The 184,393-nt window shown below is 65.3% G+C and carries 179 protein-coding genes, 1 tRNA gene, 2 pseudogenes and 1 riboswitch; of the genes and pseudogenes, 88 read left to right on the top strand and 94 right to left on the bottom strand.

Going from position 1 to position 184,393, the window contains the following annotated elements:
* Positions 1-739 precede the first annotated feature (739 nt).
* Complete coding sequence (locus tag WKW82_RS28250) at positions 740-1,039, bottom strand: hypothetical protein (protein ID WP_340345930.1); 300 nt, start codon at positions 1,037-1,039, stop codon at positions 740-742.
* 1,193 nt (positions 1,040-2,232) lie between these two features.
* Between WKW82_RS28250 and WKW82_RS28245 the strand changes: the two genes are divergently transcribed.
* Positions 2,233-3,237 carry an integron integrase gene (locus WKW82_RS28245; RefSeq protein ID WP_340345928.1) on the top strand — a complete coding sequence of 335 codons (1,005 nt, stop codon included), beginning with the start codon at positions 2,233-2,235 and terminating at the stop codon, positions 3,235-3,237.
* Positions 3,238-3,258: 21 nt separating this feature from the next.
* Here WKW82_RS28245 and WKW82_RS28240 read toward each other — a convergent pair whose 3' ends face one another.
* From WKW82_RS28240 to WKW82_RS28230, 3 genes are read right to left on the bottom strand one after another with little or no spacing between them, the layout of a single operon-like run.
* Positions 3,259-4,488: a beta-ketoacyl-[acyl-carrier-protein] synthase family protein gene (locus WKW82_RS28240; protein ID WP_340345927.1), complete on the bottom strand. Its 1,230-nt coding sequence runs from the start codon at positions 4,486-4,488 to the stop codon at positions 3,259-3,261.
* Complete coding sequence (locus tag WKW82_RS28235) at positions 4,485-4,724, bottom strand: acyl carrier protein (RefSeq protein WP_340345925.1); 240 nt, start codon at positions 4,722-4,724, stop codon at positions 4,485-4,487. The genes WKW82_RS28240 and WKW82_RS28235 overlap by 4 nt, the downstream gene beginning before the upstream one ends.
* Before the next feature lie 60 nt (positions 4,725-4,784).
* Positions 4,785-5,486 (bottom strand): phosphatase PAP2 family protein, encoded by a 702-nt coding sequence (locus WKW82_RS28230; RefSeq protein WP_340345924.1) that lies wholly within the window; start codon positions 5,484-5,486, stop codon positions 4,785-4,787.
* 209 nt (positions 5,487-5,695) lie between these two features.
* On the opposite strand from WKW82_RS28230, the gene WKW82_RS28225 reads away from it, so the two are divergent.
* The gene (locus tag WKW82_RS28225) at positions 5,696-6,412 is read left to right on the top strand and encodes a hemerythrin domain-containing protein (protein WP_340345923.1); all 717 of its coding nucleotides are present in this window, start codon (positions 5,696-5,698) and stop codon (positions 6,410-6,412) included.
* Here the strand turns inward: WKW82_RS28225 and WKW82_RS28220 are convergent, their stop codons facing one another.
* The 3 genes from WKW82_RS28220 to WKW82_RS28210 all read right to left on the bottom strand — a co-directional run bounded on the left by WKW82_RS28220 (position 6,413) and on the right by WKW82_RS28210 (position 8,809).
* Positions 6,413-7,774 carry a GAF domain-containing protein gene (locus WKW82_RS28220; RefSeq protein WP_340345922.1) on the bottom strand — a complete coding sequence of 454 codons (1,362 nt, stop codon included), beginning with the start codon at positions 7,772-7,774 and terminating at the stop codon, positions 6,413-6,415. It lies immediately after the preceding gene.
* Between the two features lie 16 nt (positions 7,775-7,790).
* Entirely contained in the window at positions 7,791-8,285 is a 495-nt protein-coding gene (locus tag WKW82_RS28215; RefSeq protein WP_340345920.1) for a hypothetical protein, read from the bottom strand.
* An 86-nt stretch (positions 8,286-8,371) separates the two neighbouring features.
* Positions 8,372-8,809 carry a universal stress protein gene (locus WKW82_RS28210; RefSeq protein ID WP_340345919.1) on the bottom strand — a complete coding sequence of 146 codons (438 nt, stop codon included), beginning with the start codon at positions 8,807-8,809 and terminating at the stop codon, positions 8,372-8,374.
* Between the two features lie 72 nt (positions 8,810-8,881).
* Between WKW82_RS28210 and WKW82_RS28205 the strand changes: the two genes are divergently transcribed.
* Positions 8,882-9,892, top strand: coding sequence for a pseudouridine synthase (locus WKW82_RS28205; RefSeq protein ID WP_340345918.1), 1,011 nt, complete (start codon positions 8,882-8,884; stop codon positions 9,890-9,892).
* Positions 9,893-10,451: 559 nt separating this feature from the next.
* Here the strand turns inward: WKW82_RS28205 and WKW82_RS28200 are convergent.
* Positions 10,452-10,700: pseudogene (locus WKW82_RS28200) on the bottom strand (GNAT family N-acetyltransferase); the annotation flags it as partial.
* 23 nt (positions 10,701-10,723) lie between these two features.
* Complete coding sequence (locus WKW82_RS28195; RefSeq protein WP_340345917.1) at positions 10,724-11,269, bottom strand: Cd(II)/Pb(II)-responsive transcriptional regulator; 546 nt, start codon at positions 11,267-11,269, stop codon at positions 10,724-10,726.
* A gap of 89 nt (positions 11,270-11,358) precedes the next feature.
* On the opposite strand from WKW82_RS28195, the gene WKW82_RS28190 reads away from it, so the two are divergent.
* Positions 11,359-13,581 (top strand): heavy metal translocating P-type ATPase, encoded by a 2,223-nt coding sequence (locus WKW82_RS28190; RefSeq protein WP_422823609.1) that lies wholly within the window; start codon positions 11,359-11,361, stop codon positions 13,579-13,581.
* Positions 13,582-13,960: 379 nt separating this feature from the next.
* On the opposite strand, the gene WKW82_RS28185 is transcribed toward WKW82_RS28190, so the two are convergent.
* Positions 13,961-14,872, bottom strand: a complete 912-nt coding sequence (locus tag WKW82_RS28185) for a CoA transferase (RefSeq protein WP_340345915.1) — start codon at positions 14,870-14,872, stop codon at positions 13,961-13,963.
* 162 nt (positions 14,873-15,034) lie between these two features.
* Between WKW82_RS28185 and WKW82_RS28180 the strand changes: the two genes are divergently transcribed.
* Positions 15,035-15,679: an OmpA family protein gene (locus tag WKW82_RS28180; protein ID WP_340345914.1), complete on the top strand. Its 645-nt coding sequence runs from the start codon at positions 15,035-15,037 to the stop codon at positions 15,677-15,679.
* Here the strand turns inward: WKW82_RS28180 and WKW82_RS28175 are convergent.
* Both WKW82_RS28175 and WKW82_RS28170 read right to left on the bottom strand, forming a co-directional pair.
* A complete protein-coding gene (locus tag WKW82_RS28175) occupies positions 15,608-16,246 on the bottom strand; it encodes a phosphatase PAP2 family protein (RefSeq protein WP_340345913.1) in 639 nt (212 codons plus the stop codon). The two genes, WKW82_RS28180 and WKW82_RS28175, sit on opposite strands and share 72 nt — an antisense overlap.
* A 163-nt stretch (positions 16,247-16,409) precedes the next feature.
* Positions 16,410-17,603: an AraC family transcriptional regulator gene (locus WKW82_RS28170; RefSeq protein ID WP_340345912.1), complete on the bottom strand. Its 1,194-nt coding sequence runs from the start codon at positions 17,601-17,603 to the stop codon at positions 16,410-16,412.
* A gap of 111 nt (positions 17,604-17,714) precedes the next feature.
* Here WKW82_RS28170 and WKW82_RS28165 point away from each other — a divergent pair, with 111 nt between their 5' ends.
* The gene (locus tag WKW82_RS28165) at positions 17,715-18,125 is read left to right on the top strand and encodes a response regulator (RefSeq protein WP_340345910.1); all 411 of its coding nucleotides are present in this window, start codon (positions 17,715-17,717) and stop codon (positions 18,123-18,125) included.
* A gap of 83 nt (positions 18,126-18,208) precedes the next feature.
* Here the strand turns inward: WKW82_RS28165 and WKW82_RS28160 are convergent, their stop codons facing one another.
* Positions 18,209-18,691, bottom strand: coding sequence for a PaaI family thioesterase (locus WKW82_RS28160; RefSeq protein ID WP_340345909.1), 483 nt, complete (start codon positions 18,689-18,691; stop codon positions 18,209-18,211).
* Positions 18,688-19,158 carry a PaaI family thioesterase gene (locus WKW82_RS28155; RefSeq protein WP_340345907.1) on the bottom strand — a complete coding sequence of 157 codons (471 nt, stop codon included), beginning with the start codon at positions 19,156-19,158 and terminating at the stop codon, positions 18,688-18,690. Before WKW82_RS28155 ends, WKW82_RS28160 begins: the two co-directional genes overlap by 4 nt.
* Positions 19,159-19,258: 100 nt before the next feature.
* Here WKW82_RS28155 and WKW82_RS28150 point away from each other — a divergent pair, with 100 nt between their 5' ends.
* The gene (locus WKW82_RS28150; protein ID WP_340345906.1) at positions 19,259-20,014 is read left to right on the top strand and encodes a bestrophin-like domain; all 756 of its coding nucleotides are present in this window, start codon (positions 19,259-19,261) and stop codon (positions 20,012-20,014) included.
* Between the two features lie 12 nt (positions 20,015-20,026).
* On the opposite strand, the gene WKW82_RS28145 is transcribed toward WKW82_RS28150, so the two are convergent.
* The 7 genes from WKW82_RS28145 to WKW82_RS28115 are packed head-to-tail and all read right to left on the bottom strand — an operon-like array spanning position 20,027 to position 25,673.
* Positions 20,027-20,992: a DMT family transporter gene (locus WKW82_RS28145; protein ID WP_340345905.1), complete on the bottom strand. Its 966-nt coding sequence runs from the start codon at positions 20,990-20,992 to the stop codon at positions 20,027-20,029.
* A 28-nt stretch (positions 20,993-21,020) separates the two neighbouring features.
* Positions 21,021-21,428: a DMT family transporter gene (locus tag WKW82_RS28140; protein ID WP_340345904.1), complete on the bottom strand. Its 408-nt coding sequence runs from the start codon at positions 21,426-21,428 to the stop codon at positions 21,021-21,023.
* Positions 21,410-21,916 carry a DMT family transporter gene (locus tag WKW82_RS28135; RefSeq protein WP_340345903.1) on the bottom strand — a complete coding sequence of 169 codons (507 nt, stop codon included), beginning with the start codon at positions 21,914-21,916 and terminating at the stop codon, positions 21,410-21,412. The genes WKW82_RS28140 and WKW82_RS28135 overlap by 19 nt, the downstream gene beginning before the upstream one ends.
* 18 nt (positions 21,917-21,934) lie before the next feature.
* Positions 21,935-22,705, bottom strand: coding sequence for a tRNA (guanosine(46)-N7)-methyltransferase TrmB (trmB, locus tag WKW82_RS28130; protein ID WP_340345901.1), 771 nt, complete (start codon positions 22,703-22,705; stop codon positions 21,935-21,937).
* Positions 22,675-23,568 (bottom strand): tRNA glutamyl-Q(34) synthetase GluQRS, encoded by an 894-nt coding sequence (gene gluQRS / locus WKW82_RS28125; protein ID WP_340345900.1) that lies wholly within the window; start codon positions 23,566-23,568, stop codon positions 22,675-22,677. The genes trmB and gluQRS overlap by 31 nt, the downstream gene beginning before the upstream one ends.
* A gap of 22 nt (positions 23,569-23,590) precedes the next feature.
* A complete protein-coding gene (locus WKW82_RS28120) occupies positions 23,591-24,661 on the bottom strand; it encodes an NAD(P)/FAD-dependent oxidoreductase (RefSeq protein ID WP_340345899.1) in 1,071 nt (356 codons plus the stop codon).
* A gap of 58 nt (positions 24,662-24,719) precedes the next feature.
* A complete protein-coding gene (locus WKW82_RS28115; RefSeq protein WP_340345898.1) occupies positions 24,720-25,673 on the bottom strand; it encodes a LysR family transcriptional regulator in 954 nt (317 codons plus the stop codon).
* Positions 25,674-25,822: 149 nt separating this feature from the next.
* Here WKW82_RS28115 and WKW82_RS28110 point away from each other — a divergent pair, with 149 nt between their 5' ends.
* From WKW82_RS28110 to WKW82_RS28095, 4 genes are all read left to right on the top strand, one after another.
* The gene (locus WKW82_RS28110; RefSeq protein ID WP_340345896.1) at positions 25,823-26,524 is read left to right on the top strand and encodes a pirin family protein; all 702 of its coding nucleotides are present in this window, start codon (positions 25,823-25,825) and stop codon (positions 26,522-26,524) included.
* Between the two features lie 113 nt (positions 26,525-26,637).
* On the top strand, positions 26,638-27,084 hold the full coding sequence (locus WKW82_RS28105; RefSeq protein ID WP_340345895.1) for a DoxX family protein: 447 nt from the start codon (positions 26,638-26,640) through the stop codon (positions 27,082-27,084).
* A gap of 184 nt (positions 27,085-27,268) precedes the next feature.
* Positions 27,269-27,832 carry a flavodoxin family protein gene (locus WKW82_RS28100; RefSeq protein ID WP_340345894.1) on the top strand — a complete coding sequence of 188 codons (564 nt, stop codon included), beginning with the start codon at positions 27,269-27,271 and terminating at the stop codon, positions 27,830-27,832.
* A gap of 54 nt (positions 27,833-27,886) precedes the next feature.
* Entirely contained in the window at positions 27,887-28,804 is a 918-nt protein-coding gene (locus WKW82_RS28095; RefSeq protein ID WP_340345893.1) for a pirin family protein, read from the top strand.
* Between the two features lie 106 nt (positions 28,805-28,910).
* On the opposite strand, the gene WKW82_RS28090 is transcribed toward WKW82_RS28095, so the two are convergent.
* Both WKW82_RS28090 and WKW82_RS28085 read right to left on the bottom strand, forming a co-directional pair.
* Positions 28,911-29,696: a sulfurtransferase gene (locus tag WKW82_RS28090; protein ID WP_340345892.1), complete on the bottom strand. Its 786-nt coding sequence runs from the start codon at positions 29,694-29,696 to the stop codon at positions 28,911-28,913.
* 46 nt (positions 29,697-29,742) lie between these two features.
* The gene (locus WKW82_RS28085) at positions 29,743-30,057 is read right to left on the bottom strand and encodes a hypothetical protein (protein WP_340345890.1); all 315 of its coding nucleotides are present in this window, start codon (positions 30,055-30,057) and stop codon (positions 29,743-29,745) included.
* A 119-nt stretch (positions 30,058-30,176) separates the two neighbouring features.
* Between WKW82_RS28085 and dnaE the strand changes: the two genes are divergently transcribed.
* The 10 genes from dnaE to dmpG all read left to right on the top strand — a co-directional run bounded on the left by dnaE (position 30,177) and on the right by dmpG (position 41,627).
* Complete coding sequence (gene dnaE, locus WKW82_RS28080; RefSeq protein WP_340345888.1) at positions 30,177-33,704, top strand: DNA polymerase III subunit alpha; 3,528 nt, start codon at positions 30,177-30,179, stop codon at positions 33,702-33,704.
* Positions 33,705-34,038: 334 nt separating this feature from the next.
* The gene (locus tag WKW82_RS28075) at positions 34,039-34,356 is read left to right on the top strand and encodes a hypothetical protein (protein ID WP_340345886.1); all 318 of its coding nucleotides are present in this window, start codon (positions 34,039-34,041) and stop codon (positions 34,354-34,356) included.
* Between the two features lie 17 nt (positions 34,357-34,373).
* A complete protein-coding gene (locus WKW82_RS28070) occupies positions 34,374-34,715 on the top strand; it encodes a hypothetical protein (protein WP_340345885.1) in 342 nt (113 codons plus the stop codon).
* Between the two features lie 136 nt (positions 34,716-34,851).
* Positions 34,852-35,850: a TRAP transporter substrate-binding protein gene (locus WKW82_RS28065; protein ID WP_422823611.1), complete on the top strand. Its 999-nt coding sequence runs from the start codon at positions 34,852-34,854 to the stop codon at positions 35,848-35,850.
* 89 nt (positions 35,851-35,939) lie between these two features.
* Positions 35,940-36,467: a PPC domain-containing DNA-binding protein gene (locus tag WKW82_RS28060; protein WP_340345883.1), complete on the top strand. Its 528-nt coding sequence runs from the start codon at positions 35,940-35,942 to the stop codon at positions 36,465-36,467.
* 85 nt (positions 36,468-36,552) lie between these two features.
* Positions 36,553-38,406 (top strand): TRAP transporter large permease, encoded by a 1,854-nt coding sequence (locus tag WKW82_RS28055; RefSeq protein ID WP_340345937.1) that lies wholly within the window; start codon positions 36,553-36,555, stop codon positions 38,404-38,406.
* A gap of 45 nt (positions 38,407-38,451) precedes the next feature.
* On the top strand, positions 38,452-38,769 hold the full coding sequence (locus WKW82_RS28050) for a YciI family protein (protein ID WP_340345881.1): 318 nt from the start codon (positions 38,452-38,454) through the stop codon (positions 38,767-38,769).
* Between the two features lie 17 nt (positions 38,770-38,786).
* Positions 38,787-39,578, top strand: coding sequence for a 2-keto-4-pentenoate hydratase (gene mhpD, locus WKW82_RS28045; protein ID WP_340345880.1), 792 nt, complete (start codon positions 38,787-38,789; stop codon positions 39,576-39,578).
* A 49-nt stretch (positions 39,579-39,627) separates the two neighbouring features.
* On the top strand, positions 39,628-40,590 hold the full coding sequence (locus WKW82_RS28040; protein WP_340345878.1) for an acetaldehyde dehydrogenase (acetylating): 963 nt from the start codon (positions 39,628-39,630) through the stop codon (positions 40,588-40,590).
* Positions 40,587-41,627, top strand: a complete 1,041-nt coding sequence (gene dmpG / locus WKW82_RS28035; protein WP_340345877.1) for a 4-hydroxy-2-oxovalerate aldolase — start codon at positions 40,587-40,589, stop codon at positions 41,625-41,627. The genes WKW82_RS28040 and dmpG overlap by 4 nt, the downstream gene beginning before the upstream one ends.
* A 42-nt stretch (positions 41,628-41,669) precedes the next feature.
* Here the strand turns inward: dmpG and WKW82_RS28030 are convergent, their stop codons facing one another.
* The 20 genes and pseudogenes from WKW82_RS28030 to WKW82_RS27935 all read right to left on the bottom strand — a co-directional run bounded on the left by WKW82_RS28030 (position 41,670) and on the right by WKW82_RS27935 (position 60,125).
* A complete protein-coding gene (locus tag WKW82_RS28030) occupies positions 41,670-42,578 on the bottom strand; it encodes a LysR substrate-binding domain-containing protein (protein WP_340345876.1) in 909 nt (302 codons plus the stop codon).
* Between the two features lie 45 nt (positions 42,579-42,623).
* Complete coding sequence (gene tolA / locus WKW82_RS28025) at positions 42,624-43,670, bottom strand: cell envelope integrity protein TolA (protein WP_340345875.1); 1,047 nt, start codon at positions 43,668-43,670, stop codon at positions 42,624-42,626.
* A gap of 3 nt (positions 43,671-43,673) precedes the next feature.
* The gene (locus WKW82_RS28020; RefSeq protein ID WP_340345873.1) at positions 43,674-44,111 is read right to left on the bottom strand and encodes an ExbD/TolR family protein; all 438 of its coding nucleotides are present in this window, start codon (positions 44,109-44,111) and stop codon (positions 43,674-43,676) included.
* Positions 44,112-44,126: 15 nt separating this feature from the next.
* Complete coding sequence (tolQ, locus tag WKW82_RS28015; RefSeq protein ID WP_340345872.1) at positions 44,127-44,828, bottom strand: protein TolQ; 702 nt, start codon at positions 44,826-44,828, stop codon at positions 44,127-44,129.
* Between the two features lie 9 nt (positions 44,829-44,837).
* Positions 44,838-45,313 (bottom strand): annotated as a pseudogene (gene ybgC, locus WKW82_RS28010) (tol-pal system-associated acyl-CoA thioesterase).
* Positions 45,314-45,347: 34 nt separating this feature from the next.
* Complete coding sequence (locus WKW82_RS28005; protein WP_340345870.1) at positions 45,348-46,532, bottom strand: pyridoxal phosphate-dependent aminotransferase; 1,185 nt, start codon at positions 46,530-46,532, stop codon at positions 45,348-45,350.
* Positions 46,529-47,062 (bottom strand): transcription antitermination factor NusB, encoded by a 534-nt coding sequence (gene nusB / locus WKW82_RS28000; RefSeq protein ID WP_340345869.1) that lies wholly within the window; start codon positions 47,060-47,062, stop codon positions 46,529-46,531. Before nusB ends, WKW82_RS28005 begins: the two co-directional genes overlap by 4 nt.
* 154 nt (positions 47,063-47,216) lie before the next feature.
* The gene (ribH, locus tag WKW82_RS27995; protein ID WP_340345868.1) at positions 47,217-47,681 is read right to left on the bottom strand and encodes a 6,7-dimethyl-8-ribityllumazine synthase; all 465 of its coding nucleotides are present in this window, start codon (positions 47,679-47,681) and stop codon (positions 47,217-47,219) included.
* A gap of 2 nt (positions 47,682-47,683) precedes the next feature.
* Positions 47,684-48,841, bottom strand: coding sequence for a bifunctional 3,4-dihydroxy-2-butanone-4-phosphate synthase/GTP cyclohydrolase II (gene ribBA / locus WKW82_RS27990; protein WP_340345867.1), 1,158 nt, complete (start codon positions 48,839-48,841; stop codon positions 47,684-47,686).
* Positions 48,838-49,491, bottom strand: a complete 654-nt coding sequence (locus WKW82_RS27985; RefSeq protein ID WP_340345866.1) for a riboflavin synthase — start codon at positions 49,489-49,491, stop codon at positions 48,838-48,840. Before WKW82_RS27985 ends, ribBA begins: the two co-directional genes overlap by 4 nt.
* A gap of 233 nt (positions 49,492-49,724) precedes the next feature.
* A complete protein-coding gene (gene ribD / locus WKW82_RS27980; protein WP_422823608.1) occupies positions 49,725-50,846 on the bottom strand; it encodes a bifunctional diaminohydroxyphosphoribosylaminopyrimidine deaminase/5-amino-6-(5-phosphoribosylamino)uracil reductase RibD in 1,122 nt (373 codons plus the stop codon).
* Positions 50,847-50,891: 45 nt separating this feature from the next.
* On the bottom strand, positions 50,892-51,287 hold the full coding sequence (locus tag WKW82_RS27975; protein ID WP_340345865.1) for a type IV pilin protein: 396 nt from the start codon (positions 51,285-51,287) through the stop codon (positions 50,892-50,894).
* Between the two features lie 52 nt (positions 51,288-51,339).
* Positions 51,340-54,558: a pilus assembly protein gene (locus WKW82_RS27970; protein ID WP_340345863.1), complete on the bottom strand. Its 3,219-nt coding sequence runs from the start codon at positions 54,556-54,558 to the stop codon at positions 51,340-51,342.
* Positions 54,558-55,250 (bottom strand): pilus assembly PilX family protein, encoded by a 693-nt coding sequence (locus WKW82_RS27965; protein WP_340345861.1) that lies wholly within the window; start codon positions 55,248-55,250, stop codon positions 54,558-54,560. The genes WKW82_RS27970 and WKW82_RS27965 overlap by 1 nt, the downstream gene beginning before the upstream one ends.
* The gene (locus WKW82_RS27960; protein WP_340345860.1) at positions 55,247-56,131 is read right to left on the bottom strand and encodes a PilW family protein; all 885 of its coding nucleotides are present in this window, start codon (positions 56,129-56,131) and stop codon (positions 55,247-55,249) included. The genes WKW82_RS27965 and WKW82_RS27960 overlap by 4 nt, the downstream gene beginning before the upstream one ends.
* Positions 56,118-56,690 (bottom strand): type IV pilus modification protein PilV, encoded by a 573-nt coding sequence (pilV, locus tag WKW82_RS27955; RefSeq protein WP_340345859.1) that lies wholly within the window; start codon positions 56,688-56,690, stop codon positions 56,118-56,120. The genes WKW82_RS27960 and pilV overlap by 14 nt, the downstream gene beginning before the upstream one ends.
* The gene (locus tag WKW82_RS27950; protein WP_340345858.1) at positions 56,681-57,196 is read right to left on the bottom strand and encodes a GspH/FimT family pseudopilin; all 516 of its coding nucleotides are present in this window, start codon (positions 57,194-57,196) and stop codon (positions 56,681-56,683) included. The genes pilV and WKW82_RS27950 overlap by 10 nt, the downstream gene beginning before the upstream one ends.
* A gap of 203 nt (positions 57,197-57,399) precedes the next feature.
* Entirely contained in the window at positions 57,400-57,843 is a 444-nt protein-coding gene (gene nrdR / locus WKW82_RS27945; protein WP_340345857.1) for a transcriptional regulator NrdR, read from the bottom strand.
* A gap of 23 nt (positions 57,844-57,866) precedes the next feature.
* Positions 57,867-59,111: a serine hydroxymethyltransferase gene (gene glyA, locus WKW82_RS27940; RefSeq protein ID WP_340345856.1), complete on the bottom strand. Its 1,245-nt coding sequence runs from the start codon at positions 59,109-59,111 to the stop codon at positions 57,867-57,869.
* A 39-nt stretch (positions 59,112-59,150) separates the two neighbouring features.
* Positions 59,151-59,274, bottom strand: a riboswitch (ZMP/ZTP riboswitch).
* A gap of 23 nt (positions 59,275-59,297) precedes the next feature.
* Positions 59,298-60,125, bottom strand: a complete 828-nt coding sequence (locus WKW82_RS27935) for a lytic transglycosylase domain-containing protein (RefSeq protein ID WP_340345855.1) — start codon at positions 60,123-60,125, stop codon at positions 59,298-59,300.
* A 607-nt stretch (positions 60,126-60,732) separates the two neighbouring features.
* Between WKW82_RS27935 and WKW82_RS27930 the strand changes: the two genes are divergently transcribed.
* The 3 genes from WKW82_RS27930 to WKW82_RS27920 all read left to right on the top strand — a co-directional run bounded on the left by WKW82_RS27930 (position 60,733) and on the right by WKW82_RS27920 (position 68,062).
* Complete coding sequence (locus WKW82_RS27930) at positions 60,733-64,551, top strand: DUF748 domain-containing protein (RefSeq protein ID WP_422823610.1); 3,819 nt, start codon at positions 60,733-60,735, stop codon at positions 64,549-64,551.
* A gap of 185 nt (positions 64,552-64,736) precedes the next feature.
* A complete protein-coding gene (locus tag WKW82_RS27925) occupies positions 64,737-67,541 on the top strand; it encodes a DUF349 domain-containing protein (RefSeq protein WP_340345852.1) in 2,805 nt (934 codons plus the stop codon).
* A gap of 2 nt (positions 67,542-67,543) precedes the next feature.
* Positions 67,544-68,062: a hypothetical protein gene (locus tag WKW82_RS27920; protein WP_340345851.1), complete on the top strand. Its 519-nt coding sequence runs from the start codon at positions 67,544-67,546 to the stop codon at positions 68,060-68,062.
* A gap of 49 nt (positions 68,063-68,111) precedes the next feature.
* On the opposite strand, the gene WKW82_RS27915 is transcribed toward WKW82_RS27920, so the two are convergent.
* The 5 genes from WKW82_RS27915 to WKW82_RS27895 form a co-directional block, all read right to left on the bottom strand.
* Complete coding sequence (locus tag WKW82_RS27915) at positions 68,112-68,903, bottom strand: M90 family metallopeptidase (RefSeq protein WP_340345850.1); 792 nt, start codon at positions 68,901-68,903, stop codon at positions 68,112-68,114.
* Entirely contained in the window at positions 68,904-69,677 is a 774-nt protein-coding gene (locus WKW82_RS27910; RefSeq protein WP_340345849.1) for a UDP-2,3-diacylglucosamine diphosphatase, read from the bottom strand.
* 20 nt (positions 69,678-69,697) lie between these two features.
* On the bottom strand, positions 69,698-70,210 hold the full coding sequence (locus tag WKW82_RS27905; protein ID WP_340345848.1) for a peptidylprolyl isomerase: 513 nt from the start codon (positions 70,208-70,210) through the stop codon (positions 69,698-69,700).
* Between the two features lie 15 nt (positions 70,211-70,225).
* Positions 70,226-70,813, bottom strand: coding sequence for a peptidylprolyl isomerase (locus tag WKW82_RS27900; RefSeq protein WP_422823607.1), 588 nt, complete (start codon positions 70,811-70,813; stop codon positions 70,226-70,228).
* Positions 70,814-70,876: 63 nt separating this feature from the next.
* Positions 70,877-71,470, bottom strand: a complete 594-nt coding sequence (locus WKW82_RS27895; RefSeq protein WP_340345846.1) for a tetratricopeptide repeat protein — start codon at positions 71,468-71,470, stop codon at positions 70,877-70,879.
* Positions 71,471-71,676: 206 nt separating this feature from the next.
* Here WKW82_RS27895 and cysS point away from each other — a divergent pair, with 206 nt between their 5' ends.
* The 15 genes from cysS (at position 71,677) to WKW82_RS27820 (ending at position 83,503) form a co-directional block, all read left to right on the top strand.
* Positions 71,677-73,053 carry a cysteine--tRNA ligase gene (cysS, locus tag WKW82_RS27890; protein WP_340345844.1) on the top strand — a complete coding sequence of 459 codons (1,377 nt, stop codon included), beginning with the start codon at positions 71,677-71,679 and terminating at the stop codon, positions 73,051-73,053.
* A gap of 13 nt (positions 73,054-73,066) precedes the next feature.
* Positions 73,067-73,720, top strand: a complete 654-nt coding sequence (locus WKW82_RS27885; protein ID WP_340345843.1) for a DNA-3-methyladenine glycosylase family protein — start codon at positions 73,067-73,069, stop codon at positions 73,718-73,720.
* Positions 73,721-73,737: 17 nt separating this feature from the next.
* On the top strand, positions 73,738-74,712 hold the full coding sequence (locus WKW82_RS27880) for an acetyl-CoA carboxylase carboxyltransferase subunit alpha (protein ID WP_340345842.1): 975 nt from the start codon (positions 73,738-73,740) through the stop codon (positions 74,710-74,712).
* Between the two features lie 129 nt (positions 74,713-74,841).
* Positions 74,842-75,810, top strand: a complete 969-nt coding sequence (gene tilS / locus WKW82_RS27875) for a tRNA lysidine(34) synthetase TilS (protein ID WP_340345840.1) — start codon at positions 74,842-74,844, stop codon at positions 75,808-75,810.
* Positions 75,811-75,880: 70 nt separating this feature from the next.
* Positions 75,881-77,149, top strand: coding sequence for an aspartate kinase (locus WKW82_RS27870; protein WP_340345839.1), 1,269 nt, complete (start codon positions 75,881-75,883; stop codon positions 77,147-77,149).
* 33 nt (positions 77,150-77,182) lie between these two features.
* Positions 77,183-77,275, top strand: a tRNA-Ser gene (locus tag WKW82_RS27865).
* Positions 77,276-77,425: 150 nt separating this feature from the next.
* Positions 77,426-78,865: a tyrosine-type recombinase/integrase gene (locus WKW82_RS27860; protein WP_340345838.1), complete on the top strand. Its 1,440-nt coding sequence runs from the start codon at positions 77,426-77,428 to the stop codon at positions 78,863-78,865.
* On the top strand, positions 78,865-79,332 hold the full coding sequence (locus tag WKW82_RS27855) for a hypothetical protein (protein ID WP_340345837.1): 468 nt from the start codon (positions 78,865-78,867) through the stop codon (positions 79,330-79,332). The genes WKW82_RS27860 and WKW82_RS27855 overlap by 1 nt, the downstream gene beginning before the upstream one ends.
* Positions 79,333-79,417: 85 nt before the next feature.
* Positions 79,418-79,819, top strand: coding sequence for an AlpA family phage regulatory protein (locus WKW82_RS27850; RefSeq protein ID WP_340345836.1), 402 nt, complete (start codon positions 79,418-79,420; stop codon positions 79,817-79,819).
* 123 nt (positions 79,820-79,942) lie between these two features.
* Positions 79,943-81,052 carry a hypothetical protein gene (locus WKW82_RS27845; protein ID WP_340345835.1) on the top strand — a complete coding sequence of 370 codons (1,110 nt, stop codon included), beginning with the start codon at positions 79,943-79,945 and terminating at the stop codon, positions 81,050-81,052.
* The gene (locus WKW82_RS27840; protein ID WP_340345834.1) at positions 81,049-81,285 is read left to right on the top strand and encodes a hypothetical protein; all 237 of its coding nucleotides are present in this window, start codon (positions 81,049-81,051) and stop codon (positions 81,283-81,285) included. Before WKW82_RS27845 ends, WKW82_RS27840 begins: the two co-directional genes overlap by 4 nt.
* Positions 81,282-81,458 carry a hypothetical protein gene (locus WKW82_RS27835; protein ID WP_340345832.1) on the top strand — a complete coding sequence of 59 codons (177 nt, stop codon included), beginning with the start codon at positions 81,282-81,284 and terminating at the stop codon, positions 81,456-81,458. The genes WKW82_RS27840 and WKW82_RS27835 overlap by 4 nt, the downstream gene beginning before the upstream one ends.
* Positions 81,455-81,691, top strand: coding sequence for a hypothetical protein (locus tag WKW82_RS27830; RefSeq protein ID WP_340345831.1), 237 nt, complete (start codon positions 81,455-81,457; stop codon positions 81,689-81,691). The genes WKW82_RS27835 and WKW82_RS27830 overlap by 4 nt, the downstream gene beginning before the upstream one ends.
* A gap of 2 nt (positions 81,692-81,693) precedes the next feature.
* Positions 81,694-82,851 (top strand): DNA polymerase III subunit beta, encoded by a 1,158-nt coding sequence (dnaN, locus tag WKW82_RS27825; protein ID WP_340345829.1) that lies wholly within the window; start codon positions 81,694-81,696, stop codon positions 82,849-82,851.
* Positions 82,852-82,894: 43 nt separating this feature from the next.
* On the top strand, positions 82,895-83,503 hold the full coding sequence (locus tag WKW82_RS27820; RefSeq protein WP_340345828.1) for a hypothetical protein: 609 nt from the start codon (positions 82,895-82,897) through the stop codon (positions 83,501-83,503).
* Positions 83,504-83,996: 493 nt separating this feature from the next.
* Here WKW82_RS27820 and WKW82_RS27815 read toward each other — a convergent pair whose 3' ends face one another.
* Positions 83,997-84,743: a hypothetical protein gene (locus tag WKW82_RS27815; RefSeq protein ID WP_340345827.1), complete on the bottom strand. Its 747-nt coding sequence runs from the start codon at positions 84,741-84,743 to the stop codon at positions 83,997-83,999.
* A 166-nt stretch (positions 84,744-84,909) separates the two neighbouring features.
* On the opposite strand from WKW82_RS27815, the gene WKW82_RS27810 reads away from it, so the two are divergent.
* From WKW82_RS27810 to WKW82_RS27790, 5 genes are all read left to right on the top strand, one after another.
* A complete protein-coding gene (locus WKW82_RS27810; RefSeq protein ID WP_340345826.1) occupies positions 84,910-85,224 on the top strand; it encodes a hypothetical protein in 315 nt (104 codons plus the stop codon).
* Positions 85,208-85,519, top strand: a complete 312-nt coding sequence (locus WKW82_RS27805; RefSeq protein ID WP_340345825.1) for a hypothetical protein — start codon at positions 85,208-85,210, stop codon at positions 85,517-85,519. The genes WKW82_RS27810 and WKW82_RS27805 overlap by 17 nt, the downstream gene beginning before the upstream one ends.
* 15 nt (positions 85,520-85,534) lie before the next feature.
* A complete protein-coding gene (locus WKW82_RS27800; protein WP_340345824.1) occupies positions 85,535-86,011 on the top strand; it encodes a hypothetical protein in 477 nt (158 codons plus the stop codon).
* A 13-nt stretch (positions 86,012-86,024) separates the two neighbouring features.
* The gene (locus WKW82_RS27795) at positions 86,025-86,255 is read left to right on the top strand and encodes a hypothetical protein (protein ID WP_340345822.1); all 231 of its coding nucleotides are present in this window, start codon (positions 86,025-86,027) and stop codon (positions 86,253-86,255) included.
* Positions 86,256-86,490: 235 nt separating this feature from the next.
* Positions 86,491-86,757 (top strand): sigma factor-like helix-turn-helix DNA-binding protein, encoded by a 267-nt coding sequence (locus WKW82_RS27790; protein ID WP_340345821.1) that lies wholly within the window; start codon positions 86,491-86,493, stop codon positions 86,755-86,757.
* Positions 86,758-86,823: 66 nt separating this feature from the next.
* Here the strand turns inward: WKW82_RS27790 and WKW82_RS27785 are convergent, their stop codons facing one another.
* Positions 86,824-87,447: a hypothetical protein gene (locus tag WKW82_RS27785; protein ID WP_340345820.1), complete on the bottom strand. Its 624-nt coding sequence runs from the start codon at positions 87,445-87,447 to the stop codon at positions 86,824-86,826.
* Between the two features lie 125 nt (positions 87,448-87,572).
* Here WKW82_RS27785 and WKW82_RS27780 point away from each other — a divergent pair, with 125 nt between their 5' ends.
* Complete coding sequence (locus WKW82_RS27780) at positions 87,573-87,887, top strand: hypothetical protein (protein ID WP_340345819.1); 315 nt, start codon at positions 87,573-87,575, stop codon at positions 87,885-87,887.
* A gap of 170 nt (positions 87,888-88,057) precedes the next feature.
* Positions 88,058-88,360 carry a hypothetical protein gene (locus WKW82_RS27775; protein ID WP_340345818.1) on the top strand — a complete coding sequence of 101 codons (303 nt, stop codon included), beginning with the start codon at positions 88,058-88,060 and terminating at the stop codon, positions 88,358-88,360.
* A 145-nt stretch (positions 88,361-88,505) separates the two neighbouring features.
* Here WKW82_RS27775 and WKW82_RS27770 read toward each other — a convergent pair whose 3' ends face one another.
* On the bottom strand, positions 88,506-88,769 hold the full coding sequence (locus WKW82_RS27770) for a hypothetical protein (RefSeq protein WP_340345816.1): 264 nt from the start codon (positions 88,767-88,769) through the stop codon (positions 88,506-88,508).
* A gap of 438 nt (positions 88,770-89,207) precedes the next feature.
* Here WKW82_RS27770 and WKW82_RS27765 point away from each other — a divergent pair, with 438 nt between their 5' ends.
* From WKW82_RS27765 to WKW82_RS27755, 3 genes are all read left to right on the top strand, one after another.
* Positions 89,208-89,360, top strand: coding sequence for a hypothetical protein (locus WKW82_RS27765; RefSeq protein WP_340345815.1), 153 nt, complete (start codon positions 89,208-89,210; stop codon positions 89,358-89,360).
* 321 nt (positions 89,361-89,681) lie between these two features.
* Positions 89,682-89,846, top strand: coding sequence for a hypothetical protein (locus WKW82_RS27760; RefSeq protein ID WP_340345813.1), 165 nt, complete (start codon positions 89,682-89,684; stop codon positions 89,844-89,846).
* Positions 89,843-90,133 (top strand): hypothetical protein, encoded by a 291-nt coding sequence (locus WKW82_RS27755; protein ID WP_340345812.1) that lies wholly within the window; start codon positions 89,843-89,845, stop codon positions 90,131-90,133. The genes WKW82_RS27760 and WKW82_RS27755 overlap by 4 nt, the downstream gene beginning before the upstream one ends.
* Positions 90,134-90,308: 175 nt before the next feature.
* Here WKW82_RS27755 and WKW82_RS27750 read toward each other — a convergent pair whose 3' ends face one another.
* The 5 genes from WKW82_RS27750 to WKW82_RS27730 all read right to left on the bottom strand — a co-directional run bounded on the left by WKW82_RS27750 (position 90,309) and on the right by WKW82_RS27730 (position 98,047).
* Positions 90,309-90,545 carry a hypothetical protein gene (locus tag WKW82_RS27750; RefSeq protein WP_340345811.1) on the bottom strand — a complete coding sequence of 79 codons (237 nt, stop codon included), beginning with the start codon at positions 90,543-90,545 and terminating at the stop codon, positions 90,309-90,311.
* A gap of 251 nt (positions 90,546-90,796) precedes the next feature.
* A complete protein-coding gene (locus WKW82_RS27745) occupies positions 90,797-91,570 on the bottom strand; it encodes a lysozyme inhibitor LprI family protein (protein ID WP_340345810.1) in 774 nt (257 codons plus the stop codon).
* A 480-nt stretch (positions 91,571-92,050) separates the two neighbouring features.
* Positions 92,051-95,236, bottom strand: a complete 3,186-nt coding sequence (locus tag WKW82_RS27740) for a type I restriction endonuclease subunit R (RefSeq protein ID WP_340345809.1) — start codon at positions 95,234-95,236, stop codon at positions 92,051-92,053.
* A gap of 8 nt (positions 95,237-95,244) precedes the next feature.
* Positions 95,245-96,504 (bottom strand): restriction endonuclease subunit S, encoded by a 1,260-nt coding sequence (locus tag WKW82_RS27735; RefSeq protein ID WP_340345807.1) that lies wholly within the window; start codon positions 96,502-96,504, stop codon positions 95,245-95,247.
* Entirely contained in the window at positions 96,494-98,047 is a 1,554-nt protein-coding gene (locus WKW82_RS27730; RefSeq protein WP_340345806.1) for a class I SAM-dependent DNA methyltransferase, read from the bottom strand. Before WKW82_RS27730 ends, WKW82_RS27735 begins: the two co-directional genes overlap by 11 nt.
* Before the next feature lie 354 nt (positions 98,048-98,401).
* Between WKW82_RS27730 and WKW82_RS27725 the strand changes: the two genes are divergently transcribed.
* Complete coding sequence (locus tag WKW82_RS27725; RefSeq protein WP_340345804.1) at positions 98,402-99,475, top strand: J domain-containing protein; 1,074 nt, start codon at positions 98,402-98,404, stop codon at positions 99,473-99,475.
* 58 nt (positions 99,476-99,533) lie between these two features.
* Here the strand turns inward: WKW82_RS27725 and WKW82_RS27720 are convergent, their stop codons facing one another.
* Positions 99,534-100,589 carry an ADP-ribosylglycohydrolase family protein gene (locus WKW82_RS27720; protein WP_340345802.1) on the bottom strand — a complete coding sequence of 352 codons (1,056 nt, stop codon included), beginning with the start codon at positions 100,587-100,589 and terminating at the stop codon, positions 99,534-99,536.
* Positions 100,590-100,640: 51 nt separating this feature from the next.
* Here WKW82_RS27720 and WKW82_RS27715 point away from each other — a divergent pair, with 51 nt between their 5' ends.
* Positions 100,641-101,708 (top strand): tetratricopeptide repeat protein, encoded by a 1,068-nt coding sequence (locus WKW82_RS27715; RefSeq protein ID WP_340345801.1) that lies wholly within the window; start codon positions 100,641-100,643, stop codon positions 101,706-101,708.
* Positions 101,709-102,165: 457 nt separating this feature from the next.
* Here WKW82_RS27715 and WKW82_RS27710 read toward each other — a convergent pair whose 3' ends face one another.
* The gene (locus tag WKW82_RS27710; protein ID WP_340345800.1) at positions 102,166-102,516 is read right to left on the bottom strand and encodes a hypothetical protein; all 351 of its coding nucleotides are present in this window, start codon (positions 102,514-102,516) and stop codon (positions 102,166-102,168) included.
* 264 nt (positions 102,517-102,780) lie between these two features.
* Here WKW82_RS27710 and WKW82_RS27705 point away from each other — a divergent pair, with 264 nt between their 5' ends.
* Positions 102,781-103,554: a hypothetical protein gene (locus WKW82_RS27705; protein WP_340345799.1), complete on the top strand. Its 774-nt coding sequence runs from the start codon at positions 102,781-102,783 to the stop codon at positions 103,552-103,554.
* Positions 103,555-103,898: 344 nt separating this feature from the next.
* Here WKW82_RS27705 and WKW82_RS27700 read toward each other — a convergent pair whose 3' ends face one another.
* From WKW82_RS27700 to WKW82_RS27675, 6 genes are all read right to left on the bottom strand, one after another.
* On the bottom strand, positions 103,899-106,616 hold the full coding sequence (locus tag WKW82_RS27700; protein WP_340345798.1) for a YfjI family protein: 2,718 nt from the start codon (positions 106,614-106,616) through the stop codon (positions 103,899-103,901).
* On the bottom strand, positions 106,613-107,062 hold the full coding sequence (locus tag WKW82_RS27695) for a hypothetical protein (protein WP_340345797.1): 450 nt from the start codon (positions 107,060-107,062) through the stop codon (positions 106,613-106,615). Before WKW82_RS27695 ends, WKW82_RS27700 begins: the two co-directional genes overlap by 4 nt.
* Complete coding sequence (locus tag WKW82_RS27690) at positions 107,059-107,292, bottom strand: hypothetical protein (RefSeq protein ID WP_340345796.1); 234 nt, start codon at positions 107,290-107,292, stop codon at positions 107,059-107,061. The genes WKW82_RS27695 and WKW82_RS27690 overlap by 4 nt, the downstream gene beginning before the upstream one ends.
* A 145-nt stretch (positions 107,293-107,437) precedes the next feature.
* Positions 107,438-107,713, bottom strand: coding sequence for a helix-turn-helix transcriptional regulator (locus tag WKW82_RS27685; RefSeq protein ID WP_340345795.1), 276 nt, complete (start codon positions 107,711-107,713; stop codon positions 107,438-107,440).
* A 91-nt stretch (positions 107,714-107,804) separates the two neighbouring features.
* Positions 107,805-108,452 carry a hypothetical protein gene (locus WKW82_RS27680; protein WP_340345794.1) on the bottom strand — a complete coding sequence of 216 codons (648 nt, stop codon included), beginning with the start codon at positions 108,450-108,452 and terminating at the stop codon, positions 107,805-107,807.
* A complete protein-coding gene (locus tag WKW82_RS27675) occupies positions 108,453-109,742 on the bottom strand; it encodes a tyrosine-type recombinase/integrase (protein WP_340345793.1) in 1,290 nt (429 codons plus the stop codon).
* 508 nt (positions 109,743-110,250) lie between these two features.
* Here WKW82_RS27675 and WKW82_RS27670 point away from each other — a divergent pair.
* Entirely contained in the window at positions 110,251-111,372 is a 1,122-nt protein-coding gene (locus WKW82_RS27670) for a porin (protein ID WP_340345792.1), read from the top strand.
* A 178-nt stretch (positions 111,373-111,550) separates the two neighbouring features.
* Here WKW82_RS27670 and WKW82_RS27665 read toward each other — a convergent pair whose 3' ends face one another.
* Together WKW82_RS27665 and WKW82_RS27660 are read right to left on the bottom strand one after the other, a co-directional pair.
* Positions 111,551-111,931, bottom strand: coding sequence for an FHA domain-containing protein (locus tag WKW82_RS27665; protein ID WP_340345791.1), 381 nt, complete (start codon positions 111,929-111,931; stop codon positions 111,551-111,553).
* Positions 111,932-112,112: 181 nt separating this feature from the next.
* Complete coding sequence (locus WKW82_RS27660) at positions 112,113-112,919, bottom strand: PPK2 family polyphosphate kinase (RefSeq protein WP_340345790.1); 807 nt, start codon at positions 112,917-112,919, stop codon at positions 112,113-112,115.
* Positions 112,920-113,107: 188 nt separating this feature from the next.
* Here WKW82_RS27660 and WKW82_RS27655 point away from each other — a divergent pair, with 188 nt between their 5' ends.
* From WKW82_RS27655 to WKW82_RS27645, 3 genes are read left to right on the top strand one after another with little or no spacing between them, the layout of a single operon-like run.
* Entirely contained in the window at positions 113,108-114,181 is a 1,074-nt protein-coding gene (locus tag WKW82_RS27655; protein WP_340345789.1) for an NAD/NADP-dependent octopine/nopaline dehydrogenase family protein, read from the top strand.
* Positions 114,168-115,184: a 3-hydroxybutyryl-CoA dehydrogenase gene (locus WKW82_RS27650; RefSeq protein ID WP_340345788.1), complete on the top strand. Its 1,017-nt coding sequence runs from the start codon at positions 114,168-114,170 to the stop codon at positions 115,182-115,184. The genes WKW82_RS27655 and WKW82_RS27650 overlap by 14 nt, the downstream gene beginning before the upstream one ends.
* A gap of 4 nt (positions 115,185-115,188) precedes the next feature.
* On the top strand, positions 115,189-115,998 hold the full coding sequence (locus tag WKW82_RS27645) for an alpha/beta fold hydrolase (protein WP_340345787.1): 810 nt from the start codon (positions 115,189-115,191) through the stop codon (positions 115,996-115,998).
* A 16-nt stretch (positions 115,999-116,014) separates the two neighbouring features.
* On the opposite strand, the gene WKW82_RS27640 is transcribed toward WKW82_RS27645, so the two are convergent.
* On the bottom strand, positions 116,015-116,524 hold the full coding sequence (locus WKW82_RS27640) for a MarR family winged helix-turn-helix transcriptional regulator (RefSeq protein ID WP_340345786.1): 510 nt from the start codon (positions 116,522-116,524) through the stop codon (positions 116,015-116,017).
* Positions 116,525-116,625: 101 nt separating this feature from the next.
* Between WKW82_RS27640 and WKW82_RS27635 the strand changes: the two genes are divergently transcribed.
* From WKW82_RS27635 to WKW82_RS27540, 20 genes are all read left to right on the top strand, one after another.
* Complete coding sequence (locus WKW82_RS27635; RefSeq protein WP_340345785.1) at positions 116,626-118,809, top strand: thiamine pyrophosphate-dependent enzyme; 2,184 nt, start codon at positions 116,626-116,628, stop codon at positions 118,807-118,809.
* Between the two features lie 6 nt (positions 118,810-118,815).
* Positions 118,816-120,321: an indolepyruvate oxidoreductase subunit beta family protein gene (locus WKW82_RS27630; protein WP_340345784.1), complete on the top strand. Its 1,506-nt coding sequence runs from the start codon at positions 118,816-118,818 to the stop codon at positions 120,319-120,321.
* A gap of 22 nt (positions 120,322-120,343) precedes the next feature.
* Positions 120,344-121,339 carry a PDR/VanB family oxidoreductase gene (locus WKW82_RS27625; protein ID WP_340345783.1) on the top strand — a complete coding sequence of 332 codons (996 nt, stop codon included), beginning with the start codon at positions 120,344-120,346 and terminating at the stop codon, positions 121,337-121,339.
* Between the two features lie 25 nt (positions 121,340-121,364).
* Positions 121,365-122,696: an aromatic ring-hydroxylating dioxygenase subunit alpha gene (locus WKW82_RS27620; RefSeq protein ID WP_340345782.1), complete on the top strand. Its 1,332-nt coding sequence runs from the start codon at positions 121,365-121,367 to the stop codon at positions 122,694-122,696.
* A complete protein-coding gene (locus WKW82_RS27615) occupies positions 122,693-123,175 on the top strand; it encodes an aromatic-ring-hydroxylating dioxygenase subunit beta (protein WP_340345781.1) in 483 nt (160 codons plus the stop codon). Before WKW82_RS27620 ends, WKW82_RS27615 begins: the two co-directional genes overlap by 4 nt.
* Positions 123,176-123,184: 9 nt before the next feature.
* Positions 123,185-124,801, top strand: coding sequence for an AMP-binding protein (locus WKW82_RS27610; RefSeq protein WP_340345779.1), 1,617 nt, complete (start codon positions 123,185-123,187; stop codon positions 124,799-124,801).
* Positions 124,798-125,967, top strand: coding sequence for a thiolase family protein (locus tag WKW82_RS27605; RefSeq protein WP_340345778.1), 1,170 nt, complete (start codon positions 124,798-124,800; stop codon positions 125,965-125,967). Before WKW82_RS27610 ends, WKW82_RS27605 begins: the two co-directional genes overlap by 4 nt.
* Positions 125,964-127,217: an SDR family NAD(P)-dependent oxidoreductase gene (locus WKW82_RS27600; protein WP_340345776.1), complete on the top strand. Its 1,254-nt coding sequence runs from the start codon at positions 125,964-125,966 to the stop codon at positions 127,215-127,217. Before WKW82_RS27605 ends, WKW82_RS27600 begins: the two co-directional genes overlap by 4 nt.
* A 19-nt stretch (positions 127,218-127,236) precedes the next feature.
* The gene (locus WKW82_RS27595) at positions 127,237-128,040 is read left to right on the top strand and encodes a cyclase family protein (RefSeq protein ID WP_340345775.1); all 804 of its coding nucleotides are present in this window, start codon (positions 127,237-127,239) and stop codon (positions 128,038-128,040) included.
* A 4-nt stretch (positions 128,041-128,044) separates the two neighbouring features.
* Positions 128,045-128,773 carry an SDR family oxidoreductase gene (locus WKW82_RS27590; RefSeq protein WP_340345774.1) on the top strand — a complete coding sequence of 243 codons (729 nt, stop codon included), beginning with the start codon at positions 128,045-128,047 and terminating at the stop codon, positions 128,771-128,773.
* Between the two features lie 128 nt (positions 128,774-128,901).
* Positions 128,902-130,059 (top strand): ABC transporter substrate-binding protein, encoded by a 1,158-nt coding sequence (locus WKW82_RS27585; protein WP_340345772.1) that lies wholly within the window; start codon positions 128,902-128,904, stop codon positions 130,057-130,059.
* 116 nt (positions 130,060-130,175) lie between these two features.
* A complete protein-coding gene (locus tag WKW82_RS27580) occupies positions 130,176-131,318 on the top strand; it encodes an ABC transporter substrate-binding protein (RefSeq protein WP_340345771.1) in 1,143 nt (380 codons plus the stop codon).
* Positions 131,319-131,606: 288 nt separating this feature from the next.
* Positions 131,607-132,929 (top strand): aromatic ring-hydroxylating dioxygenase subunit alpha, encoded by a 1,323-nt coding sequence (locus WKW82_RS27575; protein ID WP_340345770.1) that lies wholly within the window; start codon positions 131,607-131,609, stop codon positions 132,927-132,929.
* A complete protein-coding gene (locus WKW82_RS27570; protein ID WP_340345768.1) occupies positions 132,926-133,426 on the top strand; it encodes an aromatic-ring-hydroxylating dioxygenase subunit beta in 501 nt (166 codons plus the stop codon). The genes WKW82_RS27575 and WKW82_RS27570 overlap by 4 nt, the downstream gene beginning before the upstream one ends.
* A gap of 43 nt (positions 133,427-133,469) precedes the next feature.
* On the top strand, positions 133,470-134,627 hold the full coding sequence (locus WKW82_RS27565; RefSeq protein WP_340345767.1) for an ABC transporter substrate-binding protein: 1,158 nt from the start codon (positions 133,470-133,472) through the stop codon (positions 134,625-134,627).
* 38 nt (positions 134,628-134,665) lie between these two features.
* Positions 134,666-135,721: a branched-chain amino acid ABC transporter permease gene (locus WKW82_RS27560; protein WP_340345766.1), complete on the top strand. Its 1,056-nt coding sequence runs from the start codon at positions 134,666-134,668 to the stop codon at positions 135,719-135,721.
* Entirely contained in the window at positions 135,718-137,505 is a 1,788-nt protein-coding gene (locus tag WKW82_RS27555; protein WP_340345765.1) for a branched-chain amino acid ABC transporter ATP-binding protein/permease, read from the top strand. Before WKW82_RS27560 ends, WKW82_RS27555 begins: the two co-directional genes overlap by 4 nt.
* Entirely contained in the window at positions 137,502-138,233 is a 732-nt protein-coding gene (locus WKW82_RS27550) for an ABC transporter ATP-binding protein (protein WP_340345764.1), read from the top strand. The genes WKW82_RS27555 and WKW82_RS27550 overlap by 4 nt, the downstream gene beginning before the upstream one ends.
* Before the next feature lie 21 nt (positions 138,234-138,254).
* Entirely contained in the window at positions 138,255-139,838 is a 1,584-nt protein-coding gene (locus WKW82_RS27545) for an ATP-dependent acyl-CoA ligase (RefSeq protein ID WP_340345763.1), read from the top strand.
* A 6-nt stretch (positions 139,839-139,844) separates the two neighbouring features.
* Entirely contained in the window at positions 139,845-140,615 is a 771-nt protein-coding gene (locus WKW82_RS27540) for an SDR family NAD(P)-dependent oxidoreductase (protein WP_340345762.1), read from the top strand.
* 22 nt (positions 140,616-140,637) lie between these two features.
* On the opposite strand, the gene WKW82_RS27535 is transcribed toward WKW82_RS27540, so the two are convergent.
* Genes WKW82_RS27535 through leuC form a run of 3 tightly spaced genes read right to left on the bottom strand, consistent with a single transcriptional unit; the run spans position 140,638 to position 143,712 of the window.
* Positions 140,638-141,609, bottom strand: a complete 972-nt coding sequence (locus WKW82_RS27535; protein ID WP_340345761.1) for a tripartite tricarboxylate transporter substrate binding protein — start codon at positions 141,607-141,609, stop codon at positions 140,638-140,640.
* A 37-nt stretch (positions 141,610-141,646) separates the two neighbouring features.
* Positions 141,647-142,297, bottom strand: a complete 651-nt coding sequence (gene leuD, locus WKW82_RS27530) for a 3-isopropylmalate dehydratase small subunit (protein ID WP_340345760.1) — start codon at positions 142,295-142,297, stop codon at positions 141,647-141,649.
* On the bottom strand, positions 142,294-143,712 hold the full coding sequence (leuC, locus tag WKW82_RS27525; RefSeq protein WP_340345758.1) for a 3-isopropylmalate dehydratase large subunit: 1,419 nt from the start codon (positions 143,710-143,712) through the stop codon (positions 142,294-142,296). Before leuC ends, leuD begins: the two co-directional genes overlap by 4 nt.
* Positions 143,713-143,863: 151 nt before the next feature.
* Between leuC and WKW82_RS27520 the strand changes: the two genes are divergently transcribed.
* Positions 143,864-144,784, top strand: coding sequence for a LysR family transcriptional regulator (locus tag WKW82_RS27520; protein ID WP_340345757.1), 921 nt, complete (start codon positions 143,864-143,866; stop codon positions 144,782-144,784).
* A 118-nt stretch (positions 144,785-144,902) separates the two neighbouring features.
* Here the strand turns inward: WKW82_RS27520 and WKW82_RS27515 are convergent, their stop codons facing one another.
* From WKW82_RS27515 to WKW82_RS27495, 5 genes are read right to left on the bottom strand one after another with little or no spacing between them, the layout of a single operon-like run.
* A complete protein-coding gene (locus tag WKW82_RS27515; protein WP_340345756.1) occupies positions 144,903-145,862 on the bottom strand; it encodes a Bug family tripartite tricarboxylate transporter substrate binding protein in 960 nt (319 codons plus the stop codon).
* Between the two features lie 21 nt (positions 145,863-145,883).
* Complete coding sequence (locus WKW82_RS27510; RefSeq protein WP_340345754.1) at positions 145,884-146,759, bottom strand: amidohydrolase family protein; 876 nt, start codon at positions 146,757-146,759, stop codon at positions 145,884-145,886.
* Positions 146,759-147,964, bottom strand: a complete 1,206-nt coding sequence (locus WKW82_RS27505) for a CaiB/BaiF CoA transferase family protein (RefSeq protein WP_340345753.1) — start codon at positions 147,962-147,964, stop codon at positions 146,759-146,761. The genes WKW82_RS27510 and WKW82_RS27505 overlap by 1 nt, the downstream gene beginning before the upstream one ends.
* An 8-nt stretch (positions 147,965-147,972) precedes the next feature.
* A complete protein-coding gene (locus WKW82_RS27500; protein ID WP_340345751.1) occupies positions 147,973-148,950 on the bottom strand; it encodes a tripartite tricarboxylate transporter substrate binding protein in 978 nt (325 codons plus the stop codon).
* Between the two features lie 31 nt (positions 148,951-148,981).
* The gene (locus WKW82_RS27495; RefSeq protein ID WP_340345750.1) at positions 148,982-149,851 is read right to left on the bottom strand and encodes an HpcH/HpaI aldolase/citrate lyase family protein; all 870 of its coding nucleotides are present in this window, start codon (positions 149,849-149,851) and stop codon (positions 148,982-148,984) included.
* 75 nt (positions 149,852-149,926) lie between these two features.
* Here WKW82_RS27495 and WKW82_RS27490 point away from each other — a divergent pair, with 75 nt between their 5' ends.
* Entirely contained in the window at positions 149,927-150,799 is an 873-nt protein-coding gene (locus WKW82_RS27490; RefSeq protein ID WP_340345749.1) for a LysR substrate-binding domain-containing protein, read from the top strand.
* A gap of 83 nt (positions 150,800-150,882) precedes the next feature.
* Here WKW82_RS27490 and ggt read toward each other — a convergent pair whose 3' ends face one another.
* The 4 genes from ggt to WKW82_RS27470 all read right to left on the bottom strand — a co-directional run bounded on the left by ggt (position 150,883) and on the right by WKW82_RS27470 (position 156,042).
* Positions 150,883-152,502, bottom strand: a complete 1,620-nt coding sequence (ggt, locus tag WKW82_RS27485; protein ID WP_340345931.1) for a gamma-glutamyltransferase — start codon at positions 152,500-152,502, stop codon at positions 150,883-150,885.
* A 320-nt stretch (positions 152,503-152,822) separates the two neighbouring features.
* Positions 152,823-153,902, bottom strand: coding sequence for an asparaginase (locus tag WKW82_RS27480; RefSeq protein WP_340345747.1), 1,080 nt, complete (start codon positions 153,900-153,902; stop codon positions 152,823-152,825).
* 228 nt (positions 153,903-154,130) lie between these two features.
* Positions 154,131-154,922 carry a DUF3750 domain-containing protein gene (locus WKW82_RS27475; RefSeq protein WP_340345745.1) on the bottom strand — a complete coding sequence of 264 codons (792 nt, stop codon included), beginning with the start codon at positions 154,920-154,922 and terminating at the stop codon, positions 154,131-154,133.
* A 43-nt stretch (positions 154,923-154,965) separates the two neighbouring features.
* Positions 154,966-156,042, bottom strand: a complete 1,077-nt coding sequence (locus tag WKW82_RS27470; protein WP_340345743.1) for an aromatic ring-hydroxylating dioxygenase subunit alpha — start codon at positions 156,040-156,042, stop codon at positions 154,966-154,968.
* Between the two features lie 299 nt (positions 156,043-156,341).
* Between WKW82_RS27470 and WKW82_RS27465 the strand changes: the two genes are divergently transcribed.
* Together WKW82_RS27465 and WKW82_RS27460 are read left to right on the top strand one after the other, a co-directional pair.
* Complete coding sequence (locus WKW82_RS27465; RefSeq protein ID WP_340345741.1) at positions 156,342-157,370, top strand: ABC transporter substrate-binding protein; 1,029 nt, start codon at positions 156,342-156,344, stop codon at positions 157,368-157,370.
* The gene (locus WKW82_RS27460) at positions 157,367-157,870 is read left to right on the top strand and encodes a nucleoside deaminase (protein ID WP_340345739.1); all 504 of its coding nucleotides are present in this window, start codon (positions 157,367-157,369) and stop codon (positions 157,868-157,870) included. Before WKW82_RS27465 ends, WKW82_RS27460 begins: the two co-directional genes overlap by 4 nt.
* A 301-nt stretch (positions 157,871-158,171) precedes the next feature.
* Here the strand turns inward: WKW82_RS27460 and WKW82_RS27455 are convergent, their stop codons facing one another.
* The 4 genes from WKW82_RS27455 to hsdR all read right to left on the bottom strand — a co-directional run bounded on the left by WKW82_RS27455 (position 158,172) and on the right by hsdR (position 165,834).
* Entirely contained in the window at positions 158,172-160,067 is a 1,896-nt protein-coding gene (locus WKW82_RS27455; protein ID WP_340345737.1) for a GmrSD restriction endonuclease domain-containing protein, read from the bottom strand.
* Between the two features lie 12 nt (positions 160,068-160,079).
* On the bottom strand, positions 160,080-161,795 hold the full coding sequence (locus WKW82_RS27450) for a restriction endonuclease subunit S (RefSeq protein WP_340345736.1): 1,716 nt from the start codon (positions 161,793-161,795) through the stop codon (positions 160,080-160,082).
* Between the two features lie 12 nt (positions 161,796-161,807).
* Positions 161,808-163,289, bottom strand: a complete 1,482-nt coding sequence (locus tag WKW82_RS27445; protein WP_340345734.1) for a type I restriction-modification system subunit M — start codon at positions 163,287-163,289, stop codon at positions 161,808-161,810.
* An 88-nt stretch (positions 163,290-163,377) separates the two neighbouring features.
* A complete protein-coding gene (hsdR, locus tag WKW82_RS27440; RefSeq protein WP_340345733.1) occupies positions 163,378-165,834 on the bottom strand; it encodes an EcoAI/FtnUII family type I restriction enzme subunit R in 2,457 nt (818 codons plus the stop codon).
* A 425-nt stretch (positions 165,835-166,259) separates the two neighbouring features.
* Here hsdR and WKW82_RS40680 point away from each other — a divergent pair, with 425 nt between their 5' ends.
* Positions 166,260-166,718 (top strand): nuclear transport factor 2 family protein, encoded by a 459-nt coding sequence (locus tag WKW82_RS40680; protein WP_422823600.1) that lies wholly within the window; start codon positions 166,260-166,262, stop codon positions 166,716-166,718.
* On the opposite strand, the gene WKW82_RS27435 is transcribed toward WKW82_RS40680, so the two are convergent.
* Both WKW82_RS27435 and WKW82_RS27430 read right to left on the bottom strand, forming a co-directional pair.
* Positions 166,615-168,081, bottom strand: coding sequence for a patatin-like phospholipase family protein (locus WKW82_RS27435; protein ID WP_340345732.1), 1,467 nt, complete (start codon positions 168,079-168,081; stop codon positions 166,615-166,617). The two genes, WKW82_RS40680 and WKW82_RS27435, sit on opposite strands and share 104 nt — an antisense overlap.
* 283 nt (positions 168,082-168,364) lie before the next feature.
* On the bottom strand, positions 168,365-169,249 hold the full coding sequence (locus WKW82_RS27430) for a LysR family transcriptional regulator (RefSeq protein ID WP_340345731.1): 885 nt from the start codon (positions 169,247-169,249) through the stop codon (positions 168,365-168,367).
* A 100-nt stretch (positions 169,250-169,349) separates the two neighbouring features.
* On the opposite strand from WKW82_RS27430, the gene WKW82_RS27425 reads away from it, so the two are divergent.
* The 3 genes from WKW82_RS27425 to WKW82_RS27415 all read left to right on the top strand — a co-directional run bounded on the left by WKW82_RS27425 (position 169,350) and on the right by WKW82_RS27415 (position 173,198).
* Complete coding sequence (locus WKW82_RS27425) at positions 169,350-170,711, top strand: FAD-dependent oxidoreductase (RefSeq protein ID WP_340345730.1); 1,362 nt, start codon at positions 169,350-169,352, stop codon at positions 170,709-170,711.
* Positions 170,712-170,747: 36 nt separating this feature from the next.
* The gene (locus WKW82_RS27420) at positions 170,748-171,731 is read left to right on the top strand and encodes a Bug family tripartite tricarboxylate transporter substrate binding protein (RefSeq protein ID WP_340345728.1); all 984 of its coding nucleotides are present in this window, start codon (positions 170,748-170,750) and stop codon (positions 171,729-171,731) included.
* A gap of 222 nt (positions 171,732-171,953) precedes the next feature.
* Entirely contained in the window at positions 171,954-173,198 is a 1,245-nt protein-coding gene (locus tag WKW82_RS27415) for an acyl-CoA dehydrogenase family protein (protein WP_340345727.1), read from the top strand.
* Positions 173,199-173,289: 91 nt separating this feature from the next.
* Here WKW82_RS27415 and WKW82_RS27410 read toward each other — a convergent pair whose 3' ends face one another.
* Genes WKW82_RS27410 through WKW82_RS27375 form a run of 8 tightly spaced genes read right to left on the bottom strand, consistent with a single transcriptional unit; the run spans position 173,290 to position 180,561 of the window.
* The gene (locus WKW82_RS27410) at positions 173,290-174,255 is read right to left on the bottom strand and encodes an MBL fold metallo-hydrolase (RefSeq protein ID WP_340345726.1); all 966 of its coding nucleotides are present in this window, start codon (positions 174,253-174,255) and stop codon (positions 173,290-173,292) included.
* Positions 174,256-174,293: 38 nt separating this feature from the next.
* Positions 174,294-175,361: an Ldh family oxidoreductase gene (locus WKW82_RS27405; RefSeq protein WP_340345724.1), complete on the bottom strand. Its 1,068-nt coding sequence runs from the start codon at positions 175,359-175,361 to the stop codon at positions 174,294-174,296.
* 19 nt (positions 175,362-175,380) lie between these two features.
* On the bottom strand, positions 175,381-176,358 hold the full coding sequence (locus WKW82_RS27400) for a Bug family tripartite tricarboxylate transporter substrate binding protein (protein ID WP_340345723.1): 978 nt from the start codon (positions 176,356-176,358) through the stop codon (positions 175,381-175,383).
* A gap of 23 nt (positions 176,359-176,381) precedes the next feature.
* On the bottom strand, positions 176,382-177,227 hold the full coding sequence (locus WKW82_RS27395; RefSeq protein ID WP_340345722.1) for an ABC transporter substrate-binding protein: 846 nt from the start codon (positions 177,225-177,227) through the stop codon (positions 176,382-176,384).
* Between the two features lie 16 nt (positions 177,228-177,243).
* Entirely contained in the window at positions 177,244-178,614 is a 1,371-nt protein-coding gene (locus WKW82_RS27390; protein ID WP_340345721.1) for an MmgE/PrpD family protein, read from the bottom strand.
* Between the two features lie 52 nt (positions 178,615-178,666).
* Complete coding sequence (locus tag WKW82_RS27385; protein ID WP_340345720.1) at positions 178,667-179,638, bottom strand: Bug family tripartite tricarboxylate transporter substrate binding protein; 972 nt, start codon at positions 179,636-179,638, stop codon at positions 178,667-178,669.
* Positions 179,639-179,679: 41 nt separating this feature from the next.
* A complete protein-coding gene (locus WKW82_RS27380) occupies positions 179,680-180,372 on the bottom strand; it encodes a GntR family transcriptional regulator (RefSeq protein WP_340345719.1) in 693 nt (230 codons plus the stop codon).
* Between the two features lie 18 nt (positions 180,373-180,390).
* The gene (locus WKW82_RS27375) at positions 180,391-180,561 is read right to left on the bottom strand and encodes a hypothetical protein (protein WP_340345717.1); all 171 of its coding nucleotides are present in this window, start codon (positions 180,559-180,561) and stop codon (positions 180,391-180,393) included.
* A gap of 146 nt (positions 180,562-180,707) precedes the next feature.
* Here WKW82_RS27375 and WKW82_RS27370 point away from each other — a divergent pair, with 146 nt between their 5' ends.
* The 3 genes from WKW82_RS27370 to WKW82_RS27360 are packed head-to-tail and all read left to right on the top strand — an operon-like array spanning position 180,708 to position 183,229.
* The gene (locus tag WKW82_RS27370; RefSeq protein ID WP_340345716.1) at positions 180,708-181,913 is read left to right on the top strand and encodes a M20 aminoacylase family protein; all 1,206 of its coding nucleotides are present in this window, start codon (positions 180,708-180,710) and stop codon (positions 181,911-181,913) included.
* 54 nt (positions 181,914-181,967) lie between these two features.
* Entirely contained in the window at positions 181,968-182,864 is an 897-nt protein-coding gene (locus WKW82_RS27365) for an MFS transporter (RefSeq protein WP_340345715.1), read from the top strand.
* Positions 182,816-183,229: an MFS transporter gene (locus WKW82_RS27360; RefSeq protein WP_340345714.1), complete on the top strand. Its 414-nt coding sequence runs from the start codon at positions 182,816-182,818 to the stop codon at positions 183,227-183,229. The genes WKW82_RS27365 and WKW82_RS27360 overlap by 49 nt, the downstream gene beginning before the upstream one ends.
* A 21-nt stretch (positions 183,230-183,250) precedes the next feature.
* Here the strand turns inward: WKW82_RS27360 and WKW82_RS27355 are convergent, their stop codons facing one another.
* Entirely contained in the window at positions 183,251-183,667 is a 417-nt protein-coding gene (locus WKW82_RS27355; protein ID WP_340345713.1) for a hypothetical protein, read from the bottom strand.
* Positions 183,668-183,766: 99 nt separating this feature from the next.
* Here WKW82_RS27355 and WKW82_RS27350 point away from each other — a divergent pair, with 99 nt between their 5' ends.
* Positions 183,767-184,117 (top strand): DOPA 4,5-dioxygenase family protein, encoded by a 351-nt coding sequence (locus tag WKW82_RS27350; RefSeq protein WP_340345712.1) that lies wholly within the window; start codon positions 183,767-183,769, stop codon positions 184,115-184,117.
* The last annotated feature ends 276 nt before the right edge of the window (positions 184,118-184,393 follow it).

The raw sequence follows: 184,393 nt of genomic DNA, 5'->3' as shown, positions 1-184,393 counted from the left end.
CGTGCACCGCCATCCTTGTCCAGTTCCATCGTCAACATCCTCAATGTGAAGACGTCGACCTTCCTTCATCAAGGATCCATTCGCAAGAACGGGGACGCTCGGACATTTACGGTGAGACGACGCCGTAGGCGGTCGGCTCGACCGGCGGGTTAGGCCCGAGGTAGGGTGCTCGGGCTTTCCGCCAAAGAGCCTACCCACCGCATACAGCAGCGCAAGAGTGGGGAGGCCGAGCAGGACGTATGCCGTGACCCAAGATAGGTGCTCCAGCATTGAGCCCAGTCCGACGAAATCTAGAAACGCGGCTTGGAGCGAGACCGGCAATTGCAGGAATACAAACTGGCCTTTTGGGTCGGCGCCATTTGAGAACGCCAGTGCGACACAAACGCAACTGGCCGCCAAGTAGATTGCACAAAAAGTAAGACCAACTTTGCTCATGGCTTAACGGACGAGGTGAGACGACGCCGTAGGCGGTCGGCTCGACCGCTGAGTTAGGCCCAAGGCCGATGAGCTGCACGGTACTCGCGTTGCGGGGGGCGTGGCAGTTTGAAAGCGCACAGTCCGCAAAGAGGGACGCGAAACACTCAGCACAGCACGAGCGACAAACCGCGAAGCGCGCACGACCTGCGCACGCTGAATGCGTGAGGCAGAACGGCAGGACTTGAACGCGGACATGGCCTGGCTGGAAATGCTTAACGGACGAGGTGAGACGACGCCGTAGGCGGTCGGCTCGACCGCTGAGTTAGGCGCGTTCTTCATAGGAAACCGAGTACTTCAAATCGGGTAGTTCGCGACAAAGCATTTCCAAGCCACGTTTGGCGGCAGCGTTGAAGCGCTTGAGTTCTTCGCTAGTCCATTGTTGGTCACTGTTGGCGGGTGATTCCCAGTCGAGAGACGTGTCGTACCAAGCGACCAAATGCTGGAGCCAGCGCTTTGTGTTTTCTGATAACGGCAGAGCCCAATGATCGATTGCATAGCCAAGTTCTTCGCGAGCGGCTTCGTTCGTGGACCATAGGCAAACACCGCTGCCGCTGTCGAACATAAGACGAAGCTCGTAAGTTGCCACTTTGTGCCCCGCGCTTAACGGACGAGGTGAGACGACGCCGTAGGCGGTCGGCTCGACCGCTGAGTTAGGCCCAAGGCCGATGAGCTACACGGTACTCGCGTTGCAGCGGACGCGATGTTTTGAAAGCGCGCCGGCCGCAAAGAGGGACGCGAACCACGCAGCACAGCACGAACGACAAACCGCGGAGCGCGCGTGACCTGTGCACGCTGGACGCGCGGGGCAGAACGGCAAGGCTTGAGTGCGGACATGACCTGGCTGGAAATGCTTAACGGACGAGGTGAGACGACGCCGTAGGCGGTCGGCTCGACCGCTGAGTTAGGCCCAGGGCCCGTGAGCCACACGGTACTCGCGTTGCGGCGGGCGCGGTGATTTGAAAGCGCGCCGGCCGCGGAGAAGGGCGCGAACAGCGCAGCACAGCGCGAGCAACAAACCGCGAAGCGCGCGCGACCTGCGCGCGCTGGATGCGTGACGCAGAACGGCAAGGGTTGAATGCGGACATGACCTGGCTGGAGATGCTTAACGGACAAGGTAAGCCGACGCCGTAGGCGGTCGGCTTGAGCGCCGAGTTAGGCCCAAAGCCGATGAGCTACACGGCACTTGCGTTGCGGCGGGCGCGACCGTTCCAACGTTCACTGGCCGCAGAGAGAGACGCGAAACACGCAGCACAGCACCAGCGACAGACCGCGGAGCGCGCGTGACCTGCGCACGCTGAACGCGTGATGCAAAACGACAGGACGTGAGCTTGGACATGGGCTGGCTGGAACTGCTTAACGGACAAGATAAGCCGACGCCGTAGGCGGTCGGCTTGAGCGCCGAGTTAGGCCCGCAGCCGATGAACCGCACGGTACGCGCGTTGCGGCGGGCGCGATGCTTCGGACGCTCGCCGCCGGCGAAGAGGGATGCGAACCACGCGGCACAAAACGAGCGACAAACCGCGAAGCGCGCGTGACCTGCGCACGCCGAACGCGTGGTGCAGAACGACAAGACGTGGGTGCGGACATGGCCTGGCTGGAAATGCTTAACTAAAAATGGATCGCAGCCATCCTACCCACCCCAGTCCCCCATTCCAACCCAACTCCGCACGATCCCCCCGCAAACCCGCGCCGCGCAACCATTCTTCACAGTACATCCAGTACAACTTTCGTTTAGGCAAACCTAAAATTTTCCGGATGGACATTCCTTCCGGATCGACAGCAGGCGTGGGGGCGCCACCACCGCCGCCGCGGTTGCTGCAGCAGTTGCGCGTGCACCTGCGGACCCGGCACTACAGCATTCGCACCGAAACCGCGTACGTCGACTGGGCGCGCCGCTTCATCCTGCATCACGGCAAGCGCCACCCTCGGGACATGGGCGCAATAGAGGTCGGGGCCTTCCTCTCTCACCTCGCGGTCGAGCGCAATGTCGCGGCTTCCACACAGAACCAGGCCAAGTCGGCCCTGCTGTATCTCTACAAGAACGTGCTCGGCGTCGACCTCCCATGGCTCGACGAAGTCGTCCAGGCCCGCACGCCCAAGCGCCTGCCGGTGGTGCTCACTCAGCGCGAGGTGCGCGATCTTCTGGCCGAACTCAACGGGCCGATGTGGCTCATGGTGAGCCTGCTCTACGGCACCGGCATGCGCCTGCTCGAATGCCTGCGCCTGCGCGTGAAGGACATCGACTTCGAGCGCCGCGAGATCATCGTGCGCGAGGGCAAGGGCAACAAGGACCGCGTCACCGTCCTGCCGGAGAACCTGCTCGGCCCCCTGCGCGACCAGTTGGCCCGTACCCGCCAGGTGCACAACAAGGATCTCGAGGCCGGCTTCGGCGACGTCTACCTGCCGTCCGCGCTCGCGGTCAAGTATCCGAAGGCGGGCAGGGCCTGGGGCTGGCAGTACGTCTTTCCGTCCGCCGCACGCGGCATCGATCCGCGCTCGGGCATCGAGCGGCGCCACCACGTCTTTCCTGAATCGGTGCAGCGCGCCGTGCGCGAAGCCGCGCGGCGCATCGATGCCGCCAAGCCCGTCACGCCCCACGTGTTGCGGCACTCCTTCGCCACCCACATGCTGCAGGCCGGCTACGACATCCGCACGGTGCAGGAACTGCTGGGCCACAGCGACGTGAGCACCACCATGATCTACACGCACGTGCTCAACAAGGGCGGCCGCGGCGTGCTCAGTCCGCTCGATGCACTCTGAAAATGAAGAAGAAGCGCCGCTTCAGGGCTTGGTGAACACCAGCACCGAGTTCGTCCCGCCAAAGGCGAACGAGTTGCTGATCGCCGCTTCCAGCCGCGGCGCGCTGCGGTCGGCTGCACGCACCAGGTTCAACCCGCCGCAGGCCGGCTCGACGGTGCTGCAGTTCGCATTCGGTGGCAACGCCTGGTTGTGCAGCGCCAGCACCGTCACCACGGCCTCCAGCGCCCCCGCCGCGCCGAGCAGGTGCCCGTGCAATGCCTTGGTCGAACTCACGCGCAGGTCGCCCAAGGCCTCGCCTTCACCCCACACCGACGCCAGCGCATCGCACTCCACCACGTCGCCGATGCGCGTGGCCGTGCCGTGTGCATTGCAATACCCGATGTCCGAAGGTTGCAGCCCGGCCTGCTTCAACGCCGCGCGAATGGCGCGCGCCTGTCCCGCCGCGTCGGGCTTGGTGAGGTGTGTGGCGTCGCAGCTCATGCCCCAGCCGGCCAGCGTCGCATAGCTGCGGGCGCCCCGGGCCCGTGCTCGCTCCGCCGATTCGAGCACGACGAAAGCCGCGCCTTCGCCCAGCGCAAAGCCGCTGCGATCGGCTGCAAAGGGCCGCACCGCCGAAGCCGCCTCGCCGGGCTGGAAGGTGGCGAGCGTCTGCATCGCCTGCCAGGCCAGCACCACGCCGGGCACGACCAGCGCCTCGCTGCCGCCGGCAATGGCCACATCGACCTCGCCCCGTTGCACCGCCTTGGCCGCTTCGGCGATCGCAATGGCGGACGAGGCGCAGGCCACGGAGTAGGTCAGCACCGGCCCCTGCACGCGTTGGCGCAGCGCGATGTGCGAGGCCGGCGCGTTGGGCATGAAAGCCGGAATGGTCAGCGGCGGCACGCGCCCGCCGCTGCGGTAGGCCGATTCGAGCGCAGTCGCGCCGCCCATGCCGCAGCCGACGAACACGCCGATGCGCTCAGGGTCCGGAGCGCTACCCTTGTCGCCGTCGGACAAGCCGGCATCGCGCATGGCCAGGTCGGCCGCGGCCACCGCCAACTGGCTGACCCGGTCGACGCCGGCCAACTGCAGCTTGGTGAACCAGCGCGTCTCGTCGAAGGCCACCGTGGCCGCGGCGGCGGGTTTGGGCAGATCCGGAAAGACGGGCTGCACCGCGGATTCACCGCGCATCAACGCGTCGAACAATCCCTGGGGGTCCGCGCCATGCGACGCCATCACACCCAGGCCGGTGACGTCGACCCGTGCGTTCACGACGGTTGCGCAGCCCTGACCTGGTCGACCAAGTCGGCCAGCTTGGCCAGCGTGTCGATGTCGGTGTCGTTGTCAGGCATCGTGATGCCGAACTTGTCCTCGATGGCGAAGACGAATTCGACCAGTGCCAGCGAATCGAATCCCTTGTCGCGCAAGGAGGTGTCCGGGTCGAGTGTGGAAGTGTCGATCCCGTACTTCTCGTGGATCAGTTCCTGCAGATCTTTCAGCGAACTCATGCCTGTATCGCGTGGCCACCGTGCGCGGCCTGTTAGTCATTGATGACGGATGATATCCGTTCAGGCTGTGAGGGCTTCCACTCGATAGGGGGTGGGCCGCCAATGCAGGGAGGGCAGCACGAAGGCCAGTCCCAGAAGCGCGCCGGCCAGGGCGTCGAGCGCCACGTGCTGCTTGACCGCCAGTGTCGAATAGACGATGGCCAGGAACCACAGCGCGTTGGCCAGCCTGAAGACGACCGGCGTGCGGACTCGCCGGAGCACATCGTCCAGCCGCACGGCGGTGAACATGGCCGCCGCCACATGCATCGAGGGGCAGGCGTTGCCCGCCGCGTCGACGCCCTGCAGCATGGCAAAGCCGGGGTAGCCGGAGACGTCGAAGGACAGCGGCGGCACCGCGGTCGGCCACAGGTAGAACAGCGTCAGTCCCGACAGGCTCAGCGCTCCCATCCAAAGGCCATAGACCAGCAGTTCGGCAAAGTTGCGCTGCAAGCCTGGCGCGACGCCCACATAGAGCCACAGTGAAAGGTACGCCCCCAGCCAGTGCGGGCCGAACGGGATCAGGTGGTCCAGCGCGGTCAGCGGCATCTCCGTGACCGGGTTGACCGGGTGGCGCAGCAGGTGGAAGTAGCCGATGAAGAAAATCCAGGTAAAGGCCGTGGTGCCGACCAGCTTCAGCCAGAACAGACTGCGAAAGCGCAGCCACATCTCGGCTTTCCAGGGCGATGGGGCGGCGGCGCTGAATGTGTCTGTCAAAGGGGTCATGGGCGGGGTCAGGACTGCCCGAGCATATGCCGAACGCGCGACATGAAGCTGACAGGGCGGGGCGCCACGCTTGTCCGTTTAAGAAATTCTGAGTAATCCCTTAGGCATTTCTTAGCAGCGCCGAAGCGCGCCGGTTCCTAGACTTTCCTTCAAGACTGGCGCATCCGGCACCCGTCGCCTCAACCACCTTGAATGAAGGACCGATCACCATGAAAAACGACCTCGACGAACTGCAACAAGTGGCGCAGGCCGCTGCCGCACAAGGACAGCGCGTCGACCTGTATGCGGGTATTCACAAGGGGCTGCGCGCGCTGATGGCCGACACGCTGCTGGCCGTGGGCCGCATGGATTGCGACGACGCGCTGGAGCTGGCGCAGACCACGCAGCGCGTGATGGAACTGCTCGACTTCTGCCGCTCGCACCTTGCGCACGAGAACAACTTCATCCATCCCGCCCTCGAGGCGCGTGCGCCGGGCGCGAGCGGGGTCATCGCGCATGAGCATGCGGAGCATGAGCGCGAGATCCGCCTGCTCGGGGACATGTGTTCGGCGCTGCTTCAATGCGCGCCGGAAGACAGGGCGCGCGCCGCCGCGACGCTGTACGCCCGTCTCTCGCTCTTCGTCTCGCACAACTACGAGCACATGTACATCGAGGAAACGGCGCACAACGCGGTGCTGTGGGCCCGCTACACGGATGCAGAGCTGATCGATATCCACAACGCGCTGGTGGCCTCGATCCCGCCGCAGGAAATGATGTTCGCCGTGCGTTGGATGGTGCCGTGGATCAACCCGGCCCAGCGCGCGGCGATGCTGGGCGACATGCAGGCCCATGCACCCGCGCCCGCGTTCGAGGCCGCGCTCGAACTGGTGCGCCCGCACCTGCGGGAGCAGGAATGGGCCAAGCTGATGAAGAGTCTGGGACTTTGATCAGCCCATCTCGACCATCTTCACCGGCCGATCCACACGCAACCGAAAGCGCCCGCGCCCGGTCTTCTCGATGCGGATGTGCGGGCTGTTCTCCACCAGCCGGCGCTGCAGCAGCACCAGGCGCGCCTCCAGGTTGTCGGTCACGTCGGGCAGGCCGATGCTGGTGTCGAGCCGCAGTTCTCGGTTGCTGAACTCGCTGCGGCCCAGGCCGGTGTGGTCGCGCAGCAGCTTCCACAGGATCGCACCGGCCACGCCCTTGATGAGGTACTGCCCGTCGATGAACACGCTGTCATTGGCGCGGTAGTGGCGCAGTTCCAGCGCGGGTTCGCCCGCCTGCGCGCGTGGCGGCGCGGCCTCCTGCGCTGGCGGCTCGCTCGCTGGCTCGGCCGCGTTCTGCAGCAATTCCAGCGCCGCGCCCAGTTGCCCGGCGATGGCGACCATCGCATCCTCGTCCTCATGGCCGAAACGCATGTCTTGCGGGCTTTCCACGAAGAGCACGCCCAGCAGGCGGCCGGTCGAGACGATCGGCACCGCCAACTGGCTGTGCGGCTCGGGCAGGCCGGGGTAGGGAATGTCGGTCTCGAGCGCCACGCCCGGCTCCAGCAATTGCATGCTGCTGCGCACCGCGTGGCTGTAGCTGGCCGCGTTGGTCATGTGGCTGATGCGCACCGGCGTGCACTCGCGCGCCGCGACGCCGATCACGCCGTGGCCCATCTCGATCTCCGAGCCCACGCCCGAGGTGGCATAACCCGCGCTGGCCACCGTGTAGAGCCGGTGCGCGCTGGCGTCCAGCATCAGCACCATCGCGTGCTGGACATCCATCTGGTCGTTCAGCGTGGCGAGCGTGGCCTGCAGCAATTCGTCGGTGCCGCTGCATCGCATGAGCCGCTCGGCCGAGCGGCGCAGCGCGCCCAGCAGGCCGATCGCGGGCGCCGGTGGCGCGGGCAGGGGGCAGCCGTCCACGCACTCGATGGACAGCACCTCGTAGATGTCGGAACCCAGGAGCTTGAACACGCCCGCCAGGCCGGTGTGCGAGGCGATGCCGGCCAGCTGCGCCCTCATGCTCTCGAAGGTCGGGCCGCTGGTTTCGGTGCGCAGGTAGTGCAGGTGCAGCCGGTAGAAGGCGGCGGTGCGCGGGTGCATGACCAGCGCCGACGCATACGGGTTGGCCAGGATGTTCTGGCGCGTCTTGTTGAAGAACTGGAAGGACAGCGCGACGTGGCGATCGTCCACATAGCAGACCTGCGACAGGTACGCGACGTTGGGCGTGCCGTCCTGCGCGCAGGTCGCCATCATCGACGGCACCACGCCTTCGAGGCAGCCGCGGATTGCGGACAGCTCGATGGTGGCGGTGGTCGTCATCGGGCGGGGCGGAAGTTCAGTTCGTCGCGGCCAATGCGCTGCCGGCACGCGGGCCGGGCGTCTGGTCGAAGGCGGCGGTCGGCGAGAAGGTGATCGCCACCAGATCGTCGATCCGGCAGGCCAGCATCGCGTCGACCACGCTGGTCGGATAGCCGATGGCGCAGATTTCCTCCTCCATCGCGAGCAGGTAGCGCCGCAGCAGGGCGGTGTCGCCCGCATCGGCGTTGCGCAGGTCGACCGCGCCCGCCTTCACCTGCAAGGTTCGGTGGCTGATCGGCGCGCTGAACACCGCGGCGATCTGCCCGGTGGACGCCACGTCGAGCAACAGTTGCCTGCCCTGGCTGCGCGCCACGAACACGGTGATGCGGGTGCCATCGATCGAGATGGAACTGCCCATGGCCCGCATCAGGCTCGGCCGCATGGCTGCGTCGCGCGATGCAACGACGGTCGACACGCCCTTGTTCACCATCTCGATGAACTCGGGCGTGAGCAGCGCGCAGGGCGGGGGCACGGCCACTCAAGCAAATGTGGCTTTGCCACTTTGCTTGACCCTTGGGGGTGGGAATGTCGAAGACATTTCCTGGGGGGTGGCGTGCTTCAATCCCCTGCGGCCTTCACCAGCAGCACCGGAATGCTGGACCCATGCACGACCGAATGCGAGACCGAGCCCACCAGCGCGCTGCGCAAATCACTCGCGCCGCGGGTCTGCATGATGATCATGTCGCAGCCGAAGCCCTCGGCCATGTCCACCAGCGTGTGGCCCGGATCGCCGTGGCCGACTTCGCTTTCGAACTCGAGGCCCGCATGCCGTAGCAGCGCTTCGGCCGAGGCCAGCAGGTGCGTGCCGGCGCTCGTGCTCACTTCCTCCAGCACCCCGATGTCGGGCGCGGACACCATCTCGTAGAGGTTGGCTGGCGCCTGCACGTTGGCCACCACGAAGCTCGCCTTCAGCCCTTCGTCCACGAGCCGGATCGCGTGCCGCACCGCGGCCAGTGCCTCGTCGGAGCCGTCAATGGGCAGAAGAATCTTCAACATCGCTTTCCCCGGGAGCTGTGGATGCACGAGGATACGACGCCCGTCGCGCGGCGTCACGCTAGAGTCGGCCCCATGTCCAACGTGCCCTCCACGCGCCCAGCAGCGCCATTGCCCACGCGTGATGGGGTCGGGCCGAGCGTGGTGGCGCTGCCGGAGGGCGACTGGCCGACGATGCTGGACTTCCTGGTGGAGCGCTTTCCGGCGATCGAACGCGACACTTGGCTGGAGCGCATCGCGGCGCGCACGGTCGTCGATGAGCGTGGCGAGCCTGTCACGCCCACGCGGCGCTACCAGCCGCGCCTGCGCCTTTTCTACTACCGGGCGCTGGGGCCCGAACCCGAGTTGCCGGAATACGAAACCGTGCTGCACCAGGACGCCGACCTTGTCGTCGTCGACAAGCCGCATTTCATGCCCGTCACGCCCTCCGGTCCTTACCTGCAGCAGAGCCTGCTGGTGCGCGTGAAGCGGGCGCTGGGCATCGACGCGCTGGTGCCGCTGCATCGCATCGACCGGGCCACCGCGGGACTCGTGCTCTTCTCCGCCAACCCGGCCACGCGCGGGCGCTACCAGACGCTGTTCATCGATCGTGCGATGCGCAAGGAATACGAGGCCATCGTGCACTGGCCGCCCGGCGCCGCGGTGCCCGCCATCTACCGGAGCCGCCTGCTGCCCGACGCGCATTTCATGCGCACGCAGGAGGTGCCCGGCGAGCCCAATTCCGAGACGCGCATCGAAGTGCTCGAAGTGCGCGGCCAGCATGCGCGCCTGCGCCTCTCACCGGTGACCGGGCGCAAGCACCAGTTGCGCGTGCATTGCGATGCGCTCGGCGTGCCGATCGTCAACGACGAGATCTACCCGGTGCTCAAGCCCTTCGGCCCCGACGACCTGGCGCGGCCGATGCGGTTGCTGGCGCGCAAGCTGGCCTTCGACGACCCGCTCACCGGCGCGGCGAGGGAATTCGTCAGTGCGCGCTCGCTCGATCGCTGGCCGCCTGCGGCCGCGACAGGAAGCGGCGGAGCGTCTGAGGATCGATCTGGTAGTGGCCATTGCGCCGGTGCGTCACGAAGCCCAGGCGCTGGTTGATCGTCAGGATCGGGCCGTTCGTCTCGGCATTGGAGGTGATGATCATCCGCGCCTGCGGGTAGCGTTCGTGCACGAGTTGGAGCATCGCGGCCTTCACGCTCTTGGCCAGGCCCTTGCCGCGCCATCTACGCGCCACCGCGGTCAGGGCCTGGTACACCCGGTCGCCGAAGCGCGCGTCCCAGTGGGCACTGCAGACGGCGGCCACCTCGTCACCATCGAGCAGCAGTACGACCAGGTGATCGCCGCCGGTCCGGTCGAGCTCCTCGTACCAACCAAGGTGCCCTTGCAACTCGAAGCGCAGCGGCGGCCCGGCGAGCGCGCCCCTGGGCATGTCGCCCGCCAACTGGCTGAACGGCCCCATCAGCTGCGCGAGGCGATCCGACGGCACCCGGCCGGCATGGATCTCCCATCGCAGGCCTGTTGCCTGCGAGGCGGCGGCGTCCTTCCACCGGGCCAGTTCGGGCCAGTCGAGGCCGGCAAGCGCCAACCGGTTCTCGAACATGCGAAGCTTTTCCGTCGCGCCGATGGCGCCGAGGAAGGCGTGCGCTTCGGGCAGGTGCACGCTCAGCGTCGCCGTCTGCTTCTGGTGCGCTTCCATGAAGCCCAGCAGGTGGCGCAGCAGGGCCGTGCCAACGCCGCGCCGGCGATGCGGATGCAGCACGCCGCCGCCGATGCTGAGGTGGGGCGCGAAGGTGTCGTAGTCGGCTGAGCCCTTCCGGCGCGATTCGAGGTAGAGGTTGCCGATGACCTCGTCACCCGCCCGCGCGATGAAGCGCCGCGTTTCGACGAGCGGCCATTGCCTGCGCACGAGGTGCTCGAAGTCGGCATCGCTCAGCACCGGTTCGCCGGGGGTGTCTTCGGCGGCGCGCAGTCGGCGGTAGCGGTGGTAGGCGGCCCACTGGTCGGGCGTTGCGGCATCGATGTCGAAGAAGGCGGTCGTTGTCGCTGTGCTCCTGTGGCGTGGCAGGCGCAGGCCTCGCCGTGGGCGGCGGAGACGAGTTCGTTGAGGATGCCGCAGTCGGCGGCCTCGTGTGGTTCGGTGCAGCGGCTGCGCAATTGCGTGAGTTGCGTCTCCAATGCGTGCAGGCTGGCCAGGCGGGCGCGGACCCGGACGATCTGGTCGTCGATCAATCGGTTGATGTCGCCGCAGTCGCCATCGGGCTTTGCGCTGAAGGCCAGCAGGCGCGCCACGTCGGCCAGCGGAATGTCCAGCGCCCGGCAATGCCGCACGAAGGACAGGCCCTCCAGGTGCTCCGGCCCGTAGGCGCGGTAGCCGTTGGGCTCGCGCGCGGGCGCGGGCAGCAGGCCCGTCTTCTCGTAGTAGCGGATGGTGTCGGTGTCGACGCCGGTGGCCCGGCTGAGTTCGCTGATTTTCATGACCTTGGCTCCGCATGGGTGCGAATCTGCATGCTACGCGCTTGACCTTGGAGCGACTCCAAGGTGTGAAATGCCCCCAGAAAGCGAACATGGCAAATCACACAGACACAGGTTGCGCGCACTCGGCTTGTTGCGCACCGGAACCGGACGCCTTGGCGCCAGCCGCCACGCTGGTCGCTGCGCCCGGCACCTTCCGCATCGCCACGATGGATTGCAGCATCGAGGAGTCGGAAATCCGCCGCGTGGTGGAGCCGATCGCGGGCATCCGCGGCTTGCATTTCCAGCTGGCCCGGCGGCTGCTGCGTATCGACGGCAGCGACGAGGCGCTGCCGCTGGCGCTGGCCGCGATCCGCAAGGCGGGCTTCGCGCCGGAGCCGGTCGTCGCAGGGCCGCACGCCGACGCCGCGGTGCAAGGTCACGGGCATGCGCACGATCACCCGCAGCAGGCCGCCGCTGGCAGCTCGATACACATGCGGCTTGCCGCCGCGCTCGTCCTCGCACTGGCGGCCGAATGCATTCACTACTTCGCCCCAGACACCACCGTTTGGCGCGCGGCCGGCATGGGCGTGGCGGCGGTGGCGATCTGGCTCGCCGGCATCGAGACCTATACCAAGGGCCTGCTGGCGCTGCGCCATGCCCGCCTCAACATCAATGCCCTGATGTCGGTCGCCGTGACCGGCGCCTTCGTCATCGGCCAGTGGCCGGAGGCGGCGATGGTGATGGCGCTCTATGCCATCGCGGAGCTGATCGAGGCGCGCGCCGTCGACAAGGCACGGCAGGCGATCCAGGGCCTGGTCGCGCTGGCGCCGGACGATGCCGAGGTCATGCGCAATGGCGCCTGGCAACGCGTGAAGGCCGCCGCCATCGACGTCGGCGCCATCGCGCGCGTCAAGCCGGGCGAGCGCGTCGCGCTCGACGGCACGGTGACCAAGGGCTACGGCAGCGTCGACCAAGCTTCGGTCACGGGCGAGGGCATGCCCGTCGACAAGGGGCCGGGCCTGCCGCTCTTCGCCGGCACCATCAACATCGACGGCGAACTGGAATACCGCGTGACGGCCGCGGCCACCGACACCACGCTGGCCCGCATCATCCATGCCGTCGAAGAGGCCCAAGGCAAGCGCGCGCCGACCCAGCGTTTCGTCGACCGCTTCGCCGCCATCTACACGCCGGCCATCTTCGCGATGGCGCTGGCCGTGGCGGTGCTGACGCCGCTGCTGCTGGGCTGGCCGTGGCTCGACGCGATCTACAAGGCGCTGGTGCTGCTGGTCATCGCCTGCCCCTGCGCGCTGGTGATCTCGACCCCGGTCAGCGTGGTCAGCGGGCTGGCGTCGGCGGCGCGGCGCGGCATCCTGATCAAGGGCGGCACCTATCTGGAGACGGCGCGGCTGATCAAGGCTGTGGCGCTGGACAAGACCGGCACGCTGACCGAAGGCAAGCCCCGGCTGGTCGAGGCGCGGGCCTGGGGCGGCGCGGACGAATCGCGGGCATGGCTGCTGGCCCGCAGCCTGGCGGTGCGCTCCGATCACCCGGTCTCGCGTGCCATCGCGGCGGGTCTCGACGCCGAGACGGTCGAGGTCGATGGGTTCAAGGCGCTGGTGGGGCGCGGCGTTGAGGGATCGGTGAGCGGACAGCGGCTGGTGCTGGGCAACCACCGGCTCATCCAGGAACGCCAGCAGTCCACGGTCGCGCTCGATGCCGAACTTGAAGCCCATGAGGCGCAAGGCCGCACCGTCACGCTGCTGTCCGACGAAAACGGCGTGCTGGCGCTGTTCGCTGTGGCCGACACGCTCAAGCCGGGCTCGGTGCAGGCCGTGGCGCAGCTGGCGCACATGGGCGTCGCGGCCGTCATGCTCACTGGCGACAACCCGGCCACCGCGCAGGCCGTTGCGCGCGAGGCCGGCATCGCCGATGCGCGCGGCGGCCTGTTGCCGCAGGACAAGCTGGCCGCCATCGGCGAGATGCAGAAGCGCTACGGCCCGACCGCCATGACCGGCGACGGCATCAACGACGCGCCGGCCCTCGCGCAGGCCGACATCGGCTTCGCGATGGGCGCCGCTGGCACCGACATCGCCGTGGAGACCGCCGACGTGGTCATCATGAACGACAACCTGGGCCGCATTGCCGACACCATCGCGCTCTCGCGCAGCACGCACGCCATCCTGTGGCAGAACATCGTGATCGCGCTGGCGATCAAGGCGGTGTTCTTCGTGCTTGCGGTGTTCGGCAGCGCGACGATGTGGATGGCGGTGTTCGCGGACATGGGCGCGAGCCTGCTGGTGGTGGGCAACGGCTTGCGCCTGATGAAAAAATAGAGTCGACCGAATGCGTGTGCGGCGCCGGGGCTGCCGCCAGAACCGGCTGCTCTTTGCGGGCCCCGTCCCAGCCTGCGATCGCCGCTTGGAGCCGCGGCCTTCAGCCCTTCCAGGCGGCGCACCCAGCGGCCCGGCAGGGGGCCCTGAACAAGCCGCACTTCACTCGTCCCGGGGTCATCGATGCCGATGTGCGGTGTCGGGCCGATCTGCCGAGTCGTATCAGTTTTCCATGACGCTGGTGCGTCTTCCGCGACGCATGAAACCGGGGCGAGCACAACGTTGCCTGTTCGTGGGCACCCGCGGAACCGGCTTTGCCGGGCCGCTGGGCGCGCCCCCTCGAGGGGGAGCGCCGCAGGCGCATTCGGGGGTGGGTTTCATTTCAGGCAGGTTCGTTCCGCAAGGCGTGCATCGGGATGTCATGCGCCAGCGCCAGAGCGTCGAGTTGATCGCAGCTCAGGGCCGCGACGAAGGCCGCGACTGCCGTATGCACGGATGAGCGAAACATGCCCTTGCCGCCTTCAGCGCCCAGGCCCGCCGCGACCGCCAGGCGCTGCGCGAAGTGCGGCTCCAACGCGGCGATGGCCACGCGGCCGTCGGCACACGGGTACACGCGATAACCTGCGTGCGCGCCGCCCAGCGCCGCGGACGGCAAGGTCAGGCCCCAGTGGCGCGGCAGCGCGAGGTAGCGCGCGGCTTCGGACAAAGCCACTTCGACACGGACCCCGGCGCCATCGGACGCGGCTGCGCGTTGCAGCAGTGCCTGCAGCACGGCCTCGCTGGCCATCAGCGAGCTGGCCATGTCGGCGTAGAGCGTCGCGGGCAGGTCGAGCCCGGTGATGAGCCCGTTTTCCGACAGGTAGGTCAGGTCGTGACCCGGCTCCTCGGCACGTTCAGCCGGTGCACTGACGATGGCGACCAGGCACAGGCGAGGATGGCGTGCGTGCAGCGCCTGCCATTCCATGCCGAGGCGGGCCAGGGCGGAAGGGCGGAACGCGGTGAGCACGACATCGGCCTGGGCCAACTCGGCATGCAGCGTCTGCTGGCCTTCGTCCGTTTTCAGGTCGGCCGCCACCTGCAGGATGCCTTCGTGCAGTTCCGCATAGACGCCTGGCGCGTACTGCCCCATCGGGTCCGAAGGGCGGCCTTGTGCGCCCGGTGGCTCCAGCTTGACGCAGGTGGCGCCCATTTGCTGGCAGCGCATCAGCGCCGCCGGGCCCGGCAGATTGAGGGCGAGGCTCAACACGCGCATGCCGTGGAGGGTGTTGGATTTCGTGAAGGATTTGGCAGTCATGAGGTGGATTTGCTGCTAGTTCCAAAGCATTAGTTGCTATGAAATTAATAGCAATAAACGGCGATGGGTGAACGATTACAGCATCTTTGCCACTGAATCACGCGTGATTCGGCTTGGCGTTTGTTCGAGTGACAATCAGTTTTATTCGTTTCAGGGAGTCGCGTGAAATCCATAGTCAGTGCCGCCAGTCACCCGATTGCCGGGTTTGTCTTCGTGTTCCTGCTCGTGGGCATCCAGCCGATATCGGCCGACACGCAGCACGAGGGGAGCGGGGTCGAACCGAGCCTTCAGGCGGCCCAGATGCTGATCGTGCGGGACTACGCTGGCTATGACGAAATCAGTCTTCCTTTGGACCCGCGGTCCGAATCCCGGGGTGTGCGTTCACCGTTATTCGAGGAGCCGCCGCAGCCCCGCCCACCGACGCCGGCCATCCTCAGTGTCCCGGAGTTGAGCAGCAGCCTCGACGCGAATGGCAAAGTGGTGGTCGCCGGCATCCGGTTCGACGCACGGAACGAACTTGACCCCTCCAGCAAGCCCGCGCTGGATCAGATCGGTGCGCTGTTGAAGCAGCGTCCCGCACTTCGGTTGCATGTCGTGGTGCACACGGACAACATCGGCGCCTTGGCCAGCAATCGCGAACTCAGCCAGCGGTACGCGCACGCGATCTGCGTCGCGCTCGTGGTCGATTACGGGATTGCGCGCAACCGCCTGACGGCCAATGGACTCGGCAGTCTCTCACCCCTGGTATCGAACCAGAGCGGGAGGGGTCGGGCCACGAACCGGCGCGTCGAACTGGTGGTCCAGTAGCGCCTCGGCCGGCCTGGCTTCGGGTGGAGGGCTCGGGCGGGTCGGCTGGATGTGCTGTCGCCATCGGCTGGCCAGTGCCGGGGCGGCGGCGAGCACGCTGCCGAGCAGCGCGCCAACTGCAACGTCGAGGGGGAAATGGACCCCGACATACACCCGTGCCCAGCCGGTGAGCAACGCCAGTCCTGCCAGGATCCAGCCGATCGCGCGCAACCGTGGCCGATACAGGAAGCACAACGCCACCGTGAACATCACGCTCGCGTGGGTGCTGGGCATCGAGCCGCGGGCGCTGTGCTCGATCCACATCGGGCTCAGCCCGATCATGAACGGCCTGGGTTGCTTCAGCACGTCTGCAAGCTCCCGCGCCAGCATGCTCGCCAACGCTGCCATCAGGCATGCCGCAAGGATGTAGTGTCGATCGGTGGGACGCAGCCAGACTGCGACGACGACCGCCCCGGCAGCAATCCAGGGCATGACTTCCACCACCTGCATGGCCAGCCAGAGGAGCGCGGCGTTGGGCGAGTGGCCAGCGCCGATCCAAAGAAAGAGTTGGTGGTTGAGCAGGTGCATGAAGGAGGTTGCCGTTCCGCCGCAGGGACTGGATGCTGCGCAGGGCGGCGGGCCGTTTGCATGTGCGCAAGCTATCACGCGTATATGAATTCCGAGTGAACGGGTCGTTCCGGCACTGCTCAAGTCGCATGCGCGGGCGAGCCGGGAATGCGCGCAAGCCCTGCTATGCAATCCCGGTCGAAGGTGCAGCCCACGGGCTCGCCGACGCGTGAGCGCCCTGCGGCAGCCGCGGCGGCGGATGCGCGGCGCCACTGCGGTAGACGTCGGGCGTCTGGCCGGTCCAGCGCTTGAAGGATCTGAAGAAGGAGTTGGGATCGACGAAGCCGAGCAGGTAGGCGATCTCGGTCAGGCTGGCGCGCCCGGCCGCCAGGTGGTGGCGCGCCATTTCCAGTCGCACGTCGTCCAGCAGCGCGGTGAACTGTGCGCCCTCCCGTGCCAGCCGCCGCTGCAGGGTGCGCTCGCTGACGCACAGCCTGCTGGCCACCTGTTCGACGGTCGGCAACTCGCCGCGCAGCATTTCGCGCAGCACGTCGCGCACGGCCTTCGTCATGTCGCGGGTCGCCCGGCTGGCCATGAGGTCGCGCTCGGCTGCATCGTCGAACAGCGCCGTGACCTGCGGGTTGGCGCTGACCAGCGGCAGGTCGAGGTCGGCGCGGCGGAACACGATGGCATCGTGCGGCTGCCCGAACAGCGCAGGGCAGGAGAAGACTTCCGCGTACCGGGCGTGATAGGGCGGGCGCTCGCCGCGCAGCGTCAGGCGCAGGGGCGTGATCGGCTGCTCGGTGAAGAAGCGGCCGAAGCTCAGGAGCGCGCCCATCTGGATGTCGATCCGGCAGCGGCTGTAAGGGCGTTCCGGCCCGCTGTAGTGCATGCGCACTTCCGCCTCGCGCGCGTGCTGGACAACTTCCAGGTCGCAGGCGGGCAGCAGCGCCGTGTAACGGGCGATCCGCGCCAGTGCCGCGCCGAAATTGGCGCTCGTCATGGCTGAAAAGCCGACCACACCAAAAAGTTCGGGCCGCATCTGCATGCCAAGTGCAAGGCCGGCCGTCGGATCAGCGAGGAGTTCGTAAGCGACGGTAAGGAAGCGGTCGGACTGCTCGTCGGTGAGCGGTCCCTTCAGGTCCTGGACCGTGAGGTCGGCAAGTGCCGCCGCTTCGGCCAGATTGATCCCTGCCTTCTGCAAGCCATGCAGCAGGTTTAATGGTAGAGGAGCGCAGGGCGCCACGACAAAGAAGCCTTGATCGGATAAGCCCGGCCACGAATCTCGGTCAAGCTTGGCGCGATAAGCGAGTGGATTGGCGGCTGCGGACAGTCTTGCTCCCTCCACAAAGCTTAATCTGGGTCTGCATGTAAACACAAGTATTACTTTCTGTATGACCCAAGCGCGATTTCACCGAGATCGAACCGGGCGTTCGCCGCCAAGCGGGTTCGGAGGCCGAGTTCGCCATGCCTGCGCGGAAGGGCGCCGATGCCGCGCGTCCTGATCGTCGAGGACAACGATGCGGACCGGGACGCGCTCTCGCGGCGCCTGGTGCGGCAGGGATTCGAGATCGCCGTGGCCATGGACGGCGCGGGGGCCATCGAACGCGCGCGCATGGAATCGCCCGACCTCATCTTGTTGGACTGGAGCCTGCCGGTGATCGAGAGCGGAGAGGCTGCGCGCCGGCTGAAGGCGGATCCCGGCACGCAATCGATCCCGATCATCGCGTTGACGGCCCAAGGCGCGGCTGATGAAGCCGAGCGCGCGCTCGACGCGGGCTGCAACGACGTCGACACCAAGCCGATCGACCTGCCGCGGCTGCTGTCCAAAATCAACCGCGCGCTTGGCCTGCCGGACCGCGTGAGGACACTGCACACCCCGCCGCGCGGAGGTGGGTGAGCGTGTCAGGAGCCCCCAGGGCCGGGCTGCGCGCCGGCCGCCCCCGCGGGGGGTTTGAGTCGAGATGGCAAAGCCACATCGACTCAGGAGGGCATCACGGAAGCGTCGGACGGCGAGTGCGCCACGTACACGTGTGCGCGGCCGAGCGCCACGGGCGCATCCGCACTGCGTTGCCAGCAGCGGATGCCGACGGCGGCGACGCGCCTGCCGACGCGGTGCATTTCGCATTGCGCATACAGGTCCGCCGGGCCCGCCGAGCTGAGGTAGTCGAGCGAGAAGTCCACCAGCTTGGGCGGCACCCGATTGCCCAGCGCGGCGCTGGTGGTGGTCAGCGCAGCGGCCTGCATGAAGGTGGCCAGCACACCGCCGTGGATCGCGGGCAGCGAGGGGTTGCCGACCAACCGCGCATCGAAGGGCAGGTGGAAGATCAACTCGCCGTCCTGCGCGCCGGGCGCCAGCCGGATGCCCAAGTGGCGGCAATAGGGCACGGCCTCCAAGGCCGCTGCGACCCGGTCGCGCATCGGCTGCGCGTCGTCGACGTCGTCGGCATCTGTCTCTCGCGTCATGACCTGGCTCCGCGTGGCGTGCTCGAGGAGAGCATGAAGGTGCCCATCACGGTGGCCACCAGCTTCGAGGCGGGCCCGGCCGTCAGCTCGCACCGGGTGAAGGCCACGGTGCGGGTCATGCGGTAGCACTCGGCTTCGGCGCGCAGGTCGGCATCCATCGTGGCTGGGGCAAGGTGGTCGATGCGCATGTCGAGCGTGGCGATGGGAACCATGCGCTCCAGGCCTCGCATCACCGCCAGGCCGCTGGCCGAATCGGCCAGGCTGAACAGCACGCCGGGAAAGAAGAAGGCGCCGCCGTTGTCGCCCGACAGATGGGGCTGCGGCGCGATGCGCATGCGGACCTTGCCGTCCGCGGACGCGTCTTCGATCTGCATGCCGATGTCGTGGCCGTGCGGTATGCGCCGGGCGAACAACTCGGCAAGGTCGCCGGGCTTGCCGGCAGTGCGCCGGGTCTCGTTCAATGTCATGCGTCTTGCGAGGCTGTTGTGAGCATCGGCCGATGATGGCATGACCCGCCCGACCCGGTATCGATGGCATAGTCAGCCCTTTCCCAGGGAACCACTGCCGATGCTGAACGAATTCGACCACCCCGTGCTGCTGTTTTTTCTCTCGGTGGCAGTGCTTTGGCTGTCGGCATGGTTTGGCCGCGCGGTGCTCCGGCGCAGGAGCCCGCCGGACGAGGACGCAACCCAGGACTTCAGCGTGGTCGTCGGCGCAGCGCTGGCGCTGGTCGGGCTGATCATCGGCTTCTCCTTCTCGATGGCGGTGGGCCGTTACGACCAACGCAAGAATCTCGAGGAAGCTGAGGCCAACGCCATCGGCACCGAGTACCTGCGGGCCGACCTGGTGCCGGCCGCCGATGGGGCCCGTATTCGCGCGTTGTTGAATACCTATGTCGACCAGCGCGTGCTGTTCTACACCACGCGTGACCGGGGCGAGCTCGCGTTGCTCAACGACCGGACGACGAAGCTGCAAGGCGAGTTGTGGGACGCGGTCAAGTCGCCTGCGCCGACGCCCATCGGCGCGCTGGTGGTGGCCGGCATGAACGACGTGCTCAATTCGCAGGGCTACACGCAGGCGGCCTGGTGGAACCGCATCCCAACGTCCGCGTGGGTCCTGATGTTCGCCATCGCGATCGGATGCAACGCGCTCGTCGGCTATGCCTTCCGTTCCTCCGGGAAACATCCGTTCCTGTTGCTGGTGCTGCCGGTGGTGTTGTCCCTGGCCATCCTGCTGATCGCGGACATCGACACGCCGCGCGCCGGCTTCATCCACGTCGTCCCGCAGAACTTGCTCAGCCTGAAGGCGACGATGCGGCCGTAGCTGTCGCGGTGCTCAGGTCGCCGCCGCTTGCTGCCGCGCATCCGCCGCCGGCTCCTTGCTCACCAGCCAGATGCCCCAGCACACCAGCACCAGGGCGACGGCGTTGCGCCATTCCAGGATGCTCTCGTGGAGGAACACCGCGGACAGCACGGCGCCGAACACCGGCACCATGAAGTTGAAGGCGGTGATCATGCTCACGCGGTTGTACTTGAGCAGCAGGCTCCAGATCGAGATGGCCAGCGAGGACAGCACCGCCAGGTAAGCCAGCAGCGCGCTCGACATCGGCGTGAAGCCGGTCAGCGCACCGCCCGTGGCATAGCCGCCGGCCAGCAGCGCGGCCCCGCCGATCACGAGTTGCCAGGCGGTCATGACGATCGGGTCGATGCCCTGCGAGATGCGCTTGCCGTAGATGCTCGCCGCCGCGAGCACCAGCGCCGCGATGATGATGAAGCCCTCGCCGAGCAGCGTGAATTCGAAGGACATGCCGCCCAGGCCGGCACCGACGTTGACCACCATCACGCCGACGAAGCCGACGATGCAGCCCAGCACCTTGTGATAGCTCAGCCGGTCGTTGTGATAGATGAAGTGCGCCAGCAGCACGCTGAAGAAGGTGCCGGTGGCATTCATGATCGAGCTCTTAACACCGGTGGTGTAGGCCAGCCCGATGTAGAAGAAGACGTACTGCAGCGTGGTCTGCGTGATGCCGAGGATGGCGAACTGGCCCAGCGTGCGGCGCGAGAAGCCGCCCACGCGCTTGCCGCTGAGCACGGCGTAGCCCAGCAGAAGGGCACCGGCCAGCACGAAGCGCCAGCCGGCGAACACCAGCTTGGTCGGCACGTCGACCGGCGCGATACCGAACAGCGCGTAGCCGTTCTTGATGGCCGGGAAGGAACTGCCCCACAGCACGCAGCAGAACAGGGCCAGGAGAACCACGACCTTGCGGTTGGTGAGGATGGGGTGATCGGAGCGGGAAGACAAGTTGATTCCAGGAAATTGAGAGGAGGCGTCAGCGTGGTGTGAGCGCAGTTCGGCCGCCGGTGGTGGCGACCCAGATACCCAGCAGCACGGCCAGCAGGCCCGCGATGTGGTTCCAGCCGATGGGTTCGCCCAGCAGGAACGCGCCGAACAGCGCCGCCGTGACCGGGTTCACCGTGACGGAGACAGCCACCCGCGTCGGCGTGGTGCGTTCCAGCGCATAGGCCCAGAGGAAGAAGCCGATCGCGCCGCCGAAGATGCCGAGGTAGACGATCGCCGCCCATTGAACCGATCCGAACTGTGCCACCGAAGCAAAGCCCCCGCGCGATGCCGAGATCAGGGCAAGGCACAGCGCACCCACGGCCATGGCAAAGCTGCTGAAGGCGACCGGTCCGGAGCGCGCGATCAGCGGCCGCGCGCTCACGTTGTAGAGCGCCATGCAGAGCGCGGCGGTGACCTGACCATCAGCAGGTCGCCGCGCCAGGCGCCTTCGGGCGCATGGGCGAGTCCGGCAAGCAGCGCCAACGCGACGCCACCCGTCGCGATCAGCACGCCCGCGGTCTTGCGCCGCGTGAGTCGTTCGACGCGGAACAGGGCGGCGATCAGCATGGTCAGCAGCGGCAGGGTCGACAGCGCCAGCGCGCCGCGCGCTGCGGTCGTGTGGATTAGCGCGGCATTGAACAGCACCGGGAACAAACCGAAGAACAGAAGGCCGAGCGCGGCGGTTGCGGGCCAGTCGCGCACGCCCGGCCAACGCTCGCGCCGCCACAGCGCGATCGGCAACAGCAACACGAAGCCGATGCCGAAGCGAAAGAAGCCCAAGGTCAGCGGATCGGTTGCGCCGGCCAGGTAGCGCGTGGCACCGATCGCCGTGCCGCCGATGCCGCTCGACAGCATGGCGGCCAGTACGCCTGCGGTTTCACCCACGACGGGCGGCCGGCGCGCTCATCCCGAGGACTTCACGAACACCAGGTCCCACACGCCGTGCCCCAGCTTGAGTCCGCGGTTCTCGAACTTGGTGAGCGGCCGGTAGTCGGGCTTGGGTGCGTAGTCGGTCGCGGTGTTGCGCAGCAGGGGCTCGGCCGAGAGCACTTCGAGCATCTGTTCCGCATAGGGCTGCCAGTCGGTCGCGCAATGCAGGTAGCCGCCGAGCGCCAGGTGCTCGGCCAGCTTGCGCACGAAGGGCGTTTGCAGCAGGCGGCGCTTGTTGTGCCGCTTTTTGTGCCAGGGGTCGGGGAAGAACACATGCACGCCGGCCAGCGAGCCGGGCGGAATCATGTGGTCGAGCACGTCGACCGCGTCATGGGCGACGATGCGGATGTTGCCGATGCCCTGTTCGCCGCAGCGCTTGAGCAGCTTGCCGACGCCGGGCTCGTGCACTTCGCAGGCCAGGAAGTTCGTCTCGGGCAGCACCGTGGCGATGTGCGCCGTGGCCTCGCCCATGCCGAAGCCGATCTCCAGCACCGTGGGTGCGTGGCGGCCGAAGGCGGCGTCGAAGTCGAGCGGCGCTTCGCGGTAGGGCAGGAGGAACTGGGGCCCGAAGTCTTCATAGGCCTTGGCCTGGCCTTCGGTGGTGCGGCCGCCGCGCTTGACGAAGCTCTTGAGTCGGCGGTGCAAGGGATGCGGCTTGTCGTCTTCGCCGGGCGTGGCGGGCGGGAGGTCTTGGGGGGTGGAAGGGGCTTGGCTCACGGGGCCGGATTGTAGAGATCGCGCCATGCGGGCACCCAGGCGGCCAGCGCCTCGGAGATGGTGACGGCGTTGCTGGCGGGCAGGCCGAGCGCGAACGCGGCGGCGTTGAGCGCGGCCAATGCCGCACCCGGTGTGCCGGTGTCCAGGGGTTCGGCGCCGTTCTGCTTCGACAGCTTCTGTCCGTCGGCCGCCAGCACCAGCGGCGTGTGCAGGTAGCTGGGCGTCGGCAGGCCGAGGGCGCGCTGCAGCTGGACCTGGCGGGCCGTGTTGTCGGCCAGGTCTTCACCGCGCACGATGTCTGTGACGGCCTGGTCCGCATCGTCGACCACCACGGCGAGCTGGTAGGCCCAGGGGCCGTCGGCACGCTTGAGGATGAAATCGCCGACCTCGGTGGCCACGTCCTGATGTTGCTCGCCGAGTCGGCGGTCGGCCCAGCGCACATCACCCGTTGGCACGCGGAACCGCCAGGCGCGTGCGGGTTTGCCATGCAACCCGTTCCGGCAGGTGCCGGGATAGACGCGCTCGCCGTGCCGCTCGTGCGTGAGGCCGAGCCGCTTCAGCGCATGCTCGATGTCCTTGCGCGAGCAGGCACAGGGATAGGCATGACCATGTGATTGCAACTTGTCCAGCGCCTCCTGATACAGCGCAACGCGTTGCGTCTGCCACACCGGCGGCGCATCCGGCACCAGGCCGCAGGCCGCAAGTTGCTGGAGGATCGTGTCGCCCATGCCGGGCAGGCAGCGTTCGGTGTCGGCGTCCTCAATGCGCACCAGCCACTTCGCCTGCGGGCCACGCGCGCGCACGTCGAGCCAGCTTGCCAGCGCGGCCACCAGCGAGCCTGCGTGCAGCGGGCCGGTAGGCGAGGGGGCGAATCGACCGGTCGGACGCATCCCGTGTCGACGGGCGCTGGCGCTAGATCACATCGAGGGCCAGCGAGAGGCCCGAAAGAAAGCCGTCCTCGACCCGATGCCCCGTGCACCAGTCGCCGGCCAGGCCGATCTGCGACTTGTCGTCCCAGTAGTGGGATTGCCCTGCCGGTACCAGCGTCTGCGCTTCGGGCCAGCAACGGGCCTGCGCGTAGCTCGGCGTGGCCAGGATGCCGGTGATCTCGGAGAAGGCGCGCAGCAGCTTCGCTTCCACGCGCTGCGCATCGTCGCGGATGTGTTCCTGCGACCAGGCGGGGCTGGCCTGCAGCGTCCAGCGCTCGATCGGGTCGCGGCCGGGCTTGGACGATTCGCGCGCCAGCCAGGCCACCCGGTGGTGGTTGCTGCGCGCGGCATTCCATTGGGGCCCGAGGTGCGACATGGTCGGCTGGTTGGCCTGCGGGAAGGCGATCATCAGCGTCCAGCAGGGCGCGATGCGCACATGCTCGATCTTCTTGCCCAGTGCTTCGGGCACCCTGCTGTTGGCCAGCAGCGTGCGCGCCAGGCCTGCCGGCACGGTGACCAGCACGCTGTCGAAATCGGAGTACACATGGGAGCTGTCGCCCGCGCCCGCGGTGCGGAGTTGCCAACGTGCGGGGTTGAGCGCATCGGGCTCGATGGCGGTCACTTCGGTGTCGGTCACCACCTCGTCGCCGAGCGGCTGCGCCCAGCGGGCCACCAAGGCGTCCATGCCCGGTTGCGCGACCCAGTGCGGCTCCCGCGAGGGCAATGCGGCTTCGGCCACGCGGCCATGCGCATCGAGCACGCGGATGAGGTTGGCGCTCCACGGCTTGCACAACGGATGCACCGTTTGCAGTGCCTGTGCGAAGCGGTCGTCACGGATGGTGAAGTACTGCGCGCCGCTGTCGAAGCGGCCGAACTGCGTGACCTCGCTGGCCATGCGGCCCCCTGCGCCGGCATTGCGTTCGAACACCGTCACGCGGTGGCCGGCCTGGACCAGCGTGCGGGCGGCGGTGATGCCCGCGATGCCCGCGCCGACGATGGCGAAATGCTTGGCAGCGGAGGGTCGATGGCGGTCGGCGGGAGGGCGTACTTTCATGACGAGTCTCTTTCTTTGGCGACGTGTTCGGGCAGGTTGACTCTACCTCGGGCGGCGCTCATCTTCCCCTGTGGCGTTCCAGCAATGCGCGGCGTGTACCTTCGTGTTCAAACTGCGCAAGCCACCATTCCAAGGCGCGGCCGGGCTTGCCCGCGGAGGGCGCGCGCCATGCGACGTGCATCTGGCCGACCGGCATCACGCGCTCGGTCTGGCACTCGACCAGGTGGCCCGCCTCGATGAAGGGACGGGCCATCGGCTCGGGCAGGAAGCCGCCGCCCAGGCCGTGCAATTGCGCCGACAGCTTGGTGTGCATCGTGGGCACGGTGAGCCGGTCCTGCCCACCGGCGAGGTTGACCGTCATGCTCGGCCCCGAGCGCGACGAGTCCGCCACCGCGACCGCACGATGCTGTCGCATGACCGCGTCGCTGAGTGGCCCGGCCACGCGTGCAAGCGGATGGTGCGGCGCGACCGCGAAGACGAAGCGCAACTCACCGAGCGGCCGTGTGCGGATGCCGGTCGCGGTAAAGGCCAGGCTCGACGCATCGAGCACGGTGCCGATCGCCAGGTCCGCCTCGCCGACGCTGAGTGCCTCGATGGTGCCGAGCAGGGTCTCGTTGCGCAGCTTCAAGCGCGTCGGCGGTTCGAGCGCGTAGAAGGCGCCGACCAGGTCCAGCACCGGGTCGCGCGCGATCACACTGTCGAGCGCGATGGTCAGCTGCGGCTCCCAGCCCGTAGCAACGCGTTTCACGCGATTGGCCACCGCGTCGATGTCGGCCAGCAGCCGATCGGTCTCGCGCAGCAACTCGGCGCCGGCCTCGGTCAAGCGCGCCTGGCGGGCGCTGCGGTCGAACAGCAGCACGTCGAGGGCGTCCTCGATCTGGCGCACTCGGTAGCTGAGCGCACTCGGCACCAGGTTCAGCGTTCGAGCCGCGCCAGCGAAACTTCCGGTGCTGGCCACGGTTTGCAACATGGCAAGGGCATCAGGGGTCAGGACTTCGCGGGCAGAGGGCATTTGGGGTCTTGATCGTTCAAATTATTTGAATGGTGCCATCAAAACCTTGCGCTGGTGAGCAGGAATACACGGCCTAAAGTTCTTCACATCCGCTGCGCATACGGCGCGGCATTCGAAGAGAGGCCCGACTGGGCCTCAGGAGTTCAACGATGTTGCAAGTTCGTAAGTCACAGGATCGCGGTTATGCCGACCATGGCTGGCTGCGTTCCTTTCACAGTTTTTCATTTGCTGGCTACTACGACCCGGCCCACATGGGCTTCGGCAATCTGCGCGTGATCAACGAAGACCGCGTGGCGGCGGGCGCCGGCTTCGGCACCCACGGCCACAAGGACATGGAAATCATCAGCTACGTGCTGTCGGGCGAACTGGCCCACAAGGACAGCATGGGCAACGTGAAGTCCATTCCGCCCGGTGACGTGCAGCTCATGAGCGCGGGGCGTGGCGTGCAGCACAGCGAGTTCAACCACAAGAAGGACGAGACGACCCACTTCCTCCAGATCTGGATCGAGCCCAATGTGCGCGGCATCGCGCCCGACTATGAGCAGAAGAATTTCGACGTGGCCGAGAAGCGCGGCAAGCTGCGCCTGGTTGCATCGCCCGATGGCGCTGACGGCTCCGTCAAGGTGAATGCCGACGCGAAGCTGTTCGCCGGCCTCATCGACGGCGACGAGCAAGCCACGCTGGCGCTGGACCCGAAGCGCAAGAACTACGTGCATTTGGTGCGCGGCGAGCTCGAGGTGAACGGCCAGAAGCTGGGCACCGGCGACGCCGCCATGCTGGAAGGCGAGTCGAAGCTCACGCTCTCCGGCGGCAAGGACGCGGAAGTCCTGGTGTTCGACCTGAATCCGTAAATCGTTCGCGGGCGCCGCGCATGTCGCGGCGCCTTTTTCCTTTCACGGCCGCGGGCCGGACACCCGGTTCCGCAGCAGTCACCCGTTTGTTTTTCTCAACCTAGGAGTCAGTCATGGCCTCAACCACCTCTACCTCGTCGTTTTCCTCGGGCGTCTCGACCAACTCGTTGCAAGACATCACGGCCCTCATCGGCCGCATCCTGATCGCCTACCTGTTCATCCCGGCGGGCATCGGCAAGCTCACGAACTTCTCGGGCACCGTCGGCTATGTCGCATCGTCCGGCTTGCCGTTGCCGGAAGTCGGCGCGGCCATCGCGATCTTCGTGGAAGTGGGCCTCGGCATCGCGCTGCTGCTCGGCTTCAAGACGCGCATCACCGCCTTTGCCATGGCCCTGTTCACCGTGGCCGCGGCGCTGTTCTTCCACAAGTACTGGTCGGCGCCTGACGCGATGAAGATGATGCAGACGATCAACTTCAACAAGAACATGGCCATCGCGGGCGGCCTCATCACGCTCGCCGGTTTCGGTGCAGGTCGGTTGAGCATCGACGGCAAGCGCTAAGCGCCGGTCGGCCAGGGCGCTTGCACTGCGGAGGCGGTGCGGCCATCCAGTGCAACCGTCCTATGCCGAGGGCGTCGTCTTCGGATTGAACGCGTCGGCACGGCAAAATCGCCGGGCACCGTACGGCGACAAAAGAGGCGATCGTCATGCGGTCGCCTCTTTTCTTTTACCCCCGAGGATCTTCATGGCCGACATCGTCGTCGTTTTTCATTCGGGCTACGGCCACACCCAGCGCGTCGCGCAGGCCGTGGCGGACGGCGCCCAGGCCGTGCTGCTGCAGATCGATGGCGACGGCAAGCTGCCGGCCGACGCCTGGGAAATGCTGGCCGCGGCGGACGCCATCATCTTCGGCGCGCCCACCTACATGGGCGGCGCGAGCTGGCAGTTCAAGCGCTTTGCCGATGCGTCTTCGAAGGTCTGGTTCGCCGAGGGCTGGCGGGACAAGCTCTTCGCGGGCTTCACCAACAGCGCGGCCATGAACGGCGACAAGTACGCGACCCTCACCTACCTGTGGACCCTCGCGATGCAGCACCACGGGATGTGGATCAGCCAGGGCCTCATGCCCAGCAACAACAAGGCCGCGACGCGCGAATCGCTCAACTACGTCGGCGGCTACGGCGGCCTGATGACCACCTCGCCGACCGATGCGAGTCCGGGCGAGATGTCGAAGGGGGACCTGGAGACGGCGCGCGCATTCGGCGAAAGGGTGGCGGCCATCGCAACACGCTGGGCATCGTCGAAAGCCTGAACCGGGCGCGGGGCGCGCGTGCATCCGATGCCCGTTTCCAGCATGATCGCGGCCATGAATCCAGACACGCTCCTGCTACTCCAACCCGCCGACAAGGACCTCGGCGGCGGCTTCAAGGTCCGGCGACTGCTGCCCGCCGCGAAGCGCCGATCGGTCGGGCCTTTTGTCTTCTTCGACCACTTCGGCCCCGCCACCGAGCAGCCCGGGAACGCGCACGACGTTCGACCGCACCCGCACATCGGCCTGGCCACCGTCACCTACCTTTTCGACGGCGCGATGATGCACCGCGACAGCATCGGCAGCGCGCAGGAAATCCTGCCCGGCGCCATCAACTGGATGACCGCGGGCCGTGGCATCGTGCACTCCGAACGCAAGCCCGAGCGGCTGCTCGATGCGACCTACGTGAACCACGGCCTGCAACTCTGGGCCGCGCTGCCGCAGGCCTTCGAGGAAACGGATCCGAGCTTCGAGCACACGGCCGCATCGGATATTCCGGAGGCGGTAGTACAGGGTGTTCCGGTTCGGGTGCTGATCGGTACGGGCTTCGGCCTCACCTCGCCGGTGAAGACCTTCGCGCCGACGCTTTACCTCGACATTGCACTGCCCGCTGGCGCACGCTTCGAACTGCCTGCGCTGGCGCAGGAGATGGCGATCTACGTGGTGGAAGGGGAGCTCATGCTCGACGGTGCCGCGGCGCCCGCGCACACCATGGCCGTGCTGTCCGACAACACCGGCGCGGCGCTGCAGGCGCAAGCAGCAGTACGCCTGGTCGTGATCGGCGGCGACGCCCTCGACGGCCCGCGCTTCATCACCTGGAACTTTGTCTCCAGCCGCCGCGAGCGCATCCTCGAAGCCGGCGCCGACTGGAAGGCGCAGCGCATGGGCCACGTCCCCGGCGAAACGGAATTCATCCCGCTGCCGGAACACCCCTTCGGCAACCCGCCGCCCGACGTCAAGACCACCCCGGTGTAACTCCCTCTCCCGCAAACGGGAGAGGGCTGGGGTGAGGGTGAAGCTCGGCGTGCGGGTTCCCTGTCTCACTCCCTCGCCGCTCTGGGGAGAGGGCCGGGGTGAGGGGCTACCGCTTCACCGCGATGTCCGGATCCTCCGCCGCCCGCGCACTCGCCGCATGCCCACTGGCCGCCAGGTTTGCATCCAACGTCCGCCGCCCATCGAACACGAAGCACTCGCCGCGATAGTGGGCCCCGCCCACTTCCTCAAAGTACTTGAGGATCCCGCCTTCAAGCTGCAGCACATCGGGCAGCCCGGCCTCATGCATCAGGATCGCCGCTTTCTCGCAGCGAATCCCTCCGGTGCAGAAGCTCACGACGGTCTTGCCGAGCAACTCGTCGCGATGGTCGAGCATGGCCTGCGGGAACTCGGTGAACTTCTCGATGCGCCAGTCGATTGCGCCCTCGAAAGTCCCATGGTCCACCTCGAAGGCATTGCGTGTGTCGAGCAGCACCACCGGCTTGCCCGCATCGTCATGCCCCTGGTCCAGCCAGCGCTTGAGCGTCTGCGCCTCCACGCCCGGCGCACGTCCGGCCGCGGGCTGGATCGCCGGATGGTCCATGCGGATGATCTCGCGCTTGAGCTTGACCAGCATGCGCCGGAAGGGCTGTGTGGCGGACCAGCTTTCCTTGGTCTCGAGATCGGCAAAGCGCGGGTCGGCATGCAGCGTCGCGACGAATTTGCGCACCGCGTCAGCCGAGCCGGCCAGGAAGAGGTTGATGCCTTCGGGCGCCAGCAGGATGGTGCCCATCAGGCCGAGCGCCCGGGACTGGGAGAGCAGGCGCTCGCGCAGTTCGTGCCCGTCGTCGATGCCGACGAACTTGTAGGCGGCTATGTTCAGGATGTCATTCACGGGGCGGGATTTTAGGCGGGCACCCTGTGGACCCTGCGGACTCGGGCTACTGCATCACCAGCCGCTGGATCGCCTTCCCATGCGTGTAGTAGATGAACTGCATGCACGCAGCAACCATGAACCCGCCGACCACTCCGCCCCCCACGGCAAGCCAGGTGCGATCCAGGTTCGCCTGTCCCCACGCAACGCCCAGCCAAAGCAAGGGCAGCGACAACAGCAGCGCCAGCAGCGGCGGCCCCCAGACTGCGCGCTCTCGCGCAGCTTGCCGCGCGAGCGGAAGGCGCTGGCCCTCAGGCACCCGTTTGAGCACCGGATAACGCTGGACGAGGCGGGCTTCGCGCGCCGAGATGGAAATGGCCATGAAACGTGTCTCCCTGAAATTTTTGGCAAGTATCGTCAATAAGCGCAGCGGCCTCGGGGACAACCCTCCCGCCGAAAGCGAATGCACCTTGTGAAAGGCGCGCTTCCTACAATGTGACCATGTTTGTTCACCTGCGCCTGCACACCGAATTTTCCGTCGTCGACGGCACCAATCGCATCGACGAAGTTGTCAAGGCTGCGGCCAAGGACAAGCAACCCGCGCTGGCCATCACGGACCTGAGCAATCTCTTCGGCGCGATCAAGTTCTACAAGGAAGCGCGCGGCAAGGGTGTCAAGCCCGTGCTCGGCGCGGAAGTCTTCGTCGAGGGCCTGGGCCACGAACCGGGTGCTCTCACGCGCATGGTCCTGCTGGTGCAGGACATGCAGGGCTACCTGAACCTGTCCGAACTGCTGGCCCGTGCCTGGACGCAGAACGTCGGTCGCGGCCAGTCGCAGGCGGCCTGCAAGGTGGCGTGGCTCGAAGAACTCAACGGCGGGCTCCTCCTGCTCTCCGGCGCACAAGCCGGCCCGCTCGGCCACCCGTTGCTGCAAGGCGGCGCCCACGGCGATTCACGCGCCGCGGAGGTCGCGCTGCAACTCGCGGGCATCTTCCCGCATCGCTTCTACATCGAGCTGCAACGCGCCGGCCGTCCGGAAGACGAGCCGCATGTGATCGCGGCCGTGCAACTTGCCGCGCGCCTGCAATTGCCGGTGGTTGCCACGCACCCCGTGCAGTTCGCCGCGCCGGAGGATTTCGAAGCCCACGAAGCCCGCGTCTGCATCTCCGAAGGCGAGATCCTCGGCAACCAGCGCCGTGTCCGGAAGTTCACACCCGACCAGTACTTCAAGTCCGCGGAAGAGATGAAGGCGCTGTTCGCCGATGTGCCCAGCGCCATCGCCAACACCGTCGAGATCGCCAAGCGCTGCAACCTCACGCTGGTGCTCGGAAAGCCGCAGTTGCCGGACTTCCCCACGCCGCTCATCGACGGCGTGCCGATGCCGATCAACGACTTCTTCCGACAGGAATCCTTCGAAGGCCTGGAGGTCCGTCTCGCGCATCTGTTCCCTGACGTGGCCAAGCGCGATGCGCAGCGCCCGCGCTATGTCGAACGCCTCGAGTTCGAGATCAACACGATCCTGAAGATGGGCTTCCCCGGCTACTTCCTGATCGTGGGCGACTTCATCAAGTGGGCCAAGAACAATGGCTGTCCGGTCGGTCCGGGCCGGGGTTCGGGCGCGGGCTCGCTGGTGGCCTATGCGCTGAAGATCACCGACCTGGATCCGCTCGAATACAACCTGCTGTTCGAACGTTTCCTGAACCCCGAGCGCGTCTCGATGCCCGACTTCGACATCGACTTCTGCCAAGGGAATCGCGACCGCGTCATCGACTACGTGAAGGACAAGTACGGCCGCAATGCCGTGAGCCAGATCGCCACCTTCGGAACGATGGCCGCGCGGGCCGCGATCCGCGACGTGGGCCGCGTGCTCGACATGAGCTACATGTTCTGCGACGGCATCAGCAAGCTGATCCCGAACAAGCCGGGCATGTCGTACACGCTGCAATACCCGCCGGTGCCCAAGGTCGACGGCGACAAGAACAACTACGCCATCGAGATGGAGCCGCAACTCGCGGCCCGCATCGAGAAGGAAGAAGAAGTGAAGATGCTGGTCGAGCTCGCGCAGAAGCTCGAAGGCATGACCCGCAACATCGGCATGCACGCAGGCGGCGTGCTGATCGCGCCGGGCAAGCTCACCGACTTCTGCCCGCTCTACCAGCAACCCGGCAGCGACTCGGCCGTGAGCCAGTACGACAAGGACGACGTCGAAGCCATCGGCCTCGTCAAGTTCGACTTCTTGGGCCTCGCGACGTTGACGATCCTGGAGATTGCCAAGGACTTCATCGTGGCCCGTCACAAGGGCCAGGAGAACTTCGCGTTCGAGAACATCCCGTTGAACGACGGGCCCACCTACAAGCTCTTCTCCGACGGCCTGACCGAGGCAGTGTTCCAGTTCGAATCGCGCGGCATGCAGGGCATGTTGAAGGACGCGCGGCCGACGCGGCTGGAAGACCTCATCGCACTCAATGCCCTGTACCGCCCGGGCCCGATGGACCTGATCCCCAGCTTCGTCGCGCGCAAGCACGGCCGCGAGCCGGTCGAGTATCCGCATCCGGCCGTTGGCACGATGCTGTCCGAGACCTACGGGATCATGGTCTACCAGGAACAGGTGATGCAGACCGCGCAGATCCTGGGCGGCTACTCGCTCGGTGGCGCCGACTTGCTGCGCCGTGCGATGGGCAAGAAGAAGCTCGAGGAGATGGCCGAGCACCGCGAGAAGTTCCGTGCGGGCGCGCTCGCGACACACGGCATCGTGCAGGAAAAAGCCGACGAAATCTTCGACTTGATGGAGAAGTTCGCCGGCTACGGCTTCAACAAGTCGCACGCCGCTGCCTACTCGCTGCTCGCGTACCACACCGGCTGGCTCAAGGTTCATTACTGCGCCGAGTTCTTCTGCGCCAACATGACCGTGGAAATGGACGACACCGACAAGCTCAAGGTGCTGTACCAGGATGCGATCAAGAACTTCGGCCTGACCTTCGAGCCGCCGGATGTGAACCGCGGTCGCTACCGCTTCGAGCCGGTGACCGACAAGGTCATCCGCTACGGGCTCGGCGCCGTCAAGGGCACGGGCCAGCATGCGATCGACGCCATCGCGGTGGCGCGCGAGGAGGGCGGTCCGTTCAAGAGCCTGTTCGACTTCTGCGTGCGCGTGGACCGCACCCGCATCAACAAGCGCACGGTGGAAGCGCTGATCAAGGCCGGCGCATTCGACCTGATCCAGCAGAACCGCGCATCGCTGGTCGCGTCGATCGACCGCGCCTACGAATTCGCCAACGCCACCGCCGCCAACGCCGCCCAGGTCGACATCTTCGGCGACAGCGAGCACGGCTCGGCCACGGCGGAGCCCGACCTGATCGCGGCCACCCCGTGGGGCGTGAAGGAGCGGCTGACCTACGAGAAGACCGCCATCGGCTTCTACCTGTCGGGCCACTTGTTCGACGAGGTCGAGCACGAGGTGCGCCGCTTCTGCAAGCGAGAGATCACCGACCTGATGGACTCGCGCGACCAGCAGGTCATCGCCGGCATCGTGAGCGACCTGCGCATCATCAACGGACAACGCGGCCGGCTGATCCTGTTCAAGCTCGACGACAAGAGCGACGCCATCGACGCCACCTGCGACGAAGCCACCTACAACGCGAACCGCAATGTGCTGAAGGACGACGAGTTCGTCGTGGTGAGCGGCGTGCTGCAACCGGGGCGCGGCGGCTTCGAGGCGCGCTTCAAGGTCTCGCAGGTGTACGACCTGGCCGCGGCACGCTGCCGCTTCGGCAAGTTCCTGCGCGTCACGGTGAATGGCAAGGCGCCGGACATCGCCCGCATCGCAAAGGACTTCCCGCCGCGCAAACTGGAGAACAGCGAGCCGGGCGAGCCGCGCATCGGCTTGCCGGTGCGCCTGTCGCTGGCGCGCGCGGGGGCGAAGGTGGAATTGCAGCTGGGCGAGGCTGCGCGCTTCTTCCCGGAAGATGCGGCGCTGGCCAGTTGGACGGCGCAAGCGGAGGAGGGGAAAGCGGTGGTCGTGTACGACTGACTGAGGTCGTCGCACACACTCGCTACGCCGTCCGTCCGATGGCGATTCCAATTGGCCGCAGGAACCTCGCGATGCAGGTTCCTGCGGCCAATTTGCATTGAGCGCAAAAGGGCGCACGCCGACCCAGGCGCCCCTTCATCCTCAGTAGTTTCCCGCAGCCCTTTCGCTTCCGCGGAATGGCTGATATCTCCGTTTGATGCTTCCTCGCGCGGCAAGCCGTTTCTAAGCTTGGGCCGTCAGCTTCGAATAGGTCGAAGTTGCAGTGACAAGGCGGAATCCAGGCCAGCGCATCGCACCCGGTCCGGCCGCCAACAACCTGAATGCGAGGACAGCAATGCCGATGTTTCTGAACGAGGTATGGCTCGGCGACATGACCCCCTCGGTCATCGCCGAAGCCGTGGAGTTTTTTGGCAACCTGAGCGTCGGCTCCAAGCCCGACAACCTGCCCAACGACCTGCGCATGCTCGCCGGGCCGTGGCTGTCGGCGGAAGAGTCGAAGGTGATGTTCATCTTCGAGATCAACGACCCGTCCGACATGTTCGATGCCTATGCGGAGCGGATGGTCAGCGGACTTTTCTCGCGCCGCAAGCTCACGCTGCTGTCCGGCTGGGAAGGCATGAAAGCCTACTCCGACCGCATCAACGCCCACTGACCCACCAAGGAACCGCAATGCCAGTTTTTTTCAATGAAGTGTGGCTGAAGGACATGAGCGCCCCGGTCATGAAGGGTGTGACCGACTTCCTCGGCAAGCTGCGTGAAGGCGTCAAGCCGCACAACCTGCCCGAGGACCTGAAGCTGCTCGCAGGCCCCTGGCTCTCGAACGAAGAGGCAAAGGTCTATTTCGTCTTCGAGATCGACGACCCGACGAAGACCTACGAAGCGTTTGCGGAACGCGTGGCCGACGGGCTGTTCCTGCGCCGCAAGCTCACGCTGGTGCAGGACTGGGCCGGCGCCCGGTCCTTCTCGGCGTACCTCAACCGCAAGCAGGACGCAGTCGAAATCGCGAGCTGACGCCTTCCATAAAACCGACGGAGACAACACCGTGACTCAAGAAAATATTCCCTCATCGTCCCTGGCTGCGGCCGGACACGAAGCGTCGCAGTCCGGCGCACTCCCGTCGCGTTCAAGGCGCCAGGCGTTCAAGCAGATCGCTGCGCTGGGTTCGGCCGTGCTGGCGCCGTCGCTGCTGCTGCGGCCGTCGTCGGCCTATGCCGCGGGCGCCGAGTTCTCGTACAAGCTCGGCATCGCCCTACAACCCTCGCATCCGACCACCGCCGGATTGCAGGAAGCCTGCGCCACGATCCTGCGCGAATCCAAGGGCCGCCTGGCGATCGAGGTCTTCCCCAACAGCCAGCTCGGCAGCGACACCGACATGATTTCGCAGGTCCGCTCGGGCGCCATCGACTTCGTGAGCACGGCCGGCCTGATCTGGGGCACGCTGATCCCGGTCGCGTCGATCAGCGGCGTGGGCTTTGCCTTCCCCGACTACGACGCGGTCTTCAATGCCATGGACGGCGAGCTGGGCGCACACATCCGCGGCGGTTTCGCCAAGGCCGGCCTGCTGCCGCAGACCAAGATCTGGGACCACGGCTTCCGCCAGGTCACCAGCAGCAACCGGCAGATCAAGGCGCCGCAGGACCTCTCGGGTTTCAAGCTGCGCGTGCCGCTCAGCCCGGCGCTGACCTCGCTGTTCAAGGCCTTCGGCGCCGCGCCGGCCGGCATCAATATGGCGGAGGTCTACACCTCGCTGCAGACCAAGATCGTCGACGGCCAGGAGAACCCCCTGACCATCATCGAGACGGCGAAGCTCTACGAAGTGCAGAAGTTCTGCTCCATGACCTCGCACGTCTGGGACGGCTTCTGGCTCGTCGCCAACCTGCGCAAGTGGAATGCGCTGCCCGAGGACCTGCGGCAACTCGCCTCCACCACCTTCGATGCCCAGGCGCTGCGCCAGCGCCAGGCCGTGCGGGCGCTGAACACCCGACTGGCCGACGAGTTGAAGGGCAAGGGCATGACCTTCAACACGCCGGAGCTCGCACCGTTCCGCCAGGAGCTGCGCAAGTCCGGCTTCTATGCCGACTGGAAGAAGAAGTTCGGCCCCGAGGCCTGGGCCATTCTCGAGAAGTACTCGGGCACCCTGGCCTGATGTTCCCCGAACCCGCCTGTCGACGCGCTGCCCCGCGCACCACGTCGGCGGGAGCCTGCGCCATTCACACAGAAAGCGAGACAACGCACATGAAATCGATCCGACCTTTCGCACTCGTCGCAGCCCTGGCTGCGCTGGCGATCACCGCCCTGCACACGGGCGAAGCACAGGCCCAGGACCTCAAGGGCAAGTACGTCAAGACGCCGACGGGCTACCTGATGGTGCTGCGCAATGGCGACGACGTCGTGGCCCACCTGGAGCGGCTGGCTGTCGTGGAGAAGATCCCCAGCGCCAGCTTCGTGGGCATCGGCTTCATGCGCGAGGCCAAGTTCGGCTTCTACGACTTCAGCCGCAAGGCCTTCGACCCGAAGACCTTCAAGGACGTCGAGATCGCGAACCTCACCGGCACCATCGCCTGGAAGGAGGGCAAGCCTTCCATCCACGCACACGGACTCGTCACCGACGGCAGCTTCGCAGCCAGCGGCGGCCACCTGCTCGGCCTGACGGTGGGCACGGGGTCTTCCGAGATCACCGTCATCCTGCACCCCGAGAAGTACGAGCGCTTCGTGGATCCGCTCATCGGCGCCAACGTCCTCGGCTTGCCGGGCCATGACTGACTCACAACGAGGTGACACCATGCACAGCTCCCAGAGCGTCGTCATCACGCCGGGCCCGATGGGTGCCGGCGCATCCAACGTGTCAATGCATCCAGTCACGGCGATCCCCGCCTCGCCATGGCTGGCGCGTTGCGATACCGTCCTCGGTTACCTGACCGAGATTCCCGCCGCGCTGCTGGTCCTGGCGGAGATCTGCGTGCTCTTCGCCGGCGTCGCCAGCCGCTACGTGTTCCATACGCCCATCATCTGGGCGGACGAACTGGCCTCGCTGCTGTTCCTCTGGCTGGCGATGTTCGGCGCCGCCGTGGCCTTCCGCCGCGGCAGCCACATGCGCATGACCGCCTTCGTGGACAAGGCCAGGCCGGACACCCGGTCCTTCCTGGATCTGCTGGCGATCGTGGCCGCATTGACCTATCTGGTGCTCATCGTGCACCCGGCCTATGACTTCGCGGTCGAGGAAATGATGGTCACGCTGCCGGCCATGGACATCTCGAATGTCTGGCGCGCGTCGGCCATTCCGGTCGGTGTCGGGCTGATCCTGGCGATGGCGCTGGTGCGGCTGGCCAGCTTTGCCAACCGAAAGCTCGCGGTGATGGTGGTGGTGGCGGCTGCGCTGCTGGTCGGCGCGTTGGTCGCCTTGCAACCGGTGCTGGCGGGCCTGGGCAACCTGAACCTGCTGATCTTCTTCGTCGGCGTGGTCGGCCTGCTGGTGTTCTCCGGTGTCCCGATCGCCTTCGCCTTCGGCCTGGCGACGCTGGGGTACATCGGGCTGACGACCTCGACGCCGGTGGGCGTGGTGATCGGCCGCATGGACGAGGGGATGTCGCACCTGATCCTGCTGGCCGTGCCCATGTTCGTGTTCCTGGGCTTGCTGATCGAGATGACGGCGATGGCGAAGGCCATGGTCGACTTCCTCGCCAGCCTGCTGGGGCACGTCAAGGGTGGCTTGTCGTATGTGCTGATCGCCGCGATGTACCTGGTCTCGGGCATCTCTGGTTCGAAGGCGGCGGACATGGCGGCGGTCGCGCCGGTCCTGTTCCCGGAAATGAAGCGCCGCGGTTTCAAGGACGGCGAGATGGTGGCGCTGCTGTCCGCCTCCGGTGCACAGACCGAGACGATTCCGCCCAGCCTGGTGCTGATCACCATCGGCTCGGTCACCGGCATCTCGATCGCGGACCTGTTCACCGGCGGCTTGCTGCCGGGCGTCGTGCTCGCCGTCATGCTCGGCATCGTGGTCTGGTGGCGCTGCCGCCGCAATACGCAGGCGGTCGACCGCAAGGCCACCTGGCGCGTCATCGGCAAGACGCTGGTCATCGCGGTGCCGGCCCTGGCCTTGCCCTTCGTGATCCGCGCCGCAGTGATCGAAGGCGTGGCGACGGCGACCGAGGTGTCGACGATCGGCATCGTCTACTCGGTGTTCGTCGGCTTCTTCATCTACCGCAAGTTCGACTGGCGCCGCGTGTGGCCTGCACTGGTCGAGACGGCCGCGCTGTCGGGCGCCATCCTGCTCATCATCGGCGCGGCGACCGGCATGGCCTGGGCGCTCACGCAGTCCGGCTTCTCGCGGCAACTGGCCGAGGTCATGACGCACCTGCCGGGTGGCGCCATGGGCTTCCTGGCCGTGTCGATCGTCGCGTTCATCGTGTTGGGCAGCGTGCTCGAGGGCATTCCGGCGATCGTGCTGTTCGGCCCCTTGCTGTTCCCGATTGCCAAGCAGTTGGGCATCCACGACGTCCAGTACGCGATGGTGGTGGTGCTGGCGATGGGCATCGGCCTGTTCGCGCCGCCCTTCGGCGTGGGCTACTACGCGGCCTGTGCCATCAGCCGCATCAGCCCCAGCGAAGGCCTGAAGCCGATCGCCGGCTACATGCTCGCGCTGACCGTCGGCACCGTCCTGATCGCGCTGATTCCCTGGCTCTCCATCGGCTTCCTCCGCTGAGCGAATGCCGCGACCCGAACCCATCAACTTTCCAGAAAGACACCCATGAAGTTTGCAAGCTGGATCACCTACGGCGGCGACGCGGCCAAGGTGGCCGAACTGCGCCCGCAGCACCGGGCCTACCTCGCACGACTGCTGGCGCAAGAGCAACTGGTGTTGGCCGGCCCCTTCGCCGACGGAACGGGCGGCCTGTTCGTTTACGAGGCGCCCGACGAAGCCGTCGCCATGCGCCTGGTCGGCGAGGACCCTTTCTTCACCGGCGGCGTCTTCGCCCAAGTGCAGATGAAGCCCTGGAATGCCGTGTTCTGCAACGCCGATGCCCTGCAGGCGCCGCTCGCCTGCGCCGCGATGGCCTCTTCCTGAAACGAAAGCGACACCCCATGACCACCATGCCTCCCTCGATCGCCGACATCGCCACCCGCATCCGCGTCGCGGCGCAGACCGGCATCGCCATCGCGCCCATCCGCGACGAACTGAAGGAGGGCGGCGCTGAAGCCGCCTACCAGATCCAGGAAGCCAATACGCGCTACCACCTCGACCACGGCCGCCGCCTCGTCGGGCGAAAGATCGGGCTGACCTCGAAGTCCGTGCAGGTCCAGCTGGGCGTGGACTCGCCCGACTTCGGCATGCTGTTCGCGGACATGGAACTGGACGCCGGCGAGGAAGTCGCCCTGGGCCGCGTGATGCAGCCGAAGGTGGAAGCCGAGATCGCCATCGTGCTGAAGCGCGACCTGGACGAGGAGGGCCTGACCCTGTCCCGGTTGATCTCCGCCGTGGACTACGTGCTGCCCGCCGTCGAGATCGTCGGCAGCCGCATCCAGAACTGGGACATCCGCCTGCTCGACACCATCGCGGACAACGCGTCATCCGGCCTGTATGCGCTCGGCACCGAGCCGCGCAAGCTCAGCCAGGTCGACCTGCGCCTGTGCGGCATGGTCATGGAGCGGCGCGGGGAGGTGGTCTCGGTCGGCGCGGGTGCCGCATGCCTCGGCCATCCGCTCAACGCCGCGCTGTGGCTCGCCCGCAAGATGGTCGAAGTCGGCCGGCCGCTCAAGGCAGGCGACGTCATCATGAGTGGCGCGCTGGGCCCGATGGTGCCTGTCATGCCGGGCGATGCGGTCGTCACGACCATCGGCGGCCTCGGCACGGTCACGACCGTGTTCGCAGCCTGAGTCCGCGTCGGATGCATCCACCTCTCATCACCCCAACACGGAACTCATCATGCCTCCACGCAAACTGAAAGTGGCCATCATCGGCCCAGGCAACATCGGTACCGACCTGATGATCAAGGTCATGCGCAACAGCAAGCATCTCGAGATGGGTGCCATGGTCGGTGTCGATCCGGCATCGGATGGCCTGGCCCGGGCCGAGCGTCTCGGCATTGCCACCACGGCAGGCGGCATCGACGGCCTGTTGGCGCTGGACATCTTCGGCGAGATCGACATCGTCTTCGATGCCACCTCGGCCGGCGCGCACCAGCGGCACAACGCGCTGTTGCAGGCCCACGGCGTGCAGGTCATCGACCTCACGCCGGCCGCCATCGGACCCTACGTGATCCCGGCCATCAACCTTGAAGCCGAAGACGCCAGCAACATGAACATGGTGACCTGCGGCGGCCAGGCCACGATTCCGATCGTGGCCGCGGTGTCGCGCGTGGCCAAGGTGCATTACGCGGAGATCGTCGCCTCCATCTCGAGCAAGAGCGCGGGGCCCGGCACGCGCGCCAACATCGACGAATTCACCGAGACGACACGCGCCGCCATCGAGAAGCTCGGCGGCGCCGAGCGCGGCAAGGCCATCATCGTGCTGAACCCCGCCGAGCCGCCGCTGATCATGCGCGACACCGTGTTCGTGTTGTCCGAACTCGCGAGCCAGGCCGCGGTGAAGGCCAGCATCGAGAAGATGGTGGCCAGCGTGCAGGCCTATGTGCCGGGCTACCGCCTGAAGCAGCGCGTGCAGTTCGATGTGATCCCGCCCGGGCAACCGATGAACGTGCCCAAGCTGGGTCTGCGTCATGGCCTCAAGACCTCGGTGTATCTGGAGGTCGAGGGCGCGGCCCACTATCTGCCGGCCTACGCCGGCAACCTCGACATCATGACTTCGGCGGCGCTCGCCTGCGCCGACAGGATGGCCCAACGACGCATCGCGAGCGGCATCGCGCGCGGCCTGAAGGAGATCGCATGACCACCACTGCCAAGAAGCTCTACATCAGCGACGTGACCCTGCGCGACGGCAGCCACGCCATCCGCCACCAGTACAGCATCGCCCACGTCAAGGCCATCGCCGCGGCGCTGGACAGCGCCGGCGTCGACAGCATCGAGGTCGCGCACGGCGATGGCCTGGAAGGCTCCAGCTTCAACTACGGCTTCGGCGCGCACACCGACGTGGAATGGATCGCCGCCGCGGCCGAGACGGTGAAGACCGCGAAGATCGCCACGCTGCTGCTGCCCGGCATCGGCACTACGCACGACCTGCGCAACGCCTACGACGCCGGTGCGCGCATCGTGCGCGTGGCCACGCATTGCACCGAGGCGGGCGTCTCGCGCCAGCACCTGGAATACGCGCGCGAACTCGACATGGACCCGGTCGGCTTCCTGATGATGAGCCACATGACCACGCCGCGGAAACTGGCCGAGCAGGCGTTGCTGATGGAGAGCTACGGCGCCACCTGCGTGTACGTGGTGGACTCCGGTGGCGCACTCGGCATGAACGAGGTGCGCGACCGCTTTCGCGCCTTCAAGGACGTGTTGAAGCCCGAGACCCAGACTGGCATCCATGCGCATCACAACCTGAGCCTGGGCGTCGCGAACTCCATCGTCGCGGTGGAGGAGGGATGTGACCGCATCGACGCCAGCCTTGCTGGCATGGGCGCAGGTGCCGGCAATGCGCCGCTCGAAGTCTTCATCGCGGCGGCCGAGCGACAGGGCTGGCATCACGGCACCGATCTCTACCAACTGATGGATGCGGCCGACGATCTGGTCCGCCCGTTGCAGGACCGGCCGGTGCGCGTCGACCGCGAGACGCTGGCGCTCGGCTACGCGGGCGTGTATTCGAGCTTCCTGCGCCATGCCGAGGCGGCCGCGAGGAAGTACGAGCTGAAGACGGTGGACATCCTGGTCGAACTGGGTCAGCGCAAGATGGTGGGCGGCCAGGAAGACATGATCGTCGACGTGGCGCTGGACCTGCTGCGCCGTGCCGGGCAGGAGCGCGTCAACGCATAGCGACTCGCCGATCAAGGCCGCGCCCACGCGCAGCGCCGCGCGCTAGGAACTGTCCTGGCTCAGCCCGCCTCCGATTTCGCGAATGAGCGAAGCCACGGCACGGCTGGCCAGTGTCATCGGGCGATGCACGCTAGTGGAGAGCACCAGGGTGCGCGTGAGCGTGGGCTCCACGATCCGCGCCACCTGCAGCCGCTTCTGCGCCAGCTCGAAGTGGACGGCCTGCCGCGTCAGGATCGTGTAGCCGGAACCGCCGGCGACGATCTCCTTCATCGCGGTGAGAGAGTCCACTTCCACGGCGGCGTGGATGGGAATGTCGAAACGCCTGGCCGTTTCCGCCAGCATCAGCCGCAACCCGTCCGGAATGCCGGGCAGCACCAACGGCAAGTTGGCCAGCGCGGCGAATGAAATGTCCGGCTGCGCGGTGAGCGTGTCGCCCGCGGCTCCCACCAGGTAGAGGTCGGCGGTGTTCAGCGCTTCATCGGTGCGCGCGGAGTGGACCCCGCCATAGCGCGCGAGCACGCCCACATCGGCCTTGCCGTTGGCCAGCCATTCTTCGATGCTTCCCGAGAAGCCTTCCATGAGGCGCAGCTCGACCTGCGGATAGTCCCGCAGCACGCGTTGGAACAGCGCGCCGACGACGAATTGCGTGATCGAGGTCTGCATCGCCAGCCGGACCGGACCACGCGGCACGCCTGCATGGGCCCGGATCTCGTCGCGCAGTGCCTCGGCCTCGGACAGGATGCTGTGGACGCGCGGCATGATGGCCTGGCCGAACTCGGTCAGTGCCAAACCGCGCCCCGTGCGATAGAACAGCTTGGCGTCGAAGTCGCGCTCCAGTCCCGCGATCTGCTTGCTCAACGCCGATTGGGCGATGCCGCGTGCGGCGCACACCTTGCTGAGGCTGCCCGCCTCGACGAGGTCCACCAGCAGTTGGAGCAGCTTCAAGTCCATGGGTGCCAGACCTTCGTCCGAGTGGAAGCGGCGTGTGGGGCCGACTCAGCCCTTCGGCCGCAGCGTGACGATCAGCGGCGTGGGCACCGTGCCATCAATGTCCCTTGGCATCCTGTCGGTCTTGATGATGCCGCGCAGGGCGCTTTCGTCCCAACTCGAGTTGCCGCTGGATTTGACGATACGTGGCGTGCCGACGATCGTTCCGTCAGGTGAGGTCCTCACTTCGATATCAACACCGGGATTCCCGCTGACGAGATCGGCATCGCTGAAAGTGATGTTGGGGCGGACGGCGGCTTGCACCCTGCCTGCATAGCTTGCAGAAGGGCCGTTGCCCGCGCCGGAGCCCTTGCCTGAGCGTGGTCCGGAGGTCTGCTCGCCGGATGCATTGGCCATGCCCTGCATGCGCTTGAGCGTGGCCGCGCGATCGGCCGCTGCTTGCTTGGCAGCATCCGCCGCCTGCTTGGCGGCCTCCGCCTTCTTCGCCTCCGCCTGTTTCGCGGCCTCGGCCTTCGCGGCGTCCGCCTTCTTCGCAGCCTCGGCCTTCTTCGCTTCGGCTTCATCGCGCTTGCGTTGCTCGGCAAGCTTCTGCTGCTGCTCTTCCTTCTTGCGCTGCGCCTCGTCCTCCGCGCGCTCGCGTGCTTCGCGTTCCTTCTGGGCCTGCGCTTTCTTCGCTGCGATCTGTTGCTGCTTGAGGCGTTCCTGCTGTTCTTCTTCGGCGCGCGCTTGTTGTTCCTTCAGCTTCTTCTCACGCTCCAACGCGATGTCCGGCGCGCGCGGCGCTGGCGGCTCCGGCGGCTTCACGGCCTGGGGCGGCGGTGGTGGAGGAGGGGGCGGTGGCGGTGCCGGCGTGGGTGCGGGCGGAGGAGGAGGCACCGGCGCGGGCACCGGAGCCGGGCGCGGCGCAGCCTGCTGCACCGTCGACGACCAGAGCTCCGCCTCGATCGCATCGTCGTCGGCTTCGCGCTTCCAGTGCACACCCCAGGTCAGTGCGGCGATCAGCAGCGCGTGCGCGATCAGCGCCAGCACGACGGCGCGCGGGGTGCCACGCTGCGGCGGCGGCGCGAATTCGGGGCGGTCTGCGGCCAGTGACATGCGTTATTTGCCGCCCGTGGTGGTCACGGAGAGGCCGACGCGTTCGATGCCGCCCCGCTTCAACTGGTTCATCGCCTTGACGACGGTTTCGTACTTGACCGACTTGTCGGCGCTGATGACCACCGGGCGGTTGTCGTCGCCGCCCTGCGCATCCTTCGCCGCCTTGCCGATCTGCGTCATGGGGATCGAGGTGCCGCCGGTGCCCTGCGACGGATCCTTCTTGAACTGCACTTCGTCGTCGCTCTTGATGACGATCTCGATCGGCTTGTCCGGCTGCTTGTTGGCCTTGTCGACAGTCGGAAGGTTGATCACGCTCGGCGTGATCAGCGGGGCCGTGACCATGAAGATGATCAGCAGCACCAGCATCACGTCGATGAACGGGACCATGTTGATCTCGTTGATCGTGCGGCGGCCGCGGCCGCGGGAGGACATGGCGGGCATGGCGTGCGCCTCCGTTCAGCGGTTGGTCGCGGCTGCAGCGACGTTGGCCGACAGGTTGCGCTGCAGGATGTTGGAGAACTCCTCGATGTAGGTCTCCAGCGCGATCGCGATCTTGTCGATCTCGCGGGCAAAGCGGTTGTAGGCGACCACAGCGGGAATTGCCGCGAACAGGCCGATGGCCGTGGCCACCAGTGCCTCGGCGATGCCGGGCGCGACAGTGGAGAGCGTCACCTGCGCCAGCGCGGCGAGGCCGGTGAAGGCATGCATGATCCCCCACACCGTCCCGAACAAGCCCACGTAGGGCGACACCGAGCCGACGGTTGCCAGGAACGACAGGTTCTGCTCCACCGCATCCAGTTCACGCTGGAAGCTCGCCCGCATCGCGCGGCGTGCACCGTCGAGCAGCGTGCCCGCATCGACGATGTTGCGCTCGCGCAGCTTCTGGTATTCGCGCATGCCGCTCGCAAAGATGCGTTCCATCGGGCCGGCGAGCTTGGCGTTCTGCGCGGCGGAGGCGAACAGTTCGTTGAGGCTGGTGCCCGACCAGAACTCGCGCTCGAACTCGTCGTTGAGTGCCCGCGTGCGCTTCAGCGAAAAGTACTTGCGGAAGATGGCGGCCCAGCTTGCGACCGACACCACGACCAGCAGCAACACCACCAGCTGCACGGGCAGGCTGGCATGGATCAGCAGGGAGAGTATCGAAAGGTCTTGGTTCATGGCTTGCAGTCAGGTGAGGTCCGCGTGGCCGCTGCGTCGCGCGGGCCCTCGGGCGATTCGTTGTTGAGACATGGAGCCACCGGCGCGGCGAGGGTTCCCGTCACGCGGGCCGGAATGCGCGCGGGCCGCAAGGTGGTGGCATTGACCCAGCCGATGCGGATCGTGCCTTCGCACAGCAGCTTGCCTTGCTCCGTTTTTGATAGCACGCGCTGGCCGATTATCAATGACGCCGTGCCGATCTGTCGGACATCGGCTGTAACCAGCAGTTCATCGTCGAGGCGCGAAGGGAGGTGGTACTTGACCTGCGTTTCGCTCACGACGAACTGGCAGCCCGTTTCATCGCGCAATTGGCGCTGTTCGATGCCGAGCGAGCGCAGCCATTCGGTGCGCGCGCGCTCCATGAACTTCAGGTAGTTGGCATAGAACACGATGCCACCGGCGTCGGTGTCTTCCCAGTACACGCGGATGGGGAACTGGAAGCTCATGCGAGCCCCCGTGTTCGGCACTTCGTGTGCTGGTTCATGCCGCCATCGCCTTCAACCGCTCAATGGCCTCCTGCAGATGCGCCATCGAACTCGCCGTCGAGAAGCGCACGAACTTCGCCGTCTCGGCCGTGCCGAAATCGCGCCCCGGCGTGACGGCGACATGCGCGCGCTTCATCGCCTCGAAGGCGAAGTCCCAACTGCCCTCGATGCCCAGCTTGTGTGCGAGCGCACTGCAATCGGCCCAGGCATAGAAGGCGCCATCCGGCACCACCGGCACATTGAGGCCGAGCGCGTTCAACTGTGGAATGAACCAGTCGCGCCGCGCCTTGAACTCGGCGCGCCGGCGTTCGTATTCGGCAATGCTCTCGGGCTCGAAGCAGGCCAGCGCCGCGTACTGCGACACCGTGCTGGCGCAGATGAACAGGTTCTGCGCAAGGCGTTCGATCACCGACACCAATGCTTCCGGCACCACCAGCCAGCCGAGCCGCCATCCGGTCATGTTGAAGTACTTGCTGAAGCTGTTGATGCTGATGACGTTGTCGTCGATCGCCAATGCGGTCTGGCCGAAGGCGTCGTCATAAGACAGTCCGAGGTAGATCTCGTCGATCAACGTGATGCCACCGCGCCGCGTCACCACCTCATGGATTCGGCGCAGTTCATCCGGCGCGATCGAGGTGCCGGTCGGATTGGAGGGCGAGGCCAGCAGCACGCCACGCGTCTTGTCTGTCCACGCTGCTTCGACCTTCGCCGCGCTGAGCTGGAAGCGCTCCGCGGCGGTGGTCGGCACCAGCACGGCCTTGCCTTCCGCCGCACTCACGAAGTGGCGATTGCACGGATAGCTCGGGTCCGGCAGCAGCATCTCGTCGCCGGCCTCGATCAAGGCCAAGCAGGCCAACTGGAGCGCCGCCGAGGCACCGGCTGTCACAACAATGCGACGCGCCGGCACGTCGACGCCAAAGCGCTGCGCATACCAGCCGCTGATGCGTTCGCGCAGCGCGTCCAGCCCGACCGCGTGCGTGTACTGCGTGGCGCCGCTGCGCACAGCCCGCATGGCGGCCTCCTGCACCAGCGGCGGCGCGGTGAAGTCGGGCTCGCCGATGTTCAGAAAGATCATCGGCCGGTCAGTGTTGGCCACCTCGCGCGCCAGCTTGCTGGCCGCCTTGGCCACTTCCATCACGTAGAACGGTTCGATGCGCTCCGCCCGCGCCGAGACCCTCATCGGACGTTGCCCTTCGCCCGATCCGCCTCGACCTCCGCCGCGCGCAGCTTCGGCGCCAGCCCGTTGAGCACGGCGTTCACGTACTTGTGCCCGTCGGTGCCGCCGAATTCCTTGGTGAGTTCCACGCATTCGTTGAGCACCACGCGCCACGGCACGTCGAGGCAATGCTGGAACTCATAGACGCCGATCCACAACACCGCGTGTTCGATCGGCGAGATCTCTTCCATCTTGCGATCGAGCAGCGGCAGGATCAGCGCATCCATCTCCGCGCCCTGCTCGATCGAGCCATGCAGCAACGCGTCATAGTGCGCCGCGTCGGCCTTGTGGAAGCCCGCGAGGTCGCGCGTGAAGTGATCGATCTCGGTCGCGTCGTTGCGCCCGACAAGGTGCTGGTACAAGGCCTGCAATGCGAACTCACGCGCGCGGCTGCGGTTGGACTTGGCCGACGCCTTGCGCGCGCCGGTGCTGGTCAGGCCGCCGGTCGATTTCCGCGGCGGCTTGCCGGTCGTGCTGGGTGATTTTTCGGTCATGTGCGTCGTCCATTGCGCTGCGCGCCATGCACAGGGCTTGAAACGAGGGCAGGCAACGTGGTCCAGTTCGTGAGCACCCGCGGAACCGGCTTTGCCGGGCCGCTGGGTGTGCCCCCTTGAGGGGGAGCGCCGCAGGCGCATTCGGGGGTGGGCTTCATTGCAGTTGCGCCAGCAGTCGCGCCATCTCGACCGCCACGCGCGCCGCGTCGCGGCCCTTGTCGGTCTGTCGGGCCACGGCCTGCGCCAGGTTCTCGGTGGTGATGATCGCGTTGGCGATCGGGATGCGGTAGTCGAGCGCCACGCGGCTCACGCCTGCGCCGGACTCGTTGGCCACCAGTTCGAAGTGATAGGTCTCGCCGCGGATGATGCAACCCAGCGCGATCAGCGCCTGGTAGCCGCCGCGCTCGGCGAAGGCCTGCAGCGCCACCGGCACTTCCAGAGCGCCGGGCACGAAGACGTGGTCGATGGCTTCGTCGGCCACACCCAGCGCCGACAACTCGGCGAGGCAAGCCGTCGCCAGCGCCCCGGTGATGTCGTCATTGAAGCGCGCCTGCACGATGCCGATGCGCAAGCCCTTGCCATCGAGCGCGCCTAAGGCGCCCTTGTTCGCATTCAGCATGATCAGCAGTCCTTGTGGGTGTAGCCGACGATCTCGAGGCCGTAGCCGGGCGTCATGCTCGGCATGCGGCGCGGGTTCGCCATGAGGTTCATCTTGTGCACGCCGCAGTCACGCAGGATCTGCGCGCCCACGCCGTAGTTGCGCAGGTCCATGCGGCCGCGTTCGGGCGCCTGCGCGGGGCGGGCGGTGCCTTCGAACTGCGCCAGCAATTCGGTGGCCGATTCGCCGCAATTCAGTAGCACCGCCACGCCCTTGCCTTCGGCCGCGATGTGCGCGAGGCTGGCATCGAGGCTCCACGAATGCAGCGAGCGATTTATTTCGAGCGCGTCGAGCACCGACAGCGGCTCGTGCACGCGCACCGGCACGACGTCATCGGCGGCCCAAGCGCCGCGTACCAGGGCCAGGTGCACGCCGTTGCTCGGCTTGTCGCGGAAGGCGTGGGCCGTGAATGCGCCCCAGGTGGTCTGGATCTCGCGGCTGCCGACTTTCTCTATCAGCGTCTCGGTTTGCGCACGATGCTCGATCAACGCGGCGATGGTGCCGATCTTGAGCCCGTGCTCGGCCGCGAACACCTGCAGGTCCGGCAGGCGGGCCATGGTGCCGTCTTCATTCATCACCTCGCAGATCACCGAGGCCGGGGAGCAGCCCGCCATGGCCGAGAGGTCGCACCCCGCTTCCGTATGCCCGGCGCGCATCAGCACGCCGCCATCCACCGCTTGCAGCGGGAAGATGTGGCCCGGCTGCACCAGGTCGGTCGCCACGGCATCGCGCGCCACGGCAGCCTGCACGGTCCGCGCACGGTCCGCCGCGGAGATGCCCGTGGTCACGCCCTCGGCCGCCTCGATCGACACGGTGAACGCGGTCGAATGCTTGGCGCCGTTGCGCGCCACCATCGGCGGCAGGTTCAGCCGCTCGCACATCTCGCGCGACAGGGTCAGACAGATCAGGCCGCGCGCATGGCGCGCCATGAAATTGATGGCCTCCGGCGTGACATGGTCGGCCGCGATGACGATGTCGCCCTCGTTCTCGCGGTCCTCCTCGTCGACGAGGATGACCATCTTGCCGGCGCGCAGGTCGGCCACGATGTCTTCGACGGAGGAAATGGGGGCGGGCGTTCGCCCGTTGACAGGCGTGCCAATCGGCGTGACGGAGGCGTTCATGGCTTGTTCGTCTGGGTGGGGAGGGGAAGGGCGCCGGCCTGGAGCATGCGCTCCACGTAGCGAGCGACGGTGTCGATTTCGAGGTTCACGCGGCTGCCCTCGACCAGCCCTCCCAGCGACGTGTTTTCCACGGTGTGCGGAATCAGGTTGATGCTGATCTCGCTGCCCTGCGGGCCGTCGCTCACGCTGTTGACCGTCAGGCTCACGCCATTGACGGTGATCGAGCCCTTGTAGGCCAGGAAGCGGGCGAGCGCGGGCGGCGCGACGATGCGCAGCTCCCAACTCTCCCCGACCGGCGCGAAGCGGCTCACCGTGCCGATGCCATCGACATGGCCGGACACGATGTGGCCGCCCAGGCGATCGCTGGCGCGCAAGGCCTTCTCGAGGTTGATGCGCGCCGAGGTTTCGGTCAAGCCGGCCGTCTTGTCGAGCGACTCGGCCGAAATATCGATGGTGAACTGCTGGTTGGCGGGGTCCAGGGTGGTGACGGTCATGCACGCGCCGTTGAGCGCAATGCTGTCACCGAGCCCCACGTCGTCGAGATAGCCGTCGGGCGTGGCGATGCTGAGTCGCTTGCCGTGGGAAGAAGAGCTGCCGAGGTCGTGGATGGCGGCGATGCGCCCCACGCCGGTGATGATTCCGGTGAACATCCGCGCATTGTATTTGGTCGACAGTTGTTGCCTGTCCTCGCCGCGCCATGGGTACTTCTTTGCGCCTCGGCCTGGGGTAACAGGGGTGAACCGGACAGCTTGCTGCTCGCCCCCAGGCTCCGCCCCACGTCGGGGCGCTCTTCCAACCCCCTAAGACAACGCCGGTGGCTCGGTGCAACGCCCGTTCCATGGTGATTCTGATGTCGGGCTGCGTCGTTCTGCGCGTTCCAAGGCTAGAACTTGTCGCGGCCGCTCGCGCGGGCGACGATGCGCAGGTCGGGACCGAGCATCTCGACGGAGCGGAACTCAAGCGGCAGCGCGCCGGCAAGCTCGGTCAAGGGCCCCTCGGCGTGAACGTGGCTGGCCATCCCCATGCCGCTGCCAATGAATTTCGGCGCTAGGTAGACCAGCAACTCATCGACCAGCCCATCGCGCATCAGCGAGCCATTGAGCTTGTGGCCAGCCTCGACATGCAATTCGTTGATCTCGCGTCGAGCGAGATCGGCCAGCATGGCCGCCAGGTCGACCTTGCCATTCGGGTTGGGCAGGTGCGTCAACGTGGCGCCGCGCGCCTTGAGCGCCGCTTCCCTCTCGGGGTTCGACCTTGCGCCGGCATAGATCCAGACGGATCGGCCGGGCAGGAACAGCCGCGCCTCGGGCGGCGTCTGCAATTGGCTGTCGACGATCACAAGGTGGGGCTGGCGACCCGATTCGACCAATCGCACATCGAGCAGAGGGTTGTCCTCCAGCACCGTACCCACGCCAGTCAGCACGGCGCTTGCCCGCGCTCGCCAAGCGTGTCCGTCGGTGCGTGCGGCTTCGCTGGTGATCCACTGGCTCACGCCGTTGTCGAGGGCCGTCTTGCCATCGATCGAGGCAGCGACCTTCATTCGCAGCCAAGGCGTCTTGCGGATCATGCGGCTGAAGAAGCCGATGTTGAGTTCGCGCGATTCGGCGCCGCCCGGCCCGACATGCACCTCCATGCCTGCCGCACGCAGCCGGGCGAAGCCCTCGCCTGCGACCAGCGGGTTGGGGTCTGCGATCGAGGCGACCACCCGCCGGATGCCGGCGGCGATCAGTGCATCGCAGCAGGGGCCGGTCCGTCCGTGATGAGAGCAGGGCTCCAGCGTGACGTACGCCGTCGCGCCGACCAGCGAATGGCCACGCGCCGCCGCATCGCGAATCGCCATGATTTCGGCATGCGGCCCTCCCACGGGCTGGGTTTGCCCCTGACCAATGACCTCGCCCTTGCTGTTGGTAATGACGCAGCCGACGGCGGGGTTGGGTGAAACATTGGCTTGTGCCGCGCTTGCCAGCGCGAGCGCCTTGTCCATCTTTTTCGCGTCAAAGGGCATGGAGGAGTGATCGGGGTATGAAGATAGCGCGGGGCCCGTTTGTGCTCAGCGACTCCAGCAGTCTGTCACCAATTCGGCGGACGCGGTCGTCGCTGACAGGCCGCGTGCGCCGGCTTGCGTCAATGTGAACGCGCCGCACTTGTCGCCGGCCTGGCCATTTTGCGGAGTCGCCGTCAAAGTGTAGCCAGCTCCCTGCGCATCCGTGGCTTCGAGGCTGATGGCATAGCGCTTGGATGGCACTTCCTGCAGTGCCGCCGGAAAATTCGTGGCAGCCTCGTCGGTTGTCAGGTAGGTGCCCCGGGCCGTTGCCACCCGCTCCAGCCAGTGGGCGGCCTGCAGCAACCCGGCGCGCGCCTCGGCACGATGGCCGCGGCGGATGTACTCCTGGTAGCTGGGCAGCGCGATGGCGCTCAGGATGCCGATCACCGCGACCACGATCATCACTTCGATCAGGTGAAGCCGCGTTCACGCGAGCGATTTCTCATCGGCGCATTCACCGCAACTGTCGCCAACTCGGCCGCAGGCTGATCTTCACCAGCCGATCCCTGCCGTCGCAGGACTGGCCGGAAGGACAGACGCTGATGACCTTCTTGTCCGTCCTCACTGCGTAGCGCAGCGACGATTCGATGCGCGAAGCAGTCTTCGGGGCATCGACCGCATCGGCACTTGCGGTGTAGCCATAGATTTGCGAGCTCGGGGCGCCGCCAGTGATGGCGTTCAAGGTGGTGAGGTAGCTCTGTCCGTTCACCATGGTCGGACCGCAGGTCTCGGCCATCGTGTCGCCGCCAACGTTCGGAATGGTGCTTAGGATGTCTACGAGCCGGCCGTCGAACCAATCGAGGTTCTGCACCACGCGTTCACCCCCCACGGGCAAGTCGAGATACCACCCCTTGCGCGCTGCGAAACTCACGTCGTTGGCACTCAGGCTCCAGAGTCGGTTGCCCGTCGCGTTTGACGTGCCGGCCTCTGCGCCGACCGACTGCGCGACCAAGGAAATGCGTCCGTCGGTCACGGAATTTCCATTCGACAGGATCACCTCATTTGCGGTAGTGCGCTCGATGGCGGTGCTGTCGCGGATGCCATAGAGGGTCTGCGGCGAAGCGTCCCCCCGATCGCCGTTTGTCAGGTTTCGTCCGGTGCCGAACACCAGCATGAGGCCTCCGTCGGGATGCGGCAGCCACACTGGCGCGGCGGTGATGGGTTGCGCTTTCCCGGCAGCGTCGTGTGCGGTGTACAGCGGGACCTTGACAGCGGGCGGCGCGTTGTCGAAGTCGGCAATCTTCCATTCGCCCGCGGTCTTGCTGGTGAGGTCGAACTTCCAGAGGTGGCCTTGGAGATCGCCGGCATAGGCGATGTCCGCCTTCCCGTCGCCGTTGAGGTCGATCAGGCGGGGGGCGCCCAGGCCATTCCCGCCGGCGGGGCCCGCGATGATCTTGGTCAACGCCTTGTTGCCATCCAGGTACTGGATCAGCAGCACAGCCCTTTCGTTCGGGCTGTTGTAGCCGTTGCCGGTGACCAGCGCCCAGCGGCCATCGTTGAGCTGGGTGATCTGCTGCGTCGCGTTGGGGTTGGCCTGCCCCTTGACCGGCTGGCTGAAGATGCTCCCGATGTCCGGGTCGGCATCGGCGCCGGTGTTGTCCAGCACCACCAGGTCACCGGGCCGGGCCGTTGCAAAGGCTGCCGGATCGGTCACGTCCAGGACGAAGAAGCCCCGGCCTCCGGCGCCCAGAAAGCCCGCGAGGTACGTCTTCCAGGTGGCATCGCCAGTCTTGATGTCGCCCGAGAGCGGCGAGCCGTCGACAAAGTACTGGTGCTCGTAGGCGGGTGAGCTCAATTGCGACAACTTGCCGTAAAGGCCCAGTGGCACATACGCGATCTTCTCGGTGCCGTCGGCCGCGAGAAAGCCATGCAGCATGCCGTCATTGGCGCCAACGTAGAGCATGGAAGGCCTGGCCGCACGGGCGCTCCTGAAGGCCACGTAAGTGGCGTCGGTGTACGTCCCGGTGGGTTTGCCCGGCGCCACCCATAGCATTGAATTGACGATGTCGCCGTGGCGCGACTTGCGATTGCGGAAGGGCCCGCCGTTCGTGACTTCCAGGTTGCGGTCGCCACGCAGGAAGGCAAGTCGCTCGATTCCCTTGCCGTCGGTTCCGGAGCTGCCGGTGTCGAGCATGGCCTTCTGCGCGTTGGATAGATTGCCCCAAGCCCATGAGATAGCCTCAGTGCCGTTGTGGGACAGCACGAGCCGGTTCGCGGGATCGAAGCTGCTGTCGTCCATCAGCGTCGCCGTGGACACCGGCTTCGCGGGGGTATTGCCCACAGCGGCAACCGCTGTGCCCCACGCGCCGGCCGTCGATACGGCACCGGTGCCTGCCGCGACGGTGTAGGCCGTGACTTCACCCTGCCATCCGTCGGCAGAGTAGCCAGCCTCGAAGGACATCGATGCCGCCCTCGCAGATCCGGAGCTTCCGGTCAGCGAAGTGAGCGCACGACCCGTATCGGCGGCGATCGAGTTCAGGACATCCTTGAAAGCATGGGTCAGCGACTCGGTGGTGGGCGCCGGGACAAACTTGCCGCGCGCGTTGAGGGCGGAGTGCCACAACTCGGGTTTCCGCTTCTTGTCATCGATGGCGGCATCCGAGTTCAGCGGATTTGGCCAAGTCGCCGTACCGAGCATCAGGCGGTTGTAGTCGTCACCGCTCCAGGTGCTGTCGCCCAGCACGAGCCCCACATCTTTCCACTTGGCGGCGTCGCTGAATCCCACGGTGTACAGCGTCATGTGCTGCCAGTTGGCCGGATCGTTGCGTGGGTTCCAGAACTCGGTGATGGTGCGCGTCTGTGCGCCGTCCGTGAAGGTCTCGCTGCCTTCGCGTGCGATGCGTCGGGGCACGTTGTTTTCCAAGTCCGGTTGCAGGTCGGTGGCCCAGTAGTGGAAGGCCAGGTCCGAGAAGGTTGGCAGTACGTGAGAGCCATAGCTGTCGGTGTAGATGCCAGCGCCCAAGTCGTCGCGGTAGATCTGCGTTTGGGCGACCGTCGTGTCATATGGTGTGCTCCCGTCGCCTAGCACGCGGGGTGTGCCGTCGGCATTCTGTATCTGCGCGGCAGCCACCGGATTGCTGGCATCCCATGGGATGGGATCATCTTTTCTGCCGAATGGGGTGTTCCATCCCCCGTCGGTCATGAAGAGGTTGTAGGCCTTGCGGCATCCCAGCATCGGTTCCTGCACGTGTCCCGGCACGCTCGCCCATGGACTTTTGACGCCGCGGGGCATGCGCAGGTATTCGCCAGCGTTGAACAGCATCCGATGGGACGGCGTGTAGCCAACGGGTTGGAGCGTGTTGACCCACGCCTCGAAATTCGCGCGGTGCGAGGCGTCCAGCACACGCATTTCGTTCTTGCCATCGCAGTCGCCGCCGCTCGGAATCGTGTAGCAGCGGGCCATCGACTGCCAAGCCAGGCGAATGGCGCCATCCGGCACGTTGGATTGCGAGAACGTGTCGAGCAATGCTGCGCGCAGGGTCGTCATGCCCGCGCTCCCCATGCTCTCCGAATCGTCTACTGACACGATGACATTCGGTGCCGGCTTCCTGTAGTTCGTGCCGGCGGGGGCGGTGCTGAATTGCAGTGGCGCCGCCGCCGCCTGCGACGACAGCATCGCGAGGGCCACCAGCAGAGTGCAACTGATCGACGCGGAGACGTGTGTTTTCTTCATCAATCCACCGGCTTTCGCACGAACACCGTTTGCAGGACGGCCATGCTGTTGGGCTTGAGTCCTTTCGCAACTGCCGTGATGCGGTAGACATACGGGCTGTCGGCGTCGGGTGCGTACGTTTGCGCCAGTCCGCCCTTGGTGGCCAGGCCGATGTCGTAGGGAAGCACCTCGACCCAGTACCAGGCGCGCGGCGCCTTGCCGGCGCTCGTGATCAGGAGGGGGTTGCTGGCGGCCGTGGCCTTGGCGCCGGTGTACGCGCCGTAGGTTGCCGCCACCTCCTTCATGGCGTCCAACTCGCTTTTCGAGTTCAGGAACTTGCCGTTGTTGCCGAGGCAGATGCCGCGCACGCAGGCGGGTGTCGCTGTTCGCAAGGTGTCCGAAAGATTCTGGAAGTCCGCCTCATCGACGGGGAAGAAGACTCCGCCGGCGAGTTCCCGGCAGCCGACATAGGCCGCGCCGTTCCTGCATTCGGTCTTGCCATCTGCCAACGTGCCCATGATGTCGAACTCGGCATCGCGCACCATGGCTTGCGCGGCCTCGAACGCGCGCTGGTAGTCGCTGTCGTTGCCCGTGATCATTTCGCTGAACAGCGCGGTCCGCGAGGCCCAGATCACCAGCAGGCTGGAAAGCATCACCATGACCAGCACGATGAACATGGAAACTCCGCGCTGGCGCTTGATTCGCGTGCTCACGAGACGCCCTGCTGGGTCCGCAGATCGAACACGTTGCGAAACAGCATGTGGAGGACGCCGTTGTGCGGCGCGTCCTCGCCGTTGCAGTTGACGTAGTTCCTGGATGGTTGCTCGCCGGTGGTTTCGGTGCCCTTCAGGTCGAGGCAGATCTCGACTGAACTCACCGAATTCCAGAGGTTGGCGGCCTGCACTTCGTTGGCGTCCATGCGTCGGATCGTGGTCGGCGAGGCCTTGACGCGGTACCAGACCTGGAGGTCCGCAAAAAAAGCGTTGGTGACGATGGGTTGGCTGTCTGTCAAGCCGCTGCACTTCAAGGCGCGCGTTTCCCCCGGTTCACCTTTGTCCTTGACGTCGACAAAGAAGGTGCTGTCCAAGCGCGAATCGTGTGCCGTGTTGGCCAGGCAGTCGCGTTGCTCCAAATTGACCACGGCGCCTGCTTCCGTCTCCGCGTCCTCGGCGCCCTTGGCTGTGGGGATTGCGGCGCCGTCGTCTGGGTCCACGGCCTGGGTGCTGAATGAAACCGTGTCCGGATATCCATTGGCGCCCTCCAGGCCGTGCACGGCGAAGCCCGATTTGTTGTAGCCCTTGAAATCTGCATTGAACGCGCGCTTGTCTTCGGTGAACGACTTCGTCAAGTTCAATGAGCCGGCCTGACGCGCTTGCATGCCGATCAGCCGCAGCACATACGACCCCTGCTGCTGCAAGCGCGCGACGTCCGTGACCATCGCCGCACTGTTTCGCGACAGCAGCATCGCGGCAATGGCAGCGCCAATCACCAGCAGGCCAATGACGAGCGCAGCCAGCAATTCGACGAGCGTGACGCCGCGTTGCGATCGGCGCGCCGCCGCCCTTGGGTGCGCAAGAAGACTACGGCTGGACATACACGACGTGACAGATGAGGCCGGTGGGGCAACTGGGGGTGCCGGTAGCACTGGGGGCGGGCTGGGCCAGCGGCGCGAGGTAGCCCTTGTCGTCCGAGCGTTCGTTGGACCGCCAGCCGACCATCACGCCCAATTGCCGCTTGTTGTTGGCGTCCTCGTCGGAGGACAGGAAAACCGTGGCCTTGCCCAGCGGCAGCCGCTGCGCGACTTCTGTTTTCCATTCCCAGAGGTCGCGGGCAGCAAGCTGGGCGGTGGTGCACGCCTTGGCCCGGCAATCTGCTGCAGGTGCATCGCCGATGTCCCAGTCGGCCACGTAAGCATTCAACTGCGCGAAAGCGTCGGGGTTGGACTTGATGCGCTCGCCCAGGTCTTCAATGGCCCGGACGGCTTGCGCGCGTCGTGCGGAGGTTTGCGTCTCTGCGAGCGTACGCACCTGGACCCACAGGATCGCGAGCACGCCCACCGCCAGGATCAGGATCGAAACCAGGGACTCCAGCAGTGTCACGCCGCGCTGCCGAGTTCCTTGGCGTTGCGAAATGCGTTGGGCGTTCAGCTGCATTTGCTGGCGCCCTTCAGCTCTCGCAGACTGCCGCCGCCGCTCAAGCACAGAACGTTGCTGAGTGCAACGTCGTCGTCGCCGGAAGGGCTGATTGCGACGCCGATCATGCCTGCGCTGGATTCACCCCACTGATTCAGTCCCATCGAGGAGACGTATTTCTTGGTCAACTTGACCGTGACGCCACGAGGCCTGGGTGTTGACTGCAGGAGTTCGCCGTTGTCAACGGTCTTGTTGCCATTGCGGTCGGCGAACACGAGCCATCCACAGCTCCAGTCGCTGGCCTCGGGCGTCGTGCACCCGGCCTCCGTCGCCTTTTGCACCATGACTCCGCCGCCGCGCTGGATGGCTTCGGATCGAGCGAAGTAGATCGTCGCGGTCACGTCCTCCACGGCGGTTCGAACCCGGTAGCGGGAGACCACGGCGTTGAAACTCGGCAACGCCAGCGTCGCCACGATGGCTACAACGAGGACGACCATCATCAATTCGATCACGGTGAACCCCGACATGCGGCGGGTTCCGCGAACAAATCCGGTATGCGGCTGGGAAAAAAGCGAGATCACGCCCGTGATGCTACGGGCGCAAATGTAGCTAGAAAGTTAGCAGGGCTGGACGGCGGCTTGTCGCCGACGAACGGCGCCGTTAGGCGAACTTATGACAATTTAGTGTATTTGTGTCGGCAAATTCACAAAGATGTCGTTCTTGGTTACCGTCAGATATCGCGCAACAACTGTCGAAACTCGTCTACATCCTCAAAGCTCCGATACACCGACGCAAAGCGCACATAGGCCACCTTGTCGAGCTTTTTCAGTTCGCGCATCACCAGTTCACCGACCTTGTTCGACTCGATTTCGCGCAAGCCAAGCGCCAGCAACTCTTGCTCGATGCGTCGCAATGCGTCGTCGATCTGTTCGATTGTCACCGGCCGTTTGCGCAGCGCCAGCATCATCGAAGCGCGGACCTTGCTCGCTTCGAAGTCGGCACGCCCGCCATCCTTCTTGACGACCACCGGGAAGTTGACGTCCGGCCGCTCATAGGTCGTGAAGCGTTTCTCGCAGGACCCGCATTGGCGGCGGCGGCGCACGAAGTCGCCGTCTTCCGACACGCGGGTCTCGACGACCTGCGTCTCAAGGTGGCTGCAGAATGGGCATTTCAAGCTGCGGCCCGCCGTCGTCTTGGTCAGCGGTAGACCGGGAAGCGCGTGGTCAGTGCCTCGACCTTGGCGCGCACCGCCGCCAGGTTCGCTTCGTCGCGCGGGTTGTCCAGCACGTCCGCGATCAGGTGCGCCGTGGCGCGGGCTTCCTCGTCCTTGAAGCCGCGCGTGGTCATGGCCGGGGTGCCGATGCGCACGCCGCTGGTGACCATCGGCTTTTCCGGATCGTTGGGAATCGCGTTCTTGTTGATCGTCATGTGCGCGCTGCCGAGCACCGCCTCGGCTTCCTTGCCGGTGATGCCCTTGGGGCGCAGGTCGACCAGCATCAGGTGGCTCTGGGTGCCACCGCTCACGATGCGCAGGCCGCGCTGGGTCAGCGTCTCGGCGACGATCTGCGCGTTCTTGATGACCTGCTGCTGGTAAGTCTTGAACTCGGGCGTCAGCGCTTCCTTGAAGGCCACCGCCTTGGCGGCGATGACGTGCATCAGCGGACCACCTTGCAGGCCCGGGAAGATCGCGCTGTTGATGACCTTCTCATGCTGCGACTTCATCAGGATGATGCCGCCGCGCGGGCCGCGCAGGCTCTTGTGCGTGGTGGAGGTGACGATGTCGGCGTGCGGCACCGGATTCGGGTAGCAACCCGCGACCACGAGGCCAGCATAGTGGGCGATGTCGACCATGAAGATCGCGCCAACGTCCTTCGCGACCTTGGCGAAGCGCTCGAAATCGATGTGCAGCGAATAGGCCGAGGCGCCGGCGATGATCAGCTTGGGCATGTGCTCATGCGCCTTGCGCTCCATCGCGTCGTAGTCGATGGCCTCGTTCTTGTCCAGGCCGTAGCTCACCACGTTGAACCACTTGCCGCTCATGTTGAGCGGCATGCCGTGGGTCAGGTGGCCGCCTTCGGCCAGGCTCATGCCCATGATGGTGTCGCCGGGCTTGAGGAAGGCCAGCATCACGGCTTCGTTGGCGGAAGCGCCGCAGTGCGGCTGTACGTTGGCTGCGTCGGCGCCGAACAGCTGCTTGACGCGGTTGATCGCGAGTTGCTCTGCCACGTCGACGTGCTCGCAGCCACCGTAGTAGCGCTTGCCGGGATAACCTTCAGCGTACTTGTTGGTGAGTTGCGAACCCTGCGCCGCCATGACGGCGGGCGAGGCGTAGTTTTCACTCGCGATGAGTTCGATGTGCTGTTCCTGGCGTGCGTTTTCGGCCTGGATGACAGCCCACAGTTCGGGGTCGGTCTGTTCGACCAGATTGTTGCGTTGGTACATGGCAGTCCTGTGAAGACAAATTTCCTTGTTCATGCAAACAAGGGCTGCCCAGGCGAACGGCGGAACGTCCGGCAAGCCGGCCGGTACGCTCCCAAGTGGTATTCCACGTCAGCGCATGGACCCTGCAGGAGGGTTGCGCCTATCGCCAGTCGCGTACCGCGCCAGTGTAGCCGAGAGACCCGCGGCTCAGGAGCCGCTCTCCAGCATCGCGAACTTCTCACCTTCACCGCGTTCGGGTGACTTGCCCCGCTCGGCCACAGACAGGCTCCGGCTCGAGGTCGTGGAGGGGGCCTTGCCCTGGGCAACCTGCCGAAGGCGTGCATGCTCGGCCAGCACCTTGCCGGCATAGCCGCCGTCGTCTTCCAGGTTGGCAGCGCCGACGTAGTGGCGCAGGCCGCCCTCGACGGACCCGGCGCGCGCAATGCATTCCTGCAGCACCTTGACGCCCACGCGCATGTTGGTGATCGGATCGAAAGCCGTCAGCGTGCCACCAGCGCTTTCATATTTCTCGCCATGGATGCGGGTCATCACTTGCATCAGGCCTTGGGCGCCCACACTGCTCTGGGCGAACGGATTGAAGCTGGATTCCACGGCCATGATGGCCAGGATCAAGGTCGGGTCGAGCTTGGTGCGCTTGCCGATCTCGTAAGCCTCGGCGACGAGCGCACTCAGTGGTTCCGCTGCAACACGGTACTTCTTGCTGAGCCAGTAGGCCACCGCGGCCTGCTGTTTGGGCAGGTCGCCAGGGCTTGCCGCCGTGGTGCGGTCGATCGCATTCGGTTGCAGGTCGGTCGGCTCGGGGGCTACAACGGGCTTGCGCGACTGGAGCCAGCCCATCAGGTGGGCCTCGCCAGATTCGCGCAGGTCTGGCCGGGCCAGAAGCGCCAGTGCGGCAAACACGATCGACAGTCCAATCAACGCGAAGCCGTTGTGGGTAAGTTCAAAGAAGCCATCTGCCACATCGGACCAGAAGGTCCGTAGCCCGCGGGCTGTGGAGGCCAAGGCCTGTTTCATCGCTTTTCCTTTCGTCGTCGGTACCGGAAACGCGGGCGCGCATGAAGCGGGCCAGGTCGACAGTACCGTCGCTGGGGGTTGGTATCAGGTTCCGCGCGAGAGGGGAGAGGAGCGCGGCCGCCTGATAGGGCCGGTGGCAAGAGTGCACGCGGCGGCGGAGTACAAAAGACTGCAAGCTGCAAGAGTGCAGCAGGGTTGAGCGAATTCTATGGATGGGCTAATACCCGGTCAAGAATATCGTCTAGTAGTCTTATTCTAAAAAAGACCTGAGGAAAGTTCGTGCCTGTAGTCAGAAAGGGCTCACTGAAAGCGATTGAAACACCGATTTGCAAAGGCCATTCCACCGCTTAAAGTGAATGTGCCTGAACCGTCAGGCGCTACGCCAAAGGCCGAGAACAGAGGGATTTCTCCCGGTTCGACGTTGGAAGCACCCCCCGGTGGCAATCTCTTGCTGCCAGCGAGACCGGAACCATTCAACTTCCGGTCAAGCGAAAAGATGGCATGGGTTTTGAACTCGCCATCAGGCCCGGTGACGAGACTCTGCGTCGACTCACCGGGCTTTCTTGTTTCTGGGAACCCGTGTGGCTTTACGGCACACTTCTCCATGATGAATGCTGCTGGCCTGAGACAAAACAAATGGGTGCGACGCGTGATCGTCGCGGTGCTCACTGTTCTGCTGATCTGGCTGGTGGCGTGGCTGGTGGTTCCGCCGCTGCTCAAGAGTCAGTTGCAAAACATCGCGAGCGCGAAGCTGGGGCGGCAGGTCACGGTGGGCAAGATCGATTTCAAGCCCTGGACCATGGAGCTGGCGCTGAACGACCTGCACATCGCCACGGCCGACGGCAAGGGCGACCAACTGGCGATCAAGCGGATCTACGTCGATGCCGAGATGGAGTCGATCGTGCGCCTGGCGCCGGTGGTCGATGCGGTGACCATCGACCAGCCGACAGTCGCGCTGAAGCACCTGGGCGATGGCCACTACGACATCGACGACATCATTGCCAAGCTGGCGACGCCGCCCGACAAGCCGCCAGGGGAGCCACCGCGCTTTGCTATCTACAACATCGCGGTGAATGGCGGCTCGGTCGATTTCGACGACCAAGCCGTCCAGCGCAAGCACACCCTGCGCGACCTGGTGCTGAACGTGCCGTTCATCAGCAACCTGGCTTCCCTGCGCGAGGCCAAGGTGGAGCCCAAGCTGGCTTTCACCTTCAACGGCAGCAAGTTCGATTCGGCCGCTGCGACGACGCCCTTCGCCGAGAGCCGCAAGACCGACGCGCAGATCCAGTTCAAGGGGCTCGACCTGGTGCCGTACCTGGGCTATGTACCGGCCGGGATGCCGGTGCAACTGAAGGCGGGTTCGCTCGACGCCGACGTCAAGATCGACTTCGAGCGTGCCACCACCGCGGGCCTGAAGATTTCCGGCACGGTCGCGACCCATGGGATTCGGGTGGCGGATGGCGAGGGGCGCGAGTTGCTGGCCTTCGACAGTCTGACGATCGGGCTGACGGATATCAGGCCGTTGGAACGGGTGGTTCATCTGGGGGAAATCGCCTTGGTTGCGCCCAACCTCGCTGTGGCGCGCGATGCGGCCGGCAAGCTGAACCTGCTGCCGAAGAATCCGGCGACAGGCGCCCCAGAAAAGCCCGCGCCAAAACCCGATGCGGACGACGCCGCCGCCGTACCCAAGGCGCCCGCCGCCACGCCCTGGAAGATCGAGGTCGACAAGTTCGCCCTCAGCGACGGCAACATCGGCTGGCATGACGAGACCGTCAAGCCGGCCGCCGGGGTCGAAATGACCGGGCTGGGCGTGCATGCCACCGGAATCCAGTGGCCCATGGAGAAACCCGCGAGTTTCAGCGGGGGCCTGGCCATCGGCGGGGCGGGGCTCAAGTTCGAGGGCCAGGGCACCGACAAGGCGGCCACGGTCAAGGCGCAGGTCGAGGCCTTGCCGCTGTCGCTGGCGGCGCCCTATCTGGCGCAGAGCCTGGAACCTACGCTCGACGGCAAGCTGGGCGGTGAAGTCGAGATCGCCTGGACGCAGCCGGAGCTCAAGTTCAAGGCGAACAAGGTCTCGATCGATGGCCTGGCGCTGTCGCAGGGCAAGACGGCGTTGGCCAGCGTGGGACGCTTTGAACTGACCGATGCGGTCGCGGACATGACGCAGCACACGCTTGCGATCGGCACTTTCAGCGCCAACCAGCCCAAGGTGCGTGTCGAGCGCGACAAGGAAAAGCGCTGGATGTTCGAGCGCTGGCTCAAGACGCCTTCCGGCAATGGGCAGCCCGCAGGGGAGGCCGCAAAGGTTGCCGCGCCCAAGCCGACGGATGCCGGGTCGGCCAAGGCGAATCCGAACACCAGGCCATGGGGGCTGACCATCGGCAATCTGCTGATCGATGGCGGTGCGGTTTCTTATGCCGACGATGCCGCCAGCACGCCCGTGGCCGTGGAGATCACCGCGCTCAAGGTCAGCGCGCAGAAGCTGGCGCCCAATACCGCCACTTCGTCTCCGCTGGAAGTGTCCGGCCGCATCGGGGCCGGGCGCTCGGACCCCGGCAAGTTCCTCTATAAGGGCAACGTGGTGTTGAAGCCGGTGTCGGCGGAAGGCCGTCTCGAGGTGGGTAGCTTTCCGGTGCACGCGTTCAAGGCCTATTACTCGGACGCACTCAATGTCGATGTGCGTCGGGCGTTCGCCAGCTATCGGGGCACGGTCAACTATGCCCAGATGCTCGCCGGGATGAGCGCGAAAGTGGTGGGCGACCTGGCGGTGGATGACCTTCGCATCAACAGCGTCCAGTTGACCCAGTCCCCCGGATTCGACCGATCGAACAACCAGTTGCTCGGCTGGAAGACGCTGGGCCTGCGCGGGTTGCAGGTGACGCTGGCCCCCAGCACACCGCCCCGGGTCGACGTGCGCGAAACCTCGCTGACGGATTTCTTCGCGCGGGTGATCGTTGACCCGACCGGGCGGCTCAACCTGCAGGACCTGACGAAGAAGGGCGAGCAGGAGGGCATCGCGAAGGCGGCGGCCGCGCCGCAGCCGGCGACCCCCACCACCCAGCGCAAGTTCGGTGGCGTGCGGATCACTTCCAGGACGCCGCCGGGCAGCACGACAGGCGAACCGCCGCCGGCCGAATTGATGGTGGGCGGTGGCGCGCCAGCACCGGCACCCACGTCTGCCGCGCCGGTGGCCGCGGCGCAGCCGGAGGACACGGGCATGAAGCCGGTCATCAATTTCGGCCCGATGAGCCTGGTCAACGGCAAGATCGACTTCACCGACCTGTTCGTCAAGCCCAACTATTCAGCGGACCTGAGCGAACTCACCGGCAAGCTCAGCGCGTTCTCGTCCAATCCGCCCAAGGGCAGCACCGGCTCGCCCGAGCTGGCCGACCTGGAGTTGCGCGGCAAGGCCCAGCAGACCGCGTCGCTCGAGATCACAGGCAAGCTCAATCCCCTGGCCAAGCCGCTGGAACTCGACATCACGGCCAAGATGCGCGAACTGGACCTGGCACCCCTCTCCCCGTATTCGGCCAAGTACGCCGGCCATGGCATCGAGCGCGGCAAGATGAGCATGGACGTCAACTACAAGATTGCGCCCGATGGTCAGTTGATCGCCACCAACAAGCTGATACTGAACCAGCTCCAGTTCGGCGACGAGGTGCCCGGCGCGACGCGAACCTTGCCGGTGCGCCTGGCCGTTGCCTTGCTGGCCGATCGCAACGGCGTGATCGACGTTGACCTGCCGCTGCGGGGATCGCTGAACGACCCGCAGTTCAGCATCGGCCCACTGATCTGGAAGGCCATCGTCAACCTGATCGTGAAGGCCGCGACGGCGCCGTTCGCCCTTCTCACAGGCGGCGGCGGGGGCGGTGGCGATGGCAGTTCGATCGTGTTCGACCCCGGTAGCGCGACCTTGAATGCCGCAGCCAAGGAGAGCCTCGACAAGATCGCCAAGGCCATGATCGACAAGCCGGGCCTGCGCCTCACCGTGAGCGGCACGGCCAGCCTGGAGCAGGAGCGCATTCCTTACCAGAAGGCGCGCCTGCGCCAGTTGACCCAGGCTGAGAAGCGCCGCGTCGCGGTGCGTGCAGGCAAGGACGCTGCCGAGGTGTCGCCGGTCACCGACGCTGAGTACCCCGACTTGCTCACAGCCATCTACAAGCGCGCCGACATCACCAAGCCGCGCAACATGGTCGGCCTGGCCAGGGACCTCCCCGTCGCAGACATGGAAAACCTGATGATCACCAACATCCCGGTCGACGAGGAAGTGATCCGTCAACTGGCCGTGGAACGCGGCGGCGAGGTGCGCGACTACCTGCTCGCTCAGAAAGTGCCGACCGAGCGACTTTTTCTTGGCGCGGTGCGTGTGCAGGCGGGCGCGGGCGAATCCAAGCCGGGGGCGGAACTCAAACTCGACATGCGATAGGGAGTTTCTGAACGAGTTTCGCGCTGCGCGAAGACTGTTCAGAGCCTCATTGCCACGCACGTAAACAGTTGCTCGCAGACAGGCCCCCTCGGGTCTGTGAAAATGCGGGGTTCGCCGGAATTCGGGCGCCCTTTGCCGGGTGCAATTCCGCGCACCTTTCTTTCAAGACAAAGACATCCGTTCCCGTGACCTCAAGCACCAAATCCCTCGACATCCAGGCCCTCGACACGCTCACCGGCGGCGCCTTCACCGCCCCGACCTCGGGCGAGCGCGCGCAGCGAATCCGCGACTGGCTGGCGGGGCAGCCCACGACCGAGCAATTGCAGGATGTGTTCAAGGAACTCAGCGGGCGCGACAAGGGCGCGGCGCGGCCCGTGCGCGAGAAGCTCGACGAGATCCGCCGCGCCAAGGGGCAGGAAGTCATTGCCGCCGAATGGGCGCACAAGGCCGAGGCGCTGCTGGCCCAGCCCAAGCTCAACATCGCCGACGCGCTCGCCTGGCAGCGCGATGCGGCCAAGGCCGGCGCGCCGCTGTCGCGCGAGCCGCTGACTGGCTTCAAGGCCCGCCTCGCCGATCGCGTGAAGGGCATCGAAGACCTGCAGCATCGCGCGCAGGTGCATCGCGAGGCCGCCGTGCTGCTGGCGCAGCGCTTTGAAGTGCTGTCGACCAAGGGCTGGAAGGACGCGCAGGCGGCCGAGGAAGCACTGCGCGGCGACGTCACGCACTGGACGCAACAGGCCGACGAGATCGCCGCGGATGCCAACTGGACCAGCCTCGATGGCAAGTTCGCGCCGCAACTGGAAGCCTCGCGGGCGCAGTTGCTGAGCGTGTCCGACGCCTTCCATGCCGCGTTGGCCCAAGCCGTCGCCGCTGCCAACGATGCCGCCGCGGCCCTGCCACCCGTGCCTGTGTGGGCCGACGAACTGCGCGCTGCGCGTGGCGAGGTGGTTGCGCCCAAGGCTGCGCCCGCCAAGCCGGCCCGTCCGCCGGTCGATCCGTCCGTGCGTGCCGCCGCGCAAGACGCGGTGCAGACCGCGCTCACCAAGCTGGAGCAGGAAACCGCGGAAGGCCACGGCAAGGCCAGCGCTGGCGCTGCCGCGGCACTGCGTGCAGTGCTCAAGGAGCATGGCAAGCTGGTCGAGTCCGAGCTGGAGTCGCGTGTGCATGCGGCGCTCGTCGCTGCCGGCGAACTCGAAGGCTGGCAGCGCTGGAGCGCCGACAAGGTGCGCGAAGACCTCGTTGCCAAGGCCGAGGGCCTGCTCAAGCGCCCGGAAGGCCAGGCCCTCGGCGGTCGCAAGATGCAGGAGACGCTGCGCGCCCTGCGCGACCAGTGGAAGCAGTCCGACCAGGGCGGTGTGCCCAACCATGCGCTGTGGAAGCGCTTCGACGAAGCCTGCAACGAGGCTCACAAGGTGGTCGAGGCGTGGCTGGAAAAGGTTCGTGCCGATGCAGCCGAGCACCGTGCGCAGCGCCTGGCGCTCATCGAAGAGGTGAAGACCTGGGCGGCGGCCCATGCCGACGCGGCCGACCTCAAGGCGCACAACCGCGCCCTGCATCAGTTCGCCGATCGCTGGCGCGATGCCGGCCACGTGGGCGAGAAGGTGTTCGCCGAATTGCAGCCGCATTGGAACGAAGCCTTCGGCGCTGCCCGCGCGCCCTTCGAATCGGCCCAGAAGGTCAGCGTCGAGCGACGCCAGGCCATGATCGCCGAGGCCGTGGAACTCGGCGCCGCGCCGATGCTGCGCATCGATGCGGTCAAGGCGCTGCAACAGCGCTGGCAGGCGGAAGCCCAGGGCGTGCCGCTCGATCGCCGGCAGGAACAGAAGATGTGGGACGCTTTCCGCGCCCCGATCGACGAGGCTTTCAATCGCAAGACGGCCGAGCGCGAAAAGGTGTCGTCGGCGATGAGCGAGCACGACCGCAATGTGCTGTTGGCATCGAAGGCGCTGGAAGCCGCCAATGCCACCGGTGATGCGCAGAAGATTCGCGCCGCGATGAACCAACTCGAAGCCGCGATGCGTGGCGAGAAGGTTCAGATCGCGGAGGCGCCGGCCAAGGCCGCGGCCACCTCGCACCTCAACACGGCCGAGTCGGCGCCTCCGGCGCAGGCCGCGGAGGCGGCCGAAGCCGAATTCGCAGAGAGCGCGGGTCAAGCGCAGTCGTCGGGTGAGACCGACCAGGCCGCAGCACCCGCGCCCGCCGAGGCGCATGACCTGGTCGCACCCGCCGGCAGCGCCGATGCGGCTGCGAGCGGCGAAAGCGCTGGCGGTGCAGCGCCTGCACCTGCGGCGGTGGCAGCGCCCAAGCCCGTGGTTGCGATGCGCCGCGCCGATGACCGTCCCGGCATGCGCAAGCCTGAGCCGGCGATGGCGGGCCGAGGCGGCCGTCCCGGTGATCGCGGTGGCGATCGTCGTGACAGCCGTGGCCCCGGCGGCCCGGGCGGCCGGCCGGACCGCGCCGGCGCGCCGGGTGGCGATCGCGGCGGTCGCTTCGGCGACCGTGGCGCAGCGCCGCGCTTCGAGGACCGTGGACCCCGCCTGGGTGACGCGGCTTTCCGCGCGCAACGCGATGCGGTCGAGCATGCACAAGCTGCGTTGCGCAAGCTCGCTGCCCAAGCGCATGGCGAAGCCTTGACGCAATTGCTCGGGGCTTGGGAAAAGCGCGACGCCGCGGCGTTGCCCACAGTACAGGAACTCGGTCGCGCGGTCTCCCCGGCTGTGCGCGGCGCTTGGTCGCAGGCCCTCGGGTCGACACCAGCGGGCAATCCGCAGGACGCATTGCTGCGGCTGGAAATCGCGGCCGAAGTGCCGACGCCCGCCGAGCATGTCGATGCGCGCCGCACCATGCAGCTCCAATTGCTGACCAAGCGCAACGAGCCGACGCCTGCTCAAACGTGGGGGCAGGACGCTGCCAAGGTGCTGGCCGGCAGCCACGATGCTGCCACCGCGCGCCGTCTGCAGAACGTGCTCAAGACGCTGCTGAAAGGCTAGCGATGCAACGCAGCCGCTTCGGTCTCTTGCTCCCGGCGATCGTGCTGGCAGCAGGGCTGAGTGGCTGTGAGTTGATGGCGCCGAAGCAGGCGGGCGAGGCGGGTGCGCCTCCGCTGACGCCTGAACAGGAGGCGGCGAAGGCCGCGTTGCCCGCGCCGGTGCGCAAGATCACGCAGCAGACGCCGGAAGTGCGGGGCTATCGCAAGACCGGCGCTCGCCACATCTATACGGTCTACAAGACGCGGATCTACAAAGGCAAGATTCCGCCGCTGGTCTATGCGGTGGTCACGGTCGAGACGCATCTGGGCGCTGACGGTCGAGTCGAGGCCGTGACCTTCATGCGGACGCCGGAACATGCGCCGGAGGTCAGCCTGCAGATCGCGGAGTTGATCAACAAGGCCTCGCCGCTACCGCCGCCACCCGCGAAGATCGGCGCGCACACCTACGTCGAGACCTGGCTGTGGGACAAGAGCGGCAACTTCCAGCTCGACACGCTGACGCTGGGCCAGCGCAGCCGGTGATGGAGCCGCCAGTCTGGATTCGGCGGACTGATGAACCTCTTCGAACGGACTATCGTCGCCTGGATTTGAAAAACTCGTCGAACAACGCAAGCAGCGGGGCGAAATCCGCGCCAAAGCGCGCGCGGTTCACGAAGTACGCCTCACAGGCCACCGCGAAGAATTCGCCGATGTTGACGGCGCCGTAGTCGTCAAGCCACGGCCTCTCGGCGCCGAAGCGGTCGGCCATGATGGTTTTCTCGCGGAAGTCGTCGTAGGCGGGCTTCAGCACGGCCAGCCATGCGGCGCGGGCCGCGTTAGCAGTGGGTGCGCCCGCGAACCCGACGGGCAGGGGCGGACAGCCGTCGACCGCGCCGTCGCGCATGTCGATCTTGTGGGCGAACTCGTGAATGACGACGTTGTAGCCGGTGCCGGTGGTGTTGCTGCTGTCCAGCACGGCCTTCCAGCTCAACGTCACCGGGCCGTTCTCCATGGCCTCGCCGGCGATCACTTCGTCGTACTCGTGCACCACTTGCGTCGGATCGGTGACGCGGCGGCGCGCGACCATCTCGTCGGCGTGCACCACGATGCCGACGAAATCGTCGTACCAGTCCAGGCCACCTCGCAGGTGAAGCACAGGCAGCACAGCCTGTGCGGCGATGGCCAATGCCACCTCGTCCGTGATCTCGAAACCCTTGGCGCCGTGGAAGCGCTTGTCCCGCAGGAACAGGGCGCTCAGCTCGCGCAGGCGCACCGCATCGGATGCCGGAAGATTCGAGAGGAAGGGATAGCGGTCGAGCGTCGCTCGCCAGGCCGCATCGGGAATCTGCGGTCCCGCGCGCAGGTTGCGCAGCCAACTCAACATCTAGCGCAAGTCCACGCGTTGGGCGCCAGCGACGGAGAGGCACAGCACCTGCGCACGGGGCGGATGGGCAGCGGCATCCCAGTCGCTCAGCACGATGCGCCGCAGGCCATTGCCGAGGTCATGCTCCGCGGGGCGATGCGTGTGCCCGTGGATCAGCGTTCGCGCATTCGCGCGATGCAGCCAGTCGCGTGCCGCATCGGCATCGACATCGGCCCACACCATGCCGGGGCTGCGCTTGCGGTCTTCGCTCTGATTGCGTACCGAGCGGGCCAGCGCGCGCCGTTCTTCCAGCGGCCGTGCGAGCAAAGCCTGCTGCCATTCGGGCGATCGCACCTGCGCGCGGAATTGGAGGTACTCGTGGTCGTCGAGGCACAACGCGTCGCCGTGGCTCAGCAGCCAGCGCTCGCCATGCAGCACGAGGACCGTCGGGTCGTCCAGCATCGTCACGCCGCTGCGGGCGGCGAAGTCCGCGCCCATCAGGAAGTCGCGATTGCCGTGCATCACGAAGATCGGCCGGCGCTGGGACGCATTGCGCAACACCTCCACGCACTCCGCCTCGAAGCCGGGCTGGGACGCCACGTCATCGCCGGGCCAAACCTCCAGCAGGTCGCCGAGGATGAAGATCGCGTCCGCGGGCGTGGTCTCGAAATAGCCGCACCACGCTTGAAAGGTGGCGGGCTCGTCGACGTGCAGATGCAGGTCGGAAAGCAGGTCGACGGTGCGCCACACGGGCGGCGCAACGCATTCGGCAAAAGCCGCGTCATGGGTCGTCATGCGGGCCTTTGCAGCATGGTTCACTCAGCGGTGACGACGGCCTTCTCGATCACGACGTCTTCGAGCGGCACGTCGTCATGGAAGCCCTTGCGGCCGGTCTTCACGGCTTCGATCTTGTCGACCACGTCGCTGCCCGAGATGACCTTGCCGAACACGGCATAGCCCCAGCCCTGGGCCGAGGGCGCGGTGTGATTCAGGAAGCTGTTGTTCGATGCGTTGATGAAGAACTGCGCGGTGGCCGAGTGCGGTGCGTTGGTGCGCGCCATGGCCACGGTGTACTTGTCGTTCTTCAGGCCGTTGTTGGCTTCGTTCTGGATCTCCGCGGCGGTCGGCTTCTGCTTCATGCCGGGTTCGAAGCCGCCGCCCTGGACCATGAAGCCGGGGATGACGCGGTGGAACACGGTGTTGTCGTAGTGGCCGTTCTTGACGTAGGCGAGGAAATTCTCGACCGACTTGGGTGCCTTGGCACGGTCGAGTTCAAGCGTGACGACGCCCTGGTTCTTGATGTGGAGTTCGACTTGCGGATTGCTCATGGTGCGGTTCTCGGGTTACTTCGCCACGACGGTGGCGGACTGGATGATGATGGGCTCGGCAGGCACGTCGGACATGCCGCCCTTTGCGCCGGTGCGCGTGGCGCGGATCTTGTCGACGACGTCGGTGCCGGCCACGACCTTGCCAAACACGGTGTAGCCATGGCCGTCAGGGCTGGGCGCGTTCAGCATCGCGTTGTCCTTCACGTTGATGAAGAACTGCGAGGTGGCGGAGTTCGGGTCGCCGGTGCGGGCCATGGCGATGGTGTACTTGTCGTTCTTCAGGCCGTTGCTGGCTTCGAGCGGAATTGGCGCGCGCGTCTGCTTCTGCTTCAGCTCGGGCGTGAAGCCGCCGCCCTGGATCATGAAGCCGTCGATCACGCGGTGGAACACCGTGCCGTCGTAGTGCTTCTCGTTGACGTACTGCAGGAAGTTCGCCACCGTCTTCGGCGCCTTGGCCGGGTCGAGCTGCACCACGATGTCGCCCATCGATGTGGCGAGCTTCACGCGCGGCGCGGAAGCATCTTGTGCCCATGCGGTGCCGGTCAACAGCGCTGCGGCGCCCAGGGCCAGGGCGGCGCGTCGGGTCAGGTAGGAAATGTTCAAGAAGAGTCTCCCTTTCATGGCAGTGCCGCCGGCACCGCCGGAGCAGCGCCCAACGGCGGGGGGTTACTTGCGAATGCCTGGCTTGGTGAGGGCCGGCGCGGCTTGCGGCAATGTACCTGCTGCGCGCTCGCTGGCCGGCGTGAAGATCTGGCGGATCAACGTGAGTTTGGGGGCAATGCCAGCGTTGGCGGGTTCGAGTTGCTGTGCGCGGGTGTAGGACTGTGCGGCGAGCCTTGCGTAGACGTCGCCGAGGTTCTCATGCGCGGTGGCATAGGAAGGGTTCAGCTTGACCGCCATTTCCAGCGCGGTGCGGGCCTTGTCGAACTGGCTTTGCGACGCATAGAGCGCGGCCAGGTTGTTGTAGGGCTCGGGCAGTTCGGGGAAGTCCTGTGTGAGCTGGGTGAAGGCCACAGTTGCCTCGGGCACCTTGCCTTGCTCGCTGAGGATCACGCCGCGCAGGAAGCGCATCTGCGGGTCGCGCGGCTTGCCGACGATGTAGGTCTCGGCCTTGTTGAGGGCTTCGGCCTGCTTGCCCTGGCGCAGCAACAGGTTGACGTCTGCATACTCGTCCGCATGGGCCGCGCCCAGCAGCAGCGCAAAGGCGAGGGCGGAGACAATGCGGGTGATGATGTGCATGGAAGGTGCGGCGTGCTTCATGAAGCCTCTGGAAAAAGAGCGGATGAGGGCTCGACAAACACCCGAAAAAATGCCCGCTGCCGGCCGTTTATACTTGAAATGAATTGTAGCTGAGGGACCGCTCGGCAGCCCTTGCCGCTACAACCCCAACACCCCAGAAATACGCGGCCATTTTTCGGCATTGCATCAGCGACGCACGAGCATCCAATGGCGGCCTTCGAAATTCCATGAGTCTGCGCATCTACAACACGCTCTCGCGTGAACTGGAGAACTTTTCTCCACTGCAACCCGGCCGCGTGCGCATGTACGTCTGCGGCATGACGGTGTACGACCTGTGCCACATCGGCCATGCCCGGATGATGATGGCCTTCGACGTGGTGCAACGCTGGTTGCGTTCGAGTGGCTTTGACGTCACCTATGTCCGCAACATCACCGACATCGACGACAAGATCATTGCCCGCGCACTGGCGCGCGGCATCACGATCCGTGCGTTGACCGAGGAGGTGGTGGCGGAAATGCACCAGGACATCGGCGCGCTCGGCATCGAGCCGCCGACCATCGAGCCGCGCGCCACCGAGTACGTGCCGCAGATGCTCGACATCATCGGGAAGCTCGAGCAGAAGGGCCTGGCCTACCGCTCGACCAACGGTGACGTGAACTATGCGGTGCGCAAGTTCCCGGGCTACGGAAAGCTCTCGGGCAAGTCGCTCGATGAGTTGCATGCGGGCGAACGCGTGGCGGTGCTCGACGGCAAGGAAGATCCGCTGGACTTCGTGCTGTGGAAGTCGGCCAAGCCGACCGAGCCGGACGATGCGAAATGGGAAAGCCCCTTCGGCGTGGGCCGGCCGGGTTGGCACATCGAGTGCTCGGCCATGTGCCGCGCGACGCTCGGGGATACCTTCGACATCCACGGTGGCGGCGCGGACCTGCAGTTCCCGCACCACGAGAACGAGATCGCACAGAGTGAAGGCGCGACGGGCAAGCCGCTGGCGCGCTTCTGGGTGCACAACGGCTTCGTGCGCGTGGACAACGAGAAGATGTCCAAGAGCCTGGGCAACTTCTTCACTATCCGCGAGGTGCTGCAGAAGTACGACGCGGAGAGCCTGCGTTTCTTCCTGGTGAGGACGCACTACCGCAGTGCGTTGAACTACAGCGATGCGCATCTGGACGACGCGCGCAACTCGCTCAAGCGGCTGTACACGGCGCTCGATGGCGTCGCTCCTGCAGACATTGCGATCGACTGGTCGCAACCCCATGCCGCGCGCTTCAAGGCTGCGATGGACGAAGACTTCGGCACGCCGGAAGCGATCGCGGTGCTGTTCGATCTGGCGGGCGAAGTCAACCGGACGCGCTCGCCTGAACTGGCTGGCTTGTTGAAGGCGCTCGGCGGCACTTTGGGTGTCTTGCAGGGTGATCCGCAGGCCTTCCTGCAAGCCGGCAGCGCGCTCGACGATGCGGCCATCCAGGTGCTGATCGCCGAACGTGCGGCGGCCAAGGCAGCAAAGAATTTCGCGGAGGCGGATCGCATCCGCAAGCACCTCCTGGAGCAAGGCATCGTGCTGAAGGATTCACCCACCGGAACCACTTGGGCTTCGGCGCAGTGAATTGAGGATCAGCGTGGCGCCTGTCAAGAAAGCAACTGTCGAGATCTTCACGCCCGACTACTGGGAAGAAGCGTGCAAGCACCTGGCGAAGAAGGACCGGGTGATGAAGCGGCTCATCCCGCAGTTCGGCGACGTGCGGCTCGAGTCGCGCGGTGACGCGTTCACCACGCTGGCGCGCAGCATCGTGGGCCAGCAAGTCTCGGTGAAGGCCGCGCAAACGGTGTGGGACAAGTTCGAGGCGCTGCTGCCGCGCAAGATGACGCCGGCCAATGTGCTGAAGCTCAAGGTCGATGACATGCGTGCCTGCGGCCTGTCGGCGCGCAAGGTGGAGTATCTGGTCGACCTGGCCATTCATTTCGACACGCAGGCCGTGCATGTCAATGCGTGGAAACATATGGCGGACGAGCTCATCATCGAGGAGCTGGTCGCGATCCGCGGCATCGGCCGTTGGACAGCTGAAATGTTCCTGATTTTTCACCTGATGCGGCCCAATGTGCTCCCGTTGGACGACATTGGCCTCATCACCGGCATCAGCCAGAATTATTTTTCCGGCGACCCTGTCAGCCGCAGCGATGCACGTGAAGTTGCTGTCGCCTGGGCACCCTATTGCAGCGTCGCAACTTGGTATATTTGGCGTTCACTCGACCCGGCACCGGTCGTGTACTGAACAACAAGGAGAAGACGTTGGCGAAACGAACCTTCCTCGATTTCGAGCAGCCCATTGCGGAACTCGAAAGCAAGATTGAAGAACTGCGATATGTGCAAACCGAGTCGGCGGTCGACATCTCCGAAGAGATCGATCAGCTCGGCAAGAAGAGCCAGCAACTCACCAAGGACATCTACAGCGACCTGACGCCCTGGCAGATCACCAAGATCGCGCGGCATCCGGAGCGTCCTTACACGCTCGACTATGTGAACGAGATCTTCACGGATTTCGTCGAGCTGCATGGCGACCGGCATTTCTCGGACGACCTGTCGATCGTGGGCGGGCTTGCGCGCTTCAACGGCACGCCTTGCATGGTCATCGGACATCAGAAGGGGCGCGACACGAAGGAGCGCACGGCGCGCAACTTCGGCATGAGCAAGCCTGAGGGCTATCGCAAGGCGCTGCGCCTGATGAAGACGGCCGAGAAGTTCAAGCTGCCGGTCTTCACCTTCGTCGACACGCCGGGTGCGTATCCCGGCATCGATGCGGAAGAGCGCGGGCAGTCCGAAGCGATCGGTCGCAACATCTTCGAGATGGCGCAACTGGAGGTGCCGATCATCGTCACCATCATCGGTGAGGGTGGCTCGGGTGGCGCGCTGGCGATTTCGGTGGGCGACCAGTTGCTGATGCTGCAGTACTCGATCTACTCGGTGATCAGTCCCGAAGGCTGTGCTTCGATTCTCTGGAAGACTTCGGAGAAGGCGAAGGAAGCGGCGGATGCGCTGGGCATCACGGCGCATCGCTTGAAGGCGCTGGGCCTGGTCGACAAGATCGTGAGCGAGCCCGTGGGCGGCTCGCACCGCGATCATCGCCAGATGGCCGCGTTCCTGAAGCGCGCGCTGGGCGATGCGTTCCGACAGGTCAGCGACATGAAGGTCAAGGAACTGCTGGACCGTCGCTACGAACGGCTGCAGAGCTACGGCCGCTTCAACGACACCAAGGCTGACAAGTAGTCGCTGCGGCGCCCGACGTGGGCGCCGGCTGTTGCGGCCCGCCTGCGCGGACTTCCTGCAATGGGCCACGCGCGCGGGCTTCCCGCAGCGGCCCGCATGTCCGAGACGAGCGCGTCGCACAATCCTCCGATGAAATTCGATGAGGCCATTGCGGCTTTCGAGCCGGCGCTTCCGCTTGCCGTGGCCTACAGCGGCGGCGCGGATTCGACGGCGCTGCTGATCGCTTGTGCTGCGCGCTGGCCGGGTCAGGTGGAGGCCTTCCATGTGCATCACGGGTTGCAGGCGGCGGCCGACGGATTCGAGCGCCATTGCGCTGATGTTTGCGAGCGCCTGGGCGTGACGCTGAAGGTGCAGCGCGTCGATGCGCGGCATGCTCCAGGCGAGAGTCCGGAAGACGCGGCGCGACGCGCCCGCTATGCATCGTTGGCAACGCTCGCCCGAGGCGATGGCACGCGTGCCGAAGTGCGTTCGATCGGACTCGGCCAGCACGCCGACGATCAAGCGGAGACTGTGTTGCTGGCGCTGTCACGCGGCGCGGGATTGGCCGGATTGGCGGCCATGCCGGAGGTGGCGCAACGAGATGGCCTGATGTTCCACCGACCCTTGCTCGGTGTGCCCGCCGCGGACATCCGCGCATGGCTGACCGCGCGCGACGTGCCATGGATCGAAGACCCGAGCAATGCCGATGCGCGCTTCACACGCAACCGCATCCGTGCCGAACTTCTGCCGGCACTCGACCGTGCCTTCCCGCAATTCCGGTTGACCTTCGCCCGCAGCGCGCGGCACGCGGCGCAAGCACACGGCCTGCTCGTCGAGTTGGGACAGCAGGACCTGGCAACCATCGGCACGCCGCCGGCCATCGACGCTTTGCGCCGGTTGTCGCGCGCGCGCCAAGCGAACGTGCTGCGTCACTGGTTGCTGAGGACCCACGGCTGCACACCCAGCACGGCGCAACTCGACGAACTGCTGGACCAGGTCGAGGCCTGCACCACGCGCGGCCACCGCTTGCACATCAAGATCGGCACGGGCTTCGCCGAACGGAGGGGGGCATTCCTCCATTGGTACAATCCTTCGCCCCCGACGGAGGCTTCGCGCTGAAAGTCAAGGGTGTACCACCGCAGGGCAAGGAGCCCCGGGGCCGGTTTTCTTTCTTTCCCATATTTCACCCATGGCATTGATCGTTCACAAATACGGCGGCACGTCGATGGGCTCGACCGAGCGCATCCGCAATGTTGCCAAGCGCGTTGCCAAGTGGGCACGCGCCGGCCACCAGATGGTGGTGGTTCCGAGCGCGATGAGCGGCGAGACCAATCGCCTGCTCGGCCTGGCCAAGGAGCTTGCGCCCGGCCGCACCAGCGACGACTACAACCGCGAACTCGACATGCTCGCCTCTACTGGCGAGCAGGCCTCGTCGGCGCTGCTGGCGATCGCATTGCAGGCCGAGGGCATGCCTTCGGTCAGCTACGCGGGCTGGCAGGTCTCCGTGCGCACCGACAGTTCCTTCACCAAGGCACGCATCGAAAGCATCGAGGACGAGCGCGTGCGCGCGGACCTTGAGTCCGGCAAGGTGGTGGTCATCACCGGCTTCCAGGGCGTGGACGAGGCAGGCAACATCACGACGCTGGGCCGCGGCGGAAGCGACACATCTGCGGTGGCCATTGCCGCGGCGATGAAGGCGCATGAGTGCCTGATCTACACCGACGTCGACGGCGTCTACACCACCGACCCGCGCGTCGAACCCGATGCACGCCGCCTGCACACGGTGAGCTTCGAGGAAATGCTCGAGATGGCCAGCCTCGGCTCCAAGGTGCTGCAGATTCGCTCGGTGGAATTCGCGGGCAAGTACAAGGTGCCCCTGCGTGTGCTGTCGAGCTTCACGCCGTGGGACATCGACATCAACGAAGAAGCCAAGTCCGGCACGCTGATCACTTTCGAGGAAGACGAAAAAATGGAACAAGCCGTCGTATCCGGCATTGCATTCAACCGCGACGAGGCCAAGGTCTCGGTGCTGGGCGTGCCCGACACGCCGGGCATCGCGTATCACATCCTGGGCGCAGTGGCCGATGCCAACATCGAAGTCGACGTGATCATCCAGAACCTGAGCAAGGGTGGAAAGACCGACTTCAGCTTCACGGTGCATCGCAACGATTTCGCCAAGTGCATCGACCTGCTCAAGGAAAAGGTCCTGCCGAAGCTGGGCGCGGCCGAAGTGGTGGGTGACGCGAAGATCTGCAAGGTCAGCATCGTGGGTATCGGCATGCGCAGTCACGTTGGCGTGGCCAGCAAGATGTTCCGCGTGCTGAGCGAAGAGGGCATCAACATCCAGATGATTTCGACCAGCGAGATCAAGACTTCGGTCGTGATCGACGAGAAGTACATGGAGCTGGCCGTGCGTGCGTTGCACAAGGCGTTTGACCTGGATCAACCTCCGGCGTAAAACGTCGCCAAAGATGGCATAATCGATGGCTCAGGAACTGTGACCGAGTGGCCGAAGGTGCTCCCCTGCTAAGGGAGTATGGGGTGTAGAGCCTCATCGAGGGTTCGAATCCCTCCGGTTCCGCCAAGCCTACGTTTGATCCCTTCGGGATGAAACCCTAAAAAGCCCCGAAACCCGCGAAAACAAAGGGTTTCGGGGCTTTTCTACGTCCGTAGAGTTCCGCCGAGTTCCGCCAAGTTCTAGAATCGGAACGTAGGTACGAACGAAGGAACGAACGTGGGACGTGGAATCGAAAAGCTCTCCGACGGAGAGATCAAGAAGGCGATCAAAGGCCCCGACGCCTTGATCGGCGACGGCGGCGGCTTGTGGTTGCAGATTCGAGGGGAGAACGGCGCGAGCTGGATCTTCCGGTACGAACGCGCCGGGAAGATGCGCAGCCTCGGAGTCGGGCCGCTGCACACGATCGACGTGACGGCCGCCCGGGCGAAGGCGAAGGAACACCGGCTGGCGCTGCACGAGGGGCGTGACCCGGCCGAGGAGCGCGTCGCGCTCAAGCGCACCGCCGTATCGCGAGCGGCAGGCACGGCGGCGGCGGGCAAGCCGTTCCGCCAAATAGCGAGCGAGTACATCGAACTGATGGCGCCCGGCTGGAAGGAAAAGCTGGTCAAGCGCGCGCTGGCGGGCGGCAAGGAACCGCCGAAAAAAGGGAGCGAGAACCAGTGGAGGCAAAGCCTCGGCGACTACGCCTACCCGATCATCGGCGACATGCTCCCCGGCGAGATCACGACGGCGGACGTCGAGCGCGTGCTCGTCCAGAAGGTCAAGGGCAAGGACGGGTACGACACGACGCTGTGGCTCGGCAAGAACGAGACCGCCGACCGGGTGCGCGGCCGGATCGCGAATATCCTCGGCGCGGCGATGGCGAAGGGCTTGTGCCCGACGGTGCCCAACCCGGCGGCGTGGAAGGACAACTTCGAGCACATCCTGCCCGCCCCTGGGGACTTGAAGAAGACCAAGCCGATGGAGTCCATCGACTGGGTCGACCTTCCCGCGACGCTCGACCTCATTCGCGCCCGGCCCGGACAAGGGGCGAGGGCGTTGGAGATGTCGATCTTGACGGTCTCGCGCAGTGACCAGCTTCTGATGATGAAGTGGGACGACCTTCACGACCTCGGTGGCGCGCTTCCCTACTGGCTCGCCGAGGGCGAGGACACAAAAAACGGCTTGGGTCACATCGTCCCGCTCGGGAGTCGTGCGCTTGAGATCATCCGGGGGCAGGAGAAACATGACGGGTGCCCGTACGTCTTCGCGTCGCAGCTTCGGCGTGACGCGCCATTCACCGCGCTTTCGGAGAACGCGATGCGCGCCGTGATCGACGAGTGCGGTCTCCGAAACAAGAAGGGCAACAAGCCGACGCAGCACGGACTCGCGCGAGCTTGTTTCCGGACATGGGTCCACGAAAGCACCGAGTTTGCCCGGGAGGTCTGCGAACTGATCATGGCGCACACGGTCGGCGACAAGGCCGAGCGGACCTACGTTCGAGGTCCGGCAATGATGCGACGCCGCCGCGTCCTCGACGCGTGGACGCGCTTCTGCAATGGCGACCCGGCCGTCGACGAGTTGGTGACGCCGCCCGATGCTCAGCCCTCCGCGACCATCGCGGTGCCGAAGCGTACGCGCGTCGCGAAGGCAACCCGGGTGGCCGAGGCGGCCTGATGCCCCGCCCGAAGCCGCCGGCTCCGACGGTCCCACACATCACGGCCATCTCCGGTGACGTTGAGCGAAACGTTACCTGGAGGGCCGAGTATTCGTCGCCGGCTGACTACGTGCTCGTCTTGCTGCAACGCGCGTCCCAACTGCGTCTGAATGGGGGCGACGAGTCGGTCGCGGAGGCCGACAAGCTTATGCGACAGGCGCGGACTCAGATCAATGTCTGGGCCGCGAGCTACTACAAGAAGCAGGCGGACGGCGCGGCCAAGGGCAAAGACAATTCGGAGCAGGCGGTCCAGACCAGTGAGAGGGTCGACCACATTCGAGCCGCACTGATCGCCGACGGCAAGCGCGCGACCGCCATAGCGGTGGAGAACGCGTGGAGTGATCACTATCCGGATATCGGGGTACCCGGTGCAAAGACGATTCAGCGGCACCTGACCGCACTCAAGAAGATGTTGCAAGACTGGTAACTGGACGGGACATATGTTCCGGGTTTACGGCGAAACCGGAATACGAAAGAGTGGGCGGACCATAAAGCCAGTTGAGGTCTCGATCATGGACACACCGCCCGTCTCCGCCGTGATGGCAGCCCCGCCGCCGCCGATGTATTCCCCGCGTCGCATTCTCAAGCTCGACGTCGTCGTGGCGCGCACCGGCGTACAAGCCTCAACCATCTACGAGCTGATCGGGGCCTCCCAGTTTCCGCCGCCGAAGATGCTCACGCCATCCGGGCGGGCCGTCGGGTGGCTTGAATCCGACATCGACGATTGGATCGGCTCGCGTCCCGTCGCGGTACCGGAAGGCGTCGTGCCTTGGAAGCCGCCGGCCGCCGCGCTGGGCATCGTCGCCGAAGCGCCCAAGCCCAAGACGTTGAGCAAGAACGGGAAGCCGGTTGGCCGGCCCTCGAAGGCCGCGCTCGCTGCTCGTTTAGCAGCGTCCGCTTCGTCAACTTCGTAGGAAAGGCCGCCAGCGTGCGACGCTGAGCGGCCTTTGGCGAACTGTCCCGAGAGAGACCCGGCTTGACGGTTTGCCCATCGTAGCGCAGCGCGAACCCGCTGACGGCCATGGAGAACCCACACCATGACCGCAATACTTCCTGGCGCCGATACGCCTCTCGGCAAGGCGTCGATCACATTCAAGCTGGCGCTTGCGCACGCCTCTCCCTGCCCTGTGTGCGGCGTCGGGCCGACACGGGAGCCCGACAAGAAGAAGGTGATCCTGACGCACGGCTGCGACGGCTTCCCTTTCCGGCAGAAGTCCGACACCGGCGGCGAGGCGCTCGCCGTCTGGGAGCGCAAGGTCGCTGCCTGGGCGTCGCCCGGCACGTTGTCGACCGAACCTGCGGCAGTACCCGGTGTTGAAGCGCCCGCGCCAAGCCCTTCGACGTCGCATCTCGGCGACCTCAAGGCGCATCCGCTGGCCGAAATATTCCAGTTGATCCAGGGCGACGAGTTCGACAAGCTGGTCGGCGACGTGAAGGTCTACGGCGTGCGCGAACCGCTCGTTCTTTGGAACGGCCTGATCCTGGACGGCCGCAATCGGTACCGGGCCGCGCAAGCAGCCGGGCGCAACGACTACCCAGTGAAGAATTTCAACGGCACGGTAGCCGAGGCGGTCGCCGTGCTCAAATCGTACAACTTGTTGCGCCGGCATTCCTCGCAGAGCCAACTCGCCGTCAGCGCCGCCGACTTGGCGACGCTGAAGCTAGGCGACAACCGAGGCGCACACAAAGGGTCTGCTACTTTGCAGAGCCACGTCGGGGTAAGCCAAGGCGAGGCGGCAGTCATGCTCAATGTGTCCGTTCGTTCCGTCGCTACCGCGGCGAAGGTGAAGAGGGCCGATCCCGAACTGGCCGCGAAGGTGAAGTCAGGCAAGATCAGTCTGCACGCCGCGGAGAAGGAGATCGACGACCGGAAGCAGCGCCGAATCCTGGCGGCGGACAAGACGCCGGCACCGGCACCGGCACAACCGGTAGCCCGCACACGTTCGCCACGTGTTCGTCTGCTGAGTGACATCTCGGCGGACCTGCACCAGATCAAGCACGACCTGGTGATCGCCCGGAACAGGGCTCAAAGCCTGTTCGCCTTCAATGACCTTGGCGAGATGGCCGAATGTCTCGCCGACTGCCTCTCGGGAGCGGCCGTGGACATCGACGAGGCGATCAACGCGCTGGAGTCGGCAACATCATGAAAACGCTTGGCGATCTGCCTGGCGTCCCGGCGACTGCCGCTGACGACCTGAAATGGGAAAGTACGCTCCAAGCCCGGGCCGCGCTGCGGGGCGTCGTGGTCATCCGCTCGACGACCGACAACGGCCGGCCTTGCTGGATCGCGACGCGGTGGGCGTTGACCAAGCAACTCGACTCGCTCCTCGAACTTTCGGCTTGGCTCGACCGGGTCGGCGCCGGCGGGAGCAAGCCATGAGCCGGGACTACCGCGACGATGCCGACCGCGGTGATGACGACCGCGACGCCGGCGACGATGAACTCGCCCGCATCGTGATCATCCTCGCGTTGCACGGGTTCCAGGTCTCGGAGGCGCCTGCGCCTGTGAATACGCGCCGGCGGTTTCCGGCATCCCCAAGGAGCCCCGAATGACCACCACCTTCGACCCTGTTGACCCTCATGAAGACGCGCTCGCCAAGTGCGACGAACTCGTCGAGTTTCTGGACGACGCCCGCGAAGAAATCTATCGCAGCCAGATCGCTTGCGTCACCCCGGCGGTCGCCACGCTGAGCGAGCAGGATGTCGAGTTCCTTGCCGCCATCGGCGCCACACTGCGCCGGTACGCGACGATTCCCCCGGACGCCGCCGCCAAGGCCGCGACGTGATCATGCTCGCGCTCGACGCCGGCCAGCGCCGCACGCTGGCGGGCGCCATGACCACGCTGACCGCCGTCGTCGAGCGCACGGGCAAGTTGCCTATCGCGGACTGCGTGCTGATCCGCGTGGCCGACGGCGTGCTGGCGCTCACGACCACCGGCCTGGAGCGCCAAGCCGACTTCCGCATGCCGTTGGCGGCGACCCCGGGCGAGGCGCCGGCTTTCAGCGTCGCCGTCGACGCGGGCCGGCTCGAAGCCTTCCTCGACGGCCTCGGCGACATGAATGCTCCACTCACCGCCGTGGTCGAGGACAAGCTCCTGCGAATGCGCTGCGCCGGCTCCCGCGCGTCGATCCCGCTGGTCGCCGCCGAGGACTTCCCACTCCTCCCTTCGAGCCCCGGGGCGACCGTCGAGACCGTGAGCGCCCCGGCGCTGGCGGACCTGTTCGCCCAGGTTGCCTATGCGATGGCCGCCCACGATATCCGCTACTACCTGAACGCGACGCAGCTGACGTTCAAGGCCGGGAGCATCGCCCTGACGGCCACCGATGGCCACCGCGTGGGGCGGGCGTGGCGCAGCATCGAAAGGACGACAGGCGGCGAGGAGCCCCTTGCCGCGCTCGTCCCGCGAAAGACGGCGACGGTCCTCGCGCGCCTGCTCGCCAGCGTCGAGGGCGACGCGAGCGTGTCGATTGGGGCCAACCTCATCAAGGTCAGTGCCGGCGCCTACACGCTGACGAGCCGCCTTGTCGATGGCCGGTACCCGGACGTCGAGCGGGTGATCCCGACCTCGTTCGTCGTCGAGGTCGAGGCGGACCGCGCGGCGTTGCTGGCGGCCCTCTCGCGCGCCCGGGTCGCAGGCGATGGCAAGACCGGTGTGGCCGGCCCGGTCGTCCGTCTACAAACCGGGCCGGGCCTCATGACGTTGACGGTTGCCGGTGCGACGGGCGCGGGCCTGGAGGCCGTCGAGGAGTTCGAGTGCGACGTTGAGGACGGCGTCGAATTCGTTGCCGCGTTCACCCTGAGCTATCTCGCCGACGCGGTAAGCGCGGTTACCACGCCGCGCGTGGCGCTGAAGATCACCAGCGCAAACATCGCCGTCGTGGGCCCGGTCGTCGGCGCCGGGGAAGACGCCCAGTCACAGCACGTCGCGATGGGCCGGAGGGTCTAGAAGCCATGACCACCGCCGCCCGCGCGCTCTCGCGGAACTCCCAATGAAGAAGCCACCAGACCCACGCGGCGGCCATTCCCGGCTCTATTGGGAGATTCAAGACTCGGCGGCATGGGCAGCCTTGGCTTACTCGTCGCAGTCGCTGTACTTGGCATTGCGGCGCAAGTTGCTGAGCACCAACAACGGCAACATCGAAGCCACGACATCCACGCTGCCGCGCTTCAAATCCCCGTCGACCCTTGCCAATGGCTTGCGCGAACTACAGGCGGTCGGCCTGATTCAGAAAACGCGCCAAGGTGGCATCGCTATGGGCCGCCGGCATTGCAACCTGTTCCGCTTCACTGACGAGCAGGTGTTCGAGCAGTCAAAGCTCCAAATTCCCAGGATGCCGCCCACCAACGAGTGGCAGGAATTCAAGACCAAGGCCGATGCCAAGCGCGCGATTGCCACCGCCGACGCCGCAGTCCTCGGCATCCGAAAGGGCGCGTCCAAAAACAAAGCAGGCATACGGAATTCGTATCGTACCGATACGGATTTCGTAGTGTTAAACGGGCTTTCCGATACGAATTCCGTTGTAGTGAGCCCTCCGCTGCAACGAAATCCGTATACGGCGGCGCGACAAAAAAAGCCCGGGAAGCCGCATGAGCACTAGCTTTTTCATCGATTGGCCCAAAAATGCGCGCGGGCCCTCACTACAACGAAATCCGTACACCTTTGCATACTGCCACCCACTGCTTAAAAAAAAGAGTAGGAGGCGCGCGAGCATTTTGGCCAATCGATATCCGAAACCGAGCTGCTCAAGGCTCTGCTGAGGGCCAAGCGCGCCAAGCGGCGCCAAGGCGGCGAGCGCGAGGGCCACGCCATGACGCACCGGACGCATCCCACGAGGAACATCGCACCGATGTATCCGAATGGGAACAACGCGCATGATTCGCAACGGCGGAGAGGTGGACGAGGGGGGCTTTGGCTGCTCAAAAAAAAGGCAGGTCGTTAATCGTGACCTGCTGCTCCCGCGAGATTATTTTTTTCCAAAAAAGACGAAAGTTGCATAGGAAATTTTCAGCATGAATCAACGCCCGCTGACTGGCGCTGATCGGCACCCGTCCCGGCGGCGAATGGGCAGCACCAGCGTCAAAGGAGTCCTGCTATGAAGAGACCTTCTCGCTGAACGCCTTCATGTGGCTCTCCAACCGGCTTCGGATGAGCAACTCGATTTCGTCGCGTAATGGCGGTATGACTTTCTCGAATGCCGCGCCAAGGTCTTGCACCGCGCCGCCCCAGACCTTTCCTTCTTCCAACGCGCCGCGGTCACAAATCTGTTGCCAAAGGGCTTCCTCGATCGCCATCAGCTTTGCCTTGAGATCGAGCGGAAAAAAAATAGCATGCTCTTGCACGTACCGCTGATAGTCGCCGAAGATCTTTCGGACCTTGGCCATCTGATATATGTAGTTGATCCCCTCGTAATGCTTCTGGCGTTCCTCCGGCTGCGTCGTCCGCAACAGCGCGCCTTTGTGCATCGCGCTGAATTCCAAGGTTTCGACCCAGTCGATGAACACAGAATCTTTCATGCTCGCCACATCTGCGATTTCGCGTATTGGAGAAATCAACCAGTCGATATGAACCGTCGCTTGGTAGAGCTTCTCCCAGACGCCCGGCAGTACTGTGAAGTCGCGCTCTTGAAACTTGAGCGCGCCGCTGAGCATGGAATCGACTTCAACCTTGAGGCGGGCTACGACTACGTTCTGGTCGTGCTTTAGTTGCTCAAGGCGCTCGGCGAACTTGTTTTCGATCCACTTCTTGCCGAGCCACTGCGTGAGCAGGTAGGCGATCAGGCCGCCACCGCCGCCGGCAAGGACCAATTGCCCAAATATCTCGAAGACTCGATCTGTCATGCCCGCTCCTAGATTTGCGGGCCGAATGTATCAGCGCCGGCAAAGTGCCCTTCATCAGGCGTGAAGGAACTGCGGTTGCGCGGCACGAATAGAGCCCAGATGCCTGAACACATTTGAAGGAAGAAGGCGAATAATGGCGTCTCAGATTCTTCGCATAACAGCAACAATGCCTTTCGAGTACCAGCCCGCGCCGCGCCTGCAGATCGCCACCTTCGGCAGTGGGTCCGAGGTCGACGCGGCCGTCGCTCGCGAACTCGCCGAGCACCGCCGGGCGTGGAACGCGCAGCAGCGCGCGCTGCGGATCGCGACCGAGACGGGCGACGCGACGCGCGACGCGATCCTCGCAGGCAAGGTCACGGTCGCCGAGATCGAGGCCGTGCTGACCCGCTCGCCGCCGCCGGTCCTCACCCTGCGCGCGCGCATCGCCGCCGCCTGGCGCATCGTCTTCCAGAAAGGAACGAGTCATGCCCGAGAAACTTGAGCCCGTCACGTCGGCGCCGACGTCCGTGATCTTCGGATCGGAATCCGACAACCCGGAGGGCTACCACGCGCTGATGCGAGAGCGCATCGCCGACGCCCGGGAGCAGCGCGCGCAGGCCCGGCTCGAAGAGGCAGCTGAACTCGCGGCCCAAGTCGCCCGCGATGCGGTCCTGCTGCACGGCGCCCGCTCCGCCGACGAGATCGCCGAGGCGGTCCGCGCCGGCCTCGGCTCCGCCGGCATCGCGGCGGTCACCACGTCGGACGGCCGGGTCGCGCGCGCCGGCTTCGGCGCCTGAGGAGGGACCATCACGATGTCTTACTACTCCGCCGACCTCAGCCCGCTGGCCGCGAGCCTCCCGCGAACCGCGATGGGCCTCTTCACCGTTGTCTGCCCGGACGGCTCGACCGAAGTCACCCCGCGTCTCGACATCGCGCTGGCGCTGCGCTCGGGCCTCGTCCGCAGCGGCAGGCCGAAAGCCCGGGCATCGACCCGGCAGGAAGCCGCACGGGCACGGGCGAGGCAAGCCGTCGCGAAGGCCGACGCGATCCTTGGGCGGCGATGTGTTCCACGAGGAACATCGCTCTCGGCCGTCCAGCGAGGCGCGATCAACAAGCTCGGGAACGCGGACCTGATGGACGCCGTCGGGCGCGTCATCGGCCAGGCATTGCGCCAGCGCGACGACCGGATCAAGCGGCTCGAAGGGCAGATGCTCGCTCGCGATCCGATGGCCGTTCGTGCCCGCGCCTTGGCCGCCGTCCGAGCGGCCTCGAACCTGCTCGCCGCCTGAGTCCGGACCCGCCATGACGAAGAAGTTGCGCGCGGACTTGACCTCCGACGAGAAGGCCCTGTTACGCCACGGCCGCGCCCTCGGCTCGACCTCCGCGATAGCGTTCCTGCGCCGCGAGGTCGAGCGCCACCACGGCGCCGGGCAGCAGCCCCACGATGAAGGCCGCGACGCCACCGTCGAAGGCGTCCGGGAACGCCATCTCGAACCGGCCCTCTCGCCGGGCGGCGGGTACGTCACGAAGTAAGTCTGGATCCAATCGGAAGGGCGACGGTGCTACCGGCCGGTAGGAGGAGCACCGTCCCCATGCCCCAACGTCAACGTCCCGGCCGCCGCGAACGCCTCGCGGCGAACCCGCAGCACGCGGCAGCCGTCGCGCAGCGCCTCTCGCAGGTCCAGGCCGCGAACGGGCGCCACGAGGCCGCCAGAGCCACGCTCACGCTCTCGAAGGCCCTCGGCAGGGGTAAGGCCCCGGGGACGCCATGAGGGCCGGCCGCTCCATCGCGAAGTACGGGCCGCCCGAGCACGTCGGGCCGCCCGTCGTCGAAAGAGCCTGCGAGCCGATGAGCCTCGCCGCCGTCGGCCGGGCGATGAATCTCTCTCGCGAACGAGTCCGGCAACTCGAAGTCTCCGCCCTCGCGAAGTGCCGCTCGGTGCTGGAGGCGCACGGTCTCGGAATCGACGACCTCCTCGACCCGACGGGCGGGGGCTTCGGAGTGTCCAGGCGGCGCATCCATCGCAGCGACTGACCAAGGGCGGCATCGGGCCTCAGGGCAGACGTCCAGAGTTGGTTTGGCAGCCTTGCGCGTGACCAGCTACGGGAACTTGTCAATCAATTCAACTGCCCGTCGCGCTCGCTGAGCGTACGTACCGATGTACTCCCTCACGCTCTGTACGGCGATCTGATGGTTTGCCGAAGGAAGGTCCTTGAAGGTCAATTCGTCGAAGAATCTCGTTTGAGCCACGACATCGTCAAGGAAGCCCATCTCTGTCTTGATTTCCAGCAGGACACGCTGCGCTTCAGTGCTAAAGCTCCACAGGGCCGCGACCCGCGCATCGAGAAGTGGCGTGCCGTAGTTCTGCAACCTGATTGACTTATTGCTTTTGCCTGCAAGGTAAGCGACTACGGCTTCAAACTCCGCGTCCGCCTGATTGACGCGCATCTCCAGCGCAGGGCGAATCTTGTCCCCTTCGCGAGCACGAAGGCGCTTCAACGTCCATCGAATTTTTTCCTTCGTCTGCGTTCCAAGATGATCCTCCGCGGCATGAGCTGCGAGGATCAGCCGCTCTCGAACTTGGAGCAACTCGACGCGAATTGCTGCGCGGCCTAACCTGTTTTCGCGCCGTCGCTTTATGCCGTCAACGATGACCGGAGCAAGCAAGCCGAGCAACCAGCCCAACAATAAAAAAGCGAGCTTGTCCCTGGTGTCGTCAGACATTTAGTCCTTGTTGCGCATCCAGCGCATTCCTGTTTCTCGATTCATTGCAGTCGCGGTGGGCATCCCCCGGAATATGCCACGCGTCGATCCGATAACATCCTTTCTCCGTCGAAAGGATCGCAACGATGACAGAGACGACTCAGCCGGCTCAGTTCTTCACCAAGGCCCAAGCCGCCCGCTGGCAGCTTGATCGCGCCATCGCGCTTTACCTCGACGAGGGCGACTACGTGTGCGCGATCTCCCTCGCGGGCGCCGCCGACGAGATTCTCGGGAAGCTGCTCAAGGAGGGGCAGGACGTCGAGATATCGAAGGCCGACGCCATCGAGATGCTCGACCGCGCAGTCGGCCACTTCCTGGCGCTCGAGGGGACCGAGTCGCCGTTGATCCTCCGCTATATGGCCCGAGGCGCGGGGCTGCAGCGTTCCGAGTCGGAGCGATAGGCGCCCCATGGCTCAGTGGTGCGTCGAGGTCTGCGCCGCCGCGCTCGACGCGGCACCGGTCGAGCCTGAAGACGACGAAGACGAAGACCACGAACCCCCCATAACCACCACCGAAGGAGACTGACCATGCCACGCAAGAAGACTGAAACCCCCGAACCGAAGGAGCCGGCATGAACGTGCTCGGGAAGATCACCGTCGCCGCGCTCCTCTCGGCCAGCGCCTTCGCCGCGAACGCCGACGCCGACGCCGACCGCGCCGCCTTCTGCGCGCGGATCGGCGAAACCGCGACTGCCGTCGCGAAGGCGCGCGACCAAGGCGAGCCGGCTTCGGTCGCAAAGAGGGTCGCCCGGCAGACCCTCGACGGAAAGACTCTTAGCCTCGGCCTCGCGATGGTGGACGCGGTCTATGCGAACGACTGGTCCCCGGCCGAGTCTGGGCGCCAGATCAGGCGCGTCTGCCTCCAGAAGATGTAACGGCGGCCCCATGAAGTTCGACCTCCGCCAACCCTGCTCGGCTTGCCCGTTCCTGATCGGCACGCCTGTGATCCACTTGCCCAGTCGCACGACCTAGATCGCCGAGGCACTCCGGAGCCGGACGTGGGAATGACCAGCCAACGAATCAGTGGCGCGGCGCGCTCTTCGCCGTCTCGCTTGTCGCGACCACCGCCTTGACCATCTTGTCGCTCGCGCCCGCGACCGCCGTGATGATGCCGTCGACCACGCCGTGCGCGAGCGCCTCCGCCTCGCCCGGATCGACGCCCGCCTCGGCGAACGCATCCGCGAGCCGGACATGAATGGCGACAAACGCGCTCGACGAACGCATCGCGATGGAGTCCGCGAGGGCCGGGCGCGAGAGCCGCTTCACGAGATGTGGGGGGAGCATCGCCGTTCTCCGGGAGTTCGTTACCCGGTCGATTGTGGCCCCTCGTCGAAGGCCCTAGAAGGCCCCTAGACGGCCCGCTAGAGGCCGATCTCCCGACCCGGCTCCCCGTACCCCTCGAACCTTGAGCGGGACGCTTTAGCGGCTCGACTTTCTCGGACTTATCTCAAAAAAACGACGGTCGAACCCCCGGTGTGAATCCGTGGAACGGAGTGACGTCTGACGTACGAATCAACGTAGGTAGGAGCGGCCTACTTTCTCGAAAACCGCGTGGTTAGTGGGTTTGCCGTGAGTCTCGAAGGACTCCGGTTCCGCCAAGAATCAAGCATTTACGGGCCCTCGCGGCCCGTTGTGCTTTCTGGCCTACAGATTGGCCTACACCTGTTGTCCTGGTGCCCCGCCATGGACGGTCAAGCCGGGAACTGCAAAATGGACCAAGCCATGAACACCTTCGGCACCGATGACTCCGAGCGACTTGCCGCAGAGGCAGCGGTGCTGAACGCGCAGGCTGCCCGGCTCGAAGCCATGCTCTTGCCGTTGCTGTTTTGCGCGGCTTGCGTGGCGATGGACTTCATCATCGGCTGGACAAGATAGACCCCAGTCGCCTGCCGGCCCTCCCATCGCAATCCGGCCCGCCGATACGTCCACCGCGATATCTACTCAGCAGAAAGCATCAGGACGCGCGCAGCGAGGTCCAGGCCACCACCGCCCTGACCTGCCCTTGCTCGAAGCGCCTGCGTCGATCTGGCACGCCGGCCTCGCGCCGCATGAGCCCGCACCCGCCACCGGGGGGCCATCCGGCGCGCGCTGTCGATTTCTCATCGGGCCTGCTTGAGAAATCGAGCCATTGGGGAAATTCGCGTCCGTGCCACTCACCAGGTGGACGCCGCCGACGCCCGACGCAACAATGCCGGCGTGACCACCCCAAACCGCCCGTGGCCCTTCCATGTCGAGGAGCCCAAGCCCGTGCCGCAGGAGGGCGGGCAGCCTGCGCCTGAGCCCAACCCTGCCGGCGCCCCGCCATCCGATGGCAAGGAGTCCGTGCCCTGCGAGGGCGGCAAGCCCCAGCCCCTGCCATGACCGCCCCTGTCGCCCCTGTCCCTCAGTCCTACCTGCCCATGGCCGAGAAACGCCGGCGCGAGCGGGCCATGATCGACACGCTACAGGACATTGCCGAGGACCCGAACGCCACGGGTGCGGCGCGCGTGCGCGCTGCCAAGGCGGTCCTTGAGCACTTCAAGCCATCGAAGGTCATCGTGCCCAGGCGCGGCGGCAAGGGCTCACGCAGCGCCCTCGCCGAGCGCACGAGCGAGGAGCTGCGCGAGGCGCTGGCGCAGGTGCAGGCGCGCAAGGCGCGGCTTCAGTAGGCGCGGGCAACGCCGTGCCATGCGAGTGCGTCGGATTTCGCAGTGTCTCCTCGAAGCCAAATCGGACACGCAACATTTTTCTTGCGCCAATGCCTGATCTGTGCGGAGTGGCTCCAAGCAACCACCAGGTGCTTTAAAGCCAATCGAGTACTCGCCATCGAGCGAGCTGGCGCCGCTAGGAGGCTTCGTTGCGCTGGCGGTAGCGCGGCTCGGGCCGCGGCGGTGGTTCAGCGTCCATGTTCCAGCGCGCACCGAAGCTCGCCATGTACGCCACGACGCGCTCGATCTCTTCATCGCTGAGCACCTGGAATGCCGCCATGAAGAACGCTCGCGTCGCGCTGATCTCGCGCGGCGACTGACCACCCGTGTGCTTGCGCCACTGCTCGGGCTGCACGGCGAAAAGGCGCGCCATTTCATAGGCCGTGAGACCGAATTGCTCCTTGAGAAGTTGTAGGTCTCTCGGTGTCGGCGCGCGGTAGTCAGTGACCGGCGGCGTGATCCGCATGGGCTTCGTTGGGTCGTCTCTAAAGGCCGTCACCTGGACCTTCTGGCATGGCTGCTGGATTCATCGGTGGTCATCCTCGGAAGCGTCAAGGCTCGTTTCGTTAAAGCTGCACCATGGGATTTTTGTATCGAGCTAGACCTACAGATCGCGATGGCACACTACATGCTCCTGAGAGCGCCAATTCTCAAAGAATAGCTTTCCTCGATACATGCTGCGTCACCGCAAAGGTCTCTACGCCTTCTCCAAGTCCGTTGCTCCGCCCTCAGTTCTTCTGGATTTGACGCCTGTGCCAACGCGCGGCCATACGCACGGGCCAACTCAGAATCTGCCGCGGCGAGCGCCGGCGATGAACAAATCATGGACTCATGTTTGGTCAACTTTCCATCGCATGGAAAGCTTGGAGATGCCTGCGATGGCTCTGAGCGAACAATCGAATCGAGCGGTGCTGCGACCTTTTCTTCGGCAGCACTCCGCTGCGACACCGTTTGCGGAGCAACCTCCGAAGCGACCGGAGCTTTGGCAATCGAGGGCGCGTCTACTTGGGCCGGCGTCGCCACAACCGTTGGTGCAGGTTCCGGCGAAGAGACCGCCGCCGGCTTTGTAGCGTGCGCCCCATCGCTCACAAACCTAGACCATTGCGCCGACGCTTTAGCCCTGCCTTCGTCGCCAATCCACCCAGAGAGCTTGCCATTGTGGGCAAGAAGGAATGCCGCAGCGGTTTGCCCACTTCGCGTGCCAATGCCCTCGATGTAGCAGTCGTAACTGTATTCCCCGTAGCCAGCATCGACCGGGGAAGGTAGTTCCTCAGCCGAATTCCGGGAAGCTTTTCCTGCTTCAAACCGAATTGTTTTGAAGTTGGATATTTTGTTGCACATCCCACCCCCGGCGACGGAGGCCCATTCTTTGACTTGTGTCTCAAGCGTGGACTTCATGCCGCTACTTCCACAAGCGGCGAGACCAAGCGCGAGGCCCGCTGCACCCAGTGATCTTGACCAACGAGTGAACGTCGAAACCATTGGAACCATCCTAGAAATTAATTTGCCAGCATGCCTTGCTGCGCGCCGCACACCTAACCCGAAAAGCTCTTGAGCAGTTGCAGGTCAGTGGACGCGTCTTCTCTTGTATTGGGGATCCGGGCTAGTCCGCATGCTGGCGGTCACGACCAGCTTCCCGTGATCCCTTGGAGGCTGTTACGTGGGCCTATAGGCCGGGGCTGGTGAATTCATCGGTGTACGTCCTTGGAGGGATGAGGGCGCTGCGCTATTGCTGCACCACAGCATGAATTTTACCGACCCTTTCGGTCGCACACGGCAATAGTTGAGCGAAGTACTCCGTGCACTATTTCACGTTAGCTCGCAGAGGGCGCCGTCGTGATTGCCGTCGCGCTTCGTACCGGGGGGCGTTCCGTGTTTCTATGCCCAAGCCTCACCCAGCGCCTTCGCCTGCTGCAGCACCAGGTCAACCGCGCCTTCCTGCTGATCAGGCGGGTACTTGTACTTGCGCAATATCCGTTTGACCATCAGTCTGAGTTTTGCCTGAACGCTCTCACGCGCTGACCAATCGACGGTCATGTTGGCGCGAAGGTTGGCAGCCAGCTCGCTGGCGATCAGCTTCAACGTTTCATCGGTCAGTTCACGCACCGCCGACTCATTGTTGGCGAGCGCGTCGTAGAAACGCACCTCGTCCTCGCTCAGCCCCAGAGCTTCACCACGCCCGGCGGCCTCGCGGAATTTCTTGGCCATCTGGATCAACTCTTCCATCACCTGCGCGGCTTCGATGGATCGGTTTTGATACCGCTGCACGACGTTGGCCAGCATGTCGGAGAACTTCTTTTCCTGCACCACGTTGCTGGCGAACCGGCTTTTGATTTCGCCTTCGAGCAATCGCTCCAGCAGCTCGACGGCGAGGTTGCGCTCGGGCAGGTTCCGCACCTCCGCAAGAAAGGCATCGTCGAGGATGCCGATGTTCGGTTTGTCGAGGCCCACCGCATCGAACACATCGACCACCTGATCGGAGACCACCGCCGAGTTGATGATCTGCCGGATCGCGAGTTCGCGTTCCTCATCGGTGCGACGTTTTTTCGTGATGTCGCGCTTGGTCAGCATCACCTTAACGGCCTGGAAGTAAGCCACTTCCTCGCGGACTGCCTTGGCTTCATCGAGCGTGCAGCACAACGTGAACGCCTTGCTCATAGCGAGGGCCGTGTCCGCGAAACGTTGCTTGCCGTCCTTGATGCCAAGAACATGATCGGCGGCGCCTGCCATCGCCTTATGGCCTCCGGTCATGAAGTTGCTGTAGTCAAATCCGTGCAACATGGCACGCAGCACGTCGAGCTTTTCGGCCAGCACGCTGTAGGCTTCGTGGGCATCGACCGTTGGCCGCCCGCGCCCGTTGCTCGCCGTGTACTCCTTCAATGCCGATTTCAGTTCATTCGCGATACCGATGTAATCGACGACCAGGCCGCCTTGCTTATCGCGGAAGACGCGGTTGACCCGGGCGATGGCCTGCATCAGGTTGTGGCCCTTCATCGGCTTGTCGATGTAAAGGGTATGCACGCAGGGGGCATCGAAGCCCGTCAGCCACATGTCGCGCACGAGCACCATGTGCAAGGGATCGGCGGGGTCCTTAAAACGCTTCTCCAGCCGCTTCTTGACTTGGCCGCTGTAGATGTGCGGGCGCAGCAGCGCCTTGTCGCTGGCCGAGCCGGTCATCACGATCTTGACGGCGCCCTTTTCAGGATCGGTGTCGTGCCAGTCCGGGCGCAACCTGACGATCTCGTCGTAGAGATGAACGCAGATATCGCGGCTCATGCCGACGACCATGGCCTTGCCGGTCTGGGCCTTGCTGCGTTCCTCGAAGTGCGCCACCAGGTCTGCCGCCACGCTGGCGATGCGAGGCTCGGCGCCCACGACCTTTTCGAGTGCCGCCCACCGACTTTTGAGCTTGGCCTGTTCGCTGTCTTCCTCGTCCTCGGCGAGTTCATCGACCTCGGCGTCGATGTCGGCCAACTCGTCCTTCAGCCCCAGCTTGGCGAGCCGCGACTCATAGTAGATCGCAACGGTGGCACCGTCTTCGCGCGCCTGCTGCATGTCGTAGACATGGATGTAGTCCCCGAACACGGCGCGGGTGTCGCGGTCCTCGCTGGAGACCGGGGTGCCAGTGAACGCGACGAAGGTCGCATTGGGCAGTGCATCGCGAAGGTGCTGGGCGTAGCCGACCTGGTATCGCTCGATGGTCGAGGGCGGCGGCGCGAAGGCCACGCCGTGCGTGGCTGGATCACCCGAACCCGTGGACAACACCGTGACTGTCGCAGGCGTGGCGCGCTGCTTGACCGTCTTGAGCTTGGCCTCGAACCCGTATTGCGTGCGGTGCGCTTCGTCGGCCAAGACGACGATGTTGTGCCGATCAGAAAGGACCGGGAATGTGTCCTCGTCCACGCCGGGCATGAACTTCTGGATGGTGGCGAAGACGATGCCCCCGGAAGGTCGGTTGCCAAGCTTTGCGCGAAGGTCTTGCCGCGTCGTTGCCTGCACGGGTTGTTCGCGTAACAGGTCCTGCGCCAACGAGAATACCCCGAACAACTGCCCATCGAGGTCGTTGCGATCCGTGATGACGACGATGGTGGGATTTTCCATTGCGGCTTCCTGCATCACGCGCGCCGCAAAGCACGTCATCGTGATGCTCTTGCCGCTGCCCTGGGTGTGCCAGACGACGCCGCCCTTGCCCTTGGTGGACGCCACACCGTCTGGCCGCGATGCTGCAATCACCTGTGCGATAGCTGCACGCACGGCGTGGAACTGGTGATAGCCAGCGATCTTTTTGACGAGCTTGCCGTCGTCCTCGAAGAGGACGAAGAAACGCAGGTAGTCCAACAGGTAAGCCGGGGCCAGGACGCCTCGCACTAGCGTCTGCAATTCGTTGAACTGGCCCAGTGGGTCGAGGGTGACGCCGTCTATCGTGCGCCACGCCATGAAGCGTTCACGGTCCGCAGAGAGTGAGCCCAGCAGTGCCTCGGTGCCATCGGAAATGACGAGCACCTCGTTGTACTGGAACACGTCTGGCGTCTGTTCCTTGTACGTCTGGATTTGGTCGTATGCCTTCCAGATGTCCGCCTTGAGGTCAGCCGGGTTTTTCAGCTCGATCAGCACGAGTGGCAAGCCGTTGACGAACAGGATGATGTCGGGGCGGCGAGGACGTTGCGGGCCCTGAATTCTGAACTGGTTGACCGCGAGCCACTCGTTGCGTGCGGGCGCGGTCCAGTCGATGAGCTTCACGAAGTCGCCGCGCGTGTCGCCATCCTTTTGGAACTCCACCGGGACGCCCGTGACGAGGAGCTGATGAAAACGTCGGTTGGCCGGCAGAAGCGCCGGGATGCCGAGGTCAAGCACTTGCTTGAGAGCGTCGTCGCGCGCGGCGGGCGGAACGGCGGGATTGAGGTCAGCAATGGAGATGCGAAGGCGCTCCACAAGTACGACCTGACGATAGTCGGGGCGCTCGGGAGACGTGCCGTCAGGCGCTATGTCGGGACCGTAGACGTGGGTGTAGCCCACGTCGGTGAGCCAGCCGAGGGCTTCTTGTTCGAGCTGGTCTTCGGTCATTGGTGTTCCTACTGAAGAAGGGCTTCTGCATCGGGGATGCGCAATTGGCCAGAGATCAGACGGGGGAGCAAGGTGTCTCGGAGCGTGACGAGCGTTCTCACTTCCTGCGAATACCTTTTCCGATAGATCGCCCGTACAAAATCCTCAAACCCCAGCAGCAACTCATGACTGGGAAATGCGATCCTCTTGGTTTCCAACAGAAGCTTGTCGTCCAAGTTTGGAACCGACGTTCCATTGATGTAGTTCCAAATCTCCTTGCTCTCCCGCATGTCGGCCAAGAGGCGATCAACGTATATCGCCATTGCCGAGGTTCGGCATTCGAGGCGCTTCACGAAGTTCGAGAACATGACGGGCTTCTGATAGATGGCTTCAAAGCCGCCCCCTGCCCACAAGGGCCGCCCGCATGGTCCGGCCCCTGAGGATGCCACCAAGACCTCACTCTCTGACAGTCTTCGTTTCTCGATGGCAGCAGGTTTCGCCCAACGTAGGGGTGCATCCTTGGCAAATCCATCCGAGCGCAGTTGTTCAAGATCAACGCCACGTAAACTGATAGCCTGAACTAGGTCTGAGTCGGCGTCGTCCTTGCCCCAAAGTCCCCCAATGGTGACGGAGCACACCTCGCCCAGCGTCTTGATGTGCCAACCCGTCGGCGACGGCCCCCACTCCGTGCTCTCAAAGCTGCCCGGAAATAGCGCCGCCGTCGCTTCATCCATCCCCACGGGTGCGATGCCTTGCTGCTTCGCATATACCGGATCGAAGTCAACGAACCACGATTTGAACAGCGCCTGCGCGATGGCCTCAAGGGTGGCGTTCGTTTCGCGCAAGAGGGTGATGCGGTCATCGAGCGCGCGAAGGAGTTCAACGATGTTGTCCTGCTCTTGCCTGCCCGGAACGAATACCGGAATCGCGTAAATAAAGTTGCGGTTCAAAGATGGCTGCGCACTGCCAGAGTTGAAGGCAGCGAGGTTCAGCGTCTGCAACAGGTAGAACGAGAACAAAGGACTGTTGCCCATGAAGTCGGTGACGTACAAGCATGTGTTGTGCGGCCAAAAGTCAACGTCTGAGTAATGAACTCGGCCAATCGATGCACCGCTCCGTCCGATCACCACCCCGGGGCCTTTTGCTCGTGCCTCACTATGTGTACCGTTCGGACCTGCTGAACCCATGACCGGGACGCTACCGCACATTTGTTCTGACGCGGTCAGGTCGTGGCCTCGTTGAAGGCGCACGAACTCACCAAGCGTGGATTTGGTCCACTCAGAATTCATACCCAATGCCCCCGAGCTTCTGCCGGATCAGTTGGTCTAGTTCAGCCCCCTTGGCCATCTGCTCGCCCAATTTCTCCGTGAGCTTCTGCATCTTTTCGGCGAAATCTTCGTCGTTGTCTTCGACCTCTTCCGCGCCCACGTAGCGACCCGGAGTCAGCACATGCCCGTGCTCGCCGATCTCGGCCAGCGGCACGCTGCGGCAGTACCCGGCCATATCCTCATAGCCACCGGCGCCTGCCTCACCACGCCAAGCCGCCACCGTGGTGCCGATGCGATTGATGACGGCGTCGGTCAACTCACACTGCACTCGGCTGATCATGGTCGCAAGTTTGCGGGCATCAATGAAAAGCACCTCCCCCTTTCGCGCGCGCTTCTCTTTGACAAGGAACCACAGGCAAGCCGGAATCTGCGTGTTGAAGAAGAGTTGGCTCGGCAGCGCGACCATGACTTCGACCACGTCGGCGTCTACCATCGCACTGCGGATTTCGCCCTCGCTGTTCTGACTCGAACTCATTGAGCCATTGGCAAGCACGATGCCCGCCCGGCCCGTGGGCTTCAGGTGGTGCAGCATGTGCTGAAGCCATGCGTAGTTGGCGTTGCCCTGCGGCGGATCGCCATAGTGCCAGCGCGCGTCGCCAGTCAAGCTCGCGTGCCACCAATCGCTGACGTTGAACGGCGGGTTGGCGAGGATGAAGTCGGCCCGCAGGTCAGGGTGCTGGTCGCGCACGAAGGTGTCAGCAGGCTCACGACCCAGGTTGAACTCGATGCCTCGAATCGCGAGGTTCATGGCTGCCAGGCGCCAAGTGGTCGGGTTGGCTTCCTGTCCATAGATCGACACATCACCCAGCTTGCCGCCATGGGCTTCGATGAACTCCTCGCTCTGCACGAACATGCCACCGGATCCACAGCATGGGTCGTAGACCTTGCCGTGATGCGGCGCGAGCACGGCGACCAGTGTCTTGACGATGCTGCGCGGCGTATAGAACTGGCCGCCGCGCTTGCCTTCGGCGCTGGCGAACATGCCGAGAAAATATTCATACACCTCGCCGAGCACGTCGCGGGCCTGCGCGGCGTCCTGGCCGAAGCCAATGGTGGAGACCAGATCAACCAGTTCGCCCAGCTTGCCGTCAGGCAACAGCGCTCGCGCGAAACGCTTGTCCAGGATGCCCTTGAGCTTGGGGTTCTCGACCTCGACAAGCGATAGCGCCTCGTCGATGCGCTTGCCGATGTCGGGCTGTTTCGCGGCGGCCCGGATGCTCTCCCAGCGCGCAGCCTCGGGCACCCAGAAGACGTTGACCTCCTTGTAGTAATCGCGGTCTTCGAGCTCGGCCTCGATCAAATCATCGGTGGCGTCGGGCAGGTGGTAGGGGTCGGTGCTATCGCCGAAGCGGCGCGTGAGTTCGGCCCGACGGGCTGCAAAGGTGTCGGAGATGTACTTGACGAAGATGAGGCCGAGCACCAGGTGCTTGTACTCCGCGGCGTCCATGTTGGCGCGCAGCTTGTCGGCGGTGGCCCAGAGGGTCTTTTTGGTTGTTTCGAGCATGTGAGGAGAGGCTTCAGTGCAACCGATCTTAGCTTTGGCCAGTGAAACAGCAGGTTCCCAAAGGAGGTGCCGCTGGGCTCAGGACCGAGGGACGGGGACTGGGTGGAACTAGTTCACGCATGCATTCCATATCCTCCGGTCTCCCCTCGTGGACGAGACCCGCGCGACTAAAATTGTGCTGAGCCGCAGCGCCTCGCTGCGCACGCCCGATCCACACCTCAGCTTGAGGTGGGCTCGTATCGGCCCGAGCTTCACGCAGCTCCTCGCGCCGACACTCTTCCTGTCTGAGCTGCGTTCTTCGAGCGCATTCTGTCCAGCGAATGATGGAACCGTGCGCTTCCACGCTCGCGAAAAGTGATTCTCAAAGTTCATACCCACTATGACAACCTCAAAGTGGCGCGGAACGCGCCCGCGGAAGTCATTCGCGCCGCCTACCGTGCGCTGAGCCAAAAGCACCACCCCGACAAGAACCCGGGCAGCGCCGAAGCGGCCCGCGTGATGGCCATCTTCAATGCCGCCTACGCTGAGCTATCTGATCCGAACAAACGGGCGGCACATGACGCTTGGATTACTTCACAGGAAAAATTGAATGCTCAAGCCTCTGAGCAGGTGCTAGCCGCGAACGCCGCACGCGCTGCGCGTGGAACCCCGCATTCCAGCGACTTCAATCCCTCTCCTTCACACGCCGCCGGGAAATCAAGCCTCAAACCGTCGCAACCCAATGACCTCACCGCCCTCTACATGCTCGGCGGCTTGGCGTCGTTCATTTTTGTCATGGTGTTGCTGGCGTCGTCATTCCCTACGCAGCCCGAGCAGCACGTAGTGCGTGCGGTCGTAGCAACGCAAGCGCCCGCCACCCCAGTGACACGTCAGTCACCCCAGACGCCACGAGAGGCGTCCCTATCCGCAAGTCCGAAGGTCGCGACCCAGACATTGCCCGTCTCAACTCGCTCGCGAGATCGTGGGCTCGGTGACGGTGAGATTTTCGCAGCCACCGCCAAAGCGGCAGGCGATCCTCGAACGCCGAATGGTCAACGTTGGCCGACATCGGCGGGGTACTTGCCTGGCTTCAGGCAGTTGAACAACAACGGGCTTTCAACGCTGACGATTGACAACAGCCAAATGAACTCGAACGCCTATGTGAAAGTTGTCGATTTGCGCGCCGACGGCAGGAGCAAAGGCAGTGGGAGAGTGCGTCATATCTTCATCCCGGCCTTCGGAAAATTCACCGCGCGCAGCCTCTCTGCCGGCGACTACGACGTTCGCTACAGAGACTTGAGTACGGGAGCAACCTCCAAAACCGAGCCGTTCGCTCTGAAGCAATTTGCCGATGATCGCGGTACTACGTCAAGCAGCGTGACCTTGACGCTCTACAAGGTGCAGTTCGGCAATATGACCTCGCAGGCCATACCAGAGAGCGAGTTCTGAGTGGCGAGGTCGCGACGTCACGTGCGTCTCGGAGGCATAGCCATTTATAGCGCGCGGGTTAGGGTGGGTGCGGGGTGCACGGTGCTTGCGCGAGCAGCTCTTTCACAAACTGGTGCCCGTGCAGCTCGCCCAGCCATCGACCAGGAATTCCGCCGAGCCCGTACAGAGCGCCAGCCAGCCCGCCGGCAATGCAAGCCGTGGTGTCAGTGTCATGGCCCAGAGCGATGGCGCTGCGCACGGCGTCCTCAAACGAGGCCGTCGATTCAATGCAATCGAACGCGGACCACAGCGAGTCGAGCACGAATCCGCTGCCACGACCAGGCGCCCGCCCTGCGAGCAGCGTGCTGAAGACCTGAGCCTCATCAGGCTTGAGGAACGCGGGCAGCGCGGCGCCCGCCCGCTCATACGCGGCGTTGAACGACTGCCCGACGAGCAACTCGCGCGCCACGAGCACGTAGAGGGCGCAGGAGAGCTGCGACCACAGGTGCCCATGGGTGGGTAGCCCCTGCACGCGCGCGAGGCCCACAGCCTCGGCATCCGAGGTCGCCATGAACGCCACAGGCAGCACGCGCATCAGCGCGCCATTGCCGTTGTCGCGCTCTCCCGCAGAGCCGGCATCATTTGCTGCGATGCCGCTCTCGATGCGCCGCAGCGCGAGGCTCGTTTGGATGCCGACATCGAACACGACTCCGTCGGGCGTGTACTTGCCATCGCGGCGCCAGGCGAGCATGCGCTGAGCGAAGTCGTCCACCGAGAAGGGCTTGACGGTGGTGAGGCTGTCGAGGAGCGCGAGCATCAGCGCGCCGTCATCGCTCCAGGTGCCAGGCGGCACGCCGGCATGCGCACGACGAAAGCCCGCCGGTGGCTGCATCTCCAGCAGGTGCTTGGGCGGCAGGTTCTCAGGCTCGTGGAATTCGTAGGGCACGCCCAAGGCGTCGCCGATGAGGGCGCCGTAGAGGGCGCCGTGGATTCGTTCTTGTGGAAATGACATGAGGCTGGCGGGGGCGCTTTGACGCAATCGTACCGTTTTGATCGCCAGGCGCCTTACGTCGCCTAAGCATGCGGAGTTCGTCTGCCGCCGACTGGGAAGTGCCGGGTTGTCGGGCGTGCCCAAGCGCGGGGTGTTGATTCGCTACCATAAAGGCGATAGAGCAAGCTATAGCCCATGACCAGCAACTTCCTCCAAAAAATCGCCGAGTACTTTTGTGTGAGCGACATTCCGGGCGCGACGATTCCGTCAACGAGTCTTAGCAAGATTCTTGAAAGCATGTATCTCGGACAGCCGTTGTCGTCCGTATCCTTGAAATACTTGGCGGGTAAGGACCTCCTCGATCTGCATCGCTTCGCCACGGCCCAGATCAACTACGAAGAGTTCGTTGCCGCCGCGCAGTCTGCGAAGCAAACTCGTGAACGGGTCGCCGTGGAGAAGCAACGAGCCGCTGAGGCTGCGCGCTCGGCTCGGGAAGCGGAATGGGAGGCCGAAAACGGACGACGGCTTGAGGCTGCGAAGGCCGCACGTGAGGCCCTTGAGAACGATCCCAAGTACATCGCCAAGATGAAGAGCAGGGCACTACGTGCCAAGTACGGGATGCACTTCATCGATCAGCGAGCTTATCCCCGGCTTATGGCCATTCTCGAAAAGGTCGATTCTGGCCGTCGTATGGCGGAGGACGACTACATATGGCTAACCACCGTAGCCCAAGAGCATTTCACCGCTGCGCTGGAAAGCGCGTTTCACCAGCTTGAGGCCGAGTTTTTTGCTGAAAAGTTCAAGCGCACAGGCGACCCGTGGAACGCGGTCAATGCCAGCGGCCATTACCGCAGATGCGGCCAATCCGAAGATGCGCTCGAGTTGCTCGATGCCATCGGCGCCCACCCGGTCAAACACCCCAAGCTCCAGTCCGCGGTGTGCACCACGCGCGGTGGCGCGATGCGCGACCTCGGTCGTCTCGACGAAGCGCGTCAACTTGGGGAAGAAGGGCACGAATACCGGCCCGGCGATTTTCGTCCGTGTACTTTGCTTGGCGCCGTGCACATGGAGCTGGGTAACTTCGATGATGCGCGCACCTGGTACGCCAAGGGCGAAGTGCGCGGAGCCACGCAGAAGTCCATCGACTCTGAACTGAAGAGAATTTTCCAGCGGGCTGATAAGGTGAAGCGTGATGCCATCAGGGCATTTCTATTGCGCGAAGACCCACAGAGATTTGCCTGGGTTCTTGCCCGGAAGCAGTGAGCGCGCTGCTGCGCCTCAGTGCACCGTGGTCCTATTCGCTCCTCCGCAGAGGCAGGACGGTACCCCTATAGACCACGATCCGACCTCAGCTCAACCGCGTTGTCCCCGCCATCTCCGTCATCGCCATCGAGCTCCAGGTAGAAGTCTCCAGGCATCTTGATGTCGGTCGCCTGATGGACCGCGGCACGCATGGCTTCCCAGGGCAGCACATTGCCCTTGTCGTGCGCGTCAGCGCGGCGCGAAGCACCGCCAACATGGTGGGCGGCGCGGCCATCAGCTGCGCGTTGGCGTTGGCCACGGCCCAGTGCTGGTCAGGAATGGGCCACGCGCGGGCAACTGTCACCACGCCAACGCCGAGGTCGTGTCAGCGCCCATGTTAACGTAGTCCATCACGCGATGCCAGGGGCCGGGGGTGAAATGGTCACTTGCCTGCACGAAGTCCGCTCCAAAAAGCGGGTCAGCACTTCACCACAAGTTTGAAGGCCTCGCGAATTGGGACCACTACGTTCACTGGGTTATCGGGACAGACGCCAATGTTCTTTGCGTCGTTGACTGTGAGATGCTCGCAGCAACTTTTCTTAGTCATCTCATCCTTGCCGCCCTTGGCCTCACACCGAAGATTGAGCGCGAATCGCTCATCTTGGCTCGCAGGCCTCAGATTCGGGATGGTGCCAGCAACGAAACTTGCCCTGCAAAAGGAATCCAACCCAATTCTTTCCGCAATTTCAATCCAAGGGTTCACCTGCGCATGAGCTGTGGCCATGGGCAGAGCAAGAACGCCCATTGCCAAGATTCGAGAATAGTTCATGTTCATCCTCCAGCGGGCCAGTCTGTGAGGGCATCCACTTCCAGTCAAGGAACAATTACTTCGCGTGCGCCGAGTCGCCGTGCATTGTGGGCTGGGTCGTCGTTGTGTACACATGAGATCTATGACGGAACAGCGCCTGCCTGGAAATCGTGGTGCATCAACTCGCTGAAAGTTGCATGTTAGTGATCCCCGGCGTCGGTCGCCCATGCTTGTTGCGGTTGCCTGATGAAGTGCGCGAATATGTTGAGCCCTTCAGGAGTTCGCATGCCCAGCCCCGATTTCAGTGATCCAGATGTCCGCGAGCAGTACGAGGCCGCTCGACGCACAGCCCAGGCCGAAGCCTTTGTGAACCGCGTGCGATGCGGCGCCACGACCAGGCTGGGCATTCAATGCGGGCATGCCGTCGCACCGGGGCGGGCCTTTTGCTGGTGCCATGGCGGACGCCGCCTGGCCGATTTCATCGATCCGAAAGATCGGCTCGGGCGAGCCAAGCAGCAGCCCCTCGCGCAGCGGGCCGAGCGGCAGCACGCCGCGCGAATGAAGGCGCTTTGGCGGTCCGACGCATTCATCGCGGGCTTCACCGTCCTGCTCGATGCCGAAGGTGTCCGCCGACGTGACGAATGGCTCAGGGCCAACGGCATAGAGCCGACGCACATGGCGCCCGCCATCTTGGACAAGGCATCGTGGAAGAGTTACCAGCTCGCGCGCTCGGGCATCGACATGTTGGCAGATGTGCGCGCCCAGGTCGTCGCGGACCGGCTGCGGCAGGAGGACGAGGCGCTGATCGAACCTGCGGGCCACCATGCCGACATGACTAGGGCGTCGGAGCAGGCAGCGTGGCGCAAGACGCTGCGGCCCGCACCGGCAGGATCGAAGTGGCGTTCTCCGTTGGATCGCAAGCCGGTGCGCGTGCTGTCGATGGAGGACAGGCAGCATGCGCGCGATGTGGCGTTGCTGGCGAGCGAGCCGCAGACGCGGGCCGAGGCTCTCCAGCGCGAACTGGCACGAAATCGCCTGCACGCGAAGGGGGCGGTCTGATTTTTTGTCCATCGGGAAGATGGCGAAGACATGCCGGTGGGGCTGCGTGCGAATCCGTGCACGTGGGGATTGGTCACGCCGGACGCAAACAGGTCACACACGTGGACACGCCACCCTTGCGACCACGGCAGCCCGCATGCATCCTAGAGATATGAGTAAACACACAGAGTTGGACACAGCTTCTCTCTGTATCCCTTCTCTCTCGTGTGCATGTGTATGGGAGTGGCTGTGACCAGTGTCCAACCCCCGGTTTCGCTCAAAAAAGCTAGGTTTCATGCGGGTTGCGGTGGACTACAAAGCAGTTGTGTCCGTGTGACCAATCGGCGGACCCTCTGGCCAGGCGGTCAGCCTGCCCTCAGGACTTTGATGGCCGGCACGGTCCCGCCATCCTGGAGCAAAGGCGCATCGAATGCATGGGCGTCACCGACTGCATCAAGATGCTCCAGCGCCTTGGCAAAGGGCTCCTTTGCAAGGCGGGAGTGTTTCAGGGCGATCCTTCGGGGGACCACACCACGCCGAACGCACGCGAACTCGTTCAGGCGGTCGCACTTCAGTTCACCGGCCAGCACGCGACGGCAGACCCGCAGCACGTGCGCCGCATCCGCAAGCACGCCGGCCTCGTGCATGTGCTCATCGGCGAACAACACGGCGTCGTGGATGCTGCGCAGCACGAAGGCTTCGGCCCAGGCCACCTGATCAGGTCGCAGCGTCGGGCGGTGAGGCGCATCCCAGACGGCCAACGTGCCGGCCACGCGCAACAAATTCTCGTAGCCCCGCGCCGTCAGCATGCCCTCCAGCGACGACACCGCAGGCTGGCGTTGCCGACTTGAAAACCGATCCATGACCCGTTGCAGCAGGGCCTCGGTGCCGTCGCCGTATGCGATGTCTACTTCCCGGTGTGCCGCGAGGGGAGGCGCTTCAAAGGGCGAACTCGGCTCCGTCGCGGGGAACGCTCCCATGGCTCGAATCTGCCGCGCTACCTCCACCACGGACGCGGGCAAGTTGAATGCGCCGCCCACGCGGCGCTGCTCCACGCGCTCGGTATCGATGTAGAACAGATGGCGTCCAAGCGCCCCACTCTCGATATCCATGACGCCGGCCACGTGGGCGAACTTTTGCGGCGTACTGAACATCAGGGCACTGACGGCTGGATGTGCCACCGCGCGCCCCGCGGCACTCTCCTTCTTCCCCGACGCCGCCCGGCCCCGGGTGTGATAGGTGCTTGGCCCTCGGCTGTGCAGCTGCATCATGACGCTCGACAGATCAGTAAGGTAGGTGGGCGCGTGGCGGGCGTTCATGGCGGCCAGCAGGTGGCCGGCTTCGTCAATCGTCAGCAACATGGAGCCGTGGTCCTGAAGCATGTCTTCGAGGGCCGCGCCGCTTGCGGGCTTGCCTGCTACTTGCGCGCCGGCTGCACGGGCGACCGCCTCGGATACTTTCATTGCGTGCTCCTTGCCCTCGCCTGTTTCCAGCAGCACGGTGGCGAACAAGTTCAAACGCGAGTGACCGTCAGCAGCCAGGTGAAGGCGGCCATCGCATGCGGCAGCCATTCCCATCAGGGCGGCCACTACGGCCAACCCCTTACGCGGCTTTGGAGCTGTGGCGAGCATGGCCGCAACAATCTCGCTCATGGGCCCCGGGAAAGGCTCAGGTCGCGATGGAGTAGAACTTGCCGACGCGGCTTCGGTTTGGTCCCCCCGCTCGGGCAGCAAATCGTCGAAGACCTTCCCCGGGTCGGGCTTCGGCGCGGCGCAGTGGTAGGTGGTGCAGGTACCGGAATCGTAGACACGCAGCGGATCGCGGTCGATGAACGCCGCAAACGAATCCGAGGCGCGGAATGGGCTTTGAATCCGCGTGTGGCCCCGGCCCGATTCGTGCCATTCCCGCACGCTCATCGTCTCGCCGTCCTCCAGCTCGATGACTGTGTCGAGCGTCAGCGTGGTGTGGTCCTGCTGGCTCACGCGCCCAGCACCGTCACGGTGCAGCCTCACGGGCGAGGCCGCGTTGCGAATCGCGATCTCCTCGTCGGTCAGGTCCACGAAGGCCGACAGGTCGAGGGCTGGGCCGTCAAACACCGCGACTTCGGGCGGTGCAATGCTCAGGCCATTGCTGGCGCGCGGCTTGCCATCGAAGGTCAAGCGCCCAGGGCTGAGCACGCTCGCGTCAAGGATCGTGGTCGCGCTTTCGCCCATCTTCTCGCCGGTCTTGCGCGAGAAGCGCGGCTTGGGCCACGCAATGCCCTCAAGAGCCGCTTTGGCGCTCAACTGGCTGCGCACGCGCTCCAGGTCGCCGCCGTTGGTGCGCACGAAGGTGTGCCCGTTCCCGCTGCTGTAGGGTGTGCCATCAGGCAAGCGAACTCGGGCGGAGGAGGAGGGCAACACCACGCGCTCGCAGGAGGCGACCCCCGGCAGGAGTTTTTCATCCACCAGGCGCAGCCAATCGTCGTAAGGCAAGGAGTCGGCATCGAATTGTCCGGGCGTGTGCTCATCTACATCGCGGTCGAGGAGCGCCCACTGACACGGCGCGAAGTTTTCCTTCATCCGTGCGATGCATGCCGATCCGTCGATCTGATGGATGCCCGCGATGTCCGCCCGGTCAGGCTTGCGCAGCAGCTCGTGCAACGTCTTCATTGTGCGAATCTGGAACTCGTCGCGTGGCTTCGTGCCTTTTACGGCCCCGAGGATCAGCCCAGCATTAGGCGTGTCCATCACCCAGAGCAACACTTCCGCGAAAGTCTTGGCATCCGGGACGTGCACAGTGCTGGCGACGGCGTTCGTGATGTGCCCAATGCTTTCCTTTTTCACCTTGCCGTCGCTGTCGCGCGTGTACACCTTGCCGCACTGGTCATCGGAGATGAATACCGTGATGCATTCCGACAGGGGAGGCGTGCCCTGCGTCGCTTCTGCGGCACGGCGGCGCAGCTCGTCACTCACCCGCCCAGTTACCCGTGCAAGCTCCAGGTCACGGTACAGCGCGGCGTCATCGATGCCGGCGGCGCGAAGCTGCTCCCCCAGCACCTGCGCTTCGATATCGCCTTCGGGTTCAGGGGGATTGCGAGTCATGCCTGCCTACTTGCCAGCTTTGCCCGTTGCTTGCGGCTCAAGCGCCTTTTCAGCACCTCAATCAGCGGCTTGAGATCGTCGGGCGACGCAGGGCCGGGCTTCTCTACATCCGCGCCGCATCCGGGCAGGTAAAACGGGTCGATGCCTGTGAACTCGTCAATCTCGGACGGCGTGAACGCAACCCTTGGAATTACATCATCCCCATCGGGAATGGCTTCGCCCTTGCAGTTCATCAGCGCGAACAAAGGCGTGCCCCCGTCCCAGGCGACTACACATACGCCGCTCGGTCCGAGTAGCCGGAGTACCGAAGACGGTGAATGGAAGGAGGTTTCTGGGTTCCAGAATCTCACCGTGAAGTTGGCGATGTCCAGCATTCGCTTCATGTCGGTCGAGTCGCGATCTGGAAGCCACATTTGCAGGCGCGGGTCGTCAATAGGAGTGCTCATGACGTGCCTCCCTTCGCCTTGGCCGTGGCCTGGCGCTCGGCCCGCTCGGCAGCACGGCGCTGCGCGCGGTTGCGGCGCACAGATGCACGGAACAGCTCGGCGTCCGTATGCATCATGATGTCCGGCTCGCACACGCAGTTGGCGGGGTCGCCGTGTGCGCCGGGGCAGTCGTTGTCGTGCATGACGGCAAGAAAGGTGATGCCGCCGGGGTTGGTGAGATTGATCTTCATTGGATTACTCCTAAAAGAAGACCAGCGAGCCGGGAGGTTGCGCCGACGCGCGGCACCCGCCAAAATTGCAGCACCGTTGCAAGGTGCGCATTGGCTGGCTGCCGACGTGCAGAACGCCCCGATCGGTTCGCCGGTCGGGGTTACTTCATGCGGGCGTCGCCCGCTGTGTCGTCAAGCTCTTCGGAGCAGGGCCGCGCTTCTTGCTCAACCCTGCACGGCGCTCCGCGTCCTCTTTGGCAAGACCTTCAAGATACGCGCGCACGTCACCTGCACGCCAGCCCACCGCCCGCGCGCCCAGCCTCACAGGGCGGGGGAACTTTCCAAGCGTAATGAGTTGACGCAACCGCGTTTCCGACAGCGGAATCGCCTGACGCAACTCGGGCATGCGCATCACCTGATCGGGATCGGCAAAGAGAGGCATGAAGGGCTCCAGTAGTTTCTGTGAGCCATAGCGTCGTCCCTAACCGCTTGCTTCGGGAGATTGCAAAGTTGTGCTTTTTTGGCGGCGGATTTCAATCCCCCTCGCGGGCAGCAAGTCGCCCTTGATGGCGAAGCGCGCGAATTTCGCTTGCAATGGTCGCGTGCGTGGGAACAAGGTCTGCTGGAATATTCAGTGCATGCACGCCGTGCCTGATAGCTGCGACAACAGCATTGAGAAACGGGCCGGTGAAGACTGTGCGCGCGCCTCCGGCGCCCCTCGTGGGCCGGCTTGAGAAACCAGGGTGTCCTCCGAGCCCCTGCCATTGGTGCGCGAGAGCGAGCACGAGGCGCCGCAGCGCAGGTTCCTGATGGCCAATCGGCTGAGGCAAATCGGCACGCGCCATCATCGCGATGATGTCGCTATGAAGATACAGCATGTCGCGCAGAAAGAGCATCGCCTCCAGCGCCGCGTCCGCGCCCACGTGTTGGAAAGTTGGGTTGCCGTCGCGCTTGGTTGCGCCCGCCAATACGACCCTGAGCGAGAGCGAATCGCTCCAATCGCGGGCCGCTTGATTTGCCTTTTCCAGCCGGCGTGCAAACATTGTGAGGGCTCTGAAATCAGCGGGCGTCGGAGTGTTTGTGTCCAGCAGGTATGTGAACACCGCGCGGCGGACCTCGTGCAAGCGAGCAAATTTCTCTGGCGTCGGCGGCTCGCGCGCGGAATTGACCACGCTGTCCACTCAGGCCGCCGCCATGTTTGCCTTGCTCGCCTGAATCGGCGTGACGTCGGCCATCGCCTTGCCGAGGTAGTCTGCCCAGTCCTGCATCAGCTTGCGGCGCTTCACGAAGTGCGAGCCGCGCGCGTAGGCCGCCTCTGCCGCATCGGGAATGCGGTGCGCCAAAGCGTGTTCCACGGTCTGCCGCGCGTGCGACGTGGTCTCGCCTGCCCAATCGCGGAAAGTTGAGCGAAAGCCGTGCACGGTCACGGGCACCTTGGCACGCCGCAGCACTGCGGTGAGGGACATGTCGGACAGAGGGCGCCCCGGCTTCAACAGGGAAGGAAACACCAGCGCATCGCCCGGGTGCGGTGCGCCCGGCTTGTCGTTGTTGGGGATGGCCCGCAGGAGCGCTATCGCCTCATTCGAGAGGGCCACACGGTGCTCCACTTTCGCCTTCATGCGCTCCGCGGGCACCGTCCAGGCCGCGTTGTCCAAGTCGAGTTCACCCCAGGTCATGCCACGCACTTCGCCCGAACGGGCCGCTGTGAGGATGGTGAATTCCAGCGCCTGTGCGCTCGTGCCCGGCAACGCACGCAGCTGCTTCATGAACGCCGACGCCTTGCCGAAGGGCAGGGCGGCGTGGTGCTCGACCTTGCGTACCTTCTTGGGCGCGGGCAGCACCTTGTCCAGGCGACCCTTCCACCGGGCCGGGTTGCTGCGCTCGTGCGCGCCCTCGATCACGGCGGCGTAATCCAGCACGGCCTCGATGCGACCGCGCACGCGACTGGCGGTTTCAGGCTTCGCTGTCCAAATCGGCGAGAGGATGGTCAGCACGTCATCGAAGGTGACCGCCGCGGCTGCCTTCGTGCCGATCACCGGACTTGCGTAGGTGTCCAGGGTGGACTGCCACTGCGCGCGGTGCTTGGGGTTGCGCCAGCCTTCACGCTTCGATTCCATCAGCAGGCTGGCGGCCTGGTCGAACGTGCGCGCCTTGGGCGCCTGGCCCGCGGCCTGCATCGCTTCGCGCTCGCCCGCGCGCTGGTCTATGGGGTCCACGCCCTGCGAGATGAGCTTGCGCGCGTCACCGGCGGCTTGGCGCGCATCGCTCAGGCTTACACCAGGGTACTGGCCCAGGCCCATCCAGCGCGCCTTGCCCGTTGCCGGGGACGTGAAACGCATCGTCCAGTTGCGCGATGTGACCGTACCCGAAGGATTCGCACGCACTTCCAGCATGAGCCCGGCTCCATCGCCGTAGCGCCCCACCTTGGCGGTCTTGACCTTCACATCCGTGAGCTTGCTCGCTGTACCCATGGCTCCTCATTCCTTTCGTTCTGGCCTACAAGCTGGCCTACAAATGAAATTGTAGATGGCATGAGCGCTTACGAGCGCAAGTAAGGAGAAGAGTTTGACTTCACCAGCGGGAAAACCGGCGAAAATCAGCCGGATGACTTGCGCCAGTTGTGCCTAGCTGCGGCTCGAAATGGCGGACTCCGGTTCCGCCAGAAAGCAAGCAAAGACGCTCCTCACGGGGCGAGCCGCCAAGAAACGCCCCGCACGGGGCGTTTTTGTTTTGAGGCTCCGTTCATCCGGTGGATCACGCGGCACGGATCGTCCCCTGCAAGGTGTTGCGTCGATGCCGCTTTGCCACCCTCGCCGTGTTGACGCTCCATGTCGCTTGGTCCAAAGTAAGCGGCCGGGCGCCAAGCCCGCTGATTCTTCGAATGCGCGAGCAAGCGGAGCTTGCCAAGCGACACGCCCCCCGCGCCAACAAGCGGGGCACGGCCGATTCACCAAGGTGCACGCACCGGAGGGGGATGACATGAGAAAGCTGGGGGTTCTCGTTCTCTTCAACCTTGTGCTGGCGCACCAAGCCGTAGCGCAATCGAGCCAGGTTCAGGGGCCGGTCTCGGGCAGCAGCCTGACGCTGTTCGGGATTGCCGACATTGCCTTGGCCTATGGCTCGGGCAGCATTGCGCACACCACCCAACTCACGAGCAGCGGCAACATGCAGTCGCGCCTGGGCTTCAGGGGCCTCCAGGACCTGGGTGGAGGGCTCGGGGCGGGCTTCTGGCTCGAGACCGGGCTCCAGGTCGACAACGGCGGCGGCACCGCCGGGAACATCAACAACCAGCCGAGCGGCGCGACAAATCCCGACTTCATGAGCTTCAGCCGGCGCGCCACCGTCAGCCTGATGGACTTCTGGGGCGAGATCCGGATGGGCCGGGACTTCACTGCGACCTTCCGCAACCGGGACCAGACCGATCCGTTCGGCACCAGCGGGGTGGGCGCGTCGTTGCCCTTTTCCATGTCGATCGTCGGCGTGACGTCGACGCGTGCTTCCAACATGGTGGGCTACTTCCTGCCGGAAGGGCTCGGCGGCGTGTTCGGTGAAGTGCAGGTGTTCATGGGCGAAAACGTCTCGTACAAGCCCGGTTTCCAGCCCAATGCCCAGCCCAATCCGCAGGATGGCAATGGCTACGCGGCACGGGTCGGCTGGAGCGGCGGGCCGTTCGGCATTGCGGTGTCGAGCGGCAAGACCAAGTACGCGCAGACAGCCACCACCGGTGATGTCGAGGCCTACAGTGTGGGCGCCTTCTACGACTTTGGCGTCGTGAGACTGACCGCGGGCTACTTCGTCGACGAGAAGAGGCAATTCACCACCGTGAAGAGCAAGAGCTACATCGCCGGCGCCGTGATCCCGGTGGGGCCGCACCAGTTCAAGATCTCCTATTCATCGAGCGGTACCGATGAATTCACGGACCCGCGGGCCAAGAAGCTGGCGGTGGGCTATGTCTACAACCTCTCGAAGCGGACGGCGGCCTACACCACCTTTGCTTACCTGCGCAACAGCGGCGACTCGGCCGTTGCGTTGAACAATTCGATCACCGAACCCGGTCGCAGCTCACGTGGCTTCGACCTGGGCTTGCGGCACAGCTTCTAGGTTTGCACGCGCGCAAAGGAGGCTCTGAACAAGTCCCCGCGAGGGCGCGCGCCTCGGCTCGGGATGGGATGCAAGGCGCAAACCGCAGCCATGGCCGAAGCCATGGCGAGGATTTGCAACGCCGCAGACCGCCCGAGCCGAGGATGCGCGCTCCGCGAGGGACTTGTTCAGAGCCTCCCTAACGCGGCCCGGGCTTGCGCAGTTTGTCGAGATCCGTCAGCACGCCCGGAATCGTCATGAGACGCAGCGCTTCGGCGGGCGTGACCTGCTCTTCACCGGCAAGGAAGCGCATCTGGCAGTCGCCGATGACGATGGTGTCGCCGTTCGACAGGGCGCGCGACACGATGCGGTGGCCGTTGACGAAGGTGCCGTTGCTGCTCTTGAGGTCGCGTATCCAGACAGCACCGCTTTCGACGGTCACCAACGCGTGAAAGCGGCTGACGCGTCCCGAATCGATGACGATGTCGTTGCCGGTGGCCCGTCCGATCTGGGTGTCTGCCGCCGCCAGCGGCACCAGCTTGGTCTTGCCCGGATGGGTCATCACGATGAGCTTTGGCATCCGAAAGTATTCCTTGGGTCAAGCGCCGGGCTGCGCGGGTGGAGTGGGCGGGTTGTAGGCGTCTGTCCTGTGGGTCGCGATTGCCGGAATATGACGCGCGACCGTCTGTTTGTACAGACGCTTCAGGCGTGCCGTTGTTCCTGGCACAACGTGTTCGACAACGACGCCCAAGCGCCCCAGGCTATTCGACGATCAGTCCCTTGAGCGCCGGGTCGTCCGGCCGCTCCTTCAGCTTCATGTCCTCGAGTGTCTTGATCAACAGGCGCGCGATCATCAGATTGCGGTGAGTCTTGCTGTCGGATGGGATCACGTACCAGGGCGCGTGCCGTGTGGAGGTCGCCCCCAGCAGCCTGTCGTAGGCGCGCTGGTAGTCGTCCCACTTCTTGCGGGCGTCGAGGTCGCTGATGTCGAACTTCCAGTGCTTGCCGGGCGTGTCGATGCGGTCCTGCAGGCGTTCACGCTGGGTTTCCTTGCTGATGTGCAGCATGCACTTGATGACCACGCTGCCGGTCTCGGTCAGCAGGCGCTCGAAGTCGTTGATCTGGGCGTAGCGGCGTTCGAGCTCCTTCTTGTCGAGCCAGCCTTCGACGACCGGGACCAGCACATCTTCGTAGTGGCTGCGGTTCCACACCATGATCTCGCCGGCGCGCGGCACCACGGCATGGCAGCGCCAGAGGAAATCGCGCGCCTTTTCCTCGAGCGAGGGCGCCTTGAAGGCGGCCACGCGCACGCCGAGCGGGGAGGTGCGCGAGAACACCCAGCGGATCGTGCCGTCCTTGCCGCTGGTGTCCATGCCCTGGAGCACCAGCAGGACCTTGCGACTGCCTTCGGCATGCAGCAGGTTCTGCAGTTTGTCGAGGTCGAGCGCCAAGGCGTCGAGGCGCTCGGCCTGCTCGCTGCGCGAGCCTTCGGCAAAGGGCGTGGCGCCCGGCTTGATGTCTGCGAGGTGGAACGACTTGTCGACGCGGTACTTCTTGAAGCTGGCCATGCGCGATTTCCCTTTTGCGTTGCAAAGCGCGAGGGTACGCGACGTGGGGCGTCATTGCTTGTACCCGCTTGCTTTCGGCTCCGGGCCAAAACCGATTGACATATAAATATGTGAAAAGTAATGTACCTGGATGCCGCGCGAAAAGCGCTGGCAATCCATCCATCACGAACCCTGCGGAGTGAAGCTTCATGAAAATTGCAATCCTGGGCGGAGGCCACGGCTGCTATGCCGCCGCCGCCGATCTGTCCGAGGCCGGCCATGAGATCCGTCTCTGGCGGCGCGACGCGGCAGCGCTGGGCGCCGTCATCTCGGCAGGTTCGATCCGCCTGAAGGACGCGGAGGGTGCGCGCGACGTGCCGATCGCCAAGGCCACGGCCGACATCGGCGAGGCGATGCGCGGCGCCGAACTGATCCTGATCCCGTCGCCCGCGATTGCGCAGGCCGACATTGCGCGCGCCATGGCGCCGTATCTGGTCGACGGTCAGGTGGTGTTCCTGCCGCCGGGCACCTTCGGCAGCTACGTGATGGCGCACATCGCCCGCGAGGCCGGCAGCCAGGCCGACGTCGCCTGGGCCGAAACCGGCACGCTGCCCTACCTGGCACGCAAGCACGGCGAGCGCGAAGTCAACGTGACGATTCGCGCGATCCACCTGCCGACCGGCGTGTACCCGGCGCGCAAGGAGAAGGAAGCGATCGCGGTGATCCGGCAGGCCTACCCGAGCGTGCATGGTTGCGGCGATGCGCTGTCGGGTGCGCTGATGAATGCCGGTCCGATCATCCACCCGCCGCTGATGGTGATGAACGCGGCGCCGCTGCAGCACTTCGAGCGCTGGGACATCCACAACGAAGGCACCCAGAAGGCAGTGCGGGCCGTGACGGACCAACTCGACAACGAACGCATCGCGGTGCGCGAGGCCTTCGGCCATGCCGGGCCGCACTATCCGCTGGCTGACCACTACAACAACGACAAGTGGATGTACGGCGACGCGCACAAGAAGCTGGTGAAGTCAGGCGACTGGCGCGAGAACATCGACCTGTATGGCCATCGCTACATCACCGAGGACACGGAACTGGGCCTGGCTTTCCTGGCCTCGGCCGCGCGCCATGCGGGCGTGGACGCGCCGATCGCGCACGGGTTGCTGGCCATCGTGGGCGGTTTCCTCGGGCGGGACCTGCGCAAGGGACCGCGCACCTTCGACGCGCTCGGGCTCAACGACCTGAGCCGCGATGCGCTGAAGGAGCGGCTGCATGACGGCGCCTGATGCCGTGACGATGGCCGGGCCTCGCGTGGCCGCGGTCGGCGCCGGGCGCATGGGGCGCGGCATTGCGATCGCCTTTGCGTACGCGGGCCATCGCGTGTCGCTGGTCGACCTGCGCGAGCGCAGCGACGAGGCCTGGCAGAAGCTGCATGCCGAAGTGCGCGCGGAGATCGAATCCAGCCTGCGCGGCCTGGCGTCGCTGGGCGTGATGGCGAGCGAACGTGTGCCGGAGATCGTGGCCCGCATCGACGTGGTGCGGGCGGACGATGCGCCGCGTGCGCTGGCTGCGGCCGAACTGGTGTTCGAAGGTGTGCCGGAGACGCTGCAAGCCAAGCGCGAGGCCTTCCAGCACATCAACTCGCATTGCAGCCCCGATGCCATCCTGACATCCACCACGAGCAGCATCCTGGTCACGCAGATCGCCGAGTTCGTAAAGCGGCCGGAGCGCTTCCTCAACATCCACTGGCTCAATCCGGCCTATGTGATTCCTGTGGTGGAGCTGAGCTGCCACGCGGGCACCGACCCCGCCGTGCTGGCGCGCGCCAAGGCGCTGATGGAGGAGATCGGCAAGCTGCCCGTGGTGTGCGGGCCGACGCCGGGCTACATCGTGCCGCGGCTGCAGGCGCTCATCATGAACGAGGCGGCGCGGATGATCGAGGAGGGTGCGGCCACGGCCGAGGAAATCGACAAGGCCACGCGCTACGGGCTGGGCCTGCGCTTCGCGGCGCTGGGCGTGGTGGAGTTCATCGACTTCGGCGGAAGCGACATCCTGCACCATGCGAGTCGCGAGATGTCGGCGTCGATCGATGCGAACCGCTACAAGGCGCCTGCGATTCTCGACAAGATGATGAGCGAGGGGCGGCTGGGGCTGAAGAGCGGCAGCGGTTTCTACGACTACGCCGGCCGCGACGTGGGCGCCTATCGCAGCGACGTGCTGCTTCGCACGCTGGGCATGTTGAAGCATGCCGGGCTGTGGCGACCGCCGGCGACGGCGACGCAGGGATAAGGACGTGAACGGGCCCGACATTCGCCGCGCGTTCGCGGACCTTTCCGTCGGGCAGGTTCACTATGCCTGCGCCGGCGAGCCGAGTGCGCCGGCGGTGCTGTTCCTGCACCAGACGCCGCGCAGTTGGGCTGAGTACCGCGCGGTGCTGCCGCTGGTCGGCCAGCGCTACTTCGCGGTGGCGATGGACACCGTCGGCTTCGGTGACTCGGCCCCTGCGCCCTGGGCGCCGACCATCGAGCATTGGGCGTCCGTCGCGGCGGAGTTGCTGGCATCGCTGGGCATCGGCAAGGCGCATGTGGTGGGGCATCACACGGGTGGGGTGATCGCAGTGGAACTGGCCGCGGCGTTTCCTGAGCATGTGGGTTCGCTGGTGCTGTCTTCCACGCCGTTCACGGATGCGGGCTTTCGTGCGGCGCGTGCTGGGAGCAAGCCCATCGACGCGGTCGAGCGCAGCGGCGACGGCGCGCACCTCATGCAGATGTGGCGCAACCGGCAGGGCTTCTATCCGGCGGGCCGGCCCGAGTTGCTGGAGGCCTTCGTGCTCGATGCGCTCATGGTGCGCGGCGATCTGGAAGGCGGCCATCGCGCGGTGGCGTCGTATCGGATGGAGGAGCGCATTGGGCGCGTGACGCAGCCGGTGCTGGTGCTGCGCGCGCCGGACGATCCGTTCGCTTCACCGCATGCGGCCGAGTTGGCGGCTCACTTGCAGGACGCGCGCATCGTCGACATCGAAGGCGGGATGGTGCCGCTGCCCGACCAGTTGCCGGATGCCTTCGCCGAGGCGGTGCTGGATTTTCTCGACCGACTCGAGTGAGCCGGCGGGGCCGCGGTCAATCGTCGTCGTCTTCCACCGCCGCGCCCGAGTCCTCATGCAATTCGATCATGCGCCGCAGGGTGCTCTTCAGGGCTTCGGCGCTCTGCAGGCCGAAGGGCTCCAGCACGCGGTGCTCATGCTCACGCGCCAGTTCCATCAGGTGCTTGACCGTGCGCTCGCCGGCGTCGGTGATGCGCACCAGTGTGATGCGCCGATCACTGTCATGGGGCAGGCGTTCCACGTGGCCCTTGCTGGCCATGCGGTCGAGCATGCGCGTGACGGTGGGCTGCTTCATCACCGCGACTTGCGCGAGGCGCCCGATGCTGATCGCATCCCCGCCCGCCAGCGTGGCCATCACGCGCCATTCCGACACGGAAAAACCGTGCTGCCGCGCCACCTTGTGGAACTCCGAGGAGATCAGGTGACTGGCCTGCGCCAGCAGCGCGGGCAGATAGTCGTCGACAAAGTGCCGGGGCTCGGGCAGCGGGGCTGAAGCCGCCTGCTTGGGTCGCTTGGAAGCTGGCACAGCGCTTGCGAGTCTAGGGTTATTCATGATTGTGCATACATTCAGATCTAAAGAATATACGCACTTGGGACGAACGCGTCCGAGGGTTTTCAAGGAGCACCATGGCTGAGCGGTCTTTTGTCGAGGAAGTAAAGAAGCTGAGGCTCGGCGCGGGAGATATTTTCAGCGGCGAGGGCATCCTGGCTGTGACCAAGGGTTTGCTGGAGTCTGGCGTAGCGTACGTCGCCGGCTACCAGGGGGCGCCGATTTCGCATCTGATGGATGTGCTGGCCGATGCACAGGACATCCTGGCCGAGCAGGGCATCCGGTTCGAGAACAGCGCGAGCGAAGCGACCGCGGCGGCGACGCTGGCGGCGTCGGTCAACTATCCGTTGCGTGGCGCGGTGACTTTCAAGGCGACGGTAGGCACCAACGTGGCCTCCGATGCCTTGGCCAACCTGGCCTCCGGCGGCGTGACCGGCGGCGCGCTGATCATCGTGGGCGAGGACTACGGCGAAGGCTCCTCGATCATGCAGGAGCGCAGCCATGCCTTCGCAATGAAGTCGCAGATGTGGCTGCTCGACCCGCGGCCCAACTTGCCGTCGATCGTCGATGCGGTGAAGCAGGGCTTCGATTTGTCGGAAGCCAGCAGCACGCCGGTGATGCTGCAACTGCGCATCCGTGCCTGCCATGTGCATGGGCAGTTCGTGGCGTCGGACAACGTGCCGCCGAAGTTCACGCTCAAGGAGGCGATGGAGTCGCCGCAGCGCGACGTCAGCCGCATCGTGCTGCCGCCTGCGAGCTTCGTGCACGAGCAGGAGAAGGTGAAGGACCGATGGCCTGCGGCCGTTCGCTTCATCGAGGAGCGCAAGCTCAATGAATTCTTCAGCGATGGCGTGGACGACATCGGTGTGATCGTGCAGGGCGGCAGCTACAACACGATGATGCGTGCGCTGGAGCGGCTGGACCTGGCCGACGTGTACGGCAACTCGAAGGTGCCGCTGTATGTCATGAACGTGGCCTATCCAGTGATCGACAGCGAAGTGCTGCGCTTCTGCGAAGGCAAGCGCGCGGTGCTGCTGGTGGAGGAGGGGCAACCCAACTTCATCGAGCAGAACATCGCGACCATCCTGCGGCAGGCCGGCGTGACGGCTGCGTTGCATGGCAAGGACATGCTGCCGGTGGCGGGCGAATACACGGCCGCCGTGCTGCTGAAAGGTGCGCGCGAATTCTTCGAGCGCTATGGACGCATCGCGCCCTTGCCGGTGCCTGCGCCGGTGCGCAAGATCATTCCGCTGACGGCCGTGGCGGAGATCGGTGTCGATGGGGCGCCGGAGCCTTCGCGTCCGCTGGAAGACAGCGTGCATGCGCGGCCGCCAGGCTTCTGCACGGGTTGCCCTGAGCGGCCGATCTTCAGCGCGATGAAACTGGTCGAGCGCGAGCTTGGACCGCACCACATCAGCGCCGACATCGGCTGCCACCTGTTCTCGATCCTGCCGCCGTTTCACCTCGGCAACACGACGATGGGCTATGGATTGGGCGCGGCCGGTGCGGCAGCACTCAATGTGCCCGCGGGCAAGCGCGCCATCTCGATGATGGGCGACGGCGGCTTCTGGCACAACGGGCTGACCAGCGGCATCGCCAACGCGGTGTTCAACCGCAGCGACAACCTGACCATCGTCGTCGACAACAACTACACCTCGGCCACGGGCGGCCAGGACATCCTCTCGTCGAAGGCGAACAACCCGACGCGCAGCACCGGCCACGAGATCGAGCAGGCGGTGCGCGGCGTCGGCGTGAAGTGGGTGAAGACGATGCGCCGTACCTACGACGTGGCCGGCATGCGCGACCTGCTGCGCGACGCGCTGACGACCAAGGAGAAGGGGCCGAAGGTGCTGATCGCGCAATCGGAATGCATGCTGAACAAGCAGCGCCGCGAGAAGCCGCTGGTGCGCAAGGCGGTGGCGGAAGGCAAGAGGGTCGTGCGCGAGAAGTTCGGGATCGATTCGGACACGTGTACTGGCGACCATTCGTGCATTCGCCTGTCGGGCTGCCCGTCGCTGTCGATCAAGCCGAATCCCGATCCGCTGCGCACCGACCCGATCGCGACCGTGCTGGACAGTTGCGTCGGCTGCGGCAATTGTGGCGACGTGTCGCATGCGGCCGTGCTGTGCCCGTCCTTCTACAAGGCGCAGGTGGTGAGCAACCCGAGCGGCTGGGACAAGTTGCTGGAGCGCGTGCGCGGCGCCGTCATCGGCTGGATGCAACGCGGTGATGCCAAGCGTCGTGAACGGTTTGCCTTCTAAGAATTCATGAACGCTACTCAACCTATCAAGATTGCCATCCTCGCCATGGGCGGCGAGGGCGGCGGCGTGCTGGCCGACTGGATCGTCGACCTCGGCGAGCACAACGGCTACATCGCGCAGACCACTTCGGTGCCCGGCGTGGCGCAGCGCACTGGCGCGACCATTTACTACGTCGAGTTGTATCCCGAGTCGCGTGCCAAGGCCGATGGCGGCAAGCCGGTGCTGGCGCTGATGCCGCTGCCCGGTGATGTCGACCTGGTGCTGGCTTCCGAACTGATGGAAGCCGGCCGTGCGGTGCAGCGCGGGCTGGTCACGCAGGATCGCACCACGCTGATCGCGTCCACCCACCGCGTCTATTCGATTGCAGAGAAGTCGGCGATGGGCGATGGGCGGGTCGACAGCACGCAATTGGTGGCGCATGCGAACAAGGCGGCCAAGCGCTTCATCCGCTTCGACATGGCGCAGGCGGCAGAACAGGCGGGCAGCGTGATCAGCGCCGTGCTCTTCGGTGCGCTGGCCGGATCGGGCGTGTTGCCTTTCAGCCGCGCGCAGTTCGAGGCGACGGTGGAGCGCGGTGGGGTGGGCGTGAAGCCGAGCCTGAAGGCCTTTGGCGGTGCGTTCGAGCGGGTGCAATCGGGGTCCGAAGCGGATGCGCCAGCGGCGGCGTTGCCGGCGCGTTCAGCGCCAGCGCCGAAGGATCCGCAAGTGCGCGCATTGATCGAACGCGTGCAGCGGGAGTTTCCTGAGCCCGCGCACTTCCTGTTGCTCGAAGGCGTGCGCCGCCTGATCGACTATCAGGACGTGGCCTATGCCGGCACCTACCTCGATCGCATGGCAAAGGTCCATGCGTTGCAAGTGAACGATGGCGGACGGCTTGCCGAGAGCACCGCGCGGCACCTGGCGCTCTGGATGTCCTACGAAGACACCGCCCGCGTTGCCGCACTGAAGACGCGCGCCACCCGCTTCGACCGCGTGCGCGACGAGGCTGGCGCGCAGTCCGGCCAGGTCGTGGCGATCAACGAATACATGCACCCGCGCCTCCAGGAAATCTGCGAGACGCTGCCCGGCGGCATCGGGCGTTGGTTGATGAATTCCGGCATGCCGAAGCGCATCGTCGAACGCATGACTCAGAAGGGTCGAGTCGTCCAGACCAGTTCGGTGCATGGCTACCTGCTGCTGCGTTGTGTGGCGGCTGCCGCGCGCTGGCGTCGGTCCACCACGCGCTTCGCGGAAGAAAACCAGCTCATCGAAGCGTGGCTGGAACGCATCGCGCAGACGGCCGCCATCAACCCGGCGCTGGCGCTCGAGATCGCCGAATGCCAGCGACTGGTCAAAGGCTACAGCGACACCCATGCACGCGGCCTGCGCAACTACGAACTGGTGATGGGCGCCGCCAAGCGCGCCGGCAGCGCGTTGGCGCCCGCCACCTTGCGCGAACTGCGCGACGCGGCGCTCGCCGACGAGCACGGCCACAAGCTGCGCGACGTGCTGGCCCGCTACGCACTCGCTTGACATTGAAGGGAGACAACGAACCATGTCACATGAACCACTGCCCACGCTGACCTTGCGCGTTGCACAGGCGCAGCAACTCAACCCGCTGATCCGCATGTTCCGCTTGCGAGCGGACGACGGGCGCGCATTGCCCGGCTTCACCGCCGGTGCGCACATCCGCGTGAAAGTCACGCTGCCTGACGGCAAGGAAGACTGGCGCCACTATTCGCTCATCAACCCTGCCGCGCAGCAAGGCGTGACCGATGCGCCGATCGAGTACGTGATCGCCGTGCGCATCGAGGACGAGGGCCGCGGCGGCTCGCGCTTCATGCACCAGAACTTGAAGGAAGGCGATGCGCTGACCATCGAGGTGCCGAAGAACGATTTCCCGGTGCACGAGGGTGCAGCGCGCGCGGTGCTGATCGCCGGCGGCATCGGCATCACGCCGCTCATCAGCATGGCCGCACGCCGCAAGGCCGAGGGCGCGCCGGTGCGCATGCACTATGCCGGCCGCAGCCGCGACCTGATGGCCTTCCTGCCGGAACTGCAAGCGCTGCTGGCCGACGACCTGATCGTCCACACCGACGTGGAAGCAGGCGCCCCCCTCAACATCGAAGCCCTGCTCGACGCTTGCGAAGCGCAAGACCAGCTCTACGTCTGCGGCCCCAAGGTCATGCTCGACGCCGTGCTCGCCGCCACGCAGAAGCGCGGCTGGACGCACGACCGCGTGCACTTCGAACTCTTCACGACGCCGGCGGTGGAAGAGGGCGACCATCCTTTCGAAGTGGTGCTGGCCATGTCCGGCAAGACCTTCACCGTGCCGGCCGACAAGACCATCCTCGACTGCATGATCGACGAGGGCTGCGACCCGATGTACGACTGCAAGCGTGGCGAATGCGGTGTGTGCGCGACGCCGGTGATGGAAGGCGAGATCGACCATCGCGACTATGTGCTGATGGCCAGCGAGAAGGCGGCCGGCAACGTGATCCAGATCTGCATCTCGCGCGCCAAGGGTGCGCGCCTGGTGCTGGACGTCTAAGCCAAGAAGATTCAGGAGACCCCACATGACGACCTACCGCGGCAACCCCGAAGCGATCCGCGCGCTGGTGCAGCCCGACCGCGTGCACCGCGACCTCTACATCAACCAAGAGCTGTTCGACCTGGAACAGGAACACTTCTTCGCGAACACCTGGAATTACGTCGGCCACGACAGCCAGTTGCCCAAGCCCGGCGACTACATCAGCAACGAGATCGGTGGCCGGCCGCTGATCGTGGTGCGCCACACCGACGGCTCGGTGCGCGTGATGATGAACCGCTGCGCTCACAAGGGTTCGCGGCTGGTGAGCGCGCCCTGCGGCAACACCGGCAAGTTCTTCCGCTGCCCGTACCACGCATGGACCTTCAAGACCGACGGCTCGCTGCTGTCCATCCCGCTGAAGAACGGCTACGAAGGCACGCAGCTCACCCAGTGCGAATCGTCCAAGGGCCTCACACAGGTGAAGCACGTGCGGCTCTATCGCGGCTTCATCTTCGTCAAGCTCAACGACACGGGGCCGGACTTCGAGGAGTTCTTCGGCGATTCGCTGAGCTCCATCGACAACATGGCCGACCGCTCGCCCGAAGGCGAACTGGAGATCGCCGGCGGCTGCCTGCGTTTCATGCACCAGTGCAACTGGAAGATGTTCATCGAGAACCTCAACGACACCATGCATCCGATGGTGGCGCACGAGTCCTCGGCCGGCACCGCCAAGACCATGTGGTCGGGCAAGCCGGCGGACGAGCCCAAGCCGATGGCGATCGAGCAGTTCGTGCCCTTCATGTCGGACTACAAGTTCTTCGAGGACATGGGCGTGCGCGTGTTCGACAACGGCCACAGCTTCTCGGGCGTGCACTACAGCATCCACAGCAAGTACTCGGCGATCCCGGAATACGACGCAGCCATGCAGGCGAAGTACGGGCCGGAGCGCACGCAACAGATCCTGGGCCTGGCGCGGCACAACACGGTGTACTACCCGAACCTTACGATCAAGGGTGCGATCCAGTCGATCCGCGTGGTGAAGCCGATCGCCGTCGACAAGACGCTGGTCGAGAGCTGGACCTTCCGACTCAAGGGCGCGCCGCCGGAGCTGCTGCATCGCACGACCATGTACAACCGGCTCATCAATTCGCCTTTCTCCGTGGTGGGCCATGACGACCTGCAGGCCTATCGCGGCATCCAGGCCGGCCTGCATGCGGGTGGCAACGAATGGGTCAGCCTGCATCGCAACTTCGATGCGGCAGAGCTTGGCCAGAAGGACGTGACGGCCGTCGGGACCAGCGAGATTTCCATGCGCAACCAGTACCGTGCATGGGAACGTCACATGACCGCGAACATGGTCGAGAAGGCTGAAGCATGAGCACCGTTTCTCGCCAGGATCTGATCGACTTCGTCGTCCACGAATGCCGCCTGCTCGACGCCAAGCGCTACGAGGAGTGGAACCAGCTCTTCACCGATGACGCCTTCTACTGGTTGCCCTTGGTCCCCGACCAGGAGGATGGCTACCAGCACACCTCGCACATGTACGAGGACAAGCTGCTGCGGGACCTGCGCATCGAGCGCCTGAAGAGCCCGCGCGCCTTCTCGCAGCAGCCGCCGAGCCGTTGCCATCACCTGTTGCAGACGCCCACTGTCGAGAGCTTCGACGAGGCCGGCAACCAATTCGTCGTTCGCACGGAGTTCCACTACACGGAGTCGCAGGGCGACGAACTGCAGTTCTACGTCGGCACCTTCTTCCATCACCTGACCCTGAGCGACGGCGCGCTGCGCATGACGCTCAAGCGCGTGAACCTGCTCAACTGCGACGCGGCCCTGCCGGCGGTGCAGTTGTTCATCTGATCTCAACCGATGCACACCACTGTCTACGACGTCTTCTGCGCCACGGCTGCGCGCACGCCGCAAGCGGATTTCCTGTTCACCGAATCGGTGACTGCGGCCGCCTACGGCATCGATGCGGGCGCCATCCGCTGGGGAGCCGCTGCGGCCGAGGTCGAGCGCTTGCGCGCGGCCTATCGCGGCGCCGGCTGGGGCCATGGCCACCGTGTCGGGCTGTTGCTGGAGAACCGGCCGGCTTTCCTCTTCCATTGGTTCGCACTCAATGCGTTGGGTGTGAGCGTGGTGCCGATCAATGCGGAGATGCGCTCGGCGGAGCTGACCTATCTGATCGGCCACAGCGAGATCGCCCTTGCCGTGACGCTGCCCGAGCGCGCGGCCGACCTGCGCTCCGCTGCGGGACAAGCGGGCGTTCCTTTCGACACGATGTCGGCCGATGGCGAAGTGCCGCGTGCCCGCACCGTGCCGCCGCGCATGGACGAGCCCGTCGGCGCGAACACCGAATGCGGCTTGCTCTACACCTCCGGCACCACTGGCCGGCCGAAGGGCTGCATCCTCGACAACAGCTACTTCCTGCGCGCCGGCGAGTGGTATGCGGCGCTTGACGGCGTGTGCAGCATCCGCCTAGACACCGAGCGCGTCATCACGCCGCTGCCGCTGAACCACATGAACGCGATGGCGTTCTCGACCATGGTGGTGCTTCTGGCCGGTGGTTGCCTGGTGCAACTCGATCGCTTCCATCCCAAGAGCTGGCTGCAAAGCGCACGCGAGAGCGGCGCGACCATCGTGCATTACCTGGGCGTGATGCCGGCGATGCTGTTGAGCGCGCCGGCTTCAGCCGCCGACCGTGATCACGCGATCCGCTGGGGCTTCGGTGCCGGTGTGGACCGCAAGAACCATGCGCCCTTCGAAGAACGTTTCGGCTTCCCGCTGGTCGAGGCCTGGGCCATGACCGAGACCGGTGCTGGCGCCTGCGTGATGGCGAACCGCGAGCCGCGCCTGGTGGGCAGCAGTTGCTTCGGTCGCCAACCCGATTTCCTCGAACTGCGCCTGGTCGACGAAGAAGGCCGCGATGCCGCAGTCGATGCGCCTGGCGAATTGCTGGTGCGCTCGGCCGGTGCCGATCCGCGTCGCTACTTCTTCTCGGGCTACCTGAAGGACGAGGAAGCCACGCGCGAGGCCTGGGCCGATGGCTGGTTTCACACGGGCGACCTGGTGCGTCGCGATGCGGATGGCAACTTCTTCTTCGTCGATCGCAAGAAGAACGTGATTCGCCGCAGTGGCGAGAACATCTCGGCGGTGGAAGTGGAGAGCGTGCTCAACCAGCATCCGGCGGTGAAGACTTCGGCTGTGGCGGCAACCCCCGACCCGGTGCGTGGCGACGAGGTGCTCGCCTGCATCGTGATGCGCGAGAACACCACCTCGTCGGCCGAACTCGCAGCCAGCATCGTCGCGCATGCGCTGTCGCAACTGGCCTACTACAAAGCGCCAGGCTACGTCGCCTTTGTCGATGCCTTGCCGCTGACGCCGTCGCAGAAGATCCAGCGCGGGCAATTGAAAGAGCTTGCGCATGCCTTGCCGGGGCGGGCGAACTGCATCGACACACGGTCGATGAAGAAAAGGCAGCCATGACCAAAAGGATGTCTTACGAGGGCGTTGCGGTGGCCGTACCGGTCACCGTGCCTTATGTCCGCTACTCGACCCGCACGGCGCACTGGTTCATCGGCCATGCGGTCGACGCGCTGGTCAAGGCCAGCGGCTTGAAGAAGGAGCAGATCGACGGCCTGTGCCTCAGCAGCTTTTCGCTGGTGCCGGACACGGCCGTCGGCGTGACGCAGCACATTGGCCTGTCGCCGCGCTGGCTCGACCATGTGCCCACGGGCGGCGCATCGGGCGTGATGTGCCTGCGCCGTGCCGCACGCGCGGTGCAGGCGGGCGATGCGGATGTCGTCGCCTGCGTGGCGGCCGACACCAACCATGTCGACTCCTTCCGCCAGACGCTCGGTGCCTTCAGCAACTTCGCACGCGACGCGACCTACCCCTACGGTGCGGGCGGCCCCAATTCTGTGTTCGCCTTCATCACCGCGAACTACATGCGCACCTATGGCGCGAAGCGCGAGGACTTCGGCCGCATCGCGGTGGACCAACGCACCAACGCGCTCGGCAATCCGCACGCGATGTTCAAGAAGCCGCTGACGCTGGACGAATACATGGCCGCGCGGCCGATCTCCGACCCGATCCATCTGTTCGATTGCGTGATGCCTTGCGCTGGCGCCGAAGCCTTCCTCGTCATGAGCGAAGAGCGTGCGCGCGACCTGGGCTTGCCCCATGCCGTGATCCGCGGCGCGATCGAGCGCCACAACGCGTTTGCCGAAGACCCGGTGATGGTGTGCGGCGGGTGGCGCGTCGACCGCGACGATCTCTATGCGCAGGCCGACATCAAGCCCGAGGCGCTCGATTTCGTGCAGACCTACGACGACTATCCGGTGATCGTGATGATGCAATTCGAAGACCTCGGGTTCTGCGAGAAGGGCGAGGCGTCGGCCTTCGTGCAGTCGCAAGGCATGACCTTTGAGGGCAGCTTCCCCAACAACACGAGTGGCGGCCAGTTGTCGGCGGGGCAGGCCGGTGCGGCCGGTGGATTTCTCGGCATGACCGAGACGATCCGCCAGCTTACCGATGCGGCCGGTGCGCGTGCGGTGAAGGATGCGCAACTGGGTCTGGTTGCCGGCTTCGGCATGGTGACCTACGACAGATGCCTGTGCACAGGCGCCGTCATCCTCGGGAGGCCGTCATGACGATGCCCTTGATGCGCCCCAAGAAAAAGAACCCAGTACTTCGCACCCGGCAGATGAACCTGCCCCCGTGGGCACGCGGCCGTGTCGCCTTGGGCATCACAGCAGCCGCCGCCGAAGGCCGCTTCGAATTGCAGGAGTGCGAAGAGTGCGGCACGGTGCAGTACCCGCCGCGCGAGGCCTGCCACAAGTGCCTCTCGGCCGCTCTGCGCTGGCGCGAACAGTCCGGCGAAGGCAACCTGCTGGCCACCACCACGCTGCACCACAGCAACGACATGTACTTCCGCGAGCGCCTGCCCTGGCGCCTCGGTCTGGTGCACCTGGACGCCGGCCCGACGCTGATGGTCCACATGCACGGCGAGGTGGGCGATGCCCCGTCGCGGGTCAAGGTGGGCGCCCGGCTCGATCGCGCCGGGCAAGCGGTATTGATTGGATTTCCGAACGAAGGGAGCGCCCATATGGCCGACGACAAGATGCTGCGTGAAATGACCAGCGACCCCAAATTCCGCAAGGTGCTGGTCACCGACGGCAAGACCGAGGTGGGCCAGGCCCTGGTGCGTGCGCTGGTCAAGGCGGGGGCCGACATCGTGTGGGTCGGCCATGCGGAGCCGTGGAAGAAGACGGGCGGGCTCGAAGACATCACGGCGCTGCCACAGGTGACGCTGGTGCCGCTGGACCTGACCAATGGCCGCTCGGTGACGGAGCTGGCCGGCGAGATCGGCGGCAAGGTCGACATCGTCATCAACAACGCGGAGGTGCATCGCACCTTCGGCATCGGCGCGCGGCGCGGCACCGACGTGGCCAAGGCCGAGATGGACATCAACTACTTCGGCCTGCTGCGGTTGGCGCAGGAGTTCGGCCCCGCGCTGAAGGGACGCTCCGCCGATGGCGAGACCGGCGCGACCGCATGGGTCAACCTGCTGTCGGTCTATGCGCTCAGCAACTTCCCGGCGCACGGCACGTTCAGCGCCTCCAAGGCCGCGGCGCATTCGCTCGCGCAATGCCTGCGTGCCGAGATGCGGCCGGCCGGCATCCGTGTGATCAATGTCTTCCCTGGCCCGATCGACGACGAATGGAACCAGCATGTTCCTCCCCCCAAGCTGCTGTCGGGCACGCTCGCCAATGCCATCGTGAAGGCACTGCGCGATGGCGTGGAGGACGTGTACCCCGGCGACGTCGCACAGGAATGGCTGGAGCGCTGGCGCGACAACCCGAAGGTGTTGGAACGCGAACTCGCCGCTGGCGGAAGTTGAAGAACAAGGATTCGAAGCAATGACAACAAGCACCCTCACGTCCACCGCCCAACTGCTGGGCGGCCTGGTGAGCGCCATGGCGACGGGACAGATCCGCGTGGTCGACCTCACCCAGACGCTCACGCCCGAGTTCCCGCAGATCGCCCTGCCGCCCGAGATGGGCCAATGCTGGCCCTTCCGCATCGAGGAGGTTTCGCACTACGACGAGCGCGGCCCCGGCTGGTACTGGAACAACTTCTCCTGCGGCGAGCACACTGGCACGCACTTCGATGCGCCCATCCACTGGATCTCCGGCAAGGACCTGCCGAACAATTCGGTCGACACCATTCCCGCGCAGCACTTCGTCGCGCCGGCCTGCGTCATCGACTGCTCGGAACAGGTCAAGTCGAACCACGACTATCTGATGACGGTCGAGGACATCGAGCGCTATGAAGCCGCGCACGGCCGCATCCCCAAGGGCGCCTGGGTGCTGATGCGCACCGACTGGTCGCAGCGCCATGACCCCGAGGCGTATCAGAACTTCGACGAGACCGGCCAGCACACGCCCGGCCCGAGTTCCGAAGCCGTGCGCTTCCTGGTCGAGCAGCGTGACGTGCTCGGCTTCGGCTCCGAAGCCATCGGCACCGATGCCGGCCAGGGCTACCACCTGCGCCCGCCGTATCCGTGCCACTACTACATGCATGGCGCGGGCCGCTACGGCCTGCAATGCCTGTGCAACCTCGACCAGTTGCCGCCGGCCGGCGCCGTGCTGATCTGCCCGCCGCTCAAGATCCAGAAGGGCAGCGGCAGCCCCTTGCGCGTGCTTGCCTTGGTGGAGGGTTGAGCACATGACGATCCGCAAAGTTGCAGCAGTCACCGGCGGCAGCGCCGGCATCGGCAAGGCCATCTGCGAGGACCTGCTCGCCAAGGGCTATGAAGTCGTCTCGCTGGCGCGACGCAAGAGCGACATCGTGCATCCCCACATGCACAGCATCGAGGTCGACTTGATGGACCGCGCGGCCACCGGGCAGGCGGTGCACCAGCTGGCGCACCAGTTCGACGTGAATACGGTGGTGCACAACGCCGGCGTGATCCGCGCCGCCCTGCTGGCCGACGTGAAGCTCGACGATCTCGACGCGCTGGTCGACCTGCACCTGGGCTGCGCCATCCAGCTCGTGCAGGCCACGCTGCCTACGATGCGAGCGCAGCACTTCGGCCGCGTGGTGCTGCTGTCCTCGCGTGCCGCGGTGGGCCTGGCCACGCGCACCAGTTACTCCGCGACGAAGGCAGGCATGCTGGGCATGGCCCGCACCTGGGCGCTGGAGCTGGCGCCGGAAGGCATCACCGTCAACGTCGTCGCACCGGGCCCTATCAAGACCGACATGTTCTACGACGTGGTGCAGGAAGGCAGCGACAAGGAGCGCGCGCTGGCGGCGTCGGTTCCGGTGAAGCGGCTCGGCGAATCGGCCGACGTGGCGCGTGCGGTGAGCTTCTTCGCCGATCCGGCCAACAGCTTCGTGACCGGGCAGGTGCTGTACGTCTGCGGCGGAACGAGCGTGGGCAGCCTGGCTCTGTAATTGCTAGCAAGGGCCTAGGTAGTTCCTCTTGTTGCCCAAGTCTCGTCTCGCTCATATTGTTGAGAGCTAAACATTTTACAAATCATGTTGTTGTCCCGATCAACACCATCTGTCACCTGAGGAAAGCCATGAATACTTCGACCCGTCTCTGCATCCGCACCGGCCTCGCGCTGGGCCTCAGCGCGCTGGCCGTCGCCAGCGCCTTTGCCGCCGACCTCAAGGTCGGCTTCATCACCTCGCTCTCGGGCCCGGTGTCCTCGCTGGGCATTCCCTATGAAAAGGGCATCAAGGCCGGCATGGCCTACAAGTCCGAAGTCGCGGGTCACAAGATCACGATGGTGCAGCTCGACGATGCGTCCGACCCGACGACGGCCGCACGCAATGCCCGCAAGATGATCGAGGAAGACAAGGTCGACGTGATCATCGGCACGGCCGGCTCGCCCGGCGCCCTGGCCATCGCGGCCGTGGCGCGCGAGACGAAGACGCCGCTGATCTCCATCGCCAACGCCAACCTGCCGGGCGACGAGGGCGCATGGATGGTCACGCTGCCGCAGCCGGCGCCGCTCATGGTGAGCGCGGTCGTGGAGCGCATGAAGAAGTCGGGCGTGAAGTCGGTCGGCTACATCGGCTTCTCGGACGCGTGGGGCGACCTGGTCTATGACGCGCTGAACAAGGCGGCCGAGCCGGCCGGCATCAAGGTGGTGAGCAACGAGCGCTATGCCCGCGCCGACACGTCGGTGGCCGGCCAGGTGCTGAAGATCGTCGCGCTGCGGCCGGACGCCGTGCTCACCGGCACCTCGGGCACGCCCGGTGCGCTGCCGTACCTGGCGCTGACCGATCGTGGCTACAAGGGCCAGATCTATGGCACGCATGCGCTGATCAATCCGGACTTCGTGCGTGTGGGCGGTGCCTCGGTCGAAGGCCTGCTGGCGCCGACCGGGCCGGTGATCGTGGCGGAGCAGTTGCCGGAAGGCAACCCGATGCGCAAGGTATCGATGGACTTCCGCGCGGCCTACCAGAAGGCCAACGGCGCGGCGCCGACGGATGCGTTCTCGGCCTATTCCTTCGACGGCTGGCTGTTGATGCTGGATGCGGCTTCGCGCACCAAGGGCGAGCCGGGCACGCCGCAGTACCGCGTGGCGCTGCGCGATGCGATCGTGAGTACCAAGGAGCTGGTGGGCACGCACAGCGTCTACAACTTCAAGCCGGACAACCGCTATGGCTCGGACGAGCGCTCGCGTGTGATCGTGAAGCTGGAAAAGGGCCAGTGGAAGCTGGTGCCTTGAACCATCGCCAGGCTGTGCGCATTTCGCGCGCCTGGCTTCGTGCCATTTATGCCAGCGGACACGGGAATCCGGTACCGCGGCAATCCTGAATTTGATCCTTGTCCTTGAAAGCGTCCATGCCAAAACTCAACCAGATACTTCTCGCCGCGGCCCTGGTCGCCGGCATGTCGAGCGCGCTCGCGGCGGACTTGAAGATCGGGCTGGTCAGTTCGTTGTCGGGGCCGGTCGCGGCGCTCGGCATTCCGTATGAGAAGGGCATCCGTGCGGCGATCGCGGAGCATCCGACGATCGGCGGGCGCAAGGTCGAGTTGATCGTGCTGGACGATGCGTCGGACCCGACGACGGCCGGGCGCAATGCGCGCAAGCTCGTGGTGGACGACAAGGTGGATGTGCTGATCGGCACCTCGGGCGTGCCGGGGGCGATGGCGATTGCCGCGGTGGCGAATGAGCTGAACACGCCGCTGATTTCGCCGACGCCGGTGGTGATTCCAGGTCCCGAGGGCGCGTGGACCGTCACTGTGTCGCAGCCCTTTCCGCTGATGGTGGCGGCGGTGGTGGACCGGATGAAGAAGCAGGGCGTGAAGACGGTGGCCTTCATCGGCTTTTCCGACGCGCTGGGCGACTTGGCCTACGACTCGCTGGTGAAGAGCGCGGAGCCAGCGGGCATCAAGATCGTGGCGAACGAGCGTTATGCGCGCTCGGACTCGTCGGTGGCGGGGCAGGTGCTGAAGATCGTGGCGCAGAAGCCGGATGCGGTGTTCGCGGGGAACTCCGGGACGCCGGGGGCGCTGCCTTATCTGGCCCTTGCCGAGCGCGGCTACAAGGGGCAGATCTATGGGACGCATGGGCTGATCAACGCGGACTTCGTGCGCGTGGGTGGTGCGTCGATCGAGGGCTTGCAGGTGCCTAGCGGGCCGGTGCTGGTGGCGGATCAACTGCCGGATGCCAATCCGATCAAGAAGGTGTCGATGGCGTTCCGGGCGGCCTACCAGAAGACGAATGGCGTGGTGCCGACGGATGCGTTCTCCTCGTATACCTATGACGCGTATCTGCTGTTGGCGGATGCGGCGTCGCGCGTGAAGATGGAGCCGGGGACGCCGCAGTACCGGACGGCCTTGCGTGATGCGATCGTGAACACGAAGGAGTTGGTGGGGACGCATGGGGTCTACAACTTCAAGCCTGACAACCGGTATGGGTCGGATCAGCGGGCTGTTGTGATCGTGCGGATGGAGAAGGGGCAGTGGAAGCTGGTTCCCTGATCGTTTGAACATGCTGCGTCCATCCGTTCGTTGTCGTTGGGCAGAGCGCCCGGCATGCGGTACGCGCCGGGTGCCTTCACTGTGCCGGCCCCTGCGGGGCTCCCCTGCAGTGCTCGCGATCCGCGGGGTCCGCCTGAACTCGCCTTCGGCTCAGACAGCAGGCGGCCCTGATCCGCGGATCGCTGCGCGCTTCGGCAGCACAGAGGCGGCACCCGTCGCGCACCGCACGCCGGGCTTGGGGTGTTCAATCGTTGCTCGCTCTTCTGTCGTTGCACGGGGCGGGTGCGCATGAACTATCGCGACCGCCCTGATGCGATCCGTGCGCTGGTGCAGGACGACCGCGTGCATCGCGATCTGTACCTGAGCGACGAACTCTTTGCGCTGGAGCAGGAGCACTTCTTCTCCAACACCTGGAACTACCTCGGGCATGCGAGCCAGGTGCCGAATGCCGGTGACTTTCTCGCGCAGGACATCGCGGGGAAGCCGCTGCTGATGGTGCGGCAGGCGGATGGCGGCATCCGCGTGTTCTACAACCGCTGCGCGCACAAGGGCACGCAGTTGGTCAGCGATGCCTGCGGCAACACCGGCAAGTTCTTTCGCTGCCCGTACCACGCATGGACCTACAAGCTCGATGGGTCGCCGCTGGCGATTCCGATCAAGGCGGGGTACGAGGGCACGCAGCTTCGCGAGTGCGCCTCGGGGCAGGGACTCACGGAACTGAAGCACGTGGCCGTGTACCGCGAGTTCGTGTTCGTGCGTCTGGGCGACCAAGGGCCGGGCTTCGAGGATTACTTCGGCGAGGTGCTGCGCGCTATCGACAACATGGTCGACCGCTCGCCGGAAGGCAAGCTCACGCTGGCCGGGGGCGCGATGCGCAACATCATCCACTGCAACTGGAAGATGTACCTGGAGAACATCAACGACACGGTGCATCCGATGTCGACGCACGAGTCGGCCACGCGGGCGGCCAACACGGTGTGGGCGGGGCATTCGGCGGATGAAGCGAAGCCGATGGCGATGGAGCAGATCCTGCCCTTTGGCGCGGGCTACGAGTTCTTCGACAAGATGGGCGGGCGGGTGTTCGCACACGGGCACAGCGTGCTGGGGATCAACTTCAGCATTCACTCCAACTATGCGCAGGTGCCGGACTACGAGGCCGCCATGCGCGAGGCCCACGGCGCGGAGCGCGCGACGGAGATCCTGCAGCGCTCACCTCAGAACTCGGTGCTGTTTCCGAGCCTGTCGGTGAAGGGCTCGCCGCAGGCGATTCGTGTGATTCGTCCGCTGGCTGCGAACCGCACGCTGGTGGAGGCCTACGCGTTTCGCGCGGCCGGTGCGCCGGACATCCTGTTCGAGCGGGCCATGAGCTACAACCGGCTCGTGTTCTCGCCGATGTCGATGGTCGCGCATGACGACGTGCACCTGTTCGAGAGCATGCAGCAAGGGCTGCGTGCCGAGGGCAATGAATGGGTGAGCCTGCATCGCGACTTCAAGGCTGGCGAGTTCGACGTGTCCACGCAGGACACCAACGGCACCAATGAACTGCTGATGCGCAACCAGTTTCGTGCGTGGTCGCGGTTCATGACGCTGGGAATGGAGGCTGCCGCATGAATGCCGGCGCGACCCCGGTGGTCGACGAGAACGCGCTGTGTCGCTTCGTCGCGGACGAGGCCAACTTGCTCGACGAACGCCGCTTCGACGAGTGGCTGGACCTGTTTGCCGACGACGGCCGCTACTGGGTGCCGCTGCTGGGCCGCATGCAGGCCGACCCGCATTCGCACAACTCGCTCGCCTATGAGGACAAGCTGCTGCTGCGCCTGCGCATCGAGCGCTTGAAGGACCCGCGCGCGCATTCGCAGCATCCGCCGAGCCATTGCCAGCATGTGCTGCAAGCGGCCCGTGTGGAGCGCTTCGACTCGGACGCGGGCACGGCCACGCTGCGCACCCCCTTCCTCTACATCGAATCGCGTGGCGAGCAGCAACTGATGCTCGCCGGCAGCTATCGGCACACGCTGGTGCGCACCGCCGATGGGTTGCGCATCCGGCAGAAGCGCGTGGACTTGCTGGGCGCCGAACGCGCCTTGCCGGCCGTGCAACTCTTCATCTGATTTTTCTGTTTCCCCGAACCACAACACCACGAGGAGTTCTTCCATGAATCGCTTGATGCAGACCCTGACCCGCAGCACGGTGGCGATCGCCGTGATGACCGCATGCGTCGCGAGCGCATTGGCGGCCGATCTCAAGGTCGGGCTGAGCGTTTCGCTGTCCGGTCCCAATTCCTCGCTCGGCGTGCCGTATTCCAAGGGCATGGCGGCCGCACAGGCCTACAAGGGCGAGATCAACGGGCGCAAGGTGCAGCTCATCGTGCTGGACGACGGCTCCGATCCGACCACCGCGGGCCGCAATGCGCGCAAGCTGATCGAGGAGGAGAAGGTCGACGTGATCATGGGCACCTCGGGCGTGCCGGCCGCGATCGCGATGGCGCAGGTGGCCAAGGAAACCAAGACGCCGATGATCGGCCTCACGCCCATCCTGCTGGACGCGGCCGACAACCCCTGGGTCATGACGGTCGCGCAGCCGACGCAGCTGATGATCGACGCGGTGGTCGAGCGCATGAAGCGCAACAACGTGAAGACGGTTGGCTATATCGGCTTCAGCGATGCCTGGGGCGATCTGGTCTACACCGCGATGATGAAGGCCGCGCCGAAGGCCGGCATCACCGTGGTGAGCAATGAGCGTTATGCACGCGCGGACGCATCGGTCACTGGCCAGGTGCTGAAGATCGTCGCACTCAAGCCCGATGCGGTGATGACTGGCGGCGCGGGAACGCCGGGTGCGCTGCCCTTCCTGGCCTTGCAGGAGCGCGGCTACAAGGGCGGCGTGTATGGCCAGCATGGCCTGATCAACCCCGACTTCGTGCGCGTCGTCGGCGCGGCCGGGCAGGGTGCGCTGATGCCCACCGGCCCGATCATCGTGGCCGAGCAACTGCCGGACAACTATCCGACCAAGAAGATCGGCCTCGATTTCCGCTCGGTCTTCCAGAAGACCAACGGCGCACCGACGACCGATGCGTTCTCGGCCTATTCCTTCGACGGCTGGCTGGTGTTCGCCGATGCCGCCGCGCGCGCCAAAGGCGAGCCGGGCACGCCGGAATTCCGGGTGGCGCTGCGCGATGCGATCTTCAGCACCAAGGAAGTGGTGGGCACGCATGGCGTCTACACCTTCAAGCCGGGTGACATCTCCGGTGTGGACGAGCGCGCACGCGTGATCGTGAAGCTCGAAGACGGCAAGTGGAAGCTGGCGCCCTGAATGCACGCAGCTGACATGAATCAAAAGGGAGCGCTTCAATGACGTGGGACGTGGCACTCATCCTGGGCATCGACGGCCTGGCCAACGGTGCCGTTTATCTGCTCGCCGGCCTGGGCCTGGTGCTGATCTTCTCGGTGACGCGGGTGGTCTTCGTGCCGTTCGGCGACGTGGCCGCTTTTGCGGCGCTGACGCTGGCGGCTTTCGAGACCGGCCGCACGCCGCCGACCATCGGCCTGGTGCTGACGCTGGCCTTGCTGGCGACGCTGACCGAGGTCGGCAGCCTGGTGCGGCGCGGTGAATACGCGCGCATTCCGAAAGCCATCCTGGCGTGGGGGCTGCTGCCTGCCGTGCCCTGCTTGCTGGCCTGGCTGGCGGCGCGTGCGGGCATGCCGGCCGTGCTGCAGATCGCTGCCTCTGTGCTGCTGGTGGTGCCGATCGCGCCGTTGCTGGCACGCGTGGTGTTCCAGCCGATCGCGGATGCGTCGGTTCTGGTGCTGCTGATCGTGTCGCTGGCGCTGCACTTCCTGCTTTCGGGACTGGGCCTGCTGTTCTTCGGGCCTGAAGGCTCGCGCACGCAACCGCTGGCTTCCGGCATGCTGACCTTGGGCGACGGCTTCACGGTGAGCGGGCAGGTGATCCTGATGGTGACCTCGGCGCTGGTGCTCAGTGGCTTGTTCTTCCTGGTGTTCGAGCGCACGGTGGCTGGCAAGGCCTTGCGCGCGACCGCGGTCAATCGTGTTGGCGCGCGGCTCGTGGGCATCCGGCCGGCGCGCACTGCGATGCTGGCCTATGGCTGCGCTTCGTTGCTCGCGGGCCTGATCGGCATCCTGATCGCGCCGGTGACCACGATGTACTACGACTCGGGTTTCATCATCGGCCTGAAGGCTTTCGTGGCCGCGATCATCGGCGGGCTTGTGAGCTATCCGATGACGGCTGTGGGTGCGCTGGCGGTCGGGTTGGTCGAGAGCTTCGCTTCGTTCTGGAGCGGGGCGCTGAAGGATGTGATCGTGTTCAGCCTGCTGATTCCGGTGCTGATGCTGCGCTCGTTCCTCGCGGCGCATGTGGAAGAGGATGAGGAGGAGTTGGACCAATGAACCACCGTACCAACTTCCGCTTGTTGATCGGCGTGGTAATCGCCGCCATCCTGCTGGCTCCCCTGGTCCTCGGCAACTTCACCGTCTCGCTGATGAACGACATCGGCATCGGCTCACTCGTGGCGCTCGGCTTGGTGCTGCTCACGGGCGTCGGCGGCGCGACCTCCTTCGGGCAGGCGGCTTTCGTAGGTATCGCCGCGTATGCGACGGCATGGCTCACCACGGCGCAGGGCATGTCGCCATGGATCGGCCTGCTGTTCGCGCTGTTGCTGACGGGCTTGTCCGCGCTGGCGATCGGCATGCTCACGCTGCGGCTGGGCGGGCACTTCCTGCCGTTGTCCACCATTGCCTGGGGCCTGTCGATCGCGATGCTGTTCGGCAACGTCGATGCGCTGGGTCGTCACACCGGGCTGTCGAACATCCCGGCCTTGAAGATCGCGGGCTGGTCGCTGGTCGAGCCGCGTGCCATCTACTACCTGATCTGGTTCATCGTCGGGCTGGCGATCCTGTTCAGCTACAACCTGCTCGCATCGCGGCCCGGTCGTGCGATCCGCAGCCTGCGCGGCGGTGCGACGCTGCTGGCCAGCGTGGGGGCGGATGCGTACCGCGTGCGGCTGTCGCTGTTCGTGCTGGCCGCGTTGTTCGCCGCACTGGCGGGCTGGCTCTATGCGCACATGAACCGCTTCGTGAGCCCTGCGCCTTTCGATGTGCGGGCCAGCATCGAGTACCTGCTGATGGCGGTGTCCGGTGGTCTCGGGCAACTGGCGGGGGCGCTGGTCGGTTCGGGCCTGGTGCTGGTGCTGAAGAACGCGCTGCAGGATGTGCTGCCGATGCTGACGCAACGCGCCGGCCAGTTGGAAGCGATCACCTTCGCGGCGCTGTTCATCCTGCTGGTGCACTTCGCACGCGGCGGGCTGATGGGCTTCCTGCGCAAGATGACGCATGGCCGCTTCGCCGCGCCGCGCTCCGACGAGAAGCTCTCCGCGCCAGTCGAGCCGCTACCGCATCGCAGTCTGCCTGCACGGGGCACGCGAATCCTGTCGGTCAACGGCGCGGTCAAGCGCTTCGGCGGGCTGGTGGCGGTGAACGAGGTGAGCTTCGACGTGAACGCAGGCGAGATCATCGGGCTGATCGGCCCGAACGGTGCCGGCAAGTCGACCATGTTCAACCTGCTGACCTGCACCCTGCCGATGACGGCCGGGCAGGTGCGCTTCCTCGATCGTGACATCGCCGGCATGCCGCAACGCGAAGTGGCGCGGCTGGGGTTGGCGCGTACCTTCCAGCATGTGAAGCTGCGGCCGCAGATGAGTCTGCTCGACAACGTCGCGCTCGGCGCGCACTCGCGCACGAAGGCGGGCGTGCTCAAGGCGGGCCTGCGGCTCGACCGCACGGAAGAGCGCCAGATCCTGCAGGAGGCCAAGCGGCAACTCGACCGGATCGGCCTGGGCGACCGCGCGCATGAACTCGCGGGCAGCCTGCCGCTGGGCACGCAGCGCATCCTGGAGATCGCGCGCGCGCTCGCCGCCGACCCGGTGCTGCTGGTGCTGGACGAACCCGCCGCGGGCCTGCGCCGCAAGGAAAAGATGGCGCTCGGCGACCTGCTGCGCAAGCTGCGCGAGGAAGGCGTGACGATCCTGATCGTCGAACATGACATGGACTTCGTGATGAAACTGGTGGACCGTCTGGTCGTGATGAATTTCGGCTCCAAGCTGGTCGAGGGCGTGCCCTCGGCGGTGCGCGCGGATGAGCGGGTGCAGGCGGCTTACCTGGGGAGCGTCGTATGAGTTCCATGCTCGAGATCGGCGACCTGCACGTGTCGTATGGCCAGGTCGATGCGGTGCGCGGCGTGTCGCTGTCGCTGGAGAAGGGACAGATCATCTCTGTCATCGGACCCAACGGCGCGGGCAAGACGACCCTACTCGCGGCGGCGATGGGCCTGCTGCCTTCCAAGGGCATCCTCAAATTCGAAGGCGAGGACATGCACGGCCTGGACGTGGAATCGCGCGTGGAGCGCGGCCTTTGCCTTGTGCCGGAAAAGCGCGAGCTGTTCGGCGAGCTGACCGTGCTCGACAACCTGCAACTCGGTGCATACGCCAAACGCCTGCGCAGCGATGCGCTGAAGAAGCGGCTGGAATCGGTGTACGACCGCTTCCCGCGGCTGGCCGAACGCAAGTCGCAGCGCGCCAACACGCTCTCCGGCGGCGAGCGGCAGATGCTCGCGGTCGGCCGCGCGTTGATGTCGGCGCCGCGCCTGTTGATGCTCGACGAGCCCAGCCTCGGCCTCGCGCCGCTGGTGGTGCGCGACATCCTCACCATCGTGCGCAAGCTGCGCGACGACGGTGTGTCGATCCTGCTGGTGGAGCAGAACGCGCGCGCTGCGCTGGAGAGTTCCGACGAAGGCTACGTGCTGGAGACCGGCGAGATCGCGCTGCATGGCGCATCGGCAGCGCTCTCCTGCGATCCGCGCGTGCAGGCCACGTATCTCGGTGGCGGTACGCACGATGAGGATTGATTGCCCGCAGGAGAGGCGTGCATGAAGGAAGCTGAAGCTTCGTCCGTGCGAACCTTGCCGGCCATGCTGCAAGGGCTGGCTGCGCGCTTCGGCGACAAGCCCTTGCTCTCGATCGCCGGCACGCGCTGGACGCATGCGCAGGCCGCCGATATCGTGGCCCGCCGTGCCGGTGCACTGCGACGCGCCGGTGTGCAACGTGGCGACCGCGTTGCGCTCATGTGCGGCAATCGCGTCGAATGCTTGGAAGTGTTCCTGGCCTGCGGCTGGATCGGCGCTGTCTCGGTGCCGATCAACACCGCTTCGATGGGTCCGCAGATCCAGTACTTCCTGGCGAACAGCGGTGCGCGCCTGCTGGTCATCGAGGATGCGCTGGCCGATCGATTGCAGACGGCGGACTTGTCGCAATGCGAACTTGCTGGGATCTGGATCGTGGGCGGAAACAACAACGAAGGCCAATCACGAAAAAGCACCGTTCCGTGCGTGCACATGCCGGACGACGGCGAAGCCACCGAAGCAGCGGACGTGCAGCCCGGCGACACCCTCGCGATCCTCTACACCTCCGGCACCACCGGCCCGGCCAAGGGGGTGACCTGCCCGCATGCGCAGTTCCACTGGTGGGGCGCCAACACGGCGCGCATCCTCGGCGTGACGGAAGGCGACGTGCTGTGCACCACGCTCCCGCTCTTTCACATCAACGCGCTGAACACCTTCGCCCAAGCCGCGCTGACCGGCGCCGAGGTGGTCTTTGCGCCGCGCTTCTCGGCCTCGGGCTTCTGGCCTGCCATGCGGGACTGCGGCGCGACGGTGGTGTACCTGCTCGGCGCGATGGTGCCCATCCTGCTTGCGCAGCCCGAAGGCGAGGGTGAGCGTTCCCACCGCGTGCGCATCGGCCTCGGCCCCGGCGTTACCGCGCAGGCGGGCGCGGACTTCCGCCGCCGCACCGGCGTACAACTGTTGGAAGGCTACGGCTCGACCGAGACCAACTTCGTCATCGCCACGCGGCCCGACGCGCCACGCACCGGCGTGATGGGCTGGCTGCAACCCGGCTTCGATGCACGTGTCGCCGACACGGCCGATGCCGCCTTGCCCGACGGCCATGCCGGCGAGTTGCTGCTGCGCGCCGACGAGCCCTTCGCCTTCGCCACCGGCTACTTCGGCATGCCCGACAAGACCGTGGAAGCCTGGCGCAACCTCTGGTTCCACACTGGCGACCGCGTGGTACGCGAGCCCGATGGCGCCTTTCGCTTCATCGACCGCATGAAGGATGCGATCCGTCGCCGCGGCGAGAACATCTCCTCGTATGAAGTCGAGCAGGTGCTGCTGAGCCATCCTTCGGTTGCGACGGTCGCGGTCTATCCCGTGAGTTCCGAACTGGCCGAAGACGAAGTCATGGCCTCGCTCATCGCCCAGCCTGGAACGCGCGTCGACCTCGCTGAACTCGTCGCCTTTTGCGAAGGCCGCCTGCCGTACTTCGCCATCCCCCGCTACATCGACATCGTCGACGACCTGCCGCGCACCGAGAACGGCAAGGTCCAGAAATTCAAGCTGCGCGAGCGCGGCGTGACCGCGACCACGTGGGATCGCGCGCCCTCCCGAAAGAAATAGCAAACCATGCCATCACTCGACAACCGCCACGCCGTCGTCACCGGCGCAGCCCGCGGCATCGGTGCCGAAATCGCCCGCACGCTCGCCGCCGACGGCGCCCGGCTCACCTTGCTCGGCCGCCAGCGCGACACCCTGCAACGCCTGGCCGACCAACTTCCCGGCAGCGGCCACTTCATCGCCGTGGCCGACGTAGCCGACCAGGCCTCGGTCACCGCCGCATTCGCCGAAGCACGCGCCGCGCTCGGCCCCGTGTCCATCCTCGTCAACAACGCCGGCCAGGCCGAAAGCGCGCCCTTCCTCAAGACCTCGCTCGACCTCTGGCAGCGCATGCTCGCCGTCAACCTTACCGGCAGCTTCCTCTGCGCGCAGGCCGCGCTGCCCGACATGCTGGAGGCCCGCCGGGGCCGCATCGTCAACATCGCGAGCACGGCCGGCCAGCGCGGCTATGCCTACGTCGCTGCCTACACGGCTGCCAAGCACGGCGTGGTCGGCCTGACGCGCTCGCTCGCACTCGAAGTGGCGCGCAAGGGCATCACGGTCAACGCCGTGTGCCCCGGCTACACCGACACCGACATCCTGCGCGACAGCGTCGCCAACGTGGTCGCCAAGACAGGCCGCAGTGCCGATGAAGCGATGGCCGAATTCGCCTCCGTCAACCCGCAGCAGCGCATCGTGCAACCGGGCGAGGTGGCGAATGCCGTGTGCTGGCTTTGCGGGGAGGCGGCTGCGTCGGTGACGGGGCAGTCGATCTCCGTGTCGGGTGGCGAAGTGATGTGACGAGCGACTGCTCGCAGCTTGCTCAGTCCGCCTTGATCCCGCGCTCCTTGATGAGCCTGCCCCACTGCGGCAGTTCCTTCTCAAGCCGGGCGCGTGCCTGTTCGGGCGTCGAAGGAATCGGATCGAAGCCTTCCTTGGTCATGCGCGCAGCAACTGCGGGCGACTTGAGCGCCTCGTTCAGGCTCGCGTTCAGCTTGTCGATGACGGCCTTGGGCGTCGCAGCAGGCGCAAACACCATGAACCACGTCTCGAAGCTGTAGTTGGCCAGGCCGGCTTCAGCCAGTGTCGGAACGTCGGGCATCAAGGGCGAGCGCTTGGTGCCAGTGACGCCCAGCGCGCGCAGCTTGCCGCCTTGCACTTGCGGCAGCGCCGCTGACAGCACGGGGAAGCTCAAGCTGACCTGCCCGCCGATGGTGTCGACGAGGGCCGGGCCACCGCCACGGTAGGGGATGTGGACCAGCGGAACATCCGCATTCGCCTTGAACAATTCAGCGGCCATGTGGAAGGTGCTGCCGCCACCTGCGGAAGCGTAGTTGTGCTTGCCGGGCTCGGCCTTCAGCAGTGCGATCAGCGACTTCACGTCCTTGGCGGGCAGGCTGTTGGTCACGACCAGCACGTGCTGCGAACTCGCGACCATGCCGATCGGCGCCAGGTCCTTCAGCGTGTCGTAGGGCATCTTGGGCGTCAGCGCAGGATTGATCGCCAGCGAGACGGTCTGCAGGCCGATGGTGTAGCCGTCGGGTGCGGACTTCGCCACGGCATCCACACCCAGGTTGCCGCCCGCACCGGCCCGGTTGTCTACCACCATGACACCGCCGAGCTTCTTGGCCCACTCATCGGTCACGAGTCGCGCCGCGATATCGGCGCTGCCGCCGGGGGCGTAGGGAACGATCAGCTTGATCGGGCGTTGCGGCCAATCGGGGCCTTGGGCCTGTGCGCCGAATGACGCGCCAATGGAAAGCGCAAGCGAAAGAAGTGCGTGACGTCGTTGCATGGATGTGTCTCCTGGGTCCTGGTTGAATTCGAAGGGATCAGTGCGCGTCGAGCCGCGCCTTGGTGCGTCCGGCCACGTCCTTGACCCATGGCTGGGCTGCCCAATGCCGGGATGCGAATGCCTCGATCTCGGCCTTGTGGCTCAGGGAGGCGCCGATCATGTCCAGGCCTTGCATGAACATGGTGCGATGGCGCGGGCTCATCGTGAAGGCGAAGGTATGGCGGGGCGACTTGACCGTCATGGTCTCCACGTCGACCGCAAGGTGCAGCGGCGTTGCGCCCTGCCGTGATTCATCGAGCAGTGCCTGCACTTCGTCCTCGGCCAGCATGACGGTCAGCAAGCGGTTGTTCATGGCGTTCGAATAGAAGATCTCTCCATACGCTGAAGCAATCACCGCCTGGATGCCGAACTGCTGCAACCCCCACACGGCATGTTCCCGGCTCGAACCGCAGCCGAAGTTCGGGCCGGCGATAAGGATGCGGGTGCCGGCGTACGCAGGCCGGTTCAGGATGAAGTCCGGCTTCATCTCGCCGTCGCCGCTGAAGCGGTGATCCCACAGCAGGCCCCGATCCAGCCCTGCCTTGTCGATGCCGTGCAGGAACTGCTTCGGCATGATCTGGTCGGTGTCGAGGTTGGCAATCTCGATGGGCGCGGCGATGCCTTCGATGGCGCGGGCAAGTTCGGTCATGCGATGCTTTCAGGTGTTTCGGCGTTCATGTGGCGGACGTCGGTGATGTGGCCGGTGATCGCGGCTGCGGCGGCCATGGCGGGGCTCATCAGGTGCGTGACCGCGCCGCGTCCTTGTCGCCCTTCGAAGTTGCGATTGGTGGTCGATGCGCATCGCTGCCCCGGAGACAGGATGTCGTCGTTCATCGCGAGGCACATCGAGCAGCCCGGTTGCCGCCATTCGAAGCCGGCGTCGATGAGGATTTGCGCGATCCCCTCCGCTTCGGCCTGGGCCTTGACCGCGCCGGAGCCGGGAACCACCATGGCCCTCAAAGTCGGCGACACGTGCCGCCCCTCGACGACCTTTGCCACGGCTCGCAAGTCCTCGATGCGCGCGTTGGTGCATGACCCGATGAAGACGTGGTCCACCTTCAGCCCTTCGAGCGACATGCCGGCTTCCAGTCCGGTGTAGCGCAGCGCCTGCTCCGTGCTCAGCCGTTGCGAGCCCTCGGGTGCCGGCACGCTGCCGGTGATGGGGATCGCCTGGTCGGGGCTGGTGCCCCAGGTCACATGGGGCGCCACGTCGCTGGCGTCGAAGCGATGCTCGATGTGGAACACCGCATCGTCATCGCTGAAGAGGGTTGCCCAGTGGGCCAGCGCGCGATCGCGGATGTCGCCGCTAATGTCGGGCGCGCGCGCCAGCACGTAGTCGATGGCCACCTGGTCCGGCGCGATGAGGGCACCGCGGGCACCGGCCTCGACCGTCATGTTGCACAGCGTGAATCGCGCCTCGATGGACAACGCGTCGATCGCGCTGCCGCAGAACTCGACCGCATGGCCACGCGCGCCTTGCGCACTGATGCGGCTGATGATCATGAGGATCAGGTCCTTGGAGGTCGTGCCGATCGGCAGTTGTCCGTCGACACGGATCCGCATGTCCTCCGCGGTGCGATAGACCAGCGTCTGCGTGGCCAGCACATGCTCCACTTCCGACGTGCCGATGCCGAAGCCCAGTGCACCGAGCGCGCCGTAGGTCGTGGTGTGGCTGTCGCCGCAGATCACCACCATGCCGGGCCGGATCATTCCGTGCTCGGGCGCGATGATGTGTTCGATTCCCTGGAGTGCGTCGTTGGTGTCGAACAGCGGAATGCCATGGCGAACGCAGTTGCGCTTCAGGTTGCTCGCCTGCAGCGCAGCCGCCGGGTTCTGGATGATGCGATTCGCGACAGGGTGGGTCGGGATGACGTGGCTCACTGTCGAGACGTTCTGCGCCGGCAACAGCACGTCGCGACCCTGCTCGTGCAGTCCGGCGAAGGCCTGCGGGCTGGTGTACTCGTTCATCAGGTGAAGGTCGCAGAACAGCAGCACGTTCTGCTCGTCGAGCCGCGTGACCGTGTGGGAGTCGACGAGCTTTTGATAAAGGGTTCGAGACGGCATGGGCCTGTCCTTGGTCGTGGGGTGGGTCTTGAAATCTGCGGACTTGGATCGGTTGCCCGGTGCCAATGAGGGGAAGTTTATTGATGACTGGTGACAACATAAATAGCTCATGAGACACTTCATAGTTGCCTTCAGAGAATGAATCAAAGTCATGGATGCCTTCTCCGATCTCGCGTTCTTCACGCTGGTCATCCGGCTGGGAACGCTCGCCGCCGCGGCCCAGCAAATGGGCGTCACGGCGCCTTCCGTCAGCAAGCGCCTCGCGGCCCTGGAGGCGCGCTTGGGCGTGCGATTGCTCAACCGCACGACACGGCGCATCAGCCTTACGCCGGAGGGTGAGACCTATGTGAGCGAAGGCGCCCGCGTGCTCGCCGACATGGATGAACTGGAGCGGCGGGTGGCCGGCGCCAAGGCCGTGCCGCGCGGGCAGATCAAGCTGAGTGCGACCCTGGGATTCGGTCGCCGGCATGTTGCACCGGCGCTGTCGAAATTCGCGCGTGCCTATCCGGAGGTCGAGGTCCAGCTGAGCCTGACCGAAAAGCCGGTGAACCTGGTCGAGCAAGGCTTCGACGCCTCGATCCGATTCGGCGAACTCCCCGACGCGCGCCTGACCGCGCGGCTGCTGGCGCCGAACAAGCGCATCCTGTGCGCCGCACCGTCCTATCTACGGCGCGCAGGCGAGCCGACGCTGCCCGGCGAACTGCAGCGGCACCATTGCCTCTTCATCCGCGAGAGCGACGACACCTACGGCACTTGGCACCTTCGCTCAGGCAGCCGGCAGGAGACCGTCAAGGTTCGCGGCCCGCTGAGCAGCAATGACGGCGACTGCGCGCTGTCGTGGGCGCTGGAAGGGCACGGCATTCTGATGCGCTCCCTGTGGGATGCCGCGCCCTACCTGCGATCGGGTCGATTGCGACCCGTGCTGCCGGAGTGGTCCTTGCCGAAGGCCGACATCTACCTGGTGTTCCCGAACAAGGGCAACATGTCTGCCAAGACGCGTGTGTTCGTTGACTTCATGCTGAAGCGGTTTGAGATGCATCGCGAATCCAGCGATGAGAGTTGGGGTTGGTGAGGCATCACGCTGCTCACGCGTGAGGCCAATGTGCCCCCAAGCTCACGTTCGGCCAGAGCTTGATTCGCCCCGCCGCATTGCAGCGCGTGCCCCTGGGGCCCGAGCAGCACCTGCGTCCTCAATCCACCTGAATCCCACGAGCCTTCACCAGTGCGCTGACCCGCGCACTTTCGTCCTGCACGAACTTCGAGAACGACTCGGGCGACGTGCCTGCGGGCACGAGACCGAGTTGCAGCAGCTTCTCGTTGACCTTGGGGTCGTTCACAGCAGCCTGCACGGCCTTGCCGAGCTTCTGCACGATTTCCGGCGGTGTGCCCTTGGGCAGGAAGACGCCGTTCCACTCGACCACGTTGTAGCCGGGCAGCCCCGACTCGGCGAGCGTCGGGGTGTCTGGCAGGCTGGGCACGCGCTTGGCCGAACTGACGGCGAGGGCACGCAACTTGCCGGACTTGACGTAGCTCGAGGTCGATGCGACGTTGCCGAAGTAGGTCGACACCTGCTGGCCCATCACGTCGGTCAAGGCCGGTGCGCCGCCCTTGTACGGCACGTGCAGCAGGTTGAGCTTGGCCTGCTCGTTCAACGCTTCTCCCGCGAGGTGCGACCCGGTGCCGCCGCCGGCCGACGCGAAGGTCAGCTTGCCTGGGTTCTTGCGCGCAAAGGCGAGGAACTCCGCAACGTTCTTGTACGGGGCACTCTCGGGCACGACGAGGATCTGCGGCGCAGTGGCGACCAGCGAAACGGGGATGAAGTCCTTCGTCGCGTCGAATGGCAACTTGCGCAGCGATGGGTTGACCGAAAAGGCCGAGGCGTCGTAGAGCACGGTGTAGCCATCGGGGGCAGCCTTGGCCACGTTGTCGGCGCCGATCACGCCGCCGGCGCCGGGCTTGTTGTCGATGATGATCTGCTGGCCGAGTGCAACGCTCATCTGTTGCGCGACGATGCGCGCGGTGTTGTCCGCACCGCCGCCTGCCGCATAGGGGACCACCATGCGGATGGGTTTGTCGGGCCAGGCCGCGGCGGCCAGCAAGGGAACGCATGCCGCGAGGGCCGCGATGGATTTCAGGACGTGCGTGTTCATGGAAATGTCTCGGTTCTGGTTTCAGGAAAACTGGTAAAGCTGCGCGGGGTTGTCGACCAGCACGCGGTGCCGCGTGGCGTCGTCCGGAACCCATCGCGCGAGGAGGTCGAACAGCGCGGCGTCATCCGGTTTGTCGAGGGGTTCGGTCGAGTGCGGCCAGTCGCTGCCCCAGACCATGCGCTCGGGCGCCTGTCGCACCCAGGCCTGGGCGATCGATTCGGTATCGGCGTAGCCGCCTTCCGCACCCACGCTGCTGTTGAGGTACGCGCCAGACATCTTGATCCACGTGCGCCCGTTGCCGAGCAAGCGGCTGACGATCGCGTACGCAGGGTGCGCCTGCGGATCGGGCTGCGGCAGGCGGGCCAGATGGTCGAACACCAGCGAGCAAGGCAATCGTTGCAGCAAGGGCGCGTGCGCTTCGATCTGGTCGGCGCTCCAGTGCAGTTGAACGTGCCAGCCGAGCGCATGCACCCGGTGCGCCAAGGGCTCGACCATCGAGAAGTCGACGGCGGCATGCGTGGCCGTGTAGAGCGTGAACCGGATGCCGCGAATGCCGCCGGCATGCAGGCGCTCGAGCTCGTCATCCGTCACGTCGGGCCGCACCACGGCGACGCCGCGCGCCTGTCGTGGCCCGAGCGACTGGATGGCAGCGAGCGTGACCGCGTTGTCCGTGCCATGCACGCGCGGTTGCACGACGACCGTGCGCTGCGTACCGAGGCGTTGCTGGAGCAACCGGTAGTCGTCGACGGTGGCGCCATCGACCATGGCGTCCGGTGCGCCAATGCTTGCAAAGCGACGGTCGAAGATGTGCATGTGTGCGTCGCAGGCGCCGGCGGGAACGGCCGTGCGCGGCTTGCCCTCGCCGCTGCTGTTGGGGACCTGACCCTGCGCTGTCATCAGGCGCCTGCGACGCAGTCCTGTATCTGCGATGTCTGCGATGCGATCACCATCGCCGTGTGCTGCCCCAGCGTGGGTGCGGCAAAGGGCAGGGGACCGGGGGTGCGGTCGAACTTGATCGGCCGCGTGAAGCCCCGGTAGGAGCCGAGCGTCGGGTGCTCGAAGGTGGCGACCATGTCTTCGGCCAGCACCTGTTCGTTGTCGAACATGTCCTCGACCGTGCGGGCCGCGGCGCAGGGCACGGCTTCCCCGAAGACTTCTTCCCATTCGGTGGCCGTGCGTGCGGCCAGCGCCTGGTGCAGCTTCGGCACGATCTCGGTGAAGTGCTGGGCCCGCTTGCGCACGCTGTCGTAGCGCTCGTCGGCTGCCAATTCCGGCAGGCCTACCCTGTCGCAAAGTGCCTTCCAGAAGTGCGGCGTGTTGGCGGAAATGTAGAGGTGGCCTTCCTTCGTCGGATGGATGCCGGTGATGCCGCCCGAGCGCATGTCGCGGCCCACATCCTTCGCCTCGCCCTCGGCCCACACCATCCGGGCCGACTGCATCGTGAGTGCCGCCCGCAACAGCGACACGCCGACGAACTGACCCTGGCCGCTCTTCTCGCGCTCGTACAGCGCGGAAGCGACGCCCGCGGCCACCAGCGCGGCGGCGTAGTAGTCGACCACGGAGCCGTAGAGGATCTCGGGCGGTTCGCCGCGCTTGCCCTGGAGCGTGCACATGCCGGTCATGGTCTGCAGCACCTGGTCGTAGCCGGCCTTGTCCTTCATCGGGCCGGTCTCGCCGTAGCCGGTGACGTTGCAATAGATCAGCCGCGGGTTGATCGCCTTCAACTGCTCATAGGCGATGCCCAGGCGCGGTGGCACGTTGGGGCGGAAGTTGTGCACCAGCACGTCGGCGGTGCGCACCAGCGCCATCAGCGCGGCATGGTCCTCGGGTTGCTTGAGATCGAGCGCGACGCCGAGCTTGCTGCGATTGACGCCGATGAAGGCGCGGCTCTCGGCCTCCAGCGTCGAAGGGTACTTGCGCAGGTTGTCGCCCGTGGGCGGCTCGATCTTGATGACCTCGGCGCCCTGGTCGGCCAGCAGCGAGCAGCCGTACGGTCCCGCGATGTAGGCACTCAGGTCCAGCACCCGCAGGCCGGACAGCGGACCTTGGGGGCCGGTGCGCGCCGGGAGGCTCGATTCGTTGATTTCAGCGAAGGCGTTCATGGTGGTCCTCAGTCTGCGGTGATGTTCTGCTGGGTGGCCAGCTTCTTCCATCGCTCCACGTCGTCCGCGATCACCTTGCCGAACTGGGCGGGCGACATCGGCGTGGCGATGGCGCCTTCCTTCAGGAAATTGGCGGCCAATGCGGGCTTTGCCAGCGCCTTGTTCACTGCGGTGTTGAGCCTGGCGACGATCTCCGGCGGCGTGGCGGCGGGCGCCAGCAGGCCCCACCAGAGTTCGAATTCGTAGCCCGGCACGGCCGTGGCCATTGGCGTGAGATCGGGAGCGACCGGGCTCGGCTTCAGGCTCGTGATGCCGACCGCACGCAGCTTGCCGCTTCGCACCATCGGCAACAACGACGGGCCGCTGGAGATGAGCAGTTGCGTCTGATTGCCCACGAGGTCCGTCACGGCCGGGCCCATGCCCTTGTACGGGATGTGCGTGATCTCCAGCTTGCCGACCTGCGCCTTGAGCAGTTCCGTGCCGAACTGGTTCACGCTGCCGGAGCCGGAGGACGCGTAGTTGTACTGGCCCGGCTTCGCCTTGATGGCCGCGATCAGTTCGGCGGGCGTCTTTGCCGGAAACTCGTTGTTCACCGCGACGATGAACGGCCCCTTGGCGAACATCGCCACCGGCGCGAAGCTCTTGTTCGGGTCATACGGCAGCTTCGCCTGCACGGCTGCATTCGTTGTCATGCTGGACGACACCGCGACCAGCGTGTAGCCATCCGGCGTGGACTTGGCGACCTGGCCGGTGCCGGTGTTCCCGCTGGCGCCCGGGCGGTTGTCGATGATCACAGGCTGCTTCAGCTCTTCTCCCAGTTCCTTGGCGACCTGGCGGGCAAAGGTATCGTTCGACCCGCCGGCGGGGTAGGGCACGACGATCGTGATGGGCTTGCTCGGATAGGCGCCTTGCGCAAGGGCCAGCGTCGGAACGAGGCAGCACGCCAGCGCAAGCTTGCGAAGGGGCGACGGAATGATTTTGGGCATGGTTGTCTCTCGGGGGATTGGAAAAGGGGAATCAGTCGGCCAGCAGGCCAAGGCTGCGCGCGCTGGCGACGATGGCGTGGGCGCGGCGAACGAAGGGGATGTCGATCATCTTTCCCTCCACCACGTAGGCGCCGACACCCTTGGCGTCGGCGTCGCGGGTGGCCTCGATCACCTTGACGGCATGTGCGATCTCGTCGTCGGTGGGGCGGAACACCTCGTTGGCAATGGCGACCTGGCTGGGATGGATGCAGGTCTTGCCGAGGAAGCCCAGGCGCCGCGAAAGCATCGCCTCGGCCCGGAAGCCCTCGGCGTCGCGGATGTCGGCGAACGCGCTGTCGTAGGCATAGACGCCCGCCTCACCTGCCGCGACTCGCGTGGCGAACATGGCCTGCTGGATCGCGGCCGGTTCGCGGCGGGCGATGCCCAGCGGCTCGAACAGGTCGCCCAGACCCAGTTGCAGGCCCACGACCCGTGCGTCGGCCAGGGCCAGCGCGGCGGCGTTGCGTAGGGCCACGGGCGTTTCGATGTTGAGCAGCAAGCCCACCGGCTTGGCGACACCGTTGGCCATTTCGGCGCGCCGGATGGCCGCAACGGCGGTGCGCACTTGCGCGGCGCTTTCGGGCTTGGGCAGGTTGATGAGGTGCACACCGGGCTGCACGACCGCCAGTACGTCCTGCTCGAAATGCGGCGTGTCCATCGCGTTGATGCGAACGATCAAGGTCTTGCCGGTGTCGCGGCCGCTGCCGCCCTGCAACAGCTCGCGCACCGTGTGGCGCGCTTCGTCCTTGCGCGGCTCGGACACCGCGTCTTCCAGGTCGAGGCAGATGCCATCGGCGGCGCTGTCCAGCGCCTTGGAGAACAACTCGGGGCGGGTTCCCGGTACAAAGAGTTTGCTTTTCATGAACGCAGTGTCTGCGGCTCACGAAGAAAGAAAAACACATGCCTTGTTTGATCAGATGATAGAAAATCTATCGTCATGGAAACGGCCTACCTTCAGAGCTTTCTTCTTGTGGTGGAGAGCGGGTCCATGTCGGAAGCGGCCCGCCGGCTCGACCTCACGCCTGCGGCGATCGCCCAGCAGATCCGCACCCTCGAGCGCGAGCTCAACGTCCCCCTGCTGGCGCGCGCCGGCCGCACGGTGCAACCGACAGAACAAGGTCACCAGCTCGTGCAGAGAGCGCGCAGCGTGCTGCGCGAGGTGAGCGACATCAAGGCGCTGCTGGACAGTGACGCGGCCGGCGGCGAACTGCTCATCGGCACCATCAACACCGCGTTGCACAGCGTGCTCCCGGACATCCTGGCGCACTTCGTCAAGGCCTACCCTGGCGTGAAGGTATTCCTGCAATCGGGCACCACCGCGACGCTGCACAAGGCCGTGCAGCAGGGCGAACTGGATGCCGCGGTGTGCCTGCATCCCAGCTTCGTGCTGCCCAAGACTTTCGATTGGTCGCTGCTGCGGGAAGAGCCGTTGGTGCTGCTGGCCCCCAGCCGGCTCGCGCGGCGCGATCCGCACGAACTCTTGCGCACCTCGCCCCTGATCCGGTATGACCGCAACCTGGGCGGCGGCAAGCAGGCCGATCGCTACCTGCGCGCCGCAGGCATCGTGCCGCAGGAGCGCTTCGAGCTGAGCTCGCTGCTGGCCATTGCCATGATGGTGGACCGTGGGCTCGGCGTGTCGCTCGTGCCGGACATCGCGTCACTGCTGCTGGCCGGGCAGCGTATTGCGAAGATCGCGTTGCCGCTTCATTCCGAGGCCCGCCGCTTCGGAATCCTGTGGCTGCGATCCTCGCCGAGGCTGCGGCTGATTCAGGGACTGGTGGCCAGCGCGAGGACGGTGACGCCGGCGTGAGTTCTCAAGCGGGCGGTTGAGCCCGATGGCGTCAAGACCCGGCCGTGCGACTTGGCGCCACCGCGTTCACGCATTGGCGTGAATCAGTACCCGGCCGCCAGCCCCGTATTCCGCCGCGGATCGTTGGCCCCATAGAACCGGTTGTTCGCCACCGGCTTCCCCCCCAGCGACGGCGCACCCACGATGATTGCCGCAAGATGGTTGGCCGGTTGCGGCGCGCCGAGGTTGTGCCCCATGTCGACCAGCAGCTTGCGCGTGTCGGGGCTCAACGCATACGTCTCGACGTTGGTCACGTCGGGCAGCCACTGCTGGTGGAAGCGGGGCGCGTCGACCGCCTCCTGCACGTTCATGCCGTAGTCGATGGCGTTGATCATCGTCAGCATCACGGCCGTGATGATGCGGCTGCCGCCCGGCGTGCCGACCACCATGACGGGTTTGCCGTCCTTGGTGACGATGGTGGGGCTCATCGAGCTCAGCGGGCGCTTGCCGGGTGCGATGGCATTGGCCTCGCCCTGCACCAGCCCGTAGAGGTTGGGCACGCCCACCTTGGAGGTGAAGTCGTCCATCTCGTCGTTCAGCAGCACGCCGGTCTTGGCGGCCGTGATCTTGGCGCCGAACCAGTCGTTCAGCGTGTAGGTCACGGACACCGCGTTGCCCCACTTGTCGGCGATCGAGTAGTGCGTGGTGTTGCTGCCTTCATGCGGCGGAACGCCCGGCTTGATGTCCTTGGAGACGCCGGCCTTCTTCGGATCGATGACGGCGCGGATCTTCTCGGCATAGCCCTTGTCGAGCAGGCGGTCCAACGGGTTCTTGACGAAGTCCGGGTCGCCCAGGTAGCTGTTGCGGTCCACGTAGGCGTGCCGCATGGCTTCGATCTGGTAATGCACACCCTGGGCGGAGCCATAGCCCAGGTCCTTGAGCGGATAGCCTTCGAGGATGTTGAGCATCTCGCAGATGATCACGCCGCCCGAACTGGGCGGGGGTGCCGACACCACGTGGTAGCCGCGGTAGTCGCACTCGATGGGTGCCATCTCGCGGGTCTTGTACTGGTCGAGGTCGGCCTGCGTGATCAGGCCCTTGCCGGCCTTGCTGGATGCCACGATCGCGTCGCCGACCCAGCCCTTGTAGAAGCCGTCCGTGCCCTTGGTGCTGATCGCGCGCAAGGTCTTCGCGAGGTCTTTCTGCACCAGCTTCTGGCCGGCCGTGAAGGCCTCGCCCTTGTTCAGGAAGATGGCGCCTGACGCGGCGTCTTCCTTGAAATCGGCCGTCGCGGTATTGAGCAGGTCGATGTCGCCCTGTTCCAGCACGAAGCCCTTCTCGGCCAGCCGGACCGAGGGAGCGATCAACTCTGCGCGCTTCATGGTGCCGTACTTCTCGCGCGCGTACTCCATGCCGGAGACGCTGCCCGGTACGCCGACCGCCAGGTGGCCTTTCGTGCTCAGGCCCTTGATGACGTTGCCGTCCTTGTCGAGGTACATGTCGGCCGTGGCGGCCAACGGTGCCTTCTCGCGGAAATCGAGGAAGGTCTTGCGGCCGTCGGCCAGCTGCACGGTCATGAAGCCGCCGCCGCCCAGGTTGCCGGCGGCCGGGTACACCACCGCCAGTGCATAGCCGACGGCAACCGCCGCATCGACGGCATTGCCGCCGCGCTTGAGCACGTCGACGCCGACCTTGGTGGCCAGGTGCTGCGCACTCACGACCATGCCGTTCTGAGCGGCAACGGGGGCTTGGGATGCCGCCTGTGCGCCGATGCCGGAGAGCAGGGCGGCGCTCAGCAGGAGCGACAGCCGGAAGGTCTGGAATTTCATGGATTTGTCCCTGTCTTGTGGTGTGAAAAAGCGGCGGCTTGCATCGATCGCTGCAACCCTTGCCTCAGTGTAGTCACGCATGCTTGGCGCGGCACGTTGCACTCGCAACAGGATGGAACGCGACGGCCGGGAGCAGGTTCTCGGGGCGCCCGCGGCTTGTTGCGAAACCGCGCATCACCTGCGGTCGAGCTCCCCGATGGACGCCCCCTGCAGGCCTAGTACTCCCAGAAGATCCGCTGCAGTTCCTTCGTGTCGCTGGTCTTCGTCAGTGCCACCATGGCCAGGATGCGTGCCTTCTGGGGCCGCAGGTCGTGCGACACCACCCAGTCGTACTTGTCGTCCGGCTGTTCGGCATTGCGGATCACGAAGCCGTCCGGCACGCGAGAACTGCGGATCACGACGATGCCATCGGCACGCACCTTCTGCAGGCTCGGCACGATCCGGTCCGCCACCGAACCATTGCCCGGGCCGCCATGCACCAGCGCCTTGATGCCGCTCTTGCCGAGTGCATCGATGGCCGTGGACGCGACGCCTTCATAGCCCATGGCAATCTCCACGGGTGGCAGCGCGGTGATCGTGTCGATGTCGAATTCCGAGTTCATCGTGTGGCGCTTGACCGGTGCACGGAACCAGTAGTTCCGGCCCTCGACCACCATGCCGAGCGGGCCCCACTGGCTCGTGAAGGCACTCGGCTTGATGTTGACGTTCTTGCTGACATCGCGGCCGCTCTCGATGCTGTCGTTCATCGTCAGCAGCACGCCCTTGCCCATCGCGTCCTTGCTGCCGGCCACGCTCACCGCGTCATAGAGGTTCAGCGCACCGTCCGCCGACAGCGCCGTGCCAGGCCGCATCGACGCGACCATCACGATCGGCTTGTTGGTGTGCACCGTCAGCGTGAGGAAATAGGCCGTTTCCTCCACCGTGTCGGTGCCGTGGGTGATGACGATGCCGTCCACGTCGGGCTGCTTGGCGAGTGCCGACACGCGCTTGGCCAGCGTCAGCAGGTTGTCGTTGGTCAGGCTCTCGGATGCGACCTGGAACACCTGTTCGCCGCGAACGTTGGCGACCTTCGAGAGTTCCGGCAAGCCGGCAATCAGTTTCTCCACGCCGACCTTGGCGGCCGCATAGGTCGCGCTGTTGACGGCCGACGCGCCGGCGCCGGCGATGGTGCCGCCGGTGGCCAGGATCACCACATTGGAAAGCGCCGGTGGGGCCAGTTGGGCTTGCGCAATGGCCGCGGAGGCCAGCAGCGCGGCGCCCGCGGCGAACGCACGAAATCGGGACGAAATGTACATGGACAGCTCCTGTGTCGGGTCGGGGTTTGGGGAAGCCGAGAGTAGATACAGGAACCGTGCCGCCGAAAAGGGGCCTGCGATGCCAAGCCGGCATGCAGCCATGCCGCAAGGAAGCGATTGCCATGCGCCGCGACCTCGCTCACGGACCCGTCGCCAGATGGTGGCATTCGCGGTTGGGCCTGGTCAGGCGGCAGTGCATGGGCAGGCAGGAATCCAGTGCCGCGAACATCAAGGCAGCCGACCGAAACCGGGCACCCGCAGGGCCAGATCGTCGACATCGACGCCGAAGCCAAGACCGAGCAGGTTGAGTTCCAGGCCCTCGTCGCGTGCCAACGTCACGCCGGCCAGGCCGAGCACTGACAGCTGCCAGCCGGTGCCGCTGGGTGCGTGATCGAAGAAGGTGGTTGCACCGAGATAGTCCTTGCCGATAGCGGTGGTCGGCAGGTCCAGTCGCAGACCGGGCACCTGGCGGGCCACCCACGCCACGAAGGTGTTGCTGTTGGGGCCCGGCCAGAGCCGGTAGGACGTGCGCCAGGGGTAGGCCGCCACTGCCGATTCGATCTGGTCGATCAAGGCTTCTGCCCGGGCCCCGCGGTGGTCGGCCAGCAATTGCGGATAGGCGCCGAACCAGAGCATGTCCGGGGCGTTCGACTCGCTGATGACCAGGGCATCGCCGCCGAAACGGGCCCGCCACCCTACGATCTGGTAGGTGGTGTAGCGGTCGGCGCCGGCGCGTTTGACCGCGATCCAGGGATGAATGCCGAAGGCGCCGCGCCATCGCACGGTGCGGGCGCCATAGACCTGTACCACCGCACCGCGCTCGACCAACGGGTCGGGCGCCTGGCCGGTGCTCTCGCGGCTCGTCATGTGCCAGGGCGTGTCCAGGTCCAGGTTGCCGAAGGCCAGCACGCCGATCGGGCCGAGCATCAGCAGCGTGAGCAGGCACATGAACCTGATGGGCCAGCGCGCCCAGCGCGGCGCGCGTCGGCGCACCGAAGTCAAGGATGGGGCATCGGGCATGGGGCCAGTATGCCCGCGGGAGCAGGGCGCCGGACCCGCGCGCTCAGGCAGCTTGCGCGAGCGGGATGACCTTCATCCCGCGATGCACCTCGGCCTCGCCGTGCTTCGCAAGCAGCTGCATCAGGTGCTTGCGAATCAGCATGCCCGGCTTGTCGGACTCCATCGAGTATTCGACGCCGCGCCGCCGGGTGTCGACCAGCGCGTCGGGGTCGGTCGATTCGAGGATGTCCTTGTCTTCGCGCGTGATCTCGTCGTCGAAGTCGATCAGCATCTGTGCGGCGCAATCGGCCTCGCTGTCGTTGCGGAACAGCCATTGGCACAGCTGCATGCGCCCGTCGTCGATCGGCGTGAAGCAGTTGATGATGATGTGGCGGATGCCCGAGGGGTATTCGATGTCGAGCCGGCGCGCGAAGGGCAGGAAGTAGGCATTGCGCATGTGGCGCGTGGTGATGGGATCGGTCACGCCGCTGATCGCATGGAACTTGGCCGGGTTGGCCGCCTCGATCACCGTCTCGGCATGAAAGCCGCCTTCGTTCTCGACCAGGTTGTAGCGGCTCGGCTTCGGGCTGGCGGCAACGCCGAAGGTGGCGCGGTGCACGAAGCTGAAGTGGGAGTTGTCGAAGGAATTCTCCAGCGCGCGCATCGGGCTCGTGTTCCAGGTTTCGTAGAACTGGAAGATCGTGCGGTAAACCGGGTCGTCGAACTCCGGCACGGCCGGGATGTCGGCGATCGGGTCTTCCAGCGCGACCCACGCGTAGCCGTAGCGCGCCGTGCAGTGGTAGGCCGTGGTCTTGTAGTCGGGCGAGATCCTGCGGTCGGGCTCGTACTGCGGAATGCGGATCACCTGGCCGCTGCGGTCGTAAGTCCAGCCGTGGTAGCCGCACTGGATGGCGCCGCTGCCGCAGGCCTTGCCGTCGGTGTCGACGCACCAGCCCTTGGAAAGCTTCGCGGTGCGGTGGCAGCAGCGGTCGCGCAGCGCAGCGGGCTGGCCGTCGGCGTCGAGGAAGAGAACGATGTCTTCGCCGAGCAGGCGGAAGGGCTTCGGGCCATTCGCCAGTTCGGTGAGCGGCATCACGGCGTGCCAGAACTTGCGAAAGACGGGTTGTTGGGTGACGAGCATGCGTGACTCCTTTGGGTTGCGTGTGGGGGACGAACTTCAAAGAGCAATTTCCGACCATGCGCGCGGGGCAACAAGGCTGAACGCTTCTACTCTGCGCAATCTGTGATGCAAATTGCGGGCCCGATTGTGCCACCAGGCTGGCATGCGTCGTGCATGACATGAGGCAAGAGTAGAAGCGTTCAGCAGCGCACGCACCACCGATGTGCGCCGCCCGGAAATTGCTCTTGAAGCACCCTCGTGCCTGTTCGACGGACGGCAGGGGGATTTCAAGACCGACAGAAATTCCGAGGCCCCACGCCATGCAACGCCGTTCCTTCCTCGCCGCCAGCGCCGCCGCTGCCGCCACCCTTTCGCTGCCCTCCGCCTTCGCACAAGGCGGCAAGCTCACGCCGCTCAAGTTCACGCTCGACTTCCGCATCAACGGACAGACCTCGCCCTTCTTCCTCGCGCAGGCCAAGGGCTATTACATGGAGGAAGGCCTGGACGTGACGATCGACACGGGCGCCGGTTCGGTCGCGTCGATCACGCGCATCGCGAGCGGCGTCTACCAGTTGGGCTTGGGCGACATCAGTTCGCTCGTCGAGTTCAATGCACAGAACCCAGGCACGCCGGTGGTGCAGGCGGTGTACCAGTACTACAACCGCGCACCGTTCGTGATCATCGGCCGCAAGGACCGCGGCGTGACCGGCGACTTCAAGAGCCTCGCGGGCAAGAAGGTCGCGGCGGCTGCCGTCGAATCGACACGCCGCGCCTGGCCGATGGTCGCGCGCAAGCAAGGCATGAAGCCCGACGCCTTCGCATGGCAGACCACCGACTTCAGTGCACGCGACAACGTGATGGTACGCGGCGACGTCGATGCCGCCACCTACTTCCACGACTCGGCGATTTCGCTGTTCTCGCGCATGAAGCCGGAAGAGCTCTCGGTGCTCAAGTATTCCGATGCCGGCGTCAACCTGTATGGCAATGCCATCCTGGCGAGCAGCAACCTCATCGCGCAGAACCCGAAGGTGGTCGCGGCCTTCCTCCGCGCGACCAATCGCGCGATCGTCGAGACCTTTGCCAACCCGGGCCCGTCGATTGCCGCGATGCGCCAGCGTGAGCCCATCCTCGACGAGAAGATCGAGACGGAGCGCTGGCTCGTCACGGCGCAGTACGTCGGTGCTGCCGACACCCGCTCGCACGGCCTGGGCGACATCCGGAAGCTCACGCTCGAGCAGCAGGTCGACGAAGTGGCCGAGGTCTACGGCCTGAAGACCAAGCCGTCGGCCGATGCGCTCTTCAATACGACGATGCTGCCGCCGCGCAGCGAACGGATGGTCAAGGCATGAACCTTCTTGCTGAAACCGAACTCGACGAGCGCGACGGCCGGTACCTGCGCAAGGCGATCGGCTGGTCGCATGCGGCACGCCGCCGGGGCAACCGGCCCTTCGGTTCCATCATCGTGTCGGCCGGCAACGAGGTGCTGGCCGAAGCGTGGAACAGCAACGCCGAAATCGCCGACTGCACCGCCCATGCCGAGATGAACGCCATCCGGGCGCTGGCCCGACGCGGCCTCACGCGCGAGCAACTCGCCGGCGCGACGATCTACGCGTCGGGCGAGCCTTGCGTGATGTGCGCGGGCGCCATCTTCTGGTCGGCCATCGGACGCGTGGTGTTCGGCATCGACGCGGAGCGACTGCGCGCGTACCGCGGCGAGCGCAGCGACCAGCGCGATGCCGAACTCTCGTGCCGCGACGTGTTCCGTGCCTCGCCGCACGCGATCGAATGCATCGGCCCGGCGTTGATCGACGAAGCCAGCGCGGCTCACGGAGGGGCCTGGAAAGCCTGACGCGCACGTGGTCGTGCCCGTGGCGGATCGCGGGTTCGACAGCGATGCTGAAGGCAACGGCACAAGCCCTCACGGATCGCCAACGGCAACAACAAGATTCTGATTGGACACGCTCAAGCGGAGGGAATTGGTCGGTAGGCTCGATGGCGCCAGCGGCGGCTCGGCGCTACACAGCAGATCGCCGCCGTGAGGCGATGCAGCGATTGCTGTCTTTCAAAAAGCGCCATCGTCCGACTCAGATCGGCAACAAGCAGACGTTCGGGGGCAAGATTCCGAACGACATGTCCTTCAACTACGAGACCTATGCTTCGGCCGCTTGGGCAGCGGCAAAGGCCTCTTCGGCCGCTGCGTCGCTTTCACTGGAGGCTTCGGCATGCGGCAACGGCGCCTTGCCCATGGCCTGCTCGATCAATGCCAATAGATTCGCCTTGCGGGCCGCATAGAACCCTTCAAAGTCATCTGCGCGCATGAACTGCGCTGGCACCTGGTGCGTTTGCAGCAACGCATCCATTGCATTCGCGTCTAACGCCACCAGTTTTTCTGCCTGCAGCTTGGCGAGGTAAGCAGACGGTGCGGCGCCACCGATCTTGCGGTTGGCTTTGTAGGAAATGGGGGTCTTGTTGACGATACTGTTGAAGACGGCAGGCTTGATGCCCTGCTTCTTGCACCAGTCTTCCGGGAAGATGTGGTGGATGTCCATGCTCATCATGTCGTCGTTGTCGAGCTTGTCCACCGTGGACTTGAAGTACCAGTCTTGCGCGCCCTGGCGCAGCACCAACACGTTCACACCCTTGTAGGCCGCGCTGTTGCGGGTGTAGAGCCGGTCCAGACGCTGCGCATCGAAACTCGCGTCCGACACCGTGGCAGGCAACGGCCCGCCGTTCTCCACCCATTCCAGCACTTCCTCCACATCTTTGGCGATACGCGTTTCCACCGCGCCGCCGTAAAGCTCGCCCAGCACGCCGCACCAAAACCAGAGCGAGAGCTTGTCGAACACCACAGGGGTCAGCCAAGCCTTGTCGTCCAGCTCCGCAAGGATCGCTGCCAACGGCACCATCTGTGTCTGGTAGGGCAACTCGCGCAGCCGCATGATGGACTGTTTGCGCAAGAAGCTGGGCACCTGAAGATACCCCAGCTCGACCTTGCCGGCCCATGCCTGGTAGGCCGTGCGGCTCAACGCCAACATCGTTTTGCGTTTGGCACTGACGGGAGGTAGCTGCTGCTTTTCCTCATCGGGCACGACTCCAGCGTTGGCCTTAGTGAGCTCGGCCAGCCGCTCGCGGCGCTTGGCGCGCGTCTCCAGCAAAGTGATGCTCTGGATGAAATCGCTTGCCTCCACGTTGCGCAGCAGGTCGGCCGCATGCAAGCGCGTGCGCCGGCCTTGCACGTTGCGTTCCACACTGCCAAGCCAGTCATCCCGCAGGTTGAACTTCTCTGCGGCGAAGGTAGCGGTGATCAGTTCAAACACATTCAATGCCACGCCGCCTGTGTTGACCTTTTCAAAGACCGTGCACACCGCCTCCTTCGAGGTGTCTTTGAGCAGTTGGATCACCGGCACCTTGTAGCCCGTGAACCGGGCAATCACCGCCTGCTGAAACTCAAGGAACTGCTGAATCCTGGTGGGGTTGACCTTGCTCAGGTCCACCATCCAGGCCATGGCGTCGAACATGGCATTGCACGGAAAGTGCATCGCCAGACACTCACGCTCCCGGGTGCTCAGATCCAGCGTCACGTCGCGGTGGAACTGGCCGTACTGCTGGCGGCGCTCGTCCACCGCCACGATGGCGTCCAGCAAATCGGCGTCGGGTTGCAGCGCCTTTTCAATGTCCCAGTAGTAGAAGAGCTTCATCTGCTTGCCGCGCCCGTTGTGCGTTTGCACCGGCGTCTTGAGCTGCAGCACTTGGGTCAGTGTCGTCAGGCGCTGCTGACCGTCCAGGATCAACCACTTGGCATCCTCGGCCTTGGGACGCGGCTCCACGCCCTCCACACCACGCTGCTCAAACGTCACCGCGCCACCCGTCTCCAGCATCATCACGGCGCCCACGGGGAAGGACTGCGCCACGCTCACCAGCAACTCGCGGATGCGCATGTCTTCCCACACCCAGCCGCGCTGGAAGTCGGGCAACTGGATCTTGCCTGCCTGGATATCGACCAGCAGGTCTTTCATGTCCTTGGGGTTGGTTTCAAAGCTCGACACGGTGGGGCTCTTTCACAAGGCGTTGGAAGACTCCACCAGGGCTTGGGCCAGGTGGGATTGGGTGGCTTGCGCAGCCTTCAGGCGCTGGCGCAGGTCGGCGCACAGGCGGCGCAAGGCGGTGACGCAGGTGACGATGCGGGATTGTTCGACGAAAGGCGGGAGTGGAACCGGCAAAGCCAGTACCACCTCACGGGACACGTTTTTCATTGAGCTACTGGTGCCGGACGCGCGCATAGCGTAGTGCTCCCGCGCGTGGCTTGCGTTATTCACCATATTGAGGAAGACCCTATTCATCTGACTGGACACATCCAACCGAATGACTTTGTCACTCAACATCAGCCTGGGCTCCGCGGTCGTGACCACCACTGAGCGAGCCACCAATTCCGCCGTGTTTGCCCGCGAAAGCAGGAAATCTCCATCCCTTACTTCGTACTCAGGCTTGGGGGCAAGGTCCAAAGGTAATTCCTTATTTGCGGTTGCATCGAACTCACCCCACGACACAGCGCTGACTTTCAGCACGCCCCAGTGGCCAGGGCGACGTGGAGAACCAATGCAAGTTGGGCTCCAACCGGCTTCACTGCCGTTCACCACTGTGCCCATCCGCGTCCACTCCCATCCCACCGGCAGCTCAAAGGGCTTCTCTTCATCCGTGACGGGTGGCAGAGGTTTGTCACGTTTGATCTTCCCCTCCGCGATGAGGCGGTCTTTTTCGGTGCGGATGCGGGCCAGCAGGGCGCTGGCAGGCTCGTCGGCAGGGTCTTGGTGCACGAGCAATCCGCGCACGGCCAGTTGCAGCAGGGTTTGCTCCAGGGCGTCGACGGCTTCGGGGCGGTCGAGCAGAAGGTCGAAGTGCTGGGCCACGCGCTGCCAGTTGTCGGCCAGTTCCTCGGGCGTGACGCTGGCGGTGAGCGTGCCCAGCAGGGTGCTGACCAGTTGGGCGTGTTGCGCGGCTTCCAGTCGACCCTTGGCCTCCAGCGCATCGCACAGACGCATGAGTTCTTCGACGCGGGTGACGATGCGGGATTGCTCGGCGAGGGGTGGAAGTGGAAGCAATAGATTGCGCAGTACAGACAACGGCACTGTTTTTTGTGCAATGCCCGTAGCGCCTCTTTCTGCTTGGTCAAAGGCCAATTTCGTTTGCAAAGCCGTGGCTAGATAACTCTGAAGCTCGATGACCGCCGGACGAAACAAGGCGATGTGTCGTTGAAAACAGAACCGCTGTTGCTGAACCACTGGTATTGGAATACCAAAGCTGCCAACGGTGGTGTACAGAACATCACCCAGACAAGGCTTTTTGCCCCAATCAAGCCCTTCAAAATAGCTCTCTGGGACAAAACGAGATGCTCCCTCCAATGCTACGAATCCAGTTCTTACATCGCCAATGACAAGGAAAGGCACGCCCATATCTGCCTTAGGTGGAGGCTGATGATCGCCATCGGTAATCAAAGCGCAAACGTCAAGCGCCCGCACCCACTCCCACCCCACCGGCAATCCAAACGGCTTTTCCTCGTCCGAAATCTCGACCAACGACTTGTCCTGCTTGATCTTGCCTTCGGCGATCAGTCGGTCTTTCTCCGTTCGAATCTCTTGCAGCAGCACGCTGGTAGGCTCATCCACCGGGTCTTGCGGCACCAGCTTGCCTTGCACAGCCAAGGTCAAAATGGTTTCGCGCAGGTGCGCTACACCGCCCGGGGCGGTGGCCAGTAAATCCAAATTCGATAGCAGCATGCGCCCTATCCCTCAAGCGCCCGCGGCCGATTTGGCTGATAAAGACTGCGCGAGGATGCCTCTGAGCTCGTCGCGCAGCGCCTGGGCCTCGGCCTGCAGGCGGGCGTAGTCGGCCAGCAGCACCTCGGGGTCGTGGCTGGTCTGCTCGCCCACGTGCGGGTTCTTCTGGTCGAGGTTCCAGTTGGCGGCGCGGATGGTGTCGATGCCGACCTTCCAGGCGCGTTCGTTCTCCACACGGGCGGCAAAGCCATCGGCCTCGGTGCCCCACCAAGCCTTCTCGGCATCGAACTCGTCGATGCGGATGGGCTTGGTCTTGTTGTAGTTCTTGACGCCCGGCGGATACGGGTGCTCGTAGTACCAGACATGCTGTGTGGGCTGGCCCTTGGTGAAGAACAGCAGGTTGGTCTTGATGCCGGTGTAGGGCGCGAACACGCCGTTGGGCAGGCGAACGATGGTGTGCAGATTGCACTCGGTCAGCAACTGCTCCTTGATGCGGCTCTTCACGCCTTCGCCAAACAGGGTGCCGTCGGGCAGCACCACGGCGGCGCGGCCATTCACCTTGAGGATGTGCTTGATGAGCACAAGGAACAGGTCGGCGGTTTCCTTGGTGCGCACGTCAGCGGGGTAGCCCTGCTCGATGCCCGGCTCTTCGATGCCGCCGAAAGGCGGGTTGGTGAGCACAACGTCCACGCGGTCGGCCTGGGTGTAGTCGCGCAGCGGGCGCGCCAGGGTGTTGTCGTGGCGGATGTGGCTGGGCACCTCGATGCCGTGCAGCAGCAGGTTGGTGACGCAGAGCATGTGGGGCATCTGCTTTTTCTCGACGCCGCGAATGCTGTTCTGCAGCGTCGCTTCCTGCTCGGCGTTGTGCACCTGCTTGCGCAGGTGCTCGATGGCGCAGACCAGGAAGCCGCCGGTGCCGGTGGCGGGGTCGAGCACCACCTCGCCCAGCTGCGGGTTGACCATGTCGACCATGAACTGGGTGACGGCGCGCGGGGTGTAGAACTCGCCCGCGTTGCCGGCGCTTTGCAGGTCCTTGAGAATTTTTTCGTAGAGGTCGTTGAACTGGTGGCGCTCGGCTTGGCGATTGAAATCGATGCCGTTGAGCTTGTTGACCACCTGGCGCAGCAGGTGGCCGCTTTTCATGTAGTTGTAGGCGTCCTCAAACACGCCGCGCACAACATAGCCGCGCGGGTTGCGCACGGGGTCGACGCTCAGCGCTTTGAGCGTGGAGAAGAGTTCGTTGTCCACAAAGTCGAGCAAGGCCTCGCCGGTCATGCCCTCGGGGTCCGCGGCCCAGTTGCGCCAGCGCAGGTCTTCGGGAATCGGGCTGTGGTAGCTGTCGCGCGTGAGTTCCAGCTCTTCTTCCAAGGCGTCGAAGACCTTGAGGAACAGCAGCCAGGTGAGCTGGCTGATGCGCTGGGCATCGCCGTCGACGCCGCTGTCCTGGCGCATGATGTCCTGGATGGATTTGATGACGGGGGTGAGGTTGGACATGGAATGCGGGCTCAAAAAGAAACATGTCGTGGCGCGGCAAGGCGCGGCGCACACGGCGATCAGGAACACTAGTATCAGACAGCCACAGTTACGTAGAGGGCTGCATAGCGTAGAGCTCGCGCGCCAGGTTCTGTAGGGCGCTCAGATATTGGGGACGACCACCAAAGCTGCGCACCAGTTCTGTCGGAGTGCCCAGTTCAGTGAAGGGCTGAAGCTTGAAGACATCGTTGCTCTCGACGGTGGTGATGCCTTCGTCGGCGTACTTGTCGAGCAAGGCATCCATCACCTTGCGCGCCACGGGTCCGTACTGGGTGAACACGTTGCGCTTCTGCACACGCCGGGCGCGCTCGCGGCGGGTGAGCCTGGGTTGGTCATAAGCGACATGCAGCAGCAGATCAAAGGGGTCCAGGTCCTTGCCGACCTCGTCGGCCAGGGCCTCCAGCAATACACCCTGCCCTTCCAGTTCTTGCAGCATGGCCGCCTTGCGGTCGGCCTGATCCCACGCCTGAAGGAACTGGTCCAACGAGTCGTATCGTTTGCGCAGGTTGATGCGGGTGTAGTCGCGCAGGCTTTCGGTGATCAGCTTGCCGTTGGCATCAAGGTACTGCACCCGCTCACGCGCCACGACCACGGTGACATTGCTGCCCAGCACGTACTTCTTCGGGCCATCCGATGGCGTGCCGGCAAAGGGCCCCAAAGGTTTGAGAGCATCCATCCCGGCGAGCGGGTCGCCCGCACCGGCGGGGGCGTCGCCAGGTGCAGGCTCGGGCGGGGCCACAGGTGCGTCGGCGCCCGGCTCATACACCTGCACGGGCTCACCGTCGAAATCCTTGTCAGCAAACAGTTCGGTGGCGCGCTTGAAGTCGAGGATCGTGAACCAGGTCTTGCCCAGGTCTTCGCGCAGCCGCGTGCCGCGGCCGATGATCTGCTTGAACAGGGTCATCGACTTGATGCCCTGGTCGAGCACGATGAGCTTGCAGGTCTGCGCATCCACGCCCGTGCTCATGAGCTTGGAGGTGGTTGCGATCACCGGGTACGGCTTCTCCGGGTCGATGAAGTTGTCCAGTTCCAGCTTGCCCTCCTGGTTGTCGCCTGTGATCTGAACCACGTACCTGGGCTGGGTGGCGCAAATGTCGGCGTTGGCATTGGCCAGTGCCTGACGCATGCGTGCGGCGTGGTCGATGTCTTCGCAAAAGACGATGGTCTTGGCGTAACGGTCAGTGCCCTTGAGGTACTCGGTGATCTTGGCAGCCACCGTCACATCGCGCTGCTCCAGCACCAGCTTGCGGTTCATGTCGGCGCCGGTGTAGATGCGGTCTTCGATAGCGTGACCGTGCTTGTCGGTCATGCCCGCGGTAGGGCGCCAGCCGAAGGTGTCCTTGTCCAGGTCCACCCGGATCACCTTGTACGGCGCCAGGTAGCCGTCCTCGATGCCCTGCTTCAGGCTGTAGGTGTAGACAGGTTCGCCGAAGTAGTCGGTGTTGGAAACGTCCTTGGTTTCCTTGGGTGTCGCGGTCAGGCCGATCTGCGTGGCCCCCTTGAAGTAGGTCAGGATGTCGCGCCAGGCGGAGTCTTCTGAAGCACTGCCACGGTGGCACTCGTCCACCACGATGAGGTCGAAGAAGTCGGGGCTGAACTGCTTGTAGATGTTGCGCTGCTCTTCGGTTCCCGTGACGGCCTGATAAAGCGAGAGGTAGATCTCGTAGCTCTTGTCTACCCGTTTGGTCGTCTTGTTCACCGCCAGGTCCACATCCTCGATCGACAGCTGGCCCTGCGCATCGACTCGCTCGACGCCCTTGGCATTCGGACTCAGTTTGGCCATCGCGCCCTTGAAGGGCCGGAAGTCATTGACCATGGTCTGGTCGATGAGGATGTTGCGGTCGGCAAGGAAGAGGATTCGCTTCTTGGCGCCGCTCTTCCACAAGCGCCAGATGATCTGGAACGCTGTGTAGGTCTTGCCGGTGCCTGTAGCCATGACGAGCAGCACGCGATCCTGGCCGGCTGCGATGGCTTCTACCGCGCGATTTACCGCATTGAGCTGGTAGTAGCGCGGGCTCTTGTGAGGTGCGTAGTCGAATCCCACCACGCGGCTTTCATCGGCAGACCAGCCCTTCCAGGAGCAGTAGCGGCTCCACAGCTCCTGCGGCGACGGAAACTCGTCCAGGGTGAGGTTTTGCTCCAGCACACCCGAGGCCAGCGTGGCGTCACGGAATACGAAGCCATCGCCATTGCTGGTGAAGCTGAACGGCACATTCAACAGATCGGCGTAGTTCAGAGCCTGCGCCATGCCTGCGCCCACGGCCTGCTTGTTGTCTTTGGCCTCGACCACCGCCAAAGGAATGTTGGCTTTGTAGAACAAGGCGAAGTCGGCCTTGAGTACGGAACCCTGGTCGCGGTACGACTGTTTTCCCCGTACCACGACGCGCCCTGCGCGCAATGGGTACTCACGAAAGATCTGGTCCATGCCATTCCAGCCCGCCTTCACCATGGCCGGGCGGATGAACTTGTCGCAGATATCGCTTTCGGAGAGTGCCTTTTTGTCCATTGATCAATGGCCCCGTTCCACGCGAGCAGACGCATGATTTGTTGTCACTGGATGCTACATACTTTGCAGCGGGTTCTCGCAGCATGGAGGGAGCTGATTCATAGATTTCAACGTGAGTGACAGCGAATGTTGGCGCTTTTGTCGCTCACGCCAGCGAGGCGAACGGCAGCAGGGGGCCCAAGAGAGTCAGCGAAGCCGCTGCAATGAATGGCTGCAACCAGTCTTGACGCGACGGTGCCCGCTCCGGCCAATTCGGAACAAGTCAGCGGCAACTGCATTGGGAGGCCGCCAGGCCCTCGCTTCACGCTCGCTGCGCTCGAGGTTCGCAGCGCCAAGGGAAAGAGCCTGAGCGGTCCGCCGCGCTATGCGGCATCGGTGCGTCGTTGCGGTCGCCGCCGCGCTGACTTGGCCACGCTTGACAGGGTATGCATGCCCGCGGCGGTGCCTGCTCTCCCGATCTCCCGGAAGAGCCGGCGCTGGGAGCAGATCGGACGCTTTCTTCAAGGAACGGGTCATTGAAGCAGGAACTCGTCCAGTCCTACGCGTGGAGCGACATGGTGGTGCTGGCGACGATTGAGCGGGCACACATAGCGGTCGGCGGTCTGCCAGCGCAGGTGTGGTCGCCGCGCGTCACCCTGGTCTATCGCCGCGAGGGCAGCGGATGGCGCCTGGCGCACCGGCATGCCGATCCGCTCGGCAACGGCATCAGCCTCCAGCAAGCAGCCGCGCTCGCCCAGGATCCTGAAGGTTGCGCCGCGCGGGCGGCCTGGGGCTTCCGGTTCAAGGCGTGCGCAGAGCGCCGGCCCTCGCGGCGGGCGGGTCGGCGACGACCGTCGCACCCACATCCTTCAGCAGCCGCTGGAATTCCGGCGACGCCAGGATGATGTTGCCCGCGGCGGCGCGCAGTCGATCGACGGCCTCGTCCGGCAGCACGAAGGAGGTCGGCTGTGCGTTGAGGTAGGCGCGCTCGGGCCCGTCGGGGAGGGCGGCGAAGGAAACATCAATGGCGAAGATCTTCGCGTCGGGCACGCGCACCTCCTTGCAGATCGGGGTGTCCTTGCGGTCGGCACAGCCTGCAAGCGACCGCACGCGCTGCGCCGATTGCCACCGTGCCGAGATGTCCTTCAGCAGTTCGACGGCTTCGTAGGAGTAATGATCGATCGGCACGCCGGTGGCTTTCAGCAGGATGGGCACCGTGCCGGGCGGGCTTTCCGACGCATCCCAGTTGGTGGGCGGCGAGGACTGCGAGTTGACGACCAGCACGATGATCCTGCGCACGTTGTCGAGGCGGCTGGGCACGCCCTCGGCGTTCAGGGATTCCATCAGGTTGATCGCATCGAGCACCCCTCGCATGCCCAGGTTGTCCGACACGCCACCGTCCACCAGATGGATGTACGGACGCCGCTTGCCATCCAGGTAAGGCTCCCTGTCCTTCAGCTCGCGGATGGTGCGCGCCGCCGGCCGCGGCGGGTCGGCCTGCGAGGTGAAGCGCAGTACCCACTGCGGAATCTTGTAGTCGCAGGTTCCACCGTAGTTGTTGATCGTGACGGGCGACAGCACGGCGGGCACCGCGGACGAGGCCGCGGCCGCGCGCGACAGGCGCACGGCGTTGAGGTCCGAGCACATCGCGTTGAAGAGGTTCTGCCCGAAGGTCACGCGGCTGCCGGTCGAGATGTCGGTCGCCGACACCCCGATCAAGGGGCCATTGCCACGGTCGAGATCGCCGAAGGTCGCGCCGTTGAAGAGGATCTCGTCATACAGGTCGGCGGCCAGCTCGGACCGCCCCCAGGCCAGCGAGGAGAGATGGCCCCAGTTGGCCGGCTTGAAGGCGCGGGAAATGATCTCGCCTTGTACGTCGCGCTTGAGGAAGCGCTGCTCGTAGTCGGCGAAGAGCTTGTCGCCGTAGAGGCCATACGCCAGCGCGGTGAAGCTGCCCCCCGACACGCCCGTGACCACGTCGACCGCGTCGATCAGGCGTTCCCTGTTGCCCTTCGGCCCGACGACCTCGGTGCGCCGCAGGAACTCCAGCACGCCGTAGGAGAAGGCAGCCGCGCGCGTGCCACCGCCGGAGAACGCGAGGACGACCAGGTTCTCCTGGTCCTTGTTGCGTTGCAGGCGCGATTGAAAGGTATAGCCTGCGTCCGGGTCGACATGCGTGATGGGCGGGTTGGCCGGGCGGGTGGCACAACCGCCGAGCGCCACCACCAGGGCAAAGAGCAACACGGAGAAGGCGCAGGGCGGATTCATGGCGGTGCGTAGGCGTTGAAGTGGGGAATCTCCCTGCGAGGCGGTCACCGGATAAGGGCAAGAGGGTAAGGCGCATTGCCATACGGGGCAAGGCGCGTCGATGGCGGCGACAGCGCCTCAGGTCGATTCGCCTGGAGGGCGCCTCTGTGGACGATCCGCAAACGATGGGCGTTGAGTTGAGTGTCCCGCCGTTCCCTTGATAGCCGACAGTCAACCCATGAGCGTTCCAACAACCACTGCCTGCTGGGCCATCAACTTCAACTGCAGGTGAAGAGCGGAAGCGCTACTCCAGGAACAGATCCGAAATGACCCCTCTCAGCCATCTGTTCGCGGGGTCCTGCTGGTAGCGTTCATGCCAGTGCTGCTTGATGGAAAACACGGGTAGCTCGAACGGCGGCAGCAACTGTTTCACGTCGGCAATCCGCACCAACGTCTCGGCCACGCGCCGCGGTACCGTCACCATCAGGTCCGTGCTCGCCAGCAGGCCGCCCATGCCGAGATAGTTGGGCAGCCGGAGGGCAATATTGCGCTGAACCCCAAGGCGCTCCAGGGCCTCCTCCACCAGGTTTTGTCCGGTGCCAGCGGCGGTGACCAGTACGTGGTTCTCCCGCTTGAACATGGCTGCCGTGAGCCGTGAACGGACACGCGGATGGTCGCGACGCACCACGCAGGAAAAGTCCTGCTCGAACAATTTCTGTTGGTAGAACCCAGCTTCCAACTGCGGCATGAAGCCGACGGCCAGGTCGGCCTCGCCGGACTCCAGCATCCTGGGCGTCTGCCCGGAGATGTGTGTGATCTCCACGTTGATCCCCGGCGCGATGACGCGCAGGCGGTTGATGAGTGCAGGCAGCAGGACAAGGTGGGTGATGTCGGTCATGCAGATGCGAAACATCCGCTGCGCCTTCACCGGATCGAAGACCGCCTGTTGCCTCGTGATGCCGCGCAGCAGTTCGATCGCCTGTCGAACCGGCGCCACCAGCGAAGTCGCGTGTGGCGTGGGTTGCATGCCGTCCGAGGTGCGAACGAACAGCGGATCACCGAAGTGCCGCCGCAGCCTTGCCAGCGAGATGCTGATGGATGACTGCGCCAAACCCAGGTTCTCACCCGCCCGCGAGACGCTGCGTGTCTTGTAGACCTCGTCGAACACGGCCAGGAGCTTGAGGTCCATTATTTCGATTTACGTTTTTGGGTATCAGGCGAATGGCATTGTCGAAATAGTGGGGCAAAACCAGAATTCAGGCAACCCAGAACCAACCGAGACATGTCCCATGCCAAACCCCACGCCAGCCACCTTGAACGAGCCCAGCCGCGACACCCCCGTCTGGGGTGAATACGACGTTGTCGTGCTGGGCGGAGGCCCGGCCGGCATCGCAGCCGCCACTGCCGCTGCCCGCGCCGGCCAATCCACCTTGCTGATCGAGAGCTACGGCTTCCTGGGCGGCATGGGCACGGCCGCCGGTGTGACGAACTTCTGCGGTTTGCATGCCAATGTGCACGGCACGATCAAGCAGGTGGTGCACGGGGTTGCGGACGACCTGCTGGCCCGCATCAGCGCATTGGGCGGCCTGAACGAACCGCATGTGATCTTCGGCGACAGGATCGCGGCGCAGGCCTACGACAACGCGGCCTTCAAGGTCGCCGCCGATGACCTTGTGCTGGAGAGCGGGGCGCAACTGCTGTTCCACGCGAACCTGGTCGGCGTCCTGATGAACGGGCCGACGCAAATCCGTGCTGCGCTGATCGAAACCAAGTCGGGTCGCTACGCTGTTCTTGCCAGGACCTTCATCGATTGCTCGGGTGATGGCGACCTCGCGGCGTTCGCTGGTGCACCCTTCGAGAAGGGCACCAGCGGGCACGACATGATGTACCCCTCCACCATGTTCCGCGTCAACGGCGTGGATGCCGCGGTGGCGGGCGATGCGTACAACAAGTTCGGCGGCCTGATGGATGAGGCTGAGAAACTGGGCCGCAAGTTCCCGCGCAAGACGCCCATCATCCGGCCGCAGAAGAACCCCGCAGAGTGGCGTGCCAACGTCACCCAGCTGGCGAACGCCGATGGCTCGCCAGTGGACGGCACGAACGCCGCGCAACTGAGCGACGCCGAGGTGCAGGGTCGCCGCCAGATCGTGGACTTCTTCCAGTTCCTGCGCGAGTCGGCGCCGGGCTTCGAGAATTCGTACATCCTGGAGATCGCACCGCAGGTCGGCGTGCGGGAAACCCGTCGCGTCGTGGGCGACTACCAGTTGACCGAGGAAGACGTGCTCGAGTGCGCCAGCTTCGACGACAGCATCGGCGTCAACGGCTGGATGATCGAAGAGCACGTCGCCGGGAACATCGCCTTCAAGTGGCAGGACATCCCCAACAGCAGGGGCTTCAACCACCTGCCGTATCGCATGTTGCTGCCCCGCGAGGTCGACAACCTCCTGGTTGCGGGTCGCTGTGCATCCATGACCCACATGGGCCAGTCGGCCGCGCGCGTGTCGGGCGGCTGCTTCGTGATGGGCCAGGCTGCTGGCACGGCCGCCGCAATGGCGGTCAGGGCCAAGGTCCGTCCCCGCGACCTTCCGATCAAGGACTTGCAAGACCAACTGGAAGCGGCCGGCGCCTACCTCGGGCGCGACACGGACTGACCCCGAAACCACTCATCAAATCATCTGGAGACAACCATGAAAAGACGCAGCCTGCACCTTGTGGCGATGGCCGCCGCATTGACCGCGATGGTGCCGTTGGCCCATGCGCAATCCAACAGCGCTGGCGCTGCCTGGCCCACGAAGACGGTGCGAATCCTGGTCGGCTTCCCCGGCGGCTCATCGCCTGACATCGTGGCGAGGAGCCTGGCGGAACCCTTGTCGAAGGTGCTCGGTCAAGCCGTGATCGTGGAGAACAAGGCGGGTGCTTCCGGCAACATCTCTGCGGATCAGGTGGCCAAGGCGACGGACGATCACACGCTCGGGATCGTCATCAACGGCAACCTGACTTCGGCCAGGATGCTGTATCCGAAGCTGCCATATGACCCCGCCAAGGACTTCAGCCCTATCTCGCTGCTGGCAACGGCGCCGCTGGTGCTGGTGGCGCCCGCGAAGTCACCGGAGGGGGCCGCCTTCTTTGCCGCCGCGGCACAGAACGGCGACAAGTGGAACTACGGCTCGGTCGGCAACGGTTCCGTCGGGCACCTGGGCATGGAAGTGCTCAAGACGAAGATGAAGGGCCTGGTGCCCATGCATGTCCCGTTCAAGGGGAACCCTGAAGTCGTCACGGGCCTCCTGGGCGGCGAGATCCAGATGGCGCTGGTACCGCCCGGAATCGCCATGCCGCAAGTCAAGGCGGGCAAGCTCAAGGCGATCGGACTGACCAGTGGACGAAGCGCAGTCGTGCCTGAAGTGCCATCGTTGGCCGATTCCGGTGTGCGCGATTTCAACCTCGAGGTGTGGACCGCGCTCATCGGTCCCGCGAAGCTCTCGAAGGCGGCGCAAGATCGCTTGAACGCCGAGGTTCCGAAAATCATGCGCAGCGAGGAGACACGCCAGAAGCTCCTGACGCAGGGCTGGCAAGCGCTCGGCACGTCGCCGGACGGGTTGAAGAACCGCATCAAGGATGAGGCCGCGATCATGAGCGACATCATCACCACTCGCGGGATCAAGCTGGAGTAGGGGGCGGGCTCGGTCAGGAATTTCGACTGTGCTGGGCTGCGAAGGGCAGTGAGCAGGGGGCGACCCACAGGCTGCCGGCCGCGTCATTCAGGAGACAGCGTGCCGTAGCCGATCCGGGCACCATGGAGCCGCTTCATTCGAACTGCTCGATGCCACTGAGAACCAGGACAACCAGCAGCCCCGCGTCGTGCACCACACCAACCCTGACCCGAAGAACATCGCATGGAATTTGCCTACACCCCCAAGGTTCAGAGCCTGCGCACCCGCCTGCTCGATTTCATGGACGAGCACATCTACCCGAACGAGCGGCGCCAGGCCGAGGAAGCGCATCAGTCGTACCTGAACGCGCTGAAGAGCGGTGGCCTCTACACCGGCCTGCCGCTGTTGGAGGAACTCAAGGCGAAGGCCAGGGCGGCCGGCTTGTGGAACCTCTTCCTGCCCGAGGCTTCGCACGGTGCCGGGTTGACGAATCTCGAGTACGCACCCTTGTGCGAGATCATGGGCAGGCGCTACTGGAGCGCCGAGGCCTTCAATTGCAGTGCGCCGGACACGGGCAACACCGAGGTGATCGCGCGCTACGGCTCGGAAGCGCAAAAGGCGCGCTGGCTGCAACCGCTGCTCGATGGCGAGATTCGCTCGGCCTTCGCGATGACGGAGCCAGCGGTCGCATCTTCCGATGCCACCAACATCACCTGCAGCATCCGGCGCGAAGGCGATGAGTACGTCATCGACGGACGAAAGTGGTACATCACCGGTGCGATGAACGAGCGCTGCAAGCTGTTCATCCTGATGGGAAAGACCGACCCGGACAACGCGAATCGCCACCGGCAGCAGTCGATGATCATCGTGCCCGCCGATACCCCGGGCATCACGGTCGTGCGCGACATGGCGCTGGTCAATCACTATGACGCGCCCTTCGGTCACCCCGAGGTTGTGTTCGAGAACGTGCGAGTTCCGGCGGACAACATCCTGTTGGGCGAAGGTCGAGGCTTCGAGATCGCGCAGGGTCGGCTGGGACCGGGCCGCATACATCACTGCATGCGAATGATCGGCATGGCCGAGTCGGCGTTGGAGATGATGTGCGAGCGCGTGGTTTCGCGCGTTGCCTTTGGCAAGCCGCTGGCCGAACAGGGTGTCTGGCGCGAACGCATCGCCAAGGCCCGGATGCTCATCGAACAAACGCGGTGGATGGTCTTGCATGCGGCCTGGCGCATGGACACGGTGGGCAACAAGGTTGCAGCGTCTGAAATCGCAATGATCAAGGTCATCGCACCCAACAACTGCATCCAGGTGATCGACGACGCGATGCAGGCCTTCGGCGCGATGGGCTTGAGCCAGGACACGCTGCTCGTGAACTTCTGGGCCTACGCCCGCCATCTCCGCGTCGCCGACGGCCCGGACGAAGTGCACCGCAACGCGATCGCCAAGCACGAACTGGCGGGCTACGCCAATCCCAAGGGGAAATGACGGACGGGTTCGGCAGCACGTTCATCAGCGCTTTGGCAATCCAGTTTCAGCCTGGCGCGGCGTGCGAAGTCCTTCCGACCCGTCGCCGCGGTCATTCCGTCGCCACAGCCTTCCCCGCTCCGTCGAACACCATCGTCTTCCCCGACAACGGCACGTACGCCGCCATCTTCGCGGCCTTCAGGAAGGTCTCCGTCTTGCTGCCCGGGCGAACCTTGCCGCCCACCGTGCCAACCTCGTTCGCATGCGACACGATGACGGACGTGGGCTTCACCAGTTCGTTCATCACATAGGCCGCCTCGGCGGGTCCGGTGGTGAAGCCGTCGCCGATGTTCATCACGGCGAGCTTCGCCTTGTAGTGGTCGCGCACCACGCGTTCCTGATCGGCCAGGATGCCGGTGTCGCCGGAGAGATAGGCCACCAGGCCGTTGCTGAAGGTGAGCACGTAGCCCGTTGCGTCGCCCACGTTGCCGGCGATGCCCGCGTCCTTCATAGCCTTGCCGAGGTCGCCACCGACATAGTCCGGGTCCACGCCGTTGCTGTGCAGGGCCAGCACCGTCGCGATGCGCACGCCGCCGACCACCACGCTGCCGCCGAAGCGGGCCAGCATCGAGTTCGCCGGATCGCCGCCGTTGGCCTTGAGCTTGGCGGCGAAGAAGGGCGGCATTTCGCTGCCAGTGACGATCTTCGACTTCTTCGCGAGCGCGATCTCCACGGCGCTGGTGTTGGGCAGGGCTGAGACCGACACATCAGGGCTCGCGCAGGTGCCCGAGTTCGGCTCCTTGTTGTGCGCGTTGCCGACGTGGTCGCCATGCATGTGGCTGACCAGGATGATGTCGATCTTGCCCAGGCGCGGATCGTTGGCGCCGGCCACGGTGCGGCCCGGGTCGTAGAGGATGCGCGTGCCATTCGGGTCCTCGAACACCAGCGCGCGGTCTTGCGGGCAGAACTCGCCATCGATGCCGCCCAGCGGCGTCACCTTCACGTTCTGGGCGAGGGCGGGAAGGGCCAGCGCGGCAAGTACGGCGGCCGTGGCGGTGAACTTGATCGAGCGCTTCATGGAAGTCCTCTTGGTTGATGGCGCAGGGAAAGTGATGGTCAAGCTGGCGCAAGTCGCGCGAGCGGGGAGACGCCCGTCTCGGCAGCCAGCGTGTCGAGTTCATCGAGCAACGTTGGCGGAAGCGGGATGCCCTCCTGCGCATGCTTGCGGCGCTTGTCGAAGCTCTGCTCGCCGGGCAGCCAGATGCGCTCCACGTTGGCCATCCGCTCGCTGCCGCGGATGTCGCGCACCAGCGTGTCGACCGCGTGCTTGAACACCGCAGGGTCGCCGAAGGCCGCCAAATCGATGACCAGGATCGCCTGCCCGGTGTTGGTGACCGAGACATGGTCGGCATTGAAGTCGACGACGTCCCGGCCCATCGCCGCGCCGCCGAGCGTACCGGCCAGCAGGCCGACGATGAGTGCGAGGCCGTAGCCCTTGTAGCCGCCGATGGGCAACAGGAAGCCTTCGTTCGAACGCTGGGGGTCGAGCAACGGTTCGCCCTGCCGGTCGACCATCCAGCCCGGCGGCATCTGCTCGCCGCGCTTGGCCAGCGCCTTGACCTTGCCGTAGGCGGCCACCGTCGTCGCCATGTCCAGCACAACGGGCGGCTCGTCGCCAGTCGGGATGCCGGCCGCGATCGGGTTCGTCGACAGCAGCGCCTCGGTGCCACCCCACGGCGGCAGGTGGTTGGCATTGCCGACCGCGAAGTAGAGCCCGAGCATGTCGTGCTGCAACGGCCTGCGCGCATACAGCGACGCGGGTCCTGCATGGTTGCTGAAGCGCGTGCCCACCCATGCGACACCTGCGCTGCGCGCCTTCTCGATGGCAATGTCCACGGCCCGCGTCACGACCAGGTGCCCCATGCCGTTGTCGCCATCGACCACCGCCATGGCCGCGCGTTCGTGTACCACGCGGATGTGCGGATGCTTGTTGATGCCGCCGGCGCGCAGGCGCTTGAGATAGGGCAGCAGGCGGATGACGCCGTGGCCGTCGCTGCCCTGCAAGTCGGCCTCTGCCATCAGTGCGGCGACCGTTTTCGCATCGGCCGGCGGCAGGCCCTCCTTGACGAAGACGGCCTCGATGAAGTCTTGCAGCGCGTCTTGTGAAACCCGAAGTGTGTTCATGGAGATATCTCAGGGGCCTTCATTCAGCCTTGATGCCTCGGTCGATGATGAGCTTTCGATAGAGCGCGTACTGCGCCTTCAGCGCCTGGCCGAACTCGGCCGCCGGCATGCCGCGGGGCGTCACGCCAATGGACGACAGCTTCTCCTTCATCGCCGGATCGGCCAGCACCTTGCTGATCTCGGCGTTGAGGCGGCCCACGATCTCCTTCGGCGTGCCCGCAGGGGCCACCAACGCAAACCACGAGTTGAAGGTGAAGTCGGGCGTGCCAGCTTCGGCAAAGGTCGGCACGTCCGGAAACTGCGGTTGCCGTGCCGCCGACGACACCGCCAACAGACGCAGCTTACCCGCCTGAACCAGCGAGACCACCGTGCCCAGCCCCTGCATGCACACGTCGACTTCACCCGCTGCAGCCGCAATTGCCGCCGGCGTCGCACCCTTGTACGGCACATGCAGCAGGTCGATGCCCACGCGTCCGCAGAGCAGCGCCATGCCGATGTGCTGCGGGCTGCCATTCCCGCCCGAGCCATAGGTCAGCTTGCCCGGCGCGGCCTTGGCCGCCGCAATGAAATCGGCGAGCGTGCGCCAGGGCGAGTCGGCCTTCACGACCAGGCCCCATTCGACGGTGCCGACCAGCGACACCGGCTCGAAGTCGGTGAGCGCGTTCCACGTCATGTGCGCTTGCATGTTGGGCACCATGGTCAGCACGCTGTCGTTGAAGCCGCCCAGCGTGTAGCCGTCCGGCGCGGCGCGCGCCACCTTCTCCGCGCCGATCAACCCCGCCGAGCCGGGGATGTTCTCGATCACGAAGGCCTGGCCGAGGCCTTCCGACATCTTCTGCATCACGACGCGGGCTGCGTTGTCGACGGCGCTGCCGGGCGCGAGCGGGATGACCAGGCGGATCGGCTTGGTCGGCCATGCGCCCTGCGCCAACGCGCGAAGCGGAAGACAGGCGGTGGAGGCAAGGGCGGCGATGGCCGAGCGGCGTGTGCAGGACATGGAGTTCATTCGTGAGAGAAGGGTCAGGAGGTCCGGGCACGCGGCGGCGCGACAGCAGCGCCTTCGATGCCATGCCGCTGCAGAGAGGCCGCGACGAATCCGGAGGATTTCATTTCCTCGATGAAGCCGCTCAACCAGGCCTGCGCGGCGGTCCGGCCCTTGGGCACGCCCATGGCCTGCTCGATCACCATGAAGCGGCCGGGCAACAGGCGCACGTTGCCGACGCGTTTGGCGTCCGCTTCCAACTGTTGCTTGACGCCCGCGGCAACCTCCAGGCTCTGCGCCACGAAGAGGTCGGTGACGGCGGGCGAGGTCGCGGCGCGAACCAGCGTGGCCGACTTGATCTCGCGCGTGAGGTACAGGTCGTAGGCGCTGCCGCGGCCCACGGCGATGCGCGTGCCGGCTCGGTCAACATCCTCGTTGCGACGCAGCGCGGAATCGTTGCGCACAAGGTAGGCGCCCTCGATGATCACGTAGGGCGCGGTGTAGTCCATGTCGGCCCCGCGCACCGGATCGATTGCGACGAAGGCCAGGTCGACTGCGCGCGCCTTGACCGCATCGACGACGTTGCCGGCGGAGTTGAATAGCACCAGATCCACAGGCAAGCCGAGCCGTCGCGCGGCCTCGCGCGCGAGGTCCACCGACACACCGCGCGGCTCGCCGTCCGCGCCCCGGTTGGCAAGGATCGGATTGCCGAAGTTGATGGCCGCGCGCAGCTTGCCCGTGCCGCCAAGCTCAGCGATGGCGCCTTGGCGCGGGTCGGGGCCGGTGGTTGCACAGCCGGCCAGCACGAGCGCTGCCGAGGCGCAGAACGCCCGGCGGGTGCCGTCGAATCCAGCGGGCGAAGGAGAGTCGTTGCGTTGCTTCATTCTTGTTTCCGTGGACCTACGGCTGCGCCAGCGCAGTCAAGCTGCGAACGTCCGGTGCCTCGCCCAGCGACCAGCAAGCCTTGAGCAATTCCTCGCTCCTCGACGCACCAAGAATGGCATCGGACAAGCCGTGAAACTTGCGCTCCAGGTCCGCATTGCTCATCGGCCGCTGCATCGAGCCGATCGCGTGTTCCACGAACACATGCTCGCGCCGCCCATCGGCAAGCACCGCGGTCACGTCCGCGCTCGCCTCGTCGATGCTGTCGTCCACCGTGGCGATGACCTTGCGGCGCAACGCGACCACATCGGCACGCGTCACGATGTCGTCGGCGAACTCTTCCTCCGCCGCACGCCCGAAGATCAGGCCCGCCGCGCACCCGTGGTAGACGCTGAACTTGCCCTGCAAGCCATCGGCCGGCTCCTTCTTGCCGGTGAGTTCGAGCACCAGCGAATGCACCTTGAGTTCGATGCGCTCGACCTGCCCGGGTGCGATGCCGCGCTCGCGCAATTGCACGCAGGCATCGATGCTCGGGTGGATCACGATGCCGCAGGCAAAGGGCTTGTAGCTGTTGAACGAGATCTCGAAACGTTCGCCCAGTTCGTCCGTGACCTCGTTCCAGGCATGCTTCGTCGACACCACCTGCGCCCAGCCGCGCGGCGCTTCGATCGCCTTCGGGCTCGCGGTGTAGCCATGCTTCGCCATCAACGCGGACATCAGGCCGGCACGGGCCGCACCGCCGGGGTGGAAGGGCTTGGTCATGGTCCCGAATTGCTCTCGCAGGCCGACCGGCTGCGACGCGGCGATGCCCAGCGCCATCTGCGTGCGCTCCGCGTCCAGCCCCAGCAAGCGGGCACAACCCGCAGCCGCACCGAACATGCCGGTGGTGCCCGTGATATGCCAGCCACGGTCGTAGTGGTCCGGGTAGACCGTGTTGCCGAGCCGGCAGGCCACGTCGATGCCCAGCACCAGTGCATCGAGAAGCTCGCGCCCGCTCGCACCGGTGTGCTCCGCCAGCGCCAGCAGCGCCGAGGCCACCGGGCCAGCCGGATGGATGATGGTCTTGAGGTGCGTGTCGTCGAAATCGAAGGTGTGCGAGCTGATGCCGTTGAGCATCGCCGCACTGGCCATGTCGACCTTGTCGGTGCGGCCGAGGAGGGTGGCTTGCGGCGCGGGTTGAAGCTCTTGCACCGCAGCCAATGCGGCCTCGACTGCCTCATGCTTCGCAGCGCCGACTGCGCAGCCCAGCCAGTTGAGGAAGGTGCGGTGCGCCTCGTGATCCACCGCATCGCTCCAGCCGCGCGATGGATGGTTCGCGACGAATTCGGCCAGGACGCGGGTGATGGGCGGGGCGTTATGGTCTGCCGCGACCTGGGTATTGCGTGCCATAGGTGGAATGATCTTCAGAAGGTGTGAGTGAATCTGGTGTGGGCCATTCTTTTTAGTTCTCGAGCACGATGTTGCGTTCGCGTGCCAGTTGGGTCCACCGCGCGACGTCTGCGCGGATGTATTCGCCGAATTCCTTCGAGGTCATCGGCATCGGTTGCACAGCCTCGACGGCGAGCTTGTCGGCCAGGTCGGGCGCTCGGAGCACGGTATTGAGCGAGTCGTTCAACTGCCCCACCACGTCGGTCGGAATGCCCGCGGGGCCGACCACGCCATACCACTGCATCGCATCGAAGCCCGTCAGGCCGAGTTCCTCCAGCGTCGGCACATCCTTGATCTGCGGATGCCGTTCCTTGCCGGTCACCGCCAGCGCGCGTACGCGGCCCGACTTGATGTATTGCATGGCCGCGGCCAGGCCGGGGAACATGGCTTGCGTCTGTCCGCCGATCAGGTCGGTGAAGGCGGGCGCGATGCCGCGGTAGGGCACGTGCGTCATTTCCACGTCGGTCTGCCCCTTGAACAGTTCCATCGTCAGGTGCGTGAGCGAACCCTGGCCGGCCGAGCCGTAGCTGAGCTTGCCGGGGTTGGCCTTGGCATGCGCGATGAACTGCTGGAAGTCCTTGGCAGGCACGACCACGTTGACGACCAGCACGTTGGGCGTGCCGCCGATCATGCCGATGGGCGTGAAGTCCTTGACCGGGTCGTAGGGCAGCTTGCGCGTGGCGGGGCTGGTGCCGTGTGTGGCGACGTAGCCCTGCATGAGGGTGTAGCCGTCCGCCGGTGCGCGCGCCGTGTTCTGCGATGCGATCACGCCGCCGCCGCCGGCCTGGTTGTCGACCACGAAGGGCTGGTTGAGCAGCTTCCCCCAGCGCTCCGTCACCGTGCGTCCCACCATGTCGCTGCCGCCGCCGGCCGACACTGGCACGATGTAGCGGATGGGTTTGGACGGGAAGGGCTGCGCACGGGCGAGGCCGTGAAGGCCCAGCAGGGCGGCGGGGAGCGCGAGGTTGAAGGCACGGCGATGCATGGAGGTTCTCCTTGGCTCGTGAAATGCAGCGTCGCCTGCATTCAGTTGCGGGTGCGCTGCAGGCGGTCATAGGCGTCGCCCACATGGCGCGCCATGAGGTCTTCGCAACGGGCGACGTCGCCCTTGCGCAGGGCCCGCGCGATCCGCGTGTGATCGACGATGGACGCGCGCATGCCGGTGTCCTGCGAGAGGTTCTTCAGCCGCGACAGGTGCAGCTTCTGCACGATGCCCTGGTAGGCGGCGGCCAGCGCATGGTTGCCGGCGGCCTCGACGATGGCCCAGTGGAAGTGCAGGTTCTCACGGTAGTAGCGCTGCACGTCGTGCGCTGCAAAGGCTTCGGTCATGACGACGATCGAGGCATCGAGCACATCGGCCAGCGCCACGCGCGCCGCGGTCTCCAGCCGCGCCACGCGCCGGCCCGCATAGCCGTCCAGCAGCCCGCGCATCTCGTAAAGCTCGCGCACTTCCTCCGCGTCCGGTTCGCGCACGAACACGCCGGCATGCTTGCGCGCAACCACCAGGCCGGTGCTTTCGAGTTCGCGCAGGGCCTCGCGCACAGGCACCCGGGAGATGCCCAGGCGTCCGGCGACGTCGGGTTCGTTGATGCGCTGGCCGGGCTGCAACTCGCCACGCAGGATCATCGCCAGCATGTCGTCACGAACCAGCTTGGCGAGCGGTATGTCGCGTACCGTCGAGAGGTGATCGGGCGTCGTCGCCGAGAGCCAGGGCATCATGTCGAAGCCTTTCGTTTGTTAAATATCGTATACGACATACCAAATCGCGACCAGTGCCTGCACATCGGGAAAAGTACCCGGACGGGTGGTCGACAGCGTCTGCACGACGCGAGGGCCGGTGATGTGGCGCGGATTGAAACCTGACCATCCGGTCAGGAAGCTGCTTGGTGATTCGGGGTCTGCGTCCATTGAAAGCGCCGCCGGAAATGGCTAGGCTCTCGAGCGGTTCACGCGTCGAAGATCCCGCAAGTTCACTCCGAAGGATAGAAACCCGTGAGCGCCGCCCGGCCACCCGAAGGCGCTCGCACCGCAGCGCGAAAGCGCGGAGGTTAGTCATGAGCACTGAAGCGACGTTGCAGGCGCTGCGGCCCCATGCCGATGAATTCATCGCCATCCGCCGCGACATCCACCATCACCCCGAGCTTTCCTTCAAGGAGCAGCGCACCAGCGACCTGGTCGCCGAGCGCCTGAAGGAATGGGGCTACGCGGTGGAGCGCGGCCTGGGCGGCACCGGGTTGGTGGGCCAGTTGCAGCGCGGCAGCGGGACGCGCTCGATCGGCCTGCGCGCCGACATGGACGCGCTGCCGATCAAGGAAGAGACCGGCCTCAAGTACGCGAGCCGCAATGCCGGCGTGATGCATGCCTGCGGCCACGACGGCCATACCGCGATGCTGCTCGGCGCGGCCAAGTCGCTGGCGGAGCGCTCGCAGTTCTCCGGCACGCTGAACCTGATCTTCCAGCCGGCCGAGGAATACGGCACGCGCGAGAGCGGCGCGATGCGCATGATGGATGACGGCCTGTTCGAGAAGTACCCCTGCGACGCCATCTTCGCCATGCACAACATGCCGGGGCATCCGCAGGGCAAGCTGGTGTTCCGTGACGGGCCGATGATGGCTTCGTCCGACAAGGTCTTCATCACGCTGAATGGTCGCGGCGGCCATGCCGCGATGCCGCACCGCGCGGCCGATCCGCTGGTTGCGGCGGCCAGCCTGGTGATGGCCTTGCAGACAGTGGTCTCGCGCAATGTCGATCCGCAGCAGACGGCGGTGGTCACGGTCGGCATGCTGCAATCGGGCATCGCCAACAACGTGATCCCGCAAAGTGCGCGGCTGGCGCTGAGCGTGCGCGCACTGGAGCAGAGCGTGCGCGACCTGCTGCAGAAGCGCATCACCGAACTCACGCACGCGCAGGCGCAGAGCTTCGGCGTCACGGCGGAGGTCGACTACCAGCGCGGCTATTCGGCGCTGGTCAACACGCTTGCAGAAACCGAGTTCGCGCGGCGCGTCGGCATCGAACTGGTGGGTGCCGATCACGTCACGCTGCATGGCCCGGCGCTCACCGGCAGCGAGGACTTCGCCTTCATGCTCGAGAAGCGCCCCGGCTGCTACCTGCTGATCGGCAATGGCGATGGCGACAGTGCCGGCGCCTGCATGGTGCACAACCCGGCCTACGACTTCAACGACGACAACGTCGTGATCGGCGCGGCCTATTGGACCCGCCTGGCCGAGCGCTACCTGAGCGACGCGCCACTGGCCGCCTGACCGCTTCTTCCAGCCCTGCGAGGGCAACGTCCACTACAACATCAAGAGGGCGACATGAGCACCACAAACCGGAACCAGCGCACAGCCACCTTCCAGCACGCCGCGACGGATGTGTACAGCGGCGGCGCCGCACCGCGCACCGAGCGCGTCTCGCGCAGCATCGTCGCCGCCACGGTGGCCGGCAACGCGATGGAGTTCTACGACTTCACCACCTATGCCTTCTTCGCGGTCTACATCGGCAAGGCTTTCTTCCCCGCCTCCACGCCGCTGATGAGCCTGCTGCTGTCGGTGGCGGTGTTCGGCGTCGGATTCGTCACGCGGCCGATCGGTGGTGTGCTGATCGGCGCCTTTGCCGACCGCGCCGGGCGCAAACCGGCAATGCTGCTGACCATCGCGCTCATCACGATCGGCACGCTGGGCCTGGCGCTGACGCCGTCTTACGCGAGCATCGGCATGGCGGCGCCGATCATCGTGGTGCTCTGTCGGCTGGTGCAAGGGCTCGCGCTCGGCGGCGAGGTCGGGCCGTCGACGGCTTTTCTCATCGAGATCGCGCCCACCGGACAGCGCGGGCTCTACGGCAGTTGGCAACTCGCCAGCCAGGGCCTTGCCGCGCTGGTGGCGGGAACCATCGGCGTGGCGCTGACGATCTCGCTGACGCCGGAGCAGATGCTGGCCTGGGGCTGGCGCGTGCCCTTCATCCTGGGTCTGCTGCTGATCCCGATCGCCATCTACCTGCGCCGCCGCATGCCAGAGACGCTCGAGCATGGCCCCGTCGAAACAGCCGGCGGCGCCAAGCGCGAGGGCCTCGGCAGTTACACCAAGCTGATCCTGCTGGGCATCCTGGTAGTGATGGGCGGCACCGTGTCGACCTGTTCGGACTCGCGACCTTCGTCTTCTCGCTGGTGGGCGGCTGGCTGGCCGACCGCTACGGCCGCCTCTGGATCATGGTGATTCCGCGCGTGGCGCTGGCGCTGCTGACCTACCCGGCCTTCATGCTGCTGATCGAGCACACCAGCTTCACCAACCTGCTGCTCGTGACCACGCTGCTGGGCGGCATGACGGCGATCAGCGGTGCCGCATCGCTGGTGATCGTCCCCGAACTCCTGCCCAACCACTTGCGCGCGCTGGGCATGTCGATCGCCTACGCGGTGGGCGTGTCCTTGTTCGGCGGCACCACGCAGTTCATCATCACCTGGCTGATCGGCGCCACCGGCAATCCGGCGGCACCGGCCTGGTATGTGACGGGCACCAGCATCATCTGCGTGCTGGCCATGCTCGCCTTGCCGGAGACGCGCAGCAAGACGCTGGAGCGCTGAGCGGTTCGAAGTAACGCCTCCCTAAGCGCTGGCCCGGCCCGTCACGCGCGCCCACAGTGCGCGAAGCCGTCGCGCGCGATCCTCGAACACGTAAGAGCCGGCGAGCGAGAGCAACCCCGAGACGATGCCCGTGATGATGGCTTCCAGGTGGAAGTAGCCGTAGTGGCTCTCGTGCGCATAGCTGTCGCCCAGAATCGTCAGCAGGCCCACGACCAGCGCGGTGCCGTAGCGGTTGGCATAGAGCCTGCCCGCCGGCGTGAAGGTCAACAGCACGGCGAGGATGCCCGTGATGAGGCCCGTCTGCAGCGCAGTCACCCAGTGCGGCAGGCTCAGCAGATTGCCAAGGCTCCCCGGCATGCAGGTCATGCAGGCGCTGGTGGGCTGCCAGAAGCGCTGGACGAACAGGAGCAGGCGGCGCTTCCACGGGATAGGGTTCACGGGCGTTCCTTGTGCTTTCCTTGTGCGTGGGCATTGTGAATCCGCGGGGCGCGCGCGTCACGCAACACGCAACGCAGGCAGGCGCCTAGACTCGGCCCCATGAACCCGCTGAACCCCATCGCCACCATCGAGAGCTGGCACGCCCATGTGTATTTCGATGCCTCGTCGCGAGACGCCGCGTGGGCGCTGCGCGAGACCATCGAGAAGGAACTGGCCGGGCGCATGGAGATGGGGCGATTTCATGAAAAGCCGGTGGGTCCGCATCCGATGTGGAGCTACCAGTTGGCCATCCCCGCAGCCGACTTTTCCGATGTGATCGGCTGGCTTGCGCTCAACCACGGTGCGCTGGACGTGTTCGTTCATCCGAACACTGGCGACGACCTTCGCGACCATCGGGACCGCGCGATGTGGCTCGGCAAGTCCTATTCGCTGGACCTGGCGATTTTTTGACTTTGAGCGGACCGCCTTAGGCTGGTCCCGCTTAAATGTTAAAGGAAGGGTTAGGCGTCAGTGCTCAATGGCAACTTGAGCCCAATATTGAACAGCAAACTCCCGATCGATACCGACTGGGGCGGTCATGATTCTTACCCGCGTTCCGGTTGGCAAAACACCTAGCAGGCTGCTGAAATACTCCCCGCCGGTCGGCGCGCGATGATGCCCAAGCGTTGGAAGTTGATCCCCCGACAGTTGCAATCAAGACCCCAGAAGATGCGCGGAGCCGATACC

It is taken from the genome of Variovorax rhizosphaerae (genome assembly GCF_037889975.1).
GTDB classification, from domain to species: domain Bacteria; phylum Pseudomonadota; class Gammaproteobacteria; order Burkholderiales; family Burkholderiaceae_C; genus Variovorax; species Variovorax rhizosphaerae.
This window is presented reverse-complemented; position numbering and strand designations above follow the sequence as displayed.

Coding starts and splice junctions, on each gene's coding strand:
- mhpD (WP_340345880.1), top strand. CDS start 38,787: ATGACCACCATGCCTCCCTCGATCGCCGACATCGCCACCCGCATCCGC.
- WKW82_RS28100 (WP_340345894.1), top strand. CDS start 27,269: ATGGCCGACATCGTCGTCGTTTTTCATTCGGGCTACGGCCACACCCAG.
- pilV (WP_340345859.1), bottom strand. CDS start 56,690: ATGCAGCTGAACGCCCAACGCATTTCGCAACGCCAAGGAACTCGGCAG.
- dnaN (WP_340345829.1), top strand. CDS start 81,694: ATGCTCGCGCTCGACGCCGGCCAGCGCCGCACGCTGGCGGGCGCCATG.
- WKW82_RS28030 (WP_340345876.1), bottom strand. CDS start 42,578: ATGGACTTGAAGCTGCTCCAACTGCTGGTGGACCTCGTCGAGGCGGGC.
- WKW82_RS27745 (WP_340345810.1), bottom strand. CDS start 91,570: ATGAAGTCCACGCTTGAGACACAAGTCAAAGAATGGGCCTCCGTCGCC.
- WKW82_RS27830 (WP_340345831.1), top strand. CDS start 81,455: ATGACCACCACCTTCGACCCTGTTGACCCTCATGAAGACGCGCTCGCC.
- WKW82_RS27620 (WP_340345782.1), top strand. CDS start 121,365: ATGACGACCTACCGCGGCAACCCCGAAGCGATCCGCGCGCTGGTGCAG.
- WKW82_RS27785 (WP_340345820.1), bottom strand. CDS start 87,447: ATGTCTGACGACACCAGGGACAAGCTCGCTTTTTTATTGTTGGGCTGG.
- WKW82_RS28155 (WP_340345907.1), bottom strand. CDS start 19,158: ATGACATTGAACGAGACCCGGCGCACTGCCGGCAAGCCCGGCGACCTT.
- WKW82_RS27840 (WP_340345834.1), top strand. CDS start 81,049: ATGAAAACGCTTGGCGATCTGCCTGGCGTCCCGGCGACTGCCGCTGAC.
- ggt (WP_340345931.1), bottom strand. CDS start 152,502: ATGGTCGTGAGTGCGCAGCACCTGGCCACCAAGGTCGGCGTCGACGTG.
- WKW82_RS27895 (WP_340345846.1), bottom strand. CDS start 71,470: ATGAAGCACGCCGCACCTTCCATGCACATCATCACCCGCATTGTCTCC.
- WKW82_RS27795 (WP_340345822.1), top strand. CDS start 86,025: ATGACGAAGAAGTTGCGCGCGGACTTGACCTCCGACGAGAAGGCCCTG.
- WKW82_RS27660 (WP_340345790.1), bottom strand. CDS start 112,919: ATGGCCAGCTTCAAGAAGTACCGCGTCGACAAGTCGTTCCACCTCGCA.
- WKW82_RS27820 (WP_340345828.1), top strand. CDS start 82,895: ATGAAGAAGCCACCAGACCCACGCGGCGGCCATTCCCGGCTCTATTGG.
- WKW82_RS27555 (WP_340345765.1), top strand. CDS start 135,718: ATGAACCACCGTACCAACTTCCGCTTGTTGATCGGCGTGGTAATCGCC.
- WKW82_RS27540 (WP_340345762.1), top strand. CDS start 139,845: ATGCCATCACTCGACAACCGCCACGCCGTCGTCACCGGCGCAGCCCGC.
- WKW82_RS28110 (WP_340345896.1), top strand. CDS start 25,823: ATGTTGCAAGTTCGTAAGTCACAGGATCGCGGTTATGCCGACCATGGC.
- WKW82_RS27870 (WP_340345839.1), top strand. CDS start 75,881: ATGGCATTGATCGTTCACAAATACGGCGGCACGTCGATGGGCTCGACC.
- WKW82_RS27435 (WP_340345732.1), bottom strand. CDS start 168,081: ATGAATCCGCCCTGCGCCTTCTCCGTGTTGCTCTTTGCCCTGGTGGTG.
- WKW82_RS27425 (WP_340345730.1), top strand. CDS start 169,350: ATGCCAAACCCCACGCCAGCCACCTTGAACGAGCCCAGCCGCGACACC.
- WKW82_RS27500 (WP_340345751.1), bottom strand. CDS start 148,950: ATGCCCAAAATCATTCCGTCGCCCCTTCGCAAGCTTGCGCTGGCGTGC.
- WKW82_RS27670 (WP_340345792.1), top strand. CDS start 110,251: ATGAGAAAGCTGGGGGTTCTCGTTCTCTTCAACCTTGTGCTGGCGCAC.
- WKW82_RS28095 (WP_340345893.1), top strand. CDS start 27,887: ATGAATCCAGACACGCTCCTGCTACTCCAACCCGCCGACAAGGACCTC.
- WKW82_RS27405 (WP_340345724.1), bottom strand. CDS start 175,361: ATGAACACACTTCGGGTTTCACAAGACGCGCTGCAAGACTTCATCGAG.
- WKW82_RS28120 (WP_340345899.1), bottom strand. CDS start 24,661: ATGAAAGTACGCCCTCCCGCCGACCGCCATCGACCCTCCGCTGCCAAG.
- WKW82_RS27465 (WP_340345741.1), top strand. CDS start 156,342: ATGCAACGCCGTTCCTTCCTCGCCGCCAGCGCCGCCGCTGCCGCCACC.
- WKW82_RS28195 (WP_340345917.1), bottom strand. CDS start 11,269: ATGAAAATCAGCGAACTCAGCCGGGCCACCGGCGTCGACACCGACACC.
- WKW82_RS27815 (WP_340345827.1), bottom strand. CDS start 84,743: ATGACAGATCGAGTCTTCGAGATATTTGGGCAATTGGTCCTTGCCGGC.
- WKW82_RS27665 (WP_340345791.1), bottom strand. CDS start 111,931: ATGCCAAAGCTCATCGTGATGACCCATCCGGGCAAGACCAAGCTGGTG.
- WKW82_RS27400 (WP_340345723.1), bottom strand. CDS start 176,358: ATGTCCTGCACACGCCGCTCGGCCATCGCCGCCCTTGCCTCCACCGCC.
- WKW82_RS27460 (WP_340345739.1), top strand. CDS start 157,367: ATGAACCTTCTTGCTGAAACCGAACTCGACGAGCGCGACGGCCGGTAC.
- WKW82_RS27960 (WP_340345860.1), bottom strand. CDS start 56,131: ATGTCCAGCCGTAGTCTTCTTGCGCACCCAAGGGCGGCGGCGCGCCGA.
- WKW82_RS27750 (WP_340345811.1), bottom strand. CDS start 90,545: ATGGCGCGCCTTTTCGCCGTGCAGCCCGAGCAGTGGCGCAAGCACACG.
- ribH (WP_340345868.1), bottom strand. CDS start 47,681: ATGCTGAATGCGAACAAGGGCGCCTTAGGCGCGCTCGATGGCAAGGGC.
- WKW82_RS27690 (WP_340345796.1), bottom strand. CDS start 107,292: ATGAAGATCAATCTCACCAACCCCGGCGGCATCACCTTTCTTGCCGTC.
- nusB (WP_340345869.1), bottom strand. CDS start 47,062: ATGACCGAAAAATCACCCAGCACGACCGGCAAGCCGCCGCGGAAATCG.
- WKW82_RS27600 (WP_340345776.1), top strand. CDS start 125,964: ATGACGATGCCCTTGATGCGCCCCAAGAAAAAGAACCCAGTACTTCGC.
- WKW82_RS28105 (WP_340345895.1), top strand. CDS start 26,638: ATGGCCTCAACCACCTCTACCTCGTCGTTTTCCTCGGGCGTCTCGACC.
- WKW82_RS27510 (WP_340345754.1), bottom strand. CDS start 146,759: ATGACAGCGCAGGGTCAGGTCCCCAACAGCAGCGGCGAGGGCAAGCCG.
- WKW82_RS27490 (WP_340345749.1), top strand. CDS start 149,927: ATGGAAACGGCCTACCTTCAGAGCTTTCTTCTTGTGGTGGAGAGCGGG.
- WKW82_RS28225 (WP_340345923.1), top strand. CDS start 5,696: ATGAAAAACGACCTCGACGAACTGCAACAAGTGGCGCAGGCCGCTGCC.
- WKW82_RS28165 (WP_340345910.1), top strand. CDS start 17,715: ATGCCGCGCGTCCTGATCGTCGAGGACAACGATGCGGACCGGGACGCG.
- WKW82_RS27635 (WP_340345785.1), top strand. CDS start 116,626: ATGGCTGAGCGGTCTTTTGTCGAGGAAGTAAAGAAGCTGAGGCTCGGC.
- WKW82_RS27935 (WP_340345855.1), bottom strand. CDS start 60,125: ATGAAACAGGCCTTGGCCTCCACAGCCCGCGGGCTACGGACCTTCTGG.
- WKW82_RS27605 (WP_340345778.1), top strand. CDS start 124,798: ATGACCAAAAGGATGTCTTACGAGGGCGTTGCGGTGGCCGTACCGGTC.
- WKW82_RS27515 (WP_340345756.1), bottom strand. CDS start 145,862: ATGAACACGCACGTCCTGAAATCCATCGCGGCCCTCGCGGCATGCGTT.
- WKW82_RS27930 (WP_422823610.1), top strand. CDS start 60,733: ATGAATGCTGCTGGCCTGAGACAAAACAAATGGGTGCGACGCGTGATC.
- WKW82_RS27730 (WP_340345806.1), bottom strand. CDS start 98,047: ATGCTCGAAACAACCAAAAAGACCCTCTGGGCCACCGCCGACAAGCTG.
- WKW82_RS27910 (WP_340345849.1), bottom strand. CDS start 69,677: ATGACGACCCATGACGCGGCTTTTGCCGAATGCGTTGCGCCGCCCGTG.
- WKW82_RS27700 (WP_340345798.1), bottom strand. CDS start 106,616: ATGACTCGCAATCCCCCTGAACCCGAAGGCGATATCGAAGCGCAGGTG.
- trmB (WP_340345901.1), bottom strand. CDS start 22,705: ATGGCGCGATCTCTACAATCCGGCCCCGTGAGCCAAGCCCCTTCCACC.
- WKW82_RS27470 (WP_340345743.1), bottom strand. CDS start 156,042: ATGCTCGTCACCCAACAACCCGTCTTTCGCAAGTTCTGGCACGCCGTG.
- WKW82_RS27615 (WP_340345781.1), top strand. CDS start 122,693: ATGAGCACCGTTTCTCGCCAGGATCTGATCGACTTCGTCGTCCACGAA.
- WKW82_RS27475 (WP_340345745.1), bottom strand. CDS start 154,922: ATGCCCGATGCCCCATCCTTGACTTCGGTGCGCCGACGCGCGCCGCGC.
- WKW82_RS27560 (WP_340345766.1), top strand. CDS start 134,666: ATGACGTGGGACGTGGCACTCATCCTGGGCATCGACGGCCTGGCCAAC.
- WKW82_RS28040 (WP_340345878.1), top strand. CDS start 39,628: ATGCCTCCACGCAAACTGAAAGTGGCCATCATCGGCCCAGGCAACATC.
- WKW82_RS27850 (WP_340345836.1), top strand. CDS start 79,418: ATGGACACACCGCCCGTCTCCGCCGTGATGGCAGCCCCGCCGCCGCCG.
- WKW82_RS28115 (WP_340345898.1), bottom strand. CDS start 25,673: ATGCCCTCTGCCCGCGAAGTCCTGACCCCTGATGCCCTTGCCATGTTG.
- WKW82_RS27520 (WP_340345757.1), top strand. CDS start 143,864: ATGGATGCCTTCTCCGATCTCGCGTTCTTCACGCTGGTCATCCGGCTG.
- WKW82_RS28220 (WP_340345922.1), bottom strand. CDS start 7,774: ATGACGACCACCGCCACCATCGAGCTGTCCGCAATCCGCGGCTGCCTC.
- WKW82_RS27480 (WP_340345747.1), bottom strand. CDS start 153,902: ATGTACATTTCGTCCCGATTTCGTGCGTTCGCCGCGGGCGCCGCGCTG.
- WKW82_RS27855 (WP_340345837.1), top strand. CDS start 78,865: ATGCCCCGCCCGAAGCCGCCGGCTCCGACGGTCCCACACATCACGGCC.
- WKW82_RS27610 (WP_340345779.1), top strand. CDS start 123,185: ATGCACACCACTGTCTACGACGTCTTCTGCGCCACGGCTGCGCGCACG.
- WKW82_RS27740 (WP_340345809.1), bottom strand. CDS start 95,236: ATGACCGAAGACCAGCTCGAACAAGAAGCCCTCGGCTGGCTCACCGAC.
- WKW82_RS27395 (WP_340345722.1), bottom strand. CDS start 177,227: ATGAAGCAACGCAACGACTCTCCTTCGCCCGCTGGATTCGACGGCACC.
- WKW82_RS27715 (WP_340345801.1), top strand. CDS start 100,641: ATGACCAGCAACTTCCTCCAAAAAATCGCCGAGTACTTTTGTGTGAGC.
- WKW82_RS27580 (WP_340345771.1), top strand. CDS start 130,176: ATGCCAAAACTCAACCAGATACTTCTCGCCGCGGCCCTGGTCGCCGGC.
- WKW82_RS28230 (WP_340345924.1), bottom strand. CDS start 5,486: ATGACCCCTTTGACAGACACATTCAGCGCCGCCGCCCCATCGCCCTGG.
- WKW82_RS28020 (WP_340345873.1), bottom strand. CDS start 44,111: ATGCCCGCCATGTCCTCCCGCGGCCGCGGCCGCCGCACGATCAACGAG.
- dnaE (WP_340345888.1), top strand. CDS start 30,177: ATGTTTGTTCACCTGCGCCTGCACACCGAATTTTCCGTCGTCGACGGC.
- WKW82_RS27735 (WP_340345807.1), bottom strand. CDS start 96,504: ATGAATTCTGAGTGGACCAAATCCACGCTTGGTGAGTTCGTGCGCCTT.
- WKW82_RS27685 (WP_340345795.1), bottom strand. CDS start 107,713: ATGCCTCTCTTTGCCGATCCCGATCAGGTGATGCGCATGCCCGAGTTG.
- WKW82_RS28250 (WP_340345930.1), bottom strand. CDS start 1,039: ATGTTCGACAGCGGCAGCGGTGTTTGCCTATGGTCCACGAACGAAGCC.
- WKW82_RS27985 (WP_340345866.1), bottom strand. CDS start 49,491: ATGTTCACCGGAATCATCACCGGCGTGGGGCGCATCGCCGCCATCCAC.
- WKW82_RS27625 (WP_340345783.1), top strand. CDS start 120,344: ATGTCACATGAACCACTGCCCACGCTGACCTTGCGCGTTGCACAGGCG.
- WKW82_RS27845 (WP_340345835.1), top strand. CDS start 79,943: ATGACCGCAATACTTCCTGGCGCCGATACGCCTCTCGGCAAGGCGTCG.
- WKW82_RS27350 (WP_340345712.1), top strand. CDS start 183,767: ATGAACCCGCTGAACCCCATCGCCACCATCGAGAGCTGGCACGCCCAT.
- WKW82_RS27805 (WP_340345825.1), top strand. CDS start 85,208: ATGCCCGAGAAACTTGAGCCCGTCACGTCGGCGCCGACGTCCGTGATC.
- dmpG (WP_340345877.1), top strand. CDS start 40,587: ATGACCACCACTGCCAAGAAGCTCTACATCAGCGACGTGACCCTGCGC.
- WKW82_RS27570 (WP_340345768.1), top strand. CDS start 132,926: ATGAATGCCGGCGCGACCCCGGTGGTCGACGAGAACGCGCTGTGTCGC.
- WKW82_RS27780 (WP_340345819.1), top strand. CDS start 87,573: ATGACAGAGACGACTCAGCCGGCTCAGTTCTTCACCAAGGCCCAAGCC.
- WKW82_RS27505 (WP_340345753.1), bottom strand. CDS start 147,964: ATGAACGCCTTCGCTGAAATCAACGAATCGAGCCTCCCGGCGCGCACC.
- WKW82_RS27595 (WP_340345775.1), top strand. CDS start 127,237: ATGACAACAAGCACCCTCACGTCCACCGCCCAACTGCTGGGCGGCCTG.
- WKW82_RS28210 (WP_340345919.1), bottom strand. CDS start 8,809: ATGTTGAAGATTCTTCTGCCCATTGACGGCTCCGACGAGGCACTGGCC.
- WKW82_RS27370 (WP_340345716.1), top strand. CDS start 180,708: ATGAGCACTGAAGCGACGTTGCAGGCGCTGCGGCCCCATGCCGATGAA.
- WKW82_RS27705 (WP_340345799.1), top strand. CDS start 102,781: ATGCCCAGCCCCGATTTCAGTGATCCAGATGTCCGCGAGCAGTACGAG.
- WKW82_RS27565 (WP_340345767.1), top strand. CDS start 133,470: ATGAATCGCTTGATGCAGACCCTGACCCGCAGCACGGTGGCGATCGCC.
- WKW82_RS27800 (WP_340345824.1), top strand. CDS start 85,535: ATGTCTTACTACTCCGCCGACCTCAGCCCGCTGGCCGCGAGCCTCCCG.
- gluQRS (WP_340345900.1), bottom strand. CDS start 23,568: ATGCGTCCGACCGGTCGATTCGCCCCCTCGCCTACCGGCCCGCTGCAC.
- WKW82_RS28070 (WP_340345885.1), top strand. CDS start 34,374: ATGCCAGTTTTTTTCAATGAAGTGTGGCTGAAGGACATGAGCGCCCCG.
- WKW82_RS27450 (WP_340345736.1), bottom strand. CDS start 161,795: ATGCTGCTATCGAATTTGGATTTACTGGCCACCGCCCCGGGCGGTGTA.
- WKW82_RS27550 (WP_340345764.1), top strand. CDS start 137,502: ATGAGTTCCATGCTCGAGATCGGCGACCTGCACGTGTCGTATGGCCAG.
- WKW82_RS28175 (WP_340345913.1), bottom strand. CDS start 16,246: ATGCACCTGCTCAACCACCAACTCTTTCTTTGGATCGGCGCTGGCCAC.
- tilS (WP_340345840.1), top strand. CDS start 74,842: ATGAAATTCGATGAGGCCATTGCGGCTTTCGAGCCGGCGCTTCCGCTT.
- cysS (WP_340345844.1), top strand. CDS start 71,677: ATGAGTCTGCGCATCTACAACACGCTCTCGCGTGAACTGGAGAACTTT.
- WKW82_RS28005 (WP_340345870.1), bottom strand. CDS start 46,532: ATGAGGGTCTCGGCGCGGGCGGAGCGCATCGAACCGTTCTACGTGATG.
- WKW82_RS28190 (WP_422823609.1), top strand. CDS start 11,359: ATGGCAAATCACACAGACACAGGTTGCGCGCACTCGGCTTGTTGCGCA.
- WKW82_RS27710 (WP_340345800.1), bottom strand. CDS start 102,516: ATGAACTATTCTCGAATCTTGGCAATGGGCGTTCTTGCTCTGCCCATG.
- WKW82_RS27365 (WP_340345715.1), top strand. CDS start 181,968: ATGAGCACCACAAACCGGAACCAGCGCACAGCCACCTTCCAGCACGCC.
- WKW82_RS27905 (WP_340345848.1), bottom strand. CDS start 70,210: ATGAGCAATCCGCAAGTCGAACTCCACATCAAGAACCAGGGCGTCGTC.
- WKW82_RS27695 (WP_340345797.1), bottom strand. CDS start 107,062: ATGAGCACTCCTATTGACGACCCGCGCCTGCAAATGTGGCTTCCAGAT.
- WKW82_RS27675 (WP_340345793.1), bottom strand. CDS start 109,742: ATGGGTACAGCGAGCAAGCTCACGGATGTGAAGGTCAAGACCGCCAAG.
- WKW82_RS28205 (WP_340345918.1), top strand. CDS start 8,882: ATGTCCAACGTGCCCTCCACGCGCCCAGCAGCGCCATTGCCCACGCGT.
- WKW82_RS27545 (WP_340345763.1), top strand. CDS start 138,255: ATGAAGGAAGCTGAAGCTTCGTCCGTGCGAACCTTGCCGGCCATGCTG.
- WKW82_RS28245 (WP_340345928.1), top strand. CDS start 2,233: ATGGACATTCCTTCCGGATCGACAGCAGGCGTGGGGGCGCCACCACCG.
- WKW82_RS27420 (WP_340345728.1), top strand. CDS start 170,748: ATGAAAAGACGCAGCCTGCACCTTGTGGCGATGGCCGCCGCATTGACC.
- WKW82_RS27390 (WP_340345721.1), bottom strand. CDS start 178,614: ATGGCACGCAATACCCAGGTCGCGGCAGACCATAACGCCCCGCCCATC.
- WKW82_RS27410 (WP_340345726.1), bottom strand. CDS start 174,255: ATGAAGCGCTCGATCAAGTTCACCGCCACGGCCGCCGTACTTGCCGCG.
- WKW82_RS28055 (WP_340345937.1), top strand. CDS start 36,553: ATGCATCCAGTCACGGCGATCCCCGCCTCGCCATGGCTGGCGCGTTGC.
- WKW82_RS27790 (WP_340345821.1), top strand. CDS start 86,491: ATGAGGGCCGGCCGCTCCATCGCGAAGTACGGGCCGCCCGAGCACGTC.
- WKW82_RS27535 (WP_340345761.1), bottom strand. CDS start 141,609: ATGCAACGACGTCACGCACTTCTTTCGCTTGCGCTTTCCATTGGCGCG.
- WKW82_RS28140 (WP_340345904.1), bottom strand. CDS start 21,428: ATGGCGCTCTACAACGTGAGCGCGCGGCCGCTGATCGCGCGCTCCGGA.
- WKW82_RS27915 (WP_340345850.1), bottom strand. CDS start 68,903: ATGTTGAGTTGGCTGCGCAACCTGCGCGCGGGACCGCAGATTCCCGAT.
- WKW82_RS27765 (WP_340345815.1), top strand. CDS start 89,208: ATGAACACCTTCGGCACCGATGACTCCGAGCGACTTGCCGCAGAGGCA.
- WKW82_RS27585 (WP_340345772.1), top strand. CDS start 128,902: ATGAATACTTCGACCCGTCTCTGCATCCGCACCGGCCTCGCGCTGGGC.
- WKW82_RS27375 (WP_340345717.1), bottom strand. CDS start 180,561: ATGGACGCAGACCCCGAATCACCAAGCAGCTTCCTGACCGGATGGTCA.
- WKW82_RS27630 (WP_340345784.1), top strand. CDS start 118,816: ATGAACGCTACTCAACCTATCAAGATTGCCATCCTCGCCATGGGCGGC.
- WKW82_RS40680 (WP_422823600.1), top strand. CDS start 166,260: ATGCATGCCCGCGGCGGTGCCTGCTCTCCCGATCTCCCGGAAGAGCCG.
- WKW82_RS27430 (WP_340345731.1), bottom strand. CDS start 169,249: ATGGACCTCAAGCTCCTGGCCGTGTTCGACGAGGTCTACAAGACACGC.
- WKW82_RS27575 (WP_340345770.1), top strand. CDS start 131,607: ATGAACTATCGCGACCGCCCTGATGCGATCCGTGCGCTGGTGCAGGAC.
- WKW82_RS27810 (WP_340345826.1), top strand. CDS start 84,910: ATGCCTTTCGAGTACCAGCCCGCGCCGCGCCTGCAGATCGCCACCTTC.
- ribD (WP_422823608.1), bottom strand. CDS start 50,846: ATGCCCTTTGACGCGAAAAAGATGGACAAGGCGCTCGCGCTGGCAAGC.
- WKW82_RS27445 (WP_340345734.1), bottom strand. CDS start 163,289: ATGTCCAACCTCACCCCCGTCATCAAATCCATCCAGGACATCATGCGC.
- WKW82_RS27835 (WP_340345832.1), top strand. CDS start 81,282: ATGAGCCGGGACTACCGCGACGATGCCGACCGCGGTGATGACGACCGC.
- WKW82_RS27755 (WP_340345812.1), top strand. CDS start 89,843: ATGACCGCCCCTGTCGCCCCTGTCCCTCAGTCCTACCTGCCCATGGCC.
- WKW82_RS28075 (WP_340345886.1), top strand. CDS start 34,039: ATGCCGATGTTTCTGAACGAGGTATGGCTCGGCGACATGACCCCCTCG.
- WKW82_RS28150 (WP_340345906.1), top strand. CDS start 19,259: ATGCTGAACGAATTCGACCACCCCGTGCTGCTGTTTTTTCTCTCGGTG.
- WKW82_RS28185 (WP_340345915.1), bottom strand. CDS start 14,872: ATGACTGCCAAATCCTTCACGAAATCCAACACCCTCCACGGCATGCGC.
- WKW82_RS27770 (WP_340345816.1), bottom strand. CDS start 88,769: ATGCTCCCCCCACATCTCGTGAAGCGGCTCTCGCGCCCGGCCCTCGCG.
- WKW82_RS27380 (WP_340345719.1), bottom strand. CDS start 180,372: ATGATGCCCTGGCTCTCGGCGACGACGCCCGATCACCTCTCGACGGTA.
- WKW82_RS28235 (WP_340345925.1), bottom strand. CDS start 4,724: ATGAGTTCGCTGAAAGATCTGCAGGAACTGATCCACGAGAAGTACGGG.
- WKW82_RS28050 (WP_340345881.1), top strand. CDS start 38,452: ATGAAGTTTGCAAGCTGGATCACCTACGGCGGCGACGCGGCCAAGGTG.
- WKW82_RS27385 (WP_340345720.1), bottom strand. CDS start 179,638: ATGCATCGCCGTGCCTTCAACCTCGCGCTCCCCGCCGCCCTGCTGGGC.
- WKW82_RS27495 (WP_340345750.1), bottom strand. CDS start 149,851: ATGAAAAGCAAACTCTTTGTACCGGGAACCCGCCCCGAGTTGTTCTCC.
- WKW82_RS27970 (WP_340345863.1), bottom strand. CDS start 54,558: ATGAAGAAAACACACGTCTCCGCGTCGATCAGTTGCACTCTGCTGGTG.
- WKW82_RS28085 (WP_340345890.1), bottom strand. CDS start 30,057: ATGGCCATTTCCATCTCGGCGCGCGAAGCCCGCCTCGTCCAGCGTTAT.
- WKW82_RS27950 (WP_340345858.1), bottom strand. CDS start 57,196: ATGTCGGGGTTCACCGTGATCGAATTGATGATGGTCGTCCTCGTTGTA.
- ribBA (WP_340345867.1), bottom strand. CDS start 48,841: ATGAACGCCTCCGTCACGCCGATTGGCACGCCTGTCAACGGGCGAACG.
- hsdR (WP_340345733.1), bottom strand. CDS start 165,834: ATGGACAAAAAGGCACTCTCCGAAAGCGATATCTGCGACAAGTTCATC.
- WKW82_RS28160 (WP_340345909.1), bottom strand. CDS start 18,691: ATGACGCGAGAGACAGATGCCGACGACGTCGACGACGCGCAGCCGATG.
- WKW82_RS27590 (WP_340345774.1), top strand. CDS start 128,045: ATGACGATCCGCAAAGTTGCAGCAGTCACCGGCGGCAGCGCCGGCATC.
- WKW82_RS27775 (WP_340345818.1), top strand. CDS start 88,058: ATGAACGTGCTCGGGAAGATCACCGTCGCCGCGCTCCTCTCGGCCAGC.
- WKW82_RS27650 (WP_340345788.1), top strand. CDS start 114,168: ATGACGGCGCCTGATGCCGTGACGATGGCCGGGCCTCGCGTGGCCGCG.
- tolQ (WP_340345872.1), bottom strand. CDS start 44,828: ATGAACCAAGACCTTTCGATACTCTCCCTGCTGATCCATGCCAGCCTG.
- WKW82_RS27655 (WP_340345789.1), top strand. CDS start 113,108: ATGAAAATTGCAATCCTGGGCGGAGGCCACGGCTGCTATGCCGCCGCC.
- WKW82_RS27975 (WP_340345865.1), bottom strand. CDS start 51,287: ATGATCGTGGTCGCGGTGATCGGCATCCTGAGCGCCATCGCGCTGCCC.
- leuC (WP_340345758.1), bottom strand. CDS start 143,712: ATGCCGTCTCGAACCCTTTATCAAAAGCTCGTCGACTCCCACACGGTC.
- leuD (WP_340345760.1), bottom strand. CDS start 142,297: ATGACCGAACTTGCCCGCGCCATCGAAGGCATCGCCGCGCCCATCGAG.
- tolA (WP_340345875.1), bottom strand. CDS start 43,670: ATGTCACTGGCCGCAGACCGCCCCGAATTCGCGCCGCCGCCGCAGCGT.
- WKW82_RS27920 (WP_340345851.1), top strand. CDS start 67,544: ATGCAACGCAGCCGCTTCGGTCTCTTGCTCCCGGCGATCGTGCTGGCA.
- WKW82_RS27415 (WP_340345727.1), top strand. CDS start 171,954: ATGGAATTTGCCTACACCCCCAAGGTTCAGAGCCTGCGCACCCGCCTG.
- glyA (WP_340345856.1), bottom strand. CDS start 59,111: ATGTACCAACGCAACAATCTGGTCGAACAGACCGACCCCGAACTGTGG.
- WKW82_RS28060 (WP_340345883.1), top strand. CDS start 35,940: ATGAAATCGATCCGACCTTTCGCACTCGTCGCAGCCCTGGCTGCGCTG.